This window comes from Geothrix sp. PMB-07, from assembly GCF_030758935.1.
GTDB lineage: Bacteria > Acidobacteriota > Holophagae > Holophagales > Holophagaceae > Geothrix.
In genome coordinates, this window is record NZ_CP132333.1 from 3,826,022 (window position 1) to 4,052,562 (window position 226,541).

A 226,541-nucleotide genomic window follows, 5' to 3' on the forward strand; every position below is an offset into this window, starting at 1 on the left:
AAGCTTGCCCGTGGTGGTCTTCTTGTTTTTGGTGGTGCTGTAGTTCTTACGCTTGCATTCCTGGCACTGCAGGTGAACGATGTCGCGCATTTGGACCTCCTAAGTCGGAGGGCGGTCTGGCTTAGGCCAGGATCTCGCCCACGTTGCCGGCGCCCACGGTGCGTCCACCCTCACGGATGGCGAACTTCAGGCCCTTGTCCATGGCGATGGGCTGGATCAGCTCGACCGTCAGGGTGACGTTGTCGCCAGGCATCACCATTTCGCGGCCAGCCTCGAGCTCGATGGAACCGGTCACGTCGGTGGTGCGGAAGTAGAACTGGGGGCGGTACTTGTTGAAGAAGGGGGTGTGGCGTCCGCCCTCTTCCTTCGTCAGCACGTACACCTGGGCGTTGAACTTGGTGTGGGGGGTGATGCTGCCGGGCTTGGCGAGCACCTGACCGCGCTCCACGTCCTTGCGCTCCACGCCGCGGAGCAGGATGCCGGCGTTGTCACCAGCCTGGCCCTGATCCAGGGACTTGCGGAACATCTCGACGCCGGTCACGACCTTCTTGACGGTGTCCTTGAGGCCGATGATTTCGATTTCCTCGCCGACCTTGACGATGCCCTGCTCGATGCGGCCGGTCACCACGGTGCCGCGACCGGTGATGGTGAACACGTCCTCAACAGGCATGATGAAGGGCTTGTCGATGGCGCGGGTGGGATCGGGGATGTAGGCATCAACGGCAGCCATGAGCTCATGGATGCAGGCGCAGTCAGCGTGATCCGGAGTCTCGGCGTGATCCAGGGCCAGACGGGCGGAACCCTTGATGATGGGGATCTCGTCGCCGGGATACTGGTAGGAGGAGAGCAGATCGCGGATTTCCATCTCGACCAGCTCGGCGAGCTCGGGGTCGGCGATGTCGATCTTGTTCATGAAGACCACGATGTAAGGCACACCGACCTGACGGGCGAGCAGGATGTGCTCACGGGTCTGGGGCATGGGGCCGTCCGTGGCAGCCACCACCAGGATGGCGCCGTCCATCTGGGCCGCGCCGGTGATCATGTTCTTCACGTAGTCGGCGTGGCCAGGGCAGTCGACGTGCGCGTAGTGGCGCTTCTCGGTCTGGTACTCGACGTGGGCGGTGTTAATCGTGATCCCGCGGGCCTTCTCTTCGGGCGCGGAGTCGATCTGATCGTAGGACTTGGTCTCGCCACCGAACTTCTTGGACAGCACAAAGGTGATGGCAGCGGTCAGCGTCGTTTTGCCGTGATCCACGTGGCCGATGGTGCCGATGTTGACGTGGGTTTTCGAGCGGTCGAATTTCTCTTTGGCCACGGATTACCTCCTGAAGGGTGGGAGAGAAGATGAAGGGAAACTGTTCGAAGCAAAAGGGTGGAGCCCACAACCGGGCTTGAACCGGTGACCTCTTCCTTACCAAGGAAGTGCTCTACCGCTGAGCTATGTGGGCTTTGAACCTTCCTGCCCGGAGGCAGGGGCCTTGCCATCTGCCGGGCGGAACCGGCGGATGGGGAGGGTGGAGCGGGAAACGGGGTTCGAACCCGCGACATTCAGCTTGGAAGGCTGACGCTCTACCAACTGAGCTATTCCCGCGGTGGAACTGACCGTGAACGGGACCCAGGCTTTCCCAAAGGGAAGGACTGGTGCCGAGAGAAGGATTCGAACCTCCGTAACGCGTTGCGTGGCAGATTTACAGTCTGCTGCCATTAACCACTCGGCCATCTCGGCATGCTTGTCCGGCGCCCCTCCCGGGGCTTGTCAATCACTCCTGGGTGACCCCAGGAGGGCTCCCAAACGAAGCCCCGTAGGGCTGCGTGTCAGGGTCACTGCGAGGCAGGGCTTTCCTGACAGGGAACTCGAAAGGTATCACGGCATCGTGACACCCTCAAGAGGAAACTTCTCGGCTGCCATCCCCGCGGCGCGCCAGGACGCGAAACAGGGTGATCGCCGCCGCGGCGGAAACGTTCAGGCTTTCGATGCCGCCGGGCATGGGAATGTGCAACAGCCCGTCGCACCGCTCCTGGATCTTGAGGTGCAGGCCTTCCCCTTCAGCGCCCATGACGAGCACCGTGGCGCGGTCAAAGGGTTCCTCAAGGTAATCCCGGCTCCCCTCACCCGCAGCCAGTCCGTAGATCCAGGCTCCCGCCTCCTTGAGGTCATCCAGGGCCCTTCCCAGGTTCACCACGCGGCACACAGGCACTCGTCCCGCGGTCCCGGCGCTGGCACGAACCACCGTCTCATTCACAGCGGCAGAGCGCCGCTCAGGCAGGATCACACCATCCACGGCGGCGGCCGCGGCAGAACGGAGAATGGCTCCAAGGTTGTGGGGATCGGTGACACCATCCAAGGCCAGCAGCAGGGCTGCGTCCCCCTTCATCCGCACCGCTGCGGCCACATCCTCGAAGGCCGCATAGGCAAAGGGGCCGCCTTCCCCCAGCACGCCCTGATGCCGCTGGCCCTGGGCGCGGCGATCCAGGCTTTCCATGGGCTCGCGATGGATGACCACACCTGCGGCACGGGCTTCGGAAATCAGCTTCGCCACCCGCCCGAAGGCGGCAGGCGCCACCCAGAGGGAATGCAGCTCCCCTCGGGCGACCGCCTCCTCGCAGGCGTGAGGGCCCAGAAAACGCATCTAGAACGTCTTCTTGTAGCCGAGGGCCATGATGTGGCCCATGCCTTCCAGGCGCTGGCGGGTGCCCACCGGACGATAGCCTGCCGAACTCCACACACCATTCAGCCGAGAGGTGTCAAGATCCTCGCTCTGGCGGTACTGAAAGCCCAGATTCAGCTCGCCGCCCCACATCTTCCGCCCGAGCCCAGCAGAGAAAGCCGCCGTGCGGGACCCGCCCAGCAGGGGCTCAGTGGCGTTCTCCTGGACACTGCGCTGATCCAGCGAGAGTCCCCCGCGAAGGGTCCAGAACTTGCCCATCTCGACTTCCGCGGACAGGAATACACCCAGGTGGCTCTTCCCACGTGGCAGTTCCCAGGGGGCGGAGACCGTTCCTGAAGGCGTCTGGATGGAGGCAAAAGCAGGCGTCTGCAGGCTCGCGGAGGTCCAGCGCAGATCAGCTTCCCAGGTCACCATGGGATTGAGGCGATGACGCACGCCGAACGTCGTTTGCGAGGGCAGTTCCAGGTTCCCCTGGCCTGCTGAAGCCTGGGATCCAGCCAGCATCGTTGCGACACGAGCGTTCGTCCCGAGCGGTGGTGCGCTCAGACCGTCATTGGCGTAGGCGCCAAGGGCGGCATCGCGCAATCCGGCTTTCAGGCTGGGTTCGCCCTTCAGGCCTGATTGGTGCGCGAAACCCAGGGTCCACCGGGGACTGAGCGCCCAGCGGGCCCCCAGCGAATAGCTCGGCACCACCTTGTTGCCGCTCTGCCCCACGCGCTGCTCCACCAGACCATTCACAGCATTGGTGCCCGAGGCAGGCACCCTGGGATCATTGGGCACATTCAAGCGCATCACGCTGCTGGATTCAAACGACAGACGCGCCACGCCCACACCGAAGCCCACGGAAATGTTCGGGTTGAGGGCCCAGGCCGCCTGGATTTCCATGCGCCGCGCGGAAAGATCGATGGCATCGCCCAGGTAGCGGCTGGGGGCATCATCAGGCAGCTTGCCGTGGCGGAGGTAGGGCTCGTCCACCTTCAGACCCAAGGTCCAACCTGAAGCCATGCGAGTGGCAAAGCCGAAGGCGCCGATGGCGCGATTGCGATCTGTGCTGAAGCGCGATTTCAGATCTGATTCGAGGCTTTCCTGGAAGGAGGCCATTTCCAACCCACCCGCCAAATAGAAGCCGCCCTTCTCTTTGAGGGAGGCCAGCAGGGAGGGATTGGTGGCCGCAGCTTCCAGGCTGTAACCGTAGGCCACCTGCGCGCCGCCACGGGCAATGCCAACCGGATCAGAGGCGGGCAAGGCCATGCTTTGGGCGGCGGCCGGAAGGGCGCACACGCCCAGCGCCAGACCCAGCCCCATCACTCCACGAACCACTTCGGCCATACCCTACGCCTCCCGAGACACGCTTCTTGAATGATCCGAACCCGGGAAGGGTTCAAACCCAAGGCTCCAGGATCGCCAAAAGATCACGATTCACCAAGCGAAGTGTTCCAACCCGATTCCCGGTTAGTGTTCCGATTCCCCCATGAACCGCACCAGCAGGCGATCCACCAGTTCCCAGATCTCCAGGAGGGCCGCCAGGCACATCGCCAGGCCGATGCCCAGGGCCACGGACCGGCCCCAGGGGCCGATGACGGCCCGGCAGAACGTGGGCCAGTGCCAGAGGGCCGTGGGCAGCTTCAGCCGCCCGTAGAACGCCAGCGTGGACAAAAGCATCCCACCCCAAAGCAGGTAGAAGAATCTGAGCGCTCGCAGGAGGACGTCCCAGGCGAAGGGACGGGGGCGGGAAACAGGCATGGAGGGACCAGCATAACCGGGGAAGGGGGAAACGCCGCCCGGAAGGTGGCGCCCCACGATCACCCGTGGAGCGTCTGCCATCCGAGGCGGAGGATCAGCGCCGCCACCACCGCAATGAACACACCCCGGACCCAGCCACTGCCCTTGTTGAGGGCCACATGGGCTCCCAGGTAGCCCCCCACCCCATTGGCCACCGCCATGCCCAGGGCCACGGAGGGAATCCAGCTGCCCTGCCAGACGAAAAGCCCCATGGCCGTGAGATTCGAGGCCCAGTTCACACTCTTGGCCATGGCCGAGGCCCGCAGGAAATCAAAGCCCAGGATGGCCACGAAGAGGAAGATCAGCAGCGATCCCGTGCCCGGGCCAAAGAAACCATCGTAGAAGCCCAGGGCCGCCGCGATGAGCGCCGCCAGCCCACGCTGATGCCCCAGCCCATAGCGCGGGGCATGCAGCTGCCCCAGATCCGGCTTGAGCAGGGTGAAGGCCAGCATGGCCACCAGCAACGCCAGCATCACGGGCCTCAGAAAGTCGCCATGCACCCGGTAAGTGAGCCAGACCCCGAAGCAGGCGCCTGCGGCCGAAGCCAGTACGGGGCCGATCATCTCCCGCCAGGCGAGGGTGCCCGAGCGCAGGAATTTCCCCGCGGCCATGGTGGTGCCCGTGCAGGCCACCACCTTGTTGGTGCCAAGCAGGGTCGGCAGGGGCGTACCCGCAGGTAGGGCGATCATGAGCGCGGGCACGGTGATGAGCCCACCCCCGCCCACGATGGCGTCGATGAACCCCGCCAACAGCGCGGCGAGCATGAGCAAAAGGAGGGTAGGCAGCGAGAGCATCGAGGCGAAGGCCTAAAAAGCTGCGGCCCGCGAAGGGCCGCAGAAACCAGAAACAGGCTATCCCCTTAGACCTTCAGAATCTCGACCTCTTTATGCTTCATGGCCTCGTCGATCTCTTTGATGTGAAGGTCCGTCAGCTTCTGGATGTCATCCAGGGCCTTCTTGGCCGCATCTTCGGAAAGCGGGGCCTCCTTGATCTTCTCAAGCTTCTTCACGTCCTCATTGGCATCCCGGCGGATGTTGCGCACACCAGTCTTGATCTCCTCGCCCAGGCGATGCAGCACCTTCACCAGTTCCCGGCGGCGCTCTTCGGTGAGCATGGGGATGGGCAGGCGGATGACGTTGCCATCGTTGCCAGGGTTGATGCCCAGCTCGGATTTCAGGATGGCGGTCTCGATGGCCTTGATGGCGCTCTTGTCGAAGGGCTGCACCACCAGCATCCCAGCCTCGGGCACGGACACTGTGGCCATCTGATTCACGGGCACCACGGATCCGTAGTACTCGACATGGACGTTGTCCAGCAGGCTGGCGTTGGCGCGACCCGTGCGGATGGTGGTCATCTCCTTCTTCAGGGCTTCCACGGACGAATGCATCCGGCGCTTGGCTTCCTGGAGGATGGTGTCGGGAGTCGGGATGGACATGATGACCTCACTTGTACAGCCTTCACTTTATACCGCAGGGGACGGTCCGCCGCAGGCTCCCCCCTGCGTGCTAGAGTGGGGGCACTTCCCCCGAGGTACCCATGCGCACCCTCCGCCTGTTGGCCCCTTTGGCATCCCTGGTCCTCATCCCTGCATGGGCCGCCGCCCCGGCTTCCACCGAGATGGCCATCACCAGCGCCGACGGCTTCGCCCTCAAGGGCACGCTCACGCTGCCAACCGCCAAGGGCAAGGTTCCGGTGGTCATCCTGGCCCATCAATTCGGCTCCAATCGTTCCGGCTGGGCGCCCCTGGCGGATCGCTTGGCCGCCCGTGGCATCGGCACCCTGGCCCTGGACCTGCGGGGCCACGGAACCAGCACCCAGAAGAACGGCGCGCCACTGGCCGTAACCCCGAACCTGCCGGCCTCGGCCAAGGCGGTGGGGTTGGATCAGATCCCGGCCGACCTCGCCAAGGCCGCCACTTGGCTCCGCAAGCAGCCCGGCGTGGATGGTCGCCGCATCGGCCTGGCGGGCGCCAGTCTGGGCGCGTTCTCCGCGCTGCTGGCCACCCACGACGTCCACGCCCTCGCCGTGCTTGGTCTCAGCCCCGCAGGCAACGTGGCCTTTGGCGACGCAGCCAAGGAGCACCTGAAGCATGCGGTGCTCAAAGGCCGCGCCTCCACGCTGATCCTCACGTCTTATGGCGATAAGGAATCCACGGAGAACGCCACCTCCCTGAAGGATCTGCCCGGCGTCACCCTGAGCGCCGTCGATGGCGAGGCCCATGGCTTCGACTTCCTCAAGGACCGCGCCGACCTCATGGCCGTCTTCTTCGGCGAATACCTCACCTACCACCACACGGGGAAGACATACGCCGCTGCCGCTGCCAAGCCTGCCAGCACCCCGAAAAACGTCATCAACGAGCAGACTCTGGCAGAGCGCGCCAAGGGTGAGGCCCCGAAGTAGCAGGTTTTCGGCCCGTCCGAACAGACCAAGGGCGGCTCCCTCCGAGCCGCCCTTGCTGTTGTTGGTCCCCAGATTAGTGGAACTGCTGGGCCTCCGTGGAACCCACCAACGCCAACGTGGAAGCCAGACCGCCACTGATGGCCTGGGCCACTTCGTCGAAGTACCCGGTGCCCACCTCGCGCTGGTGCTTGGTGGCCGTGTAGCCCTTCTCTTCCGAGGCGAACTCCGCCTCCTGCAGCCGGGCGTAGGCGGTCATGTGCTCGGTGCGGTAGGCGCTGGCCAGTTCAAACATGCCGTGGTTGAGGCTGTGGAAGCCCGCCAGGGTGATGAACTGGAACTTGTAGCCCATGGCGTTCAGCTCCTTCTGGAAGGTGGCGATCTCCTCATCTGAGAGCTTCTTCTTCCAGTTGAAGGAGGGCGAGCAGTTGTAGGCCAGCATCTTGCCGGGGAACTCGGCGTGGACCCCCTCGGCGAACTCGCGTGCCTCCTTCAGGTCTGGCGTGGAGGTCTCGCACCAGATGAGGTCGGCATAGGGCGCGTAGGCCTTGGCCCGGGCGATGGCCATCTGGACGCCACCGGTGATGCGGTGGAAGCCCTCGGGCGTGCGCTCGCCGGTGAGGAAGGGCTTGTCCCGGTCGTCGATGTCCGACGTGATCAGGCGGGCCGAGTCCGCATCGGTGCGGGCGATGATGAGGGTGGGCGCGTCCATGACATCCGCCGCCAGGCGAGCTGCCACCAGGGTGCGGATGAAGTGGGCGGTGGGAATGAGGACCTTGCCGCCGAGGTGGCCGCACTTCTTCTCGCTGGACAGCTGATCCTCGAAGTGGACGCCGGCCGCGCCTGCCTCGATCATGCCCTTCATGAGCTCGTAGGCGTTGAGGGGGCCGCCGAAACCGGCCTCGGCGTCGGCCACGATGGGCAGGAACCAGTCACGGGTGATGCCGCCCTCGCCATGCTCCACCTGATCCGCCCGCTGCAGGGCGCCGTTCAGACGCTTGACCAGGGCCGGCACCGAGTTGGCCGGATAGAGGCTCTGGTCCGGATAGGTCTGGCCTGAGAGGTTGGCATCCGCCGCCACCTGCCAGCCCGAGCAGTAGATGGCCTTGAGGCCCGCCTTGGCCATCTGCACCGCCTGCCCGCCACTAAGGGCGCCCAGGGCGCGGGTGGGCTCGTCGTTCTGGAGCAGCTTCCAGAGCTTGCGGGCACCCATGAGGGCCAGGGTGTGCTCGATGCGGATGCTGCCGCGAAGCTTCTTCACCGTCTCAGCGGTGTAGGGCCGGGTGATGCCCTCCCAGCGCTGGGCGGTGAAATCATCTTCGACAGGGGGGATGGGGAAACGGGGGGTCATGGGGCACCTCGAAATGGGTTATGGGTGGCGTGATGTCAAAGATTGACTTATTCTGGTTCGAGTCAATGAACAACTGATTTGATAGGGGTTGAATTGAAAATTTCAGTCAATTCGCTTTGTGGATTTTGTAAACATCTGTAAACGAGGCCCCATGCCCTCAGCCGCCCCCACCAAGCCCGCCGCCCGCCTCGGCGCCAAGATCCGCCTCCTCCGCCGTCAGGAGGGCCTGAGCCAGGTCCAGCTGGCCGAATCGCTGGGCATCAGCCCCAGCTACCTGAACCTCATCGAGGGGAACAAGCGGCCGCTCACAGCGCCCCTGCTCATCCGCCTGGCCCAGCAGTTCAAGTTGGACTTGAAGGCCTTGGCCCCGGAGGAAGACCAGCGGCTGTCGGATGACCTCATGGAGGTCTTCGGCGATCCGCTCTTCGAGCCCATGGGTTTGCAGGCGCAGGATGTGCGTGAGCTGGTGCAGAACAACCCCCAGCTGGGCCGGGCGGTCTTCGAGTTGTACCGGGCCTATCAGCATTCCCAGGACAGCCTCGACACCCTGTCGGCCAAACTCAGCGATGGCCAAGGCTTCGACCCCGAGGCCACACGCCTGCCCTCGGAAGAGGTGGGCGACTTCATCCAGCAAGCCATGAACCACTTCCCGGAGCTGGAGACCGCCGCCGATGCCCTGTGGGCCACTGCCAACCTCGAGCCGGACCAGCCCTACCCTGGCCTCCTAGCCGTCATTGAGACCAGGGGCATCACGGTCCGCATCCACCGGGTGTCCGAAGGCCCGGGGCTGCTGCGCCGCTTCGATCCGGACCGCCGGCTGCTCAGCCTCTCGGAACTGCTGCCCCAGCGCAGCCGCACCTTCCAGCTGGCCCACCAGCTGGCCCTGCTCGATCACAGCGATCTTCTGGAGCGCCTCACCACCCACCCGCTGCTGCGCACCAGCGGCTCCCGGGCCCTGGCTCGGGTGGCGCTGGCCAACTACTTCGCCAGCGCCGTGCTGATGCCCTACGAGCGCTTCCTGCGTGCCGCCAAGCTGGAGCGCTACGACATCGACATCCTTGCCAGGCGCTTCCAGGCCAGCTTCGAGCAGGTCTGCCACCGCCTCACGACGCTGCGCCGTCCCGGTGCCGAGGGCGTGCCCTTCCACTTCCTGCGTCTGGATATCGCCGGAAACATCTCGAAGAGCTTCTCCGCCTCGGGCATCCGCTTCGCGCGCTTCAGCGGCGCCTGTCCGCGGTGGAACGCCCATGCGGCCTTCCTCACACCAGGCCTCATCCGCACCCAGATCAGCGAAATGCCCGACGGCCGCAAGTACTTCTGCATCGCCCGCACCCTGCAGAAGGACACCGGCGGCTACCGCGGCCAGCACGCCATGCAGGCCGTGGGCCTGGGCTGCGACATGGGCCACGCGAAGGAGCTCATCTATGCCGACGGCCTGCGGCTGGACCAGCCACCCGTGCCCATCGGTGTGACCTGCCGACTCTGCGAGCGCACCGACTGCGAGCAGCGCGCCTTCCCGCCCCTGCAGCAGGCCTTCAAGGTGGAGGAGAACCTCCGACGGACCAGTTTCTACGCCCGCATCGAGGGAAGCTGAGCCGGGGTTTTAACGTCGCCCCAGCCGCGCCGCCGGTTCTTCGATCCAGCGGTGGGCCAGGGCCGCACCCAGAATCGCCAACCCCAGGGCCAGGCTGAAACCCGGGTTACCCGTCACGTGGGGTGCCACCAGTTTCATGGTGAAGGGGTGCAGAAGGTAGAGGCCGAAACTCCAGTCGCCCAGCTTGGCGAGCGCCTTCCCCACCCGACCTGGCTCGCCATTCTGTGTGAAGGCCGCCAGGGCCACGAGAAGGGTGATGACAAGCAGGTAGCGGTAGCGCAGCCAGCCCGTCAGCGCGACCAGGTGATCGAAGAACTGCGGCGTGGGCTTCAGCAGCAGCCACAGCATGGGCAGGGCGAGGAGCAGCGCCACCTTGGGATTCAAGCGCTCTTCGGTGACCGCATGCAAACCTGCCAACAGACCGCCCCAGGCCAGGAGGAAGAGTTGGTTGGGGGCCAGGACGTAGCTGTGGAATCGATTCCAGGGTTCCTGGGCCATGACGCCATGCAGGGTGGGTGGAAGGCTCCACAGCCAGAGCCCCAGGGCCAAGGTCGCCAGAAACCAGAGTCCTCCCTTCTCCCGCAACCAGGCCAGGGCTGGGTAGGCGAAGTAGAGCAGGGCCACCAGACCCACGTACCACCCGCCGGTGACCAGCGCGTGGTTGGGATGGATGGCCCCGAAGGTGAGGGTCAGGTTTTCCAGGATGAAGCGCCAGGAAGGATCGGGCCCCATGCCCAGGTGGAAGGCCACGTTCAGGAGACAAGCCAGGTAGAAGATGGGCGCCAGGCGCAGGAAACGCCGCAGCCAGAAGCGGCCCAAGCCTTCTTTTTGAATGCGCGGCCAGGAGGCCGTGCGAAACAGCAGGAAGCCGCTCAGCACGAAAAAGGCCGACACCCCGTAATTCCCCAGCTTCGCGAAAGCCATGTTCTGCCCGGAACCGGATCGCGTCAGATCGAACCACACGCTGAGGTGGTACGCGGCGACGCAAAGCGCCAGGATGCCTCTCAGCGGATCGAGCCAGCCGATGCGGGTGACCTTGCTCGGTTCAGTCGCCACGGGCACTCCGGCCAGGAACGTCATGCACAGGTTCTTCAATCGGGAAGTTCAATCCACAGATTACACAGATTGCACAGAGTGAAGACGCGCCTTGAGGGCGGCTGAGACGCAGGCCGACGGCCACTTAATCTGTGCGAATCTGTGGATCCAATGCATGGTGCTTGAACGCTATCGGTAGGTCACCCCGCCCGTGCCCTTCACCAGGCGACCCAGCACCCAGGCGGGTTCTTCCGCGGCATGAAGCTCGGCGAGCACTTCGGCCAGGCGCTCGGCCTTCACCACCAGCACCATGCCCACACCCAGGTTGAGGGCCTGGCGGGCATCCTCAAGGCTGAGGCCGCCCTTCTCCATGACGAATCGGAACAGGGCCGGAATCTGCCAGCTGGCGGTGTCGATCTCGGCATCCAGCGTCTCGGGCAGCACGCGGGGGATGTTGTCGGTGAGGCCGCCACCGGTGATGTGCGCCATGGCCACCAGCTTGCCGGCCTTCACCAGGGGCATGACCTGGCTGAGGTAGCTCCGGTGAATGGCCAGCAGGGCCTCGCCCACGGTCTTGCCAGTGCCCGGCAGCGGATCGTTCACGTCCAGCTTCTCCAGCTCGAAGCAGACCTTGCGGGCCAGGGAGTAGCCGTTGGTGTGGAGGCCGCTGGAGGGCAGGCCGATGAGCACGTCGCCTTCGGCCATGGCCTCGAGCCGGGGCAGCAGGTCCGCCTCGTCCACCACGCCCACGATGGTGCCGGCCACGTCCACCTCGCCTTCGGCATAGACGCCGGGCATCTCCGCCAGCTCACCGCCGATGAGCGCCGAGCCCGCATTCTTGCAGGCGGTGGCCATGCCCTTGACGATCTGCTCGATGACTTCGGGTTCCAGCTGCTGGGCCGCGATGTAGTCCAGGAAGAAGAGGGGCCGGGCCCCCTGCACCAGGATGTCGTTGATGCAGTGGTTCACCAGATCCTGGCCCACGGTGTCCCAGATGCCGGCGCGCCGGGCCACCTTCATCTTGGTGCCCACACCATCCATGCTGCTGACGAGGATAGGCTTCGATTCGGGGAAGCGGGCATCGAACAGCCCGCCGAACAGGCCGATGTCGCTGCGGACGCCGGGGGTCTTGGTGGCCTTCACGTGGGGCTTGATGCGGCGGAGCGCCTCGTCCTGGCGGTTGATATCCACACCGCTGGACGCGTAACTGACCTTCTCGCTCATGGCCCCTCCCGAATCTTTCATGATCCCACAAGCTGATTTCCGCCCCCAGACCAAACCTCAGGCCGGAAAAGGCCTATCCTTGGAAGTGCCATGGACGCCCTTTCCGTCAACCCCCTCGGTCCAGCCACAGTGAAGGCGGTTGGTGCCCTGCCTCCCCTTGCCATCACGGCTCCGGGAGCCTCTAACAGCCTGACGGTCCAGGACCTGGCTCAAAGCCTCTTCCGGCAGAGCCTCCAGGCAGCCACCAGCTTCCCCCTCACCGAACCAGCCGGTGGCCTCCTCAATTTGGCCCCGGAGGCCACTGCGGCCCTGTTGGCCTCCCTCAGCACTCCCCAGGTGGCCACCTCCTCCACGGCCTCCCTCAGTGCCACCACCTCTCCGGCCATCCTTCAACCCACGGCGGATGCGGGCTCCACGGCCCCATCCCCAAACCCCGCCGCATCCGCGGTGAGTGACCCCCTCCCCGCCCAGGATGCCTTCGCCACCAGTTCCAGCCCGGATTTTGCGATGGAGGCGGCTCTGCGCTTTGGATCCGGTGTGATCGGTTCCAGCCCCCAGGCCTCGGTGAGCCCAAGCCGGAGCATCGACCTGGTACGCGATGCGGCCGCCGTCACCCGCCCCGGGAGCGTGCAGCCCCATGCTGGAGGCCCAGGCCCTGAGAACTTCCTCCGCACACAGACGGACCTCAGCCGCATCCTTCGGGACTACCGGACGGCTCCCGAACCTGCCCAGATCCAACCCGAGGGCCTGGATCTGATGGCCTGAGCACCCGTCAGCGAAGCAGGGCCCAGAGCAACGCGGCCCCAATGGCCACGATCCATATCTGCAGCACCCAACGGTCCACCCGCCGGGCAGGGGGCGCTGCAGATCGGGGATGGGACGGGACCTCGGTCATGGGCGCTCCATGGCAAGAGAGGCCCGGGAACCACGAAGGGTTGAGGCCTTCATGGAAATGCCTCAACTTTCCAAACCGACTTGCCGATGCGATTGGATTGGGAAGGAGGCGCACATGAACGTGAACGGACTGGGCGCCCTCAGCGCCTACACCTACCAAAGCACCCTGAGCCAAACCGGCAGCGCCGATCTGGCACTCAGTCAGGCTTTGGCCGCCAGTCAGTCTCAGGTCAACGACTTGAGTTCCCTGTTCGCCAGCGCAGGCTCAGAAGATCCTTTGGCTGCCCTCATCGGCACCTCAGGCCTGAGCGGGATGAATGCCCTGTCCTATTCCACGGCTTCGTCCCCAGGCAAAGGCTCGGAGGCCCTCCAGGCGTTGCTGGGCTCCAGCGCCCCGACCAGCAGCCTTTCCTCGCTCTTCTCCAACTCGGATGGGCTGTCCGTTTCTGCAGCCATCCTGGCGCCGGAAACCACCGCGGCCCTGATGCGCTACACCTACGATCAGAGCCAGAACCATTCGGCTTCCCTGAGTCAGGCCCTGGAGTCGGGGCAGCAGACCCTGCTGGCCTCCGGGTTGAACCTGCTGGCCTAGGAACGTGTCCAGGCCATCGGTTCCGCCTGCGTTTCGTGACCCGGGGGCTTGCGCGGCGTACACTGACACCCTCATGGTCATGCCGCCTTTTCCCCCCATTGATCGCGCCGCCTCCGAGGCCGCGGTGCGCGATCTGCTGCGAGGCCTGGGGCAGGATCCGACTTCCCCAGAGCTGAAAGACACGCCGACTCGTGTGGCCGAATTCTGGGCAGAGCGGCTGGCGGGCTATGCCATTGACCTGTCGGCAGACCTGCAACCCCTCCCCGGCGATCTGGCGCCGGTGCCCATTATTCTGGAACGCATCCCTTTCGTGAGCACCTGCGAGCATCACCTGGCGCCCTTTGAGGGCCACGCCACCATCGGGTATCTGCCCGGGGCAGGTGGCACCGTGGGCCTCAGCAAGCTGGTGCGCGTGGTGCAGGCCTTTGCCTGGCGCCTGCAGGTGCAGGAGCGCATGGCCACCCAGATCGCCGAGGCGTTGCAATCGCACCTGCGGCCAGCGGCCTGGGGTGTCGATCTGGTGGCGATCCACACCTGCATGAGCCATCGGGGCGTGAAAACACCTGGCGTGCCCGTGCGCACCACCCTCATGGGCGGCGCCTGGGAGGCGCGTCCGCCCGCGGCCTTCCGGGTCTGAAGGGCCATGTACACGGTCACCTCCAACCCCGAGCGGAACCGCCTCTATATCACCTTGGCGGGGCACCTTGAGGGCCCCGAGCGGCAGGCCGCGGCCAAAGCGCTGGTGGCGGAGGCCGCCAAGCTGAGCCAGGGCTTTGACGTGGTGACCGACATCTCCGCCCTGCACGCCACCAACGAAGAAGGCTTCAAGGACCTGCTCCGGGTGAAGGCCACCCTCAAGCTGAAGGGCGTCGGCCACATCATCCGCGTGGTGAAAATCCCCCTCAGCCGCATTCAGTTCGAGCGCATCACCGCGCAGGCCGGCTACGAAGCGGAATATGTGAACAGCCTGGAAGAGGCCGACCGGCGGCTGGATGAATTGAAGGCCGGGGCCTGAACCGCAGCCGGTTGGCCATGCCCTGTCCAATCAAGGCAGCTACCCTGGATCCATGCCCCTTCCAACCTCTGAACTGAAACTCGGCTACGAGCTGTTCTCCAAGCTGCTGAACTGGGCGGCAGGCAAGCGGCAGTCGAAGCGATTGGAGGCGCTGAAATCCGCCGCCTTCCAGGAACTGCTGAAGGGTGACGGTGCGGATCTGGATCTGGTGGCCTCGGCCCTCAAGGAGATCCACAAGGCTGCGGATACTTCCGCCAAGGCCATCCGGCTGGAAAGCCTCTACGACAGCGCCACCCATCCCCCCGCCAAGGGCAAAAAGCCCGAGCGGCGGCGCAAACCCGCCAAGAAGGACACCGCCCCCAAGCGCCGACCCCTCCAAGTGGACGGGTGATTTTTCGCCATCACTGGCCGTTTTCACCCGCCCAGTTTGGACTAGGTTGGTGGGGGAGGCCAGGGTGCTGCTGGAACTCAAAAACGAAGGCCGACACCCGGCGGGGCGACAAATCGTCACCCAGATCCAAGACCTCATTCAGGAAGGTCACCTGAATCCCGGCGAATGCCTGCCTTCCACCCGCCGCCTGGGCGAACAGCTGGGCCTCCACCGCTCCACCATCGCGAATGCCTATCAGGAGCTCTGGGCCCTGGGTTGGCTGGAACTGCGTCCGGGCACCCTGCCCCGGGTTCGGCGCCGAGGCGCCCTGAAGACGGCCGCCACGCCGCTCACCGGCCAATTCCCTTGGGCCGAGCGGATGGTGGTTCCGCCACCGGAGCCCATGCCCGTGCCCAACCCTGCCGAGACGCCCGTCTCCTTTAACACCCTCGGCATGGATCCCCGCCTCATGCCCGTGGAGCCCCTGGCCCGTTCCCTGAAGGCCGTACTGCGCCGGGAAGGCGCCCAGTTGCTGGATTACGGCGATCCCCAGGGCCTGCAGACCTTCCGCGAATGCCTGTCCCACCGGATGGCCCAGCATGGGATCACGGCCTCACCCGAAGAGATCCTGGTCACCCACGGGGCGCAGCAGGCCTTGGACCTGGCCCTGGCGGGGCTCACCCGGCCCGGAGATGCGATTCTGGTGGAATCCCCCACCTACAACCAGATGCTGAAGCTCCTGGCCCTGCGTCGGGTGCGGCCCCTGGCCATTCCCACCGGGGCGACGGGATTGGATCTGGCGGCACTCGAAGCCCTGATCCAGAAGGAAAAACCGGCCCTGCTCTACACCATGCCCAGCTTCCAGAACCCCACGGGACGGAGCCTCACCCAGGCCCAGCGCGAGGGCCTCCTGGCCCTGTGCGAGCAATACGCCCTGCCCATTCTGGAGGATGGCTTCGAGGAGGAGATGACCTACTTCGGGCGCCCGGTCCTCCCCCTGAAATCCATGGATCGAAGTGGGCTGGTGCTCTACTCCGGCACCTTCTCCAAGGTGCTCTTCCCTGGCCTGCGCGTGGGCTGGCTGGTGGGTTCCAGGGCTTGCGTCGAAACCCTCGCCACGGTTCGCCGGGCGGTGGACCTGGGCACCCCGCCTCTGCTGCAGGCGGCCCTGGAGGATTTCATTCGCAAAGGCCACTTCGACCAGCACCTCGCCCGCCTGCACCGCGCCTTCCGCCGGCGCATGACGGCCTGCCTGGCCGCCCTGCGCCGGGAACTGGATCCCGAACAGGTGCGTTGGGAGGCCCCCCTCGGGGGCTACCTCGTCTGGTTGAAGGTGGAGGGCCTTCCCACCTCCCTGGATTTGGAGGAGGCACTCCTGGCACACGGCATTCAGGTGCGCTCGGGGAACCGCTTCTTCATCGAAAGTCAGGAAGGCGGCCCCTACCTCCGGCTCTCCATTTCCAACCTCGACGAGACTGACATCGCCCGGGGCATCGCCCGTCTGGGCGCAGGCCTGCGGGCGCTGAAGGCCGCGCACGCCCTCACCCTCTAAATCCCTTCTATTCCAAAGCCCCACCCGCGCGGCCCCGGCCCCGCCAGGAGAAGTCATGCCTTTCGTGAACGCTTATGCCGATGCCACCCGGGCCGCCGCCTACGCGGAACTGACCTTTCCGGGCACGTACCACTTGGCGTTTCGGGATCTGCCGCAGCTTCTCGGCAGGCCTTTCGCGGGAGCGCTGGTCCTCGATTTCGGTTGCGGCGCGGGAAGGTCCACCCGTTTCCTGAAGGCCCTGGGTTTCGACACCGAAGGGGTGGATCTTTCTGAGGCCATGCTCCGTCAGGCTCGCCAGCGCGATCCCCAGGGCACCTACCTCCAGGTGCCGGACGGCGATCTCTCCCTGCTCGCCAGCGGGCGCTACGACCGCATCCTGTCGGCCTTCACCTTCGACAACGTGCGCGTGGAAAGCAAGGCGCCCCTGTTCCGCCACCTGGCACGCTTGCTGAGGCCCGGCGGACGCCTGCTCAACCTGGTCAGTTCCGAAGAACTTTACCAACTGGAGTGGGCTTCCTTCAGCACCGCCCCCTTCCCGGCCAACCGCACCGCCCGCTCTGGCGACCCCGTGTTCACGGTCATGAAAGACGTGCCCGATGCGCGGCCCGTGGAGGACATCTGCTGCCCCGAAGCCGATTTCCTGAGCCTGTACCAGGCCGCGGGCCTGCGCCGCATCCAGGCCCATCGGCCCCTCGGCCACACATCCGAACCCTTCGAGTGGATCCACGAAACCACCGTCGCCCCCTGGCGCATCGACGTGCTGGAAGTGCTCCCGCCCAAGCCTCCGGCGGCCCTGGGCCGCCTGTTCGGCCTGTTCACCGGCGCCTGCTGACCTCCGACAACGAAGGCCCCGGGGAATGCCGGGGCCTTCGTGTCTGCGGGGTTCAGGACGGTGCTAGTAGCCCTGGATCTGGAAGTCATCCAGGTTGAAACGGGTGGTACCCCCAGCCGTCTTGCGGAACTCGAAACGGATGGGGCCTTGCACATTCAAGGTGAACACAGCCGGAGTCAAATCGATGGAGCTGCTGACCACGGGCGGACCGGCAAGAGTCCAGGTGCCGCCGGAGTTGGTGGAGTACCAGAGCTCCCAGGTGGAGTTGGCATCGGTGCCGAACTTCGCGTGGTTGACACTCACGGTCTGGGCGCCCTTGGGGTAGTCGAAGGCCATGGTCAAGATGCCGTTGCGCACCCGGAGGCTCTGCAGGCCAGTCTTGCGGTCCGTGGCGCTGGTGCCCACCAAGGCATCGTTGAGCGTCCAGACGCCGGAGGGGAAGGTCACATTGCCCGTGGCGTAACCCGTCTTGGTGCCGGACTCGAAGCCCTCCGTCAGCGTGTTGGTGGCGGCGGGATCCACTTTGAAAAGGAAAGTTCGCGTGGCGGTGGAGCCATCACCGTCGGTGATGCGGACAGTGACGGTGGTGCTGCCGGTCTGTCCCGCAGCAGGCGTGAGCACCAGGGTGACGGCGCCGGAGGCGTTGGTCACCTGGATGCCCGTGGCGGGCAGCAGAATCGCATTGTCAGAAGCAGCAGACACCTGGAGGTCGCGAGCCAGCGTCCGATCATCCGCCACGATGAACGACACCGTCGCGGCCTGGCCTGTGGTGGTGGTCTGGTCCGGCAGCAGGGCGGGCGTCGTGGTGGGCGCTGCGTTGCTGGAGGCGGGCGGGATCACACGGATCACCCGGGTGATGCTGTTGCTGCTGCCCAGGCTATCGCTGGCGCTGAAAGACGCGCTGAAGGTGCCGGTGCTGGTGTAGAGGTGGGTGGTGTTGAGGCCGGTGCTTGAAGGCGTGGCATCGCCGAAGGTCCAGGTGGTCGAGGCGATGGTGGTGGCGGCGTCCGCGCTCGAATTGGGCGTGGCCGCTCCCGCAAAGCTGAGCTCAGTCCCCAGGTCGATGGTGGTGTCGTAGCTGGGCTGGATCATGTGGACGTTGGGGCCCACGGCTTGTTCGAAGGGGGGCCGCCAGCCGCGCGCGTCCACAGTGGCCTTCCAGGTGGGAATGTCCAGGCCGGGGGCCACGGTGGCCAGGTTCGGGAAGAAATCCAGGCCCGTGATCGATTCGAGGTGCGCCACGGAAGTGACGAAGCCCGTGAGGGTGGCCGTGCTGTTGGCCAGGCCCCAGGTGTTGGGCATGAGCATCGCCAGCACCTCGGGATGGCCCGGGGTGGTTTCATGGACGACGATCTTGTAGCAAGCCACAGGAATGGCGATGTTCAGGCCGGGGGTCACGCGGGAGTGCCACCAGGTCGGCGCCGATGGGAACACCGAGCCGGTGTAGACCCAGATGCGGCCCTTGAAGGAGGTCAGACCGTCGGTGTCGCCGCCCTGGGTGCCGCCGATGGCATCCTCCAGTTTCTGCCAGGTCTGCTGGTTGAACTGGGAGATCTGGGGCACCAGGTTGCTCATGATGGTGGCGTCGTCGCCTGCCACGGGTGTGTAGCGGTACGACACGTCGGCCCGGGGCACCTGGTGGCCGCGGTCGTAGCTGTCCGGGTAGCTGGCGCCACCGGTGTAGATGCCCGTGTAGTCGTCCTTGCCCACCTGCGGCGCGGCGAGTCGCGGATCGGCTTTGTAGTCCGCCGTGGAATTCGCATAGGGAAGGTGGACGGGGAAGTTCACGTAGGCCGTCCACACGGGGTTCTTCAGGCTTTCGTCATAGCCCAGACGGAAGGCGCCATTGGGGAAGTTCACCGCGTTGACGTGGAACGAAGGCAGCACGGTCAGGGGGCGGCTGGGCACCGGCACCGGATCACCCGCGTAGGTGGGGGAGGACACCGAGGCCACCGCGTTCACCGTGACGCTTTCGGTGCTGAGGTTGCCCTCGCTCACGGTGACGGAGTAGGCATCGGCGTTGGTGGCGAACTCTGTGGAAGCCACGGTGTAGGAGGCCGAGGTGGCGCCGTTCAGGATCGCGCCATCCTTCTTCCAGACGTAGGACAGGATGCCGCCATTGTTGGCTTTGGCGGAGACGGTGAAGGTCACCGGATCCGGCGGTAGCACGGTCTGGGTCTGGGGCTGCACCAGGATGGTGGGGGGGGTGTTCACCTTCAACAGCGCGGCCAGCGAGGTGCTCGAGACCGTCGTTCCATTCAAGGTGCTGGTCACCACGACATCGTAGGTGCCCGCGTCGGCACCCGCCGCACTGGCGAGGCCGAACGTGGCCTGGGTGGCACCGGGAATGGCCGCCAGGTCCTTGCGCCACTGGTAACTCAGAACCCCGCCCACGTCGGAGGTGGCGGCCACGCTGAAGGAGACAGGTGTGCCCTGATCCACCGTCTGGCTTTGGGGCTGAAGGGTGATCACCGGAGGCACGTTCACCCCCAGTGCAGCCGGTGCCGACTGGGTGGCGGTGAGCGTTCCGTTCAGTGTGTTGGTCACCAGGACGTCGTAGCTGCCAGCATCCGAGGCTTGCACGCTGGCGATGGCGTAGCTGCTGCCCGTGGCACCGGCCAGAGGGGCGCCACCTTTGCGCCATTGGTAGCCCAAGGATCCGCCGGGTTGCACGCTGGCCTTCACACTGAAGGTGGCGGCACTGCCCTGCACCAGATTCAGGCTGGCGGGCTGAGTGCTGATCACAGGTGGCAGGTTCACCTGAAGCAGGGTCGACTTGGATGATGTCGAAGTGATTGTCCCGTTCAGGGTGTTGGTCACCACCACGTCGTAGAGCCCTGCATCCGTCGCCGTGACAGCGGGCAGGTTGAGGTTGGCGAGCGTTGCACCTGTCAGCGCAACGCCGCCCTTCCGCCACTGGTAGCTGAGCGTGCCCGAACCGCTGGCCGTTACCGACAGCGAGGCGGGAGCGCCCAGGACCACGGTCTGCCCTTGGGGCTGGGCCTGAATCTGGGGCGGCAGGTTCACCGTGAGCACCGCGGGCGCGCTGACCACGTGACCGGTGATGTTGCTGACGGTGACGGTGTACGTGCCCGCACTGTGGGCGTGAACCTCATGAATGGTCAGCGTTGGCGAGTCCCAACCCACCCGATGCCCATTCTTCCGCCACTGGTAGCTGAGCCAAGAGGGCCTGCCCGTGGCCACCACTTTGAACGTCACCCGCTGCCCCAGGAGCGCTGTCTGGCTCGCAGGCTGCGTGAGGATGGTGAGGTGCGCGGGTTGATGGCGATCCTGTGGACCAAAGGAATCAGGCCCACGGGTTTCCTCCATCTGGGGAATCGCGGTGGCCGAGGCACTTGAAATCGGAGCACCAAGGACGAAGCTGCCCAACATGCCCAGGCAGACAAGGGTGTACACGAACCTTCTGGCCAGCATGGCCACCTCCTGGAAAAGAGCGATGAATTGCATGGGAAGATGATTCAACGATCATCTTCGTTACGAAAACCTTTTCTTCGTTAAGAGAAAGTAAAAAGGGAGCTTAGTGGCGAATTATAAACGAAATAATATTGCGAATTTCCGACGACAAAATCAGGGTTCCCAACGCACGACCAACCCATGATCGAATGATCTTTCTGCGGAGCCACCGATGCGCGTCCTCGCCCTGTCCGGCAGCCTCCGGGCCCAGTCCCTGAATGCCCGAGTGCTCCGCGAAGCGGCCCGGCTCGCCCCGGATGGCATGGATTTCAGCTTCTGGGAACGCCTGGATGACCTGCCCCATTTCAGTCCTGAGCGGGATGAGGATCCCTTGCCGCCAGCCGTGGCGGATCTGCGGGCCCGCGTCCGCGAGGCCGATGCGCTGCTGTTCTGCACTCCGGAGTACATCCACGCCATGCCAGCGGTGCTGAAAAACCTGCTGGAGTGGGTGGTGTCTTCTGGAGCCTGCGTGGGCAAGCCCACGGCCGCCTGGAGCGTGTCGCCCTCCCTCGAGGGCGGCGCCCGCGCCCAGGCCTCGCTGGTTCACACGCTGGAAGTCATGTCGGCGAAGGTCGTGCCAGAAGCCTCGCTCTGCCTCACCCTGGCCCACTCAGGGCTCGATGGGGATGGACACCTGCGGAAGCAGGAGCAGGCCACCCTGCTATGCAAGGCCTTGCGGGAACTTAGCTTCCATGCGTCCTGAGGTTCTGTTTCCGTCTTTTTTAATAACCATTTCACTTAACAATCAAAAATGAGCCATGATTCATGCGATTGAACTCGGTCTCGCCTTTGCGCACCATAACGTTCGTATATGCCACCATAAGTGAACCTCAAATGGAGTTGCACCCCGATCAAATGGGGTGCTAGGCTATCCCTTCCTTGGGAGGACCATGCGCTGTCTGTGTTGCTGCTGATGCTTCCGGAGCCGATCGGCTCCGTGGTAGGCCCCAGTCCATGCACACACGAAGGCGATCATGCTCCCGCACCTCACAATTCGTGTTCCCAGACGTGTATTTAATACCAACGCTGGAACACTGAACCCCACACGAATCCATTCCAGACAAGGCCTGGATGGGTTTCCTCTCGAATCAACCGAACCATCCTTCGGGCGAAACTGGGGCCAATCAGGCCATGGCCATGGCCTTCCAGAGGGCCGGGCTGGCCCTCTATAAACGCCTCGAACCATGCATTCAATTAATCAACCATTTTAGTTTGTTATTTGAAGGAATTATCCATGTTTCTCCCTCCCTCCAGCCGCAGCCGAATCGCCCTGCTGTTGACCGCTTCCACGGCCCTTTTCGCTTCCAGCGCTGGTGAAGGTGGGCTTGCCATCCATGTCCTGGATCCGGCAGGCAAGCCCGTGCCCGGCGCCCAGGTGGTCGTCGCCAGCCCCACCCAGATCGGCGGGGCCAAGCAGTTGCTGAGTGATGCCAGCGGTCGCGCCCGGTTTGTGCGCCTGAGTCCCGGCGATTTCCAGGTGGTGGTAAGCGCCCCAGGCCTGCAGACCATCACCCTGCCCCAGGTGCCAGTGAGGGTGGACCAGACCACCGCGGCCGACGTGGTACTGCGCGAGGTGGCGGGCGCCACCGTGCCGGTCACCGATGCCATCCGCCTGGTGGATGCCACCACGGTCACGGCCGGCACCCAATTCACCCAGGAAAACCTGGATGGCCTGCCGGTGGGACGCGATCAGCTCTCCACCATCGCCCTGGCGCCCGGCGTGCTGGCCCTGCCAAGCAACGTCACCGGCAGCACCGCCAACCCCGGTCTGCTCTTCGGCCTCAATCGCACCAGCGGCGGAAGCGCCTCCGGCGGCGCCAACGGTGCCCGAAACAACACCTACCTCATCGATGGCGTGGATGTGACCAACCCGGAAACCGGCACAGGGCGCACGCAATTGCCCCCAGAGCTCATTCAGGTGCAGGACATCAAGACCGGGGGCATCACAGCGGAATACTCCGCCAGGGCCGGCCTGTTCTCCAACGTCACCACCAAGAGCGGCGGCAATGCCTTTGCCGGTGGCCTGAGCTTTCAGGAACGTTCGCCATCTTTCCAGAGCAGCCCTGCGCCGGGCCGTCTGGATGTGGCCAAGCGCACCACCACCGATGTGAACGTCTGGGCCCTGGGGCCCATCCTCCAGGACAAGCTCTGGTACGTGGTGGATGCCCAGAAGGTGAAGGACACCGTGGAAGTCCATCCACCGGCGGGCAATGCCGTGAGGCCCGGTGAGCAGCGCACCGGCACCCTGGCCGATGCCTCGCGCTTTTTCGGCAAGCTCACCTGGCAGATCAGCCCTCTGGATCAGGCCAGCTTCAGCTACAACCACGATCCCCTGAGCTCGGACAACCTGGTGGATCCCAACACGCGCACCAACCGCGGCAACCGGCTGGAGCAGGGCGGCAGCCGGTACCTGGCCACCTACTCGCATCAGTTCGACAACCTCTTCCTGGATCTGCGCGCTTCCCGGCACGAGGAGGAGAACAGCACCGTGGCCCTCTACACGGGAGATGGGCCGTACAACAACATCCTTTCTGCCACACCCATTTCCGGCTCGCAGAAATTCCTCGGCGACAGTTCTTCCGAAGACGTGCGCAAGGATGTGCGCACGGAACTGCGCGGAGATGTCACCTGGCTTTTCACCGCGCTGGGCACCCACACGCTCAAAGGCGGTGTCCAGGTGGGACAGGAGTCCCTCACCCGCACCACCGGCATCGCCCAGGGCGCTGCCTACGAAAGCTATCTGGGTCCCGTAGCCTGGGGCAACACCGCAGCCCTCGGCGGCAATATCAACGGCTTCAAGAACAAGGTTGTGGCCGCCATCAATGCCAACACAGCCCTTGTGAATTCTCTGACGGGGGCGGGATTTCACCCCACGGGCCCCGGCGGAACCTTCGTCAGCACCGACCTCAACGGCTACCTGTTCAACACCGCGAATCCCCTCGGCGGCTACTACAGCTACCGGAACATCCTGGAATCCAAGAACGCCAGCACGCCCAAAATGGAAAAGAGGGGACTCTACCTTCAGGACCAGTGGCAGCTGGGCACCTTCACCCTGAACCCGGGAATCCGCCTCGACGACTACACCTACGTAGCCGATGACGGCAGCCGCCTCTTCAAGACGGGCTTCAATGCCGCGCCCCGAGTGGGCCTGGCCTGGGACGTGAAGGGCGATGGCCGTTCCAAGGCCTATGCCTACTACGGCCGCTACGTGGACCCCATCAAACTGGACATGGTGCGGTTCACGGGCAGCCTCACCAGTTCCGTAAACCTCGAGCAGGCCTACATCCAGAATCAATGGCTCACCTTCAACACCCGAGGCGGCAAGAAGACGCTGGACGCCGTCTTCGCCGACACCTTCAAGCTGCCAAAAACCGATGAACTGCGCCTGGGTTACACCCAGGAATTCGCCGGCAACTACAGCTTTGAGGTGGCGGGCACCTGGCGCCGGGACTTCGACATCGTCGAAGACTGGGACATCACCCTGTTCACGGATCGCACCCTCCTGGAATCTGAAGCCCGCAGCGTCTTCGGCATCGGCGCCACGCCCACACCCACGGCCGCGCAGCAGCACGCCATCGACCTCTACCGCAGCCTCTACATCGATCCCTCTTACTTCTCCGGCGGCGGCTTCACGGGCACCCAGAATGTGCAGCGGGCCAAGACCGGGGCGCTGAACTACATGCTGGGCAACCTCCCTGGTGGCGAACGCAAGTACCGCAGCCTGGAGCTCACCCTGAACCGCAAGGATGCCGACCATTGGTCGGGCTTCAGCACCCTGAGCTTCGTCCATGCCGATGGCAACAGCTACAGCTCGGGCGATGCGGGCCGTCAGGCCGACAACGCTCAGTGGGATCCGCGGCTACCCTACATGAATGGGCGCCTGGCCGGTTCCATCTCATGGGCCTTCAAGGCCTATGGCGCCTACCACTGGGACAACGGCCTTCGGGTCGGGGCCAACTTCCTGGCCTATTCAGGCTTCGCCTACGCCCGCGGCCTGGTGGGTGGTGGTCTGGATGCGGCCCCGGCCCTGGATCAGATCGACAGCCCCCGCCAGATCCACTGGACGCCGCGCTTCTACCAGCTGGATGTCCGCGTGAGCTACGGCCGGAACATCACTCAGCAGGTGCGCGGTGAAGTCTTCCTCGATCTGTTCAACGTCCTGAATCGCCAGAGCGCCACGGGCCTTGCAGAATCCAACAACCTGTGGGGCGCCGCGCCAGTGGCGGATACACCCTACCAATACCAAGCGCCCCGCAATGCCGTTCTGGGGGCCCGCGTCACGTTCTAGCATCCCCTTTCCACCGCACAGGCCCCATGCTTGGGGCCTGTGCTTGCGTTTGCCCCGCCCTCTGGAAGGCCCCATGACTGGATCTGAAACGGAATCCGCCACCCGAATCTTCGTGGATGCCGACGCCTGCCCCGTGAAGGACGAGATCTTCCGGGTGGCCACGCGCTGCAACCTGAAGGTGCTCGTGGTCTCCAATTCGCCGCTGAGGCTGCCGCGCAATCCCCTGGTGGAAGGAGTCGTGGTCGCCAAGGGTCAGTTCGATGGTGCCGATGATTGGATCGTCGAGCAGATCACGGATCGGGACATCGCGGTCACGGCAGACATCCCCCTGGCCGCCCGCTGCCTGGAGAAGGGTGCCCGGGCCCTGGATGCGAAGGGCAAGGTGTATTCGCCGGATTCCATCGGCGATGCCCTGGCCAGCCGCGAATTGATGGCGCACCTGCGGGCCATGGGAGAGATGGGAGGCGGGCCGCCCCCCTTCACGGCCCGAGACCGTTCGACCTTCCTGCAGCGGCTCGATGACCTGATCCAGGCGCTGAGGCGCTCAAGGCGTTAGACTGCACCTTAGGGCTGAGTCGGCTTCACCCTTTTTGTGATCGGATTCGCCATGGCCCGAAAGCCCAACTACAACTTCGAGAAGCGGCAAAAAGATCTGGCCCGCCAGAAGAAGAAGGAAGAGAAATTGCAAAAAAAGGCGTTGAAGAAGGACGCCCAGGGCAATGACATTCCGGAAACCGAAGGCCAGGAAGCAGGCGCGGATGGGGCCGAAACCGATGCGGATGGCGTCGAAGGGGCCTAAGAAACTCTCGGCATTTCGAGAATCCAGGTCACGACCAGTCGGTAATCTCCAGATCCCGCGTTTTTCAAAAGCTCTCGAAAATATTCAATAGTTTGACTTATTGCTTTGGCATGGAGATGGCTCTACCTTGATGCCGCCGCTCGCGGCCTCACAGGAGACACCATGTCCTTCACCGACTCCAAGACCCACCAGAACCTCAAGGCCGCCTTCGCCGGAGAAAGCCAGGCGAACCGGCGCTACACCTGGATGGCCCAGGTCGCGGAGAAGGAAGGCCTGCCCGAGGTGGCCAGCCTGTTCAAGCACAGCGCCGATGGCGAAACGGGGCATGCCCTGCGCCACCTGATGTACCTTGCCGCACAGGCGGGTGACCCCGCCACGGGCATGCCCCTTGGCGACACCCTCAGCAACCTGAAGTCCGCGGTGGCCGGCGAGACCTACGAGTACACCGACATGTACCCCGAATTCGCCCGGGTGGCCCGCGAGGAAGGCCATACCGAGATCGCCGCCTGGTTCGAGACGCTGGCCAAGGTCGAGCGCTTCCATGCGGGCCGCTTCCAGGACGCGCTGACCCGGCTCCAGGCAGGCAGCATCGCCAAGCCCGACGCCGACATCGCGAAGCACATCTAACCGACACACGCATCCGAGGATCCCCATGCTGCTTGCCTTCGACCCCGCCAGTGAACGTGCCCGCTTCGAGTCCCGTCAGGCCTTTCTGGCCCGCCAGGCCTCACTGCGACTGGAGCTGGCGCCAGGCATCACCTTCCAGCCCGAGACCGCCGAGAGCGTCGAGGACCAGGTGATCGAGACCCTCTGGGCCGAAGGCATGACGCTGGAAACCGCGCCTGCAGAGGATGTGGCCGAATCCCGCGCCTCCTTCGCTGTGCTGGCGCCTCGCCGCGAACCCGGCGGCCGCAGCATCGTCGCCACCCTGTTCCTGGGCTTTCCCGATGCGGTGCGTGACGCGAAACTCGCCGCCCTCCACCGCTTCCCGGATCAGCTGCGGCTCGAACTGAGCGATGGCTTTTTCGCCCTTCCCGCCGTGGATCGGGGCGCTGCCGGGCCCGACGACCGCCTGCCTTCGGTGCTGGCCCTGCGCTTTTTTGTTCCGGACGGCTGCACCATCGCCGCCCTTGTCTCCAACCACGCCGAAGTCTCCGGCCGCTGGCCCGCGCCTGCGTCCTGGACCTCCTGGCTTTCCTGAGGAGATCCCATGAGTACCCCTGTCATCAACCACCTGAACGCCGAACTGGCCACCGCCTTCGTACTGGCCCTCAATGCCAAGCGCTACCACTGGACCGTCTCTGGCCCTCATTTCCGCGATTACCACCTGCGTTTCGAGGAGCTCTACACCGCCGCCGACGGCACCGTGGACGAGCTGGCGGAGCGCATCCGCATGCTTGGCGGCATCCCTCTGCACGCCCCGGCCCAGATTGAGGCCCAGACCAAGGCGGCGATCTCGAACCCCGGCACCAAACTGGCTCCCAAGGCCATGCTGCAGGAAGCCCTGGCCAACGAAGAAGCCACCATCGCCCTCATGCATGAGGGCATCGAGCTGGCCAATGGCGCGGGCGATCCCGGCACCGCCGACCTGCTCACCCGCTTCGTGCAGACCCACCAGAAGGAAGCCTGGTTCCTCCGCGAGATGCTGGGATAGTCTGGTTTCTCCGAATTCCGACTTTTTTGGTAAACTACTAATCCGCGACCCTCGCACCCAAGGAGATGACCATGGCCTACACCGCCAAGTCCTATGACCACCTGAAGGGCGGCGCCCTGAAGGGGCTTAGTGACGCCCAGCTGGACCAGCACTTCACCCTGTACAAGGGCTACGTCACCAAGCTCAACGAGATCGAAGAGAAGCTGGCCACGGTGGACAACACCAAGCCCAACTACTCCTTCAACGAGTACAGCGAGCTGAAGCGCCGCGAGGCCGTGGCCTTCAACGGCTCCTTCCTGCACGAGCTCTACTTCGAGAACCTGGGCGCCGACAGTGACGTCAGCGCCGGCCTCAAGGCCGCCCTCGATGCCGCCGGTGGCCAGGACAAGGTCATCGCCGACCTGAAGGCCACGGCCATGGGCGGCCCCGGCTGGGCCCTGCTCACCCGCAACCGCCGCGACGGCAAGCTGCACACCTACTTCGTCGCCGAGCACCACCTGGGCCTGCCCATCGAGCAGGACCTGCTCGTGGTCCTCGACAGCTGGGAGCACGCGTTCATGGTGGATTACGGCATCGCCCGCGCGAAGTACCTCGAGACCTTCGTCGAGAACATCAAGTGGTCTGAGGTCTCCAAGCGCTTCGGCAAGTAACGATCAGCCCCATTTAACACGCGTTCAAGCAGGGCTCCCAGTTTGGGAGCCCTGCTTGTTTTCACCGATATCTCCCACAAACCCCGGCTCGACGGTCAATGGCCTCGACGCGTAATCTATGGCGGAACCCCCGAACCCACCCAGCCAGACCGACCTTTGAAACCTGTTTCCGGAGCGGACATGTCCCTCAAATCCCTGCCTCTGGCCCTGGCCCTCGCCTTCCTCCCCGCCGCCGCGCAAACCCCGGAAACCTGGGTGGTCAAGGTGGATCTCTGGGGCAATCCGCTCTACCAGCTCCTCACCGTCCGACAGGACAAGGATCAACTCCAAGGCGATCTGGATGGGGATGCGGTGAGGGGGCAGCGGCTAGGTGCCACGGTCGCCTTCACCGCCACCGACTCGAACAAAGGGGCCTATGTCTACGCAGGCAAGGTCGACCAGGGCCTGATGCGCGGCACCGCCGACTTCCCCGATTCCAACCACCCGGAGCGGCGCCTGTCGCATGCGTTCACAGCCCGGCGCCTGCCTGAGCGCCCTGCGGGAGGACCCCATCGCTACGAGTTCACACCCACGGACTACTCGAACAGCTTCAACCCTCATCGCGAACCGGTCCTGACGATCTGGCCCGGCGACACGGTGCACACCAAGACCATCGACTCGGGTGGAGTCGATGAACACGGTGTCACCACGGCCTTGTTCGGCAATCCACAGACGGGCCCCTTCTTCATCGCCACGGCCAACGCCGGGGACACCCTGGTCATCCACCTCAAGCGGCTTCGCCTCAACCGCGATTACGCCGACAGCCTGGATGACATCGTGGGGCGCGCCCAGGGGCAGCGGCTCGCGGCGAAGTCCGGCGACCTGGGCAAACCTGTGCGCTGGAGGCTGGACCTTCAGCGAGGCGTGACCAGCCCTGAAACCCCCAGCGAACGGCTGAAAGGCCTGGCCATCCCCGTGCGTCCCATGCTCGGCGGACTTTCCGTGGCGCCCGGGTTCGGATCAGCCCCCCTCTCCACCGGAGACACCGGACGCCACGGCGGCAACATGGATTTCAACGAGGTGGTGGAGGGCAACACCATCTACCTACCTGTCCAACAGCCCGGCGCCTTGTTGTATCTGGGGGATGCCCACGCCCTGCAGGGCGATGGAGAAACCTCACAATACGCCTTGGAAACCTCCATGGATGTGGAGTTCACGGTGGACGTGATCAAGGACAAGGCCATCGGCATGCCCTGTGTGGAATCCCCCACCCAGATCATGGCGCTGGGCCAGGCGGGCTCGCTGGATGAGGCGCTGCGCGCCGCCACCACGGGCCTCACCCAGTGGCTGCAGCGTGACTACGCGCTGACCCTCTCCGAATGCGCTCAACTTCTCGGCAGCTCGGTCCACTACACCGTGGCGAATCTGGCCGGGCGCAGCGTGGGCGTGGCCGCCAAGCTGGACAAGGCATGGCTTGTTCCACCTCGAACCAAGTAGCCGCCTGCCACTCCGCCTCAAGGGACAGTACGGGCCCTGGGCGTCATACTCTGAGCCATCCATTCGGGAGCCACCATGTCACCCAACAGAGTGTCGACAGAGGAACCTGATCTCCTAGGGCCTGGGCTCTTTCGCTTCCTGAAGGATCTGAAAGCCCACAACGACCGCGCCTGGTTCACCGAGCAGAAGGCGCGTTACGAATCCGAAGCCCGCGACCCCCTGCTGCGGTTCATCGCCGCGCTCAGCGGCCCCTTGTCCGGCGTGAGCCGCCATTTCATCGCAGATCCTCGCCCCTCGGGCGGCTCCATGTTCCGGATCTACCGCGACACGCGGTTCGCCAAGGACAAGAGCCCCTACAAGACCCATCTCGCGGCCCACTTCCCCCACCGCAGCGTCAGTGCCGGCGGCGTCCACGGCCCCGGCTTCTACTTGCATCTGGAGCCCGGCGGCAGCTTCGCCGGTGGCGGGCTCTGGCACCCGGATCCCGATTCCCTGTTCAAGGTGCGCCAGGCCATCGTGGCCAAACCCACCGCCTGGAAAGCCATTCGGAAATCCGGCCTTGAGATCGAGGGAGAGGCCCTGAAGCGCCTTCCCCAGGGTTTCGACGCCGCCCATCCCTGCGCCGAGGACCTCAAGCTCAAGGACTTCTACATCACCAGCAGCTTCACCGATGCCCAGGTGCTCGCGCCAGACTTTGTCGACTTGGTGACCGAAGCCTATCGGACGGCTTCGCCGCTCGTGCGTTTCCTGTGCAAGTCCCTGGATCTGCCCTGGTAGCTCAGCCCCTACCTTCCCCAGCACTGCCCTGAGCCGAGCGGGAAGCCCGCAGCACAGCTCGGAAGACCTCCTCCACACCCTGGCCATCCAGGCCCGAAGCCTGTGCCCAGGCCCGCCGCGCCTGCAGCTGGGCAGCCTCGCGCTCGGGGTCGTGCACGGGCAGGTTCAGCTCGGCCTTGGCGCGGCCCGCACGAAGCACCAGCTCTGTGCGGCGGGCCAGCAGGGCCACCAGCTCCTGATCCAGCGCATCGATGTGATCGCGGGCCTCCTGCAGCGCAGGCGACCGGGCGCCAAGGTCGGGGATGGAGAGTTGCTCGTCGGCAGCACCGCTGGCCACGGCCTCTGCCAGGCTCTGGTGGATGGCGGAAAGCGCCTCCAGCAGACCTTCCCGGGCTCCGGCGGCGAAGGGGTTCTGATTCTGCAGGGCCGCGAAGAGGTGGCCCGCATCCTCTCGCACGGATTCCAGGGTGCGGGCGATGGCGTGGAAGGAGGGCGGCGTGAAGGGCAGCTCCGCCCCGGCGCCCACGGCCAACAGCCCCTTGGCGATGAAGAAGGTGAGGGCATGGGTGGTGGCCATCACACGGTCGTGGTCCTCCGCGGGTTGACGCAGCACCTCACAGCCCAGGCCCTGGAAGAGCGCTTCCACCGCCAGGGCAGCAGCGGGGTGATGCGCCGAAGGACACAGCACCACTCGCAGCGGCCGCTCGGCGCGAGCCAGGCTCACGGGCCCAAAGAGCGGGTGCGTGCCCACGTGGGGAATGGCCACCCCCAACTGCTCATCCAGCACGGCACAGGGACCCACCTTCACGCTGCCCACGTCGAAGACCAGGTGATCCGCCCGCAGGTGGGGCCGCAGGTCCCGCAGGGCCCCTGCCAGAGCGGGCACCGGCACCGCCAGCACCAGGGTGTCGCTATCCTCGACCAGCTGGCGGGCACTGCCCGCACGGAGATCCACAGGCAGGTCCCCAACCGCATCCCAGGCCCGATAGCTGTGCCCGGCCTCGCGGAGCAGCGCGCCCAGCGCCCTCCCGAAGCGGCCATAGCCCAGGATGCCGATGCGCATGGAATCTCCCGCAGAGAAGGGTGGCGGTGGATGGTGAAGGAAAATCCTACCGCAGCCACTCCCGGATGGCCGCCGCGGTGGGCACATGACCCTGGCTCTTCACCACCCCATCCACCACCAGACCCGGCGTGGTCATCACGCCCCGGGCCACGATGTCGGGGTACTCCGTGACTTTCACCAACGTGTAGTCCACGCCGAGGCCCTGCGGCGCTGACATAGAGGGGCACACCGATGAGGACGGCCAGGGGCACGCTCCACCAGGCGGACTTGCCCATGAAGCGGGCCAGCAGTTCCGCAGGCACGTAACCGTGAAGGAAGGCCCCCACAGCGATGCCCGCCAGCACGTAGAGCCACACCTTGCCGACGATGTCGCGGGTGGCCTGCAGGGACTGACTCAGGCGGGCCGAGAAACCCTGTGCGGCACCCGCATCCACGGAGGCCTCCAAGGGGATCTCCATCACCCAGGCCTCCAGATGCCGTTCCATGCGGAGCTTCCCGATGATCCAGCCCGACAGGAAGGCGATGGGCACACCCACCCGCACGAAGCCGATGAAGAGGGGCACCGCGGAACAGGAACAGAAGGGCGGGACAGCCTTCTTCGGCGCAGAGGGTGATCACCAGATCCACGGTGCCGGGATCGATGTCCGCCACGGCTTTGGAGCGGTGGGATGAGGCATCGATACCCAGGTCTTGAAGGGCTTCCACTGCATAGGGGTTCACCCGCGTGGGCCTGCTGCCCGCGCTCTGGATGCGCAGCCCTGAGAACACCTGCCGCGTCAAACCCTCGGCCAGCTGGGAGCGGGCGCTGTTCGCCAAACAGAGGGGAGGATCGAAGTCATGCGTGCCTCCCATTCACCGCATACGCTTCCAACCCTCGCGCCATCTGCTGCGGGAATCAGGCTCACCGGCGGGACAGCACATCGCCTCCTTCACCTGGGTGGTTTCACCGGGGAACCAGCGTCGACGCAGGTGCAGCGACACAGTCACCAAACCGATGAGCACCGGCACCTCCACCAGCGGGCCGATGACGGCCGCAAAAGCAGCCCCATGACCCAGCCCGAACGTGGCCACGGCCACGGCGATGGCCAGCTCGAAATTGTTGCTGGCTGCGGTGAAACTCAGCGTGGCGCTTTGGGGATAGGTCGCACCCGCCTTCTTCGACAGCCAGAAGCTGGCCAGGAACATCACCAGGAAGTAGATCAGCAGCGGCAGGGCCACCCGCAGCACATCTGTGGGCCGGGCCAGAATCTGCCGTCCCTGCAGGCTGAACATGGCCACGATGGTGAAGAGCAGCGCCACCAGCGTGATCGGGCTGATCTTCGGCACGAAGACGCGGTGGTACCAGTCGAGCCCCTTGACCGCTCCGAGCACCTTGCGTGTGAGATACCCGGCCAGGAAGGGAATCCCCAGATAGATGAAGACACTGGTCGCGATCTGCTGGATGGTGATGCCCACCCGCACGCCCTGGAGGCCCAGCTTCGGCGGCAACACCGTGATGAAGAGCCAGGCGTACACGCTGAAGAACAGCACCTGAAAAATGGAGTTGAAGGCCACGAGTCCGGCGCAGTATTCCGTGTCGCCCTCGGCCAGATCGTTCCACACGATGACCATGGCGATGCAGCGGGCCAACCCGATGAGGATGAGGCCCACCATGAGCTCGGGCCGATCTCGCAGAAAGAGGATCGCGAGCCCCGTCATGAGCAGGGGCCCGATGATCCAGTTCTGCAGCAGGGAAAGCCCCAGCACCCGGCGGTTGCGGAAGACCAGGTGCAACTCCTCGTAGCGCACCTTGGCCAGGGGCGGGTACATCATCACGACGAGGCCCACAGCCAGAGGTACGCTGGTGGTGCCCATATTCCAGGCGTTCAGGGCCCCGTTGAAGCCCGGCGCGAAGCGGCCGAGCAGGATGCCCGCCGCCATGGCCAGGAAGATCCACAGCGTCAGGTAGCGATCAAGGAAGGACAGCCGACCCGACGCCATGGCGGCTCCTAGCGGCAGTCGCAGTCTTCGCCGCAGTCGCCCTTCTCTTTGCCATCGGCCTCGCAGGCGCAGGAGCCGCCGCAGCAGCCGCCACCCTCGGTGAGCGTGGATTCCGCCAGGGCCATCATGATGGAATGCGGATCGCCCTTCACCCGCAGGGCCATGTTCACGGCTTCGATCATGGCCTCCTTGGAAACACCCAGCGCCTCCAGACGGTTCTGATGGGCGCGGAAGGCGCGCTCGGCATTGGAGCCGATGGCGGCGCCCAGGGCGATGAGGTTGAGGGTGATTTCGCTGAGGCCGGTTTCAGCCGGGGCTTCGGCCTGGGAGGGAGAGGTGGTCATGGAGACTCCTTGGAAAGGGAAGGGTGAAGGCAGGATGGGAAAAACCTTAGGCAGGTGGTCCGGGGCAGGCCTCGGGATCGCAGGTGTCAAGGTCGCAGAGGGCGCGGCGGGCGGACTGGGCACGGGCCCGATCCCGGGCCAGGTCAGACTCGGCGGCGGCCATGAGGGGCCAGAGGGCTTCCAGCATGGGACGGGCCGTGGCGACCTCGGACAGGGCCACATGCACCCATCGGCCCACTTTGCGCTCCCGCACCAGCCCCGTGCGCCGCAGACCGGTGAGGTGTTCCGACACCGTGGAGGACGCCAGGCCCAGCACCTCGGCCACCTCGCAGACACACAACTCGCCACCCTGCAGGAGCGCGAGGATGCGCAGGCGCACGGGGTGGGCCAGGACTTTCAGGGTGTCCACCAGGGGGCGGAGGGTGTCTGTCGTCATTTCGCACTTTTCCGAAACATATTCAGCCTAGCTGCAAAGGGTTTTGCTTGTCATGCCTCAAAAGATGATGTTTCCTGAGAGCACCCCTCCAGGAGCACCCATGACGCGGACCACCCCCGCCCTCCTTCTGCTCGCCCTAAGCAGCGTCCTCCAGGCCCAGATGCCGGGCCTGACCCCTCCGACGCCACCGCCCTCCCCCGTGCCCGTGGTCACCAGCTACCCCGACACCCCTTCCGGCAAGCTGCTGAAGGAAGTGAAGGAGCACGCCCAGGTGGTGGCGCGGGTCGAGCAGCTGTGTGATCAGATCGGTCCACGCCTCACGGGCTCAGAGCAACTGCGCAAGGCCCAGCGTTGGGCCATGGAGGAGATGAAGCGCTTCGGCGCGGAGAACGTCCATGAAGAGGCCTACGATTTCGGCCTGGCCTGGACCCGTGGCGTGGATTCGGCGCGCCTGCTTTCCCACAACGGCCTCCGCTTCCGCGTGGATCAGCTGGCCTGGACACCTGCGACGAAAGGCGCCGTACAGGGCGAACTGGTGCTGGTGGACGCCCGCAACCTCGAAGAGCTGCAGGCCTTCAAGGGCAAGCTGAAGGGCAAGATCCTGCTTCGCTCCAACCCCTTCGACAAGCGTCCGCCCCTGCCCCGCCGGGGCGGCATGGATTTCGCGGCCTACATGGCCGAACAGGCGGCCATGACCCAGTTCCTGCTGGACGAAGGCGCCCTGGCCTCCCTCTCCATGTCGGGCCGGAAGAATGGTCTGAACTTCACCAGCGGCGGCACGGGCCGCGACCCCAAGAAGGCCGCCCTTCCCACAGGGTACGTGCCCCAGGAACCCTATAAGATGCTGCTGCGCCAGGTGGCCGGCAAAGAGCCCGTGCGACTGGAATTGAACCTGAGCGGCACCTTCTCCGCCAAGCCCGTGCAGGCCTACAACGTGGTGGGCGAGATCCGCGGCAGCGAGAAGCCTGAGGAAGTGGTGATCGTGGGCGCCCACCTGGACAGCTGGGATCTGGGCGTGGGTGCCACGGACAACGGTACTGGCAGCAGCGTCGCCCTGGAGGTGCTGCGCGCCTTCCAGGCCACGGGGCTGAAGCCCAAGCGCACCCTGCGCGTGATCCTGTTCAGCGGTGAGGAACAGGGGCTGTTGGGCTCTCATGCCTACGCGGAAGCCCACAAGGCGGAGCTGGACCATGTCCAGGCGGTGATCGTGGATGACATGGGCACCGGCATGATCAAGGGCTTCGACCTCCAGGGCCGCGAAAACTGCCGCGGCCTCATGGCCATGGCCATCGCGCCCCTCAATGACCTGGGTGTGCGCGAGCTCTCCCTGCGCACCATGAACGGCACCGATCACGCTTCCTTCGACCGCCTCGGCGTGCCGGCCTTCGCCGCCATCCAGGAGCCGGCCGACTACTTCGAAGGCACCCACCACAGCCAGATGGACTTCCCCGATCACATCCAGGTCGATCAGCTGGTGCAGGGGGCTCAGGCCATGGCCGGCACCGCCTGGGAGCTGCTCAACATGGATGGCCGCCTGCCCCATGGCGCGGTGACCCGCCCACGCCCAGCAGAAGCGCCTGCCCCCGCGCCTGCGTCCACGAAATAGGCCCAGCTTCGCCCCAGGGCACAGGGTGAAGGACCGGATTCAACCTTCCCTTCATTCCTGTGCTTCGGGGCCCGAGGCCAGTCGGGCCAAGGTGGCGAGGGCCTCTGCAGGCCCCATCACCAGCAGCTCGTCGCCCACCTGGAACAACTCGTCGCCCGATGGATTGAAGCGCAGTGCCGCCCCAGGATGCACCAAGCCCACCAGCAGTGCGCCCGTGGCATAGCGCCGGTGCGCCTCCCGCAGGGTTTGTCCCACCAGGGCGCTGGCAGGGGCGAGGGTGATGCGCTCCAGGCCCAGCTCCAGCTGCTCCTGCTGCAGCACGATGTCGAAGAATCGCATCATCTCGGGTTTCAGCAGCAGCCCCACCATGCGCCGCCCCCCGATCTCGTAGGGACTCACGATGTGGTTGGCCCCGGCGGCCCTCAGTTGACGCTCAGTGCCCAGCTTGGCGCTGCGGGCCACCACGGGCAGGTCGGGCCGGATCTGCTTCACGGTGAGCGTCACCAGCACGTTGTCCGCATCGGTGGTGAGGGCCGTGATGAGGCCTCGGGCCCGGCGGATGCCCGCCCGTTCGAGCATGAGGTCGTCCATGGCATTGCCGTAGAGGATCAGCTCGCCCGAGAAGCGCGGGCTGCGCCCCTTGGTGTCGTCCTGCTCGATGATGACAAAGGGGATGTCCGCCTTCTTCAATTCCCAGGCGGCCTGGAAACCCATCTTCCCGAAGCCGCAGACGATGACGTGATCCCTGAGGTCGTCCAGGCGCTTCTGCATGCGTCGCTCCATGAGGTAGCCCCGGAGGTCACCCTCGAGGAGCAGGGCCGTGAGGTTTGAGATGGCGTAGGTGGCCACACCCAGGCCCACGATGAGGTAGAAGATCGTGAAGAGTTTCGTGTGGGCATTCACCTCGCCCAGTTCCCGGAACCCCACGGTGAACAGGGTGGTGATGGCCATGTAGAAACTGTCCAGGGCGCTCAGCCGCGACAGAAAGTGGTAACCCAGGGCCCCGGCCAGGATCACCGCCGCCAGCAGGGCCAGGGCGTAGCGCAGGCGCGGCAGCGGGCCGTCGGCGCCGCGGTCGCGCCCATGGGGGAAGGGAACGTTGACGCGCATCAGCCCAGCCCGTGCTTGATGGCAAAGTTCGCCGTGCAAAGGGCCACCAGATGCTCGCCGCAGAGCAGGCGGCATTCGAGAATGGCCCCGCGGCCCGAGAAGCGGATCACCTTGGCTTCGCCGATGACCTCGCCCTTGGCAGGCTCCAGGTAGCGGATGTGCAAGTCGGAAGTGGCGAATGGCATGGCGCCGTCAAACGCGGTGCTGAGCGCCAGGGCCGACACCATGTCCGCCATGGTGGCCAGCACACCGCCGTTCACGGTGCCCCGGGCCCCGTTGATCACGGCCTTCGTGGGTTGCAGCCGCATGGCGGCCTCGCCGGGCCGCACGGATTCAATGGTGAGGCCCCAGCCCTTGATGAGCTCCCAGGGGTGGAAGCGTACGCGGAGCCGCTCCAGAAGGTCCGGAGCCAGGATCTCTGGAATCTGGGGCTTGGCCATGGCTCAGCATAGCCGGGGGCGCCCCGGCGGTGGTCACACCGATGACACCCCCGGAGCACGGATGGTTCACGCCCCCGTGAGCCAATCAGAAGCGGAGGATTCCATGTCCCTGCGCCTGTTCACCCCCCTCGCCCTGTTGCTCCTGGGGCTGGCCTGTCAGGCCCCCCAGGTGGCGCCTGAGAAACCACCCGCGGCCGTTCTGCAAGCCGCCCCTGTGCGGGAGGCAGCCCTGGCCGCCTACAGCGCGGAACACCCAGTCTCGGGGGAACTGAAGAGTGTCGGATCTGATTCCATGGAACCGCTCATGGCCCTCTGGGGCGAGGACTTCAAGAAATTCCACCCCCGCATCAGCACCCTTTTCGTGTGCAAGGGCTCGGGCACAGCCCCCAAGGCCCTCATCGAGGGCAGCACGCTGATGGGCCAGATGAGTCGCGAGATGAACGAACAGGAACTGGCCGCCTTCCAGGCCAAGTTCGGCTACGCCCCCACCCGCATTCCCGTGGCCGTGGACGCCCTGGTGGTCTACGTCAACGCCAACAACCCCATTCGCCAGCTGCGCATGGAGGAGATCGACGCCATCTTCTCCACCACGCGGAAGGGCGGCGCCAAAAACGATCTCCTCACCTGGGGTGACCTGGGACTGGGGGGTGACTGGAAGCAGCGGGACATCCAGGCCTATGGCCGCGACGAGAACTCCGGCACCCGCGCTTTCTTCAAGGAGCACGTCCTGAAGAAGGGTGACTTCAAACCCACCGTAAAGGCGCTGATGGATCAGTTCGCCGTGGTGGAAGCTCCGGCGGTGGACGGTGGCGGCATCAGCTATGGGCCGCTTCAGTACGCCAATCGCATGGTCAAGGGCGTGCCCGTGGCCTCCTTCAAGAGTGACCGCTTCATCGAGCCCACGCTGGAAACCATCCAGAAGGGCACCTACCCGCTCACCCGCTTTCTCTACATCTATGTGAACAAGGCCCCCGGCAAGGCCCTGGACCCGGCAGTGAAGGAATTCCTCCGCTTCGTACTGTCGAAGGAGGGTCAGGCCGGTGTCTCCAGCTTTGGCGCCGTGGCTGTGCCCGGCGACTTCGCCGCCATGAGCGTGGGCAAGCTGAACTGATTCACCACGGAGGCACGGAGGGCATGAGAAAAACACCGAGAACGAGCTCTGTGTTTCCTCGGTGATCTCCGTGTCTCCGTGGTGGATCCTCTAGAATTTCAGCACGCCCTTGAGGGTGCTGGCCATCTCCAGGAAGACCTTGGTTTGAATGCTGTCGGGGTGCTCGGCCACGAAGGGCTTGCCGCTGTCGCCACCCTCGCGGATGGCCAGGTCGATGGGCACCTCGCCCAGGAAGGGAATTTCCATGCGGACGGCGGCAGTCTTGACGCCGCCATGGCCGAAGATCTGGGTCTCCTTGCCGCAGCCGGGGCAGAGGAAGCTGCTCATGTTCTCGATGATGCCCAGCACGGGCACCTTCACGGTGCCGAACATGCCGATGGCCTTCTTGGCATCGAGGAACGCCACGTCCTGCGGCGTGCTCACGATGACGGCGCCATCCACCTGGGCGTTCTGGATGAGCGTGAGCTGCACGTCGCCGGTGCCCGGCGGCAGGTCGATGAGCAGCACATCCAGGTCACCCCAGGCCACGTCCTTCAGGAACTGCTGCAGGGCCTTGTTGAGCATGGCGCCGCGCCAGATGACGGGGCGGTCTTCCTCAATCAGGAGGCCCATGGACATGACCTTGATGCCGAATTTTTCGAGCGGCAGGATCTGGCCGTCGGGCGTGCCCAGGGGTGAATCCTTGAGACCCAGCATCATGGGGATGGAGGGCCCGTAGATGTCGGAATCCAGCAGGCCCACCTTCAGGCCCTGCTGCGCCATGGCCACCGCCAGATTCACCGTGACGGTGCTCTTGCCCACGCCGCCCTTGCCGGAGCCCACCACCACACAGCGCTTGATGCCGGGGATGAGGTTCTTGAACTCCACCTGGGCGGTCTTCTCCCAGCCGATTTCGATCTCCGCCGAGGTCACGCCCGGCTGCTGAAGGATCAGGGTCTCGAGCGCCTGCTTGATGGCCTGCACACGATCTTGGTACGACTCCATGAGCTGGAGCAGCACCGTCACCTTGCCCTCGGTGACGTCGATGCCCTTCACGGCCTTGAGGGTGGTCAGGGTGGCACTCGTCCCTGGCACGGTGTAGGCGTTGAGGGCTTCAAACAGGGCGGCGCGGCTGATTTTCGTCATGCATGTCTCCAGCCCACCAGTTTGACATGGCTGCCGCCCAGGATTGAAACCGCGATAGGCGCGAAACCCCTTGCTGGCATGGGGAAAGGCATTGAATCCCCGAATGGGGTCATTCCCTGAGCCAGAATTCCCTGCCCGCTTTTTCGCGACCTCAGATATCCGAATCCAGCGGTCCCAATTTCTGCGTCAGAGCGCCCACACCGCTGGCCAGCAGGGTGTGTTCGTAGATGCGGAGCTGGCTGCGCAGGGGCGGATCCTGGGTATCCAGACCGCGCCTGAGCACCCCGCCATCGGGACCAATCACCCGGCCCTTCAGGGTGTCGTGCAGTTGCAGCTCAACCATCTCCATGACCTGGGCCGCAAGCAGCGGGTCCACCAAGGGGAAGGCCAGTTCCACCCGGCGGTCGAGGTTTCTCGGCATGAGGTCGGCACTGGCGAGCAGGGTTTCGGGATGACCATCGTTGGCGAAGTGGTAGATGCGGGCGTGCTCCAGGAAGCGGTCGAGGATGGAGAGGGCCCGGATGTTCTCGGACAGGCCCGGCACTCCGGGGCGGAGGCAGCAGGTGCCGCGCACGATGAGATCGACCTTCACGCCTTCGCGGCTGGCCTCGTAGAGCATCTGGATGAGCTGGGGGTCCACCAGCGCGTTCATCTTCAGCACCATGCGGGCGGACCTGCCATCGCGGGCATGGTCGATCTCCCGCTGGATGCGTTCCTTCAAGGCCTTCTTCATGTACTGGGGTGCCAGCAGGATCCGATGGAATTTCGGCGGCCGGGTGTAACCCGTGAGCATGTTGAAGAGGTTGGAGAGGTCTTCCCCAAATTCAGGCCGCGCCGTAAAGAGGCCCACATCCGAATAGAGACGGCTGGTGCGCTCGTTGTAGTTGCCCGTGCCGAAGTGGCAGTAGCGCTTGATGCCGCTCTGCTCCTGGCGCACCACGAGGCAGGCCTTGCAGTGGATCTTGTGGTTGGGCAGACCGTAGACCACGTGTACGCCTGTCTTTTCCAGGCGCCGGGCCCAGGCGATGTTGGCGGCCTCATCGAATCGCGCCCGCAGCTCCACGATGGCCGCCACCTGCTTGCCCCGTTCGGCGGCCCGTTCCAGCGCCGCGGCCACGGGGCTGTTCGCCGTCACACGGTAGAGGGTCATCTTGATGGCCAGCACCTTGGGATCTTCCGCCGCTTCGCGCACGAAGCGCACCACGCTGTCGTCGAAGCTCTGGTAGGGGTGGTTCAGCAGGATGTCGTTGCGGGAGATGGCCTCGAAGATGCTGCCCGCCTGCTCGAGCTGGGGCACAGGCAGGGGCGGCAGCGGGGAATCCTTGAGGTGGGGCAGATCCAGCTGCCCGTAGAGCTGCATGAGATCGGAAAAGGCCGTCAGGCCCGAGCAGGGGTAAAGGTCCTCGGGGCTCAGCTCCATCTCGTCGCTGAGCAGATCCAGCACCTCAGTGGACAGCCCGTACTCGTATTGAAGCCGCACCACCGCGCCACGGCGGCGGTCGCGGAGCCCCTCCTCCACGGTCTTGAGCAGATCCTCAGAGGGATCTTCTTCCACGGGCAAGTCGGAATCGCGGGTCACCCGGATGGCGTGGCAGCTCTTCACGGTGTAACCCAGGAAGAGGCGGGACAAGTGATGCCGCACCACGTCTTCCAGCATGACAAAAGCATGGGTGCCGGGGGCAGACGGCACCCGCAGGAAACGGGAGGCCAGGCCCGTGGGCACGTGGATGAAGGACAACTCCGAGGCGGGCAGATCGCCGTCCAGCAGATCTTCATCCGGCTCAAGCTCCACCACCAGCACCAGGGCACGGTTGCCCAGGCGGGGGAAGGGATGGCCCGTGTCCACAGCCAGAGGCGTGATGAGGGGCAGCAGGCTCTGCTCGAAGTAGTCCAGGGCGAAGGCCTGCTGGGAGGGATCCAGATCCTCGGGTTCCAGGATGGCGATGCCCTCTGCCTCCAGCTGAGGCGCCAGCACCTTGTGGAACAGTTCGTGCTGCCGGGCCGAATAGGCATGGATGCGGGAGGACACCCGCTCCAGCAGTTGGCGGGGCGTCAGGCCATCGGGCCCGGGCTGGGTGATGCCGGCGTCGATCTGCCGCCAGATGCCCGCCACCCGCACCATGAAGAACTCATCCCAGTTGCTGGAGACAATGCTGAGGAACTTCACCCGCTCCAGCAGGGGCACGGTGGGATCCTCGGCTTCTTCCATGACCCGGGCATTGAAATCAAGCCAGCTCAACTCACGGTTGAGCAGTTCCTCGGGACGGGGAATGGGATGAAACACGGCTGGCCCTCTGGATCAGATCCTATAACCCGGGTGTAACTTCCTGATGGTACAGCCCCGCGGGCGGCCTCTACAAAGAACCTCCTTGGTTTTATTGGGTTTCTCGGGCAGAATCGATGGTTCGGCCCTCCACCGGGAGGAACCGAGCGGTCCGCCCGGACCCACCCCAACGAGAGGGCAGCAACTCATCCAACGCTGCCAGGTAGGAGGAATCCATGTCCCAGGAAGTCCTGATCGTCCCCAAGCGCGAATCCTTCGGCAAGGCCGCGGTTCGTGAGCTCAAGAAGAGCGGCATGATTCCGGCCGTGGTCTACGGCCTGAACGAGCCCCCTGTCGCCATCGCCATCAGCCCCAAGGCCGTGGCCCGCGTGCTGGCCAGCGACGCCGGCATGAACTCCGTGATGTTCCTCCAGCGCGAGGGCACCGACATCAAGCGCCACGTCATCATCAAGGACCTGCAGCGCGATCCCATCACCGGCCGTCTGCGCCACGTGGACTTCATGCGCGTCGACATGACCGTCAAGGTTCGCGTCAAGGTGCCCGTGCGCCTTGTGGGCACCGCCGTTGGCGTGAAGAGTCAGGGTGGCATCCTCGACTTCGCCCATCGCGAGATCGAAGTGGAATGCTTGCCCAGCATCATCCCCAGCCACATCGATGTGGACATCACCAACCTCAATGTGGGTGATAGCGTCCGCTTCGAGCAGCTGGCCCTGGTGCCCAACGTCGTCCTCACCGGCGACGCCCACCAGGTGGTCTGCTCCATCCACGGCAAGGCCGCCGAGGAAGAAGCTGCCGCCACTGCCGCCGCCGAGCCCGAAGTGGCCAAGAAGGGCAAGAAGGAAGAGAAGAAGTAGTCCTTTCGCGGCCTTTCCCTGTGCGACAAACGCGGCTTCGGCCGCGTTTGTCGTTACCGGGCGGAAGCCCGCGCTCAGTAGGATGGATCCATGTGGACTTTGGTACCGTTGGGCAACCCCGGATCTGAATACCAGGACACCCGTCACAACCTGGGCCGCCTCCTGCTGCAACGCTGGATGGCGGATCGCAACCTGGCACCTGCCCCCCGCAAGCGGTTTCCATCGGGTTCGCTCTACCCGCTGTCTGATCAGCTGCAGGCCCTGGTGCCCAGCACCTACATGAACCTGTCGGGCGAAGTCTGCGCTCAGGCCGCAGCCGCGGGCCTCTACCCCCGGCGCCTAGTGCTGCTCTACGACGACAAGGATCTACCCCTGGGCACGGGGCGCTTCCGGCTGGATGGTTCCGATGGCGGCCATAACGGCCTGCGATCTGTCTTCGGCTGCCTCGGCACCCAGGACATCGCCCGCCTGCGCCTGGGCATCGGCCCCTTCGAGCGACCCCTGGCGGACTATGTGCTGGGCCATTGGACCGACCCCGAGTGGGCGCGCATCGATGCGCTGGATGCGCCCTTTGCCCGGTTTCTGGAGCTTCTGGCGGAAACGGAGGATCTGGGCACCCTGGCCAATCAGGTGAACCCGGCCGCCTTCTGGGGGCTCTAACCCCAGACTTTTCGTTGATCTTCCAGGCCTTTCACGCGAAACTACTCCTTCGTGTCCTCCGTTGGAGGACTCTTCCTTGCTCCCTGGAATCCATTAGGGGGCTTCACATCCACAAGGAGGAATGATGCGTCGTTACGAGACCATCTTCATCGCCTCCCCCACGCTGACCGACGAGCAGGCTGATGAGCTCGTCAAGCAGTACGAGGGGATCATTGCCGAGCAGGGTGGCGAACTGCTCAAGACCGACAAGTGGGGCCGCAAGAAGCTGGCCTACGAAGTCCAGAAGTTCAGCGAGGGCTACTACACGCTCTTCGAAATGAACGCCGGCCCCGACCTCATCCACGAGCTCGAGCGCCGTTTCCGCAACAACGATGCCGTGATCAAGTACCTCAGCATCCGCATGGACGAGGCTGAGAAGGCCGCGGGCCGCACGAAGCAGCGCATCGAGCGCGAAGCCAAGCGCAAGGCCCAGGCCGGTATCAAGGAACGTTCCGCTGAAGAGGTGATGGGATGAAGCGCCGCGCCGATGCCAAGAAGGGCAAGCCCAAGAAGAAGAAGGCTTTTGGGGGACGACGCGCCAAGTTCTGCAAGTTCTGCGTCGAGAAGTCCCTCATGATCGACTACAAGGACGTGAAGACCCTCCAGGCCTTCACCCCCGAGCGCGGCAAGGTGCTGCCCCGCCGCACCAGCGGTGTGTGCGCGGTGCACCAGCGTGAGCTGGTGGAAGCGATCAAGCGCGCGCGCAACATCGCGCTGCTGCCTTTCGCCACCGACTAGTCGTTCTCCTCGTCCCTGACGAACGTTGAAGGCCGCCTCTGGGCGGCCTTCAACGTTGGGGGGTTTCAATCCGAACAAGCCCTCAAGGTGCGGGCTTGGCCAATCGGGCTTTCAGGACCGCGCCCCAGGCGGCATTCGGCACCAGGTTCAACGTGACCCGCCCTCCCTGGGTGCCCAGGGTTTCGGTATCCAGCATGCCGGGAGCGACATCCCAGGTTTCTCCGAAATACCACCCCATGTACGGAATCTGCCGGGTTTCCGCCGAATCCATGAGGGGGACCAAAGCACTGGCGGGCATGTTCCCATCCGGATCGGGGCCGAATTCCCCGATGATGACCGGCAGCGTCTTGGAGGCGTTCTCGAAGACCGTCGAGAAATCCGCCACGGCATTGTAGGGATGAGCCTCGTAGATCACGTTCGCCCCACCGCCCGCCGTGATGGGATGCGTCACATAGTAGGAGAGATCCCTGGCCCAACCATCCAGGCCCTGCACGGCGATCAGGTGGTGGTTCGGTGTGCTCTGCCCCAACTGGGCTGCCAAGGCGTTCTCGTTGTCCCGGATGGCCTGCACCACTTCATTGAAACGTGCCCAGGCAGCGGCCTGGTCGGTGACGTTATTGGGTTCGTTCGTGATGCCGTAGACCACGTAGGGGTACTTGTAGAACACGGTGGAAAGCGCGACCCACAGTTGCTGCATGGTGGTGCTGCTGCCATCGATGGGGCCGGTGGTTGCCGTGGTTGGCACTTCGTTGTCGGGTTTGGCGGGGTCGTTCCAGACGGAAAGCATCACGTAGACGGGCCGGTCCTTGTTGGCCCCCACCCGCTTGGTGGCCAGGTTGTCGACGATGTCGATGAGGTGCTGCCGGTAGGCCGCATCCTGGATGAAGTCCCCCGCATCTGACACATAGGTGCCCATGGGAACGCGCAGGAAATCCGCGCCCCAGCCCGGCTGGGTGGCCCCATTCCCATCCAAATAGCCATCCGTGGCGGCCCCCAGAATGGCGTTCACCTCAGCCGTGGAATAGTACTCATCCAGCGGCGCGGTGGTGCCCCAACCCCGCCGCGTGTCGGGCACGTTCATGCCCCGGCCCACCCAGACCTGGCCCTGGCGGTAGACGTGATTTCCAGAAGCGGACAGCCAACCCTGAGTTGCGTCGGGCGGCGTGGCCATGGCCAGGGTGGCAGCGGCGCTCACCGTGATGGACAGAGTGGTGGTGCCGCTGCCACTGGCATTGGTGGCCGTCACGGTGTAGGTGGCGGCGGCAGTCACAGCGGTGGGGGTGCCGCTGATCTGGCCGCTACTGGCGTTCAGGCTGATTCCGGCAGGCAGTGTCGGCGCCACGGTCCAGCCGGTGGCCGCGCCGCCCGTGTTGGCGGGGGTAAGGGTGGAAATCGCGGTGCCGACCGTGGCATTGATCGTGGCGGGCGTGTAGCTGATCACCGGTTTTCCCTGGGCCGCCACCACCGTAATGGACACTTTGGCGGTGCCATTCCCCGCGCTGTTGGTGGCGGTCACCGTGTAGCTGGTCGCTGCGCTGAGGACTGTAGGCGTACCGCTGATCTGTCCGGTGGAGGAGTTCAGGCCGAGGCCGGCGGGCAAGGCCGGTGCCACCGTCCACCCCGTCGCCGCGCCCCCAGCATTGGTCGGCACCAGAGACGGCATGGCCACACCCACGGTGGCATTCGCGCTGGAAGGCGTGTAGCTGATGACCGGCTTGGTGAGCGTGGCAGCCACCGTGAGGGAGATCGTGGCTGTTCCCGTGCCTGCCCCGTTGGTGGCAGTCACGGTGTAGGTGGTGGCCGAGCTTGCCGCTGTGGGGGTGCCACTGATCTGGCCCGTGGCCGTACTGAACGTCAGGCCGGCCGGCAGCGCCGGAACGATGGACCAGGCCTCACTCGCCCCCCCAGTGTTGGTGGGGACCAAAGACGTAAGCGCTTCCCCCACAGTGGCCGTCAGTGTCTGCACAGGGTAAGCGATGGAAGGCGCGCTTCCCGTGGTCTGCTTGGTTGCAGACTTGCTGCCACCTCCTCCGCAGTGGGAGAGGCAGACCACTCCGAGGAAAAGGGCAGTGATGACTAGGACCAGTCGCTTCATGGGACTCCCGGAGCAGGAAGGTCTCCACCCGGCCCAAGGGCAGTGGAAATGGACCTCGCCTGAACAAGATGGAGGGCAACGGGGAGTCATGGCTGGACCGCTTTGAAAATAAACCAATGGTCCACTTAAAACACCAATCAAGTCAGAATCCGAAACCATCGTTCAATCACAATCGGGCTTCCCGCCAAAGCCATGCGGCCGCATTCCCAGAAGGAACACGGCCGCATGGCTGCTGCGTTTGGAACGATGATTCGAGCGATGGGACGCCTGAGAAACTAGAGGCGCTTCCCAATCTTCAGAACGCTGTCCGCCAGGGACACACCCGAGGCAGCAATGTTGCCCATGTGAAGGTAGATCTGCGGCTTGCCGCCCTCTTCCACGATGGCGATGGCGCCCCCTTTCGGGAGGTCGTCCAGCTTGGAGCAGATCACGAACTTGCCCGCGGCCTTCATGGATTTGACGTCGCCGCCCGTGGCCCAGGCCACCTTGGAACCGCTGTCCTGGGAAACACCGATCTTCTCAAGCTCGCCAAGGACATCCCCATCCTTGCAGACCACTTTGCCTGGGGAACCGGCGGCGGCGGCGAGGATTTTCACGAACTTGGCCTGAACGGCCGGGGGAAGATCCCCGGCGCTGAGACTCAGGCTGGCGGCCATCAGCACCAACGCGGGAAGGGTTTTCAGGCGCTGCAATGCAGTGTGGAACATTCAGAACTCCTGATGGGAAGTCAAAGGAAACCCAGGGCCCGGCCTAGAAGGACACCTTGGCGCCGAGGTAGACCGTCCGTCCCTTGTTGAAGGGGATGGAGGACGGGAATTCGGAATCGCCTGTGGCCACAATCCAGACTTCCTTGTCCAGGATGTTGTCGCCCTGGAGGAAGGCCTCGAACTTGGCCTTGCTCTTGAATCCGAACACTTCGTTCAGATTGAGCTTCGCGTGCAGGCTCACCAGATCGTAGCTTCCAGGCTTGGGATTGCTGCTGGCCGTGTTGTAAAGAGACTGGTCGATGGAGCCCTGATGGACATCGAAGAGGCTGACCACGCCGTACTCGCCGCTGTAGCTGATGCCCGCCTTGGCTCCGAAGTTGGAGATGCCCGTGAGCTCGCCATCGCCGGGCCGCTGGGACAGGACCGAGCCCACCAGCATCAGGGATTTGCTGGCGTAGTATTTCCCTTCCACCTCAAAGCCTTCGATCTTGGCCTTGGCCAGGTTCTGGTACTGGAGGAAGCCCGCCGGAAGCGTGGGGCTCGAGGTGAAGACCACCAGGTCGCTCTGCTTGTTCTGGAAGGCACTGACCGTCACCTGGCCCGAGGTTCCGGAATAGCTGAGGCTCGCCTGGGTGGATTTCACCTTCTCAGGCTTCAGGGCCTTGTCGCCCTTCAGGAAGCCCAGGAAGTCGATGAAGTTCTCGTTGATGTAGGGCGCGCGGAAGGCTTCGCCATAGAGCAGCTTGGCATTGATCTGCTGCGTCGGATTCCAGATCACGCCGAGGCGTGGCACCAGCGTGGAATCAGCCTCGCCCACCTTGAGGGCCTGGAAGCCCACGATGGTCTTGACCTCTGGCGCCACCAGGTAGTCCAGCTGGGAATAGAGCGCCTGACTGGCGCGGCTGCCGGTGGACGTGGTGGTGGAGGGTGAGCCGAGGGTCTTCTCGGTGCCGGTGGCCTTGCTGTACAGGGCGCCCACGATGAACTTCCCCTTGGTGTTCAGCGAGTAGAAACTCGTGAGTTCCAGCAGCCATTCGTCGGAATCGCGCTCGATGCCCGGGGCGCCGCCGTCGTTCACCTTCAGGGTGGCCTTGTTGTAGGTGCCGTTGGCCGTGATGTTCCAGCGGTCATTGATTTCGAAGTTGTAGCCCAGATCCAGATAGTTCTTGGTGGAGCGCTTGCCCGACACATCGCCCATGTAGTCGGCGATCATGAAGGGCGTATCCCACTTGAAGAAGCCGCCCGTGAGGCTGAAGCCCTTGTAGGTGGAGTGGAGGAACGCGCTCTCACCTTTGGGATCCAGGTTGGCGGGGGTGATCACGGTGGTGGGCCCGTTGGGCGTGGTGCCGAATCCGTACTTGGTGTCCCACTCAGAAGGCTTGATGGCCTGGATCGTGGCGGACAGGGTCAGATCCCCCGAGGCCACATCCACCTTGCCCCAGTGCTTGTACCCGCCGTTGGAGGCGAAGGAGCCGGCCAGGGCGCCGCCCGTTTCCTTGGGTTTGTCCGTCACGATATTGATCACGGCCGCGAAGGCTTCGGAGCCGTAGAGCACCGAGCCGGGCCCCTTGATCACTTCGATGTGGTCGATGGCCGCCACGGGGAAGGTTTCGTAGATGTCATCCTTGATGCCGCCTTCCTGCACCTCGCGCACCGGGCGCCCATCGAACAGCACCAGCACGTGGACGCTGCTCTTCAGGCCCCGCAGGTTGTCGCCGGGGGCCGCCATCATGCTGCGGTCAGAGAAATAGCTGGCAATGTGCACCATGCCGGGCACGCGGCTGAGCACATCAGCCAGCGAGTTGCCGCCAAAGCGCTGCAATTCATCCTTGGAAATCACGGAAATGACGCCCGGCGCGTCGCTGAGCTTCTCCGCGGACTTGGAAGCGACTTCGACCTTGGTATTCAGAAGGGCCGTCAATTCGGCTTCCAGATCCAACGGCTTCTCCTGGGCCCAGACCGGCTGCTGGCTGCACACCAAACCAAAGGCGATGGGCAGAGCGGCAAAGATCTTCAATTCACACCTCCGACGGTTCGCTGAAGGAAAAGCCCTCCAGATGTCGCGAGATCGGAACTGGTTTCATAAGACTTTAGTTATTTAAATGTTTATTGTTATTAATAATAATATCAACAAATTAATGAGGCAAATTTGTCCATCAGGCAAAATTATCTGGGCATTAATTGGTGTTGTTGGGAGGAGACCGGGATCAACCTGCAGGCCCATTCCGGGAATGCCTTTCACCCCCAACCAATCTGCAGCCTGTACGGCAGGTAAGGCATACCATTCATGCCATCCACCTCGGCCGCCTGCGTTCCCGGGTGAGGCCCCGCCATCTTGGGGTAATCTGAACCCATGAGCAACGACAAGCCCGTCCTGAGACTCCCCGTGCCCCTGCGCAAACAGAAGGCCCTGAAGGCGGCCTGGAAGCCCCTCCTGTTGCAGTGGCTGGTGCCGGGCGCGGGATATTGGGTGACGGGCGAGAAAGGCCGGGCCAAGGTCTTCTTCGGTATCTGGGCGCTCTTTTGCGTGCTGGGCGCGCTGCAAATGCAGTACGGCGCCGTGGATGGTGTGAAGGGCGGCATCTTCGTTCCCGTGGCCGGTTCCTGGCTGCCTTCGCTCGGCGCCTTCGCCACGGCGGGCATCGGTCCAGTTTATGGGGCCTTCGCCTGGGCCTTCGGGGGCGCCGGTACCGAACCTGTTCGCACCCTCACTCAGGAGTACGGCGCCACCTATGTGATGGTTGCGGGCCTCCTGAACTGGCTTTGCTGCTTTGATCTCTGGGATCGCATCACGGGCCGCTGGGTGTTCCGCCTGCCCAAGGATGAGCAGATCGAACGCGCCTCCAAAGGCGAATAACGACGCATAGATCTAGAGCGGTGCTCCCGGCTCCTGCCACAGTGGGGGAAAGCCTGGAGCCCCCATGGATACGCCTCGCGAGGCATCGGCCGGGAATTCGCTTCTCCTGCCAGCAGTCACGATCTTCCTGAGCGCTTTCCTGCTGTTCCAGGTGCAGCCCATGGTGGGCAAGTTGGTGGTGCCGTGGTTCGGCGGCAGCGCGGGCGTATGGACCACTTGCCTGCTCTTCTTTCAGGCGCTGCTTCTGCTGGGCTATCTGTACGCCCATCTGGTGGTGCGCCACCTCTCCCATGCACGCCAGGTCAGGCTGCATGGCGCCTTACTGGTGGCGGCCCTCCTCACCCTGCCGCTTCGGCTGCATCCCTGGTTCCGGCCTTCGGGCGGCACCGAGCCGCTGGGGCGTTTGCTGGGTCTGCTCCTGGTCACCATCGGATTGCCTTACCTGGCGCTCTCCACCACCGGCCCCCTGGTGCAGGCCTGGGTGGCACGGCGGGGCCAGGTGCCCTACCGCCTGTTCGCCCTTTCCAACCTCGCCTCCATGCTGGCCCTGTTTTCCTACCCGGTGTTCGTCGAGCCCTTCCTGCCCATGCGAAGCCAATCCTGGCTGTGGTCAGCGGGCTTCGTGGCCTTCGCGGCCCTGGTCTTCTTCGTGGCCCTGAAAAGCGCGCCCGAGGCACGGGATGATTCCACCGTTTCGGAGGTGGGGGAAGCTCCCGGCTTCGCCATGAAGCTGCTGTGGATCGCCTTTGCCGCGGTGCCCTCGGTACTGCTCATGGCCGTCACCACCCATCTCAGCACCAATGTGGCGCCCATTCCCTTCCTGTGGGTGCTGCCCCTGGGCCTCTACCTGCTCAGCTTCATCCTCTGCTTCGACAGCACCCGCTGGTACCGCCGGGGATTCTTCCTGACCCTGCTGCCCTTCCTGCTGGTGGTGATGTCGCTCTCGCTTCGCCCCAACTTCCGCTATGCCGAATATCCAGTCTCGGCCTTGAGCACCGCCGCCCAGTGGCTGGGTTCGGTGCGAGGCCAGGTGGCCCTCTTCAGCCTGGGCCTCTTCGTGGCCTGCATGGTGGCCCACGGCGAATTGTCCCGGCGGCGTCCCCATCCGCGCTTCCTCACGGGCTTCTATCTGCGACTGAGCCTGGGCGGCGCCCTGGGTGGGCTCTTCGTGGCCTGGCTGGCTCCTCGAATCTTCACCACCTACCTGGAGCTGCCCCTGGGTCTGGCCGCCGCTGGTGCCATGGCAGCCTTGGCCCTGGCCTGGGATCCGGGGCAGACGCGGCGTTGGCGATCCGCCCTTGGGATGGGCAGCGTCGCACTCTTCCTGGGCATCCATTCCTTCGGATTGGATCGCGATGCAGACCGCATCGTCGTGGCCCGCAGCCGCAACTTCTACGGCACCCTCGCCGTTTACGACAATCCCGAGCGCGGCTGGCGGGTGTTGGCCCATGGCACCATCACCCACGGCGGACAGTTCCTGGATCCCGCCAAGGCGGATCGGCCTTCGACCTACTACAGCGAGGATTCCGGCGTGGGTTTGGCTCTGACCAGCCTCCAGGAGGGGCCCCGGAAACTGGGCGTGGTGGGCCTTGGCGCCGGCAGCCTCGCGGCCTATGGACGCCCAGGCGACCAGCTTCGGTTCTACGAAATCAACGCCCTGGTCGAGCCCTTCGCCCGGCGCCATTTCACCTACCTCGATCATGGCAAGGCCACCACGGAAGTGGTGCTGGGGGATGCCCGCCTCAGCCTCGAAGCCGAGACGCCCCAGGGTTACGACCTGCTAGCCATCGACGCCTTCTCCAGCGACTCCATCCCCGTGCACCTGCTCACACGCGAAGCCTTCGGCCTCTATTTCCGGCATCTGAATCCCGACGGGGTGCTGGCCGTCCATGTCTCCAACCGCTACCTCGCCCTGCAGCCCGTGGTGCGCGCAGCCGTGAATACCTTCCACAAGCAGGCACGGGTGGTGGACACCGATTCGGATCAGGAGGAAGGCGCCTACGGCTCGACCTGGGTTCTGATCTCACGAGATGAAGCCTTCTTCTCCCGCCCCGCTTTCCAGAACAACGAGGACGTGAAACACCTGCCCGGCGCCGTGCTTCCGTGGCGCGACGATTTCAGCAACCTGTTCCGGGCCCTGAAGTGATCAGCCTTCGCTCTTGCGGCTCTTGGCCAACAGCTGGGTGCGGATGAACACATCAATGTCGCCATCCAGCACCTTCTGGGTCTGGCTGGTTTCAGCGCCGTTGCGGTGATCCTTCACCATCTGATAGGGCTGCAGCACGTAGCTGCGGATCTGGCTGCCCCAGGCCACGTCGGCTTTGTCGCCGCTGGCCGCGGCCACTTTTTCCTGGAACTTGCGCTGCTCGAGTTCATACAGGCGCCCCTGCAGCACCTTGAGCGCCGTCGCCCGATTCTTGATCTGGCTGCGCTCGTTCTGGCAAGACACCACGATGCCGGTGGGCAGGTGGGTGAAGCGCACGGCGGATTCGGTGCGGTTCACGTGCTGGCCGCCGGCACCGCTGGCGCGGAACACATCGATCTTTAGATCCTTCTCGGGGATGTCCACGTTGATGGTGTCATCCAGCTCGGGGCTCACATACACCGCCGCGAAACTGGTGTGGCGCCGCTTGGCGGAGTCGAAGGGGCTGATGCGCACCAGGCGGTGGACACCGGCCTCTGCCCGGAGGTAGCCGTAGGAGAAGGGCGCATCGACGATGAAGGTGGCGCCCTTGATACCGGCCTCTTCCCCATCCTGGTAGTCGATCATCTCGGTGGCCCAGCCCTTGGACTCGCAGAAGCGCAGGTACATGCGCAGCAGCATGGCCGCCCAGTCCTGGCTTTCGGTGCCACCCGCGCCGGGCGCGATGGCCACGATGGCGTGATTGTTGTCCAGCTCGCCGCTGAGCATCATGCGCAGTTCAGCATCCTCGACGGCCTTGCGGAGTTCCCCTTCCACGGCCTCCGCTTCGGCCAGCATCTCCGAATCTTCCTTGGCCAGTTCCAGCCCAGTATCCAGGTCTTCGATGCCTCCGCTCAGGCGCTTGGCCAGGGCGATGTCGTTGGTGATGGAACCGCGCTTCTGCAACAGGGGCTTGGCGGCATCGGGATCATCCCAGAAACCGGGGGCCGTGGTGCGCTCCTCGATCTGCTCCAGTTCAAGGGCTTTGCGCTCGGGGTCCAGGTGGGCGACCAACTGCTGGACGCGGGGTTCCAGCTCGTTCTTGGCCCGTGCCAGGGTCTCGAAATCCATTGTCGGCATCTCCAGCCCCAGCGCCGCCTCCGAAGCCAGGGGAACCTTTGAGTTTAGTGCAATCCGGCCGAATCCGGGCCCGGCGTCTCAGAAGGACCGGGCTGAGCCGCTACAGCCATGGGGCAGCCGTACGCAGAAGGTCGTGCCGCGACCGGGTTCGCTTTCAGCCCATACTTCGCCGCCCATGCTCTCCGTGAGCCGCTTGACGATGGAAAGCCCCAGGCCCACCGAGCTTTCCCCGCCAGTGGGGCGCGCACTGAGACGCGCATAGGTCTGGAAGAGCTGCGCCTGATCCTCTGCCGTGAGCCCCGGGCCCTCGTCTTGAACCCGGAACACGGAATGCCCCGGTTCTTCGGCGCGCGTGATCAGGATGCGGGAGCCCGCGGGGGAATATTTCACGGCGTTGCTGATGAGGTTGTCCATCACCCGCTCGAAGTGCCGGGCGTCGCCCCGGACCATCTGCCCGGACGCTCCGAGCCGACATTCCAGGTCAATGCTCTTCCGCTGGGCATGGGTGGAGTGGGCTTTGCATGCGGATTCGATGGCGGGGATGGGATCCAGACTGTCCAGGTTCGGCAGGTCCGCCGTGTCGGTCTCGATGGCGTTGACATCCAGCAGACCCTGGATGAGTTCCAGCATCCGGCGGCCCTGGGCCCGCACCTGCGCCGAGAAATGGAGGGCCTTCTCCTGGCTGGGTTCTTCGTCCATGAGCTCACAGGCCAGGAGGATGCCGGTGAGCGGATTCCGCAAGTCATGGGCCGCCACGCCAAGGATGCGGTTCTTTTCATCGTTGAGCCGGTACAAGCGGTCATTGACCCGCTGCAGCTCCGAGGTGCGGCTGGCCACCAGGGATTTCAGCACCCTTTTCTGGCGCTGCAGCCTCAACGTGTAGGCGTACCCCAAGCCTGCGAGACTGCCGGCGCCAAGCACCGCCCAGGCCAGGTAGGCCCAGAGGGTGCGATACCAGGGCGCCAGCACCCGAATTCGGAACTGGGCTTCCTGGCCGAGCATTCCGTACAGATTCCGGGCCCTCACCCGGAACCGGTAATGGCCCACGGGAAGGTTCGTGTACTCCTTGAACGTGCCAGACGACCACTCGCTCCAGTCCTTATCAAAGCCTTCGAGCAGCACCTGGAACCGGGTGGTGCCGGGCCGCTCGAAAAAAGTGGCCGAATAATCGAAAGAGAGACCGTTATCGCGGAAGGGCAGTTCCAGCCATTCGCTGCTGTCAGGCCCACTTCGAAACGCTGTCCGCTGATGCCGAAGGGTCGGATTCTCCTGCCCATGAGCCCCCTCGAAGAGCAGGCGCTTGTCCTTTGAAATCACTTTCCGGATGAGCACCTGGAAGGGAACTTGATAGTCCTTCCATGCCCGAGGGTCCACCCGCTGAACCGTGCTGCCGGTGATCCAGAAGGCGCCATCGGGATGCACGTACACCCGATCCGTCGCCGTGGAGAGCCCCTCGAAGGGGCGGGTGACCGCGCTGAAGCCACCCTTTTTTTCGGGCACCGCCCAGACCACGCCGTTCTCGGTGTTGAAGAGGTACCCGGCATGGCCATCGCTGGTCATGCCGTACAACTCGCGGTGCGGTTCATCTAGAACCGGGCCGATCACGGGATCCGGAACGAACCGGGTGACTTCGGATGCCGCGCCTTCAGCCTTCTGCCTTTCCGCACGGAAGAGCCCCATGGGTGTGAGGGCGTATAGGACTCCGTCCAGATAGGCCGTTCGCAGCCCCGTGTTCCCGGGCAATCCATCCGCCGGGCCAAAGATCTGGATCGTGGCTTCGGTGGGATGGCTGCCCTGGAAGCGAAGCCGCAACAGGCCGTGGACCAGGGTGCTCAGCCAGAGGTCACCATTGGCATCCTCGGTGATGCGGTAGATGGAATCCCTGATTTCGGGGAAGGCGCCCTGGCGCCGCCACTGGCCGCCTTCCCTGCCGAACACCTCCAGGCCTGACTGCGAACCCATGAAGAGTCGGCCCGGCCACCGGCGGGAGGTGCCCAGACAGAGGCCTCCCCCGGAAGATCCGGCAATCCGCACGGCGGCCTCGCCCTGAATGCGCTGCAGCCCCCGGGCGCTGGCCGCCAGCAGATCTCCCTCCACTTCCAGAAACTGCCAAACCTGGTTGGGGCCGTTCTTCACCTCCTCGAAGCGCGGCCGGTTCTCCTTGAAGCTGAACCGATAGGGCCGCTCGATGAACAGGCCCTGGAAGGTGCCCACGTACAGGCGTCCCTGGTGAAATTGCACCGAAAGGGGCAACCCCTCGATGCCGTTCCGGCTGTCGAACACGGACTGCGGGACACTCAGCTCCACATGGGAAAGGCCCTTGGCCGTCGTGACCCACAGATCCTCAGAGGCATCTACCCAGAGGCCATTGACGGTGTTGTCCACCAGGCCCACATCCGTGTTGAGGGCCCGGATGATCCTGCCGCTGCGGTCCATGATGAGCACACCAGCTTTCCGCAGTCCCAGTGCGAAAGCCTGGGACCCGATGGGAGCGAGCCTGTACAACTGGCCTTGGGTTTCTTTCACCAGGTCATCGGCTTCCGTGGGAAAGGCCTTCACCAGGCCCTTGGCGGGGTAATCGGGCTGGTATTTGCGAGCCGTCTCACTCCATAACGGGGCCAGATCGACCCGGCGGAACCCTCCGGAGAGGCGACCCACCAGCAATTCATGGGGGCCGAAGGGGGCCAGGACGAGACGCTGACCATCCACAAGGCCTGCCAAGGCAGGAATGGGCACCACCTCATCGCCGTCGACCAGGCAAACACCCTTCGTCTGATCGAGGTAGAACAAGGTGCCATTCAACACACAGGCCTGGGAGGGGGCCAGGGCCCCGGGCACACCTGTGATGCGGCCCCCCTTCAACCGGAAAAACCGTTGGCGGGTGAGGAAATAGATGCCGTCGGCACAGCTCTCCACCTGCCAGACATCGCTGAAGAAGGCTTCCGAAGCGGGGAGGTCGCCTTTCAACGACACCGCTGCGACCTTACCGGCCGGGGATACCGCCAGGTAGCCGAAATCTCCCACTGCGCCGTAGTAGATGGTCCCATCCGGCCCCAGGGCCAGGGCCCGCACCGCGGCAGCTCCGGGAACCGCCACCATTTGCCAGTGCTGGCCATCGTATTCGACGATCCCCATGGTGTTGCCGAAATACATCACGCCACGACGGTCCTGCACCGCCGCCCAGTTTTGGTTGTGCGCCTTGTACTGATCGGGCCCGTAGCTGGTCGTCACCGGGGAACCAAGATAGGGAGACTGGGCCAGGGCCAAAGCCCCCAAACCCCAGATCAGCCACCCCACGATCAGGCCCTTAGCGAGCACGCTTGACCCCTGAAATCCACAGGAGGTTATCGTCAAAGGGAGGCCTTTACCTGATTGCAGGGCCCTGACCCTGGGTCCGAAGGGTTCTCCGACAGGCTTTCGGATCCCCACGCTATTCTGGTCGGATGCCTGGTTTCATCCCTGTGATCCCCGCCGATCTGGAGCCCACCGTCCGTGGGGTCCTGACCGGCCATGGGGGGGTGCCTCTCGCCTGGGCCCGTTGGGAACACCCCCAGCCCAAGGGCCGGGTGGTGATCTCCCATGGCTACGGCGAACACGGTGAGCGCTACCGTCACACCGCCCATTGGTTGCATGACCTGGGCTGGTCCGTTTCCAGCATGGATCACCGGGGCTTCGGCCGTTCCGGCGGCATCCGGGGCGATGCGGTGGGCATCCGGGCTTTCGTGGACGACTTCGCCCTCTTTCTGCGCCAAGAGCGCCGCTACGATGCCGAGCGCACCGGAGCCCAGCCCCGGGTGGTGGACGGGGTGCCCATGCCCCCCTTGCCAGTTTGCCCTCAAGTTGTTCTTGGCCATAGCTTTGGCGGCTTGGTGGCCCTGCTCACCCTGCTCTGGCACGCTGACACCCTGGATGGCCTCATCCTGTCGGCCCCGGCCGTGGCGGTGCTGTCCAATTCACGGCTGCTGGTGATCCTTTCCCGGCTCCTGCGCTGGTTCATGCCCCACCGCCCCGTCCATCTCCACGGAGACAAGAGCCAGGTTTGTTCGGATCCCGTCATCGTGCAGCGGTACGAGGCGGATCCGCTCTGCCACCGCTGGGCCACTGCCGCCTTCGGGGCAGCTCTGGATGAAGGCCGGGCCGAGGTCCTGCCCCTGGGTCACGAGTTGGACCGTCCCATCCTGCTCTTGGAATCCGGCCATGACACCGTGGTCGATCCCGATGGCGCCGAAGCGCTTTGGTCCGCGGTGCGGCCAGGCATCTTGGAACGCCACCGCCTTCCGGCCTTCTTCCATGAGATCTTCCACGACCGCCTTCGGGACCAAGCCCAGGCCCTTACCGAGCCATGGCTTGAGAGACTTGCCCAGGCCTGGAACCCTTCGTACCGTCCCGCCATGTCTATAGTGCTGTCTCCGGAGCCCGCATGAAGCGCACCCTCACCGCCTTCGCCCTCACCGCCATCCTGGCGGGCCTGGGTCTGGGCTGCCGCAAACCGAAGACAGTGGATACCGGCGTCACTGCCGCAGAATTGATGGCCACCGCCGATAAACAGATGAAGCTTGGCAAGTTCAACGATGCCCGGACGGCTCTGCGCCAACTGGAGCAGTACCTGCCCGGATCCGCCGAGTTCCCCAAGGCCAAGCTGATGCTGGGCGACAGCTTCTTCTTCCAGGGCAGTCCCAGCTTCCCGGAAGCGGAAGTCGAGTACTCCAGCTTCCTGAATTATTTCCCACGCCATGAGGCGCGGGATTACGCCATGTACCATCGCGCCTTGTGCCACTTTTCCTCCATCGAAAGCGCCGAGCGCGATCAGGCGGAAACCCGGAAGGCCCTCGACGGTTTCCAGCAGCTGCTGGCGGAATCACCGGGCAGCCCCTATGCCGCGGAGGCCAAGGCCAAGATCCTGCAGTGCTGGCGGCGCCTCGCGGAGCATGAGCTCATCGTGAGCATCTTCTACGTGAACGTGTACTACTATCCCGGCGCCGAGCGCCGTCTGAAGAACCTGCTGGATACCTACCCGGACTATGTGGACAGGGAACGGGCCTATTACTACCTGGGCGAGGCCATGCGGCAGCGCCTGCTGTCCGGGGAAGAGATCGTCCAGTTCGGGAAGGATTTCCTGGCCAAGACCAAGAAGGGCGAATTCAAGGATCTCAGCAAAGAAGAGATCGCCCAGTACAACAAGGAACTCCAGGCCTACGGTGCCGACCGCGTCAAGGATTTCCGCGCCGAGGCCAAGAACTACTACCAGAAGCTGGTGGAAAGCTACCCGGGTTCCGAATGGGCCCGCCGAGCTGCGGATCGCCTCATCACCATGGGCACCAGCGGCGTGAAAGAAGAACTCGATAGTTGATGTTGTCCTGGGGAATCGTGCCGTCCGGGGGTGCCCCGCTGCGCGAATACCCCCGGGCCCCCACTCGATGGGCTGACCTAGCCCGCCCTTCAAGCCTGCCACCTTTGACGGAGGCGCCATGGAGCTCAGCAGCCTCGGCCTCGGCACCTACCTTGGCGCGGCCTCGGACGTCGCTGATGCGGCCTACGCAGAGGCCGCCAGGGCCTTCGCCGAGGCAGGCGGCACCGTCTTCGATACTGCCGCGAACTACCGGGGCGGCCGCTCTGAGCGCGCCCTGGGCCTGGCCTTCAAGGGCCTTCCCCGCGGTTCGTTCTTCGTATCCACCAAGGCCGGCTACCTGCCCATGCCCGAGGCTCACCCCGAGGAGGGCCCTCGCGCCTGGTTCCACCGCGTACTAGAGGCGCCCGGCATCCTATCCGTGGAGGATCTGGTGGATGGCTGCCATGCCATGACACCTCGCTACCTGGCCCACCAGCTGGACATCAGCCGGGAGGCCCTGGGGATTGAAACCCTCGACCTGTTCCACCTCCACAATCCCGAGCAACAGCTGGCCCATCTCGGCGTCCGGCCCTTCTACGCCATGATCACCCGGGCCTTCGAGGCCTGCGAGGGCTTCGTCGCGGCCGGGAAGATCCGGGCCTACGGCGTGGCCACCTGGAACGGCTTCCGCGTACCGCCCGGGCAGGAGGGCCACCTGAGCCTGGCTCGACTGCTGGAAGCCGCCGAATCTGCGGGAGGCAAGAACCATCACTTCCGCTGGATCCAATTGCCCCTGAACCTGGCCATGCCCGAAGCCTTCCTGGCCCCGACCCAACTCCTGGGTGGTACCGCCATGACAGCGCTGGCGGCGGCCCAGGCCAGCGGCTTATCGGTGCAAACTTCCGCGTCCATCATGCAGGCCCGCATCCTGCGGCAACTGCCCGAAGGCTTCGCCGAAGCCATGGGCCTGCAAACACCCGCCCAGGCCGCTCTGCAGTTCACCCGCTCCTGCCCAGGTGTGACCACGGCCCTCTGCGGCATGGGCCGGGTCGCGCACGTGGCTGAGAACGTGGCCGTCATGGGCCTCCCGAAGCTTGATCCCGTGGCCCTGGAAAGCCTCTTCAGATGATCCTTCTGGCCATCACCCCGGGGCTGGGGTTTCAACCTCAGGCGTGGCAAAGGGTGCTCCGCAGCGGCATCCACGGCTTCCTCATTCGCGAGAAAAGCATGCCCGCGCGGCATCTGCTGGAGACGGCCCGCTGGTGCCAGGATGTGGCGCCTGACGTCAGGTTATGGGTGGCTGGCCGCCTTGATGTGGCCCTGGTAGCGGGCTGTGGTCTGCACGCGCCGGAAGCTCATCCGGACCTGCCCCCTGGTCTGGTGCCGCTATCGCGCCCCCTGCATGCAGAGGATCAATGGCCCGGCCGGGCCTCGGCGGACCAGCTGCTGATCTCTCCCATCTTTGCCAGCCCGGGCAAGGGTGCGCCCTGGGGCCCGGAACGGTTGCATCGTTTCCTGGATGGGCTGCCCGCAGGCGGGCCGCAACTCCTGGCCTTGGGCGGGGTGGAGCCGGGGAGTGCGATGACCATGCGACATCCACGGTTGGCGGGCATCGCCGCCATCCGGCCCTTTTGGGGCGAGGATCCTGCCGGAGCTGTGGCGCGCTTCCTCGCGTGAAGCAGGTATTCTTCTCCGCATGTTCCGAGACTTGAGAGAGAAGGTGAGCGCTCCGCGCCGCCTGGCCGCCTGGGTGCTGCTGGGCGTGCTGTTGGTGGCAGCTGCTTTCGTATTGCCCCGAGTGACGGATCACCCTGCCGCGCAGCGGACTGCGGATGTGATCCTCTGGTCCCTGGTGGCCTATGGCGCCATCCGCGTCATCTCCTTTCTGCTGCTCGATCCGCTCCTGAGCCATCGCCAGACCGCCACGCCCGGCTTCGCCCGGGATCTCCTGGTGGTGGCGCTCTACCTGGTGGCCGCAGGCGGCATCCTGCGCCATGCCCTGCAGGTGAGCCTGGGCCAGCTGCTGGGCACCGGCGCCATCGCGGCGGCAGTGGTGGGCCTCAGCCTTCAGGAGGTGCTGGGCAACCTCTTCGCGGGCATCTCCCTGCATCTCGATCCAGCTTTTCGGGAAGGGGACTGGCTGGAGATCACGGGCAACCTGCGGGGTGGCCCAGGCCGAGAAACCCTCATCGGACAGGTGGAGGCCATGACCTGGCGCACGGTGCAGCTGCGCACCGAGAACGGCGACACGGACATCTTCCCGAACCGCGTCATGGCCCAGGCCGTGGTGACCAACCTCTATGTGCCCTCCGGCCTGCACCGCCGAACGGCCAAAGTGATCGTCGAACCCAGGCCCGACCTGCATGTGGCCCTTGAAAAGCTCAGCCGGGCCCTGGCCGGGTTGCCCCATCATTCCCACCACCGCCCTGAAGTGGTGGTGCACAGCAGTGACATGGGCGGCGCCGTATTGGAGATGCGTTTCTGGGCCCTGGGCTTCCGCCATGGCCGCCAGGCCACCTTCCAGGCCACCCGCCTGGCGGCGACCGTCCTGTCTCGGGAGGGTTTCCGGTTCATGGGGCCCCACGGCCCCACCCCGCTGCCACCCGTCGACGAACCCGTTCCAGGCCCCACGCTCATGGGCGAACTCATCCAGAACCTGGGCCTGCCCAGCCACTGGATGGAAGACCTGCGCCCTCATCTGCGCCTGCGCCCGGTGGCCCCAGGCGAAGCCGTCATTCGAGAGGGAGATCCGGGCAACTCGCTCTTCGCCGTGCACCGGGGCACCCTGCAGGTGGTTCACCCGGAAGAACGGCTGGAGCCGTACACGGGCATCTACTGGAAGGCCGTGGCGGACCTGGGGCCCGGCCAGTGGTTCGGGGAGGCCAGCCTCCTGACGGGCGCGCCTCGCAATGCCACGGTGGTGGCCCTCACCGAGGCCGCCATCCTCGAATTGCCCAAGGAGGCCTTCGACCATTCGCTGCGCCGGGAGCCAGAACTGTTGGAACAACTGATAGATCTCATGGACCGGCGGGAACGGGAAACCACCGCAGCGGTTCCACCCAAAGAAGGCCGTCGAAACCAATGGACCCGACAGATCCGAGCGTGGTTCGGCCTGGATTGAACTTGACAGCGACTTGGCCGATCCGTGCAGGAAGGGCCCAGGCTATCCTGGGGAGGGAGGGGAGACGTCATGGACTTGCCAGAGCACTTGCACCACCTGGTGAGCGAACTGGGCGATTCTCTGCTGAAGGCCCTGGCCGAAGATGACCATTGCCGTGACCTGGCCTTTCAGATTCAGGCCAAGGGCTACGGCCTGATGCTGATTCTCGAAGCCTCACCCACCAGCCTCGCCGCCCGCGATCCCTTCGATTCGGATGATACCGATCCGCAGCCGCCCTTCTCCGAAGACGACATGCGCTTGATGAAATCCTTCAAGATCAAGATGGACTGAGAATGGCCCACGCGTGGGATGTTCCGGCCCCCGAAGCCGGCAGCGTTGTGCGCCCCAATGCCGCAGGTCTGGGTCGCCAAGAGCTGGGCTCGCTGTTGGGTTCGCTGGGCGAACCCGCCTGGCGAGGCGGCCAACTTTTCTCGGGCCTGCTGCGCCAGCGGTGGACCCGCTGGGAGCAGTTCTCGAACCTGTCGAAGACCCTTCGAGCGCGCCTGGAAACCGAAGTGGATCTGGCCTGGCCCGCCATCGTGCAAAGCCAGACCTCGTCCGACGGTTCGACCAAGCACGTCTTTCAGCTCGGGGATTCCCGTCAGGTTGAGGGCGTCCACATGCCCTATGACGACCGCGTCACCCTCTGCCTGTCCAGCCAGGTGGGTTGTGCCATGGGCTGCACCTTCTGCGCCACGGGGCAGATGGGCATCATCCGCAACCTCAGCGCCGCTGAGATCGTGGGCCAGGTGATGGCCATGCTCCTCCACCATGAACATCCCGCCGACCGGCCCGTGAACCTGGTGTTCATGGGCATGGGCGAACCCCTGCACAACTTCGACCATCTCATGGCCGCGTTCACCACCTTGACGGATCCCGATGGCCTGGCCATCCCACCCCGCCGCATCACGGTGTCCACCTCAGGGCTGGTGAGCGGCATTGAGCGCCTCGGCACCTTCGCCAAAAGGCCTCGCCTGGCTCTCAGCCTCAACGGCACCACGGATGAGCACCGCTCACGCATCATGCCCGTGAACCGGGTTTGGAACCTGGAGGCCCTGGCCACGGCTCTGGCCCATTTCCCGCTGCAATCCGGCGAGCGCATCACCCTCGAGTACGTGCTGCTCAAGGGGCACACCGATGGCCAGGAGGATGGCCGCCGGCTCGCCGCCTTCGCCCGCCGCTTCCCCGCCAAGGTGAACCTGATCCCCTTCAATCCCCACGAGGGTTCCGGCTTCGAGGCGCCAGAAGAGGCCCGCATCAGCGCCCTCTGCAAGCTGCTCTCCGAGGCGGAGGTGCCCGTGAGCGTCCGGCGCAGCCGGGGCCAGGATGTGGCCGGGGCCTGCGGCCAGCTGGTGCGCGAGGGGCAGCCCCGACATCCGAAAACGCGCTGATTCGGTCATGCTGGAGGGGTGTCCTCCACACCGAGACCCTTTTTTGAAACCCTCCATGCCCTGCTCGACACCGAGGGCGGTATCACCCTGGGCGAGCTGCTGGACGCGGCGGGCGAGCAGACCTACGGCCTGCTGGTGTTGCTGCTCTCCCTGCCAAACCTCATTCCCGGCCTGAATGTGGGCCTTGCTCCCGTAGGCGGCGCGGCACTCATCGCCCTGGGCGCCCAGTTGGCGTGGGGACGGCCCCATCCCTGGGTGCCGCAGCGGATCCAGGCCCAGCCCATCCACAAGGGCCGCATCAAAGAGGCCCTTGCCAAACTGGAGTACCAGCTCAACCGCTTCCGCTGGCGGGGGGCAGAGCAGCGTCCCCTGAGCCCCCGCTGGATGGGCGTGCTCATCGCCTGGACGGGTTTCCTGCTGGCCCTTCCCGTGCCCCTGCCCTTTGGCAATTTGCTGCCCGCGGCCATCCTCTGCCTGCTGGGGGCCGCCCTGCTGGAGGAACGGCCGGCCTGGGCCTGGATTGGCGCAGCTGCAGCCCTCGCCAACACCCTCTACTTCGGCCTCAGCTTCGATCTCATCATCCGCGCCTTCCTGAAGGCCTTCCATGCCTTGGTGAAGTGATGCGCATCGACGCCCTCACGTTGTTTCCGGAATTCTTCGAGGCCGCCCGTCTGGGCATCACGGGTCGCGCCTTCCGGGAACTGGGCCATACCTTGGAAACCCACAGCTACCGCCCCTTCGCGGGCAACACCTTCGGGCATGTGGACGATGCCCCCTTCGGCGGTGGCCCGGGCATGGTGCTGCGGCCCGATGTGCTGCGAGACGCCCTGGCCTCCGTCCCCCGGACAGGCCTGGGCCGGGTCATCCACTTCACCCCGGCGGCGCCCCCACTCACCCATGCGAAGGTGATGGAACTGGCCCAGCTCGATCAACTCATCCTGGTCTGCACCCGGTACGAAGGGCTCGATCAACGGGCCGTGGAGCACCTGGTCGATGAGGAGTTCAGCATCGGCGAGGCCGTGCTCAGCGGTGGGGAGCTGCCGGCCCTCTTCCTCATCGATGCGGTCTGCCGCTGGCTCCCTGGGGTACTGGGCAACGAGGCCTCCGCCGAGCAGGACAGCTTCGCCACCGGCCTGCTGGATCATCCTCACTACACGCGACCCGCCTCCTTCGAGGGCCTGGACGTGCCGGCGGTCCTCCAGGGTGGCGATCACGGGGCCATCCGCCTCTGGCGCCTCCGCGAGGCCATGGCCCGCACCCGGCGCTTGCGGCCCGACCTCTGGAACGTCTACTTGCGTGACCGCCTGGCCGACCTGGACCGCCCGGCCCAATGGTGCGCCTGGCAGGTGGAACACCCCCAGGATTGGGAACGGCCCAAGCCCAAGGGCTGGAAGGGGTGGAAACGCCAATGAACGCTTCCATTTCCCGGGCATTCCGGTAGACTGATGGACTCCCCGTCTGGGGACTTTCGAGCCATGTCCGCCGATCACGGTGTGGGACCGCTGGCCCAGGAGCCCACATGAGCCACATCATCGATCAACTCGAAGCCAGCCTGCTTCGCCACGACCTGCCCCGCATCCAGCCCGGCGACACCGTCAAGGTGCACGTGAAGGTGAAGGAAGGCGAGAAGGAGCGCATCCAGCTCTTCCAGGGCATCGTCATCGGCATCAAGGGCGGCGGCATGCGCACCTCCTTCACCGTCCGCAAGGTTGCGAGCGGCGTGGGCGTGGAGCGCATCTTCCCCCTCAACAGCCCCACCATCGACAAGCTCGAAGTGGTCCGCCACGGCAAGGTTCGCCGCGCCAAGCTCTACTTCCTGCGCGAAAAGCTGGGCAAGGCCGGTCGCCTCAAGGAGCGCCGCTCCGAGCGCGCCGAATAGGTTCTTCCACCCCGCAGATGGCGCCCGCGAGGGCGCCATCTGCGTTTTAGAGCGCACCTGATCCCAATTCACTAAACCCAATTAGATCTTTATTTCTAAAGCACTTTTCTGTTTAAGACCCTCGGCCGATCTCCCCCTTCTGTGGAAAAATGGCTCAGGGCGCTCCGGCACATCCATCTGGAGTGTCCTCCCCGGGAGGAAGCATGAAGACTTCATTCTTTGCCACGCTGACGCTGCTGACGGCCACCGCATCCCTGCAGGCCGAGGCACCTCGCTATGGTGTGCAAGGCCTGGCGAACATCCCCCTGGGCGACCTCAAGACCTACGTGGACAGCAAGCCCGGGCCCGGCTTCGGCATCCATGGCACCTTCGACATGGGTGAGGGGCACATGCTCCGCCCGCGGCTCGATTACAGCGTCTTCCCCGAGGCCTCCTTCACCACTGTGAAGCAGAATGCCTCCAGCTTCAGCCTCGGCGGCGACTACCTCTACTTCATTGCGGAAAAGCCCGAGGGCCTCTACGTCACCCTGGGGCTTTCGGCCGTGCGCTGGTCCTTCGAGCACAAGGATGCCGCCATCGACACCACCACCCACACCACCAAGGTGGGCCTGGCCGCTGGTGTGGGCTACCAATGGAATGCCACCCTGGGCACCGAGGTTCGCTGGCTGCGCTCCAATGTGGCCAGCAACTTCAAGGCAGATGCCCTTCAGGGCGGAGTCACTGTTCGCTTCTGAGGAAGTCCATGCCACGAGGCCCCGCGCTGCGGGGCCTCGTTCTGTACACAGGGTGGATCAAGGTTTCGCGGGCTGGGACCATTCAGCGACGCGCACCGCATCCACCGCAGCTCGGTTCTGGGGGTCCGCCAGCCAGGCGGCGGCAAGACGGAAGGCCAGACGCTGACCTGCTTCAATGTCAGAAGGGTAGTGGACACCGCCGATCACCCGATCCACACCCACCTGCCGCCCCGCCACCAGCAGGGCCTCGCGCCGCTCTGGTGCCAATTCCCCAAGGATGATGCCGAAGATCACCCCGCGGGTGGCATGGCCGCTGGGGTAGGAGGGGCTGGTCTCACGCTCGATGGCGGGCTGCACGCGACCATCTGTGAGGTAGGGACGGGGCCGCTGGAAATGCTTCTTCAGGCTATCGGTGACAGCCTTGGTGTCCTTGCCCACCTTGTCGATCAGGGCCGCAGTCTTCGGAAACTGAGTGGGGTTCAGGGATCGGCCCGATGCAGTGGCGTAGGCTTCCAGGGTCAGCTTCACTTCCGAGGCGGCGCGCTGAATGTCAGCAGGTGTGCGGGTGCGCTGATGCCAAAGAAGGATCGCGAGGTCGGCCTTGCCCTCATCGGACTCCACGGCGGGAAAAGGGCCCAGGAAACTGACCCACTCCGGCGATGCCGCTGGCTGCGCGATGGCGGGTGGCGTCTGAGCGAAACCCGTCAGGCCCGACGGAAGGAGGAGCAAACCACTGATCAGCATGCGTCGCATGGGGACTCCGAAGGAATCCGCCCAGTGTGCCCGAGCCTCGCTCCCAACACCATGGAACGCCCGTAAACACCTTGCACCATGCGTGGCAGTTCGCCACAACCACGCGCAGCCCGATCCCCTGATCTTCCGCGCCACAGCGCGTTTCGCGCTTCGGCACAACCCATGCGTAGCGAGGCCAACGCTCGACTCCCCGAGCCCATCCACACAGGAGCTGCCATGCCCCTCCACCGCGGTCTGTACCTGGTCCCCCTGGCTCTGGCGGGCCTTTCCCTCGTCGCCGGAGAGGATTCCGAAAAGGCCCCGAAGCACAAACGCTGTGATGCCTTCGGGCTCAGCATCCAGGTGGACCAACCCCTGCGCGACCTGCAGGACAGCCTCGACCACCGAACCGGCTATGGCCTGGGCCTGCAGTGGACCCATGATCACGGCGACTACCACGCCAGCCGCACCCGCTTCGAGTGGAACACCTTCCCCGAGGGGCATCCTGTGGGCCCCAGCGGCGCCACCACGTATGCCAAGAACCTCACGCTCAGCTTCGACCACCTGTTCCGCCTGAACGAAGGCCCCACGGGAATGTACCTGGTGGGCGGCCTGGGCGGTGTGCGCTGGAGCCTCGACCAGCACACACCCGCCGCTTCCTCGAGCCTCACCACGACCAAACTGGCTGTGACGGCGGGCGTGGGCCTGCAGGTCAATCGCCAGTTCACCGTGGAAGGCCGCTATGTCTTCAGCGGCATCCAAACGACCTTCGACTCGAACACCGCGCAGATCAGCGCGGCCTGGCGTTTCTAGAGGCCATATTCCTTCCAGCGCCGTGCGACCTTCGCCTGGATGTCTTCCGGGAACACGAGGTCGCGCGGCCACTCGCGCGCGTAGCCGTCCCAGGGGCGGTTCTTGCGCGTGGCATCGATGCCCACCTTGCTGCCGAAGGCGAAGCGGTCGGCAGCATGATCCAGCACGTCCAGCGGCCCTTCCGTGAAGAGCATGTCTCGCTTGGGATCCACGTTGCTGGTGAGGCGGAAGAGCACCTCGTTCAGGTCGTGCGGATCAATGTCCTCGTCCACCACCACGATGCCCTTGGTGAACATGATCTGGCCCGTGCCCCAGATGGCGTTCATCACCTTCTGTGCGTGACCCGGGTATTCCTTCTTCATCGAGAGGATCACCAGGTTGTGGAAGGCGCCGGCGGCGGGCAGGTGCATGTCCCGAATCTCGGGCAGCACCATGCGCAGCAGCGGCAGGAAGATGCGCTCGGTGGCCAGACCCAGGTAGGCGTCCTCCTGGGGCGGGCGGCCCACGATGGTGGCCGGGAACACCGGGTTCTTCCGCATGGTGATGGCTTCCACATGCAGCACGGGATAGTCATCCGCCAAGGAGTAGTAACCCGTGTGGTCGCCGAAGGGGCCCTCGCGGCGCAGCTCGCCGGGATTGACGTAGCCCTCGATGACGATCTCGCTGTCGGCCGGAACCTCCAGATCGTTGGTGACGCACTGGACCATCTCGATGCCTTCGCCGCGCAGGAAGCCCGCGAACATCACCTCGCTGAGGAAGGGCGGCAGGGGCGCCGTGGCGGCGTAGGTGAGCGCCGGGTCGCCGCCGAAGCTCACGGCCACGGGCATGCGCTCGCCCTGGTCGTAGCCGTGGCGGTTGCGGGCACCATCGTGGTGCAGCTGTGTATGGAAACCGAGCGTACGGTCATCGAAGACCTGCAGCCGGTAGAGGCCCACGTTGCGATGGCCCGTCTGCTTGTTGCGGGTGTGGCTCATCCCGAGGGTGATGAAGGGGCCGCCGTCCTCGGGCCAGGTGGTGAGCACCGGCAGGTCCTTGAGCTTCACCTGGTCGCCCTTCAGGACGATTTCCTGGCAGATACCCTTGCGTACCGTCTTGGGCATCCAGTTGCTGACCTCGGCCAGCACGGGGAGCTTGGCCAGCTTCTCGAAGAAGCCCGTGCCGGGCTTGGGCATGGCCTCCTGCACGAGCTTCTCGATGCGGTCGGCGATGGCATCCAGGCCACGGGGTTCCTTGTCCACACCCAGGGCCATCTCCATGCGCTTGAGGCTGCCGAACACGTTCATGGCCACGGGCATGGTTTTGCCCGTTGGTTTCTCGAACACCAAGCCCTTCCCACCGCCAGGCTGCTTGGACACGCGGTCGGCAATGACGCCCATCTCGAGGTTGGGATCCACCTCAGCGGTCACGCGGTGGATCTCGCCTGCGGCTTCAAGCTGTTTCAGGAAGGTCTGGAAATCACGGCTCATGCGCCATGATCCCATCCCCGTCGGTACGACGGAAGCCACCGTTGGTGCAAAAGCCTGGACCATCCGGCTCCGCCGGATCAATCCTGGAGCCATGCTTCGCCAGAGCTTCGTCCGCAGCTCGCCCCTCCGCTGGGCCCTGACCGCCGCCTCCCTGGGTGCCTCCGTGGGCCTGGTCATGGCCTTCGCCGCGGGGGGTCGTCATTGGGACCTGCCCCGCTCGGTGCTCATCGGCGTCATCTTCAGCATGGTGATGTGGGCGGGCTTCGATCTGCTGCACACGCCCTTCGAGCGGCTGCCCAAGCAATGGCCCGCTTCCCGGGTGGGCGGATTCGCGGTGCTCTGGATGCTGGCGCTGTACTTCCTGCTCCTCGGCCTCGCCGTCCTCCTGGTCCGCTGGACCACCGGCATCAACCTGCTCGCCTCGCGGCTCACCATGGTGTTCACGGCCCTGACCGGCCTGGCCGCCTCGGCTGTCATCGCCACCAAGGAGACGGTCGAGCACCATGTCCAGGCGCAGCGGGACCTGGCCCAGGCCGAAGCCCGTGCCAGCTTCCTCGGCCTGCAGGCCCAGCTTCAACCCCACACGCTCTTCAACGCGCTCAATACCATCGCGGCCCTCATCCCCGAAGACCCCAAGCGGGCCGAGGAGGCCACCGGGCGCCTGTCCTCCCTGCTGCGCCGGATCCTGGGCGCCCTGGAACACCCGACCTGGAGCCTGCGCGAGGAGTTCGAACTGCTGGAACACCTCCTGCGCCTTGAGGAGCTGCGCTTCGGCGAACGCCTGAGCTATCGGCTGCTGCTGGCCCCAGCCATGGCCGAGGTTCCCATTCAACCCCTGCTGCTCCTGCCCCTGGTGGAGAACGCCCTGAGGCACGGATTCCGACCCAAGGTAGGACCCTGCCACCTGAGCCTTGAGGCTGCCGATGGCCGGATCCGCATCCAGGATGACGGTGTGGGCCGGGCGCTGGAGGCGCCGGAAGGCGTGGGCCTGCGCACCGTGCGCGAGCGCCTGCAGGCAGGCGGAGGCTCCCTCCACTGGCCCAAGGTGGAGGAGGGCTGCACTGTGGAAGTGAGGCTCTGATGGCCCTGCGCTACACGATCATCGAGGATGAACCTCCCGCCCGCTCACGGCTCAAGCGGCTGGTGGCGGAATTGGATCCCGGTGCCGTCTGTCTCGGCGAAGCGGGCGACGGCGTGGCGGGCCTCGACCTTCTGCGCAACGTCCGGCCTGACCTGCTCTTCCTCGACATCGAGTTCCCCCCCGAGGGCGCCTTCGGTCTGTTGCGAAGGGCCCGGGAACTGGGCCTGGATCTGCCCCCCATCGCCTTCGTCACTGCCTTCGACCAGCACGCGCTGGAAGCCTTCCGCTGGGCGGCCTGCGACTACCTGCTGAAGCCCCTGGAGCGGGAGCGGCTGGCCGACACGCTGGCCCGTGCCCAGCCCAAAGCCGAGCAGCCCGATCTCGGGGTGCTCCTCCAGGCCCTGGAGGCCACGCGGCGCAAGGAAACGCCTGAGCGCTTCACGGTGCTCGTCAAGGGCCGCATCCTGGTGCTGGCCTGGTCCCAGGTAAGCCATCTGCGCACGGAGAATCGCCTGCTCTTCGTCCATACACCGGATGGCCGCTTCGTGCTGGACCGCAGCCTGGATGAACTGGAAGGGCAGCTGGCGCCAAGGTTTTTCCGAACCCACCGCTCGGCCATGGTGGCGGTGGAGGCCATCCGTGAGCTGATTCCCGATCCGGGTGGAACTGGGGAGCTACGGCTTCAGGATGGCTCCCGCGTGCCCGTGAGCCGCGACCGCATGCCCGACCTGCGGGCCCGGCTCGGCGGCGCCTGAACCCGATCCGTCCGGGTTTTCCCCCCGTTGGTATGCTCCTCGCCACCCGGGAGCGCTGCTGGTCCGAGGCTGGGTCCAGGCGCCGATGCGCCCTCTGGAGCCCCCATGCGCCACCTGCTCGCCGTCCTTCCCGCCGTCCTCTGCTTCGCCCAGGACGCCAGCCTGCCCGCCCAGTTGGCTCGCCTCCAGCGCCTGCCCACCGACCAGGTGCGCACCCTGCAGGCCAAGCTGGCCCTGGATCCGGCCCCCGCGGAGAAGAAGGCCTACCACGAGCTGCACCTGGCCTACGTGCTGGCCAGCCGCACCCGTCAGGAGGATCCCAAGGGCGCCAAGGCCCTCGTCGATGGCAGCCTGAAAGCTTTTGAGGGCAGTCAGGATCCCGAAACCATGGCCCTGGTCGGCGCCTTCCTCGGCCTGAAGATCGGCTTCTCGCCCATGTCCGGCATCACCCTCAGCCCCAAGGCCATGGGCCTCTTCGACAAGGCCCTGGCCAAGCAGCCCAACAGCCCCCGCATCGCGCTCCTGCGCGCCATCCACCTGCTGCACACGCCCGCCTTCGTGGGCGGTGGCGTGAAGGTGGCATTGCCTCTGATGGAAGCGGCCGTCGCGCTGGCGGAGAAAGAAGTCGCACCCACCGATCCCTGGACGCCGACTTGGGGCCGCATCGAAAGCCTGGGTTGGCTGGCCTATGCCCAGGTGGAAGCCGATCAGCTGGAGGCTGCCCGGAAGACCGCGGACCGAGCGCTGGCCCTGGATCCCGGCAATGGCTTCGTCACGCGCATGGTGCTGCCCAAGCTTCAGCCGAAGGCCCAGTAATGCTGGCCGCCCTTTTGCAAGCCGCCCTTGAATTGACTGGCGTGGTGCTGGGCCCTGGCGGCAAACCGCTGGCGGGGGCCCAGGTGTTGGTGGGTGATCGGAAAGCCGAATCCGACGCCAAGGGCCGCTTCAGCCTGGTGTTGCCCGGCCCAGGCCCAGCGGAAGTTCGCGTGAGTGCGCCGGGCATGGACACCCAGACCCGCACGGGGCAGCCGGGAGAGCCGCTGCTGGTGCTGCTCACGCCCACACCCCAGGGCGCCCTGGTGGAAGTGGTGGAAGGCAGCGGCTACAGCAGCCAGGAAGGGGCGACGTCCACCCTCTCGCGCATGGAGATCTACACCACGCCCGGCGCCGCGGCCGATGTGATGCAGGCGGCCAAGGGGCTGCCGGGTGTCAGCAACGCCAGCGAAGGCGCCGAACTCTTCGTTCGCGGCGGCAAGCCCGAGGAAGTGGGCATCTGGCTCAACGGCGGCCACCTCACGCGGCCCTTCCACCATCCCAACACGCAGGGCGGCATCTTTTCCGCCGTGGACACGGCCCTGGTCACCCGCGTGGATTTCGTGCCTGGCGCCTTTTCCGTTCGCTACGGAGATGCCCTGTCGGCGGTGCTGGACATCTCCACGGACCAGCCCACGGCGGTCTCTACCAACACCCTGCTGCTCACGATTCCCACCCAGGGCTATGCCCTTGAACGGCCCATGGGGGCAGGCCTCCTTCGCGCCTCGGTGCGCCGCTCGGATACGGTGCTGCTGGACAAGTGGTACGGCCTGGCGCCCTCCTTCGAGGAGTCGCCCCTCTCCCACGATGCGCAGCTCAACTGGCAGCATCCCCTGGGCAGCGGGCGGCTGGTGGCCACGGGCCTCTTCTCCAAGGATCATCTGGCCACGGATGTCACCATCGCCAACCTGAAGGACAGCTACCGCAATCAGAGCGACACCGGCTTTGGCGCCCTTCAGTGGACGGGCACGCTGGGCGATCGCGCGGGGCTGTCGCTCTCGGCCTCGGGCAGCCAGACCCACATCGCCTGGACCTTCAACCATTGGGGCATCGATCAGCGGGAGCGCAGCCGCTCGGCCCGGGCCGAGCTCACCATGCCCTTCGGCGACCAGCTCACCCTGGAAGGCGGCGCGGATCTGGATCGCACCCACGTGGATCCCCAAGGGGAGGTGCCCTACGATCTGGCCAACTGGAACCCGGCCGCCACCGCCCGCACCTTCGCCTACGGCTTCGATGCCACCCGGGAGGGGGCCTACCTCACGGCGCGCCTGCGGCTGACGCCGAAGTGGGGCCTGTCCCTGGGCGGGCGCCAGGATCACTACGGCCTGGAACAGGAAACCACCCGCGACCTGCGCGGCACCTTGTCCTACCTCATCGATGAGGGCATCACCTTCCGCCTGGCCGGCGGCACCTTCCACCAGGCCCCCCTCAGCACCCAGGTCGATCCCCACGCGGGCAACCCGGACCTGAAGATCATGCGCGCCACCCATGCCCTGGCCTCACTGGATGCGGCCTGGAAGGGCACGGCCGCCTGGAACCTGAGGCTGGAGGTCTATCGCAAGGACTATGACCGGCTGGTGGTGGAAGACCCGGCCCTGCGCTACGTCTCCACGGGCCGGGGCTATGCCCAGGGTGTCGACCTGCTGCTGAAGGCAGCCCTGCCGGGCTGGCGGGGCTGGGTGGGCTACGGCTACCTGGACACAGAGCGGAAGGAGGACAAGCAGCCCCTCTTGGGCCCAGCCCCCACCAGCGTGCCCCACAACCTCACGGCGGTCTCGAGCCACACCCTGGCTCCCGGGTGGGAACTGGCGGGCACCTTCCGCTACGCCAGCGGTTCCCCGATCACCCCCGTCCTGGGCGCCACCGCCAACCCGGGGGGCGGGTGGGATCCCCTCGAAGGCGCCCGCTACTCGGACCGCCTGCCTGTCTATCACCGGCTGGACGCCCGCCTGACCCACCTGTTCAACCGCTGGGGAATCAACTGCGTGGTCTTTGGCGAGGTCATGAACCTGCTGAACCGCCACAACGCGGCGTCCTATGCCTACTCGGCCGACTTCAGCCAGCGCCGGGTCAACGAAAGCTACTTCAGTCGCCGCCTGCTCATCGCCGGGGCCAGCCTGAGCTGGTAATCGGGTTCCTTCCAGGAATTTCCCTTGAGACGACAGGGATTTTCCCGCATACTGATCGACCTTGCCCTGGCCATGGGCTCCCAAGCGCGTCCGATGGAATGCCGCCCATGTGCCCCAACCAAAGAGGTTTTCATGTACGCAATCATCAAGACCGGCGGAAAGCAGTACCGCGTCTCGGAAGGCGATGTCATCCGCGTGGAGACGCTGGAGCAGAACCCCAAGCAGGCCGTGACCTTCGATCAGGTGCTCCTCATCGACAACAACGGCGACCTGAAGGTGGGCAAGCCCGTCGTGGCCGGCGCCAAGGTCGAGGCCGAAGTCATCACCCATGACCGCGCCAAGAAGGTGATCATCTTCAAGAAGAAGCGCACCACCACCTACCAGCGCACCCAGGGCCATCGCCAGAACTACACCGAGGTCCGCATCAAGGCCATCAAGGCCTAGCTTTTCGCCGAAAGCGAAAAGCTAGTTGCGAACGTCGTTCTTCTGACCCATTCGAAATCCAAGCTGAAGAGGTAATTCCATGGCTCACAAAAAAGGTGTAGGTTCCAGCCGCAACGGTCGCGATTCCCATTCCCAGCGCCTCGGCGTGAAGGAGTTCGGCGGTGAGCAGGTCACCGGCGGCTCCATCCTCGTCCGCCAGCGCGGCACCAAGTTCAAGGCCGGCATCAATGTCGGCATGGGCAAGGATCACACCCTGTTCGCCCTCATCGACGGCAAGGTGCGCTTCCAGGACAAGGGCCAGAGCGGCCGCTTCATCCACATCGATCCCATCGAGGGATAGGGCGCCACAGCCTCCTAACCACGGAGACACTGAGCGCACGGAGAAAAGAACACGGAGGAAGCACTGGAGAGAGCCTCCGTGTTTTTCTCCGTGTTTTCCTCAGTGATCTCCGTGCCTCCGTGGTGCATCTTTTCCAGAACGGACCCCCATGTTCCTTGACCAAGTCCAGCTCCGCGTCACTGCCGGTCACGGCGGTTCGGGCGCCATGAGCTTCCGCCGCGAGAAGTTCGCCCCCGAGGGCGGGCCCGATGGCGGCGACGGCGGCAAGGGCGGTTCCATCAGCCTGCGGGCCAACAAGGCCCTGAACACCCTCAACCCCTTCCGCCAGAAGCGCGAGTTCACCGCCGAACGCGGGCGCCAGGGCGAGGGCTGCATGCGCCACGGCAGTGACGGCGCCGACATCCTCCTCGAAGTGCCACTCGGTACCGTCGTGAAGGATGCGGAAACCGGCGAGGTGCTGGCTGAGCTGCTGGCCCCCGGAGAGGAAGTCTGCGTGGCCCGCGGTGGTCGCGGCGGGCTGGGCAACACCAATTTCAAGAGCTCCACCAACCGCACGCCGCGCCACCACCAGCCCGGCGAGGAGGGCGAGGCCCGCGTCCTCGACCTGGAGCTGAAACTCATCGCCGACGTGGGCCTGGTGGGTTTCCCCAATGCAGGCAAGAGCACCTTGGTGAGCCGCCTCAGCGCCGCCCGGCCCAAGATCGCCAACTACCCCTTCACCACCCTGGAGCCCCAGCTCGGCGTGGTCAGCCTCGACCGTTTCGGCGGCGACCTGCTGGACAGCTGGGTCATTGCCGACATCCCCGGCCTCATCGAAGGCGCCGCCTCCGGCGCGGGCCTGGGCATCCAGTTCCTCCGCCATGTGGAGCGCACCCGCATGCTGCTGCAGCTGGTGGATCTCTCTGATCCCGTGGAAGAGCCCGCCGATGCCATCCGCATCATCGAGGGCGAGGTGCAGGCCTTCAGCCCCGTCTTGGCCGCCAAGCCCCGCTGGCTGGTGGGCACCAAGCTGGACGCGCTGCAGGATGACTCCAGACGACTGGCCTTCGAGGCCCTTTGCGCGGAGCGTGGGCAGACGCCCATCTTCATCTCCGGCGTCACCGGCGAGGGACTTCGGGAACTGGCTTTCGCCGTGAATGATGCCCTCAAGGTGGAGGCCGGCCTCAAGGCCGCCGCTCCCAAGGGCGAGGGCTGGTAGTGCGCATCGGCCTTCTCGGTGGCGCCTTCAACCCCCCGCACGAGGGTCATCTCCGACTTGCCCATCTGGCCCTGGAGCACCTGGCCCTGGACGAACTCCGCTTCGTGCCCACGGCCCTGAGCCCGCACAAGCCCGATCCCGGCGGACCTGGTCCCGAGGCGCGCCTGCGCCTGCTGGCGGAGGCCCTGCTCGGCCTGGATCCGCGCTGCCGAGTGGAACCGTTGGAAATCCAGCGCGGTGGCACCAGTTACACCGTGGACACACTGGAGACCTTGGTGGAACGGGAGCCTGGCCAATCCTGGATCCTCGTCATGGGCAGCGACCAACTGCCCGGCCTGCCCGCCTGGCGGCGCCCTGAGCGGATCTTCCAGCTGGCGTCTGCTGCGGTGGCGCTGCGCCCCGGCGCGCCCTTCGATGTCCCCATGGTTCCAGGCCTGCAGGCCCGGCCGACCTGGAGCGGCAGCCCAGGAGAACTGGTGGCCCTCCCGGCCACGGAGCTGGATCTGGCCTCCACCGACCTGCGGTCCCGCCTCCAGGCGCTTCCAGAGGAGGCCCCGGCTGGGTTGCCCCCTCAAGTTCTCCGTACCATTCGCACCGAAAACCTGTATCGTTAGCCTGCTCTGGAGCCCGCATGACCCTTGATTCCCGGCTCGCGACCGTCGTCGACGCCGCCCGGTCCAAGAAAGCCTTCCGCATCCGACTCGTGGACGTGACCGGCATTGCCAGCTTCACCGACACGCTGGCCTTCATGAGCGGTGGCAGCGACCGCCAGAACCGCGCCATCGCCGAGGCGGTGGAAGATGGTTTGAAGCTGGTCGGCGAGCGCCCCATCTCCCGTGAAGGTGAGATGAACGGCAACTGGGTTCTGCTGGATTACGGCAACCTGGTCATTCACGTGATGGACGAAGAAACCCGCCGCCACTACAACCTCGAAGGGTTGTGGAGCGCCGGCCGCGAACTGGAACTGCCCGAAGAGACCCATCCGGCCCTCGACGCCCGCCCGTAGGAGAAGACCTCCATGTCCGCCACCTTGATCAATCCCTATGAAGCGATGCAGGCCCGCCTCCGCGTGGCGGCCCAGCTTTATGGCCTGGACGACGCGCTGTTCAAGGTCTTCATGGCCACCAACCGCTCCATGATCGTGAGCCTGCCGGTACTCATGGACAACGGCCAGTGGGAGGTCTTCACCGGCTACCGCGTGCAGCACAGCACCGCGCGCGGCCCCGCGAAAGGCGGCATCCGCTACGACCTGAACGTCAGCCTGGATGAGATCAAGGCCCTGGCGGCCTGGATGACCTGGAAAACAGCGGTGGTGGACGTGCCCTTCGGTGGCGGCAAGGGCGGCATCGTCTGCGATCCCAACCGCCTGAGCCTGGGCGAGAAGGAACGCCTCACTCGCCGCTATGTCGCCGAGATCATGGACATCATCGGCCCCGACCGGGATGTGCCCGCGCCCGACATGGGCACGGATGCGCAGACCATGGCCTGGGTGCTCGATACCTACTCCATGCATGTGCGCCGCACCGAGAACGCCGTGGTCACGGGCAAACCTCTGGGCCTGGGCGGTAGCTTGGGCCGGACGGAGGCCACGGGCCGTGGCGTGCTCATCACGGCCCGGGAAGCCATGCAGCGCCTGGGCAAGCCGCTTGCCGGTGCCACCGTGGCCATCCAGGGTTTCGGTAACGTGGGTGGCCAGGCTGCACGCCTGCTGCACGAAGCGGGCGCCCGCGTGGTGGCCGTCAGCGATCTCAAGGGCGCCATCAAGAATGACCGCGGCCTCGATATCCATGCGCTGATGAAGCACGCCGCAGAGGCCAAGACCGTCACCGGCTTCAAGGGCTCCGAGCCGATGGAGCCCGCCAGCCTCCTGACGCATGCCGTCGACATCCTGGTGCCCGCCGCCACCGAAAACCAGATCACCGAACACAATGCCGCCCAGGTGCGGGCCAAGATCATCGTGGAGGGCGCCAACGGCCCCACCACGCCCGAAGCCGATCCCATCCTCCTGGAGCATGGCGTCCTCGTGGTGCCCGACATCCTCGCCAACGCCGGCGGCGTCACCGTCAGCTACTTCGAGTGGGTGCAGAACCGGCAGGGCTTCTACTGGCGTGAGCGCGAGATCAACGAGCGGCTGGTGGATTACATGACCCACGCTTTCCAAGCCACCTTCGCCACCACCGACAAGTACAAAACCAACCCTCGCATCGGCGCCTACATCCTGGCCCTGGACCGCGTGGCCCAGGCCATGCGGTACCGCGGCTTCTACGCCTGAGGCCGATCCCTCTTACCCAACCGCAGCGGTCCCTCCATGGCGTCCATCCCCCGCCGGCTTGTTCCGGCACTCATCCTTGCGGGCGCCTTGTCAGCCCAGACGCCCATCGGAATGCTCATCTCCGAGCAGTCCCGCAGTGCCTTCACCACCGAAGGCGCCGGGGCTCGGGCCATGGGTTTGGGGGGAGCCTTCATCGCCGTGGCCGATGACGCCACTGCCGTGTCCTTCAACCCCGCCGGACTGGCGCAGCTGCTCGCTCCGGAAGTGAGCCTGGTGGGCCGGGGGCTCCAGCGCCGGGTCGGCTATGAGGACTTTGAGACCACCGGACGTCGCCGAGTGCTGGCCGTGAGCGACGCCCTCGCCAGCAGCACCCGCTTTGACCCTCTCTTCGCCTCGGCCACGGCGCCCGTGCGCCTCGGAGGCCGCAATCTGGTCCTGCAGCTGTCCATCCAGCGGGTCTTCGCCCTCGGCGAGCATGACAGCCGCATCCTCCACGAAGACCCGGTGACCCCAGGCAGCGGCGTGGCCAGCCAGTTGCAGCAGAACATCAGCCAGTCCGGCCAGATTGACCGTTACTCCCTGGCCGCAGCCTACGAGGTGTCCCAGCGCCTTCTCATCGGAGCTGGCTACAACCACTGGCGGGGAAGTTGGGAAATCAGCTCCTTCAGCCGCCGGACCGCCTCGTCCCGCAGCACCGCGGTGAGCTTCCATCAGTCCAACACGCTGGAAGGCGACAACTTCAACCTGGGGCTTATCTGGCGCTGGCCCACCTGGAGCCTGGGCCTGGTGCGCCACACGGGCTTCCATGCCGACTACAGCTTTGCCACCGAGGTGGCTTCCGATCTCACCGCCCTGGGCCTTACCAGCCCCTGGGTTCAGACCGGCCTGCACTGGCCTGCGGGCACCGGCTTGGGTTGGGCTTACCGCCCCAAGGAACAGTGGCTCATCACGGCAGACGCCATGCAAACGCTGTGGTCCACGGCCCGCTACATGTCCCCTTCGCCGACCCTCAACGGGCGCAGTTTCTTCGATTTCGAGCGCGGCACCCGCACCCCCAACACCACCACGGCCCACCTGGGCGTGGAATACCTTTGGCTGACCCGAAACGATTCGATCATTCCCCTGCGTGCGGGCCTTAGCCGGGAGCCCCAGCCCCTGGTGGACGGCCTCACCGGCGAACAGCGGGTGATCTACCGTGCGGCCCTGGGCAGTGGCTTCAAGCGGGGCAACACAGGCGTGGACATCGCCTACCGCTATGGCTGGGCCAAGCGCCGGGCCTCCCAATTCCTGGAAGTGGACCAGCTTCTGTCCAAGACTCCGCCCACCTCCGTGGGCATCGAGCGCATCCAGGAGCACCGGGTGGATGTGTCCTTCATCTACAAGTTCGACCGCCAGCCCGTGGACCGCGCCCTGCGCTACCTCTTCGTCGGCGACTGACCGTGCGGCGTACCGCCCTCCTTCTGGCCGCGCCCCTTCTGGCCCAGCAGCAGCCCACCTTCCACGCGGCCTGGCAGGATGGCCTTGATGCCGAACGCAGCGGACACTGGGCCGAGGCCCTGGCCGCCTATCGGCGTGCCCGGGAGCTCCGGCCGACGGCGGCGGCCCGGGTTGTCATCTATGGCAACAACCTGCTGCTGGGCTATTACCCCCGCACCCGTATCGCCCGCTGCCTGTTGGAACTCGGCGATCCCGCCGGCGCCGAGGCAGAGCTGCGTTTGGCCCAAGCCGAGCCCTTCGCGGAGCGCGAGGCCGTGGCCCGGCGCATCCGCGATCAGCGCCTGCGCACGGCTCCCGCCCAGCCATCCCCGCAGGCCTCCTCCCCCGAACGGGAGACGACACCTCCCTCGCCTCATGTCGGATCCACGACCCCGCCACCCAGCACCACCCCGAAGGATGCCCTCCCGGAGCCACCGAAGGAACCCACACGCCAACCTGCGCCGGAACGCCCTCTTCAGCCCTCCGAGGGTTCAGCCGAGCCGCCCCGTATCACTCCGCCTCCAGCCCCCACGCAGCTTCCAGACGCTGTGGCTCCGCCTCCACCGGTTCCAGACGCTGTGGCTCCGCCTCCACCGGTCTATCAGGCCCCACCGTCCGAGACTCCCCGACCCCTGCCTTGGCTTCCTGCAGGGCTGGGGGCCGCCGCTGTCCTGGCCCTTGCCTGGGTCTGGGCTCGACGCTCGGCGCGCAAGGTGCGTCTGCGCCAATCCGGCCCCAGGACCCCGGCTTATGCACCCGGCGGGCTGCCCGCCGCTGTGGGCCCATACCGCATCGAGCGCCTGCTGGGCCGGGGCGGGTTCGCCGACACCTTTCTGGCCCATCACGAACGCAGTGGGCAGGAAGTCGCCCTGAAGGTGCCCCATCTGCACCGCTCTGATGATCCAGAATTCCGGGCCCGATTCCACCAGGAGGCCGAGCTGGGCGCCCTCCTGAATCATCCTCACCTGGTGCGCATTCTCGATCCCGGCCAGGAGAACGCACGCCCCTACCTGGCCATGGAATACCTGCGCGGCCAGGGCCTCGACGAGCGACTGGGCCGGGAGGGCGCGCTGCCACTGGCGGAGTGTGTCGCCATCGCTCAAGCCGTGGCCGAAGCCATGACCCACGCCCACACCCATGGCGTGGTGCACCGCGACCTCAAGCCCGGCAATATCATGCTGACGGAGCAGGGGCCCAAGGTCATGGACCTTGGCATTGCCCGCGTGATGGACGCAGCCACGGTCACTTCCACCTACGCTTTCCTCGGAACGCCACTCTACGCAGCGCCAGAGGCCCAGCTGAAAACCCACGTGGGTCCCGCCGCGGATCGGTACAGCCTGGGCGTCATTCTCTTCCACATGCTCACCGGCGAGCCCCCTTTCGTGGGGGAGACGCCCTTCGAGATCCTCCACCGCCATCGCACCGAGCCACCCCCGCGCCCATCCCTGCATCGCCCCGGGGTTCCACCGCTACTCGATCGGCTGGTGCTGCGCCTCCTCGACAAGGAACCCGATCAGCGGCCTGAGGACAGCGAGGTCCTCCGCGTTCTTGCAGAAGTGGCCGAAGGGCTTAGCGCGACATCCTCTGAAGCGCCGCTGGGTTGACCACCATCAGAGGGGCCCGCTGGCGCATCGAGGGCCGCAGGGCCGTGGCCGCCGAAGGCATCACCGTACCCGCCGAATGCAAGTCGGGATTGGCTTCCCACCAGCCGGGCTCCACCAGCGCCAGAACAGGCTGGTCCGCAGCCAGCGCCGCAGCCAGGGACTGAACCTCGTCCAGGGGCGGCAGATGGTGGCGCAGGCGCAGGCTGGCGAAACCCATCTGGGTTTCCGACAAGCGGCCCGCCACCACCCGGACGCCTGCCTTCTCCATCCGCTGGGCCACCGCGTAGGGGTCCGCCAAGGGGCGCCAGATTTCCTTGTCCCATTGGGGTACCGCAAAAATCAGGAAAATGATGAGGAACCCCGCCCACTGGGTCATGCCCAGATCCAGGGCGCCCGGAAAGTCGCGGCGCCACAGCAGACGCAGCGAAATCACGCTGAGCGCCAGCGAGGCCATTGACATGGCCAGGGCCGCCGACCAGTGCAGGTTCGCCCGGTCCATCACCACCCAGGGGAAGCCGACACCGAGGATGCCCACGAAGAAGAAGGTGAGCGCCAGCACGGCCATGAGGGTGCGGTCCACCCGGCGCTTGGCCCGGGGCACGCGCCCATCCAGCCAGAGCGCCGCGTGCAGATAGGTGATGGGGAAGATGGGCAGGATGTAGACCATGCGCTTCTCCGCGGAAAAGGAGAGCAGCAGGAGAATCAGGCCAAAGGAAAGTGGCAGGAAATAGGTACGGGGGGAGAGGTGGTGGCGCCGATGCCGGGGGAACGCCGACCAGAGCGCCGCACCCCAGATGGCCAGCCAGGGCAGGAGGTTGCCGGGAACCCGCTGCACGTAGAACAGGAAGGGCTCCACATGCTCGCCCAACCGCCCGGTGCGGGGCACCAGGTTGGGATCCGCCAGGAAGCGGCCCACGGTGTTGCGCAGGAAGACTTCCACCAGGAATTCCCGTCCTCCCCGCAGTGCCAATGGAACCACCCACCCCAGCGCCAGACCCACCGCCGCGGCCATGCCCCAGTTGGGCCGCAGGAAGGCGCGCAGCAGAATGGGATTCCGCTCCACCAGCAGGGTGATCACCAGGGGGAGGGCCACCAGCACCGGCCCCACGGGCCCTTTGACGAGGAAGGCGAAACCCAGACTGGCCCAGAACCAGGGCACCCAGCGGGCTCGGTAGGCCGGTTCCACCAGGGAGAGGAAGGCCAGGCCCAGGCTGAAACTCACGGCGGCCGTGAGGGCCATGTCCACGATGGCCATGTGGCCCACCTGGAAGAACAGCACGCCCGTGGCCACCATGAAGCCCGCCCAGCCACCGGCGCGGGCAGAACTGAGGCGCCAGCCCAGGAAGCTGATCCAGGCCACGGTCGCCAGGCTCAGCAGGGCCGAGGGCAAGCGCAGGGCCCAGGGCTCGAAGCTGCCCGTGGCCCGGCACACCAGCGCGCCCAGGGCGTAGAAAAGAGGCGGCTTTTCAAGGAAGGGCTGGCCGTTCAGGGTGGGCACGATCCAATCGCCACTGCTGGCCATCTCACGGATGATGCCTGCCACATAGGGCTCGTGGTAATCCCACAGCTCGTGGTTGTGGAGGCCCAGCCCGAAGAGCAGCAGGGCCGCCAGGAAGGTCCAGAGCAAGGTTCGCCAGCCCAGGATGCGCCGACCGCTCACCTTGAGGGTCTCCGTCATGTGGGCCTGGAAAGGTATTTTCAGCATGGAGATCCAGTCTATCCCGGAGCGCGCGACCGCTTGGGAGCTACCATGGACCCTCCCCCGGACATCCTGCCCCAGGAGTGGCCCAAGGAGTCGCTTTGGCCCGCACGCGTTTTCAGGATCCCTCCTCCACCGTTCCCCTCCGCGCCCTGCCGGCGGCGGCGTTGCGGGCGGTGTGGGCGGAGGGCTACAGCGGACGGCAGTTCAAGCGGGATCTGTCCGCCGGTTTCCTGGTGGGCATCGTGGCCCTGCCCCTGGCGATGGCCCTGGCCATCGCCGTGGGTGTGCCACCCCAGCAAGGGCTCTATACGGCCATCATCGCGGGCTTCCTCACAGCGCTGCTGGGCGGCTCGCGCGTTCAGGTGGCCGGGCCCACCGCAGCCTTCATCGTGGTGCTGGCGCCGCTCTACGTGAAGTTCGGCATGTCAGGGCTGCTCATGTCGGGCCTGCTGGCGGGGCTGATGCTCATCGGCATGGGCCTGCTCCGCATGGGCAAGCTCATCGAATACATCCCCTTTCCGGTGACCACGGGCTTCACCTCAGGCATCGCCACGGTCATCGCCCTCCTGCAAATCAAAGACCTCTTCGGCCTGAAGCTGGAGCACACCCCCGACCACTTCATGGAACGGCTGGCGGCCATGGGCCGTGCCGCCCACACCGCCTCGCCCTGGGAACTGCTCATTGGCCTGACCACCCTGGCCATCCTGCTGGCCCCCCGCCTGCCGAAGCGCCGCCTGGCCCGGCTGCCCAAATGGCTCCGCAAGATCCCCCCGCCACTCCTGGCCTTGCCTCTGATGGCTTTGCTGGCCTGGGCCCTGGGGCGTTGGGTTCCAGGGTTTACCGTGGATACCATCGGCACCCGTTTTCACACCGTGGTGAACGGAAAGGTGGTGGCGGGCATTCCGCAGGTGCTGCCCTCCTTCCAGTGGCCCTGGCGGGTGCCCGGGCTGGATGGCCAGTGGATGGGCCTGAGCCTCGGCACCGTCCGCATGCTGCTGCCCAGCGCCTTCGCCGTAGCCATGCTGGGCGCCATCGAATCGCTGCTCTCGGCCGTGGTGGCCGATGGCATGGCCCGCACCCGGCATGATCCCGATGCCGAGCTGCTGGCCATGGGCGTGGGCAATGTGGTGGCCCCCTTCTTCGGCGGCATCGCCGCCACGGGGGCCATCGCCCGCACCGCCACCAATTTCCGCTTCGGTGGCCGCACGCCCTTTGCGGCCATGACCCACGCCCTGACCATCCTGCTGGCCATCCTGATCCTGGCGCCGCTCATCCGTTTCCTGCCCATGGCCAGCCTGGCGGCCCTGCTGCTGCTGGTGGCGTGGAACATGTCCGAGGCCGAGCATTTCTTCCACACGGTGCGGGTGGCCCCCAAAAGTGATGTGGCGGTACTGCTCACCTGCTTTCTCCTCACGGTGGTCTTCGACATGGTCATCGCCGTTACTGTGGGCATCGTGCTGGCCTCACTGCTATTCATGCGGCGCATGGCGCATGTCTCCGAAGGCCACGTGACCCACCCCGATCACCGGGCCCTGCCGGGGCCCCTCCCAGAAGGTGTGGTCATCTACGATCTGTCGGGGCCCCTGTTCTTCGGCGCCGCGGAGCGCGCGCTGAATGCCATGCGGGCCATCGGCGCGGAGGTGCGCGTCATCATCTTCCGCATGGAACAGGTGCCCAGCGCGGACGTAAGTGGTCTGGTCGCCATGGAGGGCGTCCTCCGCGAAATGGAGCGGCAGCGCATCAAGGCCATCTTCGTGGGCCTGCACGGCCAGGCTCGCGAGGTCTTTGAGCGCGGTGGCCTCCAGAACAAAGAGGGCGAAGTGGCCTTCTGCGCCACCATGGTGGATGCCTTCAAGGTGATGAACGCCCGGCTGCACACCTATCGACGCCGGAATCTGGGGCCCATCCGCTTCCAGGTGCTCCACCGGGAGAAGACACGGGCTGCAGCCCCGCCCCCTTCGGACTCCTAAGGTTGAGGCCGGTTCGTGCCGAGGATCACAAGGATGTTGAATATTCCGTGACCCGAAGCTCCAATGGTTCAGCTCTTACCAACAGAGAGAGGCTGGAGTCATCCGCCGGCCTTTCCTCGAATGACCTCCTGGCGAAGCGGGATTGCCTTACCTCGGGCCGTGAAAGATTGGCTCGGCACTTGGCGACCCTTCTCCGACATTCACCCGGGGCGCACCTCCACGGCTCCGACGCGCTTCGCCTGCTCCTGGAGATCCAGCCCATGCAGCTCCATCGCGGACCATCTCTTCTTTCCGACTCACTGGCACTCCTGAAACGCGGAGTGGCGGCGCTCCTGCTGCTCGGCCTGGGTGCCCAGCGCGTCGCGGCCATGCCGCCGCCCACTGCGGCCATGCTCAAGCGCTATCGGGAAGACGGCACCCTGCCGCAGCGCATCGCGTTCGCCAAGGAAATCGGCAACCACAAGGCCGATCCACAGCTGCTTCAGGATGCCCAGCGCCGAGTTCAGGAACTGGCCAGGGTCCATGGGGTGAACCTCCCGGCCAGCGCGGTCACACCGACGCCTCCATCCGCCTGGAGAGGGTTGCCCACCAAGGGTTCGCCGAAGATGTTCATTCTGATGATCGATTTTTCGGATTATCCGGCAGATCCTGTGAACACCCTGTCTGCCGTCGCGGCAAGGGCCTTCGGTGATGGGGACGGCGTGCAGGCGGCTCCTTACGAAAGCCTCAAGAGCTACTACTACCGCTCGTCCTACGGGCAGCTGACCATCTCGGGCAATGTCCTGGGCTACTACCGCCCGGCCTACACCCGGGCCAGCATGGGCACCTCCCCCACCACCGCCCAGCGCCAGGCCCTCATCAAGGAGGCCCTGCTGGCACAGTCGGCTGCGGGGCATGATTTCAGCCAATACGACAACAACGCCTCCGGCAAGATCGACTACTTCGCCGTGCTGTGGACCGGCCCTGATACCGGCTGGTCCAATTTCTGGTGGGCCTACCAGACCAACTGGAGCAACAGCACCACGCCCCTGACGCTGAACGGCAGGACCCTGGGCAAGTACGTGTGGCAGTGGGTCTCCAACAAGGACTACCCCACCCGGAACGCCCCGGCCTTCGACCCCAAGGTGCTGATCCACGAAACGGGGCACGCCCTGGGCCTTCCTGACTACTACGACTACGACGCCACCGTGGGCCCCAGGGGCGGCCTCGGGCGGCTCGACATGATGGATGGCAACTGGGGCGACCACAACTGCTTCAGCAAGTTCCTGCTGGACTGGACCACCCCTGCGGTCATCACCAGTTCGGTCACCGGGCAGAGCCTTCTCTCCTCCGGCGACCACAAAGACAACAGCTCCTTCATCCTCATGGACACCAACCCGGGCGGCACCTTCGGCGAATACTTCATGGTCCAGAACCGCCAGCGGGTGGGAAACGACACAACCTATCCGGCGGACGGCCTCCTGATCTGGCATGTGGATTCTCGGCTGGATCCGGCCACGGGCAATGCCAACTACCTCTACGACAATTCGTACACAGCGCATAAGCTGCTCCGGCTCATGGAGGCCGATGGCCTCGAAGAGATTGAAACCCTGGGCTCTCAGGCCAATGCCGGGGACTACTGGATCGCAGGAAAGCAATTCGGGCCCGGAAGTCTGCCAAACAGCAACCGCTACGATGGAACCTTCACCAGGATGGGCATCCGTAACATTTCCGCCGCCGGCCCGAGCATGACCCTGGACGTGTTCCAAATTCCAGCAGACACCACCCCGCCCACCGGCAGCCCCTCCACCCCCACCGCCACTGCGACCCTGGATACCCTCACCTACACTTGGACCGTCGGCAGCGCAGCGGACGCCGATTCCGGAATAGTCAGCTACCGCCTGCAGGTGGGCACCACCCCCGGTGGCAACGATGTCTTCGATGCCTTGGTCGGCAACGTCCTCACCTACACCGTCAAAGATTTGGGATGGAGGGATGGCACCCTGCTTTACGGGCGCGTCGCCGCCCTCAATGGCGGGGGGCTTGCTTCCGCCTACTCGGGAGATTGCGTTGGCCCCGCCATCGCCCTGCCGACCTTCGATGGCAGCGTGCTGGACAACACCAACCTCCTCTTCAAAACCCTAGGCCCCTGGACCGTGGATCCAACGGCCTACTCAGCGGGTCTCAGCTCGGCCCGCAGCGCCGTCATCACCGATTCCAGCAAGACCTACCTGCAAGCGAAGCTGGTCGGTCCCGGCACCCTGACTTTCGACTGGAAGGTGTTGTCGGAAGCTGGCTATGACTTCCTCACCTTCAGCCTCGATGGCGTCGAGCAGCCGGGAAAGATCAGCGGAACCACAGCCTTCGCCACTGTGAACGCCAGCATTCCCGCCGGAACGCACGTGGCCCGCTGGACCTACGCCAAAGACGAAGCCTCGGCCCCGACAGGCGACGGGGCTTGGGTTGACAACGTGCAGTGGAGCGGTTCAACCATCGCTGCCGCAACTGTCACTCCGGCCAACTACGCCACCATCACCGGCGGTGCGGTGCCCTTCTCCGCCACGGTTTCCAACGGCAGCTCAAGCAACCAGGTGACCTGGGGCATCACCACGGGTGGGGGCACCTTCACCCCCGCGACCACGGCCTCCGGCTCGGCCACCACCCTCACAGGCGGTGCCACGGCCGACAGTTACATCATCACAGCCACACCGGTGCAGACGCCCAATTTCCCTGGTTCTGCCAGCCTGCAGCTGGTCAGTCCCTCCAGCGTGGTGGTGGGCCTTGTGCCCAGCGCCACCACGGTCACGATGGGCACGCCGGTGACCTGCACCTCCAGCGTCTCCCTCCTCACGGACAAGACCGTCACCTGGATCAAGGATGGCGGCACCTGGACCGGCACCCCCGGAGCCTCGGCCACCTGGTCCTCCGCCGTTCCCGGCACCTACCACCTCACGGCCACCAGCACCGTCTCTCCCACCAGCGTCGCCACCGTCACCGTCATCGTCATTGGTCTGGCCCTCGATCACACGATGGCCACCCTGCTGTCTGGCGGTTCCGCAACCTTCACCTGCAGCGGCGACCTGGGCGGAGGCGTCACCTGGACCCTGACCGGCCTCGCCACCAAGGTGGACAGCGGCCTCAGCACCACGGTCACGGTGCCCACCTCCGCGCCGCTCACCACCGGAACGTACACCCTCACCGCCACGGACAAGCAGGATGCTTCCAGGAAGGTCACCGCCACCCTCACCGTGAAGGGCATGGACCTGGTGGCCGATGGGCTCCTGAATCCTATGGATCTGCTGGGATTCGCCGCGGAATGGGGCAAGGGCACGGGCAGTCCCGCCAACTTCAAGGGCACCGGTACGGTCGACAACACCGATCTCGCTGCTCTGTTGAACCAGATCAAATAGGCCGAGGCTTCCATGAATCCACGCATCCTCACTCTTGCCCTATGTCTGGGAAGCCTGCTCGCCTGCGGCGGCGGTGGTGGTTCCACCCCCGCTGGCCCCACCACCGCCACCCGGCTGACCTACACCGACCCCACCACTGGGGCTTACCAGCTTCGCCAGAACGCCGCCCTCAGCTCACCCACCCATCTGGTACTGGAACTGTGGGGCCCGGCCACGGACACCGGCTGTGGCGTCTCTGTGGCCTTCACCCTTGGTGGCACTGCCGGCACCTGGCGCAACATCAAAGCCACGGATGCCGCTGGCACCTACGTCGGCAACGGCACCGCCTTCGATCTGGGCAGCGGAACCCCCATCCTGAAAGCCACGCTCAGCGGAGCCACTCTGAGTGCCGCGGTGGCCGAAAAGGGGTTGGCCACTCCCAAGCCCCTGAACAAGGCCCTGCTTCAGGTGGCCGTGGAGCTGCAGACGGGCACCACGCCTGGCACGAGCATCACCATCACCCCCGACCCAGCGAAATGCCGCCTCCTCCTGCCCACAGGCGAAACAGCACCCATCCTCATCACGGCTTCCGCCATCAGCGCCCAATAACCGCGGAATCCGCGTCCCGTTCTAGAACAACCGCAACAGCGCCACGTAGCCGTTCACGGTCTTCACACCGGCGATGTCGCTCTGCAAACCTGCGCCCAGGTTCACCCGCACAGCGGTGAACCACCAGAAGCCCGGCAAGTCGCCGGACACCCCCAGGCCGCTCACGCCATAAGTCTTCCCATCATCCAGGCTGCGCGCACGGGCGTGTTCAAGGCTGAGGGTCAGGCGCAGGTTGGGGCCCGTGGGGATGGCCATGCCCGCCTTGGCGTAGGCCACCTGATCGGCGGCGATAGCGTTGGAACGGATGCCCGCGACGCGCACCACGGAACCGGCACCCCCCACATCCAGGGCATTGAAGCGGTCGAAGGCGCGGCCTCCCACCCAGCCCGCCTCGCCGTGGAACCAGAAGCCGGGCCGAGCTTCGCGATCAAGACCCAGGCTTCCCCCATAGCGCTTGAAGGCGCCGCCCTCGGGCACCACCAGGGGATGGGCGGCAGTGCCGTACGTGCCTTCAGGGCGCTGCCCCCAGCTCTGGAAGCCCCGCACCTGGAAGCCCCGAAACAGCCACGAACCCTGCAGGCTGCCCACGCGCGTGAGCCCTGAGGGCGGCAGCACATAACCCGGTGTGCGGTACTTGGTTTCGCCTTCGCTGAAGGCGTCGTACTGAAAATCACCCCGGCCTTCCAGGCGGAAACCCAGGCCCAGATCATGACCCAGCTCCACCCCGAACATGCCGAAACGGCGGCCCACACCGTCGTCATCAGCCAGCTCACCGCGGACCACAGGCCGTTCGGTACTCTTCAGCAGCAGGGCCGTGGCGCTGGCGCTCACATCGAAGCTGCCCACCCCCCGTGGAATGGCCAGGCTGGCCGTGTTGAAGACGCCGGCCGTGAGCGCGTTCAGCTGCACCCCTTTGCCGAAGGCGTTGTAGTCGAAGTACACGAGGCCCGCCAGCGGCAGCACCGGCGGGGTCAGCCCCGGATTCACCAGCACCACCGCGGCGATGGCCCGGCCATTGCTCTTGGCGTGCTCATCGATCCTGCGGGTGCCATCGCTTTGCCGCGTAAAGTAGCGCGCCCCTTCAGGGGTCACTTTCAGCATGGTGGAGGCCGAGCCCCGTGCCGCATCCCGGTCGGCCATGAAACGTTCGCTGTTCAGCTCGAAATCCCGGTAGGTGAAGCGGCGCTGCACTTGCACCACACCGTCGGTGCTCACCCAGCGCTCGAAGGTCTTCACCGCCACGGGCCGCCAGACTCCCGGGGCGACGGCTCCATAGGTGAGCACCTCCCGTTCGCTCTTCACCGTGCCTGGCAGGTTGGTACGCTCGCGGCGCTCCTCCAGAATCCGCCCGGTGGCCTCTTCCACCTCCAGCTCGCCGCGGTAGGCCAGTGGATCGGGGGTCACCGGCTCGAAGCGGAGCAGCCTGCGCCCAGGCCCTGCCGGCCCGCCATCCCGGTAGCGATACGTCTCCGCCAGACTGAGGGACACCGGCAGCGAGACGGAGCGGCGGCTTTCGATGAGGGGCAGCTGCACCTCGCCCTTCAGGTTTGCCTTCACGCCGTTGAAGCGCACTTCCTTCTGAAGCAGCTCGGGCCAGTCCCCGGCCTGCTCGAAGTACTCGAAGGTGAAGCCCAGATCGCCGCCCTGTCCGCTCTGCCCCTGGATGTGCAGGTCCAGATCCGCCTTGGCCTGGAGGGTGCGGACCTGGGCCCGCGAGCGCAGTTGGGTGGCGCGCACATGTGCCAGCAGGGCGCCCACGTCGTAGGCCTCAGCTCCGGTGACGGCCACCTCGGTGCGGTTCTTTGGCAGCGCCGCTTCGGTCCAAAGCTCGTTCGCGAACACCCAGCGCCGCGAAGCACCGGTGCGGTTCCGCAAGGTCAGGTCGCCCAGCCCCCCCTCCACCTCCTGGAAGCCCGGGGGGATGAGGCTTGCGAGCTGGGCCGCTGCGCCACCCGCGGGCACCACCAGACGCCCCCCATCACCCAACAGAGTGGAGGCCAGGGCGCCGGGTTCCTTCGGCAACCAGAGGGTCCAGGGACGGCCTGGAAAGGTTTCCTGGGCCTGGGCCAATTGCTCTCGCCACGTCACCGGCTCCAGAGCCAAGTCAGCGGGCACCAGGGCCCCGCCATCCACCGCACCCCAGGCGGTTTCCTCGAGCAGAGCCGGAGCCTTGGCATCGAAGGCCACGTACAGGCGTTGCAGGGGAGCCTGCGCCCTCAGGGCCTGGGCCGCCGCCAGCAGGATGGGCAGACGGGCCTCATTCAGGGGCAACCGCAGACGCACTGAGACCGCCTCTTTGAAGGGCGCCACCAGGGCCAGCCATCGCTGGCGGGTGGCCTCCACCTGGGCCGCGTCTCGGTTGTCCTTCGGCAGCAGATCCTGGGCCTGGACCGCCCGCAGATCCAGGTCCAGAGGTAACGGCTCGCCCACACGCAATGGCGCGGGCTGAGGCGCTTGGGCCAGCAGCACCGATGTGAGCATGGGCGTGAGCATGGGCGCGAGCAAGGGCGTGAGCGTGGGCACCATCAAAAAGGAATTGCGCGGCACGAGGCCTCCTGGGGAACAGCGGCTACTGCAGCGACGGTATCCGGGTTTATCCGTTATTCTCTAGGTCTCTTTAGGTGCCCATGCGATTCACGGTCCGACTCACCCATGCCAACGGCGAAGTCCTGGTGCGCGAATTCGAGGCCGAGTCCGAGGCCACCCTCCGGGCCCGGGTGCTGGCCGAAGGCGGCTTTCCGCTGGAAATCACCCGCACGGACACCGCCTTCCGGAGCCGGGCCCAGCTCAAGACCGAATCCCTGGTCCTTTTCAATCAAGAGCTGCTGGCCCTGTTGAAGGCTGGCATCCCCCTGTTGCAGTCCCTGGAGCTGCTGGTGGGGCACGGCAAGGATCCCCAGTTGCGGCGCAGCCTCGCCCAGGTGGTGGAGCTGGTGCGCGAGGGCATGTCCTTTTCGGATGCCCTGGAACAGGCGGGCTCATTTCCCCCCATCTACCGCAGCAACGTGGTGGCAGGTGAACGCAGCGGCACCATGACCGAAGTACTGGCCCGCTGGCTGGCCTTCCAGAAATTCGCCCAGACCAGCCGACGGCGCATCATCGAGGCCCTGTTCTATCCCTCTTTCCTGGTGCTGGTGATGATCCTGGCGCTGGGTGTGATCTTCAATGTGGTGCTCCCGCGGTTCTCGGAGTTCTACGCGGGGGGCGACATTGAAATGCCCCTCATCACCAAGATCCTGCTGGGGGCGGGCAAATTCATCAGTTCTACCCTCTGGCTCCAGGGCATCCTCGTGGTGGGCCTGGTGGTTCTCATCCGCTGGATGATCGCCTCTGAGGCGGGCCGCAAGATGGCCGAACGCCTGCTGCTGAAGCTGCCCAAGCTGGGCACCCTCTATCGCATGTACCACTCCAGCGTGTTCTGCCGAACCCTGGGCGTGCTGCTGTCAGGCGGCCTGCCGGTGGTGCAGGCGCTCGAAGTGGTGCAGCGCACCAGCCCCAGCGAGCGCATGAAGGCGGGCCTGCTCACCATCACCGACAAGGTGCGGGCCGGCAGCAGCCTCCACCTGTCACTGGAACAAGGCAAGGTGCTGGATCCCCTGGCCGTGGAAATGATCCGCGTGGGTGAACAGAGCAGTGCCTTACCCGAGATGCTCGATCACGTGGCCAACTTCTTCGATCAGGAAGTGGAGAAGGCCACCACCGCCGTCACGAGCCTCATCGGCCCCGTGCTCATCCTCTTCATGGGCGTGGTGGTACTGGGCCTGCTGCTGGCCATCTACGTGCCGCTGTTCAACGCGAGCAACGTGATTCACTGAGTCCTCCGCCACCGGGAGTGTGAAGCATGTTTCCAGGACAAGCGATCCTGCTCCTATGCGCCCTCGGTGCGTCTCACGACCTGGATACGACACCTCTGCGATCCGCCCCACCGCAGGTAGATAAGCTCACCCTGGCCCAACTGGAAGCCGCTGCCATCCGTGGAGAGGCTGATGCTGCCCGCGAATTGGGAGACCGCTATTTCCAGGGATATGGAGGGGCTCCCAAGGATGAGATCAAGGGGGTCCACTGGTACCGCAAGGCCGCTGACCAGGGCCACGTCATGGCCATGGCCGACATGGGCTACTGCACACTCAACGGCTTCGGCGGACTGGCCAAGGATGAGGCCCGCGCACTCACTCTTTTCTTGGCAGCCGCAAAGCAGAACAACGCCTATGCGGCACGCATGCTCGGTCAGATGTTTGAAGAGGGCCAGGGTACCCCGAAGGACGATGCGCAGGCCGCCGAATGGTACCGACGCGCCGCCAACCTGGATGATGTGGATGCCCTCATGAGCCTAGCCTGGCTGACCGAGTCGGGCCGAGGCGTACCAAAAGACGAGTGGGAGGCGGCCAGGATGTACGCCATCGGCGTGTCCAAGGGGAACGCAATCGGTATGAACAATCTGGGCTGGTTCTACGTAACCGGGAAGGCGGGCCTCACCAAGAACTACCAGACGGCGCGTGAACTGTTTGAGATCGCGGCTGTCAAAGGGAACCCCAGGGCCGATGGCAATCTGGGCTACCTCTACGAGAACGGTCTGGGAACTCCGGTCGACCTCATCGCGTCGATTTCCCACTACATGGGTGCGGCCAAGGAGGGCGACCTCCTGTCCCAGCAGCGCTTAGGGCACATTTATGAAACGGGGCATCCCGTCCCGCGCGACCTGGATCAGGCGCTGCGCTTCTACCTGCAGGCTGCAGCGCAGGGAGACGAATTCGCCTTCCAGGGCCTCACCCGGCTTCTGCTTGGGCCCGCGGTACCGGCCACAGTAGAGGTGTCCACCCTCGTTCCCATCTGTCGAGAACAGGTGGGAAGGGGCCGCGACGGTGCACGGATTCCTCTGGCTCTGGGACTGCTCCGCGGGGTGGGGATCACCGCCCAGCCAGAGGAAGCGAAGCGACACCTGCTGGCGGCCACCCGGAATCAGCCGCCCTCCCAGCTGTTGCCCTACATCGCTAGGCAGATTCAATCCGGAAGCATGCTTCCCCAGGATCCTGCTTTCGGTCGGTTGCTCCTTGAGGCCGTTGCGGAGCAGGGGGTACCTGGTGCGAAAGTGGAGTTGGCCAGATCCCTCCTGGACGGATCACGTGAGCTTCAGCCGAAGGGCCTCGCCCTGCTCAAGGAGCTGAGCCAGGCAAACGACGGGAAAGCCTGTTTTGAACTTGGACTGCTCTACCAGAATGGCCGCGGGGTGCCCGCCTCGCCCTCCAGGGCCCTGGCGCTGTTCACGAAGGCCGCCGAGGCCGGGCTGCCAGAGGCCATGTTCCACCTGGGATTGATCCACCAGGCCGGCATTGGTGTTCCGGTCAACGCCCGAAAGGCGCGGGAATGGTACCTCAAAGCCGAAGCGGCGGGTTGGCCACCGGCCAAGGGCCGGGTTCAGCCGGATGGCAAGCTCGCGCCTCTATCCACCCTCACCGCGCCCACCCCGATCCGATAGCCTGTCAGTGACCCGGAGAGCCATGCAGCGCATGCGCGGCGAAGGCACTTTCGACGGTCACCGATAGCGCCGCTTCAGCCACTTCTGCGGATCCTGCGGCTGGGCCTGGTGACGGATCTCAAAGCCCAGCCGCGGGCCATCCACGGTGTCGCCCACGGCACCCACGGATTCGCCCGCGCGCAGCACCTGGCCCTTGCTGACGCTGAGTCCCAGCAGGTGCGTGTAGAGGGTGAACCAGCCGCCGCCGTGGTCGAGGATCACCATGGGGCCATAGCTCTGGTAGTAGTCCGCGAAGGCCACCTTCCCATCGGCCACCGCACCCACCGGGGCCCCGCCATTGGCGGCGATGAGCAGGCCACTCTGCATGGTCTTGGTGTGGAAGCGCGGGTGCAGATGTTCGCCGAAAGCCTGAGAGAGGGTGCCCTCCACAGGCTGCGGCAGTTCGCCCCGCAGGTTCGCAAACGCGACGGTGGCCTCGAAGGCTTCGCCCTTGGGCTTGCCCAACAAGCCTGAGAGCAGGCGTTCGAGCTGCAGCGCTTCCTCTGCCAATTCAGCCTGCGCCTGCTTCTGGGCGGTTTCATCCTTCTGCAGGCCATCCAGGAAGCTGTTGAGCTTTTCCTCCTGAAGGCGGAGGGCGGCCTGCAGCTGGGCCGCCTCCTTCTCGTCAGCCGCCACCCGCGCCAGCACTTCCTTCAGGGCCTTCTCTTTGACTGCGAGATCACCCTGCAGCCGATGGACCTGACCCAGCTGCTTGCGTTCCTGCAGCCGCGCCCAGGCCAGCATGCGGCCCCGCACCAGCCAAGCCTCCAGATCCTTGAACGAAGCGTAGAGGCCCAGATCGCCCCAGGGGCCGAGCGCCTGCATCCATCGCACCTGTCGGCGCAGGTCACTCTGGAGCCGCTGGACCTCGCCCTGAATGCGGGCCTGCTCCCGGCCAATGACCTGCACTTCGGTTTGGGCTTGATCACGGCGCAGCCGCGCGCCCTCGACCTGAGCCCTGGCGCGGTCCCGCTGCAGGGAGATGCCCTGGATTTCCACCAGCACGCCCTTGCGGCGTTTCTTCAGGGAGGAGAGCTGCTGATCCACCTGATTCAAGCGGCCCTGGATGTCCGCCAGCTTCTGGCGCAGCTCGGCGGGATCCTGGGCGCTTTGCGCCATCAGAAAGGCTCCCCCCTGCGCCACCAGCCACAGTGGCAGGAGCACCGGCAGGAGCAGACCCGGCAGCGGACGCATCAGCTACTTTCGCCCCCCGGCAGGCAGCAGCATCGCCAGCGCGCCTAACACCAGCGGACCACCGATGGACAGGGGCAGCGCCAGGGGCGAGAAAGGGTCCGAAGGCAGTTGGGCCATGGGCAGCAGGCGCACGAAGACTTCCAGCACCTTCACCTGACCAGCCGTCCAGCCCAGATCCTGCCCGAAATCGAGGAAGAAACTCAGCCGCGGCCCCAGTTCGCGCAACAGCAAAGTCAGCAGCAGAGCCAGGCCCGCGCTGGATTTCAGCAGGCGCGAGAGCAGCACCGACCAGAGCAGCATCTGCAGGCCCAGCAGCAGGCCATGGAGATCGGCCCGCAGCAGCTCGGGTGGGAAGGCCTCTCCGATCAGCCGCCAGCTCAGAGCCCACACGGGAATCAGGGCCACCTGGGAGAGGAACAGCCCGTGGGCAAAGCCCAGGCCCGTGCCCGCGAAGAAACCCTTGAAGCGTTCGCCCCGGGCGGCAGCGGCGGTCCACTGGCTGACGGGCACGAAGGCGCCCAACAGCACCACGAGCGAGACCGCCCAGTACATGGCGCCGACCAGGTTGCCCAGCGCGTAGGATCGCAACGAATCGGCCCCCAGGGGGATGGCCGTGCCGAAGAGAAGAATCTGCGAGCCGCCCTCGCCCTGCTGACCCCGGACGGCCATGACCACCAGTCCGGTGACGAACAGGCTGATCAGCGCCCAGGTGATGCGCAGCTTTGAACTTCCAAACCGATCCATGAAGACTCCAGGGGTCCCTTCGAGTCTACGGCAGACCCGGCTCAGCGCGCCGCCGACACCCTCGTCAGGTGGGCCTTCACCTCGGCCAGCCGCTCGGGCAGCACGGCCACGAACACCGTGTCATCACCGGCCAGGGTGCCCATGAGGCCGGGCACGGGCTCCGCATCCAGGCTCAAACCCAGGGCCTGCGCGAAACCCGGCGCCGTGCGCAGCACCAGCAGGTTGGGCGGCACCTCGGTGATGGTGACCTCGGGCAGCAGCTGGGCACTGGCCTCCACGCGGCGGTAGTGCCCCTGGACCTTCTGAACCCCCAGCCGCTTGAGACGACGGGAGAGGGTGGACTGGGTCAGCTCATGCCCCTGGGCCGCCAGGCGCACCAGCAGATCCCCCTGATCGGTGATGGGCGAAGCCTCCAGCAGGTGGAGGATGAGGGCGTCCAGATCCATGCATGAATGATGCATGAAATTGCATACATCAACAACCAGGAGTTCCAGAACAATCGAATTCACAGGAATTTCATCTTGTATTGCCATATCAACAGTGCATAATATGCAATCAGCCGCTGGATTATGCACACTCCATGCGCGCATATGCACAGGATGCCCGCATGACCGTCACCCTTCCCAGTCCCGCCCTGCTCCCCACCTATGCGCCCTACCCCTTTCCCCTGGTGCGGGGCGAGGGCGACCGGGTCTTCGACGATCAGGGCCAGGGCTGGTGGGACTTCTACGGCGGCCACTGTGTCTGCGCCACGGGCCACAGCCACCCCAAGGTGGTGCGGGCCATCGCTGGCCAGGCCGCTTCGCTGCTGTTCTACTCCGCCGCCGCAGCCCTGCCCGTGCGGGATCAAGCGGCCGCCGCCATCACCGCCTTCGCGGGCATGGATTCCGTCTTCTTCTGCAACAGCGGGGCCGAGGCCAACGAAAACGCCCTGAAGCTGGCCCTGCTGCTCACGGGCCGGAAGACCCTCGGCGCCTTCCAGGGGGGCTGGCACGGCCGCACCCTCCTGGCCCTTTCCGTCACGGACGATCCGAAGATCACCGAGCCCTTCGCCGATCAGCTGGTGCCCTGTCGGCGCCTTCCCTTCGGCGACCTCGCAGCCCTGGCCGCGGCTGATTTCTCCGACCTGGCCGGCGTCATCCTCGAGCCCATCCAGAGCATGGCCGGCATCAAGACCGCCTCCCGCGAGTGGTTCCAGGCCCTGCGCGCCAAGTGCGATGCCTCTGGCACCCTGCTCATCTTCGATGAGATCCAGACGGGCATGGGCCGCCTGGGAACCCCCTTCGCCGCCCAGTACTACGGTGTCCGTCCCGACCTCATCACCTCCGCCAAGGGCCTGGCCTCCGGCGTGCCCATGGGTGCCTTGCTGATGACGGCCGCCGTGGCCGCCAGGCTCAAGGGCGGCTACCTGGGCAGCACCTTCGGCGGCGGTCCCCTGGCCTGCGCGGCCCTGCTGGCCACCGTGGACGTCATCAACCACGAGGGGCTGATGCCCAATGCCATGGCCGCTGCGGCGCGCCTGCGCTTGGAGCTGAAGGGTTCGGTGGTCACCGAGGTGCTGGGCGAGGGCCTGCTGCTGGGCCTACGCAGCGCCCATGCCGCGGCTCTCAAGAAGCACCTCCTCGCCCATCACCTCCTCGTCGGCGGCTCGGGCGATGCCTCGGTGCTGCGCCTCATGCCCCCCCTCAATGTCAGCGGCGAGGCCCTGACCGCGCTCATCACCGCCATCTACGCCTTCCAGCCGGAGTCGAAATGAAGCACTTCACCCGCATCTCCGACCTGGGCCCCGCCGGGGTCAAGGAGATCCTCGCCACCGCCGCCACCTGGAAGCAGAACCGCCCCGGCGCCATCTTCACCGACCGCATCCTGGGCATGGTGTTCTTCAATCCCAGCCTGCGCACCAGGGCCAGCTTCGAAGCGGCCATGCTGCGCCACGGCGGCCACGCCATCGTGCTGGAAGTGGGCGCGGGCACCTGGAAGCTGGAGGACCGCGACGGCGCCATCATGAACGAGGACCGCGCCGAGCATGTGCGCGAGGGCGTGCCCGTGCTGGGCCGCTACGCGGACCTGCTGGCTGTGCGCACCTTCAGCCACGGCAACGGGGATGCGGAAGACGAAGTCGATCCCGTCATCAACGCCTTCCGCCGCTTCTCCACCGTGCCCGTGCTGAGCATGGAAAGCGCCCGCGAGCATCCCCACCAGGGCCTCGCCGACCTGCTCACCATCCAGGAGGCCCACGGCAGCACGAAGGTGCCCGTGACCCTCACCTGGGCGCCGCACATCAAGCCCCTGCCCAAGGCCGTGCCCAACTCCTTCCTGCTCACCGCCGCGGCCTGCGGGGCCGAGATCCGCGTGGCCCATCCCAAGGGCTACGAACTGAGCGCCGAGGTGCGGGCCGAGGCCGAAGCCTATGCCGCCGCCACCGGCGGGAAAATCACCTACACCAACGACCAGGACGCCGCCCTCGAAGGCAGCGCCGCCGTCTACGCCAAGGCCTGGGGCCCCTCCACGCAGTCCGGCCTGACCGCCGCGCCCATGGCCGACCTCGGCGCCTGGATGCCCACCGCCGCGCACATGGAGAAGGCCGCCAAGGAGGCCATCTTCACCCACTGCCTGCCGGTGCGCCGCAACCTCGAGGTGCACGACAGCGTCCTCGATGGGCCGTGGAGCCGCGTGGTGGACGAAGCCGAGAACCGCTTCCACGTGCAGCGGGCCACCATCCACCACCTTCTTTCCCAGTCCTAACCGATCCGCCCTGTTGATTCCGAGGTTGTGATGCCGCTCTCCCCGAACCCCTACGCCGCCCTCAAGGAAGCCTCCCAGTACGTCCGCCTCTTCCGCGGCAAGACCTTCGTCGTGAAGGTGGGCGGCGACGTGCTGTCCGAAGCCAAGATCCGCAAGGCCCTCTGCGAGCAGATTGCGCTGCTGTGGTCCTTTTCCATCCGCGTGGTGCTGGTGCACGGCGGCGGTTCCGAGCTGGATGCCGTCTGCGAGGCCATGCACATCCCCATCGAGAAGGTGGCCGGCCGCCGAGTGACCAGCCCCGAAGTACTCGATGCCGCCAAGATGGTCTTCGCGGGCCAGGTGCACATGGATCTCCTCGCCGATCTCCAGGCCTCGGGTGTCCCTGCCGTGGGGCTCACCGGTCTGGATGCAGGTCTGGTGAAGGCCCATAAACGACCGCCAGTCCCCGTGGTGCCCGATGGTGCCACCGAACCTCAGTTGGTAGATTTTGGTCTCGTGGGCGACATCGATGCCATCGACCCCCACGTACTCAGCCACCTGCTCGAAGGAGGGTTCGTGCCGGTGGTGGCGCCGCTCTCGGGAGGCGAGGACGGCGCCATTTACAACACCAACGCCGATACCATCGCGGCCAGCCTGGCCGGGGCCCTGGGCGCGGAGAAGCTCTTCTTCCTGCTGGCCGTGCCGGGCCTGCTCAAGGACATCAGCAAGGCGTCCTCCCTCATCCCCCATGCCACCCTCGAAGAGTTGGCGGGTTTTGAAGCCAGGGGCATCATCAGCGGGGGCATGCGGCCCAAGCTCGCGGCGGTGAAGGCCGCCCTGTCGGCTGGTGTGCCCAGCGCTCACCTGGTGAGCGGCTTGGCCCCCGACGCCCTGCTGGCCGAGATCTTCACCAACGAGGGCAGCGGCACCATGCTCGTACCGGGAAGCGTCCCGGGCCTCGCCACCGGAGTTGCCGGATGAGCCCCGAAGAACTCCTCACCCTGCTGGTGGGCACCCCCAGTGTCTCCGGCGAGGAAGGTCCCATCGCCGACCTGGTGCAGGATCTCCTCATCAGCAGGGGTTTCGCGGTGCAGCGCCAGGGACACAACCTCTGGTTCTCCTTCGGCACCCCGGGCGGCGCTCGCCTCCTGCTCAATTCCCACCTGGACACCGTGCCGCCCTGTGCGGGGTGGGAGGGCGATCCCTTCACGCCCGTATGGAACGGATCGCGGCTCCAGGGCCTGGGCTCCAACGATGCCAAGGGCTGTGTTACCGCCATGCTGCTGGCGGCCTTCGAGCTGTCCAAGCAGAAGGTGGATGGCGAAGTGGTGGTGGCCCTCAGCGCGGAAGAGGAAACGGGCGGCAAGGGCATTGCCACCATCCTCGATCAGCTGGGCCCCTTCGATGGCGCAGTCGTGGGCGAGCCCACGGGCTTACGCATCTGCGCCGCCCAGCGTGGCATGCTCCTGCTGAAGTGCACAGCGCGCGGCACCAGCGGCCACGTGGCCAATGCGCAGATGCTGGGGGCCGAGAACGCCATCCACAAAGCCGCCCGGGACATTTCCAAAATCGCCGTCATGGAATTCCCGCCCCATCCGTTGCTGGGCTCCCAGAAAGCCCAGGTCACCCAGATCCAGGGCGGCCTGCGGCGCAACCAGGTGCCCGATGCCTGCGAGTTCTTCATCGACCTGCGCACCAGCCCCGACCAGGATCACGACGACCTTGCGGCCTCCTTCCAGCGCCAGCTGGAAAGCGAAGTGGCCATCCACTCCAAGCGCTACCTGCCCAAGGGCACGGATCCCGACCACCCCATCGTCCGCGCCGCGCTCCAGGCCGCGGGCAAGGCCGGGCCCGTGGGATCCGGCACCACCTCCGACTGGGCCTTCCTGGGTGGCATCCCCGCCGTGAAGGTCGGCCCCGGCGACACCTTCCGCAGCCACAGCCCCAACGAATACCTCACCCTGCCCGAGCTCGAAGCTGGCGCCGCCTTCTACACGAACCTCGCCACCACCTTCTTCAAGCTACAGACGGCCAAGCACGAAGCAGGTGCCCGATGAAGCCAGACGGAACAACACTCTGGGCCAAGGACCTGCCGCTGGATGTGGCCATCCACCGCTTCACCGTGGGCGATGATCCGGATACCGATCTGACCCTGCTCCCCTGGGATGCCCTGGGCAGTGCCGCCCACGCGAAGATGCTGGCCGCCACGGGGCTGCTGGATTCCGCCGACGCCGCGGCCCTGGTGCGGGGCCTCAAGCGCATCGCCAACCTCGCCAAGCAGAATGCCTTTCCCATCCCGCCCCACCTGGAAGATGGCCACACTGCCATCGAAGCGGATCTCACCCGCAGCTTGGGGCCCGTGGGGCAGCGCATCCACTTGGCCCGCTCGCGCAACGACCAGGTGATCCTCGCCTTTCGGCTCTACCTGCGCGATGCCCTGCTGCGACTGGGCCTGAGGGTGTCCGATCTGGCGGCGGCCTTCCTTGCCTTCGCCCGCGATCATCAACACGTGGCCCTGCCCGGCTACACCCACCTGCGGCGTGCCATGCCCAGCACCTTCGGCATGTGGGCTGCGGCCTTCGCCGAGGGCCTGCTGGAGGAACTGGAAGCTCTGCAGTCGGTCTACCAGCGGCTCGACCGCTGCCCGCTGGGATCAGCCGCGGGCTTCGGCGTGCCCCTGCCCATCGACCGGGCACTCACGGCCAAGCTGCTGGGCTTCTCCAAGGTGCAGTGCAGTCCCATCGATGTGCAGAACAGCCGGGGCCGTCATGAGACGGCGCTGCTGCAGTGGGCCGCCTCCACCGGCGGTGTGCTGGAAAAATTCCTGTGGGACGTGTCCTTCTACAGCACCGAAGAATTCGGTTTCCTCAAGCTGCCGGATGCCTTCACCACGGGCTCGAGCATCATGCCCCAGAAGAAGAACCCCGATGTGGTCGAACTGGCCCGGGGCCGCTGTCGCGAGCTGCGGGGCACTGCAGGCCTGGTGGATCAGATCGGATCGGGCCTGCCCTCCAGCTACCACCGCGACCTCCAGCTGCTGAAGCGCCCCGTGATCATGGGTCTGCGCCAGGCAGACGAGCTGTTCGGCGTGCTGGTGCGGCTCATCCCCGCTCTGAAAGTGAACGCCGAGGCCACTTCCGCCGCCAGCACCGACGAGCTTTACGCTGCCCATCAGGCCTATGTGTACGTGCAAGGCGGCCTCCCCTTCCGCGAGGCCTACCGCAAGGTGGCGCAGCAGATCCAGGAGGGCACCTTCGCTCCCGATCGCGCAGCCCTCACCGCCACCCACTTGGGCGGCGCTGGGAATCTGGGCCTGGACGACCTCGCCACGGAGCTCATGCAGGCCCGCGCCTGGATCGAGGCCAAGCGGGACATCCATGCGGAAGCCGAGGTGGCGCTGTGGGCGAACTGACAACTGATCACCACCAAGACACCAAGGCGCCAAGAAAAACGAGGGCACTTTCATTTGCAGTTCTTGGTGTCTTGGTGCCTTGGTGGTTCAGCTTTCTCTTGAAGGAACCCGTATGAACAAGCTCGCCGTCCTCGCCTTCTCCGGCGGTCTCGACACTTCCTTCTGTGTGCTCTACCTCAAGGAGCAGGGCTACGACGTGGCCACGGTCACCGTGAACACCGGCGGCTTCTCGCCCGAGGAACTGGCCCGCATCGAGGCCGCCTCCCCCAAGCTGGGCGCCATCAGCCACACCACGGTAGATGCCCGCGCCGGACTCTTCGACGGCTACCTCCGCTACCTGGTTTACGGCAATGTGCTGCGCGGCCAGATGTATCCCCTGTCGGTGTCGGCCGAGCGTGTCTGCCAGGCCCGCGCCGTGGCCGAGCTGGCCAAGGAGATGAAGGCCGCTGCCATCGCCCACGGCTCCACGGGCGCAGGCAACGACCAGGTACGCTTCGACGTGGCCTTCCGCGCCCTGGCCCCAGAGCTGGAGATCCTCACCCCCATCCGTGACCTGGGCCTGTCCCGGGCCGAGGAGATGGCCTACTGCGCCGAGCGGGGCTTCCCCTTCCCCGAGAAGACCAAGGACTACTCCATCAATGAGGGCATGTGGGGCACCAGCGTGGGCGGTCGCGAGACCCTCGATGCCTGGAGCACCCTGCCCGAGGCGGCCTTCCCCGGCGGAGTGATCGGCTCCCTGGCGCCCAAGACGCTCACCATCAGCTTCGATCAGGGTGTGCCCGTGGCCCTGGACGGCAACGCCATGGATCCGGTCACGCTCATCGCCCAACTCAACGCCGTGGGCAAGGTCTACGGCATCGGCCGCGGCGTTCACCTGGGCGACACCATCCTGGGCATCAAGGGCCGCGTGGGCTTCGAGGCCCCCGCCGCGCACCTGCTCACCGGCGCGCACCGCGAACTGGAGAAGCTCGTACTCAGCGGCAAGCAGCTCTTCTGGAAGGAGTCCTTGGGCAACCTCTACGGCTCACTGCTGCACGAGGGCCACTTCTTCGATCCCCTGGCCCGCGACCTGGAAGCCTTCCTGCAATCCAGCCAGGATCGCGTCTGCGGCGAAGTGCGGCTCACCCTGCATCCGCGCACCTTCGTGGTGGAGGGCGTGCAGTCCCCCTATTCGCTGATGGACCCGCGCATCGCCACCTACGGCGAAGCCAACAAGCTGTGGACCGGCGCCGAAGCCGCAGGCTTCGCCAAGGTCTTCGGCGTCCAGCAGACCCTCACCCTCAAAGCCAAGCCCAACTGATCACCCGAGGCACCCATGAGAATCCACGTCGACAAGCTCGCCTCCGTCACCCGCAACCTGCGGCTGGGCCGCACCCTCACGCTGGGCAGCGAGATCCTGCTCGAAGAAGGCTCCGTCATCGCCTGCCGCGTGCGGGGCGAAAAGAGTACCTACAACCAGCTGGAAGATCCCTACGGCCGCATGAGCACGCTGCACGACGGCGACATCCTCGTGGGCGCCCTGGGCCACCGGAACGCGCTGCAGGGCTATGAGGGCGCCATGCCCACATCCTTGAAGCCCGGCGACACCGTGAACCTGCTCAACATGGGCGGCGTCATCGGCCAGTGCCTGTCGCACAACCCCGACGTGGGCAAGCCCTTCGAGCTGGAGGTGCTGGGCCAGGTGCTGGTGTTTCCCGAATTCCAGTCCCGCGCGGGCCAGTCGGCCCACATCCGCATGGGCGCCCTCAAGGGCACAAGCCTTTCCGCCCACTGCCCGGTGGTGTACGTGGCAGGCACCTGCATGAACGCGGGTAAGACTGCTGCCGCCTGCGCCACCATCCGCCAGCTGAGCCGTGCGGGCTATCGAGTGGGCGCCTGCAAGCTCACGGGTGTCTCCCTCATGCGCGATGCCCTGGCCATGCGGGACTACGGTGCCGAAGTTGCGCTTGATTTCACGGATGCCGGCATCACCTGCACCGATGCGGGCAGCGCTGCGGGCGTGTCGCACATCATCTTTTCGGAGCTGGCCTCCCATGGCGTGGATGTCATCGTGGCCGAAACCGGCGACGGCATCATGGGTGAGTACGGCGTGCAGGCCATTCTGCAGGATGCCGAGCTCATGGCCCTCAGCGGCGCGTTCATCGTATGCGCCAACGACCCTGTGGGCGCCGCCGGAGCCGTCCACAACCTGAGCTCGACCTACGGCATCAAGACCGACCTGGTGGCGGGCCCCGCCACAGACAACCGCGTGGGTGAGCGCTTCGTGGCCACCCTGGGCCTGCCCGCCCGCAACGCCCGCGCCGACGCCGAAGCCCTCGGCAAGTTCGTGCTCAACCTCCTCGAGCCCAGGCTCGCGTCCAAGGTCTAAGGATTTTGGTCCACAGATTCCACGGGTGTCACAGATTCAAAAGCTTCCGTTTTTCATCTGTGTGAATCTGTGAAATCTGTGGATGACCTTCTATTTGTGAGCCCAAATGAAATCTGTGGATGTCTTGATCCTGGGCGCTTCCGGCTACGGCGGCGGTGAACTGCTGCGGTGGCTCTCCAACCATCCGGCGATAAATTCCATTCGTGGCACGGCCCGCAGCCACGCGGGAAAGCCCTTTCATGCCCAGCACCCGAACTTGCGCGGGCTGATCGAAGGCACCTTCGAGGCAGCACCGGACTGGGTAGCCCTCAGTCAGAGTGAAGCCCCCGTGGTGTTTTCCGCACTGCCCCATGGCGAACTGGGCAAGCTGCGGCCCGAGTTCGAGGCCGCTTGGCAAGCGCATGGCTTGATCGACCGCCTCACCATCATCGATCTCTCTGCGGACTTCCGCCTGGATCCCACCTGGGTGTATGGCCTGGTGGACTGGAAGCCCGAGCGCATGAAGGGCGCCCGGCGCATCGCCAATCCGGGCTGCTTCGCCACGGCGCTGCAACTGGCGCTGCTGCCCCTGGCGGAATGGAAGCCCGCCTTCGTGGCCGTCACCGCGGCCACGGGATCTTCGGGCTCAGGTGCGGCGCCCTTGGACACCGCCCACCATCCCACCCGAGCCAATGATTTCCGAGCCTACAAGATGCTCAGCCACCAACACGAGGCCGAGGTGCTGCGCACCCTCGCCACGGCGGGCTGGGAGGCGCCGCTCAGTTTCGTGCCGCAGAGCGCGCCCATGGTGCGGGGCATCTTTGCCACACTCCAATTCCCGCTTCCTGCGGGAATTGGAGAAGAGGCTCTTCGAGCTCATTTTGAGGCCTTCTACCGCGACCGCTTCTTCGTGCGGATGGTCGAGGGGTCGCCCCGGGTGGCAGCCACCACGGGCAGCGCCTTCGCCGATCTCAGCGTGGTGGCCCGCCAGGGTCATGGGGCCGTGCTGGTGGCCCTGGACAACCTGGGCAAGGGCATGGCGGCCCAGGCGGTTCAGAACCTGAACCTGGCCCTGGGCCTGCCCGAATGGACCGGCCTGAAGAACGCGGGCGGCTACCCCGCGTAACTTCATGAGTGACCCGTTCGTCTGTTAATAGACAACCCTCCGGGCTGTGGGATGATGATTACCCCTTCCCGGAGAATCTATGAATCCTTCCCTTCTCACCCGCGAGGCCCTGGGCCAGTTCGCCGCTGAGAGCCGCGCGGCTTTTGAGGCCGAGCTGAAAACCCTGGTGGAGATTCCCTCCATCAGTGCGGACCCGGCCCGGCAGGGCGATGTGCGGCGCTGCGCCGAGGCGGCGCGGGCCCTGTTTGAGCGGCATGGTGGCAAGGCCGAAATCCTGGAGACCAGCGGCAATCCCCTCATCCACGGCTGGTTCGGCGAAGACCCCAGCGTCTCCACCATCACCGTGTACAACCACATGGACGTGCAGCCCGCCAACGAGCCCGAGTGGACGGCAGAGCCTTTCACCTTCGTGGTGGATGGCGACACCTACCGCGGCCGCGGCAGCACGGACGACAAGGGCCCAGCCGTGACGGCCTTCTTCGGCGCCCTGGCCGCGCGCCGGGCGGGCGTGCCCCTCAACATCCACTTCCTGTGGGAACTGGAGGAGGAGATCGGCAGCCCCAGCTTCGAGGGCGGCCTCACCCGCCACCGCGAGCGCTTCAACACCGATGCCATCGTGGTGAGCGACACCGTGTGGATCACCCGCGGCAAGCCCAGCACGCCCGCGGGCCTGCGCGGCCTCAAGGGCTTCCGCCTCACGCTGGAGACCGCCGACCACGACCTGCACAGCGGCGTGGTGGGAGGCGCGGCGCGCAACCCTCTCGCCGAGCTCATCAAGGTCGTGGCCACCATGATGGATGGCGAAACCGGCAAGGTAAAGATTCCCGGCTTCTACGATGACGTGGTGAAGCCCTCCAAGAAGGAACTGGAAGAGTGGGCCAACGCGGGCTTCAGCGTGGAGACCTTCAAGAAGGACCACATGATCACCGGCATGCGCACCGAGGATCCGCTCAAGGTCATGAAGCGCGTGTGGGGTCGCCCCACCATGGAAGTGCATGGCGTCGTCGGCGGCTACACGGGCCCCGGCATCAAGAGCGCTGTGCCGCCCCGCGCCGAAGTGAAGATGAGCTGCCGCCTGGTGCCCGACATGGATGAACACAAGACCATTCAACTCATCCGCAGCTTCGTGAATGAGAACTTCCCCGATGTTCAGTTCCACGAGGAGCACGGCCTCGCGCCCTTCAAGGGCCACGTCACCGGCCCCTACGCCGAGGCCATCAAGGACGCCTACAAGTTCGCCTTCAACGCGCCCTGCTCTTTCACCCGCGAGGGCGGCAGCATTGGCGCCGTGAAGACCATGGAGGATGTCCTCGGCTGCGAAGTGTTCTTCCTGGGCCTCAGCCTGCCCAGCCACGGTTACCACGCCCCCAACGAGAACTACGACTGGGAGCAGGCCTCCGGCGGCATCGCCGCCTTCGCCCACTACTTCCAGACCGTGAGTGGCTTCAAGAGCTGAAGCGGATCCTTGCGCAGAAACGCCGGCCTCTGGCCGGCGTTTCTGCGCAAAAAGGATAGGGGCTACTTTTTCAGCAGCGCCTTGATCTCGGCCAGATCCCGCTTCAGAGTGGCATTCTCCTCCTGCAGCGCCTTGAGCCGCCGTGCCAGCTCCTGGGTGGCGCTGATGTTCAGCGTGCTGAGCGCCTCGTAGTCCACCACCCGGAAATCCTTCACCTGAACGCCGTAGACAAAAACCTTCTCCTCCTCGCGGGGATAGTTGGCCACCACGAAATGGGTGGCATCCAGGACTTCGGCCACTGGCAGATCCTGGGCCCCCTTCGCCCCGATCAGACGGAGGGTTTCGCCGCCCTTCAGCCCGTGCGGCTCCGCCAAGCCAACCGTCAGTCGCCCTTCGGTGTAGCTGACCATGGCGCTCAACCGGTAGATGTTCGGCAGGAAATCCACGGTCTGCTTCACGGCGATGGGATAGACCGCCTCTACCTCCTGAGCGATGACCTTCTTGTGAATGGCATCGCCCCGCTGGAGCCGATCTTTGTACCGGTAATCCGTGATCTGGAGCTGCTGGAGTTTCTCCAGATCGGCGGCTCCATCCGAGCGGCCGACCACGTCCTTCACGCGGGCATCGGAGGTGGCCGCGAAGCTGGCGGCGGCGACATCGCCAGAAGCCCGGATGGAAACTGTATTCAAGGTGCCGTTGGTGGGGAGTCCAAAGGCCGGATCGTAATCAATCAGGAAATTCACACCGGTCAGCGTATTTCCCGTCACGGTGAGCGTCCCGCTGGTTGAGTTGTTCCCCGAGGCATTCCACCCCCCGCCCCCAGCCGCAGCCCAGCTGACGCCGCCGCTGCCATCCGTGGTGAGGAACAGGCCGCCGTTGCCGCCTTGGCTGGGCAGCAGCGCGTTCAGCGCCGCCGAAGCAGTGATCGCGCCTGTGCCGCCATGGGCCACCGCCAGGGCTGAGCCGGACCAGTTGCCGTCGTTCACGTTGCCTAGTGTGGCCAGGGAACCCAGCCCCGACACACGAGCCACTGGCACCGTCCCTGTGGTGATGGTGCCCAGGGTGGTGATGGCGGTGGAGCCTGCCCAGGTGGACAGGGCCGTGTTCTCCGCGTTGCCCAGGCCCACTTGGGCCTTCGTCAATCCGGTGAGGTTCGAACCGTTGCCCGAGGGCGCCAGGAAATCCGTACCTGCCACGGGAAGGCCCGTCAGACTGGCATAGGCACCCGTGGAAGCCACGGCGGCCAGCCCCAGGGCGGTGCGCGCATTGGCGGCCGAGTTGGCGCCCGTGCCGCCATTCGCGAGGCCCAGCACTCCCGTGACTTCGGTGCCGAGGTTGATGGCTGCGCCATTGCTGGCCGCGGTCAGCCTTCCCTGCTGGTCCACCGTGAGGTTGGCGCGGGTATAGGCACCCGGGCTCACCGCCGTGTTAGCCAGGGAGATGGTTCCGCTGGTGGTGATGGGACCACCGGTGAGGCCTGTGCCTGTACCCACGCTGGTCACCACGGCGGTGCCGGTGTTCAGGCCGAACAGCGACCAAATGCCGCCATCAAACTGGTAGAGGCCGGCCGTCCCATCGGTCTGGTAGACCATCAGGCCCACCGCGGGCGAGGTGATGGCCGCGCGCTGGGCAGCGGTCATGCGGGGTGGCAGGAAACCCTTGGTCGTGCTGGTGAGATCCAGCAGGGCGCTGGCGGCGGGCGGGCTGATGCCCAAGCCGAGCGAGCCAGTGGTGAACACAGCGTTGGCGCCGTTCAGCGTGAAGGGGCTGGCCCCCGCGGGCCCAGTGGCACCCGTCGCTCCGGTGGCGCCCGTGAGCCCCTGGGGCCCGGGAGGTCCTGGAGGCCCCTGGGGCCCCGTTGTGCCCGTGCCAACAACGGTGCCAGCCACCCACTTCGTGCCATTGAACACCAGCGCCTGGCCACTGGCGGGCGCAGTGGTGGTTAGATCCAGGGTCCTGCCTTGCAGCTTTCCAACCAGCAGCTGGTTTTGCGTGCCGCTCAAGTCGCCCCCGAAGGCGCCCGTCACCTCCCAGGCACTGCGGGCCTGGAAGGCAGGCACGATGTCCACATCGGGTGCCAGGGCCTGACTTCCCATCACCACGTGCAGCTTCAGTCCGGCCTTGCCCAGCAGTGTCAGGGGCAGGGGCGGCATGCCGGTGGTGCCCAGTACCACCCCGTAGAGGCCATCAGTTACGGTGAGAGTCTGTGGCCCGGAGTTCCATTGTTCGGTGCCTGCGCCATCCACCACGCTGAAGGTGAAGCTCCGCACCCCAGTGACCGCCACGGTACCCTCCATCAGCCGCCCCTGGTACGTGAGGGTGGGCAGGGGCGCGGGATCCGCCGCGAGGGCCAGGGTACGGGCCTGAAGGCCCGGCTGGACTGAGCCGACGATGAGGATGGCGAGGGTGGGCGTGAGGAAGGGGCATCGCATGGCGTTCACCTTCAAAAGTCGGGAAGACTCGGCGGGGAGGAAAGGGGCTACTTCACGGGCGGGTTGAAGCCATGACGCACCTTGATGGCGCCATTGACGCTGACGGCTGTCACAGAGGGAACGGTTTCCCCCACCACCGCGGCATTGGTCGTGTCAGTGCCCGTCACCACCTGCTGCGCACCGGAAGCCTGGGTGAGATTGGGCGATATTTCAGCAGGAGCGGGGGGTGGCAGCACACTGACCCCGGTGCTGGCGGTGTAGCGCACATCCTTGGTCCACACCGCAAAGACCGTGGCGGCGCCGGGGGTCGCGGAGGCGGTGAACAGCCCCGTGGTGGAGATGGTGCCTGCTGAAGCGGGCAGCACCGACCAGGTCACCTCCTGGCCCCAGGGAGTGCCGGCGCTGAACTGTACCGTCTGGCCCGGCAGGAGCGAGGGCGCCTCCGGAAGGATGGTCATGTTCCCGTTCACGGTGCCCGCCCGGTCGCTGGATTTATTGGTGCCAAAACAGCCCAGGAACATCGGCAGGAGCACCAGAACCAGCGGGAGGAATCGGCGCAGCATCATGAGGCCTCCGCTAGAACGTCCAAACGAGGTTGACGGAGACCACGTTCGTGGGCTGGTTCTCTTGACCGTAGTGGCTGGACATGAAACGCAGTTCCACATCCGTGTGCTTCGACCACTGGCGACCCACCATCAAGCCCAGTCCCAGTCGGGTCCAGCGTGTGGTGGATCGGGGCTCGAACACATCGCCGGCGGATTCCAACCGGTTGGCGCTGTCCACAGTCCAACGCACCGCATAGAGGCCCGCACCGAAGGACCAGGGTCCCTCATAGTCGAGCTGCTCCAGACCGACACTCTCACTGCGAACCTTGGTGGTGATCGCCTGTTTCAGGCCGGGCGAATCCACTTCCTGCCGGGCTTCCCTGAATCGGGTCATGTCCACGCGCAACCGCAGGGCGAAATCCTCGCGAGACCCCCAGGCGACCATGGCCCCAAGGTTGGGGCTGGGCCCGGTGCCTGCCGTGCGTTTGAGATCCGGCGCGGTCGGAACCTGCAAACCCGCCTGCAGGCTGAAGTGGAGGGCGTCCTCCGCCGCCACCATCGGCCCCAGCAGGCAGCCCGCCAAAGCCAGGATGATCCTCCAGCTGCGGCGCCCTCGCGAGGCTCTCACGGAAACTGCTCCTCCACGGTCGCCCATGCCGAGCCCCACCGAATCCAGCAGCGGAATGCCACTTGATGTGTTTAGGGTCGATTATCAGGGCATTGGCCCCTGTCTGGAAAAAGAGTTTTCAAAATCGGGCCCATGGTTTTCTGCGGATCACCCCAGAAGACGCCAGGCCCATGATCTTAAAAGGTGCCGAGCACCAGCCCGCCATCCACCAGCAGGCTCTGGCCCGTCACATAGGAAGCGGGCTGGCTGCAGAGGAAGGCGATGACGGCGCCGGCTTCCTCCGGCTCGCCGATGCGGCCCGCGGGAATGGCCGCGGCCTGGCGGGCGAAGTGTTCGGCCACGGTGATGCCCTCGGCCTTGGACTTCACCTCGGCCAGGTGATGCTGGCGGTCGGTCATGATGTGGCCCGGCAGCAAGGCGTTGACAGTGATGCCGTCCTTGGCCGTCTCCAGGGACAGGGTGCGCGTGAGGCCCGAAAGGCCCGCCCGAAGGGTGGAGCTGATGGTCAGCAGGGGATAGGGCTGCTTGGCCACCAGGCTGGTGATGTGGACGATGCGGCCCCACTTCCGGGCCCGCATGCCCGGCAGCACCAGGCGGGTCATGCGCACCACGTTCAGGAGCGTGGTATCCACACCGGCCTTCCAATCCTCGTCGCTGAGGCCGTCGAAGGTCGCGGCCTTGGGGCCGCCGGTGTTGGTGACGAGAATGTCCACCGGACCCAGAGCCGCCTCGGTGCCTTCGTGCCAGCGCAGGAGATCCTCAGCCTTGGAGACATCCACCGAGGCCGTGAAGGCCCGCACCCCCAGGGCCTCGAGTTCCGCCTTGGCGGCGGCGAGGGCTTCCACTCCCCGGCCACAGAGAGACACCGAGCAACCTTCGGCCCCCAGCGCCAGGGCGGCCGCCCGACCGATTCCCTTGCTGCCCGCCGCCACCATGGCCACCTTGCCGCGAATGCCGAGATCCATGACGTCCTCCAGGCCCCCAGCATAGGCGAATCCTCTGCCATGAAAGGGGGGACCGCCTGCTCCCCTCGTTTGCGATGTCCCCCCTTTGACCCCCACGTGATGTCCAGACAAAGCCCGGACATCACGTCGATGTCGGTTCGGCCGCTATCCTTGGGCCATCCGCGCAAAGGAAACCCGTGACCGCGAAACGCTTCCCCCTGGCCATGCTCCTGCTCACCACCACGGCCTTCCTGCTGCTCGGTTGGCATCCCAAGGCCGACCGCTTCACCTGGTTCATGGAGAATGTGCCCGTTCTCATCGGGGTTCCAGCCCTGGTGCTCACCCATCGGAAATTCCCGCTCACCAACCTGCTGTATGCCCTCATCGCCCTCCACTGTCTGGTGCTCATGGTGGGCGGCTACTGGACGTACGCCGAAGTCCCCGCAGGCCATTGGGTGAAAGCCTGGCTGCATCTGGCGCGCAACCCCTATGACCGGCTGGGCCACCTCTTCCAGGGTTTCGTGCCGGTGCTGATCTTCCGGGAAGTGCTGCTGCGCAAGGGCATCCTGAAGCCGGGGGCATGGTCCGTGGTGGTGCTGCTGTTCATGACCCTGGGCCTCAGCGCCGCCTATGAGCAGCTGGAATGGCAGACGGCGGTGTGGACGGGCAGTTCCGCCGACGCCTTCCTGGGCTCCCAAGGCGATCCCTGGGACACCCAGTGGGACATGGCCTGCGCCCTGATCGGCGCCAGCCTGGCGCTGGGATGGCTGGCACGAGCCCATGACCGATTCATAGAAAAGCTCATGCATTCTTAACGGAAAACAGGAAAAGACCGATACAGCCAGCAGAGTCCTTTTGACTGTTTAGTGCTGGCATGGAGTTCCCATGGCCTTGGATGCGAAGCCCCGGAGGCATGGCGCGGTCACCACGCACTTCGCCTCGCCTGAGCGCACCTCTGAGGCCGACCTGCGCCGGGAGGCCGAGGCCTGCCTGGAGAACCCCGTGGCCCGCTTCCTGATCCAGGCCCTGGATGGCCTGGTGCTCATCCTGGATGCCAACCGGCAGGTGCTGGCCACCAATGACCGGGTGCTTCAAATCGCCGATCCCGAGGACGGAAACGTGTTGGGGCGCCGTCCTGGTGAGCTGTTCGGCTGCGTCCACGCCCACGAAGGCCCCGCAGGCTGCGGTACCAGCCATGCCTGCGCCCACTGCGGCGCGGTGCTGGCGGTGCTGGAGGCACAGAAGACCGGCCACTCTGTGGAATCCGAATGCCTGCTCACCCTCCGGCATGGAGCCCTCACCGAAAGCGCCGAATTCGCCATCGTGGCCAGTCCGCTCGAAGTGTCCGGCCACCCCTTCATCGCCGTGGTGCTGCACGACCTCAGCGCCATCAAGCGGCGCGATGCCCTGGAGCGCCTGTTCTACCACGACGTGGCCAACCTCATGCAGGGCATCCGGGGCTGGGCCGACATCCTGGCCTCAGGGGCATCCTCGTCCTCCACCGCGGTGGCGCAGAAATTGGCGAACCTCACCGACCTGCTCGACCGCGAACTGCGCAGCCACCGCGCCATGGCCCAGGCCGAGCATGGCGACCTCAGGCCACGGGTGCGGGCCATCCTGCCCCTGGAGATCCTGCGGGATGTGGGCGACCTGCTGCAGCGCCACGCCCTGGCCGAGGCCCGGAAGGTGGAGCTGCTGCCCGCACCGGAAGACGTCATTCACACAGACCCTGAACTCCTGTCCCGGGTTGTCCTGAACATGGCTGTGAATGCCGTGGAGGCCTCCTTCATGGGCGAGACCATCACCCTCTCCGCCCGGGCCGAAGGCCAGCACATCCGCTTCCTCGTGCACAACCCCGGCGAAATCCCCGAAGAAGTCCGCAGCCGCATCTTCCAGCGTTCGTTCAGCACCAAAGGGGCCGCGGGCCGAGGCCTGGGCACCTATGCCATGAAGCTCTTCGGAGAGAACGTGCTGAAGGGCCAGGTGGGGTTCGACACGGGCCCCGAGGGCACCACTTTCTGGATCCGTCTCGCCCGCTAGGATGCCGCAGGAACGGGGTCGGCCGTTTTCGTCTCAGCAGGGAGGGGGGCAGAGGCCGGCGTGGCCGCGGCGCCACAACCCTGGGCCTGGCCCAGGCCCTTGAGGTAGGCGCGACGGACAATGCCCGCGCCGATGGCAGCGGTCACCTGGCGCGAAAACCGCTCGGCTCCCGAAAGTTTGCGCACCCAGCTCCGGTAGGGAATCAGGCTTTCAGCCGCGCTGCGCACCGCACCCACCGCCGCGCCTTCGGCCTCGGTCCAGCCCTTCTCCAGGAGGTTGCGGCGCTCGGGGTGGCCCGGTGCATCCAGGTCGGGGCCCAGGGCCGCGTCCAGTTGGTCGATTTCCGCCTTCAATCCTGCGCAGGTGGCATCCTTGGGGGCCCCGTACGGCGCCTTTTGTGCCTCGAGAAGCACAGGCGGAATCTTGTCATGCACGAGGTTGAGGTCATTAAAGGGCGCCGTGGCCGCACCTGAAATCTGCTTGGCCAAGGGTGGCGTGGCCTCCGGCTTGGAGCAGGCGACCAGGGTCAGCAGGCAGATCAGGGCGGCGGTGGAGGGGTTGGCAGCAGGGTTCATGGTGTCGAAGTCTACCGGAAGGCGCCGCGCCTGAGGGCCACTGCTACCCTCGTTGCATGCCCGCCCTCCAGCTCGATTCCCTCACCAAGCGCTTCGGCGAGAAGACTGCCGTGGACGGCCTCAACCTCAGCCTGGAAGCCGGCGCCTTCCTGGGCCTGCTGGGCCGCAACGGCGCGGGGAAATCCACCACGCTGAAGATGGTGACGGGCCTTCTGACGCCCACATCCGGCTCCATTCACGTGCTGGGCCTCGACCTGGCCAAGGAGCCTCTGGCGGTGAAGCGGCAGATCGGCGCCATGCCCGAGGACATGGCCCTGCTCGACATGCTTTCGGGCCCCCAGTACCTCCGCTTCGTGGGCCGCATGTACGGCATGCCGGATGCGCTCATCGACCAGCGCCGCGAGGAACTCTTCGACAAACTCGACCTCTCCACACCACCCAAGACGCTCATCGCCGACTACAGCTTCGGCATGAAGAAGAAGGTGGCCCTCTGCGCGGCGCTCATCCACGCCCCCCGCATGGTGTTCCTCGACGAGCCCTTCGAGGGCATCGATCCGGTCACCAGCCGCACCATCAAGGACATCCTGCACAGCCTGCAGCAGAGCGGCGTCACCCTGGTGCTCACCAGCCACATCCTCGAAGTGGTGGAGCGCCTCTGCCCCCTCATCGCGATCCTGGACGAAGGCCGCATCAAGGGCTTCGGTCCACTGGAAGAGCTGCGGCGCGGCGGCGAAAGCCTCGAACAGCTCTTCGTGGATCTGGTGGGCGGCGCCCAGAAGGGGGCGCTGTCGTGGCTGTGAGCACCGGCCTGGCCGTGTTTCGGGCCCTGCTGACGGCCCATGCCCAAACCTCGTGGAACCGCTCCGCCCGGGAGATGGGGCGTCAGGGCACCCTGGTGTTGGTCATCCTGACTTGCCTGGTGGGGCTCTTCGCCATCGGCCCCCTATTCCTGGGCCTGGGTGGTCTGGGTTGGGTGCTCGGCAGCAACTTCCACAAGCCGTTGGCACCGGTCTTTCTCGGCCTGGCCCTGGCCCTCATCAGCATTGGGGGTGGCCTCTTCGGTGGCATCATCGGCGGCGCCCGCCAGCTGAACTGGGAGACCTACCGGGGTTTCCCTCTGAAGCTGCGCACGCTGTACCTGGCGGAACTGGTGGCTGGCCTCGGGGACCCCCTGCCTCTCATCCTCGGCCTGGGCCTGCTGGCCTTCCTCGTGGGTTTGGGCCTGGGTTCACCCGCCTCCATTCCCGGGCTGCCACTCCTGTTCCTGGAAACCCTGGGTGCCCTGCTGGCTCTCCAGCTGCTCGTGGGCGGGCTGGCGGCGGCCCTGGTGAAGCGGCTCCGCATGGCCCTGGTGCTGCTGGGCGCCGTCGCCTGGGTGGCCACCACCCTCGCCACGGCCCAGCTTCCCCAGAAATCGAGAAAGAAGGAAACACCCGCCGTTCAGATCGCGCCCACCGATCATGCCGCCCAGCGGGCCCAGCTCGATTCGCTGGTGGAGCGCGGCACGCGGTTGGTGTCTGTCCTGCCCACCCACGCCGCGGCCCAGAGCCTGGCCGATGCCAGGGCGGGCCGCTGGGGCCTGGGTCTGCTTCGGCACGCCTACCCCTTGGCCCTGTTGGCCCTGCTCATGGTGCTGGGAGCCCGCCTGGTGGCCCGGGAATCTCGTGATGAAGGCGCCTCCAAGGCGGCCTCCCGCGGACCGGACAAACTCTGGTCCTTCAGCGGGCCCGCCGAGGGCGTGGGCCGCCTCCACTTCCGCACCCTCATGGCCAGCCAGCTGGGCCGCTTCGCGTTCCTCATGCCCATCATGACGCTGGTGCTGCTCAAGGGCCCCTTCGCCCAGCTGCGCGGCCAGTCGCTGTGGGCGGTGCCCGCCGCCTTCGCCTACCTGTCCCTGGTGGGAAACAACGTCATGCTGAACCAGTTCGGTCTGGACCGGCACGGCATCAAGGCCATGCTGCTGCTGCCCATCCCAGCGCAGGATCTGCTCAAGGGCAAGCTGCTGGGGATGGCCGCGCACCAGGGCCTGCAGGCGCTGCTGCTGATGATCCTCCTGGCAGTCTTCGAGCACGCGGCGCTCGGCCCCCTTTTCGCCGGTCTGCTGATGCTGGGCTGCGTGTTCCTCGCTCAGAGTGCGGTCGGGCAGTGGACCTCCCTGTGGGCACCCAGACCCATGGCCCTGGACAGCCTGAAGAACAGCAACATGCCCTTTGCCGTGGGCATGCTGAGCCTGGCGACAGCCAGCCTGTGGACGGGCCTCTTTGGTGGCCTCTACGCCCTGGTCGCCTGGGTGGCGCCGGTCTGGCTGGTGCCGGTCATGGCCCTGGCCTTCCTGCTCGTTCTGGCTGCCCACCTGGCCCTGCTGCCCACCATGGCCCGGTACCTCGACGCCCGCCGCGAAGTCCTGGTGGAGCGTCTGGGATGATGCAGCCGGTCGCCCTCCAGCTGGCCGCAGAGCTCGGCGGGGTGCTGCTCAGCGGCGGAGAAGGCGCAGGCACCCTGCTGCTGGTGGAACGCCTCAAGGGCCATGCCCTGCCCCAGGTGGCGGTGCTGGGCCGGAAAGCGGCAGACCTGTTGGCAGCTCTGGAGGGTGCCGAGCGCGCCCAGGCCGCTGGCGTGGAAATCAACCTGCTGGCCCTGCTGCCGCTGCCTGATTGCGATCTGCCCCGGGCCCTGGAGCATCACCGCCGCCGCATCGGTGCCCTGGTGGCGGCCCTCGATGCCGGGCTGCCCTGGCTCACGAACAAGCCCATGCTGGCCCGGCGCCTGCCCGGCCGCATCCTCCGCGCCACACCCGTGCCCCTGGCCAAGGCGCCCATGGGCCCCCTGGAGAAGGGCGAGCTGAAGGCCTTCCTCTCGCACTGGGAGAAGGATCGCCGCAAGATGGTCTTCCGTCGGCCGGAGTGGCGCGAAACGGCCGACCATGCGGAACACGGCGGCTTCGAAACCGAGCTCTGGCCTGGCGTACCCCTGCCTGAAGGCGCGGAGCTGCGCGTGCCGCCGCTGGAGCTGCCCTTCGCCACACCCATGACGGATGTCCTCCGTGCCGCCCTGCGCGCGGCCGTTTACTCAAACTCAGCCCAGCCCGTACCCATCCTGCCCCTGCCCGCGGATCCCTCGGGCCTGCACGCCCTGCGCTGCCTGACGCCCGAAATCGCCGCCTTCCGGGGCCCGGTACAGGCCTGGGAGCTGGCTATGGCGGGACTGTCCCGCCTGCCAGGGCCGCCTCATTTCTGCGCGCGGTGTTGAGCACCGCTTCTGAGAAGATGGCTGGGCATGCGCACCCACATCGGCAAGTTCGAGATCGTCCGGCTGCTCGGCCAGGGGGCCATGGGCGAGGTCTACCTCGGACGCGATCCGGGCATCGGCCGCGAGGTGGCCATCAAGACCATCCGCCCGGCCCTCATCGGCGAAGACATGGGCGGGGACCTGCGTGATCGCTTCGCCCGTGAGGCCAAGGCCGCGGGCCTGCTGCAGCATCCCAACGTGGTCACGGTTTTTGAATTCGGCACCGATGGCGACCTGCTCTACCTGGTGATGGAATACGTCCCGGGCGAGGATCTGGCCACCCTGCTGCAACGCGGCGAACTCCGGCCTTCGGAGCTGCTGGAGATCCTCGCCCAGGTATGCGAAGGCCTCGCCCAAGCCCACAAACACGGCATCATCCACCGCGACATCAAGCCCACCAACGTCATGGTGCAAAAGGAGGACGGCGAGCTGCACGCCAAGGTCATGGATTTCGGCGTGGCGAAACTAAACGATGGCGAGCTGACCCAGACCGGCCACGTGGTGGGCACCCTGGCCTACATGGCCCCGGAATACCTGCGCACGGGCAAGAGCCAGCCCGCTTCGGATCTCTTTTCCGTGGGCGTCATCCTGCATGAGGGCCTCAGCGGCGAAAGGCCCTTCGCGGCGCCGAGCAGCGGAGCCATGGTCTACACCATCATCCATGACGAGCCCCATCCGCTGGAGGACACGACCTTCGAGGGCGTGAGCCCCTCGGTCAAGGCCCTGGCGAACCGCCTGCTGGCGAAGGATCCCAGCTCCCGTTTCCCGACGGCCACGGATGCGGCTCGGGCTCTGCGCGCCGCCAAGAATCCCACCTGGATCGCGCCCCTGGATGACGCCACCGTGGCCCTTCCCGGATCGAGCGGCAGCGGCCATCCCATGGCATCCACTCCCAGGAAGGCTCGTCCTGAATGGGCCGTTTGGGCCGTGGGTCTGGGCGTGCTCGCCTTGGCGACCGGGATTGGCCTGGCGAGTCTTCGCAAGGTCTCCACCCCCGCCCCTCCGGCCGTCAACACGCACATCAACGAGGTGGTGCTGGAGGAGGCCGCCCGTCAGATGGACGCCAAGCCCGAGCACGCCCTCAAGCTCGTACAGGAGGTCATCGACGCCACGCCGGATAACCAGCCTGTGGACCCCGATGCCTACGCCCTGAAAATGGCCATCTACTACCGCATGGGCTTCATGGAGCTGCTGGAGGCCACCGCGCAGGAGGCCCGCGACCGCAAAACCAGCGGCGCCGAGATGCTGAAGAACGCGAAGTTCAGGGCCATGCTCGAGAAGGACAAGGTCCATGGCCGGAAGCTGTCGGCGGACCTGCGGGAACGGCTCCTGAAGGGTGAGAACTAAAAGCGTCGCCCCGGAGGCAGGTCCGCCGTGAGCAACTCCCAGGTCAGCCCTGCGGCCATGAAGCGCGCAGGAAGCACCTGCTCCGGCGCATAGCGCCAGAAGATGGTGTGGTCGGCAGTCTGGATGAGGTTGGATCCCGGCGCGCCACCATTCCAGGCCGGAGGCAGGGGATCAGCCATGGTGATGGCGCCCGGGGCCAGACGATTCCGCTCGCCTACGCGGGCCAGCACCTCGGCGCGCACGCGGCCAGCATCGCCGGTTTCCGGCGCCAGGGACATGCGCCCCGGCCCCGCCTCCACCACCCGGAAGGTGAGGGCGCGGCCTGTGGACGTGGTGTAGTACAGCCGCCCCAGCACCGCCGGAGCCTGCGCCTGAAGCAGGCCCGGCAGCAGCAGGAGGAGCGGGCTTCGGCGCATGCTACATGTTGAGGGCGCGGCCGTAGACGGCGCGGGCGGCCTCGGGGAACACTTCGTTCAGGGTGGGGTGCGGATACATGGTGTGGATGAGTTCATCCACCGTGAACTCGCCACCCATGAGTGCCACGCTGGAGGCCACCAGCTCCGTGGCCTTGGGGCCCAGGATGTGGATGCCCAGGATCTCGCCGTACTGTTTGTCGGCCACGATCTTGATGAAGCCGTGGGGCTCACCCACGATGTTGGCCTTGGCCATGGGCGAGAAGGGGAAGCTGCCCACCTGCACATCATGGCCCTTGGCCTTGGCCGCCTTTTCGCTGAGACCAATGGAGCCCACTTCGGGATCGCAGTAGGTGCAAGCGGGGAAGCGGTCGTAACGGATGGGGTGGGGATGCACGTCCTTGCCCAGGCTCTGAGCGGCGTGCTCGGCGGCCACGATGCCTTCGTCGCTGGCCACGTGGGCCAGCCAGGGGGTGCGCACAATGTCGCCGATGGCGTAGAGGCCGGGCTCACCGGTCTGCATGAACTTGTCGATGACCACGCAGCCACGATCCACCTGAGCCTTGGTCTTCTCCAGGCCGATGCCCTCCACCTGGGGTGCGCGGCCCACGGCCACCAGCAGGTGACTGCCCACGACCTCGCCGGGGGTCTCACCCTCCAGGTGGCACACCACACCGTCGGCCCGCTTCTCGATGCGGGTGATCTTGGTTTTGGTGCGCACGTCGATCTTGTAGGACTTCTTGAAGATCTTCGCCAGCTCCAGGCCGATGTCCTCATCCTCCAGCGGCAGGATGGTGTCCATGAATTCCACCAGGGTCACTTTGGAGCCCAGGCGGCTGAACACGGAAGCGAACTCCACGCCGATGGCGCCGGCGCCCAGGATCACCAGGTGGGTCGGCAGTTCCGTGATGTCCAGGATGTGGTCGCTGTTCAGCACCTGCTTGCCGTCAGTCTCCAGACCGGGGATGGGCTTGGGCGACGAGCCCGTGGCGAGGATGATGCGCTTGGCCTCGTGCACCTCGCCGTTCACATCCACCTTGCCGCCACCCAGCAGCTTGCCGAAGCCCTTCAGCACGGTCACCTTGTTCTTCTTCATGAGGAACTCGATGCCCTTGGCGTTCTTCAAAACAATGCGCCCCTTGCGCTTCACGATGGCCGTCAGGTTGGGCTTGAGGGCCTTGCCGTCCACGCCGTCGATGCCGTAGGTATCAGCGTCCTGCATCTGCTCGAGCCGGTGGGCCGTCTCCAGCCAGGTCTTGGCCGGGATGCAACCCCGATGCAAGCAGGTGCCGCCGAGGACGGCATCCCGCTCGACGAGGGCCGTGTTCAGTCCCAGCTGGGCCGCACGAATGGCAGCCACATAGCCGCCGGGGCCGGAGCCGATGACAATGAGGTCGAACTGGGCCATGAATCCTCCACGGGTCGAACCAAGTCAGTATCCCATGAGAACGGCGGCGGTGCCTGGTCCTGCGGCGACGAGGGCAGACCGCTTCTCATCGTGCATTCGTCTCTCACCAGATGAGATCAGGAGTAGACGAGGGCACTCCTAACTTCCATCCGGGCCGCCCGCCATTCGGCCCAGGCAGCGCTCAACTCTCGCCGGTGGATGGCCATGGAAGCCCGCCATTCGGATTTGGCCTCCCGCCAGGCTTCGGCTTTGGCGTGGCCCTTGGCCCGCCACTCCGCCTTTTTCTGACCCCAGGCTTCATGCCGATCGTGGAGGGCCGCCAGGGCGGCATCGAGCTTCACCCGCGCTGCCTCCAGCCGGGCCTTCATGGGCGTGGCCGAGCCGGGGCTGGCCAGCGACAGGCGCTCCCGGAGGCGCTTCTCCTCCATGTGGAGCCGGGCCCGGGTCATGGCCGCATCGGACACGCGCCGGAAGCCGCCCACCAGGCCCATCCAATTGAGCAGGTTCAGCAGCCACTTGGTGCTGTCCCACTGGTACCAAAGGGCGCCATTGCGGTAGTCCCACTGCCACTGATGGTGGAAGTTATGGTAGCCCTCTCCATAGGTCAGGGGCGCCAGCAGCCAGTTGTCGCGCGCCGTGTTGGCATCCGTATAAGGGCGGCTGCCGAACATATGGGCGGCGCTGTTGATGAAAAAGGTGGTGTGGTGCGTCAGCACGATGCGCAGGGCCACGCCGAAAACAAAGTGGCCGATGAGGTTGCCCGTGGCCAGGCCAATCCAGAGGGGGATGGTGGCCACCACGGCCCCGATGAGGAAGTGGTGCCGATGCTGCCACTGGATCAGGGGATCCTTCTCCAGGTCCGCCACGCCCGCGATGGGCAGGGCCTTGTCCTCCATCACCCAGGTCCAGTGGGCGTGCCAGAAGCCTCGCTTGATGGCATAGGGGTCCAGATCTGTGTCCACATGGCGATGGTGCACACGGTGGTCGCTGGACCATTTGAGCGCTGAATTCTCGAAGGCCGCGGCGCCGAAACAGAGGAACAGGAAACGCACCAACCACGACGCCTTGTAGGCCCGGTGACTGAAAAGCCGGTGGTAGCCGCCGCTGATGGCGGTGCCGATGCCGAACACCATGGCCAGACAGACCAGGACCTCACTCCACCGGAGGCCCGAAGTGGCCAGGCGCCAGGGGACCAACACCAGGGCCAACCCAAGGGTTCCCGTAAGAAAGGAGGTGTTCAGGAGATTCCAGCGCTTGGCCAGGGCCATCCATTGACTCCAAAAAAGAGCTTAATGCTACCCCGGGTCGGCCATAGACGTCCCATGCCAAACTTGCCCCATTCCGTAACGCTCTGCCCAAGAGGTTTCCGTGACCGAGACGCGCCCCTGGTACCGCTCCAGCACCACCTGGATCTTCCTCGGCTTGCTCATGGGCGTCGTGCTGGGCGGCTTCCTGCCCCAGGACCAGTACCCCTGGGCCTACGACGGCTTCCGCTTCCTCTCCAAGGCCTTCATCAGCCTCATCAAGGGGCTCATCGTCCCCCTGCTGCTGTCCACCATCATCGTAGGCATCGCCCAGACCGGCGACATCCGGGCCGTGGGCCGCATGGGCGCCAAGGCCCTGCTCTACTTCGAGATCGTCACCACCCTGGCCCTCTTCATCGGGCTGGCCGTAGGCAACTGGCTGAAACCCGGTGCCCACCTGCCCATGGATCTGGGCGCCCACACGGCCGTGGCCGCGGTGAAGGCCAAGACCGGCTGGGAGATCGCCCTCCACATGTTCCCCTCGAACCTCATCCAGCACGCGGCCGAGGGCGACATCCTGCCCGTGGTGATCTTCGCCGCCCTCTTCGGCATCGCGCTCACCAAGGTGGGTGAGCGCGGCAAACCCGTGCTGGCCTTCTTCGACGGTGTGGCGCAGACCATGTTCAAGTACACGGACTTCGTCATGAAGCTCACGCCCCTGGGCGTCTTCGGAGCCATGGCCTACAACGTGAGCCACATGGCGGCCGGTCACACGGTGAACGGCGCGCTGCTCAAGGGTTGGCCCGCGGTCTTCCACTTGCTCAAGCAATACAGCCTGCTGGTCGGCAGCCTGTATCTCGCCCTCAGCCTGCTGTTCATCCTGGTCTTCGTGCCCATCGCCTGGCTGTCGGGCATCCGCATCCTGGGCTTCGTGAAGGCCATCAAGGATCCAGCGCTGACTGCCTTCAGCACCGCCAGCAGCGAGGCGGCCCTTCCCAAACTGTTGGAGGAGGTCGTGCGCTTCGGCGTGCCCCGCCGCGTGGCCAGTTTCGTCATCCCCACGGGCTATAGCTTCAACCTCGATGGCTCCACCCTGTATCTGGTGCTCGCCAGCCTCACCATCGCGCAGGCGGCGGGCATCCACATGAGCCTGGGTCAGCAGCTGCTCATGGTTTTCACCTTCATGCTCACCAGCAAGGGCGTGGCAGGTGTGCCACGGGCCACCCTGGTCATCATCGCCGCCACCTGCGGCAGCTTCGGCCTGCCGGGCGAGGCAGGCATCGCCATGCTCCTGGCGGTGGACGAGATCATGGACATGGCCCGCACCACCGTGAATGTCATCGGCAACGGCCTGGCCAGCGTGGTCATCGCGAAGTGGGAGGGGGTGTTCGGCACGGAGGCCGAGGCGCTGCCCGACCAGGAAAATTGACTGGGGGAGCAGCTTTCAACTTGACGGGGCCCCGGCCGATAAGGAATGGACGGTTATTACCAAGGGGCCTTCATGCGAATGAATATCTGCAGCCCATTCCTCCTTCCAGTTATTTGCCTTTCCCTGGCAGCCCAGGAGGTCACTCCCGCTGAAGTCGAAACCCTGGTGAAAGAAGCCATCGCCTTTGCCAAGACCAACGGCAAGGAAGCGGCCATCAGAGAAGTCACCCACGTCGGCGGGCGCTTCCATCGATACGGCGGAGAGCTCTATGTCTTCATCTACGACATGGATGGAAAGGTCGTCGCCCACGGCCAGGGGGCCAGCAAGGTCGGTGTGAACCAGATCAAGGCGAAGGACCCGGATGGCGTGGAATTCGTCCGGGAACGGGTGCAGTTGGCCAAGACCAAGGGCAAGGGCTGGCACGACTACAAGTACCTGAACCCCAAGACCAACCAGAAGGAGCCCAAGACCAGCTACATCGAAGTCTGGGACAACCTGATTTTCGGCGCAGGGATCTATAAGAAGTGAGGTGGGGCCACCGCGCCCCACCGGCTCCCTCAGGGGCCGACATCGGCCTCCGGCATAATGGAAGGCTGGAGGCTTCCTTGAAACTCATCGCCTGGGACTTCGACGGCACCTTGGTGGACAGCCGTCCCCTCATAGAAGCGGGCATGGCCCACGCCCTGGATGCCCTGGGTCAACCTCGGTCTGTCATGGCGGAATGGCTCAAGTACGTAGGACTGCCTGTGGAAGCCGGCATCCACAATACTTTCGACCCCCTGGGCCTGGACATGGACACGGTGCTGAAGGCCTACCGCAGCTTCGGCCACGCCGAGCATGAACACCTGATGCAGCCGTTTGAGGGCATCCCCGAATTGCTGGGCGAACTGAAGGCCCGCGGCCAACGCATGGCTGTGGTCACCTCCAAGCGCCGACTGCCCCTGCTGCGGCAGATGGCCCAATGGAACTGGGAACCCCTCTTCGACCCCATCATCACCCCCGATGAAGTCACCCACGGGAAGCCCCATCCCGAATCCCTGGAAAAGGTGCAGACCCTCACCGGCCTCGCCCCTGAAGACATCCTCATGGTGGGTGACACCCCCTTCGACCTGGACATGGCCCGGGCTGCCGGGGTGCCCAGCTTGGCTGTGGGTCACGGTTTCTATGGCCAGGAGGCCCTGGCCGCCTGTGGCCCCCGGGCCTACGCCCCAGACACGGCAGCGCTGCGAGACATCCTCCTCGCCTACTTATGATCCGGGGGCACCGTCTGCTCGCCGCGCTCGGGATGTCCCCCGGATCGCCAGCGCTTCCCCAGGCAGAGCCTGATGGAAGCGCTCACCTCGGAGGCCCCATGGCTGGCCTGACCCATCTCGATCCCGAAGGCCGTCCCCAGATGGTGGATGTCTCTGCCAAGGCCATCACCCGCCGGTTGGCCGTCGCAGCCGGGTACCTGGAACTGGATGAACCCGCCGCCAAGGCTCTGACCCAGGGCGGGGGCCCCAAGGGCGATCCCTGGTCCGTGGCCCGCATCGGGGCCGTGGGGGGCGTGAAGCGGACCTCCGACCTGATTCCCCTGGCCCATCCCCTGGCCATCGAAGCCGTGGATGTCAGCCACCACTGGGACCCCCTCACCCGCCGCGCCTGGCTGAAGGTCCAGGTGAGCTGCGAGGGCCGGACCGGCATTGAGATGGAGGCCCTGGCCGGGGTCACCGTGGGCCTTCTGGTGCTCTACGACATGCTGAAGGCCGTGAGCCACGGCATGGTCTTGGGCCCCGCCAGGCTCTTGCGGAAAGAGGGGGGCCGCCGGGGCACCCTCGCCATGCCCTGGGCTGACTGCCCGTGGGAGCCCTGATCCCGGGAGGCCCAGTTGGAAAACATTTGCATTTTCAGGCCCTCCCCGACCCGCTAGCATGGGGGTTGGACATTTCCACATCATCGAGCACCGGGGTCACGACCCCCACATGGAGGCCTAGCGAAGCAGGCTTTTCCGTTCCAGCCGGGAGTTTCCCCATGCGTCTTGCCGTTCTGCCCCTTCTCCTATCGTCCCTCAGCCTTGGCCTCCAAGCCGCGCCGAAGCGATCCTCCAAGAAGCCCCCCCGTCGGCCCGCCGCGCAAACGGCCACTGGAACGGTGCACGTGATCCGCAAGGGCGAGACCGCTGCCTCGGTGGCCCGAGCCAATGGATTGAGCCTGGCCGAGTTGGCCGCCCTGAACCCCGGCAAGAGCCTGTCCAAGCTGTCCGTGGGCACTCGCTTGACCATTGGTCACTCCAAAATCCAAGCGGCAGAAGCCAGCCATGGCCCCGCTGAGGCTGCCCCAGCCCCGAGGGCCGCTCTGGTGGCCCTGCCCGGCACCCCTGCAGTGGTGCCCACTCCCATGCCCCACCTGGAGCGACTCCTCCCTTACCAGGTGCGCGGGCCGGTGACGTTCAGCGCCACCTTCAGCTCCCCCAATGTGGATGCCCACCAGGCACCCGGCACCACAGCCCAGCTTCTGGCCCGCATGCAGCAGGTGATGCCCCCTGTCACCGAGGCCGAACTCAACGCCCTGTTGCCCACCTTCGCTGCGGCGGATCCTGATCGACTCGACCTCCTCTGGCCTGTGGAAACCCGGACCATCAGCTCGGCCTGGGGCCCCCGCATGCGTACGAAAACCGTCCGTGTGAAGAACCAGCGGAAGAAGCGGGTGCGCTACAAGGGCCGCCACAAAGGCGTGGATCTCAACGCGCCCATGGGTACCGCCGTGTTCGCAGCCCTGGATGGGCAGGTGATCGTCGCAGGGAAGCACAAAGCCTATGGCAACTACGTGGTGGTGGACCACGGGAACGGTGTGGCCACGCTGTATGGCCACCACAAGCTGAACCTGGTCCATGAAGGCGACATCGTGCGCCGCGGCCAGAAGATCGCCGAAGTGGGCCGCACGGGCAACGCCACCGGCCCCCACCTCCACTTTGAACTCCGGGTGGACGGCGTGCAGCGCAACCCCCTGCCGGTCCTCAACGACGAGGAAGAGATCAACGCCGATGTGGCAGCCCAGAACGCGTTGCTGGGAACTGGCCCGATCCGCTGAACTTCCGCCCTGTCCACCGCACAGGAAGAGAGCGTGCCTCCTGATCCCCGCGCGGGATCAGCGTGGGGGCACGTGTTAGACTTGGACTTTTCGCCTTTTCGAGGTGGTCATGCCGCTGTACCGAGCTTTCCTCCAGACCCTGGGGGCCATGGCGATGCTGGCCTTGGCCCTGGCCTGCCACGGGAAGAAGGGCACTGATCCCGCCACCATCACGACCGCCACCATCACCGGAACCATCACCTACACCCGCGTGCCCCTGGCATTCGATGCCAACGGCAAGCCCACGGGACTGGTCGATTCGACGGTGCCTGCCAACCTCACCAGCCTACCCGCACGGGGGGTCAAGGTGCGGGCCTACCAGCAAGTGGATCAGACCCAGCCCGATGGCAGCACGACCCAGGTGTGGATGATGGTCGCAGAGACCAGCACTGATACGACGACGACGGCACCGGGTACCTACACGCTCAGCAGCAAAATCCTGCTCAAGAATCGTCCTACCATGGTGGAAATTCTCAGCAGCTTCCCCAGTTCCGGAGCGGATGTCATCAACGTGGTGGCCGAACCCATCAACAGCGGAACTGCGGCAGTGCAGCGTCGTCTCTACGCCCTCCGCAAGGCTGCGGATGGCACCGCCCCCGCCGGGACCAACACACCCACCTCCGTGCTGGTCGGCGATACCAAGGTGGATTTTTCGGTCGGCCTGAACGATGCCTGGTGGGTGGTCAATCCCGAGTTGGAATTGGGCACCCTGGTGCCCAACATCGCCAAGGCCGTCCTGGAGACCACCCTTCCTGGTCGCAGTGCAGGCCAAGGTTCAGGCAGCCGCGTCCTCGGCATCGGCGACACCATCGCCACGTTCACCACGAACTACGGCGCCGCCACGTCCGGTTCCACGCTGGATCTGCACTACTGGCCCGGCCAATCGGAACCCAAGGGCACCTTCATCGAATACAACCGCACCCTGTTCCCCCAGGCCTACGACCCCAGCACCGGCAAGTACCACTTCTTCGGATCCATCCAGGCGGGACCCACCAATGATGATGCCTGGGATGAAGGCGTCCTCCTCCCGCTGCTTGCCCGCAATGCCCTCTACAGCGGTCTGGTGGGCCGCACCTATTCGGTCCCCTCCAACATCCTCTTCCCGCCCAGCGCGGCCCTCACGGATCTGAGCCCCGAAATGGCCCGCATCGAGGGCCTGGCCGATGCCATGGCGGCCAACCTGCTCAAATCCCCCTACCTGGCCGACACCCAAGGAACTGCCCTGGCGGCGCCGTTGAAGGACATCCGGGACGTGAGCGCCCTCACTGCCAGCCAGAAGACCCCTTACTCCGCCCCCGCCCTTCGGGCCCTGGGCTGGGAGATCATCCTCAAGGCCAACAGCCTGCCCTCGCCTGGCACCTCCGCTAATTGGGCCACGATCAATCCCCTGGCTGCGGCTCGCTTCTTCCTGACGCCCAGTGCCGCACTGGCCGGGGTTGTCGATCCGTCCACGGGCACCCGTGAGATGGAACCCCTGAACATCTTCAGCCAGCTCTCCCGCCTCAAAGAGGCAAAGGTGTCGACGGAGCCCGTCGACCTGACAGCCATCCTGACGGACCCCGTCATCACCACCCTCGCCGCCCCCTTCGGCATCACCTGGCCCCGACCCACCTCGGGCACCTACGGGCCCTTCGCCACCAACTGGGGCACGGATCCCATCGCCGCCTTCCCGCCGGTGACCCTGAGCATGGCCAAGGCCGTCAAGGTGGACATGCCCGTGGTGAACGCAGGTGTCGTCAGCTACCAGCCCGCCTTCCCGAACCTTTCCCAGGGCGAAATCGCCTACGCGGGTTTCAGCCTGACCACAGACAAGCGCTGCAAGCTGACCGCCACCATCACTCCGGCCCTGCCTTCCGATGGCCTTGTGGAGGTCGACTTCCCCTCCTTGTCCCGGACCTTCAGCTTCACCAACACCGGTGGAACCACCGAGGTCATTCTCCTCCCCGTGGTGGGGACGGCCCCTGTGTTCCACCCCATCCGCATCCGCATGAAGAGCCCCGGCACCCAGCAGGCAGACACCACGGTGACCCTGGCCCTGACGCCCGCCCCCTGAACCCCTGGAAACCAGACATGTCCTTTGCTGAGTCCCTCCAAACCCTGAAGGCCAAAGCGCCGTTCATTCCGGAACTGGCCATCGTCCTTGGCTCGGGTCTGGGCGCCCTGGCCGATGGCCCCGAGGCCAGGGAAGGTGTGAGCCTGCCCTTCACCGACCTGCCGGGGTTCCCCGCCCCCACGGTGGTTGGCCATGGCGGCAAGCTGGTCTTTTGCGAATTTGAAGGCCGGAAGGTGGTCCTCCAGGCCGGGCGCTTCCACTTCTACGAGGGCCACCCCATGCCCCTCGTGGTCACGCCCATGCGGCTCTATGGCCGCCTTGGTGTGAAGGCCGTGCTGCTCACCAATGCCGCGGGCGCCCTCAATCCCGACTTCGCCGTGGGCGACCTCATGGCCCTCAGCGACCACATCAACCTGTTCGGCACCAATCCCCTCATCGGCCCCAACGTGGAGCCTGGTCCCCGCTTCCCCGACATGACGGCCATCTACGATCCGGCCTATCGGGCCCACCTGCAGGCCTGCGCCAAGACCCTCGGCCAGACCCTACGTGAAGGCGTGTACCTGGGGCTGACCGGGCCCAGTTACGAAACGCCGGCCGAAATCCGCGCCTTCCGCGTCATGGGTGCCGATGCCGTGGGCATGAGCACCGTGCCCGAAGCCATCGTGGCCCGTCACGAGGGCATGCGCGTCGCTGGCATTTCCTGCCTCTGCAACATGGCCGCCGGCATCCTGCCCCAGGCTCTCACTCACCAGGAAGTGCTCGAAGCCGGTGCCGCCGCCGCCGGACGCTTTGAATCCCTGGTCCGCGCCTTCGTGCGGGGCCTTCCGCTTTAACCCGCGAAGCAGCATGCAAAGAAGCCCGGCTCTGCCGGGCTTCTTTGCGAGTGAAGGGACAGGTCAGTTCTGAGCTTTCTGGTGCTCCTCGATGAGACGCGCCACCACTTCCGGCTCGGCCAACGTGGAGATGTCGCCCATGCCGTCGTACTCAGCCGAAGCGATCTTTCGCAGGATGCGGCGCATGATCTTGCCGCTTCGGGTCTTGGGAAGACCAGAGGCAATGTGGATGACATCCGGTGCCGCAAAGGCGCCGATGACCTGGCGCACCTGCTCCTTGAGGGCGCCGATGAGCTGCTGGTTGCCGTTCTCGGCGTAGCCGCTGTTGAGCAGCACATAGCAGTAGATGCCCTGGCCCTTGATGGCGTGCGGGTATCCCACCACCGCCGCTTCGGCCACAGCTTCATGGGCCACGAGCGCGCTTTCCACTTCCGCCGTGCCCAGACGGTGGCCGGACACGTTGATGACATCATCGATGCGGCCCGTGATCCAGTAGTAGCCATCCTCGTCACGGCGGGCACCATCACCCGTGAAGTAGTAGCCCGGATACTGGGTGAAGTAGGTCTCCTTGAACCGCTTGTGGTCGCCGTGGACCGTGCGGGCCTGGCCTGGCCAAGGCGCTCCCAGACAGAGGGCGCCTTCCACCCCATTGCCCTCGAGGGGCACGCCGGTGGCGGCATCCACGATCACCGGCTTCACGCCGAAGAAGGGCAGGGTGGCCGATCCCGGTTTGGTGGGCGTCACACCGGGCAGCGGCGTGATGAGGATGCCGCCGGTCTCCGTCTGCCACCAGGTGTCCACCACCGTGCAACGGCCGCCTCCCACCACGTCGTGATACCAGCGCCACACCTCGGGATTGATGGGTTCGCCCACGGTGCCCAGTACGCGCAGCGACTTGCGGCTGTACTTGTGGATCCACTCATCCCCAGCCTGGGCCAGGGCACGCAGGGCGGTGGGCGCGGTGTAGAAGATGGTCACGCCCAGATCGTCGATGATCTGCCAGTAGCGGCCCGCATCGGGATAGAGCGGCGTGGACTCGAAGATCACCGAGGTGGCGCCGTTGGCCAGCGGCCCGTACACGATGTAGCTGTGGCCCGTCACCCACCCGATGTCGGCGGCGCAGAAATAGATGTCATCCGGGTGATAGTCGAAGACCATCTTGTGCGTGAAGGCGGCGTAGGTGAGGTAGCCGCCCGTGGTGTGAAGCAGCCCCTTGGGCTTCCCGGTGCTGCCGGAGGTGTAGAGGATGAAAAGGGGATCTTCCGCCCCCATCCATTCGTTGGTGCAGGTGGAACGCTGCTTGGTGGTTTCCTCGTCGAGCCACAGGTCTCGGCCCGGCTGCATGGGCACGTCGCCATCGGTGCGGCGGGCCACCAGCACCGTTTCCACCAGGGACATGCCCTCGATGGCGCGGTCCACCGTGCGTTTCAGCGGCACACGCTTCCCGCCGCGGAGGCCTTCGTTGGCCGTCACCACCACCTTGCAGCGCGCATCGACGATGCGGTCGCGGAGAGCCTCCGCGGAAAATCCGCCGAACACCACGGAATGCACGGCGCCGATGCGCGCACAGGCCAGCATGGTGTAGACCAACTCGGGGATCATGGTCAGGTAGAGGCAGACGCGATCACCCTTCTTCACGCCGTGGTGCAGCAGCACGTTGGCCACCCGGGCCACGTTGTGCTTGAGATCGCGGTAAGTGATGTGGGTGTACTGCCCCGGCTCATCCTGGGCCCAGATGAGCGCGGTCTTGTCCCCCAGCGTTGGCAGGTGACGGTCCACGCAATTGAAACAGGCGTTGACGCGACCACCCGAATACCAGGCGAAGTCCACCTCCTTGTAGTCCGCATCGAAGACCGATTGCCAGGGGTGGAACCAGGTCAGCGCCTTGGCCTGTTCGCCCCAGAACCACTCCGGATTATCCAGGGACAGCCGGTAGAGCCGCTGGTACTCCTCCATGGTCTTGATGTGAGCCCGCTCCCGGATCTGCGGCTTGACTGGGAAGAGGTCGTCGGACATGAGTGGGCTCCGTGCCAAGGGGTGGTGCGGGATGGAACAAAGCGGAGGCCTCGAAGGTGGCGAGCCTCGCCTGGTCAGGCGCTTCCGCATGGTTGAGATGAGAAAAGGAAGGTTGGGTGGCGACCATTCTCCGGCTCATGCAAACCCTTGTCCAGTGCTCGTTTCCACCGGGGGCCCGCCACGCGATCACTCTGGTGCAGGGGTGGCGAGTCCCAGCTTCGGAAAGGCCGGGCGAGGGAAGGTTCCGCGCGCCCGGCCTCCGTTTTGATTCCAGCGGATGCCCGCTGGAATGTCGGATCAATGGATCAATGCTCGTAGGTGCTGATGTCCCGGTCCTTCGTTTCCTTCAAGAAGAGGAAGCCGATGACCACCGTGACCAGGGCCACGATGATGGGATACCAGAGGCCGTAGTAGATGTTGCCCTTGAGGGCCACGAGGGCCGTGGCGAAGAGGGGCAGCATGCCGCCGAACCAGCCGTTGCCGATGTGGTAGGGCAGCGACATGGAGGTGTAGCGGATGTTCGTGGGGAACAACTCCACCAGGAAGGCGGCGATGGGGCCGTAGACCATGGTCACGTAGATGAGGAAGACGAAGAGGATGAGCAGGGTCATCGGGTAGTTGATCCTCGACTTGTCCGCTTCCTTCGGATACCCAAGATCTGTCAGGGCCTTTTTCAGGGCCGCTTCAGAGGCCGCGCTCCAGCCCTCCACCCGGGTGGTGGTGACCTGGCCGGTGGCAACATTCTTCCCGGTGATGGTGGCCACCACGGGCTTGCCCGCTTCTGGTCCGACTTTATTCACATTGAGGCCCTGCTTGGCGAAGAAGTCATTCACCCGATCCACTTCGCTGAACTTGGTGTTGGGCAGCACGAAGAGGACGAAATTCTCGTTCTTGGGATCCGCGGCCACGGTAATCACGGTGCTGTTCTGGAAGGCCTCCAGCGCCGGGTTCACATAGTGGGTGAGGGCCTTGAACATGGGGAAGTAGGTGAGGGCGGCGATGAGGCAGCCCAGCAGGATGATCTTCAGGCGACCCACCTTGTCCGAGAGCCACCCGAAGAAGATGAAGAACGGCGTGCCCAGCAGCAGCGAGGCGCCAATCAGGATGTAGGTGGTGAGGAAGTCCAGCTTCAGCGTGATCTGCAGGAAGAACAGCGCGTAGAACTGGCCCGTATACCAGACCACGCCCTGGCCCATGGTCGCGCCCAGGAGGGACAGCAGCGCGTACTTGTTGTTGGGGTAGCGGAGGAAGCTGTCGGTGAGCGGAGCCTTGGAACCCTTGCCCTCGGACTTCATCTTCTGGAAGATGGGCGATTCGTGGAGCTTCAGACGGATCCACACCGACACACCCAAGAGCGCGATGGACACCCAGAAGGGAATGCGCCAACCCCACGTGGCGAAGGAATCCTTGTTCATGCCATAGCGGCAGCCGCCGATGATGGCCAGGGCCAGGAAGAAGCCCACGGTGGCCGTGGTCTGGATCCAGCTGGTGTTGTAGCCGCGACGCGTGGGGGCGGAGTGCTCCGCCACGTAGGTTGCCGCGCCGCCGTACTCACCACCCAAGGCCAGACCCTGAAGCAGACGCAGGGTCACCATGATGATGGGCGCCCACCAGCCGATGGCCGTAAAGGTGGGCAGGAGGCCCACGCCGAAGGTGGACAGGCCCATGACCATGATGGTCACCAGGAAGGTGTACTTTCGGCCGATGAGGTCACCCACTCGCCCGAAGACCAAGGCGCCGAAGGGGCGGACCAAAAAGCCCGCCGCGTAGGCGGCGAACGCCGAGAGCAGGGCCGCGGTTTCGTTCCCCTTCGGAAAGAAGAGGGCAGCAAAGAACGGCGCGAGCGTCGCGTAGAGGTAGAAATCGTACCACTCGAAAACCGTGCCGACGGACGAGGCGATGATCACCATCCGTTCTTCACTGGTGAGTGGGGTCTTGGCAGCGACCTGCTCAGTTGCGAGGGCCATGGGTGAATGCCTCCTGTGAAAGGGCTTGGGGTGAGCCTTGGGGGTAGAGCATTGGCGGTGGAATCGAGCCTGAGTGCAGGATCGACACGCTGCGGCACCCTTAAAAAATCGGGCGCCGCAGGCGGGTTCGCTATGAGAACCGCGATGGCCTGACCATCGATCGGTGCAAGAAAGCAATTGGGGAGACTCCCCATAGCTAACGCTCTCCCCCAGGGCAGGTCAAGCAAGTTCCTCTGTAAAATTTCCTTTGCCCTCTACGTCGGCCTGCGAAAAAGACGGCCTCCACAGATGATCCTCACATCACCTTACCGGCCCCTCTCTTGACCGATTCAGTGTCATGAAAAGGATCAGGCCCCCCTCGATGGCATTTTTCCGGCGCCCGCCTGTCCGGGTGAAAGCGTTGTTGTTCAGCGGGTCAGGACATCCTCTTTGCCCTTGAAGTCGGCAGGCAACACGACTGCAAACCCCTATGATGGTCAGGACACCCCACCGCAGGATCCACATGCGCATCGCCCTCCTGGCCGATCTCCACGCGAACCGCCGTGCGCTGGAAGCCTGCCTCGATCACGCTCAGCGACTGCAGGCGGATCGCTTCGTATTCCTGGGCGACTATGTGGGCTATGGCCCCGATCCCCAGGAAGTGGTCGAACACGTCATGGCGGCGGTTGAGGGCGGGGCCATGGCTGTGGGAGGCAATCACGATCACGCTGTGGCTGAAACCCGGGAATCCATGCACTCTGACGCCGAAACAGCCATGGCCTGGACCCGCGGCCAGCTCGATGCCGCTTCCCGCGACTTCCTTGCCACGCTGCCCATGCGCTTCGAGGATGACACCCGCTTGTACGTGCATGCCAGCCCCCAGACTTACCCTGAGTGGATCTACGTAAACGATCCACCGGCCGCCAAGCGCGCCCTGGAGGCCAGCCGCGCCCAGACAGTCTTTTGCGGGCATACCCATGTGGCGGCCCTGCACGGCATCACCGCCACTGGACAGTTGGTGTCCTTTCAGCCGGTGCCCGGCGTTCCTATCCCCCTCCCCCGGCACCGCCGCTGGCTCACCGTCGTCGGCTCCGTAGGCCAATCCCGGGACAGCGATCCCAAAGCTGCCTTCGCCCTTCTCGACACAGAGCGCTGCGAAATCACCCACTACCGCGTGCCCTATGACGTCGAGGCCACGGCGCTTGCCATTCTGCAGGCCGGTCTCCCGCCATCCCTGGCAGCGCGCCTCCAGAAGGGGCGCTGAACCATGGCCCGGCTGCGCATCCACACGGGCGAAACCCTGGACGGCTTCCTCATCGGAGAGGGTATCCATCGCGGCGGCATGGCATCGCTGTGGGCCGTGAGCCACCCCGACATTCCAGGCCCGCTCATGATGAAGGTGCCCAAGATGTCCGAGGGCGTGGATCCCGCGGCCATCGTCGGTTTCGAGATGGAGCAGATGATTCTGCCGCGCCTGTCGGGGCCCAATGTGCCGCGCTACATCGGTCAGGGCGACTTCGGAGTTCAGCCCTACCTGGTGATGGAGCGCATTCCCAGCCCCTCGTTGCTGCCCACGCTCAGCCAGCTGCCCCTGCCCTGGCCCTCGGTCGCCGCGTTGGGGCGCAGCATCGCCACGGCCCTGGATGACCTCCATCGCCAGCATGTGGTCCATCTGGACGTGAAACCCTCCAACCTGCTGGTGCGGCCCACCGGGGAGATGGTGCTCATCGACTACGGCCTGTCGCACCACGACGAACTGCCGGATCTCATGGGCGAGGAGTTCCGCTTGCCGTACGGGACTGCGCCCTACATGGCGCCGGAGCAGGTGCTCGGCCATCGGCGCGATCCCCGCAGCGATCAGTTCGCTTTGGGCGTGCTGATGTATTTCTTCCTCACGGGCATCCGACCCTTCGGCGATCCCCAGCGGCTCTCTGGCCTGAAACGGCGGCTCTGGCGTGATCCCATCCCGCCGCGACGCCTCCGGCCCGAGTGCCCGCCATGGCTCCAGGAAGTGATCCTGCGGTGCCTCGAAGTGCATCCTGCTTGGCGCTTCCCCACCGCGGGCCACCTGGCTCTGGCGCTGCAGCACCCGGAACAGATCAAACTCACGGCCCGGTCTGAAAAGCTAAAACAAGATCCCTTCACCACGGTGCTGCGGCGCCGTTTCGCCGACCACCAGGTGGCGGTGCCCAAGGCCAAGACGCCCATTCGGCATGATGGCGATGCGCCCATCCTGGCGGTGGCCATCGACCTTTCGCCGGAGGCCGCACCCATCGCCGAGACGCTGCGCACCATGGTGGCGCGCATGCTCACCACCCTGCCCGGGGCGCGCGTGGCTTGCGTGAACGTGCTGAAGCAGGGCCGCATCACCCTCGACCAGACCCTCGACGACCAGGGCCGGAACATCCACCACCAGCGACTCGTGGAACTGCGCGGCTGGGCGCTACCCCTGGAATTGGAGGAGGGACGCGTCTCCTACCACGTGCTGGAATCACCCGATCCAGCCTCCGCCATCCTGCAGTACGTGAACGTGAACCACGTGGATCATCTCGTCATGGGCGCCCGGGCCAGTTCCTTGCGCCGCTCCCTCTTGGGCAGCGTCTCCAGTCAGGTGGCCGCTCAGGCGCCCTGCACCGTGACCGTGGCCCGATCCCGTCGCTTCCGCAAAGTCGAGTTCATAGAGACCGACGATGGCGGTTCGTGGACCGTGGGTTGAGCCGAGCAGCAAAAAGCCCCGGTCGCCCGGGGCTTTTCAAGTTGTAGCGGAAGCCTACTCCGCGTCCTCGGCCTTGGGTTCGGGGAGGGTGTAGTCCACGAACTCGATGAGGGCCATGTCAGCGGCATCGCCGAGGCGATGTCCCATCTTCAGGATGCGGGTGTAGCCACCGGGGCGGCTTTCGAAACGCTTGCGGAACTCGTCGGTGAACAGCTTCTGGACGATATCCTTGTTACCGAGGCGGGCCATCGCCAGACGGCGGTTGGCGACACTGTCGGTCTTCGCGAGGGTGATGAAGGGCTCCACGTAGCTGCGGAGTTCCTTCGCCTTCACGAGGGTGGTTTCGATGCGCTCGCTCTCAATGAGAGCGGTCGCGAGGTTCTTCATGAGGGCCTTGCGCTGGTTGGTGGTGCGGCCCAGGCGCTTGCCGGAAACGTTGTGACGCATGGGGGCTCCTTACACTTCCTGCTCGAGCCGCATGCCGAGGGAGAGGCCGATACGAGCGAGCTCGTCCTTGATCTCCTGGAGCGACTTCTTGCCGAAGTTCTTGGTTTTCATCAGCTCAGCCTCGGTCCGCTGGACCAGCTCGCCGATGGTGGTGATGTTCGCGTTGCGCAGGCAGTTGTTGGCCCGCACGGAGAGTTCCAGTTCCTCGACGGATTTGCCCAGCCAGGTATTCGCGGCCTCGCTGCCGAGGGTGGCTCCGCCCATTTCCATTTCCGTGAAGTCCTCGTCCTGACGGGCGAACACCAGGAAGTGGTCGCGCAGGATGAGGGCCGCGTCGGAGACGGCTTCCTTGGGGTTGACGGCGCCGTTGGTCCACACCTGAAGCGTGAGCTTCTCATAGTCGGTGCTCTGGCCCACACGCGCCGGCTCCACGATGTAGTTCACGCGGAGAATGGGGCTGTGGTTCGCGTCCATGGGGATGAAACCGAGGCCGAGGCTCTCGTCATGGTTGCGGTCGGCGGTGACGAAACCGCGGCCCAGACGGACCACCATTTCGATCTCCAGTTCGCCTTCCTCGCCCAGGGTGGCGATGTGGATGTTGGGATCCACGACTTCCACGTTCTGGTTGCAGCGGATGGCGGCCGAAGTCACCGTGCCCTCACCCTTGGCCGAGATGGTCACCGTCTGGGGCTCGCTGCTGTGCAGCTTGAAGGGCACTTCCTTGAGGTTCAGCAGGACATGGGTGATGTCCTCCCAGACGCCGGGAAGCGTGGTGAATTCGTGCATGACGCCCTTGATGCGGACGTTGGTGACGGCAGCGCCCTGGATGCTGCTGAGCAGCACGCGGCGGACGCTGTGCCCGACGGTCGTGGCGAAACCACGCTCGAAGGGATAGGCCACGAACTCGCCGTAGGAGTCCGTCAGAGACCCGGGGGTCACTTCTGCGAAGCGCGGCCTCTGGAAATCGCTGAGATTCAGCATCCGTCCCCCTTACTTGGAATAGAGCTCAACGATCAGCTGCTCGTTGATGTCGAGGGTGATGTCCTCACGGGTCGGCGCGGCAAGCACCTGGCCCTTGAAGGCGGTGGCGTCCAGGGTGAGCCACTTGGGAATGCCACGGCCGGCCGAAGTTTCGACGGAGGTCTTGACGCCGTCGTTTTCCTTGGCGCGGGCGCCCAGTTCCACCGCCTGGCCAGGCTTGACCTGGTAGGAGGGGATGTCCACCCGCTTGCCGTTGATCTGCACGTGGCCGTGCATGACCATCTGGCGCGCGGCGGAGCGGCTGGACGCGAAGCCCAGGCGATAAACCACGTTGTCCAGGCGGCACTCGAGGAACCCGAGCAGGTTGTGGCCGGTGACGCCCTTTTTGGCGTCGGCCTTCTCGAAGTAGTGGCGGAACTGCTTTTCAAGCACACCGTAGATGCGCTTGACCTTCTGCTTCTCGCGGAGCTGCAGGGCGTAGCCCGTGGGCTTCTTGATCTTGCCCGCGCCGTGCTGGCCGGGGATCTTGCCCTTGCGGGTCTCGAACGAGCACTTCTCCTTGAAGCAGCGCTCGCCCTTCAGGTAAAGCTTCATGCCCTCGCGGCGGCAGAGGCGGCAAACGGCGTCTGTATAACGTGCCATGTCTCTCCTCCTCTCTTAAACCCGGCGCCGCTTGGGCGGCCGGCAGCCGTTGTGGGGGATGGGGGTGACGTCGCGGATGCTGGTCACCTGGATGCCAGCGGCGTTGAGGGCGCGGATGGCGCTCTCACGACCGGCACCGGGGCCCTTGACGCGAACATCGACCGAGCGAACGCCCTGCTCCTTGGCGGCTTCGGCAGCGATGCCGGCGGCCACCTGGGCTGCGAAGGGCGTGCCCTTGCGGGTGCCGCGGAAGTTCTGGTTGCCGCTGGAAGCCCAGCAGAGCATGTTCCCCATCGGATCAGAGATGGAGATGATCGTGTTGTTGAAGGACGCCTGGACGTGAGCCACGCCGTGGGGAACGTTCTTCTTCTCTTTCTTCTTGACCACCTTCTTACCGGCGGTCCGGGTCTGGGTCTTGGCCATGTGCTCCTCGCCTTACTTCTTCTTGCCGGCTACGGTGCGTCGCTTGCCCTTGCGGGTGCGGGCGTTGGTGTGCGTGCGCTGGCCGCGGACGGGGAGACCCTTCCGGTGGCGCAGGCCGCGGTAGCAGCCGATATCCATGAGCCGCTTGATATCCAGAGAGATGTTCTTGCGGAGGTCGCCCTCGACCGTCTCTTCGGCGGTGATGACGCGGCGGATGCGGCCCACCTCGTCCTCGGTCAGATCGCGCACCTTGGTGCCGAAATCGACCTTGGCGCGGGTGAGGATGCTGTGCGCCTTGGCGCGCCCGATGCCGAAAATGTAGGTGAGCGCGATCTCGATGCGCTTGCCGATGGGCAGATCAATACCTGAGATGCGTGCCATCGTTTCTCCTTAACCCTGACGCTGCTTGTGCTTGGGGTTCTTCTTGCAGATGATCCGGTTGATGCCTTCGCGCCGGACCACTTTGCAGTGCTCGCACAGCTTCTTGATGGAGGGCCGTACTTTCATGGTGTCCTCTCGTTTACTTGAATCGGTAAATGATGCGGCCACGGGTGAGGTCGTAGGGGGTCACCTCTACGAGCACCCGGTCACCGGGAAGGATGCGGATGAAGTTCTTGCGCATCTTTCCGCTGATGTGCGCCAGCACCTGGTGTTTGTTCTCCAGTTCGACCCGGAAAACCGCGTTGGGCAAGGCCTCGACCACTGTGGCTTCGAGCTCAATGGCTTCTTCTTTGCTCAAGCTTGTTCTCCGAAGACGTGACGCAGCGATTCAAACACCAGCTCCGGTAGGCGATTGCCATCCACGCTCCGGAAGGTCGGCCGATGCTTGTAGAAGCCCAGGAGGGGTTGGAAGGTCGAGTTGAACTCGCCCATCCGGCTCCGGAAAGCCTCAGAGGTGTCGTCAGAACGGTGCTTCAGCGGACTTCCGCACACATCGCAGACACCGGCTTGCTTGGAAGGCTTGGTCTCCAGATGGTAGATGGCGCCGCATGCGTTGTTGCTGCACAGGCGTCGGCCCACCACACGGGCTTCCAGCACTTCCTGGGGGACATCGACCAACACCACATGCCCGACCTTCATGCCTTTGGAGGAGAGGAAGTCTTCCAGGGCTTGAGCTTGCTGTAGGGTGCGGGGATAGCCGTCGAACAACACGTCAGAGGTCTCGTCCAGCAGCCGCGCGAAGACAAGGCCGTTGACGGTGTCGTCGTCCACCAGTTTTCCTTCGGCCATAATGGCTTTCGCCCTAAGGCCGATCTCCGTTCCTTTCGAAACGGCATCTCTCAGAATGTCACCGGTTGACAGGTGAGTCAAAGAGAATGTTTCCACCAGGCGCTTGGCCTGGGTTCCCTTGCCGGAGCCAGGGGCCCCGAGGAGGATGTTCGCAGTCAGACTCATGCTTCACCCTTGCGGGTGGAGCGGCCCCGGATGCGGCCCTTTTCGAGGAAACCGTCATAGCGGCGCATGACCAGCAGGCTTTCCAGCTGGGAGGCACTGTCCATGGCCACGCCCACCACGATCAGCAGGCTGGTGCCGCCGAAGTAGAAGTTGAGGCCCGGGATGGTGCGCCCAATGAGGATGGGCACCAGGGATACGGCCGCCAGGTAGAGGGCGCCGACGAAGGTCAGCTTGGACAGGATGCTGTCCATGAAGATGCTGGTTTCCTTCCCAGGGCGGATGCCCGGAATGTAGCCCCCGGACCGCTTCATGTTCTCGGCGGTCTCATCGGGATTGAAGACGATGCTGGTGTAGAAGAAGGCGAAGAAGATGACGATGCCCACGAACACCGGCGTGTAGTAGCCCAGGTGGGTCTGCGGGTTGATGTAGGAGGAGGCCTTCGCCAGCCATTCCCACTTGAAATACTGGTTGATCGTGGCCGGGAAGAAGATCACCGAGCTGGCGAAGATGACTGGCATCACGCCTGCGGTGTTCACCTTCAAAGGCATGTAGGAGCTGCGCTGACTGGACATGCCGGCTGAATCCGCACGGCGTGCGTAGTGGATGGGAATGCGCCGATAGGCGTTCTCCACCATCACCACCGCCAACAGCACCACGATCATGGCCGCGATGATGAGGATGAACAGGCCCGGAGGCGGCACGTTGGGTGCGTTCTTCAGGGACTGCGTGATCATCACCGTGAGGGTGGTGAGACCCTGCGGAAGACCCGCCACGATGCCCGCGAAGATCAGCAGTGAAATGCCGTTGCCGATGCCCCGCTCGGTGATCTGTTCACCGATCCACATGACGAACATGGTGCCCACGGAGAGGGTGAAGGCCGCCAGGAGGCGGAACGCCGTGGGGGAAATGGAGCTGGTGACCACTTCCAGACCCGGCGAATTCTGGCTTTGGGCCAGAGACGCGATGCCCATGCCCTGGACGAAGGCCAGAAACACCGTCAGGTAGCGGGTCCACTGATTGATCTTCTGCCGGCCGGCCTCGCCTTCTTTCTTCTGGAGGTTTTCCAGATAAGGCACCACAGCCCCCATCAGCTGCAGCACGATGCTGGCCGTGATGTATGGCGCGATGCCTAGGGCGAAGACGGAGAACTTCTTGAACGCACCACCGGAGAACAGGTCAACGACGTCGAAAAGTCCGCCGCCGCCCTTGCGCAGGGCGGCCTGGAGGTTCTCGGCGTTCACCCCGGGCACGCTGACGTGCACACCCAGCCGGTAGATGGCCAGGAGGAGCAGGGTGAAGAGGAGCCGCTTGCGCAGCTCCGGGATGGCGAAGAGGTTCCTGAGGCGGTTCATCGGCCGTTACTCGGCAGACTTCGCAACGGGCTCCTGGATGGTGCCGCCCTTGGCCAGGATGGCTTCCCGGGCGCCCTTGGTGATGCGGTCCGCGACAACGTTCACCTTGGCAGTGAGCTCGCCGCTGGCCAGCACCACGATCTTCTCAACACGGTGGCCAACCAGCTTCTTGTCCCGCAGGGAGTCGAGGCTGACCGTCTCACCATCCTGGAAGTGGATGGAAATGAGGCTGAGGGGAATTTCCTTCGTCTCAGGGGCGAAGATGTTGGTGAAACCGCGCTTGGGCAGACGACGGACGAGGGGCATCTGGCCACCCTCGAAGCCGCGCTTGCTGCGGTAGCCGCTGCGGGACTTCTGTCCCTTTTCACCGCGGCCAGACGTTTTGCCCAGGCCTGAGCCCTTGCCGCGGCCCAGACGCTTGCGAGACTTGGTGGCGCCCTCTGCGGGGCGGAGTTCGTTGAGCTTCATGATCTACCCCTTCACCTTAACGTCGATGAGATGAGGGACAAGCTTGACCATCCCGTGGACGTTGGGGGTGTATTCGCATTCGCGGGTGTCGCCGGGACGCTTCAGGCAGAGGGTCTGCATGAAGGCGCGGTGCTTGGGAGTGGTGCAGATGATGGAGCGCTTGAGGGTCAGCACCACCTGCTTGCCGAGATATTGCGACATGTTATGCCTCCGCCTGGTCAAGGCCACGGTTGGTCAGAACCGTGTAGGGATCCATGAGTTCCTTCAGGCCCTCGAACGTGGCGCGAACCACGTTGTGGGGATTGGAGGAGCCGAGGCTCTTGGTCATCACGTTGTGGATGCCGGCAGCCTCCATGATGGCGCGGACCGCGGCGCCGGCGATGATGCCGGTGCCCTCAGGAGCGGGCTTCAGCAGCACGCTGCCGGAACCGAAGATGCCGGTCACCGGGTGCGGCAGGCTGCCGTTCGGGGTGAGGGGAACGCGGATCATGTTGCGCTTGGCGCTCTCGATGCCCTTCTTGATGGCGGAAGGAACTTCGAGGGCCTTGCCGAGACCGAAGCCGACCTTGCCGTTGCCGTCGCCCACGACCACCAGCGCGGAGAAGGAGAAGTTCTTGCCCCCCTTCACCACCTTGGTGACGCGGCCCACGTAGATGACCTGGTCCTTGAATTCCCCAGCTTCGGGGTTGCGGGATTCTTTGTTTTCTTTGAGCTCTGCAGTCGCCATGGTCATCCCCTAGAACTGGAGCCCGGCTTCGCGGGCGCTGTCAGCCAGCGCCTTGACGCGGCCGTGGTAAACGTAGCCATTGCGGTCGAACACCACGGCTGTGATGCCCTTCTCCTTCAGGCGGGCAGCGATGCTGGCACCGACGGCCTTGGCGGCCTCGATGTTCGCGCCGTTCTTGAGCGAGCTGCGGAGATCCTTCTCCAGGCTGCTGGCTGAGGCCAGGGTGATGCCCTTGGTGTCGTCCACCGCCTGCACGTAGATGCGCTTCAGGCTCTTGTAGATCGTGAGACGGGGCCGCTCGGGCGTGCCGCTCACGCGGCCGCGGATGCGGGCCTTGGTCTTGTCGCGTCGAATTTGGATATCGTTCGCCATGGGTTCCCCTTACTTCCCGGTCTTGCCGGCCTTGCGGCGGATGACTTCGCCGGTGTATTGGACGCCCTTGCCCTTGTAGGGCTCGGGCTTGCGGAATTTCCGGATGTCGGCGGCAACCTGGCCCACCAGCTGCCGGTCGATGCCGGTCACGACGATGTGGGTGGTCTTTTCGACGGCCATCTGGATGCCCGCGGGGGCCTCGTAGTTGATGGGGTGGCTGTAGCCGAGCTCGAGCTTGAGCTTGGCGCCGTCCATGGCAGCCTTGTAACCCACGCCGACGATGTCCAGTTCCTTCTTCCAGCCTTCGGTCACGCCGGTCACGGCATTGCCGAGGAGGGCGCGGGTCAGGCCGTGGTAGGCACGGTTCTGGGGTTCGTCATTGACACGGGAGAGGACGACGGAGTCGGCCTGCACATCCAGGGTGATCCCGGCCGGGATCGGGCAGCTGAGCTTGCCCTTGGCGCCCTCGACGACGGCCTCGGACCCGGTGACTGTGACCTTCACGCCCTTGGGCAGCGTCACGGGCTTCTTTCCGATTCGAGACATGGTTTATTCCTTAGATGAGGGCGGAGGATCCGCCCATTTCAGGATGGGTTACCAGACGTGGGCGAGGATTTCGCCGCCGACGTTCTGCTTCTTGGCGTCCTTGCCCGTCAGGAGACCCTTGGGGGTGGACAGGATGGCGATGCCGAGGCCCCCGTGAACTTCGGGAATCTCCTGGGCGCCGGAGTAGATGCGCAGGCCGGGGCGGGACACGCGGCGCAGGCCGTGGATCACGTTCTCCTTGTCCTTCACATACTTCAGATTGAGGATCAGGTAGCTGCGGCTCTCGTGCTCCACCTGCTTGAAGGAGTGGATGTAGCCCTCCTGCTTCAGGATGTTGCAGAGCTGAGCCTTGATCTTCGAGGCAGGCACCACCACAGCATCGTGACCGGCCATGATGCCGTTGCGGATGCGGGTGAGATAGTCAGCGATGGGATCGGTGTTCATGGTCCCCTCTCCTTACCAGCTGGACTTCTGGACGCCCGGCAGCTCGCCATTCAAGGCGAACTTGCGGAAGCACAGACGGCAGAGTTCAAACTTGCGCATGTAGCCCCGGGGCCGGCCGCAGCACTTGCAACGATTGCGGTGCTGGGTCGAGAACTTCGGCTTGCGCGCGTCCTTGACGATTTTGGAAATCTTGGCCATCGGTATGATCTCCTTGGCTATTTGCGGAAGGGCATACCGAGGTGGGCGAGAAGAGCCCGAGCTTCGGCGTCGTTGGCGGCGGTGGTCACGAACGTGATGTTCATGCCCTTCATCTTGTCCACCTTCGAGTAATCGATTTCCTGGAAGATCAGCTGATCCTTCAGGCCCAGGGTGTAGTTGCCACGGCCGTCGAAGGACTTGGTGGGCACACCGCGGAAGTCGCGAACTCGGGGCAGGGACAGGGTCACCAGGCGGTCGAAGAACTCCCACATGCGCTCGCCACGCAGGGTGACCATGCAGGCGATGGGCATGCCGGCGCGCAGCTTGAACTGGGCGACGCTCTTCTTGGCCTTGCGCACGACGGCCTTCTGGCCGGCGATGGCGGTGAGTTCGTCAACGGCCACGTCCAGGACTTTGATGTTCTGGATGGCATCGCCAACGCCCATGTTGATGACGATCTTCTGCAGGCGGGGCACCTGCATGGCAGAGGAGAAGGCGAATTCCTCTGTGAGCTTCGACACCACCTCCTGGTGGTAGCGAGCCTTGACGCGGGGCTCCGCGTGGCCTTGCTTGGCAGTCATGGATTCCTCCATTTCCGTGGGACGGCTATGCCCCAGGGGTTCGGGAGAGCGGGGGGGCTTGGGAACGGCGGTCCGGCCCGTTTCCCCCCAACCTCAATTGTCATGGCGCAGGATGCGCCGCGAAACTCCGTCCCGCGCACGGGACAGAATGATCATATTCACACAGGGCAGCTCCCCTGTGAAGCGAAAAGCTTGAATTTCAACTCCAAGCCAGGGCATTCGGCAGGCCCGACGCCTGATTCGAAGAAATCCGCAGAGGCTTCGCCTCTGAGGACGCGGGGGTCCGGGGTGTGCGCGCAAGCGCGTACCCCCCGGAGAACATCAAACCCGTTTGCGGGTGCCCTTGCCGGTCTTGGCGTCGAGGAGCATCACGTTGGAGGCGTGGATCGGAGCCTCCTTCTCGATGATGCCGCCGCCTTCGCCCGTCTGGGGGTTGGGCTTGGTGGCCTTCTTGATGATGTTGAGGCCGGCGATGACCACGCGGTTGGTGGAGGGGCTGACCTTGGTGACGGTGCCGGTCTTGCCCTTTTCCTTGCCCGCGATGATGACGACCTGGTCGCCCTTCTTGAGCTTCATCTTGGTGGTGGTGGCTTCCATTACAGCACCTCAGGGGCGAGGGAGACGATCTTCATGTACTTCCGCTCACGGAGTTCACGGGCCACAGGGCCGAACACGCGGGTGCCGACGGGCTCGCCATCCTTCTTGATGATGACGGCGGCGTTCTCGTCGAAGCGGATGTAGGAGCCGTCCTTGCGGCGGTAGGCCTTGCGCTGGCGGACGATGACGGCCTGGACCACGGCCTTCTTCTTGACGGTGCCGCCGGGGATCGCTTCCTTCACGGAGGCGGTGATCACGTCGCCGAGCTGGGCGATCTTGCCGACACCGCCGCCCAGGGGCAGGATGCAGCAGATCTTCTTGGCGCCGGAGTTGTCGGCGACGGTGAGCATGGTTCCCATCTGAATCATGTGAGCTCCTTACTCGCCGGCCTTCTGGACGATCTCGAGGACCATCCAGCGCTTGCGCTTGGAAAGGGGGCGGGTCTCGACGATCTTGACCACGTCGCCGATGGCGCAGGCGTTGGTCTCATCGTGAGCCATGAACTTGGCAGTCTGCTTGACGGTGCGGTGGTAGAGCGGGTGCTGGAACTTGCGCTCGACCTTCACCACCACGGTCTTGTCGGCCTTGTTGGAGACCACAATGCCGTTACGAGTCATCTTGTTTTCGAGGCTCATGGGTTCTCCTAGGCCAGCTTGGTAGCCAGGGCGGTTTTGACACGGGCGAGCTCACGACGAGTCTTGCGGATCTCGGCGGTGTTCTCGACCTGGCCCACGGCGTGCTGGAAGCGGAGGGTGAAGCGCTTGGCGGCCAGTTCGGCCTCCAGTTGCGCGAGCTCCTCGACGCTCTTGCCGGTCAAATCGGAAAAGGGATTCTTCTTGGTCATGGCTCTTATTCCTCCGGCGGCGTGCGGCTGATGAACTCGGACGCCACGGAAAGCTTCATCTGGGCCAGGCGCAGAGCCTCGCGGGCGATCTCCTCGGTGACACCTTCCATCTCGAAGAGGATGCGACCGGGGCGGATCACCGCCACCCAGCCATCCGGAGCTCCCTTACCCGAACCCATGCGGGTTTCCGCGGGCTTCGAGGTGGTCGGACGATCGGGGAAGATGCGGATCCAGATCTTGCCGCCGCGCTTGATGTGGCGGGTCATGGCGATACGGGCGGCTTCGATCTCACGGTTGGTGAGCCAGCAGTGCTCCATCGCCTTGAGGCCGAAATCGCCGAAGGCGAGATCGTTGCCGCGGGTGGCGACGCCGCGCGTGCGGCCCTTCTGGGTTTTACGGTTCTTGACCTTCTTGGGCATCAACATGGATTCACCTCAGCGCTTCACGGTCTCGGCAACCTGGTCGCCCAGATTCACCCAAACCTTGATGCCGATGATCCCGTAGGTCGTATGGGCCTCGGCGAAACCGTAGTCAACGCCCGCGCGGATGGTCTGCAGGGGCATCTGGCCGGAGAGGTAGTCCTCGGTCCGGGCGATCTCCGCGCCGTTCAGGCGGCCGGCGACCTTGATCTTGAAACCCTTGGCGCCGAAGCGGATCGCAGCCTCCTCCGCCTTGCGCATGGCGCGGCGGAAGGCGATGCGGCGCTCGAGCTGCTGGGCGACGCCCTCGGCCACGAGCTGCGCATCGACTTCAGGCTTCTTGATCTCCTGGATGTCGACAGACACGGGGCGGTTGAGGCGCTTCTGCAGGTCTTCGCGCAGCTTGTCGATCTCAGCGCCCTTGCGGCCGATGACGATACCAGGGCGGGCGGTGAAAATGCGCACGGTGACCTTGTCGGCGGCGCGCTCGATGTCGATCTTCGAGATCATCGCGTTGAGGCTGTGCAGCTGCTTCTTCAGTTCGCGGCGGAGCTTGATGTCTTCATGCAGCAGGGTGGCGTAGTCGCGCTTGGAGAACCACTTGCTGTGCCAGTTCTTCTGATAGATGAGGCGGAACCCGTACGGGTGGACCTTCTGACCCATGACTACTCCTCCCCGGCCGCGGACGCGAGCTGGATGGTGATGTGGCAGGTGCGCTTCTGGACGCGGTAGGCGCGGCCCATGGGCGCAGGGCGCACACGCTTCATGCGGAAACCCTCATCCACGAACGCGGCCTTCACCAGCAGCTGGTCGGGGTTGACGGAAGGATTCTTGTCGATGGCGTTGGCCACGGCGGAATCAAGGAGCTTGCGGATGGGGGCGGCGGCGTACTTCTTGGCCTGAGTGAGCATCCACTGGGCCTCGCCGACGTACTTGCCGCGGATCAAGTCCACCACGAGACGGGCTTTCTGGGCCGAGCCGCGCAGGTGGCGAACGGTGGCGCTGGAAACGATATCAGCCATCGCTACTTCCCCTTCGCCTTGGTGTCGGCCTTGCCAGCGTGACCCTTGAACGTGCGGGTCAGGGCGAATTCGCCCAGCTTGTGGCCGATCATGTTTTCGGTGACATACACAGGAATGAACTTGTTGCCGTTGTGCACGGCGAGGGTCAGTCCGATCATCTGCGGGACGACCGTCGACCGGCGCGACCAGGTCTTGATCACGCGCTTGTCGTTGGCGGCCGAGGCGACTTCCACCTTCTTCTGGAGGTGGGCGTCAATGAACGGGCCTTTTTTCAGGGATCGTGCCATTGTCGTGTCTCCTAGTTGATCCGCTTGACGATGAACTTGTCCGTGCGACGGTTGCCACGGGTCTTGTATCCGCGAGTCGGCTGGCCCCAGGGCGTCACAGGGTGACGGCCACCGGAGGTGCGACCCTCGCCACCACCATGCGGGTGGTCGACGGGGTTCATGACCACGCCGCGGACGGTCGGGCGGATGCCCTTCCAGCGGGTGCGGCCGGCCTTGCCGATCTGGATGTTCTCGTGCTGCAGGTTGCCGACGGTGCCGATGGTCGCAAAGCAGTCCAGGTGGATCTTGCGGATCTCGCCGGAGGGCATGCGGAGCTGGGCGTAGTCGTCTTCCTTGGCCACGAGCTGGGCGAAGGTGCCCGCGGCGCGGGCGATCTGGCCGCCCTTGCCGGGCTTCATCTCGATGTTGTGGACGGTGTTACCGACCGGGATGTTGCGGAGGGGAAGCGCGTTGCCCACCAAGATGTCGGCGTTCTTGCCGGCCACCACGGTGCGGCCCACTTCCAGGCCATCAGGGGCCAGGATGTAGCGCTTCTCGCCGTCGGCGTAGACCAACAGGGCGATGCGGGCGGTGCGGTTGGGGTCGTACTCGATGGTCGCGACCTTGGCGGGGACTTCGAGCTTGTTGCGCTTGAAGTCGATGATGCGGTACTGCCGCTTGTGGCCACCGCCGATGTGGCGGGTGGTGATCCGGCCGGTGTTGGAGCGACCTCCAGTGCGGTTCCTCTTGGCAATCAACGAACGCTCAGGCGTGTCCGTGGTGATTTCCTCGAAGCCGAACTTGGACATGCCGCGCTGACCGGGGGTCGTGGGCTTGAGCTGCTTGATGCTCATGGGTGTCCTCTTGCCTCAGGGTTGAAAGGGGCGGGCGATAGTGGGCAAAGCTTTTCCGTCCGCCATTGAGAATTCGTCGGTTCGCTTACTCGGACGCGGTCGCGCCCTCGGCGAGTTCGACATAGGCCTTCTTACGGGGGCTGGAAGTCCCCACGAAACGACCCAGGCGCTTGGTCCGGCTGGGGATCCGCACGGTGCGGATGGCCTTCACCTTGGACTGGAGCAGCAGCTCCACAGCTTCCTTGATCTGATGCTTGGTGGCCCAGGTCGCCACTTCGAAGACCTGGATGTTCTGCTCGCGCAGGATCTGGCCCTTCTCGGTGAGCAGGGGCTTGCGAATCACTTCAAAGATCTTGGTCATGGCTTCACAACCTCCTGGAGGGCCAGGACGGCTTCCTTGGAGAAGATCACCTGGTCGTACTTGAGGAGCTCATAGACGTTGACGCCCAGGCTCTCGACGATCTGCAGCTTGGGGTTGTTGCCGGCGGCCTTGGTCAGGTTCTCGCTGGCTTCGGTTCCCACGAGGAGGGCAGAACCATTGACCCCGAGCTTGCCGAGGGTCTGAATCAGGCTCTTGGTCTTGTGGGACGCGATATCCCAGTTCTCGACCACCGTAATCTGGCCACTCGCCAGCTTGGCGGACAGCGCGTTGCGCAGGGCGGCGCGCCGGGCCTTCTTGGGGAAGGCGTAATCATAGGAACGGGGGTGCGGACCGTGGGTGGTGCCACCGCCCTTCCACAGCGGGCTGCGGATGGAACCCACACGCGCGCGACCGGTGCCCTTCTGCTTCCAGAGCTTCTTGCCGGAGCCGCTGACTTCCCACTTGTCCTTGGTCTTCGCCGTGCCGGCGCGACGCCGGGCCAGGAAGTGGCGCACCGCCTCCCAGATGAGGTGGTTGTTCAACTCTTCGAGCTTGAAGACTTCGGGCAGCAGATCAACCGTGCCAGCGGGCTTGTTCTCGAGGTTGACGACGGGGTGCTGGAACGCTGCCATCTTAGGCCTCCTGCTTGATGACGATGTACCCACCCTTGGGGCCGGGGACGGCGCCCTTGATGAGCAGCAGGTTGTTCTCGACATCCACCTTCGCGATTTCCAGATTGCGCACGGTCACCTGGGCGTCGCCCATGTGGCCAGCCATGCGCATGCCCGGGAAGACGCGGCTGGGGTAGCTGGACTGGCCGATGGAGCCAGGCGCGCGGTGGAACATGGAACCGTGTGTCGCACGGCCACCAGCGAAGTGGTGCCGCTTGATGACGCCGGCGAAACCCTTGCCCTTGCTGATGCCGGTGACATTGACCTTGGTCTTCGCCTCGAAGGCGCTCGCCAGGACACTGTCGCCAGGCTTGGCTTCGCTGGAGGCATCCACCTTGATCTCGCGGATCACCCGAACCGGAGCGACGCCGAGCTTCTCGCAATGGCCCTTTTCAGCCTTGGAGGCGCGCTTGCCGCCGTTCGGATCCACGAAGCCGATCTGGATGGCTTCATAGCCATCCTTGGCAGAGGTCTTGCGCTGGACGACCACACAAGGGCCGGCCTGGATGACGGTCACGGGGACAATCTGTCCCTGCTCATTGAAGATCTGGGTCATTCCCAGCTTCTTGCCGATGATTCCTTTGGACATGTTTTCTCCCCCCTCTACCTGTTGCCCTGACGGCTGAAGACCTTGATCTCCACGTCAACGCCAGCGGGCAGATCCAGGCGCATGAGGGTGTCCACGGTGTTCTGGGTCGGATTCAGGATGTCGAGCAGCCGCTTGTGCGTGCGGATTTCGAACTGGTCCCGGCTCTTCTTGTCCACGTGGGGGGAACGGTTGACGGTGTACTTGTTCGTCCGGGTGGGCAAAGGAATCGGTCCTGCCACCTGGGCGCCCGTGCGCTTGGCGGTGTCCACGATTTCGCGGGTGCTCTGATCGAGCAGACGGTGGTCGAAGGCACGCAAACGGATGCGGATGTTGTCTTTCATGCTCACTCCATTGGGACGCTGAACGTCCATAGACGTGGGGCGCTGACCGCCCATGTAAATCCGTCCCAACGACAGGGACAGGGCTGATCAGCATAACAAAAGCCGCTGAAAACACAACGGCTATTTTGAGAAGAACGCACGACCACCCGTGGGTGGAAGCGGTTGGATCAAGAGGCCCGGCAACCTTGCGGTTCGAGAAATGACCTCACCCCGAGAGGGGCTAAAAAAGCAGGTAAAGCAGAAATGACTGGAATTGCGAGCAACGAGGACTGGCTTCGCCAGGCCGAGTTGTGGGGGTCCGGGGGTGTGTGCGAAGCACGGAACCCCCGGAGAGAATCAACCTACTTGGCGCCCTTGACCTTGGCCACGATCTCTTCGGCCACGTTGCGGGGAGCTTCCTCGTAGTGCGAGAACTGCATGGTGTAGTTGCCGCGACCCTGGGTCATGCCGCGGAGGGTGGTCGAATAGGCGAACATCTCGGCCAGGGGCACCTTGGCGGTGACGACCTTGACGCCGGCCCGGTCTTCCATGTTCTCGATGCGGCCACGACGGCTGTTCAGGTTGCCGATGACATCGCCCATGTAGTCCTCGGGGACCACCACCTCAACGCCCATGATGGGTTCGAGGATCACAGGGGAAGCCTTTTCGCAGCCGTTCTTGAAGCCCATGGAGCCGGCGATCTTGAACGCCATTTCGTTGGAGTCCACGTCGTGGTAGCTGCCGTCGTAGATGGTGATCTTGATGTCGACGCAGGGGTAGCCCGCCAGGACGCCGGACTGCATGGCTTCCTGGATGCCCTGGTCGATGGGCTTGATGTATTCCTTGGGAATCACGCCGCCCTTGATGTCGTTGATGAACTCGTAGCCCTTGCCAGCCTCGTTGGGCTCGACATACATCTTGACGTGGCCGTACTGGCCGCGGCCGCCGGACTGACGGACGAACTTGCCTTCGGCGTCCACGCGCTTCCGGATGGTTTCGCGGTAGGCCACCATGGGCTTGCCCACGTTGGCTTCCACCTTGAACTCGCGCATCATGCGATCAACGATGATCTCAAGGTGCAGCTCGCCCATGCCGGCGATGATGGTCTGGTTGGTTTCGGGATCGGTCTTCACCTTGAAGGTGGGATCTTCCTGGGCCAGGCGGCTCAGGGCCACGCCCATCTTCTCCTGGTCGGCCTTGGTCTTGGGCTCGATGGCCACCTGGATCACGGGATCCGGGAAATCCATGGACTCGAGGATCACGGGGTGGTTCTCGTCGCAGATGGTCTGGCCCGTAAGGACTTCCTTCAGACCCACAGCGGCAGCGATGTCGCCGGTGCGGACCTCTTCAATGTCCTCGCGCTTGTTGGCGTGCATCTGGAGCAGGCGGCCAATGCGCTCACGGCGACCCTTGGCGGCGTTGTAGACGCCAGAGCCCGCAGCGAGCACGCCGGAGTAGACGCGAAGGAAGGCCAGCGAACCCACGAAGGGATCGGCCATGATCTTGAAGATGAGGGCGGAGAAGGGCTCCTTGTCCTCGGCCTTGCGCTCAGTCTCGTTGCCGTCGGCGTCGACACCCTTGATGGCCGCGATGTCGAGGGGCGAAGGCATGTAGCTCACCACCGCGTCGAGCATGGGCTGGACGCCCTTGTTCTTGAAGGCGGAGCCGCACATCATCGGCGTGAAGAGGAGCTTGATGCAGCCGGTGCGGATGCCCGTGCGGATCTCGTCCTCGGTCAGCTCTTCGCCGCCCAGGTACTTGTCCATGAGCGCGTCGTCGGTCTCGGCGACCATTTCGACCATCTTTTCGCGCCATTCCTTGGCCGTGGCCACCAGCTCGGCAGGAATCTCACCATAGATGACCTTGAAGCCCTTGTCGCCCTCGTCGAAGGTGAGGGCCTTCATCAGGACGAGATCGACCACGCCCTTGAAGTCTTCCTCGGCGCCGATGGGGATCTGGATGGGCATGGGACGCGCCTTCAGGCGAGTCTTCATCATCTCGACGACACGGAAGAAATCCGCGCCGGGGCGATCCATCTTGTTCACGAAGGCCATGCGGGGCACGCCGTACTTGTCGGCCTGCCGCCACACGGTCTCAGACTGGGGCTCGACGCCGCCCACCGCGCAGAACACGGCGCAGGCGCCGTCCAGCACGCGCAGGGAGCGCTCCACCTCGGCCGTGAAGTCCACGTGGCCGGGGGTGTCGATGATGTTGATGCGGTGCTCAATGCCCTTCAGCTGGCCCGTCTGGGCGGTCCAGGCGGCCGTGATGGCAGCGGAGGTGATGGTGATGCCGCGCTCCTGCTCCTGCACCATCCAGTCGGTGGTCGCAGCACCCTCATGCACCTCGCCGATCTTGTGGATCTTGCCGGTGTAGTAGAGGATGCGCTCCGTCGTGGTGGTCTTGCCGGCATCGATGTGCGCCATGATGCCGATGTTCCGGTAGCGCTCGAGTGGGGTCTGGCGGGCCACGGCGGCCTCCTGAAAGGGTGAAAACGGAATCGGAGTCGGAAATGCTTCTTCAAAGACCTTCGCGGAAGGAGCCGCCCGAGTGGCGGCTCCTTCCGGTCGGAGGGATTGCTACCAGCGGAAGTGGGCGAAGGCCTTGTTGGCTTCGGCCATCTTGTGGACGTCGTCCTTCTTCTTGATGGACGCGCCGCGGAAATTCATGGCGTCGAGGATCTCGCCCGCCAGCTTGTCGCGCATGGTGCGCTCGCCGCGGGAAGCGGAGTAGATCTTCAGCCAGCGCATGGCCAGGGACTGGCGGCGGTTCTGGGGAACCTCCACGGGCACCTGGTAGGTGGCGCCACCCACGCGGCGGGACTTGACTTCCACCGAGGGCTTGATGTTGTTGAGAGCCTTCTGGAAGGCCTCGAGAGCCTCTTCGCCACTCTTCTTGGCGACGATTTCCAGCGCTCCGTAGAGGATGCGCTCGGCGGTGGCCTTCTTGCCGCGCTCCATGAGGATGTTCACAAACTTGGAGACGACGAGGCTGTTGTAGACGGGATCCGGAAGGATCTCACGCTTGGCGGGTGCGGAACGGCGAGCCATGTTTTACCTCCCCCTACTTCTTCTTGGCCGGCGCGGCGCCAGCCTTGGGGCGCTTGGCGCCGTACTTGGAACGGGACTGGTTACGGCCCGCAACGCCGGTGGCGTCCAGGGTGCCGCGGACCACGTGATAGCGCACGCCCGGCAGATCTTTCACACGGCCGCCGCGGATGAGCACGATGCTGTGCTCCTGCAAATTGTGGCCCACGCCCGGGATGTAGGTCGTGCACTCGATGCCGTTGGTGAGGCGCACACGCGCCACCTTGCGAAGCGCGGAATTCGGCTTCTTGGGGGTGGTGGTGAACACACGGGTGCACACGCCACGCTTCTGCGGGCAAGCGTCAAGCGCGGGGCTCTTCGTCTTGTTGGTGAACGTCTTCCGCCCATGGCGGATCAGCTGATTGATGGTAGGCACACCATCCTCCAAGGAAGGCACCGGGTTGTCCGGGCCTGGGTCTGAGAGGTTCCGCCGCAAACAGGCACCGGGGAACATCGGACAGATGAAAACCTTCGCCGACCCACGGGGCCGGAACCATCTAGGCTATCGGAATGGCCAGGGAAGTCAACGCATCAAGTGTGAATTGAGGCGGACATCACCCGGCGAGGGGGCACCCGCAGCCGCCTGCCGCACAACCATGGCCACCCTTCGGGGCCTCGGCCTTGGGGGAGGCGCTCTCGGCCGGAGCCGCGGCCGCGCCCTTGTACCAGCCCCCACCGGTCAGGGCGAAGGCCGCCACGGAGACCTGGCGCCGCATGCCCTCGGGCTTCCCACAGGCCTGACAGGCATGGACCTCCGGCGCCGAAAGGCTTTCCAGCTTCTCCTCGGATTGGCCACAAGCTTCGCAACGATACTCGTAGAGGGGCATGGCAGACTTCTCCTGGGAATCGTCCCCGAACCGATGATTTTACCTAGGTACTGAGATGCCGTCACCGACCCGTTTCTTCCAAAGCCCCGAGGCCTTTTTGGCGGCCATCCCCAGGCCGAAGGTCCTCTGCTTCACCAACGGCTGCTTCGATCTCATCCACCCGGGCCATGTGCAGTACCTCGCCGACGCCAGGGCCCTGGGCGATTTCCTGGTGGTGGGCCTCAACAGTGACGCCTCGGTGGCCCGCCTGAAGGGTGACTCCCGCCCCCTCCAGGACGAGGCTGCCCGCGCCGCCATCCTGCTGGGCCTGCGGAGCGTCGATGCCGTGGTGCGCTTTAACGAGGACACCCCGCTGGAACTCATCGGGGCCCTGCAGCCCGATGTGCTCGTAAAGGGCGGCGACTACACACCAGAGACAGTTGTTGGCCGCGAGATCGTCGAAGGCCGGGGCGGACGCCTGGTGCTCATTCCCTTTCTACCGGGCCACAGCACCACCCGCATCGAGCAGCGGATCCGCAGTGGACGAGGCGTCACGCTGGAGTAGCCTTCCCAGGAACGCCCTCCAGTAGTCCCATTGGATGATTCGGCAGAACGAAGCCACCGCTAGCCTGGAACTGGCTCCCTCTGAGCCCGTTTTTCCGGAGGTTCCATGCGGCACACCACCCTCGTCATCCTCGGCCTCGCCGGCACCCTGCTTTCCGCCCAGAACATCACTGGAGGCCTGCACACGGGCCTCTCCCTGCCCGTGGGCGACCTCAAGGACAAGTCTGACCGGGGCACCAACCAGATGTTCGGTGCCCACGTGGGTGGCCACCTCGATTTCAACATCACCTCCCACCACCAGGTGCGCGCCCAGCTCAGCTATCAGAACTTCCCCGGCTCCGGGTGGGGCGGCGCCAGCGATGACAAGAACAGCTTCAAGGCCCTGCAAGCCGGTGCGGATTGGGTGTACCACTTCCAGAGCCCGCGGCAGGGTTGGTACACCATCGCCGGTGCCACATTGAACAGCGTGAAGGAAGACTGGGAAGCCACCGCCGCTGGCCGCCGGATCTCCGGAAGCGCCAGCCAGAGCGGCAAGCTGGGCGTGCGCGGAGGCGGTGGCTACACCTTCAACCAGATGATTTCCCTGGAGGGCACCCTGAACCAGATCTTCGTCGACCAGAACGGCAGCGACGGCTTCGGTTTCGATACCGCCACCTGGGCCCAGTTCAGTGTCGTGTTCCGCTTCGGGCGATAACGGGCTTTCAACACCGCAGAACGGGCCGCACGTGCGGCCCGTTCTGCGTCAAAGACAACCAGCACTACAGCAGTGGTGAAAGCAGCTGCCAGTACTTGGGCAGGGGCCAAAGATCAGCGTCGCAAGCCTCCTCCAAGTGGTCCAACACCTCACGCAGGGCATGCTTGGATTCATTCACCGAACTGCCGAAGGCGACGGTGCGGGCGTGGTTGTCCTCGATGGCCTCGGCCGCAGCCAGGGCCTCCTTCATGGCGGCAAGGCGCACCTGGGCCTCCCCGGCCAATGTGGCCTGGGCCTGGAGGGCGGCCTTCAAACGCTCTGGCACCGCAATGCCTGCCGCAGCGAGCTTGGTCAGGCTGTCGGCGCGGGCGCCCAGATCTGCCGTGATGGAAGGCAGGATCTGGGTTTCGGCCATCTGGCGCAGCACCTGGGTCTCGATGGCGATGGCCTTCTGGTACTGCTCGTGGCGGATGTGGAGGCGGGATTCCAGCTCACCTTCGGACAGAATGCCGGGCTTGGAGAACACGGCCTTGGAGGCGGCGCTCTCCCAGATGTGCAGGGCCGCCACCGTGTCTTTGGCGTGGGGCAGGCCTCGGCGCGCGGCTTCCTGCTTCCACTCGTCCGAGTAGCCGTTGCCCTCGAAGCGGATGGCCTTGGTTTCTTGAATGGCCTGTTTGACCACCGCCATGACCGCAGCCTTGTGCTCCTTGCCCGCTTTCAGTTCCGCCTCCAGGCGGCCATTCAGGGTTTCCAGAGCCTCCGCCACGGCGGCGTTGATCACGGTGAGCGGCAGGGCGATGGGCTGGCTGGAGCCCACGGCGCGGAATTCAAATTTGTTGCCCGTGAACGCGAAGGGGCTCGTGCGATTGCGGTCCGTGGCGTCCTTCTCGATGGCGGGCAGGTTGCCGATCCCCAGGTCGAGGATGCGCTGCGTGGAGGCATCCGCGGGGTCGCCCTTCTCGATGGCATCCAGAATGTGATTCAGCTGGGCGCCCAGGAAGGCGGACATGATGGCGGGCGGCGCTTCGTTGGCGCCCAGGCGGTGATCGTTGCCGGCGCTGGCAATGGCGGCGCGCAGCAGCCCACCATGGGTGTGGATGGCCTTCAGGGTGGCACAGAGGAAGTAGAGGAACTGCAGATTCTCTTCGGGCGTCTGGCCCGGCTCCAGCAAGTTCTGGCCCTCATCCGTGGCCAGGCTCCAGTTCACATGCTTGCCGCTGCCGTTGACGCCGGCGAAGGGCTTCTCATGGAGCAGGATGGCCAGGTTGTGGCGCTCACCTACGGATTTGAGAATCTCCATGAGCAGCTGATTGTGGTCACTGGCGAGGTTTGCCGCCTCGTAGATCGGTGCGATTTCAAACTGGTTCGGGGCCACTTCGTTGTGCCGAGTCTTGGCGGGAATGCCCAGCTTGAAGCACTCCAGCTCCACCTCCTGCATGAAGCCCAGCACGCGCTCCTTGATGCTGCCGAAGTAGTGGTCCTCCAGCTCCTGGCCCTTGGGGGGCTTGGCGCCCTGGAGGGTGCGGTTGGCGAACATGAGGTCGGGCCGCTGCTGGGCCAAGTCCAGGTCGACCGCGAAGTATTCCTGCTCGGGACCGCACTGGGCCACCACGGATTCCGCGTTCACGCCAAAGTGCTTGAGGGCATCCTTGGCCTGCGCTGACAGCGCACCCATGGAGCGCAAAAGGGGCACCTTGTGATCCAGGGCTTCACCGTGGTACCCCACGAAGGCGGTGGGGATGCAGAGCGTTTTGCCCAGAGGGCCTTCCATGAGGAAAGCGGGGCTGGCGGGATCCCAGGCGGTATAGCCACGGGCCTCGAAGGTGGCTCGCAGGCCACCGCTGGGGAAGGAGCTGGCGTCGGGCTCGCCCTGGATGAGCTGGCTGCCGCTGAAGCGCTCGATGACGGTGCCGGGCTCGTCCCAGGTGATGAAGGCGTCGTGCTTCTCGGCGGTGGCGCCGGTCATGGGCAGGAACCAGTGGGTGAAGTGGGTACAGCCCTGTTCCAGGGCCCACTCCTTCATGGCCAACGCCACGCTGCGGGCCACTTCGGGCGACAGGGCCTCGCCACGCTTCAGCGCCAGGCGGTAGGCCTTGTAGACGTCCTTCTGCAGCCGTTCGCGCATGGTCCGCTCGCTGAACGTGTTGCAGCCGAAGTACTGGCTGATCTTGAACTGATCCAGCCGTGAGATGCTGGAGGTGTCTGGCGCTTGCGCCTTGGCCATGGTGTTCTCCTCTTGAGTGAAAAGGCATGAACCCGAATAAAGCTGGACCGATGTCCACCCCTGGGGGGCAGTCATCGGATTCCCACATCCACCTGGACCCTGTGATCCGTCCTCAGGATAGCGAAAACCAGCCTGTGGCAACAGGCAATGATGCCTGTGCACGGGCGCTTTCCCTTCTCGGAAACCTCCAAGGCCTGCAGCGAGGTCTCCCCCGCAAACCCGCGCTGGCCCTGGAGCGGGCGGCCTTTTGCGACGTGTTCGATCACCCCGAACCTGCGCTCCGAATCCGCCGCTTTCTCGACAAGGGCCCATTTCTCGACAGGGGATAGAATGGTGGGATGGATCTCACCGCCCCCTACGTCCCCGATCTGGAAAGCATCCCCGCTGGCATCGACCTGGTGGCCGAGATCCGGCGCCTCAAGGCCGAGCGCAAAGCCGTGCTCCTGGCCCACTACTACCAGGAACCCGAAATCCAGGATCTGGCCGACTTCGTGGGCGACAGCCTGCAGCTCAGCCAGCAGGCGGCCAAGGCCGATGCCGATGTCATCACCTTCTGCGGCGTGCACTTCATGGCCGAGACCGCCAAGATCCTGAACCCCACCAAGACCGTGGTGATCCCGGACATGGACGCCGGCTGCAGCCTGGCGGACCGCTGTCCGGCGGATTATTTCGCCGAGTGGCTGAAGCAGTACCCGGATCACGACGTCGTGAGCTACATCAACTGCTCGGCGGGCGTGAAGGCGCTCAGCACCATCATCTGCACCAGCAGCAATGCGGTGCGCGTGGTGGAAAGCCTGCCCAAGGACCGGAAGATCGTCTTCGCGCCGGATCGACACCTGGGCAAGTGGGTGGCCAAACAGACTTGCCGCGAGATGGTGCTGTTCCCCGGTTTTTGCATCGTGCATGAGCAGTTCACGGCCAAGCGGCTGGCGGCCCTCAAGGCCCAGCACCCGGAGGCCAAGCTCATCGCCCATCCAGAATGCGACGCCACCGTCAGCCAGTTGGCGGATTTCGTGGGCTCCACCGCAGCCTTGCTGAATTACGTGCAGAAGGACAGCGCCAACGCCTTCATCGTGGCCACCGAGGCCGGCATCCTGCACCAGATGAAGCAGCGCCGACCCGAGGCCGAGCTCATCCCCGCCCCGGCGGACAGCGGCTGCAACTGCAGCTTGTGCCCCTACATGAAGCTGAACAGCCTCGAGAAGCTCTACCTCTGCCTGCGGGACCTCCAACCCGAGATTCAGATGGAGGAAGGCCTCCGCCGCCAAGCCCTGAAGCCCCTGGAGCGGATGCTGGCCCTGGGCTGATTCCGGCCTTCAGAAGGGAAGACAGCGCTAAGCTGGCCGGAGCCCTTACACCGAGCCCGCATGTACCGCCACCGCACCTCCCGCTATCGGATCCTCCACCCTGGCGCCCAGGGGCCGGGCCGTTGGCTTCGACTGGAGCAGCGGGGTGCCCTCATCATGCTGGGCCTCGCGGGCCTCGTCACGGCAGCCCTGCTGGCGGTGGCTCCCACCATCTACATCCGGGAGCATGTCCTCAATTCGCGCCAAGCCTTCATGGACAGCCATTGGGGCGATTTCGAAATCGTGGAGCGGCACTGGAAGACGCTCCCCATGCTTCAGACCGTCAAAACCGGCACCGAACCGGATGTGCGCCATTTCCTGGAGAGCCAACCTCTGGTGGTGGCCCTGCTTGACCGCTTCGAGGGCCGACGGCTCTGGCTGCGCCAAGGCGAACACTTGATCCACCCCGGGGATTCACCGCAGGCCCAGCTCTACCTCGGATGGCTTGCCCATGCGGAGATGGCCCAGCGGTTTGAATGGAATCCGCCCAAAGACCAGGATCCGGATTTCGGCAGGATCGCCACCGTCGTCCTGCTCTCCGACCGATGGCTGGTGCTCAAGCGCTGGGAACCCGGCTCACCGACCGTCGAGCAGGCGCTCAGCATGGCCATGACCCCTTCCCCCAATTGCAGGATGGGGCTCCTCCGCGAGGACGATGAAAAGCGCGATGACTTGGAGATGCTGGAATGGGGGCGCAAACCCCACATTCAGGCCGACCCGGCCCGCCTAGTCTACTATCGCCTCAACTGCGTGGTCAAAACCAATGCCTTTGGCAACGGCTGGAGCCTTGGAGCCATTGCCTTCGAAGAACAGGAGCGGGTCTACCGTGCCGACCTGCAGCTTCGGGAACGCATCGCCAACACCATCTCCGTGGTGGTGGGCTTGGCCATCGCCCTGGGCCTCTGGATCCGCTACCGGTCGCGGCGGCGGGCCGTGCTGGACGCTGATCGCATGGCGGCCATGACCCACAGCCTCAAAACCCCCCTGGCCATCCTGAAGTTCCGCTGCGATTCCCTGCGCCTGGGCCGACTCAGCCCTGATCGCGCCGACGAGGAATTGCTGAAGATCGGGGAGGAGGTGGATCACCTCACCACCCTCATCGAAAGCAGCCTCAAGGTCATGCGCGGCCAAGGGCCCTCGGGCCCCCGGGGACAGGCCACCCGGGCCTGGTTCCAGGAGGTGGTGGAAGACCTGCAGCCTGCCTTCGAGCTGGAACAGCGCGAGTTGGAACTGCGCCTGGCTCCGGAGGCCGGCCATGCACCGCTTCCCTCCCTGCGCGCCGCCGTCCTCACCCTGCTGGAGAACGCCCTGGGCCATGGCCGGGGCCGGGTCACCCTGGAAACCTGGCGGAACCGTCGCCGATTCTGCATCCAGGTGACCGATGAGGGCGAGGGACTGCAGCCGCACCAAGTCAAAGCCCTGGGCAAGCCCTTTCTGCGCATCCGCGAGCGGGGGAAGGAAGGGTTCCAGCGAGACGGTCAAGGCCTTGGCCTGAGCCTGCTCATCCAGGTGGCAAACCAGGAAGGCTGGGGCCTCAGCTTCGCCTCGGCTCCTGGCGAGGGGTTTTCCGCCCTCCTCGAGGTGCCGTCGGCATGAACACGTCTGCGCTGCAGCCGATTTCCGGCTTGTCATCCCCGGCCAACATCGCCATGGTGAACAAGCCGATCCTTGAGCGAGACGCCGTGACCCACATCCTCGTGGTGGAGGACGAGCCGTCCCTCTGCCAACTGCTCGTGAACAATCTGACCTTCGAAGGCTACTCCGTGGAGGCGGCCTTGGACGGCTTGCCCGCCTTGGCCGCCCACCGGGCCCATCGGGCCGATCTCATCGTCCTCGACCTGATGCTGCCCCAGATGGATGGCTTCGAGGTGCTTCGTACCCTGCGGGACAGCAAGGATGAGGTGCCCGTGCTCATGCTCACGGCCAGAGGCGAGGAGATGGACCGGGTCCGCGGCCTCAGCCTGGGCGCCGACGACTACATGGTGAAACCCTTCTCGGTGCTGGAACTCGTCGCCCGGGTGAAAGCCATCCTGCGCCGCTCGCGGCCCATGGATCGCCCCGTCCGCCTGCGCTCGGGCCCCTTCTGCTTCGACCTGCCTCGGCTGGAGGCACAGCGGGATGGCCAGATGCTGGAGCTGACCCCCCGGGAATTCCGCCTGCTGGAGATCCTCATCAGCCACGCGGGCCGCACCCACAGCCGCAAGGAACTGCTGCAGCTGGCCTGGGAGCCGGATGCCCGGCCCAGTGCGCGAACGGTGGATGTCCACATCGCCAACTTGCGCCGAAAACTGGGGGAAGACCAGGGCGCGCCCTGGATCGCCACCGTGGGCGGTGAGGGCTACCGCTGGATCACCGCCGTGGAGCCCGAGGTGAAGTAGCTCTCTCCGGGGGTTCCGCGCTTCGCGCACACCCCCGGATTCGCCTCAGTCTTGGTTCCAGGCCAGAATGGGGCATGACGTCCTGGAATCCCCACAGCTGGCAGCGCTTTCCGGCCCAACAGCAGCCGGTCTACGACAACCCCTCCGAACTGGAAGGCTTCCTGGCGCGGTTGCGCCGCCTGCCGCCCCTGGTGGTGCCCGAGGAGGTGGTCCGTCTCCGGCACCTGCTGGCCGAAGCCGCCACGGGGCGCCGCTTCCTCCTGCAGGGCGGCGACTGCGCCGAACAGTTCAAGGATTGCACCCCCGAATCCATCGAGGGCAAGCTGCGCGTGCTGCTGCAGATGTCGGTCGCCCTCACCCATGGTGGCCGCAAGCCCGTGGTGCGCGTGGGCCGTATCGCCGGCCAGTTCGCCAAGCCCCGCAGCAAACCCACCGAGACCATCCGTGGACGGGAATTCCCCAGCTACCGAGGCGACCTCGTCAATGGCCTTCATGCAGACGATGCCAGCCGCCGTCCCGATCCGGGCCGCATGCTGGAGGCCTACTTCCACGCCTCCGCCACCCTCAACCACCTGCGGGCCCTCACGGCGGGCGGCTTTGCCGACCTGCATCACCCCGAGCGCTGGGAGCTGCCCGGTGGCAGCGGCGAAGTACCCGCCTACCGCCGCACCCTCGACCAGGTTCGCGAATCCCTGGATTTCCTGGAAGCCCTCGGCGGCGTCCAGCGGGATGTGCTTGAGCGCATTGACTTCTTCACCAGCCACGAGGCCCTGCTGCTGCCCTACGAAGAGGCGCTCACCCGCTGGATCGGCGAAGACAGCAGCTACTACAACCTGGGGGCCCATACCCTCTGGGTGGGCGAGCGTACCCGCCAGCTCGATGGTGCCCACATCGAGTACCTGCGCGGCATCCGCAACCCCATCGGCGTGAAGGTGGGCCCCAGCGCCTCACCCGAGCACCTGATCGAGCTCCTGCACCGGCTCGATCCAGACCGCGAGCCCGGCCGCATCACGCTCATCTCGCGCTTCGGCGCCACCAAGATCCAGGCCGCGCTGCCGCCCCTGCTCCAGGCGGTGCAGGCCACAGATCACCCCGTGCTCTGGAGCTGCGATCCCATGCACGGCAACGGCACCGAAAGCGCCACCGGTCTAAAGACGCGCGAATTCAGCGCCATCCTCTCGGAGCTGCGCCAGGCCTTCGAGATCCATCGCACCCACGGTTCCCACCTGGGCGGCGTGCACATCGAACTCACGGGGCAAGCCGTCACTGAATGCACTGGCGGCACCGAAGGGCTCTCCGAAGAGGATCTGGCCAAGGCCTACGAAACCGGCTGCGACCCGCGGCTCAACGCCACCCAAAGCCTGGAGATGGCCTTCCTCATCGCGGAGATGATGCGGGGTTAGGTTTACTGCACCGTGGGATGGACGCCCTCAGGCCCCAACCGGAGCGTCATTTGCTCGAACCCCACCGTGAGCAGCAGCTCCGCCCCCGCCGCCAGTTCCGGCAGGGCCTTCAGTCTGGGCGGGGGCAGCAGCAGCACTTCGCCTGCGTGCAAGGGAGGCAGCTCCAGGCCCTCCCAGGCCCTCAGCGGCACGCTGCGGCGAACGGCCCCGGCCTTCAGTTCCAGGCTGCCGGTGGGCCATTCGTCCGACATCCAGGCGCCCAGTACCGCGCTACCCCCGTCTTCCAGGGCCAGGCAGAAGCCACCAAAGGTTCCGCCGGCCAGCCCCAGCACCGCCAGGCAGGGTTGGGGCGGCGCCGACAGCTCAGCCCCGGGCCCCCGCAGGCCCAGGCGATCCAGGCCCTGCCCATCCGAACGGCGCAGGCGCAGGGGCCGGGGCAGGCAGGGCAGCAACTGCACCAATTCAGGAGGGGGGGCCAGGGTTGCCGGCAGCGTGCCGCGCCGCTCCCATTTCTCGGCATAGGCCGCCGCCTGCCGGGCCCGGGCCAGCGCCCTGGGCCCGCCCTCCAGCACCCGGCGCAGGCTGGCCGGAACCAGCGCTTCCGCCATCCGCTCAGGATCACCCTCACCCAGCTTGCGCAGGCGCACCGCCTCGATGCGGTTCAAGTCCGCCAGACGGCCCGAGGCCAACCGCGCCACGAGGGCGCGGCGTTCGATGGGGCCCTCAGCCCAGACCGCCGTTCCCAGCAGCATCAGGCCTGCGCCTCCAGCCACTCCCGCGTCGCCGAGGCCAGGGGCCGAGGCCGGTGGGTGGCGAAGTCCAGCATCACCTGCACCGTTTTTCCTTCGGCGAAGAGCTCGCCGCCCAGTCCCTTGGTGATGCGGTAGCTCAGTTCAAAGGAACTGTTGCCTGTCTTGGAGCAGGACAGTTCGACGTGCACTTCGTCCCCCAGCAGGATGGGCATGCGGTAGTCGACTTCCGCCCGGACGATGAGGAAGCCCTCCTCCTGGAATTTCCGGCCGCCCAGGAAGCTACGCCACCACTGAAAGCGCGCCTGCTCCATGTAGCTCACCACCACGGCATTGTTCACGTGGCCCATGGCGTCCAGATCGCTGAACCGCACCTCGATGGGATGGGAAAAGGGCATGGAGCCTCCGGATGTTCCAACATACCCGCAACCCATGCCATGATGCGCCGGATGCCCGCTCCCCTGATCCTCGCCTACGATCCAGCCTGCACCCTCTGCTGCCGCATGGCGCTGTGGCTGGCCCGCCGCGACCGCCAGGGCCTGCTCCTCATCCTCTCCGTGCGCGATCCCGAGCTGCTGAGCCTGGCGCCGGAGCTGGGCGGCAAGCCTGTAGAACGGGAAATCCACGGATTGGACATGGCCACCCGGGAGATCCGCGCCGGCGCCGATCTGTTGCGTCCCATCGCCCTTCGCCTGCCGGGCTGGCGGTGGGTTTCCCCGCTCCTGGCCATTCCCGGACTGACCGGCCTTCTGAACCGCGTCTACCTGAGGTGGGCGGCGTGGCGGTTCCGCCGCACGGGCCGCCAGCCTTTCGCCTAGCCTGGAGTAGCCTGAAGGCATGGACGCAGAATCCCAAACCGCCTGGCACCCGGACCGCAGTTGGGTGGATCCGCTCATTTCCATGCTGGCCCTCCTGGCACTGCTGGCCTCGGCCTACACGCTCTGGGCCCGCCAACTGAGCGCCAAACGGCCCCTCGAAAGGGCTGGCCTCCCGGCCCGGTTGATGGAAGTGGTGCTGGCCGGGCCGAGGCTCCTGACAGGGCAAACGACCGCCGCCTCGCAGTGGACCAAGGCCGAGCGGCAGTTGAAGGAACCCTGGGACCAGGCCCTGCTGGCGGTGCTCAAGGCGGAATTGAACGATCCCAAAGCCCGGAGGCCCGAGGCCACTCCGGCCGGCGCGCCAGGGGAGCGTTTCCTGCGGACCTGGCTGGCCGCCTACGGAGATGGCCCCCTGCCGGATCAGGCCACCCGGACGGAAATCCATCGCCGCCTGGGCGGTGGCTACGCGGCAGACCTTCTGGAAGCCCGGCTCCGGGACCGCGAAGGGGGTGGCGAGGCCCTGCGTACCCAAGCCAGGAGCGCCCTCCGCACCCGGGTGGTCGGACTCGGTCTTCTGAGCGGCTTGGTACTGGCCCTCGCTGCCGGGGGCTTGGCCCTGGGCATCTACCTGCTGGTCACCCTCAACAAGGCTCCAGCACGGCCCCTCCCCTCCTGGTCCATGTCGGGCCGGGCCGCCGCGGTGGTGCTGTTGACCTGGTTCCTGGCCTTCTTCCTGTCGGGGAACCTGGCGGCCCTGCTGCTCTCGCCGTGGCCCTCTCTGCGCTGGGTGGCCCTCCCGCTGGGCTATCTCATGCAGGCCGCGTTCGGCGTGGGGCTGATCTGCAAGGCCGAGGGCATCACCTTCGCCACCCTCTGGCGCCGCCTGACGCCGGGGCGAACCGGACCCGATCTGGCCTGGGGTGGCGCCTTCGTCGCTCTGGCGGTCTTCTTGGTCATTGCGGTGGCTCTGATCGCCAGCCCCATCCTGAAGCCCAGCCAGAGCGCCCAGCGGGAACTCCAGGATCTGCTGCGGGGCCTCTCGGGCCTGGGGCCCACTCTGGCCCTCTTCCTCACGGTGGCCGGACTCGCCCCCTTCTTCGAGGAGCTGCTCTGCCGGGGCTTCCTGCTGCCCATCCTGGCCCGCAAACAGGGAATGGCCCTGGCCCTGCTCGTCTCCGCCCTGCTCTTCGGGGCCATGCACCTTCAGCCCGCGGGCCTGCCCACCCTCTGCACCTTGGGCTGGGCTCTGGGCCTGGCCATGCGCCAGACCGGCAGCCTGAGAACGCCCATCCTGCTGCATGCCTGCTGGAATGGCTGCCTCTTCCTGTTGATGCGGGCCTTCGCTTGAATCCCCGGATCGCTAGGGTTTGATCTGCACTTTGGAGAGGTTCGGCGCCAACCACCAGAAGAGCTGCAACAACAGGAAGATCAGCCCCACCCACTTGATGATGGGTACCCAGTCGGTGCCTTCGGGCCGGGGTTCCGGCGCGGGCTTCCGGGAGGCGAGGTAGCTCTCCACGGGATCTTCCGCCAGCTTGATCTTCACGGGCTGGCTCTCCCGGGAGCGGACTTGGGCCGCGTGGGCCCCGCTGTCTTCGGAAGGAGGCGTCAGAACCGGCAGCCGGAAGCGGGCCGTGGACACGCTGCTGCCATCGTCGTCCTGGCCCAGAGCCGCGAAGAGCCGCGCCCGCATGTGGGCAGGACCGGGCAAAGCATCGATGAGCTCCTCCATGAATTCGGGGAGGGTGGTGTAGCGGTCATCGGGATCCACCGACAGGGCCCGCTGGAACACGGCGATGAGGCGTGGCGGCAGGTCCGCCGGGAAGGCGACGGGCTCCTGAAGAATGTGGATGATGATCTGGGTCAGGCCACTGCCGGGGTGGGGCAGTTCCCCCGTGAGCAGCTCGAAGGCCGTGGCGGCGAAGCTGTAGCGGTCCGAGGCGGGCGTGCCTTCACTGCCCCGCAGCACTTCGGGTGGGGCGTAGGCCGGTGAGCCCAGGAAATCACCCGTCACCGTCAGCCGCAGGGCCAGCGTCTGGGCCGGGCCACTCTCGATGTCACCCAGGGGGGTGGGGGGATCCAGCGGGTTGTCCTGGTTCTGGCCCAGATGGCCCATGGAACGGGCGATGCCGAAATCCATGAGTTTGGCCCGGCCTTCCTCGCTGAGGAGGATGTTGTCCGGCTTCACGTCCCGGTGGACGATGGCCCGGCGGTGGGCCGCCCGCAGGGCCCGCATGGCCTGGATGAGCACCTTGGCGGATGTCTCTGTATCAAGGTTCTTTTCCTTGATGTGCTTGGCCAGGCTCTTGCCCTCGACGTACTCCATGGCCAGGAAGGGCCCCAGGTCTTCCTCCACGCCAACATCGAAGATCGTCACCAGGTTGGGGTGGTTCAGCTGGGCGCTGATCTCGGCTTCGCGGCGGAACCGCAGCATGGCCTGGTGCCGGGCGTTGCCCGTGACCCGCACCACCTTGATGGCCACGCGGCGCTTGAGCAGCGGATCCTCGGCCAGATAGACCGTCCCCATGCCGCCTTGGCCGATGGCGCGCAGGACCTGGTACCTGCCGATGGTCTTTGGATCTGCCATGCCCTGGAATTCTAACCAGGAGACCGCCCCGATCAGTCGGGATAGAATGGAGGATTCGATTTTCCGGAGCCCCCATGGCAGCCCTTCTCGAAGCCATCGAGATCAAACGCAAAATGTTCTTCGAGCTGGAAGACACCCCGTACCACTGCCTGGATGTGGAAATCTCCACCCCCACAGCCCGGGGCGGCCAGACCCTCGTCCGCATCAAGATGCGGAACCTCCTCACCCGCGCTGTCTTCGACAAGACCTTCAAGGCCGGGGACAAGTTCAAGGAGCCGGACCTCGTCCTTTCCCCCGCCAGCTACCTCTACAGCGATGGGGACGGGTCGCACTTCATGGATCAGGAGACCTACGAGACCCACACCCTGGGTGAGAGCCTCATGGGGGATGCGCTGAACTACCTCACGGAGGGCCTCATCGTTCAGATCCAGAAGTTCAATGGCAACCCCATCGGCCTGCAGATGCCCACCACCGTGGAGCTGGCAGTGACCTACACCGAGCCCGGCGCCCGCGGGGACACGGCCAGCGGCAACGTGACCAAGCCCGCCAAGCTGGAGACCGGCATCGAGATCAAGGTGCCCCTCTTCATCAAAGAGGGCGAGAAGGTGAAAGTCAGCACCGAGACCGGCGAATTCGGCGGCCGGGCCTAGGGATCCACCACGGAGACACGGAGAACACGGAGGGTTCCACTGAGAAAAGCAGGAGCAAAAGCGCGTTCGGCCTCTCGCGGAGGTTTTGCCCTTTCTGTCTCCGTGTGCTTTTCTCAGTGCCCTCCGTGTCTCCGTGGTGAAGCACGATGAAGAAATACCGCCTCGGCCAAAGCCGGGAGGCCCAGGATCTGGACCACCGGGAGGCCTACTCCCGGGAGCGGGGCGGGGAGAGCAAACGGCGCCAGCGGCATGCGGAGCGGCTGGAAACCGGCATCGAAGCCCATGATGCCGAGGCCCTCCTGCGCCTGCCCGACGCCAGTCCCTGGATGCACCTGCCCGAGGCCACCCTCATTCAGCGGCACAGCCAGTGGGTGGATCTGGAGACAGAAGATCGCGCCCTCATGCGGGCCACCCTGGGCGGCAAGCTCAAGGGCGTTCGCCTCGTCTGCGGCGACCGGGTGCGGTACTCGGCCGTGCCCGTGGAGCCTGACGATCCCAGCGCGCCGCCGCCCCCGCCGGTGCGCGGCGATGGCGGCTCTCCCGAGGCCCAGGTGGTGGCGGTGATGCCCCGCAAATCGCTGCTCAAGCGGGGTGGCATCGACGACCGCGAGCCCTGGCAGCTCATCTGCGCCAATGCCGATGAACTCTGGGTCTGCGCCGCCGTGGTGGATCCGCCCCTGCGACCGGGCCTGCTGGAACGGGCCCAGGTGCTGGCGCTGGATGCGGGCCTGACCTTCCGCGTGCTGGTCACCAAGCGGGACCGCGCCTCGAAAAAGGACACCTTGCCGGAACTGGATCCCCTTCGCGAGCAGGGGGTGGCCATCCACGAAACCTCCGCCCTCAAGGGCGAAGGCCTGGAACCCTTGATCGGCCTTCTGCAAGGGAAAGTCGTGGTGCTGCTCGGCCACAGCGGCGTGGGGAAGAGCACCCTGGTGAACGCCCTGCATCCCGACATCAGCCTGAAAACCGGCGGCCTCACCCGATTCGGCACGGGCAAGCAAACCACCACCGCCGCCCGCTGGCTGCCTCTGGCCACCGGAGGCACCCTGGTGGATACGCCCGGGATCCGCACCCTCAGTGTGCGCGGGTTCGACCGCAGCCTGCTGGCCCACGTGTTCCCCGAGTTTCCGCCGGAAGTCCTGGAGGATCCCATGGCCTTCGACCCCGAGGATGACGCCACCCTGGATCGCCTGAATCTGGATTATCCCGAACGACTTCAGAGCCTCCAACGCCTGTGGCAGGAGATGGATGACCGCAACCCCAACCAGAACGTCTGGCGGTAAACGGGAATCGCCTCTGTGACATTCATTACAACTGCAGGGAACGGCCCCGGTCCGCATTGCCACGCCTCCCGGGCCCGGGAACACTCGCAGCATGGTGGATCGCCTCGACGAACGGGATGACTGGACGGCCATCTGGCGGTCCAACCCTGTCGTCGTGGCGGGCCTGCTTGTGCTGCTGGCGGCGAACGCCATCCTGCCCCTGATGTATGAAGGCCACTTGGCCGTGCAGTTTCTGGACTATTCGGGCGTCCTGGCACTGGCCTTCTGGACGGCGGGATTGGCCTGCTGGCGGGCCCGGCGCCATGGCCCTGCCGCCTTCGGCCTTCTGGGCCTGGGCGCAGCCCTCGGCGGCCTGCGCTACCTGCCCACCGCGTTGCGATGGCCCCAGGCTCGAATCCTTGGCCCCGCCATTTCCATCCTCAGCCTCCTGGCCCTCGGGATAGGGTTCCTCACCTGGCCCCAACAGATGCGCATGCCCAGGGACCGCATCCGGGCCAGCCTGGATGGCCTCGCGCTCTCTCTCTCCATGTTCACCGTCGGCTGGATCGTCTTGGGTCCCTTGAGTCAGGTGGGGGCCCTGTCCCGCGACATGATGCTGATCTACCTGCTGCAGATCAGCGTGTGCCTGGGGCTGCTTGCCCTGTGGCTGCTGCGGGAAACCCGTCTCGAATTCCCCGAACAGGCCCGGGCCAAAGCCTTCGTCCGTGGCGCCCTGGTCTTGCTCCTTTTCCATTCCACCCTGGTGGTGGCCCTGAGGGTGACCGGCCACTACCGCGGCACCTACCTGGGCCATGCCGCGGAGGTGCTTCACCAGGGCGCCATCTTCCTGCTGGCCATGGCCGTGCTCAGCCCGGCCTCAGCCAAGAGCGCCGTGCCGCCGAAACCGCGGCCCTCGCCCCTCCGGGCCCTCATCCCCTCCCTGGTGGTGCTCTGGGTGCTGTGCCTCATCGCCATCCTCGTCTTCCAGCCGCAGGCGGTCCCCTCCAAGCCCCTGCTCGGCTTCGGCCTGGCCCTCATGGGCATCCTCCTGTTGCGGCACGGCCTCCTCATCCTCGACCTCGAGCGGCTCTCCCACAGCCTCGAAGCCCGGGTGGAAGCACGCACCCGCGAATTGGAGGCCCACCACCGAGAAGCCATGAACGATCTGCGCATGCGCATGATGGCGGGGCTGGCGGCGGGGCTCGCCCATGATCTCAACAACCTGCTGGGCATCCTGCGGCTCCGCCTGGGATTGCTCCGGGAGACCTGCACGCCCGAGCAATTGGAAGATGTCGACGTGCTCCAGCAGACATCGGAGCGGGCCATCGCCATGACCCACCGGATTCTCTCTTCCGACCACCGGCAGGAGGTGGCACCGCTCACCTTCTGTCTGCCCGACTGGCTGCATGCCCACCACGCGCTGCTGGGCGCCCAGCTCCAACCGGGTCAGCGCCTGGAGATCACCGCCCCGCCCCAGTTGCAGGTCTGCGTGGATCCTGGGTCCCTCGAACAAATCCTCCAGAACCTCGTATCCAACGCCCGGGATGCCATGGGCCCCGATGGGCACATCAAGATCACCGCCATTCCCCACGGAGGCAGAGCGGGCATCGAGGTGCGTGACAACGGGCCGGGGCTGCCCCAGGAACTCCAGGATCGCCTGTTTGAACCCTTCTTCACCACCAAGCGCACGGGCACGGGACTGGGACTCGCCACGGTGCGCAACCTCGTGCACCTGAACCGAGGCAGCATCGAGGTGAGCAGCCAGCCGGGGCGCGGCACGGCCTTCTTCATCGAGCTGCCCCAGGAGCCGCTGCTAGCCTGAAGCATGCAAGATCGCATGCAGTCCGAATCCAAGTTGCTGGGCCTCGTCTACGGCGCGGTCTTCGGGACCTTGTTCCCGCTGTTCCATTTCGCGGCCCGGTCCTTCGCCCGGCGCGAGCGCGGCCACGACATCGCCGATCAGATCGCCAACGCCTTCATGGATCTGCGCCCCAAGTACCTGGAGGCCATTCTGGGCAACACAGCTCGGGTGCTGGGCCTGAAACCCACCCACCCCCAGGTGGAGCGCACCGCCCGGGACATGGTGCGCCAGCACGCCCGGGCCTGGGTGGACTTCTTCTACTACGGCCAGCGCGCCCCTGAAGAGGCGCTGGCCCAGTTCGCCAGCATCCAAGGGCTGGAGCACCTCGACGGAGCCCTCGCCCAGGGCCGGGGCGCCATCCTGCTCACCGCTCACGCGGGCAACTATGAACTGGGCGGTGTCCTCCTGCGGGCGCGCAACCTCAAGGTGCATGCGGTCTACAAACCCGACCGCTTCGAGGCCGTGGAGCGGCTGCGCGAAAGCATGCGCGCCCAGGGGGGTGTGGTCGGCATTCCCGTGGATGGTGTAGGTTTCTCGACGCTGCCTCTGGTGAAGCTTTTGCGCGAAGGCGCCCTCGTGGGCATGCAGGGCGATCGTGATTTCAGCCTGAACGGTGTGCCCATACCCTTCTTCGGTCGGGAGGTCCCCTTCCCCCGGGGGCCCTGGGAGCTGGCCGCCATGACCGGCGCCCCCATCATCACCAGCTTCTTCTACACGGACGAAAACCGGCGCTTCCACGCCCAGCTGGGCGAGCCGGTCCACATCCTGGGCGAACGGGGCGATCGCATGGCGGCCATCGAGGCGGGCATGCGAGAGTACGTGGCCGACCTCGAGGCCCTGATCCGCCAACACCCCAGCCAGTGGTACTGCTTCTACCCATTCTGGGATGATCCCGCGCGGGAGGCTCCTCAGCCTTGTCCCCAGTCATAGATTTTTTGCCGTAGGCTAAGGGTTTCCCGGTCTGTTCCCGGTCATCACAAGGAGTCTTCCATGCGCGGCGCCCTCCCCCTTTCCTTCGCCCTGCTGGTGGCCATTGGCTGCCAGTCCAAGAAGTCTGATGCCGTTGTCGCCGCCCCCACCACTGGCGCGCTGCCCACCGCGGGCGCCCCTGCGCCTGGCCAGGGCCTCAGCGGCAAGGTGCTGGAGCGCCTCGACGCCTCGCCCTACTGCTACCTGCGCATCCAGACGGTGCGCGGCGACGTGTGGGCCGCGGTGCCGGAAGCCAAGATCGAGAAGGGCACCGAGGTGACCATCGCCAACCCCATGCTCATGAACAACTTTGAATCCAAGACCCTGAATCGCACTTTCCCCGAAGTGTATTTCGGCACCCTCGCCCCGGCCGGTGGCACGGTCGCCGCCGCTCCAGCCGCGCCCGCGGCGGGAGCCAGCCCCATGGGTACTCCGCCACCGGCGCCCCTGGAAGTGACCAAGCTCGAGAAGGCCTCTGGCCCCGATGCCCAGACCGTGGGCGATCTTTGGGCGAAGAAGGGCAGCCTGAAGGAGAAGACCGTCGCCATCCACGGCAAGGTGGTGAAGTACAACCCCGGCGTCATGGGCCGGAACTGGCTGCACCTGCAGGATGGCAGCGGCGATACCACCAAGGGCACCCACGACATCGCCGTCACCACCCAGGACACCGTCGCCAAGGGCGACGTGGTCACCATCAAAGGCGTGCTGCGCCTGGACAAGGATTTTGGCTCAGGCTACACCTACCCCCTCATCGTGGAAGAAGCCAAGGTTGTGAAGAAGTAGCCACAGCCAGCACCAAGCACATGCGGGCGCCGTTGGGCGCCCGCATGTGCTTGGTCTGGACTTTGCAGGAAATACCGCGTTTCTTGTTAAGCAAGGTGTGATCGGGCATCCGCACAGGGAAGCGGAAGGAGACTAGCCATTCTCCAAGCCCTTCAAGATGGCTTTGAGCAAGCCTGGAAAACGCGCATCCAGATCGTGGCGTCGCAGGCTGTTGTAACGGTAGACGCCCTCCATCCGGATTTCGATGAGCCCGGCCTCTCGGAGCACCTTGAAGTGATGACTTAGCGTGGCTTTGGAGGCCCCCAGTCCAAAGGTGCCGCAGGCACGTTCTTTCTCCGTGGCCAACTGCCGGACGATCTCTAGTCGGGTGGGGTCGCTCAGAGCATACAGGACTGAGTGGAGGTCCATTTGGTCGCGGTCAGGTTGAAGGGGTGTCCGCATGCAGGAAGGTTGGCAGAGGGGGTGGGTCATGTCAAATGGTTCGATTGTTTTTTAACTTTCTATTGACAGAACTCCCTCTGGCACCAATCTTTCTATTGTTCGATTGTTATCGAATAATGGAGCACGCATGAACCACCGAATTTCCTTCCACACCATCGGAACCCCGAACGTGCTTCGCTGGGAAGAAGCCCCACTTCCAGAGCCGCGCCCTGGCGAAGCCAAGGTGCGCCACAGGGCCATCGGCGTGAACTACATCGACGCTTACCAACGCTCGGGGGCCTATCCCGTTCCGCTGCCCGCCTATCCTGGGTTTGAGGCGGTTGGCCGAGTCGAGGCGCTGGGATCTGACACTGCGGGCCTCCAGGTGGGCCAACGGGTGGGCTATGTGGATGGGGGCGCTGGCGCCTACTCGGAGGCCAAGAACCACCCCGCCAGTCGGCTGATACCTTTACCCGAAACCATTTCTGATGATGAGGCTGCAGGCCTGCTGTTCAAGGGGCTCACGGCCCACATGCTCGTCCGCCGCGTCTGGCGGCCTCAGCCGGGGGCCTGGGCCCTGGTCCATGCCGCGGCCGGTGGCGTGGGGTTGGTGCTTACCCGCTGGCTCACTTCGGAAGGGGTGCGAGTCATCGGACTCGTAAGCACCGATGAGAAGGCCGCTTTGGCCAAGGCGGAGGGGGCGGAAGCGACCCTGGTCGTTCACAGGGGAGATTCGTACAGCGCCCTTCCCAACCAGGTGCGCCAACTCACCGGTAGAGCAGGGGCGGCCGTGGTATTTGATTCCACCGGACGAGACACCTTTGAATCTTCCCTCGACAGCCTGGCGCCCTTTGGACTCCTGGTCTCCTATGGCCGAAGCAGTGGCCCCCTGCCAACCTTCGACCCCGCTGAACTGGCGAAGCGTGGGTCCCTGGCCCTCCAGCGGCCGAGTATCTTCCACCACGTGGCCGACCACGCCATCCTCCAATCTGCCGCCAAGGAGATGTTCGCGGCGCATGCAGAGGGCAAGCTGAAGGCCCACATCCACCGGCGACTGCCCCTTCAGGAAGCAGCGGAAGCCCATGCACTTTTCGAATCCAGGGCCACCACAGGAGCCCTCATTCTGTTGCCCTAAGGACCCAGCGGACCAGCCTCCTGGCGAAGGTCGGCGTGAACTGAGCGGCGTTTCCGAACCGTCACCGAAAGGGCGCTCCGGCGCCCTTTCCCATTCGGGATAATGGCCCACATGCGCCCTGCTGCTTGCAGGGTAAGCCTGGGGCTGCGCCCGTGATCGCGGGCGCCCACGACGCCATGGTGGCTGACCTGCGGGCAGCGAAGCAGTCCGTTTGGCGTATCGTGGCCCTGCATCACCCCCTGTTCCAGACCGCCCGTACCCACATCGAGAACCGGTGGATCCGTCCCCTCAGCCCGCTGCTGGAGCAGTACGGTGTGGACCTGTTGATGGAGGGCCATGTGCACAACCAGCCGTCGTTGCGAACGAGCTCACTCAGCCTTGTGACCGAAGACTGACCACTTGGGGTCATCTACCGGATTTGGAAAGCAGGGTTGTCATGGAGGCCAGTACCTCCATTGAGAGTTAGCGGCTAAACCTTGGCTCCACCGAGTCCTTTTAGACGCATCGATGGGATTGAATCTGCGGATTTGTTGCGAAATCAAATACCAACTCACAGCATTTATTCTATTTCTAGGCGAAAGACCTAATAACGAGAGAAATTTCAGGTGCATGTAGGCACCTGAAATTTCCGAGAACCTGCAAGGCCCAGACCAAGCACATGCGGGCGCCGTTGGGCGCCCGCATGTGCTTGGTGGCAAGGTGCAGATTCAGTTCAACGCGCTCCGCACCGGTTAAACCGTGGCGGGAACGGCAGCCAGATCCTTCACCCAGGCGGGAACGGAGCGCACGCCCTTGGGGGCCTGCAGCGCCTTCTGGTAGCGGCGCAGTTCGCCATCGTGGTTGATGATGAAGTCGCTCTCCTCGGCAAAGCTGGTGATGGGCAGCCAGGCCGTGGCGGAGCGGCCCAGAGCCGAGGGGTCAACTTCCAGGGCCAGGCTGAACGTCGCGGCCTTGAGAATCTGCGCCAGCAGGTCGGTTTCCTTCTCGCTGGTGAACGCGGCGTCGTGCAGCAGCACCACCGCCTTGACCTCGCCCTTCTGGATCTTGCCGAGGAGCTCTTCGAGCGCGCCGAAACGGAAGCTGCGTTCCGTGAATCCACGGCGGTTGAGAATGCCATCGGCACTGGTCTGGTACTTGGGCAGCAGCACGGGAATGGTCTTGTCGCCACTGCCGTAGCGGAGGTCCGGCGAGGAGGCCAGTTCTCCCAGACGCTGGGCGGTGTCACAGCCGAAGGTGCCCTGGCCGATCACCGCGGTGGCACCCGCAGACTGCAGGGCCTCGCGGATGGCCTCCAGGGGGGCCTCAGCGCCTCTCAGCTGCGCCGCAGCGGCCTGCCCCTCGCGGTTGTAGCGCTTGTAGGCGTACCGTTCTTCGTCGCTGATGAAGTGGGTGGTCTCCTTGCCCTCCAGGGGCCGGGGGCGGAAGCGGTGGATCTGGTTGCCCTCGTGGTCGATCCAGATGGGGTTGCCCAGGGCCGAATGGCGGCTGATGGAAGGCGCGCTCTTGAGGTACCAGACCCGCTTCTTGAAGCGGAAGTCGCGGCTGGTCAGGGCGCCCACGGGACAGAGATCTACCACGTTCCCCGCGTAGGGGTTCTGGTCCAGGCTCTTGCCAGTGAAGGTGGTCACCTCGAGGTGGGAGCCGCGGGAGGCCACGGTCAATTCGCCGCCCCCGCTGATCTCGCGGGTGAAGCGCACGCAGCGGGTGCAGTGGATGCAGCGGTTCTTGTCGATGACGATCTTGGCGCCCAGATCCTCGTAGCGGTAGCGGCGCTTCACCTCGCCCATGCGGGAATCGCCGCTACCGTAGCTGTAGGAGTAGTCCTGGAGCTTGCATTCGCCGGCCTGGTCGCAGATGGGGCAGTCCAGGGGATGATTGATGAGCAGGAACTCCATCACGCCGGCGCGGGCATCGGCCACCGCGGGCGTGTTGGTGAAGACCTCCATCACCACCGCGTCCGGATTGTCCTTGGGCGCGGACGGCACGGTGGTAGTGCAGCTGGTGGCGAGCTTGGGCTGGCCCTTGATGTCCACCAGGCACATGCGGCAGGTGGCCACGGGCGTCAGCGCCGGGTGATAGCAGTAATGAGGAATGTCGATGCCCACGGTACGGCAGGCATCCAGCACCAGGGTGCCGGGGTTCACGCTCAGTTCAACGTCGTTGATCTTGATCGTCGGCATGGGCCCACTCCAGGCTTATCAGGATGAGGCTTGCCGCGCGGAAGGTCAAAGGTCCGGAGCCCGCAGGGTCAGGCCCCACCCACCGCGCCCACCATGCAGCGGCGGCAGAAGTCGAGGAAATCCTCAAGATCGGGAATATCCACGTTCACCGTGGCCGGAATCACATTGGGGATGATCACCCGCCGCCGCAGCTCCCCCGTGGCCTCCAGCGAGAAGACGAACCAGGCCAGGCGGTCCTTTTCCGAGGACAGGGTGAGGCTCACCTGGCGGGTCTCGAAGAACAGGTCCGGCGCGCCGCCATCCTCCGGTGTGTGCCAGTCGGGAATGTGGCCCCGCTTCACGAACTCGGCCTTCAACTGCTCCAGGGTGTGCTGGACCGTGAACTGGACTTCGACCTGGACTTCCATCCTGACCTCCGACCCTCCCCTCTTCGGCCCGGGCCGCCGGGAACCCAAACCTGGACATCCTGCCCTTCCGAAAGCCCTTGGGGCATGGGAAAATCGAGGGTTCAGGGGGCGCGCATGCCGACGGCATTGATCTCGGTGTATGACAAGACGGGGCTCATCCCCCTGGCGGAGGGCCTGCTGGCCCAGGGCTGGCGGCTGCTGGCCACGGGCGGCACCCTGCGCACCCTGCAGGAGGCCAAGTTCGAGGCCATGGAGGTGGCCGCCTACACCGGCGCCCCGGAATGTTTCGATGGCCGGGTGAAGACCCTCCACCCCCGCATCCACGGCGGCCTGCTCTTCCGGCGGGACCTGGCCGACCATGTGTCCGACGCCAAAGCCCAGGGCATCGAGCCCATCGACCTGGTCGTGATCAACCTCTACCCCTTCGAAGCCACCGTTGCTCGGGAAGGAACCACCACCGCCGAAGCCATCGAACAGATCGACATCGGAGGCCCCAGCATGATCCGCAGCGCCTCCAAGAACCATGCTTCCGTGACGGTGCTGACCTCGCCCGACCAGTACGCCCCCTTCCTTGAGAAGCTGCAGTCCGGCTCCTGGAGTCTGGAGGACCGGCGTCGATGCGCCCTGGAGGCCTTCCGCCGCACCGCCGCCTACGACGCCGCCATTTCCGGCTGGATGGAGCGGGAGCTCACCTCCCAGGCCACCCCCGACCTGCCCCACCACCTCAGCCTGAACCTCGTCCAGAAGCAGGGCCTGCGCTACGGGGAGAACCCCCATCAGCCCGCCGCCTTCTACGTGGAGCCCGGGCGCCGCACCGAGGGCATGGCCTCCTGCATCCAGCACCAGGGCAAGGAGCTGAGCTTCAACAACCTGCTGGATGCTGATGCCTGCGCCCGCCTGGTCTGGCAGTTCCCGGCCCCGGCCTGCGTCATCGTCAAGCACAACAACCCCTGCGGTGTGGGCCAGGGGCCCCATGCCCTGGAAGCCTTCATGCGCGCCCAGGCCGGCGATCCCCTCAGCGCCTTCGGCGGCATCGTGGCCTTCAACCGCCCCGTGGGCGTGGAAGTGGCCCATGTCATGGCCCAGAATTTCTGGGAAGTGATCCTGGCACCCTCCTTCACTGGCGAGGCCCTGGAGGTGTTCGCCGCCAAGAAACAGCTGCGCATCCTGCAGACCCCCGATCAGTGGCCCCAGAGCGCCGAGGGACTGGATACCCGTTCCATCGGGGGCGGCTACCTGGTGCAGCGTGCTGACGACGCCTTCGCACCCTTTGAGTCTTGGGAGGTCAAGGCCACCGGCACCGGCCCCAAGCCCCGCACCGAGGATCTGGTGCTCGCCCAGCGGGTGGCCAAGGCCGTGAAGTCCAACGCCATCGTGCTGGTGAAGGATGGCGCCACCGTGGGCATCGGCGCGGGCCAGATGAGCCGCGTGGATTCCGTGGAGATCGCTTGCCGCAAGGCCGGTGACCGCGCCCGCGGCGCCGCCCTGGGCAGCGATGCCTTCTTCCCCTTCGCCGATGGCCTGGAAGTGGCCGCCCGCCATGGCGTCTCCGCCTTCGTGGAGCCCGGCGGCAGCCTGCGCGACAAGGAAGTGATCGAAGCGGCCCAGAAGCTGGGCGTGTGGCTGTTCTTCACCGGCATGAGACACTTCCGGCACTGATGATGTCCGGGGGTTCCGCGCTACGCGCCTCCATGTCATGCAACACCTTGCGTTGCGCCCACTCACCCTCACGGGTTCATGGACATGGAGCCTCCCCCCGGAGCCCCCGCGCGCGGCACGGGCAAAGCCCGTTCCGCGCTTTTCTTTCTGATCGTCCGGTATCCTGGATCACCTATGAAAACCTCCGAACTCCGAGAGCGATTCCTCCAGTACTTCGAGCGTCAGGGCCACCGGCGCGTGGCGTCGAGTGCCGTCATCGGCCCGGCGGACGATCCCACGGTGATGTGGACGAACTCCGGCATGATCCAGTTCAAGGACGTGTTCCTGGGCAAGGAGAACCGCGACTACAGCCGCGCCACCACCAGCCAGAAGTGCCTGCGGGCGGGCGGCAAGCACAACGACCTGGACCAGGTGGGCTTCACGGCCCGCCATCACACCTTCTTCGAGATGCTCGGCAACTTCAGCTTCGGGGACTATTTCAAGGCTGACGCCATCCGCTTCGCCTGGGAGTTCCTCACGGGCCCTGTGGATCAGGGCTGCCTGGGTCTGGATGCCTCCCGCCTCTGGGTCACCGTGTTCGAAGGCGCCGACGGCGTGCCTGCAGACACCGAGGCCGAGGAGATGTGGAAGGCCGCCGGTGTGCCTCCGGCGCGCATCATGCGCTTCGGCAAGAAGGACAACTTCTGGCAGATGGGCGACACGGGCCCTTGTGGCCCCTGCTCGGAACTCCATTTCGACCGCGGCGAACATGTGCCCGGCGACGCCACTCCCAACGGCGACGGCGACCGGGTCATGGAGATCTGGAACCTGGTCTTCATGCAGTACGAACGCGACGCCAAGGGTGTGCTCGCGCCCCTGCCCAAGCCCAGCATCGACACGGGCATGGGCCTGGAGCGCACCGCCAGCATCCTGCAGGGCGTGGACACCAACTACGAGATCGATCTCTTCGCGCCCATCTTCGAGGCCATCTGGAAGGTGGCCAAGGTGCGTCCCGAGGAGCGGCGGGAACACACCAACCGAACGGCCTCCCAGGTGATCGCCGACCACATCCGGGCCGCCACGTTCATGTGCTTCGACGGCGTGGTGCCCAGCAACGAGGGCCGCGGCTACGTGCTGCGTAAGATCATTCGCCGGGCCCTGCGCTTCGGCCGCAAGCTGGGCATCGAGGGCCTCTTCTTCGCCGACCTGGCCCCAGCCGTCTTTCAGGCCATGGGGGATCAGTACCCCGAGCTGATGGCCGAAATGGGCCGCATCCAGAAATCCCTGCACCGGGAAGAACGGCAGTTCAGCCAGACCCTCTCGGCGGGCCTCAAGATCCTCGAATCCAGCAACATCTCCACGGGCACCTTGGCGGGGTCCGACATCTTCCGCCTCTATGACACCTACGGCTTCCCCGTGGACCTGGTCGAAGACTGGTGCCGGGAGCGCCAGATCACCGCGGACCTCGCAGGCTTCCAGCAGGAGCTCAACGCCCAGCGCACCCGCGCCCGGGCGGCCATGAAGGCCCACGACCTGCGTCTGGCTGGAGATCTCGCCATCCTCGCGGACCTGCCACCCACCCGCTTCCTGGGCTACAACCACCTGGAGAGCTCCTCCCACGTGGTGGCGCTTTTCGATGCGGAGCACCGCCGAGTGAAGCAGCTCACGGGCGAGGGTTACGTCCTGCTGGACCGCACGCCCTTCTATGCCCTGTCGGGCGGCCAGGTGGGTGACACCGGCCAGCTGCGCTTTGAGGGCGGCCATGCGGAGGTGCTCGACTGCACCGCCCCTGCCCAGAAGCGCCACCTGCACAAGGTCGAGGTGACGGGCTCCCTGCTGGAGAACATGGCCGTCAACGCCGTGGTGCACAGCGTGCGCCGACGCCGGATCCGCGCCCACCACACCGCCACCCACCTGCTGCACGCGGCCCTGCGCGAAGTGCTCGGCTCCCACGTCAAGCAGGCGGGCAGCGTGGTGGATGCCTCCCGGCTGCGCTTCGACTTCACCCACTTCGCGCCCCTGGAGCCCGCCCAGATCACCGAGATCGAGCGCCTTGCCTCGCGCCAGGCCCTGAAGTCCAAGGATACGGAAGTGCGTGAAATGGACATCGAGGAGGCGCTGGCCTCCGGAGCCATGGCCCTCTTCGGCGAGAAGTACGGCGATGTGGTGCGGGTGGTGCAGGTACCAGGCTTCTCCACGGAGCTCTGCGGCGGCACCCATGTGGCCAACACTGGCGAGATTGGCGTGGTGAAGATCATCTCCGAGGGCGCGGTGGCTGCCGGGGTGCGGCGCATCGAGGCCGTGGCCGGGGAGATGGCCCTGGAACTGCTGCAGGCGGACGAGGCCATGATCCACAGCCTTTCCCGCCAGGCCAACGCCAGCCGTGAGGCGCTGCCGGAGTTGCTGGCCGCCAAGGATCAGCGCATCGCCCAGCTGGAGCGAGACCTGAAGGAGGCCAAGCTCAAGGCCGCCAGCGGCGGGGGAAGCGCGGAGCAGGTGGAGCAGATCAAGGGCGTCACCCTGGTCACCGCCCTGGTGGAAGGTCTCGAGGGCAACGCCCTGCGGGAATTCATGGACCAGGTGCGCACCCGACATCCCAGCGCCGTCATCGTGCTGGCTTCCAAGAGCGCCGAGGACAAGGTGGCCGCTCTCGTGGCCGTTTCCCAGGATCTTCCCTACGATGCGGGCACCCTCTTCAAGGCCATGCTCCCCGCCCTGAACGGACGGGGCGGCGGCAAGAAGGATCTGGCCCAGGGCGGCGGTTCCAATCCCGCGGGCCTGCCCGAAGCCATCCAGGCGCTTCGCGCCCTGCTTTAACCAGCCCTCCCCCGCCGAATGGCGGGGGCCTCACTTCGCCATGGCGCTGCCCTTCTCATGACAGCCCAGACAAGTGGCCAGCTTCGGATCGGGGCTGCGCCAATAGACGCTGTCGCCGCCGAAATCCTTGCGGAGCGCCTCGGGCACCCGGGCCCAGTAGAAGGCAAAGGCCGTGGTGCCATCGGCCTTGGTTTCCTTCATGTAGAGCGGGCCGGGTTCGGTGCCGGGCTTGCCCTTGTCATCGGTGAAGGTGGACATGACCGCGTAGGCGCCCGGCGGCAGGGGCTTGCCTTCCTTGTAGGCATCGATGCCCGAGGCCGTGACCCAGATGCGCCGCCAACGGTCGCCGTGGGCCTTGCTGCGGCTCGGGCCCGATTCGGCGGGTTCGAGGCTGGCATAGTCCAGGGCCCGGATGGGCAGGTCGGCTTCCACATCGCTGCGGCGGGTCGCATCGGCCTCAGCCGCTGCCTTGTTCGTTTCCTCGTTGCCGAAGACCATGATGCCGCCCAGTTTGCCACTGAAGCCCCAGCAGGCCAGCCAGAGAAAGCCCACCAGCAGGGCTGGCGCGCCCACGCCCCGCTCCCAGAAACGGCGACCGGCGTGGTGCCGATGGTCTCCCCCGCCAGTTCCGAATTCCCGGTTCCAGACCCGCCACAGCAGAAACACACAGACACCGCCCACCATGAAACCCGCAGCGGCAGCGAGGATGTGGATCTGCAGGATCTTCTGCAGCACCTGCTTGTCGCTGGCCACCACAGGCAGAAAGCCGGAAGGAGCGATGAGGTTGATCTGGCGACCCCACATCAATCCGCTGAAGAGAGCGACCGAGCTGGCCAGCCAGCCAATGGCGCCCAGGAAGAAGGAGGTTCCCGCCAGCACCCGGCCATGACGCGGGTGGAAGGAGGCCAACATGGCCAGGGGGAGTACGGCCACCAGTCCCAGGGGGACATGGACGAAGGCCGGATGCTCCCGCGCGATGAACTCGATGAGGGGCGACGCAAGCATGGGGCCTCGGATCAGAAAACGCGGACCACGTTGAATCCAAGGGCCCATTGGGCGGTGGGCCTGGGGCCGCCGCCGTAGTCGCCGCTCATGACCTGATTGCCCGTGGTGCCGCTGGCGTTGGTGCCCACCACCGTGAAGCGGTGCTTGAACGTCTTGTACGAGATGCCCGCCGCAAAGCCGTTCTGGTAGGTGGTGCCATCCGTGATGCCGCCGGGCGCGGCCTTCGCCAGCTTGGAGGGGCGCGGATAATACTCGCTCACAAAGGAGAACTTCTCTGTGAAGCTGATGCGCAGACCCAGGCCCACATTGAACACGCCCGCCTTGTTGGGAGTGGTGGGCGCCGGTTCCCCGGGGGCCGGAAACAGCAGGGTATCCCCGGTGGTGTTGCGGCTAAGATAGGTCGGCACCACGGAAAAGATGATGTCATCCGTGATGAAGATCTCCGTGGGCACCTGAACTGTGACACCGTTGATACCCACCTTGCCCAGGGTGGTCACCGCCTCCTTCACCACCTCGTCGTAGCGTTCAGCCCGCACAGCCATGCGGACACGCTCGCCGTTCAGCAACTGCTCCTGCAGACCGAAGGTGAAGGTCTTGTTATCCGCGGTGCGGTAGATGAACGCGTTCAGGCCCGGGATGGGCTTGATGCCAAAGGCGAAGCCCAGACCCGCGTAGGTGTATCCATCGAGCCCGTAGACATCCTTGCCGTGATCTTTCACCGGCTGGATGAACCTGTGCGTGAAAACCACGCCGATGTCCCAGTACTGCATCCGCTCGGCGGAAGGCAGGTTGATCACCAGTGGGTACTCGGACGAGTCGGCGTGGAGCGCTCCCCCGGCCACCAGGGCACAGGCGAGCAGGGGAGCGGTCTTCCGTGTCATCAGAACTCCAAAGCAATCACTTGGCGGAGAACTTGCGCATGATGGCGATCATCTTCTGGGCATCATCGGCGGTCATCTTGTCCTTGAAGGCCGGCATCTTGTCCTTGCCCTCCAGGGTGATCTTCACCCAGTCGCTGTCCTTCTTCTTGTTGGCCTTGCGGCTGTCCGTGAAGTCGAAGCCCGCGTCGGGCAGGGGCTTGCCGCTGTTGTCGCGGCCGTTGCCGTTCACGCCGTGACAGCGGGCGCAAGCGTCGGTCCAATACTTGTTGAGGTCACCGCCCTGGAACTTGGGCAGATCCTTGGCCTGGTCGCCAGCCATCAGGGCGGCGCCCACAAGGCACAGGACGGGAAGGATGAAACGGCGCATGGGGCCTCCAGAAGGTGGGTTGGAAAGGCGGGGTTGGTTCATTGCCACTGCTTGGGGCTGTGGGACTCGCCATGGCAGCTGAGGGTGCAGTTGCCCCGCCCGAGGGTGGCGGTGGTGGTGTAGGTCCTCGCGCCCGTCACGTTCGGCCCGAAGAGGATGGTGTCGCTGGAGAGTTGGTCGGGAGACACCCGGACGTCGGAGGTGTCGAGGTACTTGAAATGGTTCTGCGCGCCGGGCTTCGCCTGGGTCATGTCATGGCAGTAGTCGCAGGTGGTGTTGTGCTCGCCAGGGTTGGTGTGTCGGCCCGAGGCATCGTTGTACTGCGTTCCCGCCGAGGTGACCTTGTGGCAGGCGATGCAGTAGGTGGTCGCGTTCTTGGTGAGCGTGCCGCTCTGCCAGCCCGGCGTGGTCTGCCCGCCATGGCAGCTCACGTTGGAGCAGGTGAAGGCCGAAGCGCTGGGCGCGATGTTGGCCGTTCCGGATTTGGCGTTGAAGGCAGGATCGATGGCCACCGAAGCCGGAGGTGTCAGGATGGGGCTGGCTGCCCGCTTGTTGGCATTGCTGTAGTGCGTGTTGGTCGCGTCTCCGGGCACCGAGCCCACGTGGCAGGCCTCGCAGACGGAAGCGGTCAGAGAGGCTGGCAAAGTCGGCGTTCCCCGCGTGAAAGTCAGGAGCGAGAGGTGTTTGGGATGGGACCCTTGGATGTTGGGCCAGGCCGATCCCGTGGGGCCCTGGGTCTTGAAAGCGGCACCCACATGGCAGGACAGACAGGTCCCGGCTCCGGTAGCCACAGCGGTGGGATCACCCAGGGTATGGCAGACGCTGCAGGCCGGTCCCGCCTTGCTGGAGGCGCCGCTCAGATCGTGGCAGGTCGCGCACTCGTTGTTGAACTGAGCCAGGGTGAGGGTCTGGTGGTGGTTGCCGCCGGTGCTGACATCGGTGCTGTAAAACGGCACCGGGTGGGCCACGCCTGAGCCCTTGGGGGCGTTCCAGTGGTTGTCCGTGGGGTTGTGGATCTGGCTGTGACAGGTGAGGGCACAGCCGCCGTCCCCTTCGGGGGTGGTCGCGTTGATGGTGTAGGTGGCAGCGCCAGTGATGGGATAGGTGGTGTTGCTGAGCTTGAATTTGATGGTGGTGCTGGGGAGCTTGTTGGTGCTGCTGACAGCGGTGGTGTTCAATTCAGCAAAGTGGTTCTGGGCACCGGGCGTGGCCAGGGTCATGTCATGGCAGAGGGTGCAGTCCAGCGTTCCGGCGGTGGAGTGGGTGCCCCAGGCGTGGCGGCCCACCGCATCATTGAATTGTGAAGTGGAAGTGCCCCCATTGATCGCGTGGCAACTGAGGCACTGGGAGCTGGAGGCGATCGTTCCCGTCTGCCAGTTCGGCGTGGCCTTCCCGCCGTGGCAACTCACGTTCGAACAGGTGAGCGCCGCGGGCGTGAACCCTGCCGCGCCGCCACTCTGCGAGTGGAAAGCGGCGTCAATGTTGACCGTGCTGGGAGCCACCGGTGTCGCGACCCGGGCATTGGCGTTGGTGTAGTGGGTGGCCGTGCCGGTGCCGGCGTTGGCGTGGCAGGTGTCACAGGTCAGGGTGGTGGGAAGTGCCATGTGCTTGGGGTGAGAACCGGCGATGCTCGGGAAGGTCACGCCTGTGGGACCGGCCGGCAGCCCTGACGGACCCACATGGCAAGAAAGGCAGGTGCCCTTACCCGTGGCCACCTGAACGGGATCAGCGAGCTTGTGACAGACGGAGCAGAGTGGCACACCGGCGAGCGGCGTAGGTGCGGCATAGGCGTGGCAAGCCGCGCAGTCTGCCGTGAAGGCCGCCGCGGTGAGTTCCAGGTGTCCGTTGCCTTGTAGGTCGACTTGTCCCTTCAGGAACGGGATGGGGTGCGGTGCGCCGGAGGAGGTCCAGGTGTCGAAAGAGGCTGTGTGGAGGTGGGTGTGGCAGGTCAGAGCACAGCCGCCATTGCCCTGGGTGGCGCTGGTCACGGAGTAGGTTCCAGGTCCCGCGACAACGGCTGTGTCGAAGACGATGGTGCCGCTGGGCAGCTGATCGGCGGGCGATCCGGTGGACACGCCATCGACCGCCTGGGTGTCGAGGTATTTGAAGTGGGCCAGGGCACCGGGTGAACCGTTGCCCATGTTGTGGCAGGTGGTGCAGGCGATGGCGTTGGCGGGGTTCGTGGCGTCGTGGGTGTTCAGGCTGTGTCGGCCGAAGGCGTCGTTGAATTGGATGGTCGCACCTGCGGAGGCCGCCACCTTGTGGCAGGCCGTGCATTGGGTGGCGGAGTTGAGGGTGCCCGTCTGCCAGCCCGGCGTGGCCTGGCCGCCATGGCAGCTCACATTGGAGCAGGTGAGCGAGGCGGCCGTGAACGCGAGGGCCCCTCCCGTCTGGGCCTGGAAGACGGCATCCATCGCCACGGGCGCGGGCCCAGCGGGGGCCCCGTTCCGCGCATTGGCGTTGGTGTAATGGGTGTTTGTACCTGTGCCGCTGCCTGCATGGCAGGTATCGCAGGTCAGGGCCGTGGGCAGGGCCATGTGCTTGGCGTGGGCGCCGGCGGTGCTGGGGAACGCCGAGCCTCCGGGGCCGTGCGGCAGTCCAGGGGCGCCGGCGTGGCAGGACAGGCAGGTACCAGCCTGGGTGCCCGCAGCCACGGGATCCGCCAGCTGATGGCAGACATTGCACAGCGGAGCGTTGGCGCTCGGGGATGTGCCGGAGTAGGCATGGCAGGTGCTGCAATCGGCGGCAAACGTCCCAGCCGTGACGGTCATGTGCCCGTTGCCCGCAGCATCCGCGAGGCCCGTCAGGAAGGGAACAGGATGGGGCGCTAGTTTGTCGCCGTGGCACAGGGTCGCATTGAAGCAGCCGGGCTGGGTGGCGGCGGGTGCTGGCGTGGTGGGGTGTCCCACCGGGTTCAGACTGGATCCAGCCAGGTGGCACTGGGCGCAGACGACTGCATTGGAAGGGTCCATGCCGGCGTGGGTGAGGGTCGAACCGCCCACGGCCCGCCAAGGCCGCACCGGATGGGGAGCGGGCACTCCGTGACAGGAGGCGCAGGTCTGGGCCGAAGCGCCCCCTGCGAAGTCCCTGCCGTGGCAGATCTGGCAGGACACCAGGCTGCCGCCGGAAGCGTCACTGATGGCCAGCCTCGCGCGGAGGCCATGCACCGCGGGATCTGCGAAGTTCGGGGTGGACTGATGGTGGCAGCCGCTGGTCATGCACGTGGGAACGCCGCTGCCCACCTTGAGAATGGAGATCTCATGGCACCGGGTGCAGGTGCTGATGCTCGCCACCGCTTCAGCGCCGTGCGCCTTCTGCCCGTGAGTCCCGTCGATCCAGCCCAAGGGATGGTAGTTGCCGTAATACTGCGCCGTACTCCCGGCGCCCTTGCCGCCGCCGCACGCCACCAGGACCAGCAGCCCCAGCAGGATGAGCCCGCCACGTCCAAGAAAACTGCCCCTTCGCATCAGGAATCCAGCGTTGGTCATGGTGAAACCCGGTGAGAAGGGCGACTCGAAAGGAGGAACCCTGGCGGAGAAAAGGTCAGACACAAACCGTTGGCTACAGATGCCATCGGTTTGTCACGGAGAAACTAAAAAATGGATGTTTGAGACGAGCATAGTCCTGTTCGGAATTAAGTGAAACCAAACTCCTTAAATGACCGTGCGAGCAACAAACCATGTAATGACAATGGTCTGACATTTACTATCGCCCCTGAGCCCCCTTGCGCCCATATCCCGATTGGATTCTGATTCTTAGACCGTTCGATCTAATGTCTTCTCCGTTGATCCAGCCCCTGCAATGACCTACCCTTCAGCTTCCATGGGTTCACACACGGCAGGACACCGACCTTCCCACTGGGAAGCCTTGCGATGCCTGGTCGTGGCTTTGGTGTGGCTCTGCCTCGCCACCCCCGCCTTGGCCCTGGATCCCACCCGGCCCCTGGCCATCCAGGCGCACCGCACCTGGCGCAGTGAGGATGGCCTTCTGCAGGATTCGGTGACCGCGCTCCTCGAATCGCGGGATGGCTTCTTGTGGATTGGCACGGGCGCAGGGTTGGCGAGATTTGATGGCGCGGACTTCGAGCATCACTCCCGCATCACCCTGCCCGCCTTCCAGCACAATGCCGTTCAATGCCTGGCGGAAGCTGCGGACGGCGGCATTTGGATAGGCACGTCGGAACCCGGCCTCTACCACTTCCGGAATGGCATCCTCAAGTCCTTCGGCACTGCCGAGGGCCTGCCGAACCGACCCATCGCTCGCCTGCTTCGGGACCGCCGCGGCATCCTCTGGGCCGCTCCCACCGAAGGTCCGCTGCTGCGCTTTGATGGAACGCGCTTCCAGGCCATACCCACCGACGCCGCGCAATTGCGCATTCGAGCCTTGTTGGAAGATGGGCAGGGCCGTCTCTGGGTGGGCACCGCGGGTTCGGGCCTCTGGCGCCTGCGGGACAACCGCCTGGCCCTGGTCGCCCTCACCGCCGCAGACATCACCACGCTCGAATCCCAGGGCGAGGACGATCTCCTCGTAGGCACCCGCTCCCACGGTCTGCTGTCGCTGGTGGATGGGCGTCTTGAGGCCACGGCCTGGGCCAAGAATCTCCCGCGGATGCCCATCAGCGCCTTGCTGGTGGACCGGCAGGGCGGCCTGTGGGTGGGCCTGGAGCAGGGAGGCCTCTCCCGCCGGACCAAGGAGGGCAGGTGGGAAGCTGCTCCCTCTCCCCTGGGCAGTCCCTGGACCCCCTTGGCGTTGCTGGAAGACAGCTCCGGAGCCATCTGGTCCGGCAGCGAAGGCCGCGGCATGCAGGTGATCTACCCAGTCCCTTTCCAGACCCTTCCCATTCTCGGTGCCGGATCAGAGGAGCCCGCCCGCATGGTCTGCCAGGATCCGGAAGGCAACGTCTGGTGCCTGACTGGCGGATCAGCCCTGGGCCTGATCCGCCAGGGGCGGGTCGAGCGATGGCGGCCCGGACTGCCTTCCAGCAGTGGTCCCATCAGCGCCCTCTGGCCCCGCAAGGCGGGCGGCCTGTGGGTGGGCACCGAGCGCGGAGAGCTCTATTGGCTGGAGCAGGAGCGGTTCCAGCGGATTCCATGGCCTGGGCAGCCCCAACCCGACTCCATCCTGGCCTTGTTTGAAGATCCCCAGGGCGTGCTGTGGGTCTCCACCCAGCGGCAGGGATTGGCGCGCTTCGCACCGGGCGCAGCCCCCACCCTGTTTCCCGGAATTCCCGGCGTGCAGGCCATGGCTCGCGGCGCGGGCGGCCCCCTCTACCTGGCGAGCCGCACACGGGGCCTGGGCATTCTCGAGGCTGACCTCCCCCTCCGCTGGCTGGGCCAGGCAGAGGGTCTGGGCTCCAACGGTGCCCTTTCCCTTCACCTCGATGGGGATGGCTCCCTCTGGATCGGCACCGTCGACGGCCTGCGGCGCTACCGGGATGGGGTGGTGCAAAGCTACGGAGACCGGCCCGGCCCCTGGCTCATGGCCATCCACGCCATGCTGGAGGACAAGTCTCACCAGATGTGGCTCAGCACCGGCCAGGGCGTGTTCCAGGTGCCCCGCGGCACCCTGGCGCTGGGGTTGGATCAGCCGGGCACCATTCCCGTCATCCACTACGACCATCACGATGGCATGCCCTCCCGGGAAACCAGCAGCGGCGCTCAGCCCGCGGCCTGGATCACCCGCGAAGGAGATCTCTACTTCCCCACCAGCCGGGGCCTGGCCCGCCTGAACGGCAATGCCCCCCCGCTCCAGGGGCCACCGTTGCGGTTGCGCCTCCTGAAAGCCGAAGGCGACGAGACCGTGCTTCCGGACACCCGGCCCATTCTCGTGCCCCCGGGCACCCACCGCTTCGAGATCTACTACACCGCCACCTCCCTGACCCGGGCGGACAAGGTGCGCTTCCGCTACCGCATGGAGGGGCTGGAGCAGGCCTGGAACGATGTGGGCGACCGGCGCTTCTCCGCCTATTCCAACCTGCCGCCCGGGAAATACCGCTTCGTGCTTCAGGCTTGGCGCCTCGATGAAACGGGGCCGCCCCAGGAGTGCGCCATCGAAATCCGGGCCCTTCCCTTCTTCTACCAGCGGCCTGTCTTCTGGGGCCTTTGCGCCCTGGCCATCGCCGCCTTCGGTTGGTGGCTGCACCGTCTGCGCCTGGAACAGCTGGAGGCCCGTTCTGCCGTGCTGTCCGAACGCAACCGCATGGCCCGGGAAATCCACGATCACCTGGCCCAGGGTTTCACCGGGGTGCTGCTGCAGTTGGAGGCCGCCGAAGCCAAGTTGGCGCGCATGCAGGGCGACCCGGCGCCGGTGCTCACGCGCCTGGACCACGCCCGCAACCTGGCCGTCTCCAGCCTGCAGGAGGCCCGCCGCTCTGTGATGGCCCTTCGCCCCCGGAAGCCTGAAGGCACCGACCTGCTCGGCAGCCTCAGGATGCTGTCCGACCGCTTGCTGGCAGGCACGAACATCCAGGTGGAATTTGCTTCAACAGGGCAGGCGAGACGCCTGCGGGAAGGGCTGGAGGAGGAGCTCCTGCGCATGGCTCAGGAGCTCCTCACCAATGCCCTTCGCCACGGCAAGGCACGGTGGGTGCGCGTGACGCTGCAGTTCGACCCCCACCATGTGAATCTCAGCATCGAAGATGACGGGAAGGGGTTCGACCCCACCGCCAGCGCGGGTGGATACGGCATGCGCAGCATCCGGGAAAGCGTCAAACTGCTGCGTGGGCACCTCGACATCGACAGCAGCGAAGGCCTGGGATCCCGCATTTCCATTACCCTGCCCTACCGGAGGTGGCGTCCATGACCACAGAACCATCGGATCGGATCCGCCTGCTCATCGTCGACGATCATCCCGTGGTCCGCGATGGACTGGTGTCCATCCTCCACGAAGGCGAGCCAGATTTGGAAGTGGTCGGCGAGGCCGGGGATGGCAAGGAGGCCGTGACTTCGTGGCGGAACCTGCGCCCCACCGTCACCATCATGGACCTTCAGCTGCCTGGCCAGACGGGTGTAGAGGCCATCCGCACCATCCTCCGCGAAGATCCTGACGCGCGGATCCTGGTGCTCACCACCTTCGATGGCGACGCCGACATTCAGCGCGCCCTCGAAGCCGGAGCCCGCGGCTATCTGCTAAAGAGCGTACGCCGGACCATCCTCATCGAGGCCGTTCGCGCTGTGGCCGCAGGCCAGCGCTACCTCCCGCCCGCCACCGCCGCGAGGCTGCTGGAAGCCATGGACTCGGAACGGCTGACCCCTCGGGAGCTGGACGTGTTGAAGCTGCTCGCCGAGGGCCAGCGGAACCGGGAAATCGCGGACGCCCTTGGCCTGGCCGAACCCACCGTGAAGATCCACGTCAACAACCTGCTGCGCAAGCTCGAAGCCAAAGACCGCACCGAGGCTGCCGTCATCGCGTTAAGGCGGGGGTTGATCCACCTGCCTGGCTAACGCCGAAACGTGAAGAACACCGCCCCCACCAGGCAGAGGCCTGCCCACAGGTGGTTGAGGTGCAGGCGCTCCTTCATCCAGGCAACCGTGAACACCGCGAAGATCAGGAGGGTGACCACCTCCTGCATGACCTTGAGCTGCGGCAGGCTGAACCGGCCGTACCCGAGGCGATTCGCAGGCACCATCAAACAGTACTCGAAAAAGGCGATGCCCCAGCTGGCCAGGATGGCCAGCCACAGAGGGCTTTCGCGGTGATGCTTCAGGTGCCCGTACCACGCGAAGGTCATGAATACGTTGCTGAAGACGAGCAGAAGAAGGGTCCGCATGGTCAATCTTCCAGAGCCTTCAACACCTTCGAGATGAGATCCCGCGGTCCATAAGGTTTCTGGAGGAACCCCCTGAGCCCCTTGCCCTGGAAGCGACTCAGCGCCTCGGCCTCGTTGTACCCCGAACTGAGGATCACCTTCAGCTCCGGCTGGAGGCTCCTCATCTCCATGTAAGCCCCTTCTCCGCCAAGGTGAGGCATGGTCATGTCCAGGAGCACGAGACCGATGGCGCCCCCGTGCTCTTGGACCAGATCCACCGCCACGCGGCCATCGGCGGCCTCGACGACTTGGAAGCCCTTCCACTCGAGGGCCTGCCGGGCCACGGCACGAACCGTCTCATCATCGTCAACCACCAGGATCATGCCCTGGCCAAGTTGAACGGGAACGTCCAGCCCCGGAAGGGCAGCGGTTTCGGCCGCGAGAGCCTGGGCCGGGAAGAAGACCTTGAAGGCCGTGCCTTGGCCCACCACCGAATCCACCTCGAGTGCTCCCTGGTGGCCCCGCACAATGCCCATGATGGCGGAGAGCCCGAGGCCCCGCCCCGTGAACTTGGTGGTGAAGAAAGGCTCGAAGATCCGGCTGACCGTATCGGCGTCCATGCCGCACCCGGTGTCCTGCACCTGCAGATATACGAACAAGCCTGGAGCCACCTGGCCCCCCATCATCATCCGTTCCAGGTCCGCGGTGTCCAGGCGCTGGGCTCCGGTGGAAAGGGTGATGGCGCCGGAGGCTTCTCCGATGGCCTCTGCCGCATTGATGACCAGGTTCATGATCACCTGTTGGATTTGCGTGGCATCTGCGGATATGGCCGGCAACCCCTTGTGCAGATCGAGGTTCAGCAGCACGGATTTGGGGATGCTGACTTCCAGCAGGTGCAGCATCTCCGCCACCTGTGCAGTCAGGTCCAGCGGACGCACCACGAACTGGCCCCGGCCTGAGTAGGCAAGCATCTGCCGGGTCAGGTCTGCTGCCCGCTGCCCGGCCTTCTGGATGGCCTCCAGGTTCCGCTTGGCGGGATGCAGGGGACTGAGCTGCTCCAGGGCCAGGCCCGCGTGGCCGAGCACCCCCATCAGGAGGTTGTTGAAGTCATGGGCGATGCCCCCTGCCAGCACGCCGAGGCTCTCCATTTTCTGGGCCTGGAACAGCTGTCGCTCAAGGGCCGCCCGCTCTGCCTCCGCCTGCCTCTGGGCCGTCATATCGCGCACGATGGCATGGAGGATGGGCTGGTTCCCATGATCCAAACGCGTGAGGTTCACCTGGCAGAGCGCCACCCTTCCGTTGGCACAGAGAAAGGTCCACTCGAAGCGCTGATGAACCCCCGAAAGCGCCGCCTCCATGTGGGCCTGGCACCCTTCCGTGCTGGGCATGCCATCGGCCTGGCACTCCGGGCAGAGGGCACACATGAGACAGCCTGCCATCTCGCTGCGATCGAGCCCGAACAGCTCAGAGGCAGCCGCGTTGGCATCCACAATGGCTCCGCCCGCCAGCAGCAGGATGGGGTCGGGGGACTGTTCGAAGAGCAGGCGGAACCGGGTCTCCTGCGCCTCCAGGGCGCTCCTGGCATGGACGCGGTTCATGACGAGGCCTGCGGCCTCGGCCAGGCTTTCCAGGGCACCGAACTGATCATCCGAGATGGAGACGTGACCCTGGGGCCCGAAGGAGGCCCCGCCCAGGCATCCCAGCACCTCACCCTCATGCACCATGGGCAGCCCCACGAAGGTCCGGAAGGGCCACAGGTCACTGTCCGGAAGGTCGGGATGGCTTTCACAACGGGGGATGTGGATGCTCCGGTGCTGAAGGTACATGGCCTCCAGCAGGGGACTCCGATTCACGGCCACGGGGCGGCGGATCTCTTCCTCGCTGCCGAACACACGCAAACCTGCCGTCCAGTACTGAGTCGAGGACACCCCCTCCCCGGCGTCGAAGCGGTTGAACCACCACTCCTGCAGGGGGGCCAGTTGTGCGGCCCAGCGAAACAGCGTGGACACCAGATCGTCTTCCCGAGTGGCCCCGGCCAGGTCCTTCACGGCGGCGGCGAGGTTCCTGGCCAGGGAGGCGGAGACTTCGAGGCGAGCCTCTGCCTGGATTCGGTCCAGGGCCAGTGCGGCGATTCGGGCCAGATTCTGGAGGATGGCGAACTGGGACTCCCGCGGGATGGGGAACGCCTCATCCTGAAATCCGAGTCCAAAGAGCACACCGGTGATATGCCCCTCGAACAACAGCGGCACGCCCAGGAGGCTCTTCAGCCGGTGGGACTCGGCCAGTTCGAGTGGAACCAGCTCGGCCGATGCAGCGGCATCCGCCACGAAACAGAGGCGGCGGTGGTCGTGGATTTCCTTCGAGAACCCCGTTCCCGCCAAAGGAGAGCCCAGCTGCTGAACGGCGGCACTTACCCGTTCGCGAATGGCCGGAGCCACGCCAGACATGGCGCCCAGACGCTGAGCCTCACCTGGACCGATGTGTCCGATGAACCAGTGCAGACCGGGCAGGATGGCCCCGGCTCGACCCATCAGCACCTGGAAGACCTCTTCCCGGCTGCGGGTCAGACTGAGCGCGTAGATGCCTTCGGCCAAGTGACGCTGGTGCTCCGCACTCTCCTTGAGTCGGTCGAGGACCAGCTTCTCCTCGCTGTGATCGCGACCCCACCCCAGCAATCGGTCTCCAACCTCTGTGTGGAACCCCACCACGGCCATCCGCACGGGCAGTGTGGTGCCATCCGCCCTCAGCCACAGACCGACTTCCGAGACATCCCCTGGCCGGTCGAAGGCTCGACGAAACCACTCCCTGGCTTCCTCAGAAGGCAAGTCATGGCGCAGGTGCTCCATGTCGAAATCGGCCAGGCCATCCACCGTGGTACCAAGACAATCCAGGAACCGGCCGTTCGCGTGGAGGAGGTGCCCTTCCCGATCCATGATGTAGAAGGCCAGGGAAGCCTTTTCCAGCAGGCCCACAATCGCCTCGACTGTGCCCACGCTTAGTGGGCCAGTCGCGGAGGGCGAGGAAGGAGACGTGTCCAAGGAGTCCCTGTTGGCGGCAGAGATTGCCTTCAGGACTTTATCAGAGGCAGGCCCCAGGCCTTATCGCGCAATTTCCACGGCGCGCAATTCGCGCATGACCGTGACTTTGATCTGCCCGGGATACTGCATCTCGGACTCGATGCGGCGCGAGACATCCTTGGCGATCCAGTAGGCCTGGTCGTCGTTCACCGATCCGGCATCCACCAGGATGCGAATCTCGCGGCCCGCCTGCATGGCAAAGCTCTTCTGCACGCCCTTGTAGCTGTTGGCGATACCCTCGAGCTGCTCCAGGCGCTTGACGTAGGTCTCCAGCATTTCGCGGCGGGCACCGGGGCGCGCGGCGCTGAGCGCATCCGCGGCGGTGATGAGCATGGCCTCCACGGTGCGGGGCTCGAAGTCCCCGTGATGGCAGCTCATGGCATGGATGACGTCTTCTTTCTCTCCGTAGCGCTGCATGAGCTGCATGCCGATCTCGATGTGGGTGCCTTCCACTTCGCGGTCGATGGCCTTGCCGATGTCATGGAAGAGGCCGGCCCGGCGGGAAAGCTTGGCATCCGCACCCATCTCTCCGGCCATGTATTCGGCGATGCGGGCCACTTCCTTGGTGTGCTCCAGCACGTTCTGGCCATACGAGGTGCGGTAGTTCAGGCGGCCCACCAGCTTGTGCAGCTTGGGATGCACGTCGGGAAAGCCCAGTTCGATGCAGGCGGCCTCGCCGATTTCCTTCAGGTGCTGGTCCATGTCGACCTTCACCTTCTCCACCACCTCTTCGATGCGGGCAGGGTGGATGCGGCCATCGGCCAGGAGCTTGAGGATGGCCTGCCGGGCTACTTCCCGCCGGATGGGGTCAAAACTGGAGACGACGATGCTTTCGGGCGTATCGTCCACGATCAGGTCGCAGCCCGTAGCCTTTTCCAGCGCGCGGATGTTGCGGCCCTCGCGGCCGATGATGCGGCCCTTGAGATCGTCGCTGGGCAGCTGCACAGAACTCACGGCCTGCTCGGTCACCACGTCTGAAGCCACGCGCTGGATGGCGGCCCCGATGGTCCAGCGGGCCTTCTTCTGGGCGTCCTCCAGCGCCTCTTCCTCGATGCGGCGCACGGTCTTGGCGGCATCCATCTTGGCGGCATATTCCAGCTGGGAGATCAGTTCCTTCTTGGCGTCTTCGCGGGTGAGACCGGCGACTTCCTCCAGGCGCTTGGCCTGGGCTTCCACCAGTTGCTTGGCCTCGGCCTGCTGGGCCTCGAGCTTCTCCAGCTCGGCTTTGCGCTTTTCCGAAAGGACCTCGAGATCCTTGGCCTTCTGATCCACCTGCTGGGTCTTCTTGTCGAGGTTCTCTTCCTTCGATTGGAGCCCCTGCTCCTTCGCCTGGATCCGCTGCTCCTGTTTCTCCAGATTGTTCTGGCGTTCGGTCAGCAGTTTCTCGGCTTCCTGGCGGGCCAGCAGGGCCTGATCCTTCGCCTTCAGTTCGGATTCCTTGCGAACGGATTCCGCGTCCTTGGCACCGCGGTCCAAAAGACGCTGGGCTTCCTTGCGGGCCTCTTCAAGGAGCCGCTCACGCTCCGACTTGATGTCGGCTTCGGCCTTGGCCTGGGCTTGCGAACTGTCCACCGTGGCCTTCTGCGCCTTCATGGCGAAGAGGAAGGCCAGCCCACCGGAAACGATGGTGAAACAGAGGAAAATCCAGTCGATCAGATTCATGGGCGACTCCAAGGAAAGAGGATCCAAAGAGCCACCAGCACCAAGATGAAAATCCCCGCTCAGTCGTGGAGGCGTGCCGAGTTCCCTAGTTTAATAGGGGGGAAACCAGAGTCCCTGGCTAAGGCGCGCCGTCGCGCGGAACGCACAGGACAGGGGGAAGGTCTCCCGAGTCGACTTACGGAACAAGCGCTTGGCCATAATCACGGGCCTCGCAGGGAAATCAGTCTCCGTCCTCGTCAAGAAGTGGCATAGGGGCGGAAGGTTCGTCCGGAACATCGCTCAGTAGCTTGGAAAGGGTCTGTTCCAGGTTATGGGTGTGCTGGTTGGCTTCCTGTTCCAGTCGCGCCACTCGGTGCGCCAGGTTCAGGGCGCCCAGCAGGTACCAGGACGGGGTGTCGAGGCCCTTCGGGACGCTCCCCCATCTTAACTGGCATTGGGAGTCCATGTCCTGAAAGGTGTCTTCCAGAATCCGGATGGCGGCCTCCATGGTTTCGGGCCGGTCCGTTTGGACCTGCAGGGACCGCCCCAGAACCGTCACGGTGACCGGCCGGGTGCCCGGCAGTGGGGCGGGCGGCTTCATCCCAGGGCCTCCAGGGCCCGGAGGATGGACGCCACCTGCTCCTTCACGGCCTCGCGGTCTTTTTCCAAGGCAACCTTATCCGCCATGGCTGCTTCCAGCTGAGTGCGGAGGCTCTGGAGCTCCTGGTCGCCCGCCGCACCGGCGGCCTTGAGTGCGTCCAGTTCTTCCTTGAGCTGGTTGCGTTGCTGCACCAGGGCCTGCATTTTCGATTCGAGTTGCTTCAGAAGATCCATGGTCGCCTCACATTGCCCATCTTAAGCCCGAAGCCGGGCACCCAGGGATTCCGCCGCGGCCAGGGCCGAGGTCATCCAGCCGTCCACCTCCTCGCCCACCAAGGTCCGCTCGGCCTGGAAGCGCAGGCGCATCAGCCAGGCCTGCCTCCCTTCCGGCAAGCTCTTGTGCCGGAACACATCGACGCAGCGGAGGTCCTGAAGCGTTTCCGCGGGCAGGGCCGCCTTCATGGCCTGGGTCAGGGCTGCATGGGACTGGCCCAGATCCACCAGGAGCGACAGGTCCCGCTCCACCGAGGGGAAGCGGCTGAAGGGCCTGAAGGCCGGGATGATCCTCGTGGTGGGTTCGGGCAGGGCCGAGACCGGCACCTCGAAGGCGAAGAGCCCTTCGCCCAGAGCTCGCACCTGGGAGAGGTTTTCCAGGCCCAATGCCTTGGCCACGCCCGTGAGATCCGCCTCTACCACGTTTCGGGCCGGGCTCAGATAATCCTCACCCCCCTGGACGCCGCCCCAGACCACGCCCAGGGAGAACCGTTCCACGGGACCTTTCGGGCCGCTGACATAGGTGGGGGCCAACTCGAAGAGCCGCACCTCCCGGGCGCCCTGACGCAGGTTCTGTTCCGCCGCGGCCCGCAGGCTGGGCAGCAGGGAGCCGCGCATGACGGAGTATTCCTGGCCAAGGGGATTGGACAGCGTTCGACCCTCAGGGGCATTTCCAACGCTTGCGAAAGCCGCATCCGCCTCGGGGCTGATGAAGCCGTAGGTCACGGTCTGGTGGAACCCAAGATGGGCCAGGCGGCGCGACACGCACTGCCGCTGAAGGTAGAGAGGCGACAGGGGTTCCGGCGGTCCCTCCAAGGGCGGCAGCACCGAGGGAATGCGCTCGTAACCCCGAAGGCGGAGCACTTCCTCCGCCAGATCCTCAGCGATGGAGAGATCATGCCGCCAGGAGGGTGGCACGACGTTGAGTTCACCCGCCGCCACTTCCACCCCGCAGCCCAGCTGCTGGAGGACCTTGGCTGCATCCGCCAGGGACACGGGCTCTCCCGCCACCCGATTCAACAGACCTTCTGACAGCAGCACAACGGCAGGAGATTGGGGCACAGAACCCGCCGTCCAGGCGCCGATCAGCTTCGCGCCACACCAGGCCTGCAGACGGTCCACCAGCAGATCACGGGCCACCTTCGGCATGGCGCGGTCCGCGCCGCGGCCAAAGCGGTGGGAGGCGTCGGTGTGCAGGCTGTGACGGCGCGCCATGGCCCGCACCGTCTTCGCGTCGAAGTAGGCGCTTTCCAGCAGCACGCGGGTGGTGGCTTCCGTCACCTTGGTGCTGTCCCCGCCCATGACCCCCGCCAGGGCGATGGGGCCGGATTCATCGGCGATGATCAGATCCTGCGATGTCAGGTTGCGCGTCACGCCATCCAGCGTCACCACGCTTTCGCCCGCCTTGGCCCAGCGGACGGTCACCGCGCCGCGGATGCGGTCGGCGTCGAAGGCGTGGGTGGGGTGGCCATAGCGGTGCAGCAGTTCGTTGGATGCATCGACGGCGGGCAGCTTCTTGGCCGAGGCTTCCAGGGCCGCCAGGAAGGACTGCGCGGCCTGAGGCGTTGTCCCCTTACCCAGCTCCAACACCGCGGTGCTGTACGTGGGGCAGGCAGGGCTTTCCAGCCTCACCTCCACCACCGGCGTGCCTTCTGACAGAGGTGCCGCCGGAATGGGCGCAAGGGGCTTACCCAGCTTGGCGGCAATTTCCCGTGCGGCGCCGCGATGCGACATGACATCCCCGCGGTTGGCCGTGATGTCCACATCCAGCGCCTCGGTGCCTTCGCGCTGGGCCACGCCATCCACCGGGAACCCCAGCGAGGCGAGCAGCTCACACAGCTGCCGCGTATCCATCTCTGCCACGGCGGGGATTTCCTGGGCCAGGACCTTCCGTTCAATCCACATCAGTCCAGCCCTCCCATGACCTTCAAGAATCTCTGGTCGTTCTCGAAGAACAACCGCAGATCCGGCGTCTGGCTCAGCATCATGGACATGCGCTCCACCCCCATGCCGAAGGCCCAGCCAGACCACTCGGCGGGATCAATGCCCGCATAACTCAGCACGTTGGGATGAATGAGGCCCGCGCCCAGAATCTCCACCCATCCGGAACCCTTGCATACACGACAACCCTTCGCGCCGCAGAGCGGACAGCTCAAATCCACCTCGCAACCGGGTTCGACGAAGGGGAAGTAGGAGGGACGCAGACGGATTTCGGTGTGCGGGCCGAACAGCGCCCGCAGCGCGTATTCCAGGGTGCCTTTCAAGTGCTGCATGCCGATGTTGTGACCCACCAGCATGCCCTCCACCTGATGGAACATGGGGCTGTGGGTGGGATCGATCTCATCCTTGCGGTAGACGCGGCCCGGGGCCAGGAAGCGGATGCCACCGCGCTCCGCGAGGGTTGGCGCCACGCGCAGAAGCGTGCGCACCTGTACGGGGCTGGTGTGGGTGCGCAGCAGCAGCTCTGGATGCTCAGCGAAATAGAAGGTGTCCGATGAAGCCTTCGCCGGGTGATCTTCGGGAATGTTCAGACCATCGAAGTTGTGGGCCTCGTTCTCAACTTCGGGGCCCTCTTCCACGTGAAAACCCAGCGGTCGGAAGACGTCCACCAGCCGATCCATGAGGCGATTCAGTGGATGCAGGGCGCCCTGCGCAGGCACGGGCGGCGGCAGGGTGGGATCCCACTGGGAGGCGCGCGCATTCAGGTTCTTCTTGGCCGCCTCCAACTCCGCCTGGCGGACCTTCAGGCCTTCCTCCCACTGTTGCTTGAGGGCGTTGATGGCAGCTCCCAGATCGCGCTTCTGTTCCTTGGGCGCCACCTTCAGCAACTCCATCAGGCGCGCGGCATGGCTGCCCTCGCGGCCCACGTAGGCGCCCTTGAGGCGCAGCAACGCGTCCAGGTCTCCGCAAGCCGCCAAGGCGCCCGGAAAGGCCCCGCCAGCCTCGACGATTTCTGCGGGAAGCAGTTGGTCCATGGATCCCTCAGCACAGGTGGTTCTAAACAAGGAAAGGCCGCTTGCGCGGCCTTTCGGGTTTCTGCGATGTCGTTCGCGATCAGCCCTTGGCCACAGCCACGAGCTTGGTAAACGCTTCAGGATTGCGCACGGCGAGATCCGCGAGGATCTTGCGGTCGAGATCCACGGAAGCCTTCTTCAGGCCGCCCATGAACTTCGAGTAGCTGGTGCCGTTCTGACCGCAGGCGGCGCTGATGCGCACCACCCAGAGGCGGCGGAAATCACGCTTCTTGACCTTGCGGTCGCGGTAGGCGTAGCCAAGAGCCTTTTCGACGGCTTCCTTGGCGGAACGATACAGGCGGGACTTGGCGCCGTAGAAGCCCTTGGCGAACTTCATCATGCGCTTGCGGCGCTGGGCCCGTTTAAAACCGCGTTTGACGCGAGTCATGGGTGTTCCTTTCCTCGAGGCAGCTCGTCCGCTGATCGGCGCGCTTTGAAGGCCTCATCGGGGGTGGTGTCAGCCACCGGGTTGAACCAACGATTGTAGGATCGTCAGCGAGAGAATCCAAGCACTGAGCAGGCCATGCCTGCGACGTGCATGGGGGTCCGGGGGTGTTCGCGCAGCGAAGCGGAGCGTGGAACCCCCAGAGGAAATCACGCGTAGGGGAGCATCGCCGCGACGGCCTTCTGGTCGGCCTTGGCCACCATGCCGCCCATGTCCAGCTGACGCTTCCGCTTGGCGGTCTTCTTAGTCAAGATGTGGCGCTGATGCGAGCAGCCGCGCTTGAACTTGCCGCCGGCGGTCTTCTTGAAGCGCTTCTGGGCGCCCTTGTGGGTCTTGATCTTGTAACCGCTCATGGATTCCTCGCTAGATTTGGGCTTCTGCAGCTGGGGTTTCAGGCTTGGCCGGTTTGGGCTTCTTGGGGGCTTTGGGTACTTCCACAATCTTCGGCGCCAGGATGGCGTGCATGTCGCGACCATCAATGCCGGCACCCTTTTCCACGATGGCCTTGTCGCCAACGCGCTGGATGACTTCTTCGATGATCCGGTAGCCGATGTCACGATGGACGACTTCACGTCCGCGGAACATGACCACCACTTTGACTTTGTCTTCTTCCTCCAGGAACCGCAGGATGTGCTTCACTTTGAAATCAAAATCGTGATCATCGGTCTTGGGGCGGAACTTCACTTCCTTGACCACGATGTTTTTCTGCTTCGCCCGGGCGGCGTGCTCCCGCTTCGCTTCCATGAACTTGTACTTGCCGTAGTCCATGATTCGGCAGACTGGAGGCTGAGCGTTTCCGGCCACTTCCACCAGGTCGAGGCCGCGTTCTTCAGCGATCCGGATGGCCTGGTGGGGAGGCATCACGCCAAGCTGTTCGCCATCTTCGGAGATGACGCGGACCTCTTGAGCCCGGATGCCGTCGTTGATGCGGGTCTCGTTCGGACGAATGGTTCCTCCCCTAGTTACACAAGGACAAAAAGTCTAACACTTGAATCTCACTTCGCCAAGCACGGAAAACCAATTCAGCGTTGGCGATCTTTGACTTCAGCAACCAGCGTGGCCAGGAAACCATCTAGCGGCTGAACGCCCAGGTCCCCGCGGTGGCGATGCCGCACAGAGACTGTCCCCGCCTCGGCTTCCCGATCGCCGATCACGAGCATATACGGGACTTTCGCCAACTGAGCTTCACGGATTTTGGCCTTCAGGCTTTCATTCCGTGCATCCAAATCCGCACGAATGCCGAGGGCCTTGGCTTGGGCCAGAACTTCAGTCGCAAAGGCGTTGGCCCGGTCCGTGATGGGGAGGATGGTTACTTGGGTGGGCGCCAGCCAGGCCGGAAAGGCCCCGGCGGTGTGCTCGATGAGGATGCCCATGAACCGCTCCAGGCTGCCGAGGATGGCGCGATGGAGCATGACTGGGCGGCCTTCAGTGCCATCAGCCTGGGTGTAGTTCAGGTCGAACCGCTGGGGCATCATGTAGTCGACCTGCAAGGTGCCCAGCTGCCAGGGCCGCTTGAGGGCGTCCAAGACCTGGAACTCGATCTTCGGGCCATAAAAGGCACCCTCACCGGGATTCAAGGTGAAGGGGATGCCCGCTTCGTTCAGAGCCTCAGCGAGGGCTCCTTCCGCCGCATCCCAGATTTCGTCGGTGCCGAGGCGCTTCTCGGGTCTGGTGCTTAGTGCCACCCGCGTTCCCTCAAAGCCGAAGGTGTCGTAGACCTCTTTCAGCAGGTCAAGAAAAGAGGCCATCTCGGCTTTGATCTGCTCAGGGGTGCAGTAGATGTGGGCATCATCCTGGCAGAAGGTACGGACGCGGGTGAGCCCATGGGTAACACCGCTGCGCTCATAGCGGTGCAGTCGTCCGAAATCGGCGAAGCGCAGGGGCAGATCACGGTAGCTGTGCTTCTGGGTGCCGAACATGAGGCAGTGCCCAGGACAGTTCATGGGCTTCATGGCGTATTCCCGCTCTTCGGCGGTGGTGAAGTACATGCTGTCTGCAAAGTTCTCGTAGTGTCCGCTGGTCTTCCAGAGCGCCACATCCATGATCTGCGGCGTGATTACCTCGCTGTAGCCGTACTTGAAATACAGCTCACGGACATAAGTGACCAGTTCGTTGTAAACCTGGGTCCCCTTGGGATGGAAGAAGGGGGAAGCGGGTGCCTCTGGATGGAAGGAAAACAGTCCGAGTTCCTTGCCCAGCTTGCGATGATCCCGAGCCTTGGCTTCCTCGAGCCGCTTCAGGTGGTCGTCCAATTCCTTTTGCGTGTGGAAGGCGGTGCCATAGATGCGGCTCAGCATCTGGTTCTTCTCGTCGCCCTTCCAATAGGCGCCGGCGATGCTCTGCAGCTTGAAGACCTTCAATTTGGCGGTGTTTGGGACGTGGGGACCACGGCAAAGATCATAGAAATCGCCCTGGCTGTAGCCGCTGATGATGTCACCGGACGGAATGCCGGAAACCACTTCCACCTTGAGCGGCTCGCCCATGGCCTCGAACCGCGCCACAGCAGCGTCCCGACCGAGATCCTCACGAACCACCTCGATGCCTTCTGCCACAATCTTCCGCATTTCGGCTTCGATCACGGGAAGATCTTCCGGCGTGAATGGCTTTTCCACCCAGAAGTCGTAGTAGAACCCATCCTCGATAACCGGGCCGATGCCCACGCGGGCATTGGGATACAGCCGCTTCACGGCGTGCGCCAACAAGTGGGCCGTCGAATGGCGGATCAATTCCAGGCTTTCCGGTGTTTTACTGGTGACGATCTCGACTTTGGCACCGTTCACCAGCGGCGCCTTGAGGTCCATCAACTTGCCATCCGCCTTGATGGCCAAGGCGGCATCCAGTAGCCGAGCGCCAATGCCACCGGCCAGGTCGGTACCAGTGGCACCCTCGGGCAGCTGCCGAAGGGAGTCGTCTGGAAGTCGAACCTCGATGGTCATGGATTCCTCGAAAGAAGAGAAAAATTTTACCGCCAAAACAGCTCTGGGCCATCAGTTGTGATGGCCCAGAGGGGATTTAACGTCGCAGCGACCTACTTTTCCACGCATGTGATGCGCAGTATCATCGGCCCTCCAAGTCTTAACTGCCGTGTTCGGGATGGGAACGGGTGTGACACTTGGGGAAAAGCCACGACGAAGGCTTAGAAAGAGTGAGAAGGGATTTAGCGAGGCGCCTTTTGGCGCGTTCGTGGGTATTAAGTATGTAATTGATTGATGAAAGGTCAAGTCTGTGGACCGATTAGTATCGCTCAGCTTAAGCCGTTACCGGCCTTACACATGCGACCTATCAACGTGGTGGTCTTCCACGGGTCTCATAGGGAGATCTCATCTTGAGGGGTGTTTCGCGCTTAGATGCTTTCAGCGCTTCTCACTTCCCGACATAGCTACCCAGCATTGCACCTGGAGGCACAACTGGAACACCAGAGGTCAGTCCATCCCGGTCCTCTCGTACTAAGGACAGGTCCTCTCAAATCTCCTGCGCCCACACTAGATAGGGACCGAACTGTCTCGCGACGTTCTGAACCCAACTCACGTACCACTATTGATCGGCGAACAGCCGAACCCTTGGGACCTGCTTCAGCCCCAGGATGTGATGAGTCGACATCGAGGTGCCAAACCTTGCCGTCGATATGAACTCTTGGGCAAGATCAGCCTGTTATCCCCGGCGTACCTTTTATCCGTTGAGCGATGGCCCTTCCATTCGGGACCACCGGATCACTATAACCTGCTTTCGCACCTGCTCGTCGTGTCTGACTCGCAGTCAAGCTCCCTTATACTATTGCGCTCTGCGGCTGATTTCCAAACAGCCTGAGGGAACCTTCGTACGCCTCCGTTACGCTTTAGGAGGCGACCGCCCCAGTCAAACTACCCGCCTGACATTGTCTTCCACCCGGATCACGGGTGCGAGTTAGAGATCAGCGTTAAACAGGGTGGTATCTCAAGGGTGACTCCACCGACCCTAACGAGCCAGTTTCATAGTCTCCCACCTATCCTGCACAGTCCAACGCCAACCTCAATGTCAAGGTGTAGTAAAGGTGCACGGGGTCTTTCCGTCTAAGTGCGGGTAACCGGCATCTTCACCGGTGCTACAAGTTCGCTGAGTCTCTGCTGGAGACAGTTTCCAGATCGTTACGCCATTCGTGCAGGTCGGAACTTACCCGACAAGGAATTTCGCTACCTTAGGACCGTTATAGTTACGGCCGCCGTTCACCGGGGCTTAAATTCGCAGCTTCGCTTGCGCTGACCGCTCCTCTTGACCTTCCGGCACCGGGCAGGCGTCAGCCCCTATACCTCCTCTTTGGAGTTTGCAGAGACCTGTGTTTTTGTTAAACAGTCGCCTGGAACATTTATGTGCCACCACCTCGGGCTATGAACCCTACCGTGGTACCCCTTCTCCCGAAGTTACGGGGTTAATTTGCCGAGTTCCTTCAGCAGAGTTCTCTCAAACGCCTGAGGATTCTCTCCTCGACTACCTGTGTCGGTTTGCGGTACGGACACAAGCACCTCTCCTTAGCAGCTTTTCTCGGCAGTGTAGGATCAGGACTTTTCGTCAGAAACCTTGAGCTCATGGCACCCGGACTTCCCTAAGCGCCACCCTTGGATCCTTTCGCAGAACATTCCATAGCTCTGCGTCCCTACCTTCCTGCGTCCCTGCATCGTACAAACGAGATGCTCATGGTGCTGGAATATTAACCAGCCTTCCATCGCTTACGCCTTTCGGCCTCAGCTTAGGGTCCGACTAACCCAACGCGGATTGACCTTGCGTTGGAAACCTTAGTCTTACGGCGGACGGGGTTCTCGCCCGTCTTTACGCTACTTATGCCGACAGAGTCTCTTCCCATGTCTCCAGCTGTCCTTACGGTCAACCTTCACAGACGTAGGGAATGCTCCCCTACCACTTACGTTCGCAGCTTCGGTAACATGCTTTAGCCCCGTTGAATTGTCGGCACAGACCCGCTTGACCAGTGAGCTATTACGCTTTCTTTAAAGGATAGCTGCTTCTAAGCTAACCTCCTGGCTGTCTAAGCACATCCACATCCTTTTCCACTTAGCATGTATTTTGGGACCTTAGCTGGCGATCTGGGTTCTTTCCCTCTCGACTACGGATCTTATCACCCGCAGTCTGACTGCCGGACTTCACGGCGTGCCATTCGAAGATTGGTTGGATTCAGTAAGCTGGTAAGCCCCCTAGTCCATTCAGGTCTCTACCTGCACGACGAAACATCCGACGCTAGCCCTAAAGCTATTTCGGAGAGAACGAGCTATCACGGAATTTGATTGGCCTTTCACCCCTATCCTCAACTCATCCAAGCGGTTTTCAACCCACACTGGTTCGGACCTCCATCCGGTGTCACCCGGACTTCATCCTGGTCAAGGATAGATCATCCCGTTTCGCGTCTATTTCCAGCGACTGGTCGCCCTATTCAGACTCGGTTTCCCTACGGCTTCGCCTCATCGGCTTCGCCTCGCCACTGAAAATAACTAGCCGGCTCATTATGCAAAAGGCACGCGGTTCCCCTGGTAAACCATAGGGGTTCCACTGCTTGTAGATTGACGGTTTCAGGTTCTATTTCACTCCCCTCATCGGGGTTCTTTTCGCCTTTCCCTCACGGTACTGGTTCACTATCGGTCAGATGAACATATTTAGCCTTACCGCATGGTCGCGGCAAATTCTGTCAAGGTTTCTCGTGCCCCGACATACTTGGGAACACCACTCAGAGTCCTCGTAGCTTTCGCATAAGGGGCTATCACCCTGTATCGCCGGCCTTTCCATGCCGTTCCGCTAACTAGAGGTTTTGTAACTCTGTGCCAGGGGGCAGCCCTGACCTGTAGGTCCCACGACCCCCCATACGCAACGCCTGCCGCTTACACGTATGAGGTTTGGGCTCTTCCGGTTTCGCTCGCCGCTACTACCGGAATCACTGTTGTTTTCTGTTCCTGTGGGTACTGAGATGGTTCACTTCCCCACGTTCGCTTCTCAAAGCCTATGAATTCAGCTGAGAGATAACTGAGCTTTCACCCAGTTGGGTTTCCCCATTCGGACATTCCCGGATCACCGTTCGCGTGCAACTCCCCGAGACTTTTCGCAGCTTACCACGTCCTTCATCGCTGTCATCTGCCAAGGCATCCACCGTCAACCCTTTGTAACTTGGCCTTCCATCAATGAATTACATTGACTTCAGACCCACGAGAGTATTTTCGCTAAAACTTGCCTCGCTAATCCCACAACGTCACTTCAACGCTGTGGATACCCTTCTCTATTCCTTCTATTTAAATGTCAAACAACTCTGCCTTTCGGCAACCGACCCTTGAGTCAGTCTTGAGCTGGATTCAAATCCCTCGGGACTTCAACTCAACTCAAGCATTCGTCGTGATGCCTCGCATCCTGCACGGCCCCCTTCGGGCGACAATCGACTTTGTCGATTCCGTCCTATTTCGCATTCCTGCGAAATGGTGGTGGGCCTAGGTGGATTCGAACCACCGACCTCACGCTTATCAGGCGTGCGCTCTAACCAGACTGAGCTATAGGCCCTTGTGCTTGGTGCACTCAGGAGCGCTATAGGCCCCCGTTGTGCAACCTGAAGGCGCTGGTGGACCCGACCGGGATCGAACCGACGACCTCCTGGATGCAAACCAGGCGCTCTCCCAGCTGAGCTACGGGCCCAATCTGGACGCCCAAACACGCTCGTCAAACATCACGAGCGTCTTTAAAAACCGGATAGAAATTCGATCGGAAGCGTTGACCTATCGTCACTCCTAAAAGTGACTCTCCTTAGAAAGGAGGTGATCCAGCCACAGGTTCTCCTACAGCTACCTTGTTACGACTTCACCCCAATCACCAAGTTCACCATTGAGACCTAGCCCCCTTGCGGGTTACCACAGCCTCTTCAAGTGCTCCCGGCTTTCGTGATGTGACGGGCGGTGTGTACAAGGCCCGGGAACGTATTCACCGTATCATTCTGATACACGATTACTAGCGATTCCACCTTCATGTAGTCGAGTTGCAGACTACAATCCGAACTGAGGACGACTTTCTCCGATTAGCTCCATCTCGCGACTTTGCAACGGTTTGTATCGCCCATTGTAGCACGTGTGTAGCCCTGGACATAAGGGCCATGAGGACTTGACATCATCCCCACCTTCCTCCCGGTTAACCCGGGCAGTCCCCGTAGAGTTCCCGCCATGACGCGCTGGCAACTACGGGTAAGGGTTGCGCTCGTTGCGGGACTTAACCCAACATCTCACGACACGAGCTGACGACAGCCATGCAGCACCTCTGCAGCAGTTCTTGCGAAAAGGCACATCTCTGCACCGGTCCACTGCAGTTCAAGCCCAGGTAAGGTTCTTCGCGTTGCGTCGAATTAAACCACATGCTCCACCGCTTGTGCGGGCCCCCGTCAATTCCTTTGAGTTTCAGCCTTGCGACCGTACTCCCCAGGCGGAACACTTAACGCGTTAGCTCCGGCACGGAAGGGGTCAACTCCCTCCACACCAAGTGTTCATCGTTTACAGCGTGGACTACCAGGGTATCTAATCCTGTTTGCTACCCACACTTTCGCGCCTCAGCGTCAGTTACTGTCCAGGTGGCCGCCTTCGCCACTGGTGTTCCTCCTCATCTCTACGCATTTCACCGCTACACGAGGAATTCCACCACCCTCTCCAGTACTCTAGCCTTCCAGTCTCAGATGCAGTTCCCAAGTTAAGCTCGGGGATTACACATCTGACTTAAAAAACCGCCTACGCGCCCTTTACGCCCAATAATTCCGAATAACGCTTGCCCCCTCTGTATTACCGCGGCTGCTGGCACAGAGTTAGCCGGGGCTTCCTCTCCAGGTACCGTCAAGCTAAAGGGTTATTAACCCCCTAACCTTCGTCCCTGACGACAGGGTTTTACAGTCCGAAGACCTTCATCACCCACGCGGCGTTGCTGCGTCAGACTTTCGTCCATTGCGCAAAATTCCCCACTGCTGCCTCCCGTAGGAGTCTGGACCGTGTCTCAGTTCCAGTGTGGCCGATCACCCTCTCAGGCCGGCTACTGATCGTCGCCTTGGTGGGCCATTACCCCGCCAACTAGCTAATCAGACGCAGGATCCTCTCCTTGCCCCAGGCCTTGCGGTCCCCAGGTTTCACCGTAGACATCCCAGTCCACGGTCTCATGCGGTATTACCACTCCTTTCGGAGCGTTATTCCCCACAAAGAGGTAGATTCCCTACGCGTTACTCACCCGTCTGCCATGCACCTTGCGGCACATCCGACTTGCATGTGTTAGGCACGCCGCCAGCGTTCATTCTGAGCCAGGATCAAACTCTCAAGTTTCATTCTGAACTCTTGCTCCTCAGGGCTCTCACCCCTTGGATAAATGTTCTGGTCGAAAAATTGTTCTGAATTCCGTGCGACATCCTTAGACGCCCCACAGAACCCTCAAAGGCTTCCTATCTTCTATCCGGTTTTCAAAGACGCCCCTGTGCCTCAACACAGTCCACTTCAGCAACTTGGCTTCCCGTGGCACCTCGCAGCCTCAACTGCGCAGGACATTTAGACTAACACCCACATCCCAAAGTGCAAGAGAAAATTTACAGAGAGGGCCCCAATCCTTCATTCCCGGCCCATCCTTGGGCCATCATGGGCCATCGGAGTAGCCATGAAGACCCTTCGCAAGGCCGTCATCCCCGTCGCGGGCCTGGGCACCCGCTTCTTGCCGGCCACCAAGGCGCAACCCAAGGAAATGCTGCCCTTGGTCGATACCCCGGTGATCCAGTACGTGGTCGAAGAAGCCATCCGGGCCGGCGTGGAAAGCCTTGTGCTGGTCACCGGTCGCGGCAAGGCGGCCATCGAAAACCATTTCGACGTCTCCTTCGAGTTGGAAGACACCCTGCGCCGCCGCGGCAAGCAGGAGGATCTCGATCTGATCCAGGGCATCAGCCACCTCGCCCAGTTCGCCTATGTGCGCCAAGGCGAACCGCTCGGCCTGGGCCACGCAGTGCTCTGCGCGCGCCACGCTGTGGGTGATGAGTCCTTCGCACTGCTGCTGGGCGATGATGTCTTCGACGAACGCGATTCCGCGCTTGACGCGCTCATCGCGGCCTACCACGCCACTGGCAAATCAGTGGTGGGTGTCCAGGAAGTCCCCCTCGATCATGTCTCCCGCTATGGCATCGTCAACGCACCGATGAACCCGGGCGATGCCTGGGATGTGACAACCATTGTCGAAAAGCCTGACCCTGCTCATGCACCCAGCCGATGGGCGGTGGTGGGCCGCTACGTGCTAGAGCCCCGAGTGTTCGACCACCTTGCGGCGCTCGAACCCGGCGTAGGTGGCGAATACCAGCTCACCGATTCCCTGGCGGAGCTGGCCCGGGAAGGCAGGCTGGTGGCGGCGCCCATCCCCGCCAAGCGCTTCGACACCGGCAACAAGCTGGACTACCTGAAGGCCAACGTGGAGTTCGCCCTGAAGCGGGACGATCTCCACGACGACTTCGCCACCTACCTGAAAGAGCTGGCTCGCGATCTTTAGCGTCTCAAGCGAAGAGCATTCAGCACGACGGTGAGGGAACTCAGCCCCATCGCCACCCCTGCCAGCATGGGGCCCCCAAAGCGCTCCAGTTGGCCCAGAGCCGCCAGAGGCACCAGCATCAGGTTGTAGCCGAAGGCCCAGCCCAGGTTCTGGCGAATCACGCGGTGCATCCGTATGGCCAGATCCCGTGCCGCCAGGATGGACTCAAGGCCCGAGCGCATAAGCACCAATGGCGCCGCAGCCATGGCCGCAGCCGTGCCCCGGTCCCCGCCGCCCGAACCCATGGCGATGCCGCAATCCGCCTGTGCCAATGGGGGCGCATCGTTGACTCCATCCCCCACAAACCCAACCACCGCCCCGTTGGCCTGAAGCGCTTTCAAGTGCGCCAGTTTTCCCTCGGGGCGCACACCCGCCACGACTTTCGTGATACCCGCAGCCTCCGCCATCATCCGGGCGGGCTCTTCGCGATCGCCCGTGAGCAGATGCAGCCGGAGGCCCCGCGCCTTCAGGGCCCCAACCACCGTCGCAGCCTCAGCCCTCAACTGGTCGCCCAGCACGAAGACCCCTTGCAACCCCCGTTCATCGGCCAGCCCCACCACGGTGCTGTCCGCTTCCACCTTCGGAAAGAAGAGTCCCAGGAAGGCCGCATTCCCCAAGCGCCAGGCACGACCCGTGACGGTTCCAGATATGCCGCCACCAGGGAAGGCGCGGAAGCCTTTCACCTCAAGCAGCGTTCCGGCATGCGCCGCGCCGATCCCCCGGGCGATGGGATGCTCCGAATCCCGTTCGAGGCTGGCCGCCACTTGCAGCAGATCTGCCTCGGGCATGTCTCCCACCGTCATTACTCGCCTCACCCTTGGCCGCCCCTCGGTCAAGGTGCCCGTCTTATCGAAGACCAGGTCCGTCGCTTGGCCCAAGGCCTCCAGAGCCGCAGCATCCCTCACCAGCACACCTTTCCGGGCGGCCGAGCCAATGCCCACCATGACGGCCACCGGGGTCGCCAACCCGAGTGCACAAGGACAGGCAATCACCAACAGCGTCACGGCGGGCCGCCAGGCATGGGCCCAACCCCCGCCCAGCCACCACCAACCCACGAACGTCATCACCGCCAGCAGGAGGATCACGGGCACAAACACGGCGCTGATGCGATCCGCCAGATCCTGCGCCGGGGCCTTGGAACCCTGGGCCTGAGCCACCATGGCCGCCATGCGGGCCAGTTGCGTATCCGCGCCCACCGCCTGGATCTCCAATTCCAACGCCGATCCGTACACCACGGCCCCGGCCACCAGGGCATCACCCAATCCTTTGGCTATGGGTAGAGGCTCGCCCGTGAGCATGGATTCGTCCACTTCCGCCTGGCCCGCGCAGATGCGCCCATCCGCAGGAACCGCCTGGCCCGGCAGCACCCGCACCCGATCGCCCGGGTGCAGCGCGGCCACCGGAACTTCCAGCGCAGAGCCGTCCGGCTGCAGGCGCAGGGCCGTGGGCGGGGCCAAATCCAGCAGGGCTTTGAGCGCGTCGGTGGCTTTGGACTTGGCACGGGCCTCCAGATACTTGCCCGTGAGCAGGAAGGCCACCAGCGCCGAGGCAGTCTCGAAACTGAGGTGGTGGGCGCCGTGCCACCACTCACCCAGGGCGAAGGCCCAAGCTACGGCGGATCCCAGCGCGATCAGGGTGTCCATGGAAGCCTGACCGTGGCGCGCCTGGCGGAGGGCCCGTTGGAAGAAGCCAAGTCCCGCGCCGAACACCACCGGTGTGGCCAGAAGCAGCTGCAGCCACCCAGGAAGGTGCAAGCTCACCCCAGGAATCATCATGGCGAGCATGGGTGCAGTCAGTCCCAAGGCGAGGATCATCCGCCTTCGCGCCGGGGCGAGATCCTCACCCTTGGGCCGCTCGGATTCCATCCGAAGCAGGCCGTATCCCGCATCTTCCACCTGTAGCGCCATGATCTCAAAGGATGCCGTTCCCTCCACGGACACCGTGGCCATGGCCAAATTCACCGAAGCCGCAGACACGCCGGGAGTCCCTTGCAGGGCCTTCTCCACGTGCCGCACGCAGGAGGCGCAGGTCATGCCCGTCACGGCGTAGGTTTGTAGGCTCACGGCGTCTCCAGCCTCAAACGGTTCCGACCAGGTCGTAGCCTGCTTCCGCCACTCGGGCGGCCAGGGCTTCCATGGAGGCGGTGCCTTCCACCGCAGCCGTGCCCTTGGCCAGATCCACGGTCACGGCCACCACGCCGGGCACGGCCCGGAGAGCCTTTTCCACATGCTTGACGCAGCCGCCGCAGGTCATGCCATTCACACGATAGGTCTTGGTATCCATGGTTTCTCTCCTGAAGATCAGTGCTTGGTTTCTGAAAACTTCGGCAGGCGCGAGGCCTCCGACAGCAGGGTTTCCATGATGTTGCAGCCCACGGGACTGCTCTGTCCGTCCGGGGTGCCGAGGGCAGCCCGCAGGATGTCAACCAGCACTTTGATCTCCTCCAGCTTGGCCTCCAGGGCGCTCAGCTTCCCACCCAGGGCCTCGCGTACCTGGCCGCAGGGGACCTGGTTCTGGCGAAGGGTCTTCAGCAGCTCCTGGATCTCCTCCAGGCTGAAGCCTGCGGCCTGGGCCGCTCGGAGGATCCCCACCCAGTGGATGGCCTCAGGCGGGAAGAGCCGGTAACCCTTGAGGGAGCGGGGCAGGTCGCCAAACACGCCGGCATCCGCATAGAACCGCAGGTTGCGGATGGTCAGGCCGGAGCGTTCCGCCAGTTGGCCGATCTTCAGCATCCGGCCGGCGGGCTTAGAAAGCGCTTCGACTGGATGTGCCATGAAAACCTCCCGCTCATCTTCCCCCCAAGGTTAGGGTTCCAGTCCGCTGGAGACTCAAGGGTGATTTTCACCTTGGGTGGCGGAATGGTGGGAGCGGTGGATGAGCAGGTGAAGGATGGTCACCGCCGCGGGCGTGATGCCGGGGATCCGACTGGCCTGGCCCAGGGTTTCGGGGCGGTGCAGCGCCAGCTTTTCCAGCACCTCTCGGGAAATGCCCTGGAGGTGCTCCACCCGCAGGTCCGAAGGAATCCGCACATGGTCCCAGGCACGCTGGCCTTCAAGCAGCCGAGCTTCGCGTTCGCGGTAGGGGGCGTAACGGAGGTCGAAGAGCAGCAGATCGCGCTCCGTGGCGGGGCTCCAGCCCGACTGCTGCAGATCCCAGCCTTCCAACTGCGCCAGGCAGGCATCGGCCTCGACCGTACCGATCTGCTGGCGACGGAACAGCTCGGAGAGGCTCAGGCCCGCCTCCAGGCGGATGCCCGCGCCGGCCGCGATGGGTCCGAAGGGGCTGGTCTGGGTGACCCAGGCCTCCTCGCACTGAGCTTTCAGGCGCTCCCGCCGCTGAGCCCGGGCCTCCACCTGGGCCAGTTCGCCCGCCGATAGCGCGCCCACCGCCCGCGCGACGGGAAGCAACCGGCCATCCGCCAGATCGCAAGCCAGGCCCAGCCGATGTTCTGCCCGGGCCGTGAGCATGCGGTAGGGCTCGTCGGTGCCCTTGGTGACGAGGTCATCCACCATCACGCCCATATAGGCTTGTTCCCGACCCAGCACGATGGGCTCCTGCACGCGCAGCCAGCGCACGGCATTGATGCCAGCCAGGACGCCCTGGCCCGCCGCCTCTTCGTAGCCGGTGGTGCCGTTGATCTGGCCCGCGAACCAGACGCCCTCCAGACCCTCCACCGAGAGGTCGCGTTGGAGTTGCAAAGGGTCGAAGCTGTCGTACTCGATGGCGTAGCCGGGACGCAGGATCTCGGCCGCCTCGAAACCCGGGAGGCTCCGCACCATGCGCAGCTGCACTTCCGGCGGCATGGAGGTGGAAAGCCCCGCCAGGTAGATCTCCTCGGTCTCAAGGCTTTCAGGCTCCACGAAGATCTGATGGCGGCCCTTGTCCGGGAACTTCACGAACTTGTCTTCGATGGAGGGGCAATAGCGGGGGCCCACGCCTTCGATGTGCCCGCCGTAGAGGCTCGACTTGGGAAGATTCTCCCGCACGATGGCCTCGGTTTCCCGCGTGGTGTGCACGATGTGGCAGGGCACCTGGGGCTGGGGGATGCCGGTGCTGAAGAAGCTGAAGGGGCGGGGTGGCTGATCGCCGGGTTGTTCCTCCAGGCGCGTGAAGTCGATGGAGCCCTTGGCCAGGCGCGGGCTGGTGCCCGTCTTCAGCCGACGGTGCCGCAGGCCCAGGGCCCGCAACTGCTCCGCCAGATGCGTGCTGGCCGGTTCGCCCGCGCGGCCCGCCTCCAGACGCTTCTCACCAATGAGGATGCGCCCATTGAGGAAGGTGCCACTGGTGACCACCACGGCATCGCAGGGAAGGATGGAGCCATCCAGCAGCTCAACCCCCTTCAGGCCCCGGGTGCCTTCTTCCCATAGCAGGCCTGCGGCGGTGCCCTGACGAAGCCGCAAGTTGGGCGTGTGCTCCAGCAGGCTGCGGGCGGCGATGCGGTACTTCACCTTGTCCGCCTGGGCCCGGGGGCCGCGCACAGCCACGCCACGGCTTTCGTTGAGGATGCGGAAATGGATGCCAGTGGCGTCGATGAGTCGACCCATGGCGCCGCCCAGGGCATCGAGCTCGCGCACCATGTGGCCCTTGCCCACCCCGCCGATGCTGGGGTTGCAGCTCATCTGGCCAATCTGATCCAGGTTCATGGTGAGCAGGGAAGTGGCCATGCCCATGCGGGCCGCGATGTACGCAGCTTCGATTCCGGCATGTCCTCCGCCAATCACCACCACATGCTTCAAAGGTTCCTCCGAAGGTTGTCAGGATACCCTTCCGCGAGCGCATCCTCCGCCCCGGCCCAGGATATGAGAAACTGGGGTCATGCGACCCCGTCTGAGTCCCGAGGAACGCCGCGACCGTCGAAGGCGCGCCATGCGACGGTCCATGTTCGTGCTGCCCTCCAGCATCACCATGGCCTCCGTCTTCTGCGGCTTCTCCAGTGTGGTCATGTCCATCAATGCCGCCGGGGCCACACCGGAACGCTACTTCCTGTGGGCCGCGGGCCTCCTGGTATTGGCAGGGGTCTTTGATGGCCTCGACGGCCGCGTGGCCCGCGCCACCAACACCGCCACGGAATTCGGCGTGCAGCTGGACAGCCTGGCGGACGTGGTGAGCTTCGGCATGGCCCCGGCCATCCTCGCCTACCGTTATGCCTTCTTCCAGCTGGGCATCCACGATTCCAACGTCCGCGCCGCGGGTTGGGCCGCCTGTTTCGTCTTCACCGCCTGTGGGGCGCTGCGACTGGCCCGCTTCAACGTGCAAGTCGGGGCCGTGGACTCCCGCTATTTCGTGGGCCTGCCCATTCCCGCCGGTGCCGCCTGCGTGGCCTCGGTGATCATCTGGCACCCCACACCACCCGACACCGCTGGGCTGGCTTATTCCTTCGCTGCTGGGCTCTTCCTTGTGGGCCTGTTGATGGTGTCCACCATTCGCTTCTCCAGTTTCAAGAAGCGCGCCACCAGCCCCCGCGCGGCCATGGTGACCAACCTGAGCATCGTGCTGCTGCTGGCCCTGTCCATCCTGCTGCGACAGCGCTTCTTCATTTGTTTCTTTGCCGCCTACATCACGCTGAGCCTGGCCATGAACCTGGCTTGGAAGGCCGGCTGGCGGGGCATCGAACCGCCCCATGACGGCGTCGACGATCCTGATACGGTGCACTGACCGCCGACCAGGCGCCTTGCTCCAAAGCGGAGAAGACTGGAGTGGCCCATGGCAGTTCTTGAAGCACGGGGCGTGGGCAAACGCTTCGAAGCACGCTGGGTGCTGCGAGGCCTGGATCTCGACCTGGAGGTTGGCGAGCGCGTGGCACTCCTGGGCCCCTCCGGCTGCGGCAAAACCACCTTCCTGAACCTGCTGGGTGGCCTCGACCGCCCGGACGAAGGCACCATCCTCCTCGACCGTGAAAGGCTGCATGACGCCGACCCCGCGCGGCTCGCGGAGCTGCGGCGCTCGCGCCTGGGCACCATCTTCCAGTTCTTCCACCTCATCCCCACCCTCACGGCCGAGGAAAACCTGGAACTGCCGCTGCGGATGCTGGGCTGGCCCGAAGGGCGGATTCTTGAACGGCGCCGCGAACTCATCGAGGCCGTGGGCTTGGCCCATCGGGCCGAGGCCTGGCCTTCGGAGTTGTCCGGCGGCGAGATGCAACGGGTCGCCGTGGCCCGGGCCCTGGCGGCACGGCCGGCGGTGCTGCTGGCCGACGAGCCCACCGGCAACCTGGATCGCGCCTCGGGCCAGGCCGTTCTCGACCTGCTGGCCGAGCTCACGGAACAGCAGGGCTCGGCCCTGATCATGGTCACGCACTCCGAATCCGCTGCCCGCATCTGCCATCGGGTTCTGCGCATGGAAGACGGCCGCATCCTCGTCGGCGCGCCTTGAACTGGCTGGTCCGGCGTCTCGTGCTGCGCGCCCTCCTGCGCGAGTGGGGACGGGCCCTGCTCACCCTGGCCGCCGTGGCCCTGGGCGTGGCGGTGTTCCTCTCCATCCGCCTGGCCAATCGAGCGGCCGTGGCCAGCTTCGAGCAGTTCACGCAAGGGGTGGGGCAGGGCTCGGATCTGGTGATGCGCGCCGATGCTGGCCCGCTGCGGGAATCGCTCCTGCCCGGGCTGCGGCCCCTGACAGAATGGGGGTGGATGCGGCCGGTGATTGAAGGCAGCTTCGCCCGAACTGGCACCCTGGAGGCCTTCCAGCTGATGGGCCTGGATCTGGTGGGAATCGGAAGTGCCCGCGACGAGGCGGCCAGCAGCGATCAAGCCCAGGTTTCAACCGACGGAACGGCTGCGTTCTACACCGTGATCCAGGATCCGCATGCGGTGCTCATCACTGCGGCCCTGGCTGCCGAAGGGTTGCGGCCCGGCGACGTTCTGGAGGGCTACGTCCAGGACCGTCCCGTGCGACTGCGCGCGGCAGGCGTGCTGCCCGAGCGGCCCAACCAGCCCCGGCTGCAGCGGAACCTCCTGGTCATGGACTTGCCCGCGGCCCAGAAGGCGCTCGGGCGGGAAGGCGAGCTGGATCGCCTTGAATGGGGCCTCCGCCCTGGGGCGCGCCTGGAGGATCTGGAGGCCGCAGCCCGCCGCCTGCTGCCACCGGGACTGGCCCTGGAACCGCCGGAACAAAGGGCCGAAAGCGGGCGGACCATGACCGCGGCCTTCCGCTTCAACCTCACCATCCTCAGCCTCATCGCCCTGGCCGTGGGGGCCTACCTGCTCTTCCAGGCCTTCGATGCCTCCGTGAACCGGCGGCGGGAAACCTGGGCCACGCTGCGGGCCCTGGGCCAGTCGCCCTCCGGCGTCCTGGGCCTGGTGCTGGGGGAGGCGGCCCTGCTCGGCCTGCTGGGCAGCCTGCTGGGCCTCGGCCTGGGCTGGCTGTTGGCCCAGGTCAGTGTCCGCGCCGTCAGCCAGACCGTGAACGCCCTGTATGGCGCCAGCGCCGCCCGCAGCGCCGCCCTGCATGGCGGTGAATCCGCCCTGGCCATCGCGGCCGGGCTGCTGGCCTGCCTCCTGGCGGCTTGGATTCCCGCGCGGAGGGCGGCGGGAACTCCGCCGGTCCAGCTTTTGGCCCGTGACGGCGGACCCGCCCCCCTGCGCTGGGGCCTGCTGGGCCTCAGCGGCGGCCTGGCCCTGCTGCTCGGCCTCGCCTTCGCCTATGGGGTTCATCCCTCTCCCGGCGTGGCCTGGCATGCCTATCTCGGTTCGGCCTTCGCCTTGCTGGGAGGCTCCCTTTTGGCCGTGGCACTCATGCCCCTGCTGGGTCAGCCGGGACACGGGACTCGCCGCTGGCGGTTGCGCTTGGCGCTGCGCCCCCTCCGCCGTCCCACGGGTCGGCACGGTTTCGCCGCCGCCGCCCTGGCCGTGGCGGTGGGCATGGCCACGGGCATGGGCGTCATGGTGGAGAGCTTTGAACGCACGGTGCTGGTCTGGATCGGCAGCAGCCTCCGGGCTGATCTCTATGTGGCTCCCTTGGGGGCCGCCGGGGCGGGCACCCAGCACCGCCTGAGCGGCGAAACCGCCGAGGCGGTGGCCGCCGATCCCGCTGTGGCAGCCGCCGACCGGTTCCAGATGCTGCCCATTTCCTTTCGCGGACGTCCCACCTTCCTGGGGGCTGGGGACATGGGCATCCAGGCCGCCCGGGGCGGGCTGATCCTGGCAGCCGGGGGGCCTTTTCCAGGGCCCCTTCTCGCCATGCGGAACGGCGGGCTGCGCGATCCCGGCGCACTCGTATCGGAAACCTTCGCCCGGCATTTCGGCGTCAAGGTGGGGGAAGTCCTGGATCTTCCTGTCCCCGGCGGCACCCGGTCCGTCACCGTCCGCGGCGTTCTCGCGGACTATGGCAACGAGCGGGGCAGCCTGATCCTGGATCGTCCGGTCTTTCTGGCCTGGTTCGGCGATGCGCGGGTGGCGAGCCTGGCGCTGTATCTGCGGCCTGGCGAAACCGCCGAACTGGTCGCCGCGAGGCTGCGGCGGGACCACCCGGCGCTGCAGGTGCGCAGCAATGGTGCGCTGCGGGCCCAGGTCACCACCATCTTCCGGCAGACCTTCGCCCTCACCTACGCCCTGGAAGCCATCGGCCTGCTGGTCGCCGTGCTGGGCCTTGGCCAAGGACTGACAGGCCTGGCCCTGGCCCGCCGCGGCGAGATCTGGTCCCTGCGGGCCCTGGGCGCCACCCGGGCCGACCTCACCCTCATCCTCATGCTGGAGGGTCTCGGCGTGGCGCTGGCAGGTTTGCTGGCCGGGCTGGGGCTCGGTCTGATCCTGGCGAGAATCCTCGTGGATGTACTCAACCCGCAGGTCTTCGGCTGGACCCTGAGCTTCTCGATCCCCTGGCCTTTCCTGGGCCTGATTTCGACCGCCACCGTGGCCGCCGCCCTGCTGGTACTGGCGCCCACGGCCCGGTGGGGCTCTCGCCTGGGTGCGGATCGGGAAGTGGAGGAGGGCGCATGAAGGCCATTCTGCTGACCGGGCTGTTGGGGTTCGCGCAAGTCTCCGGTTCAGGAACGCCCCAGGCGGAGCCGTTCGCCGTGGCCAAATCCGGCTACGCCTTCGCCTTTCCCAGGGATCACGGCAGCCATCCCACGTTCCGCACGGAATGGTGGTACCTCACCGGGCATCTCTGGACGCAGGACGCCAGCCGCCGTTTCGGGTACCAGCTCACCTTCTTCAGGCAAGCCTCTCCTCGGACGGCCTGGACCGGTTCCGGCGCCTGGCGCAGTGATCAGCTTCACCTGGCCCACGCGGTTCTCACCGATGAAACAAGCCATCGCTTTCTGGTGGATGAACGGCTTGATCGGGCCGGATTGCTGGCCGGATCTGCAGAGGATCGGCTGGAGGTGTTCCAGCAGGACTGGCGTGTGGAGCAGCGACCCTCGGGGCAGATCCATCTGCGCATGACGGTGCGGGGCGCGGTTCTGGAGCTCGATCTGAATCCCGCCACGCCGCCGGTGATCTTCGGCGAGCAGGGTGTCAGCCGCAAAGGGGCCGACCCCAGCGCCGCCAGCCACTACATCACCTATCCCCGCCTGGAGAGCCGCGGCCAGCTGCGCCTGCCGGAGGGGTCCGCCCTCTCAGTGCATGGCCTTGGCTGGATGGACCACGAGTTCAGCTCCAATCAACTCGATCAGGGGCAGGTGGGCTGGGACTGGGCGGGCATCCAGCTGCGGGATGGCCGCAGCCTCATGGCCTATCGCCTTAGGAGGCAGGATGGCAGCCAGGATCCCTTCTCCACGGTGACGGAAGTCGACGTCAAAGGCCGCATTCTCCGCAGCACCCATGCCTTCGAGATGCGCGGCGCGGGGGCTTGGCGCAGCCCGAAAAGTGGCGCGACCTACCCCATTCCTCTGGTGCTCGAAGCCTGGGGTCAGCGTCTCACGCTGGTGCCGGTCCTGACAGATCAGGAACTGCGGACCGGGCGCAGCACGGGCATCACCTACTGGGAGGGTGCCTGCCGGGTGCTGGATGAGGCCAACCGGGAGGCGGGCCAGGCCTACCTGGAACTCACGGGGTACGCGCATTCCCTCAAGGGAAGGTTCTGAGTCCTGAGGCTACAGCGTGGTGGCACCTGCCGGCACGGCCACACCCGCAACGGCCGCGACCTTGGCGTTGGACATGAGCTTGCCTCCCGTGCCCGGCCCCACGCCCAGCGCCGCGCCCTGCTTGACGCCCGCCTCGGTGGTGGCCGCAGTGGGCACCTTGATGGCGGCCATGCGCTGAATGAGGAAGGTCGCCGCGGCGGAGCCATCCCCCACGATCCGGTCGCCTGCCAGCAGCACAATGGCGTCTGGCTTCCGACCGGACAAGGTGCTGATGGCCTTTCCCATGTCCTGGGGACCTTTCACGTCCACCACCATGACCTTCATGCCCGCCGCCGCTCCCGTCAGCGTGGACAGGGCGCCCTTGCTGCCGTTGGAATCACAGACCACGGCGATGGTTTCGCAGGTGGGCCAGGATTTCTTCATGGCGCCAAACAGTGCATCGTAGTCACCGGCCATCAATCCCGATGCGGAAAACGCAAGGATCGCCACTGCAGACCAAACCCTCGACATGATTCCTCCGATTGGATATGGGGCTTATCGGCAAAAAAATCCTGGGCTGGAGCTTTGCACAACTCAAGGCTTTTTCCAACTAAGTAAGGATGCCCGCGATGCAGGCGCTCAGGAAATTGGCCAGGGTTCCGGCCAGCATGGCCCGGACTCCCAGGCGGGCCAGGTCCCCGCGGCGCTCTGGCACCAGGGCGCCGATGCCCCCTACCTGGATGGCGATGCTGCTGAAGTTGGCGAAGCCGCAGAGGGCAAAGGTGGAGATGAGGCGCGCCTTGGCGGAGAGGTTGGTCATGGCGCCCAGATCGAGGAAGGCCACGAATTCGTTCACGACCATGCGCTTGCCCAACAGCCCGCCCACCTGGCCGGCTTCACTCCAAGGCACGCCCATGAGGAAGGCGGGGATCTTGAACACGCCGCCCAGCACCCACTCCAGGCTGAAGCCGGGGTGGATGGCCTTCATGAGGCCGTTGATGAGGAAGATCAGGGCGATGAAGGCGATGAGCATGACGGCCACATTGAAGGCCAGCTGGCCCCCCTCGAAGGCGCCGCGGGCTGCGGCGTCCAGCACGTTGGCATCGTGATTGGGGATGTCCACCTTGATCTCGCCGGCGGTTTCAGGGGTTCCGGTCTCGGGCTCTAGCAGCTTGGCCATCATCACCGCGCCGGGCGCCGTCATGATCACGGCCGTCAGCAGGTGGACGATGTCGACATGGGCCACCTGGACGTAGGCCACCATGATGCTGCCGGACACATGGGCCATGCCCGCGGTCATGATCACCATGAGCTCGCTGCGGGTCATCTTCGCCAAGAAGGGGCGGATGGTGAGCGGGGCCTCGGTCTGGCCCATGAGGATGCTGGCCGCCACGCTGACGCTCTCGGCGCCGGACACCTTCAGGAAACGGCCCATGGCCCGCGCGGCGGCGGTGACCACCCACTGCATGACCCCCAGGTAGTAGAGCACCGCGAAGATCGAAGCCACGAAGATGATGGTGGGCAGCACCGCAAAGGCGAAGACCATGCCCACTTTCCCGCCGGGACCATCCGACAGGGATCCGAAGACGAAACTGGCGCCCTCATGCGCATAGGCCATGAGGTGCTCGACCACCACGCGCATCTTGTCGAAGGTGGAACCCACCAGGTTGCCCCGCAGCAGGCCCAGCACGATGACGCCGAACAGGCCCCAGTTGAGCGTCTTGTTCTCATAGGACGCAAAGCGCCGCAGCAGCAGGGGCGTGAACATCAGCACCAGCACCACCCAGCCGGCGCCCTTCGGGAAGGGCAGGAAGGAGAGCAGGCTGGAGATCACTGTCCCCTTGAGCACGATGAGGGCGAAGATCCACTGCAGGCCCAATCCCCAGAGGATCGTCCGCCAGTGGATGGCACTGCGCTTGTGCGACAGGAGGTACGCCAGGGCTACAAAGGCCGCGATGCCGGCCAGTCCAATAAAACGTTCCATGGGGACTCCTAAAGCCATCCCAGGGATACCTCGCGAACAGGCGGTCTCCCGGGGACGGACAACATCAAAGTTCGTGGTTCAGGGCCTCGATGGCCTGCTCCATGTGGAAGCGGGCCCGACCCAGCAGACCCTCCCGTTGCATCACCAGCACCAGGGTGCACTGCTCCTTGGCACCCACCATGAGGATCCAGTGCTGGTCCGTGGCGAAGGCCACCTGCTTCACCTCGCCGCGGTCGAATTCCTCCACCGCCTGCTGCAAGTGCCGTTTCACCACGTGCTGATAGGCGCCGAGCAGCTGCAGCCCCTCGTTGGACACCTGGATGGTGCGGAAGCAGATGGGATCGCCATCACGGTCATTGAACGTCGCGGCCAAGGCCTCGGGCACGCGTTCGATGAGCTGATCCAGAATTTGCTGGAACATGTCGGGACTCCGGTGATGCGTGCCCCAGCATGACCGGACTAGATCCCCCGCGCCACCTGCAGAGCCCAGATCCCCAGCAGGAGCGCCCAGATGGACAGCCTTGAAACCCAGGAATCCGGCAGCCTGGGGTAGGGCTCCTTCCGCCAGGCGCGACGGAGATCCCACACCGATACCAGCGGCAAGACGATGGCCATCAAGGCGGCGGCGGGGTGCCAATGGAAGGCCTCCTTCCAATTCCCATGCCCCAGGGCCAGGGCGCAGCGGGTGAACCCGCAGGTGGCGCAGGCGAAGCCCGTGAGGCGCTTGAAGGGGCATTCCGGCCAGGCGGGAAACAGCGGGAGGAGGCGGGTCCCCAGCCAGAGCGCGGCCCATCCACCCAGGGTTCCCAGGGCCACCCAAGGTACCCGCCTCATGCCCCCATCCGCGCGAGGATCAGGCTCAGCAGGACCATCACCAGCACGAAGCCCCCGAACAAAACCGCATGCAGCACTGTGGCCGCCATGCCCCGCCAGGGTTCACAGCCGTGGCGAGCCGCCAGGGCGAAGCCTCGGAACAGCCACAGGTAGCCATCCAGCAGCAGCAGGGGAAGGGCAAGCACCCCGCCCAGCCCCGGAACCCAGGCCAGGAAGCCCACCAGAGTACCCAAGGCGGCCCATCGCAGGGCCTCCGCCTCCGCCAACAGGGAGGTCTTGAAGCCGCGTTTTCCCTTCAAACCACCCAACAACCAGAGGCCAGTGTGGTCCCAGACGGCGTGATGCAGCCAGGTGCCCAGCACCCCCAGAGGCGCCAGCACCAGCAGCCAGGGCCAGAGACGGCCAAAGGAGGGTGGAGCAGGGAGGGACGCCAAAACCTCCCTGACATCCGCCGGATCCACACCCAGGCCTTCCAGCAGGCCCGTCGGCAGAGCCTCGATCCGCAAGGTGCGCCAAGCGGCAAGGGCTCGCCAGGTCGTCCCCAGCAGGTTGATCAGAGCCAGGGGCAGCCAGACCCGAGTCATGGCCCAGACAGCCTGGCCCAGGCTCGCTGGCTCAGTCCGGAACGCCTCCCGCGGCCGCCACAACGCGCGCAGGGACGAGGCGAAAGGCCAGCCCATCTACTTGGCCATGAAGAGGGCCTGGAACTCCCGCAGCGCGATGGGATCGCCATCCCGCTTCAGGGGGCCGTAGAAATCCTTGGGGCTCAGTTCGGCGAATTCCCCGAAGGTGGCCACGTTGCCGTTGATGTAGGCGATGAACTCATCCTGGCGCCCCCGGATGTAGGGCCGGAAGGGCCGGGAGAGCACGCCCAGAATGGCCGAATCCAGCGCCGTCCAGGTTCGCAGGTGGCTGTGGAAGCCATCCTTGGCCTCCCAGTATTGGTACGACGTGAGCATCTTGGCGCCCACGGCGAAGGGCGTCTTCAAGCGTCCCTGGGCCGCCTTCCCCTCCACCAGGTACACGCGGTGGCCCGGGCGCTGGTAGACGAGGCGCAGGGTGCCCTTGAGGCCTCGCGTGTCGTCGATGCTCCAGGCCCCATCGGGATGGGTGAACGCGTAGAAGCCCGGCACAAACTGGCAGTGGCGCCACATGGCCGCGCCGATCACCGGGTGGTCGAAGAGCTTCTCCATGGTGCTGAGCCGCACCTGCTTGGGCTGGGTCTTGGTCTCGAACACGAAATCCGCCCGCTTGACGATGTCCAGAGCCTCGGCCTGGGCCGCTGGCGGAAGGTGCTCGAGGAAATCGGGAGTCTGGGCCTGTAGGCCGAATACCAGAAGGACGGGTGCCAGGAGGGCGGGAAGCAGAGCGCGCATGGGAAAACGCTATCACTTCCCTGGCAAAATGGTGGTTCTTGACCCGGGAGCCCTCCGGGCCGATGGGGAAAGAATGGCCGCGCCACTTCGACACATCCCTGTGACTCCTCTGGACGAGCTCCGCGCCTGCCTGTGCGGCCACCTGGAAGCCGACACCACGGCCCAGGTGCGACTGTTCCAGTTGCTACAGCAGCTCCGCCAAATGGCCCTGCCCGAATTGGGCGCACGGCTGACCAAACCCGCCACGCCTCCGGCCCTGAAACGCTTCATCATGGGCCTCACCGCGAAGTTCGACTGGCCGGAATGGGTGCCCTGGTTGCACCAGGTCCTTCAGCAGGAATCCGACCTCGGCGTGTTCGACGAAGGCTGCGCGGCCCTGGGTCGGCTGGAGATCCGCTCGGCCCGGGAGGCTTTGCAAAAGCTGGCCACTCAACGTACGGATCCTGATCGGCAATTGATCCTCCGCCGGGAACTGGGCGTGCAGGATGCCCAGCAGACACTCGGTTTCTTCCTGGGACGACTCCTCGAAGGCGACACCAACCCTCGGCTGGCGCACCAGGGCGCCCGCGGCTTGGCCGCCTTGGCGGAACCCAAGGATCTGGCCACCCTCTGGGAGGCCCTGGAAGGCACCGACGCGCTGGCCTTCCGGCTTCTGCTCCGGGCCGTGGCCGAACTGCCCGGCACCGAGGCGGGCCCCCGTCTTCTGAAGCTGTTCCAGGAAACCCTGCAGACCCTGGAGGACTTGGAAGCTCTTGAGGGGCTCACCCACCGCCTCCAAGTGGGAGCGCGCACCGCGGCCCGTGCCGACCTGGCCGTGGCTCTGGCCAAGCGCATGGGCGGGGCTTTCGCAACCGACGTGCAAGCCATGCAGCAGGCCTTCTCCGCCGGGGAGACGGGCAACCCGTTACCCCCCATCGAGCGGCTCAAGGAGCAGGCGAAGGGCCCCTATGAACGCTTCGTGACCGAAGCGCTGGCCGTGCTGGTGGAAGGGAAGGTCGCCCGGTTCAGCGCCATGGTCACCGAGGCCCAAGACACCTCCGCCAAGCAGCAGCTGTCCCAAGGCGTCACCCTCAACCAGGTCTGCGAATGCCTGACGCGCCAAACCCTGTCAGGCAGCCTTCCGGCGGCTCAGGTTGTGCCCATTCTCCGGGATGCCTTCGACCGGTTCTCCCATAGCGAAGGGCTGGATCACGCCTTCTGCCGCCTGGTTCCCGCCACCGAAGAGGCCTCCCTCTCCCGCGTTCTGGCCGTGACCGATCCCAAGCGCCGCACCTTCTGCCTGGACGTCTTGGGCGCGCGGGAGGAAGACACCCTGGTGCCCTTTTTCCTGAAGGCCATGGAGGATCCCATCGTCGAAGTGGGACAACGGGCCATGCACCATTTCGGCAAACTGCCCTCCAGTTTCCCGGCGGTCATGGAGCTCTTCCAGTCGGGGCATCCCGAAAAGGTCCGCACAGCGCTGCGCATCTTCACCGTCAACGGCACCAAGGCCGCTGCGGAACCCCTCATGGCACTCCTCAAAACGGACGTGCGAGACGACCTCCTGTTGGAGACCGTGGAAGCCCTGGGCGCCATCCGCTGTCCCACCGCCGCTCCCGTGCTGCTCGACCTGCTGCATGACGGGAAGCCCGCCCGCCTGCAGGAGGCGCTGGTGGAAGCCCTCGCCGAGCTGGCCACCCCCGAAGCCGGGCTCGGCCTCCTGGCCAAATCATCCAACCTCAAACTGCCCCTGGTGCTCATCCGCGCCCTGGAGGGCCTGCTGGCGGCCTTCCCGGGGTTCGAGCGGCCCCTGCCTCAAGACACCCTGGCTCCCCTGGAGCAGCTCATCACGCGCTGCTGCGATGACCGCGAGGGCGAGGGGCAGCGGCTCCGGGCCATCCTGGCCACCCAGCACCTCTACTGCTTCGATCAGGCGCTCTATGCACGCTTGAAGGATGCCTTCTCGGATTTCCTCTTCGACCTCCGCACCAAAGGCGACTGGGATCGGGATACCAATGACCGCGTGGCCGCGGTGGTGAAAGAACTGGGGCGCCGGAGTGCCAGCCTCAGCCACATCGCCGGCAGCGAGGAAAAGGTGCGAGCGCAAGTGAATGGCCTACCCCCCCATGGCCCCAACCGCGCCACGGCCCTCCTGGCCCTCCGCGAGGCCCTGCAAGACCCTGAATTCATCATGCGGACCGAGCTGGCCAAGGAACTGGCGGACTTCGTTCTCCGCGAGCTTCAGCGCGACGAACAGGATTGGCGGGAACTGGCCCGGCTCTGCGAAATTGGCGGCCTCACCCGGCAGCTGGAGCTCGCCGAACCCATCAAGGAGGTCTTCAACCGGGCCACCGGCCTCGGTCTCCGCAGCGCCGCGAAGGAATCCCTCCTGGCCCTGGGGCTGGATGAGGCGGACATCACCCGCAGGGCCCCCATCCGCAGCATCCTCCTGCTGGAGCCCAGCGCCTTCTTTCGCAAGCGGTTGCTCACGGCTCTGGGTCAGGGCTGGGAGGTCCGGGAGGCGGGCAGCCGAACCGAAGCCGAAGCCATCCTGGCGGAAAAGCCCCTGGACCTGGTGATCTCCGAACA

215 protein-coding genes, 5 tRNA genes, 3 rRNA genes and 2 pseudogenes (2 of these 225 running past the window's edge) are annotated in these 226,541 nt (G+C 65.1%); 106 read left to right on the plus strand and 119 right to left on the minus strand.

The genetic code is table 11. The features are described from left to right. The 10 genes from rpmG to frr all read right to left on the minus strand — a co-directional run. A protein-coding gene (gene rpmG, locus Q9293_RS16640) for a 50S ribosomal protein L33 (RefSeq protein ID WP_306248460.1) crosses the window boundary here: on the minus strand, positions 1-90 show its 5' portion. The gene continues 60 nt to the left of window position 1, outside the view; 90 of the gene's 150 nt are visible here — the first part of the coding sequence; the start codon lies at positions 88-90; its stop codon lies beyond the left edge, outside the window. 31 nt (positions 91-121) lie between these two features. Then, complete coding sequence (gene tuf, locus Q9293_RS16645) at positions 122-1,315, minus strand: elongation factor Tu (protein WP_306248463.1); 1,194 nt, start codon at positions 1,313-1,315, stop codon at positions 122-124. A gap of 58 nt (positions 1,316-1,373) precedes the next feature. Continuing rightward, positions 1,374-1,448, minus strand: a tRNA-Thr gene (locus Q9293_RS16650). 67 nt (positions 1,449-1,515) lie between these two features. Continuing rightward, positions 1,516-1,591 (minus strand) — tRNA-Gly (locus Q9293_RS16655). A gap of 48 nt (positions 1,592-1,639) precedes the next feature. Then, positions 1,640-1,726 (minus strand) — tRNA-Tyr (locus Q9293_RS16660). A gap of 157 nt (positions 1,727-1,883) precedes the next feature. Beyond that, positions 1,884-2,630, minus strand: a complete 747-nt coding sequence (rlmB, locus tag Q9293_RS16665; RefSeq protein WP_306248465.1) for a 23S rRNA (guanosine(2251)-2'-O)-methyltransferase RlmB — start codon at positions 2,628-2,630, stop codon at positions 1,884-1,886. Continuing rightward, on the minus strand, positions 2,631-3,998 hold the full coding sequence (locus Q9293_RS16670; RefSeq protein ID WP_306248467.1) for an OmpP1/FadL family transporter: 1,368 nt from the start codon (positions 3,996-3,998) through the stop codon (positions 2,631-2,633). A 123-nt stretch (positions 3,999-4,121) separates the two neighbouring features. Further along, positions 4,122-4,412 (minus strand): hypothetical protein, encoded by a 291-nt coding sequence (locus Q9293_RS16675; RefSeq protein ID WP_306248469.1) that lies wholly within the window; start codon positions 4,410-4,412, stop codon positions 4,122-4,124. Between the two features lie 59 nt (positions 4,413-4,471). Next, positions 4,472-5,245 (minus strand): TSUP family transporter, encoded by a 774-nt coding sequence (locus Q9293_RS16680; RefSeq protein ID WP_306248471.1) that lies wholly within the window; start codon positions 5,243-5,245, stop codon positions 4,472-4,474. 65 nt (positions 5,246-5,310) lie between these two features. Further along, positions 5,311-5,886 carry a ribosome recycling factor gene (frr, locus tag Q9293_RS16685; RefSeq protein ID WP_306248473.1) on the minus strand — a complete coding sequence of 192 codons (576 nt, stop codon included), beginning with the start codon at positions 5,884-5,886 and terminating at the stop codon, positions 5,311-5,313. A 101-nt stretch (positions 5,887-5,987) separates the two neighbouring features. Here frr and Q9293_RS16690 point away from each other — a divergent pair, with 101 nt between their 5' ends. Then, positions 5,988-6,851: a S9 family peptidase gene (locus Q9293_RS16690; protein ID WP_306248475.1), complete on the plus strand. Its 864-nt coding sequence runs from the start codon at positions 5,988-5,990 to the stop codon at positions 6,849-6,851. 73 nt (positions 6,852-6,924) lie between these two features. Here Q9293_RS16690 and aceA read toward each other — a convergent pair whose 3' ends face one another. After that, positions 6,925-8,199, minus strand: a complete 1,275-nt coding sequence (gene aceA, locus Q9293_RS16695; protein WP_306248477.1) for an isocitrate lyase — start codon at positions 8,197-8,199, stop codon at positions 6,925-6,927. 151 nt (positions 8,200-8,350) lie between these two features. Here aceA and Q9293_RS16700 point away from each other — a divergent pair, with 151 nt between their 5' ends. Then, positions 8,351-9,793: a short-chain fatty acyl-CoA regulator family protein gene (locus tag Q9293_RS16700; RefSeq protein WP_306248479.1), complete on the plus strand. Its 1,443-nt coding sequence runs from the start codon at positions 8,351-8,353 to the stop codon at positions 9,791-9,793. A gap of 9 nt (positions 9,794-9,802) precedes the next feature. On the opposite strand, the gene Q9293_RS16705 is transcribed toward Q9293_RS16700, so the two are convergent. Together Q9293_RS16705 and purM are read right to left on the minus strand one after the other, a co-directional pair. Next, positions 9,803-10,849, minus strand: a complete 1,047-nt coding sequence (locus Q9293_RS16705; RefSeq protein WP_306248481.1) for an acyltransferase — start codon at positions 10,847-10,849, stop codon at positions 9,803-9,805. A 168-nt stretch (positions 10,850-11,017) separates the two neighbouring features. Further along, on the minus strand, positions 11,018-12,052 hold the full coding sequence (gene purM / locus Q9293_RS16710) for a phosphoribosylformylglycinamidine cyclo-ligase (RefSeq protein WP_306248482.1): 1,035 nt from the start codon (positions 12,050-12,052) through the stop codon (positions 11,018-11,020). A 90-nt stretch (positions 12,053-12,142) separates the two neighbouring features. On the opposite strand from purM, the gene Q9293_RS16715 reads away from it, so the two are divergent. Further along, entirely contained in the window at positions 12,143-12,817 is a 675-nt protein-coding gene (locus Q9293_RS16715; protein WP_306248485.1) for a hypothetical protein, read from the plus strand. Between the two features lie 7 nt (positions 12,818-12,824). Here Q9293_RS16715 and Q9293_RS16720 read toward each other — a convergent pair whose 3' ends face one another. After that, positions 12,825-12,947, minus strand: a complete 123-nt coding sequence (locus tag Q9293_RS16720; protein WP_306248487.1) for a hypothetical protein — start codon at positions 12,945-12,947, stop codon at positions 12,825-12,827. A 114-nt stretch (positions 12,948-13,061) separates the two neighbouring features. On the opposite strand from Q9293_RS16720, the gene Q9293_RS16725 reads away from it, so the two are divergent. From Q9293_RS16725 to Q9293_RS16750, 6 genes are all read left to right on the plus strand, one after another. After that, positions 13,062-13,538 carry a hypothetical protein gene (locus Q9293_RS16725; protein ID WP_306248489.1) on the plus strand — a complete coding sequence of 159 codons (477 nt, stop codon included), beginning with the start codon at positions 13,062-13,064 and terminating at the stop codon, positions 13,536-13,538. Positions 13,539-13,617: 79 nt separating this feature from the next. Beyond that, positions 13,618-14,175 (plus strand): GTP cyclohydrolase I, encoded by a 558-nt coding sequence (gene folE / locus Q9293_RS16730; RefSeq protein WP_306248491.1) that lies wholly within the window; start codon positions 13,618-13,620, stop codon positions 14,173-14,175. Positions 14,176-14,181: 6 nt separating this feature from the next. Beyond that, positions 14,182-14,553, plus strand: coding sequence for a hypothetical protein (locus tag Q9293_RS16735; protein ID WP_306248493.1), 372 nt, complete (start codon positions 14,182-14,184; stop codon positions 14,551-14,553). A gap of 52 nt (positions 14,554-14,605) precedes the next feature. Continuing rightward, positions 14,606-14,944, plus strand: a complete 339-nt coding sequence (locus Q9293_RS16740; RefSeq protein ID WP_306248495.1) for a hypothetical protein — start codon at positions 14,606-14,608, stop codon at positions 14,942-14,944. Positions 14,945-15,008: 64 nt separating this feature from the next. Continuing rightward, the gene (locus tag Q9293_RS16745) at positions 15,009-16,475 is read left to right on the plus strand and encodes a PLP-dependent aminotransferase family protein (protein WP_306248497.1); all 1,467 of its coding nucleotides are present in this window, start codon (positions 15,009-15,011) and stop codon (positions 16,473-16,475) included. A 55-nt stretch (positions 16,476-16,530) separates the two neighbouring features. Continuing rightward, positions 16,531-17,307, plus strand: coding sequence for a bifunctional 2-polyprenyl-6-hydroxyphenol methylase/3-demethylubiquinol 3-O-methyltransferase UbiG (locus Q9293_RS16750; protein WP_306248498.1), 777 nt, complete (start codon positions 16,531-16,533; stop codon positions 17,305-17,307). Positions 17,308-17,370: 63 nt separating this feature from the next. Here the strand turns inward: Q9293_RS16750 and Q9293_RS16755 are convergent, their stop codons facing one another. Next, a complete protein-coding gene (locus Q9293_RS16755) occupies positions 17,371-20,742 on the minus strand; it encodes an immunoglobulin domain-containing protein (RefSeq protein ID WP_306248500.1) in 3,372 nt (1,123 codons plus the stop codon). 211 nt (positions 20,743-20,953) lie between these two features. Here Q9293_RS16755 and Q9293_RS16760 point away from each other — a divergent pair, with 211 nt between their 5' ends. The 10 genes from Q9293_RS16760 (at position 20,954) to Q9293_RS16805 (ending at position 30,425) form a co-directional block, all read left to right on the plus strand. Continuing rightward, positions 20,954-21,484, plus strand: coding sequence for an NADPH-dependent FMN reductase (locus Q9293_RS16760; protein ID WP_306248503.1), 531 nt, complete (start codon positions 20,954-20,956; stop codon positions 21,482-21,484). Between the two features lie 531 nt (positions 21,485-22,015). Beyond that, positions 22,016-25,069, plus strand: a complete 3,054-nt coding sequence (locus tag Q9293_RS16765; RefSeq protein ID WP_306248505.1) for a carboxypeptidase regulatory-like domain-containing protein — start codon at positions 22,016-22,018, stop codon at positions 25,067-25,069. Between the two features lie 73 nt (positions 25,070-25,142). After that, positions 25,143-25,625 carry a YaiI/YqxD family protein gene (locus Q9293_RS16770; RefSeq protein WP_306248507.1) on the plus strand — a complete coding sequence of 161 codons (483 nt, stop codon included), beginning with the start codon at positions 25,143-25,145 and terminating at the stop codon, positions 25,623-25,625. Between the two features lie 51 nt (positions 25,626-25,676). Further along, complete coding sequence (locus Q9293_RS16775) at positions 25,677-25,868, plus strand: hypothetical protein (RefSeq protein WP_306248509.1); 192 nt, start codon at positions 25,677-25,679, stop codon at positions 25,866-25,868. A gap of 162 nt (positions 25,869-26,030) precedes the next feature. Next, the gene (locus Q9293_RS16780) at positions 26,031-26,495 is read left to right on the plus strand and encodes a rubrerythrin family protein (RefSeq protein ID WP_306248511.1); all 465 of its coding nucleotides are present in this window, start codon (positions 26,031-26,033) and stop codon (positions 26,493-26,495) included. Positions 26,496-26,520: 25 nt separating this feature from the next. After that, positions 26,521-27,069 (plus strand): DUF3501 family protein, encoded by a 549-nt coding sequence (locus Q9293_RS16785; RefSeq protein ID WP_306248513.1) that lies wholly within the window; start codon positions 26,521-26,523, stop codon positions 27,067-27,069. A gap of 9 nt (positions 27,070-27,078) precedes the next feature. Then, a complete protein-coding gene (locus Q9293_RS16790) occupies positions 27,079-27,522 on the plus strand; it encodes a Dps family protein (protein WP_306248515.1) in 444 nt (147 codons plus the stop codon). A gap of 71 nt (positions 27,523-27,593) precedes the next feature. Beyond that, positions 27,594-28,172 carry a Fe-Mn family superoxide dismutase gene (locus tag Q9293_RS16795; RefSeq protein ID WP_306248517.1) on the plus strand — a complete coding sequence of 193 codons (579 nt, stop codon included), beginning with the start codon at positions 27,594-27,596 and terminating at the stop codon, positions 28,170-28,172. 180 nt (positions 28,173-28,352) lie between these two features. Next, entirely contained in the window at positions 28,353-29,648 is a 1,296-nt protein-coding gene (locus tag Q9293_RS16800) for an acetamidase/formamidase family protein (RefSeq protein WP_306248519.1), read from the plus strand. A 75-nt stretch (positions 29,649-29,723) separates the two neighbouring features. Then, on the plus strand, positions 29,724-30,425 hold the full coding sequence (locus tag Q9293_RS16805) for a DUF2461 domain-containing protein (protein WP_306248521.1): 702 nt from the start codon (positions 29,724-29,726) through the stop codon (positions 30,423-30,425). Position 30,426: 1 nt separating this feature from the next. On the opposite strand, the gene Q9293_RS16810 is transcribed toward Q9293_RS16805, so the two are convergent. The 3 genes and pseudogenes from Q9293_RS16810 to Q9293_RS16820 all read right to left on the minus strand — a co-directional run. Further along, on the minus strand, positions 30,427-31,488 hold the full coding sequence (locus Q9293_RS16810) for a prephenate dehydrogenase/arogenate dehydrogenase family protein (RefSeq protein WP_306248523.1): 1,062 nt from the start codon (positions 31,486-31,488) through the stop codon (positions 30,427-30,429). Positions 31,489-31,534: 46 nt separating this feature from the next. Further along, positions 31,535-31,705 carry a thioredoxin family protein gene (locus Q9293_RS16815; RefSeq protein WP_306248525.1) on the minus strand — a complete coding sequence of 57 codons (171 nt, stop codon included), beginning with the start codon at positions 31,703-31,705 and terminating at the stop codon, positions 31,535-31,537. Between the two features lie 43 nt (positions 31,706-31,748). Continuing rightward, positions 31,749-31,973 (minus strand): annotated as a pseudogene (locus Q9293_RS16820) (permease); the annotation flags it as partial. Between the two features lie 13 nt (positions 31,974-31,986). Between Q9293_RS16820 and Q9293_RS16825 the strand changes: the two are divergent. Next, on the plus strand, positions 31,987-32,160 hold the full coding sequence (locus tag Q9293_RS16825) for a hypothetical protein (RefSeq protein ID WP_306252462.1): 174 nt from the start codon (positions 31,987-31,989) through the stop codon (positions 32,158-32,160). Here the strand turns inward: Q9293_RS16825 and Q9293_RS16830 are convergent. The 4 genes and pseudogenes from Q9293_RS16830 to Q9293_RS16845 form a co-directional block, all read right to left on the minus strand. After that, positions 32,146-32,340 (minus strand): annotated as a pseudogene (locus Q9293_RS16830) (hypothetical protein); the annotation flags it as partial. The gene Q9293_RS16825 and the pseudogene Q9293_RS16830 overlap by 15 nt on opposite strands. After that, the gene (arsB, locus tag Q9293_RS16835) at positions 32,341-33,468 is read right to left on the minus strand and encodes an ACR3 family arsenite efflux transporter (RefSeq protein ID WP_306248527.1); all 1,128 of its coding nucleotides are present in this window, start codon (positions 33,466-33,468) and stop codon (positions 32,341-32,343) included. An 8-nt stretch (positions 33,469-33,476) separates the two neighbouring features. After that, positions 33,477-33,812 (minus strand): hypothetical protein, encoded by a 336-nt coding sequence (locus Q9293_RS16840; protein ID WP_306248529.1) that lies wholly within the window; start codon positions 33,810-33,812, stop codon positions 33,477-33,479. A 46-nt stretch (positions 33,813-33,858) separates the two neighbouring features. Further along, the gene (locus tag Q9293_RS16845; protein ID WP_306248532.1) at positions 33,859-34,248 is read right to left on the minus strand and encodes a metalloregulator ArsR/SmtB family transcription factor; all 390 of its coding nucleotides are present in this window, start codon (positions 34,246-34,248) and stop codon (positions 33,859-33,861) included. Positions 34,249-34,348: 100 nt separating this feature from the next. Between Q9293_RS16845 and Q9293_RS16850 the strand changes: the two genes are divergently transcribed. Next, complete coding sequence (locus tag Q9293_RS16850; protein ID WP_306248533.1) at positions 34,349-35,854, plus strand: M20/M25/M40 family metallo-hydrolase; 1,506 nt, start codon at positions 34,349-34,351, stop codon at positions 35,852-35,854. A gap of 51 nt (positions 35,855-35,905) precedes the next feature. Here the strand turns inward: Q9293_RS16850 and Q9293_RS16855 are convergent, their stop codons facing one another. Next, on the minus strand, positions 35,906-36,964 hold the full coding sequence (locus Q9293_RS16855) for a TrkA family potassium uptake protein (RefSeq protein ID WP_306248535.1): 1,059 nt from the start codon (positions 36,962-36,964) through the stop codon (positions 35,906-35,908). Further along, the gene (locus tag Q9293_RS16860) at positions 36,964-37,404 is read right to left on the minus strand and encodes a PaaI family thioesterase (RefSeq protein WP_306248538.1); all 441 of its coding nucleotides are present in this window, start codon (positions 37,402-37,404) and stop codon (positions 36,964-36,966) included. Before Q9293_RS16860 ends, Q9293_RS16855 begins: the two co-directional genes overlap by 1 nt. A gap of 103 nt (positions 37,405-37,507) precedes the next feature. On the opposite strand from Q9293_RS16860, the gene Q9293_RS16865 reads away from it, so the two are divergent. Beyond that, positions 37,508-38,515: a PstS family phosphate ABC transporter substrate-binding protein gene (locus Q9293_RS16865; protein ID WP_306248540.1), complete on the plus strand. Its 1,008-nt coding sequence runs from the start codon at positions 37,508-37,510 to the stop codon at positions 38,513-38,515. A gap of 90 nt (positions 38,516-38,605) precedes the next feature. Here Q9293_RS16865 and Q9293_RS16870 read toward each other — a convergent pair whose 3' ends face one another. Continuing rightward, positions 38,606-39,640 carry an Mrp/NBP35 family ATP-binding protein gene (locus tag Q9293_RS16870; protein WP_306248542.1) on the minus strand — a complete coding sequence of 345 codons (1,035 nt, stop codon included), beginning with the start codon at positions 39,638-39,640 and terminating at the stop codon, positions 38,606-38,608. Between the two features lie 151 nt (positions 39,641-39,791). Next, positions 39,792-41,924, minus strand: coding sequence for a polyphosphate kinase 1 (gene ppk1 / locus Q9293_RS16875; protein ID WP_306248544.1), 2,133 nt, complete (start codon positions 41,922-41,924; stop codon positions 39,792-39,794). Between the two features lie 215 nt (positions 41,925-42,139). Here ppk1 and Q9293_RS16880 point away from each other — a divergent pair, with 215 nt between their 5' ends. The 4 genes from Q9293_RS16880 to rpsR all read left to right on the plus strand — a co-directional run bounded on the left by Q9293_RS16880 (position 42,140) and on the right by rpsR (position 44,215). Beyond that, positions 42,140-42,778 carry a 50S ribosomal protein L25 gene (locus tag Q9293_RS16880; protein ID WP_306248546.1) on the plus strand — a complete coding sequence of 213 codons (639 nt, stop codon included), beginning with the start codon at positions 42,140-42,142 and terminating at the stop codon, positions 42,776-42,778. 90 nt (positions 42,779-42,868) lie between these two features. Continuing rightward, positions 42,869-43,438, plus strand: coding sequence for an aminoacyl-tRNA hydrolase (pth, locus tag Q9293_RS16885; RefSeq protein ID WP_306248548.1), 570 nt, complete (start codon positions 42,869-42,871; stop codon positions 43,436-43,438). Between the two features lie 121 nt (positions 43,439-43,559). Further along, positions 43,560-43,952, plus strand: coding sequence for a 30S ribosomal protein S6 (rpsF, locus tag Q9293_RS16890; protein ID WP_306248550.1), 393 nt, complete (start codon positions 43,560-43,562; stop codon positions 43,950-43,952). Continuing rightward, positions 43,949-44,215, plus strand: a complete 267-nt coding sequence (gene rpsR, locus Q9293_RS16895) for a 30S ribosomal protein S18 (protein WP_291204468.1) — start codon at positions 43,949-43,951, stop codon at positions 44,213-44,215. The genes rpsF and rpsR overlap by 4 nt, the downstream gene beginning before the upstream one ends. A gap of 82 nt (positions 44,216-44,297) precedes the next feature. On the opposite strand, the gene Q9293_RS16900 is transcribed toward rpsR, so the two are convergent. The 3 genes from Q9293_RS16900 to Q9293_RS16910 form a co-directional block, all read right to left on the minus strand. Further along, a complete protein-coding gene (locus Q9293_RS16900; RefSeq protein ID WP_306248553.1) occupies positions 44,298-46,310 on the minus strand; it encodes a putative Ig domain-containing protein in 2,013 nt (670 codons plus the stop codon). A gap of 275 nt (positions 46,311-46,585) precedes the next feature. Further along, on the minus strand, positions 46,586-47,017 hold the full coding sequence (locus tag Q9293_RS16905; RefSeq protein WP_306248555.1) for a hypothetical protein: 432 nt from the start codon (positions 47,015-47,017) through the stop codon (positions 46,586-46,588). A 43-nt stretch (positions 47,018-47,060) separates the two neighbouring features. After that, the gene (locus Q9293_RS16910) at positions 47,061-49,034 is read right to left on the minus strand and encodes a TonB-dependent siderophore receptor (protein ID WP_306248557.1); all 1,974 of its coding nucleotides are present in this window, start codon (positions 49,032-49,034) and stop codon (positions 47,061-47,063) included. A gap of 336 nt (positions 49,035-49,370) precedes the next feature. Between Q9293_RS16910 and Q9293_RS16915 the strand changes: the two genes are divergently transcribed. Together Q9293_RS16915 and Q9293_RS16920 are read left to right on the plus strand one after the other, a co-directional pair. Further along, positions 49,371-49,874 (plus strand): DUF6677 family protein, encoded by a 504-nt coding sequence (locus Q9293_RS16915; RefSeq protein WP_306248559.1) that lies wholly within the window; start codon positions 49,371-49,373, stop codon positions 49,872-49,874. Positions 49,875-49,938: 64 nt separating this feature from the next. Then, positions 49,939-52,020, plus strand: coding sequence for a spermidine synthase (locus tag Q9293_RS16920; protein ID WP_306248561.1), 2,082 nt, complete (start codon positions 49,939-49,941; stop codon positions 52,018-52,020). Here the strand turns inward: Q9293_RS16920 and prfB are convergent, their stop codons facing one another. Continuing rightward, positions 52,021-53,127: a peptide chain release factor 2 gene (prfB, locus tag Q9293_RS16925; RefSeq protein ID WP_306252450.1), complete on the minus strand. Its 1,107-nt coding sequence runs from the start codon at positions 53,125-53,127 to the stop codon at positions 52,021-52,023. 87 nt (positions 53,128-53,214) lie between these two features. Next, positions 53,215-56,454: a sensor histidine kinase gene (locus tag Q9293_RS16930; RefSeq protein ID WP_306248563.1), complete on the minus strand. Its 3,240-nt coding sequence runs from the start codon at positions 56,452-56,454 to the stop codon at positions 53,215-53,217. 200 nt (positions 56,455-56,654) lie between these two features. On the opposite strand from Q9293_RS16930, the gene Q9293_RS16935 reads away from it, so the two are divergent. The 11 genes from Q9293_RS16935 to Q9293_RS16985 all read left to right on the plus strand — a co-directional run bounded on the left by Q9293_RS16935 (position 56,655) and on the right by Q9293_RS16985 (position 65,629). Further along, positions 56,655-57,560: an alpha/beta hydrolase gene (locus Q9293_RS16935; RefSeq protein ID WP_306248565.1), complete on the plus strand. Its 906-nt coding sequence runs from the start codon at positions 56,655-56,657 to the stop codon at positions 57,558-57,560. Beyond that, entirely contained in the window at positions 57,557-58,486 is a 930-nt protein-coding gene (locus tag Q9293_RS16940; protein ID WP_306248567.1) for an outer membrane protein assembly factor BamD, read from the plus strand. The genes Q9293_RS16935 and Q9293_RS16940 overlap by 4 nt, the downstream gene beginning before the upstream one ends. 118 nt (positions 58,487-58,604) lie before the next feature. Further along, positions 58,605-59,594, plus strand: coding sequence for an aldo/keto reductase (locus Q9293_RS16945; protein WP_306248569.1), 990 nt, complete (start codon positions 58,605-58,607; stop codon positions 59,592-59,594). After that, positions 59,591-60,142 (plus strand): thiamine phosphate synthase, encoded by a 552-nt coding sequence (locus tag Q9293_RS16950; RefSeq protein WP_306248571.1) that lies wholly within the window; start codon positions 59,591-59,593, stop codon positions 60,140-60,142. Before Q9293_RS16945 ends, Q9293_RS16950 begins: the two co-directional genes overlap by 4 nt. 43 nt (positions 60,143-60,185) lie before the next feature. Continuing rightward, on the plus strand, positions 60,186-61,586 hold the full coding sequence (locus tag Q9293_RS16955; RefSeq protein ID WP_306248573.1) for a mechanosensitive ion channel family protein: 1,401 nt from the start codon (positions 60,186-60,188) through the stop codon (positions 61,584-61,586). Between the two features lie 69 nt (positions 61,587-61,655). Then, entirely contained in the window at positions 61,656-61,916 is a 261-nt protein-coding gene (locus Q9293_RS16960; RefSeq protein WP_306248575.1) for a hypothetical protein, read from the plus strand. 2 nt (positions 61,917-61,918) lie between these two features. Continuing rightward, positions 61,919-63,016, plus strand: a complete 1,098-nt coding sequence (gene rlmN / locus Q9293_RS16965; RefSeq protein ID WP_306248577.1) for a 23S rRNA (adenine(2503)-C(2))-methyltransferase RlmN — start codon at positions 61,919-61,921, stop codon at positions 63,014-63,016. Between the two features lie 18 nt (positions 63,017-63,034). Beyond that, positions 63,035-63,637 carry an exopolysaccharide biosynthesis protein gene (locus Q9293_RS16970; RefSeq protein WP_306248578.1) on the plus strand — a complete coding sequence of 201 codons (603 nt, stop codon included), beginning with the start codon at positions 63,035-63,037 and terminating at the stop codon, positions 63,635-63,637. Continuing rightward, entirely contained in the window at positions 63,637-64,428 is a 792-nt protein-coding gene (gene trmD / locus Q9293_RS16975; RefSeq protein WP_306248580.1) for a tRNA (guanosine(37)-N1)-methyltransferase TrmD, read from the plus strand. Before Q9293_RS16970 ends, trmD begins: the two co-directional genes overlap by 1 nt. Before the next feature lie 107 nt (positions 64,429-64,535). Beyond that, a complete protein-coding gene (rplS, locus tag Q9293_RS16980; RefSeq protein WP_306248582.1) occupies positions 64,536-64,895 on the plus strand; it encodes a 50S ribosomal protein L19 in 360 nt (119 codons plus the stop codon). A 203-nt stretch (positions 64,896-65,098) separates the two neighbouring features. Then, complete coding sequence (locus tag Q9293_RS16985; protein WP_306248584.1) at positions 65,099-65,629, plus strand: outer membrane beta-barrel protein; 531 nt, start codon at positions 65,099-65,101, stop codon at positions 65,627-65,629. A gap of 57 nt (positions 65,630-65,686) precedes the next feature. Here the strand turns inward: Q9293_RS16985 and Q9293_RS16990 are convergent, their stop codons facing one another. Beyond that, positions 65,687-66,382, minus strand: a complete 696-nt coding sequence (locus Q9293_RS16990) for a phosphatase PAP2 family protein (protein ID WP_306248586.1) — start codon at positions 66,380-66,382, stop codon at positions 65,687-65,689. A 216-nt stretch (positions 66,383-66,598) separates the two neighbouring features. Between Q9293_RS16990 and Q9293_RS16995 the strand changes: the two genes are divergently transcribed. Continuing rightward, positions 66,599-67,174 (plus strand): outer membrane beta-barrel protein, encoded by a 576-nt coding sequence (locus tag Q9293_RS16995; RefSeq protein WP_306248588.1) that lies wholly within the window; start codon positions 66,599-66,601, stop codon positions 67,172-67,174. Here the strand turns inward: Q9293_RS16995 and Q9293_RS17000 are convergent. Beyond that, positions 67,171-68,640: a menaquinone biosynthesis decarboxylase gene (locus Q9293_RS17000; RefSeq protein WP_306248590.1), complete on the minus strand. Its 1,470-nt coding sequence runs from the start codon at positions 68,638-68,640 to the stop codon at positions 67,171-67,173. The two genes, Q9293_RS16995 and Q9293_RS17000, sit on opposite strands and share 4 nt — an antisense overlap. Between Q9293_RS17000 and Q9293_RS17005 the strand changes: the two genes are divergently transcribed. The 12 genes from Q9293_RS17005 (at position 68,639) to Q9293_RS17060 (ending at position 80,752) form a co-directional block, all read left to right on the plus strand. Further along, complete coding sequence (locus tag Q9293_RS17005) at positions 68,639-69,721, plus strand: sensor histidine kinase (protein ID WP_306248592.1); 1,083 nt, start codon at positions 68,639-68,641, stop codon at positions 69,719-69,721. The two genes, Q9293_RS17000 and Q9293_RS17005, sit on opposite strands and share 2 nt — an antisense overlap. Further along, entirely contained in the window at positions 69,721-70,476 is a 756-nt protein-coding gene (locus Q9293_RS17010; protein ID WP_306248594.1) for a LytTR family DNA-binding domain-containing protein, read from the plus strand. Before Q9293_RS17005 ends, Q9293_RS17010 begins: the two co-directional genes overlap by 1 nt. Positions 70,477-70,581: 105 nt before the next feature. Then, complete coding sequence (locus Q9293_RS17015) at positions 70,582-71,292, plus strand: hypothetical protein (RefSeq protein WP_306248596.1); 711 nt, start codon at positions 70,582-70,584, stop codon at positions 71,290-71,292. Continuing rightward, on the plus strand, positions 71,292-73,418 hold the full coding sequence (locus Q9293_RS17020; RefSeq protein WP_306248598.1) for a TonB-dependent receptor: 2,127 nt from the start codon (positions 71,292-71,294) through the stop codon (positions 73,416-73,418). The genes Q9293_RS17015 and Q9293_RS17020 overlap by 1 nt, the downstream gene beginning before the upstream one ends. Positions 73,419-73,550: 132 nt before the next feature. Then, complete coding sequence (gene rplU / locus Q9293_RS17025) at positions 73,551-73,862, plus strand: 50S ribosomal protein L21 (protein WP_306248600.1); 312 nt, start codon at positions 73,551-73,553, stop codon at positions 73,860-73,862. Positions 73,863-73,941: 79 nt separating this feature from the next. Beyond that, entirely contained in the window at positions 73,942-74,202 is a 261-nt protein-coding gene (gene rpmA, locus Q9293_RS17030) for a 50S ribosomal protein L27 (RefSeq protein WP_285576631.1), read from the plus strand. Positions 74,203-74,350: 148 nt separating this feature from the next. After that, complete coding sequence (obgE, locus tag Q9293_RS17035; RefSeq protein ID WP_306248603.1) at positions 74,351-75,400, plus strand: GTPase ObgE; 1,050 nt, start codon at positions 74,351-74,353, stop codon at positions 75,398-75,400. Next, positions 75,400-76,014, plus strand: a complete 615-nt coding sequence (gene nadD / locus Q9293_RS17040) for a nicotinate (nicotinamide) nucleotide adenylyltransferase (RefSeq protein ID WP_306248604.1) — start codon at positions 75,400-75,402, stop codon at positions 76,012-76,014. Before obgE ends, nadD begins: the two co-directional genes overlap by 1 nt. Before the next feature lie 17 nt (positions 76,015-76,031). After that, positions 76,032-76,406, plus strand: a complete 375-nt coding sequence (gene rsfS / locus Q9293_RS17045; RefSeq protein WP_306248607.1) for a ribosome silencing factor — start codon at positions 76,032-76,034, stop codon at positions 76,404-76,406. 12 nt (positions 76,407-76,418) lie between these two features. Then, positions 76,419-77,672, plus strand: coding sequence for a Glu/Leu/Phe/Val dehydrogenase (locus Q9293_RS17050; RefSeq protein ID WP_306248609.1), 1,254 nt, complete (start codon positions 76,419-76,421; stop codon positions 77,670-77,672). Positions 77,673-77,708: 36 nt separating this feature from the next. After that, positions 77,709-79,109, plus strand: coding sequence for an OmpP1/FadL family transporter (locus Q9293_RS17055; protein ID WP_306248611.1), 1,401 nt, complete (start codon positions 77,709-77,711; stop codon positions 79,107-79,109). A gap of 2 nt (positions 79,110-79,111) precedes the next feature. Next, a complete protein-coding gene (locus Q9293_RS17060; protein WP_306248613.1) occupies positions 79,112-80,752 on the plus strand; it encodes a serine/threonine-protein kinase in 1,641 nt (546 codons plus the stop codon). On the opposite strand, the gene Q9293_RS17065 is transcribed toward Q9293_RS17060, so the two are convergent. Beyond that, on the minus strand, positions 80,718-82,457 hold the full coding sequence (locus Q9293_RS17065) for a glycosyltransferase family 39 protein (protein WP_306248615.1): 1,740 nt from the start codon (positions 82,455-82,457) through the stop codon (positions 80,718-80,720). The genes Q9293_RS17060 and Q9293_RS17065 overlap by 35 nt on opposite strands. A gap of 95 nt (positions 82,458-82,552) precedes the next feature. On the opposite strand from Q9293_RS17065, the gene dauA reads away from it, so the two are divergent. From dauA to Q9293_RS17080, 3 genes are all read left to right on the plus strand, one after another. Continuing rightward, the gene (gene dauA, locus Q9293_RS17070; protein ID WP_306248618.1) at positions 82,553-84,424 is read left to right on the plus strand and encodes a C4-dicarboxylic acid transporter DauA; all 1,872 of its coding nucleotides are present in this window, start codon (positions 82,553-82,555) and stop codon (positions 84,422-84,424) included. Between the two features lie 260 nt (positions 84,425-84,684). Next, on the plus strand, positions 84,685-87,813 hold the full coding sequence (locus Q9293_RS17075; RefSeq protein WP_306248620.1) for a M6 family metalloprotease domain-containing protein: 3,129 nt from the start codon (positions 84,685-84,687) through the stop codon (positions 87,811-87,813). A 12-nt stretch (positions 87,814-87,825) separates the two neighbouring features. Further along, a complete protein-coding gene (locus Q9293_RS17080) occupies positions 87,826-88,401 on the plus strand; it encodes a hypothetical protein (protein ID WP_306248622.1) in 576 nt (191 codons plus the stop codon). A gap of 21 nt (positions 88,402-88,422) precedes the next feature. Here the strand turns inward: Q9293_RS17080 and Q9293_RS17085 are convergent, their stop codons facing one another. Further along, a complete protein-coding gene (locus Q9293_RS17085; RefSeq protein WP_306248624.1) occupies positions 88,423-90,948 on the minus strand; it encodes a hypothetical protein in 2,526 nt (841 codons plus the stop codon). Between the two features lie 80 nt (positions 90,949-91,028). Between Q9293_RS17085 and Q9293_RS17090 the strand changes: the two genes are divergently transcribed. Further along, on the plus strand, positions 91,029-92,216 hold the full coding sequence (locus Q9293_RS17090; protein ID WP_306248627.1) for a type II secretion system F family protein: 1,188 nt from the start codon (positions 91,029-91,031) through the stop codon (positions 92,214-92,216). Between the two features lie 26 nt (positions 92,217-92,242). Next, positions 92,243-93,877, plus strand: a complete 1,635-nt coding sequence (locus Q9293_RS17095) for an SEL1-like repeat protein (protein WP_306248629.1) — start codon at positions 92,243-92,245, stop codon at positions 93,875-93,877. Positions 93,878-93,934: 57 nt separating this feature from the next. Here Q9293_RS17095 and Q9293_RS17100 read toward each other — a convergent pair whose 3' ends face one another. The 3 genes from Q9293_RS17100 to Q9293_RS17110 are packed head-to-tail and all read right to left on the minus strand — an operon-like array spanning position 93,935 to position 96,315. After that, a complete protein-coding gene (locus Q9293_RS17100; RefSeq protein ID WP_306248631.1) occupies positions 93,935-95,110 on the minus strand; it encodes a murein hydrolase activator EnvC in 1,176 nt (391 codons plus the stop codon). Between the two features lie 3 nt (positions 95,111-95,113). After that, positions 95,114-95,854, minus strand: coding sequence for a hypothetical protein (locus Q9293_RS17105; protein ID WP_306248633.1), 741 nt, complete (start codon positions 95,852-95,854; stop codon positions 95,114-95,116). Positions 95,855-95,895: 41 nt separating this feature from the next. After that, positions 95,896-96,315, minus strand: a complete 420-nt coding sequence (locus Q9293_RS17110) for a hypothetical protein (protein ID WP_306248635.1) — start codon at positions 96,313-96,315, stop codon at positions 95,896-95,898. A 146-nt stretch (positions 96,316-96,461) separates the two neighbouring features. On the opposite strand from Q9293_RS17110, the gene Q9293_RS17115 reads away from it, so the two are divergent. The 9 genes from Q9293_RS17115 (at position 96,462) to Q9293_RS17155 (ending at position 106,919) form a co-directional block, all read left to right on the plus strand. After that, positions 96,462-97,610 (plus strand): aspartate aminotransferase family protein, encoded by a 1,149-nt coding sequence (locus Q9293_RS17115; RefSeq protein ID WP_306248637.1) that lies wholly within the window; start codon positions 96,462-96,464, stop codon positions 97,608-97,610. Beyond that, positions 97,607-98,599, plus strand: coding sequence for an N-acetylornithine carbamoyltransferase (locus Q9293_RS17120; protein WP_306248639.1), 993 nt, complete (start codon positions 97,607-97,609; stop codon positions 98,597-98,599). The genes Q9293_RS17115 and Q9293_RS17120 overlap by 4 nt, the downstream gene beginning before the upstream one ends. 30 nt (positions 98,600-98,629) lie before the next feature. Continuing rightward, positions 98,630-99,559: an acetylglutamate kinase gene (gene argB, locus Q9293_RS17125; RefSeq protein WP_306248641.1), complete on the plus strand. Its 930-nt coding sequence runs from the start codon at positions 98,630-98,632 to the stop codon at positions 99,557-99,559. After that, positions 99,556-100,635 (plus strand): M20/M25/M40 family metallo-hydrolase, encoded by a 1,080-nt coding sequence (locus tag Q9293_RS17130; RefSeq protein WP_306248643.1) that lies wholly within the window; start codon positions 99,556-99,558, stop codon positions 100,633-100,635. Before argB ends, Q9293_RS17130 begins: the two co-directional genes overlap by 4 nt. Further along, a complete protein-coding gene (gene argH / locus Q9293_RS17135; RefSeq protein ID WP_306248645.1) occupies positions 100,632-101,990 on the plus strand; it encodes an argininosuccinate lyase in 1,359 nt (452 codons plus the stop codon). The genes Q9293_RS17130 and argH overlap by 4 nt, the downstream gene beginning before the upstream one ends. A gap of 112 nt (positions 101,991-102,102) precedes the next feature. Further along, positions 102,103-103,290, plus strand: a complete 1,188-nt coding sequence (argG, locus tag Q9293_RS17140; protein WP_306248647.1) for an argininosuccinate synthase — start codon at positions 102,103-102,105, stop codon at positions 103,288-103,290. A 15-nt stretch (positions 103,291-103,305) separates the two neighbouring features. Next, positions 103,306-104,358, plus strand: a complete 1,053-nt coding sequence (locus Q9293_RS17145; RefSeq protein ID WP_306248649.1) for a hypothetical protein — start codon at positions 103,306-103,308, stop codon at positions 104,356-104,358. A gap of 106 nt (positions 104,359-104,464) precedes the next feature. Continuing rightward, on the plus strand, positions 104,465-105,463 hold the full coding sequence (argC, locus tag Q9293_RS17150; protein WP_306248650.1) for an N-acetyl-gamma-glutamyl-phosphate reductase: 999 nt from the start codon (positions 104,465-104,467) through the stop codon (positions 105,461-105,463). A 79-nt stretch (positions 105,464-105,542) separates the two neighbouring features. Beyond that, positions 105,543-106,919, plus strand: coding sequence for a M20/M25/M40 family metallo-hydrolase (locus tag Q9293_RS17155; RefSeq protein ID WP_306248652.1), 1,377 nt, complete (start codon positions 105,543-105,545; stop codon positions 106,917-106,919). 62 nt (positions 106,920-106,981) lie between these two features. Here the strand turns inward: Q9293_RS17155 and Q9293_RS17160 are convergent, their stop codons facing one another. The 4 genes from Q9293_RS17160 to Q9293_RS17175 form a co-directional block, all read right to left on the minus strand. Further along, positions 106,982-109,351, minus strand: coding sequence for a tail fiber domain-containing protein (locus Q9293_RS17160; protein WP_306248653.1), 2,370 nt, complete (start codon positions 109,349-109,351; stop codon positions 106,982-106,984). 47 nt (positions 109,352-109,398) lie between these two features. Continuing rightward, positions 109,399-109,917 (minus strand): Ig-like domain-containing protein, encoded by a 519-nt coding sequence (locus Q9293_RS17165; protein ID WP_306248654.1) that lies wholly within the window; start codon positions 109,915-109,917, stop codon positions 109,399-109,401. Positions 109,918-109,927: 10 nt separating this feature from the next. After that, positions 109,928-110,524, minus strand: coding sequence for a hypothetical protein (locus Q9293_RS17170; protein ID WP_306248655.1), 597 nt, complete (start codon positions 110,522-110,524; stop codon positions 109,928-109,930). A 176-nt stretch (positions 110,525-110,700) separates the two neighbouring features. After that, positions 110,701-111,489 carry an SDR family oxidoreductase gene (locus Q9293_RS17175; RefSeq protein WP_306248656.1) on the minus strand — a complete coding sequence of 263 codons (789 nt, stop codon included), beginning with the start codon at positions 111,487-111,489 and terminating at the stop codon, positions 110,701-110,703. 176 nt (positions 111,490-111,665) lie between these two features. Here Q9293_RS17175 and Q9293_RS17180 point away from each other — a divergent pair, with 176 nt between their 5' ends. Beyond that, on the plus strand, positions 111,666-112,283 hold the full coding sequence (locus tag Q9293_RS17180) for a DUF2238 domain-containing protein (RefSeq protein WP_306248657.1): 618 nt from the start codon (positions 111,666-111,668) through the stop codon (positions 112,281-112,283). 70 nt (positions 112,284-112,353) lie between these two features. Beyond that, on the plus strand, positions 112,354-113,508 hold the full coding sequence (locus Q9293_RS17185) for a HAMP domain-containing sensor histidine kinase (RefSeq protein WP_306248658.1): 1,155 nt from the start codon (positions 112,354-112,356) through the stop codon (positions 113,506-113,508). Here the strand turns inward: Q9293_RS17185 and Q9293_RS17190 are convergent. Beyond that, positions 113,505-114,083, minus strand: a complete 579-nt coding sequence (locus Q9293_RS17190; protein WP_306248659.1) for a hypothetical protein — start codon at positions 114,081-114,083, stop codon at positions 113,505-113,507. The genes Q9293_RS17185 and Q9293_RS17190 overlap by 4 nt on opposite strands. Positions 114,084-114,139: 56 nt before the next feature. Here Q9293_RS17190 and Q9293_RS17195 point away from each other — a divergent pair, with 56 nt between their 5' ends. The 4 genes from Q9293_RS17195 to Q9293_RS17210 are packed head-to-tail and all read left to right on the plus strand — an operon-like array spanning position 114,140 to position 118,718. After that, positions 114,140-114,883, plus strand: coding sequence for an ABC transporter ATP-binding protein (locus tag Q9293_RS17195; protein ID WP_306248660.1), 744 nt, complete (start codon positions 114,140-114,142; stop codon positions 114,881-114,883). Continuing rightward, positions 114,874-116,508: a hypothetical protein gene (locus Q9293_RS17200; protein ID WP_306248661.1), complete on the plus strand. Its 1,635-nt coding sequence runs from the start codon at positions 114,874-114,876 to the stop codon at positions 116,506-116,508. Before Q9293_RS17195 ends, Q9293_RS17200 begins: the two co-directional genes overlap by 10 nt. Continuing rightward, positions 116,505-117,332: a hypothetical protein gene (locus Q9293_RS17205; RefSeq protein ID WP_306248662.1), complete on the plus strand. Its 828-nt coding sequence runs from the start codon at positions 116,505-116,507 to the stop codon at positions 117,330-117,332. Before Q9293_RS17200 ends, Q9293_RS17205 begins: the two co-directional genes overlap by 4 nt. Before the next feature lie 27 nt (positions 117,333-117,359). Next, complete coding sequence (locus Q9293_RS17210; protein WP_306248663.1) at positions 117,360-118,718, plus strand: serine/threonine-protein kinase; 1,359 nt, start codon at positions 117,360-117,362, stop codon at positions 118,716-118,718. Here Q9293_RS17210 and Q9293_RS17215 read toward each other — a convergent pair. The 3 genes from Q9293_RS17215 to Q9293_RS17225 form a co-directional block, all read right to left on the minus strand. Further along, the gene (locus Q9293_RS17215; protein ID WP_306248664.1) at positions 118,715-119,134 is read right to left on the minus strand and encodes a hypothetical protein; all 420 of its coding nucleotides are present in this window, start codon (positions 119,132-119,134) and stop codon (positions 118,715-118,717) included. The two genes, Q9293_RS17210 and Q9293_RS17215, sit on opposite strands and share 4 nt — an antisense overlap. 1 nt (position 119,135) lies before the next feature. Further along, positions 119,136-120,539, minus strand: coding sequence for a dihydrolipoyl dehydrogenase (gene lpdA, locus Q9293_RS17220; protein ID WP_306248665.1), 1,404 nt, complete (start codon positions 120,537-120,539; stop codon positions 119,136-119,138). 116 nt (positions 120,540-120,655) lie between these two features. Then, positions 120,656-121,807 carry a fatty acid desaturase gene (locus Q9293_RS17225; RefSeq protein WP_306248666.1) on the minus strand — a complete coding sequence of 384 codons (1,152 nt, stop codon included), beginning with the start codon at positions 121,805-121,807 and terminating at the stop codon, positions 120,656-120,658. Positions 121,808-121,907: 100 nt separating this feature from the next. Here Q9293_RS17225 and Q9293_RS17230 point away from each other — a divergent pair, with 100 nt between their 5' ends. The 7 genes from Q9293_RS17230 (at position 121,908) to Q9293_RS17260 (ending at position 129,206) form a co-directional block, all read left to right on the plus strand. Next, positions 121,908-123,212 carry a dicarboxylate/amino acid:cation symporter gene (locus Q9293_RS17230; protein WP_306248667.1) on the plus strand — a complete coding sequence of 435 codons (1,305 nt, stop codon included), beginning with the start codon at positions 121,908-121,910 and terminating at the stop codon, positions 123,210-123,212. Between the two features lie 72 nt (positions 123,213-123,284). Continuing rightward, complete coding sequence (locus Q9293_RS17235; protein ID WP_306248668.1) at positions 123,285-123,740, plus strand: cache domain-containing protein; 456 nt, start codon at positions 123,285-123,287, stop codon at positions 123,738-123,740. A 77-nt stretch (positions 123,741-123,817) separates the two neighbouring features. Then, positions 123,818-124,465 (plus strand): HAD family hydrolase, encoded by a 648-nt coding sequence (locus Q9293_RS17240; RefSeq protein ID WP_306248669.1) that lies wholly within the window; start codon positions 123,818-123,820, stop codon positions 124,463-124,465. 98 nt (positions 124,466-124,563) lie between these two features. After that, positions 124,564-125,064, plus strand: coding sequence for a cyclic pyranopterin monophosphate synthase MoaC (gene moaC / locus Q9293_RS17245; RefSeq protein ID WP_306248670.1), 501 nt, complete (start codon positions 124,564-124,566; stop codon positions 125,062-125,064). A gap of 158 nt (positions 125,065-125,222) precedes the next feature. After that, positions 125,223-126,281, plus strand: coding sequence for a M23 family metallopeptidase (locus Q9293_RS17250; RefSeq protein WP_306248671.1), 1,059 nt, complete (start codon positions 125,223-125,225; stop codon positions 126,279-126,281). Between the two features lie 109 nt (positions 126,282-126,390). Then, entirely contained in the window at positions 126,391-128,373 is a 1,983-nt protein-coding gene (locus Q9293_RS17255) for a hypothetical protein (protein ID WP_306248672.1), read from the plus strand. Between the two features lie 17 nt (positions 128,374-128,390). Further along, positions 128,391-129,206, plus strand: coding sequence for a purine-nucleoside phosphorylase (locus Q9293_RS17260; RefSeq protein ID WP_306248673.1), 816 nt, complete (start codon positions 128,391-128,393; stop codon positions 129,204-129,206). Between the two features lie 63 nt (positions 129,207-129,269). Here Q9293_RS17260 and acs read toward each other — a convergent pair whose 3' ends face one another. Next, positions 129,270-131,222, minus strand: coding sequence for an acetate--CoA ligase (gene acs, locus Q9293_RS17265; RefSeq protein WP_306248674.1), 1,953 nt, complete (start codon positions 131,220-131,222; stop codon positions 129,270-129,272). Between the two features lie 305 nt (positions 131,223-131,527). Then, on the minus strand, positions 131,528-133,189 hold the full coding sequence (locus tag Q9293_RS17270; RefSeq protein ID WP_306248675.1) for an MFS transporter: 1,662 nt from the start codon (positions 133,187-133,189) through the stop codon (positions 131,528-131,530). Between the two features lie 502 nt (positions 133,190-133,691). Here Q9293_RS17270 and Q9293_RS17275 point away from each other — a divergent pair. After that, a complete protein-coding gene (locus Q9293_RS17275) occupies positions 133,692-134,432 on the plus strand; it encodes a metallophosphoesterase (RefSeq protein ID WP_306248676.1) in 741 nt (246 codons plus the stop codon). A 3-nt stretch (positions 134,433-134,435) separates the two neighbouring features. Further along, entirely contained in the window at positions 134,436-135,884 is a 1,449-nt protein-coding gene (locus Q9293_RS17280; protein ID WP_306248677.1) for a bifunctional serine/threonine-protein kinase/universal stress protein, read from the plus strand. Between the two features lie 54 nt (positions 135,885-135,938). Here the strand turns inward: Q9293_RS17280 and rplQ are convergent, their stop codons facing one another. The 34 genes from rplQ to Q9293_RS17450 form a co-directional block, all read right to left on the minus strand. Then, on the minus strand, positions 135,939-136,331 hold the full coding sequence (gene rplQ / locus Q9293_RS17285) for a 50S ribosomal protein L17 (RefSeq protein ID WP_306248678.1): 393 nt from the start codon (positions 136,329-136,331) through the stop codon (positions 135,939-135,941). Positions 136,332-136,340: 9 nt separating this feature from the next. Beyond that, positions 136,341-137,312 carry a DNA-directed RNA polymerase subunit alpha gene (locus Q9293_RS17290; RefSeq protein WP_285576757.1) on the minus strand — a complete coding sequence of 324 codons (972 nt, stop codon included), beginning with the start codon at positions 137,310-137,312 and terminating at the stop codon, positions 136,341-136,343. A 9-nt stretch (positions 137,313-137,321) separates the two neighbouring features. Beyond that, positions 137,322-137,954: a 30S ribosomal protein S4 gene (rpsD, locus tag Q9293_RS17295; protein ID WP_306248679.1), complete on the minus strand. Its 633-nt coding sequence runs from the start codon at positions 137,952-137,954 to the stop codon at positions 137,322-137,324. A 15-nt stretch (positions 137,955-137,969) separates the two neighbouring features. Next, positions 137,970-138,377, minus strand: a complete 408-nt coding sequence (gene rpsK, locus Q9293_RS17300) for a 30S ribosomal protein S11 (RefSeq protein ID WP_243303191.1) — start codon at positions 138,375-138,377, stop codon at positions 137,970-137,972. A 12-nt stretch (positions 138,378-138,389) separates the two neighbouring features. After that, positions 138,390-138,758, minus strand: coding sequence for a 30S ribosomal protein S13 (rpsM, locus tag Q9293_RS17305; protein ID WP_257305869.1), 369 nt, complete (start codon positions 138,756-138,758; stop codon positions 138,390-138,392). 9 nt (positions 138,759-138,767) lie between these two features. Continuing rightward, positions 138,768-138,884 carry a 50S ribosomal protein L36 gene (rpmJ, locus tag Q9293_RS17310; RefSeq protein ID WP_243288424.1) on the minus strand — a complete coding sequence of 39 codons (117 nt, stop codon included), beginning with the start codon at positions 138,882-138,884 and terminating at the stop codon, positions 138,768-138,770. A 13-nt stretch (positions 138,885-138,897) separates the two neighbouring features. Continuing rightward, complete coding sequence (infA, locus tag Q9293_RS17315) at positions 138,898-139,116, minus strand: translation initiation factor IF-1 (RefSeq protein WP_026852734.1); 219 nt, start codon at positions 139,114-139,116, stop codon at positions 138,898-138,900. Continuing rightward, positions 139,113-139,772 carry an adenylate kinase gene (locus Q9293_RS17320; RefSeq protein WP_306248680.1) on the minus strand — a complete coding sequence of 220 codons (660 nt, stop codon included), beginning with the start codon at positions 139,770-139,772 and terminating at the stop codon, positions 139,113-139,115. The genes infA and Q9293_RS17320 overlap by 4 nt, the downstream gene beginning before the upstream one ends. Beyond that, positions 139,769-141,124, minus strand: a complete 1,356-nt coding sequence (secY, locus tag Q9293_RS17325) for a preprotein translocase subunit SecY (RefSeq protein WP_306248681.1) — start codon at positions 141,122-141,124, stop codon at positions 139,769-139,771. Before secY ends, Q9293_RS17320 begins: the two co-directional genes overlap by 4 nt. Before the next feature lie 6 nt (positions 141,125-141,130). Beyond that, positions 141,131-141,592 (minus strand): 50S ribosomal protein L15, encoded by a 462-nt coding sequence (gene rplO / locus Q9293_RS17330; protein ID WP_306248682.1) that lies wholly within the window; start codon positions 141,590-141,592, stop codon positions 141,131-141,133. A gap of 3 nt (positions 141,593-141,595) precedes the next feature. Continuing rightward, a complete protein-coding gene (locus Q9293_RS17335) occupies positions 141,596-141,793 on the minus strand; it encodes an uL30 family ribosomal protein (RefSeq protein ID WP_306248683.1) in 198 nt (65 codons plus the stop codon). A 1-nt stretch (position 141,794) separates the two neighbouring features. Beyond that, the gene (gene rpsE, locus Q9293_RS17340) at positions 141,795-142,319 is read right to left on the minus strand and encodes a 30S ribosomal protein S5 (protein WP_306248684.1); all 525 of its coding nucleotides are present in this window, start codon (positions 142,317-142,319) and stop codon (positions 141,795-141,797) included. Between the two features lie 9 nt (positions 142,320-142,328). Beyond that, positions 142,329-142,691 (minus strand): 50S ribosomal protein L18, encoded by a 363-nt coding sequence (gene rplR, locus Q9293_RS17345; protein ID WP_306248685.1) that lies wholly within the window; start codon positions 142,689-142,691, stop codon positions 142,329-142,331. A 9-nt stretch (positions 142,692-142,700) separates the two neighbouring features. Next, positions 142,701-143,237 carry a 50S ribosomal protein L6 gene (rplF, locus tag Q9293_RS17350; RefSeq protein ID WP_306248686.1) on the minus strand — a complete coding sequence of 179 codons (537 nt, stop codon included), beginning with the start codon at positions 143,235-143,237 and terminating at the stop codon, positions 142,701-142,703. Between the two features lie 48 nt (positions 143,238-143,285). Further along, positions 143,286-143,681: a 30S ribosomal protein S8 gene (gene rpsH, locus Q9293_RS17355; protein WP_306248687.1), complete on the minus strand. Its 396-nt coding sequence runs from the start codon at positions 143,679-143,681 to the stop codon at positions 143,286-143,288. Between the two features lie 12 nt (positions 143,682-143,693). Beyond that, positions 143,694-143,879 carry a type Z 30S ribosomal protein S14 gene (locus Q9293_RS17360; protein ID WP_306248689.1) on the minus strand — a complete coding sequence of 62 codons (186 nt, stop codon included), beginning with the start codon at positions 143,877-143,879 and terminating at the stop codon, positions 143,694-143,696. A 17-nt stretch (positions 143,880-143,896) separates the two neighbouring features. Beyond that, positions 143,897-144,460, minus strand: coding sequence for a 50S ribosomal protein L5 (gene rplE, locus Q9293_RS17365; RefSeq protein ID WP_306248691.1), 564 nt, complete (start codon positions 144,458-144,460; stop codon positions 143,897-143,899). A 321-nt stretch (positions 144,461-144,781) separates the two neighbouring features. Further along, on the minus strand, positions 144,782-145,057 hold the full coding sequence (gene rplX / locus Q9293_RS17370) for a 50S ribosomal protein L24 (RefSeq protein WP_306248693.1): 276 nt from the start codon (positions 145,055-145,057) through the stop codon (positions 144,782-144,784). After that, on the minus strand, positions 145,057-145,425 hold the full coding sequence (gene rplN, locus Q9293_RS17375; protein WP_026852746.1) for a 50S ribosomal protein L14: 369 nt from the start codon (positions 145,423-145,425) through the stop codon (positions 145,057-145,059). The genes rplX and rplN overlap by 1 nt, the downstream gene beginning before the upstream one ends. A 9-nt stretch (positions 145,426-145,434) precedes the next feature. After that, positions 145,435-145,692, minus strand: a complete 258-nt coding sequence (rpsQ, locus tag Q9293_RS17380; RefSeq protein ID WP_306248696.1) for a 30S ribosomal protein S17 — start codon at positions 145,690-145,692, stop codon at positions 145,435-145,437. 8 nt (positions 145,693-145,700) lie between these two features. After that, positions 145,701-145,901, minus strand: a complete 201-nt coding sequence (gene rpmC, locus Q9293_RS17385; protein ID WP_026852748.1) for a 50S ribosomal protein L29 — start codon at positions 145,899-145,901, stop codon at positions 145,701-145,703. A gap of 5 nt (positions 145,902-145,906) precedes the next feature. Next, positions 145,907-146,326, minus strand: coding sequence for a 50S ribosomal protein L16 (rplP, locus tag Q9293_RS17390; protein WP_306248697.1), 420 nt, complete (start codon positions 146,324-146,326; stop codon positions 145,907-145,909). Positions 146,327-146,335: 9 nt separating this feature from the next. Beyond that, complete coding sequence (gene rpsC, locus Q9293_RS17395; RefSeq protein ID WP_285576789.1) at positions 146,336-146,983, minus strand: 30S ribosomal protein S3; 648 nt, start codon at positions 146,981-146,983, stop codon at positions 146,336-146,338. Positions 146,984-146,985: 2 nt separating this feature from the next. Further along, positions 146,986-147,342, minus strand: coding sequence for a 50S ribosomal protein L22 (gene rplV / locus Q9293_RS17400; RefSeq protein ID WP_306248700.1), 357 nt, complete (start codon positions 147,340-147,342; stop codon positions 146,986-146,988). A gap of 2 nt (positions 147,343-147,344) precedes the next feature. Beyond that, positions 147,345-147,629: a 30S ribosomal protein S19 gene (gene rpsS / locus Q9293_RS17405; RefSeq protein WP_285576793.1), complete on the minus strand. Its 285-nt coding sequence runs from the start codon at positions 147,627-147,629 to the stop codon at positions 147,345-147,347. A gap of 11 nt (positions 147,630-147,640) precedes the next feature. Further along, complete coding sequence (gene rplB, locus Q9293_RS17410; RefSeq protein ID WP_306248705.1) at positions 147,641-148,462, minus strand: 50S ribosomal protein L2; 822 nt, start codon at positions 148,460-148,462, stop codon at positions 147,641-147,643. A gap of 85 nt (positions 148,463-148,547) precedes the next feature. Then, positions 148,548-148,823 (minus strand): 50S ribosomal protein L23, encoded by a 276-nt coding sequence (locus Q9293_RS17415; protein ID WP_306248707.1) that lies wholly within the window; start codon positions 148,821-148,823, stop codon positions 148,548-148,550. Beyond that, on the minus strand, positions 148,820-149,455 hold the full coding sequence (rplD, locus tag Q9293_RS17420; protein ID WP_306248709.1) for a 50S ribosomal protein L4: 636 nt from the start codon (positions 149,453-149,455) through the stop codon (positions 148,820-148,822). Before rplD ends, Q9293_RS17415 begins: the two co-directional genes overlap by 4 nt. Position 149,456: 1 nt before the next feature. Next, a complete protein-coding gene (gene rplC, locus Q9293_RS17425) occupies positions 149,457-150,083 on the minus strand; it encodes a 50S ribosomal protein L3 (RefSeq protein WP_306248711.1) in 627 nt (208 codons plus the stop codon). A 14-nt stretch (positions 150,084-150,097) separates the two neighbouring features. After that, the gene (gene rpsJ / locus Q9293_RS17430; RefSeq protein WP_043483643.1) at positions 150,098-150,424 is read right to left on the minus strand and encodes a 30S ribosomal protein S10; all 327 of its coding nucleotides are present in this window, start codon (positions 150,422-150,424) and stop codon (positions 150,098-150,100) included. Positions 150,425-150,765: 341 nt separating this feature from the next. Beyond that, positions 150,766-152,874 carry an elongation factor G gene (gene fusA, locus Q9293_RS17435; protein ID WP_306248713.1) on the minus strand — a complete coding sequence of 703 codons (2,109 nt, stop codon included), beginning with the start codon at positions 152,872-152,874 and terminating at the stop codon, positions 150,766-150,768. A 108-nt stretch (positions 152,875-152,982) separates the two neighbouring features. Beyond that, positions 152,983-153,453, minus strand: a complete 471-nt coding sequence (rpsG, locus tag Q9293_RS17440; RefSeq protein ID WP_306248715.1) for a 30S ribosomal protein S7 — start codon at positions 153,451-153,453, stop codon at positions 152,983-152,985. A gap of 13 nt (positions 153,454-153,466) precedes the next feature. Continuing rightward, positions 153,467-153,865: a 30S ribosomal protein S12 gene (gene rpsL, locus Q9293_RS17445; RefSeq protein WP_306248717.1), complete on the minus strand. Its 399-nt coding sequence runs from the start codon at positions 153,863-153,865 to the stop codon at positions 153,467-153,469. Between the two features lie 178 nt (positions 153,866-154,043). Beyond that, positions 154,044-154,316, minus strand: coding sequence for a zinc ribbon domain-containing protein (locus tag Q9293_RS17450; RefSeq protein WP_306248718.1), 273 nt, complete (start codon positions 154,314-154,316; stop codon positions 154,044-154,046). A gap of 55 nt (positions 154,317-154,371) precedes the next feature. Between Q9293_RS17450 and rfaE2 the strand changes: the two genes are divergently transcribed. Both rfaE2 and Q9293_RS17460 read left to right on the plus strand, forming a co-directional pair. Continuing rightward, entirely contained in the window at positions 154,372-154,860 is a 489-nt protein-coding gene (rfaE2, locus tag Q9293_RS17455) for a D-glycero-beta-D-manno-heptose 1-phosphate adenylyltransferase (protein WP_306248720.1), read from the plus strand. A 105-nt stretch (positions 154,861-154,965) separates the two neighbouring features. Continuing rightward, complete coding sequence (locus Q9293_RS17460; RefSeq protein WP_306248721.1) at positions 154,966-155,553, plus strand: hypothetical protein; 588 nt, start codon at positions 154,966-154,968, stop codon at positions 155,551-155,553. A gap of 64 nt (positions 155,554-155,617) precedes the next feature. Here Q9293_RS17460 and Q9293_RS17465 read toward each other — a convergent pair whose 3' ends face one another. Then, entirely contained in the window at positions 155,618-157,777 is a 2,160-nt protein-coding gene (locus tag Q9293_RS17465) for a glutamine synthetase III (protein WP_306248723.1), read from the minus strand. A 338-nt stretch (positions 157,778-158,115) separates the two neighbouring features. Between Q9293_RS17465 and nadA the strand changes: the two genes are divergently transcribed. The 4 genes from nadA (at position 158,116) to Q9293_RS17485 (ending at position 162,904) form a co-directional block, all read left to right on the plus strand. Next, positions 158,116-159,084, plus strand: a complete 969-nt coding sequence (gene nadA / locus Q9293_RS17470) for a quinolinate synthase NadA (protein WP_306248724.1) — start codon at positions 158,116-158,118, stop codon at positions 159,082-159,084. Positions 159,085-159,144: 60 nt separating this feature from the next. Further along, complete coding sequence (locus tag Q9293_RS17475) at positions 159,145-160,719, plus strand: HAMP domain-containing sensor histidine kinase (protein ID WP_306248726.1); 1,575 nt, start codon at positions 159,145-159,147, stop codon at positions 160,717-160,719. Next, positions 160,716-161,501, plus strand: a complete 786-nt coding sequence (locus Q9293_RS17480) for a response regulator transcription factor (RefSeq protein WP_306248728.1) — start codon at positions 160,716-160,718, stop codon at positions 161,499-161,501. Before Q9293_RS17475 ends, Q9293_RS17480 begins: the two co-directional genes overlap by 4 nt. A gap of 74 nt (positions 161,502-161,575) precedes the next feature. Beyond that, entirely contained in the window at positions 161,576-162,904 is a 1,329-nt protein-coding gene (locus Q9293_RS17485) for a class II 3-deoxy-7-phosphoheptulonate synthase (protein ID WP_306248730.1), read from the plus strand. Positions 162,905-162,906: 2 nt separating this feature from the next. On the opposite strand, the gene Q9293_RS17490 is transcribed toward Q9293_RS17485, so the two are convergent. Both Q9293_RS17490 and Q9293_RS17495 read right to left on the minus strand, forming a co-directional pair. Next, positions 162,907-163,656, minus strand: coding sequence for a hypothetical protein (locus Q9293_RS17490; RefSeq protein WP_306248732.1), 750 nt, complete (start codon positions 163,654-163,656; stop codon positions 162,907-162,909). Beyond that, positions 163,656-164,051, minus strand: coding sequence for a thioesterase family protein (locus tag Q9293_RS17495; RefSeq protein ID WP_306248734.1), 396 nt, complete (start codon positions 164,049-164,051; stop codon positions 163,656-163,658). Before Q9293_RS17495 ends, Q9293_RS17490 begins: the two co-directional genes overlap by 1 nt. Positions 164,052-164,102: 51 nt before the next feature. On the opposite strand from Q9293_RS17495, the gene Q9293_RS17500 reads away from it, so the two are divergent. Together Q9293_RS17500 and Q9293_RS17505 are read left to right on the plus strand one after the other, a co-directional pair. Next, positions 164,103-164,471: a thiol-disulfide oxidoreductase DCC family protein gene (locus Q9293_RS17500; RefSeq protein ID WP_306248736.1), complete on the plus strand. Its 369-nt coding sequence runs from the start codon at positions 164,103-164,105 to the stop codon at positions 164,469-164,471. A 19-nt stretch (positions 164,472-164,490) separates the two neighbouring features. Beyond that, positions 164,491-165,819, plus strand: a complete 1,329-nt coding sequence (locus Q9293_RS17505) for a CPBP family intramembrane glutamic endopeptidase (RefSeq protein ID WP_306248739.1) — start codon at positions 164,491-164,493, stop codon at positions 165,817-165,819. 12 nt (positions 165,820-165,831) lie between these two features. Here Q9293_RS17505 and Q9293_RS17510 read toward each other — a convergent pair whose 3' ends face one another. Further along, on the minus strand, positions 165,832-167,058 hold the full coding sequence (locus Q9293_RS17510) for a serine/threonine-protein kinase (protein WP_306248740.1): 1,227 nt from the start codon (positions 167,056-167,058) through the stop codon (positions 165,832-165,834). 74 nt (positions 167,059-167,132) lie between these two features. Between Q9293_RS17510 and efp the strand changes: the two genes are divergently transcribed. The 5 genes from efp (at position 167,133) to Q9293_RS17535 (ending at position 172,583) form a co-directional block, all read left to right on the plus strand. Then, positions 167,133-167,708, plus strand: a complete 576-nt coding sequence (gene efp, locus Q9293_RS17515; RefSeq protein WP_306248741.1) for an elongation factor P — start codon at positions 167,133-167,135, stop codon at positions 167,706-167,708. A 146-nt stretch (positions 167,709-167,854) separates the two neighbouring features. Next, the gene (rsgA, locus tag Q9293_RS17520; RefSeq protein ID WP_306248742.1) at positions 167,855-168,991 is read left to right on the plus strand and encodes a ribosome small subunit-dependent GTPase A; all 1,137 of its coding nucleotides are present in this window, start codon (positions 167,855-167,857) and stop codon (positions 168,989-168,991) included. Positions 168,992-169,082: 91 nt separating this feature from the next. Beyond that, complete coding sequence (locus Q9293_RS17525; protein ID WP_306248744.1) at positions 169,083-170,792, plus strand: sensor histidine kinase; 1,710 nt, start codon at positions 169,083-169,085, stop codon at positions 170,790-170,792. Positions 170,793-170,795: 3 nt separating this feature from the next. Further along, positions 170,796-171,761: a lysophospholipid acyltransferase family protein gene (locus Q9293_RS17530; RefSeq protein WP_306248746.1), complete on the plus strand. Its 966-nt coding sequence runs from the start codon at positions 170,796-170,798 to the stop codon at positions 171,759-171,761. 60 nt (positions 171,762-171,821) lie between these two features. Beyond that, the gene (locus Q9293_RS17535) at positions 171,822-172,583 is read left to right on the plus strand and encodes a hypothetical protein (protein ID WP_306248748.1); all 762 of its coding nucleotides are present in this window, start codon (positions 171,822-171,824) and stop codon (positions 172,581-172,583) included. A 132-nt stretch (positions 172,584-172,715) separates the two neighbouring features. Here the strand turns inward: Q9293_RS17535 and Q9293_RS17540 are convergent, their stop codons facing one another. Continuing rightward, the gene (locus Q9293_RS17540; protein WP_372342227.1) at positions 172,716-173,024 is read right to left on the minus strand and encodes an ArsR/SmtB family transcription factor; all 309 of its coding nucleotides are present in this window, start codon (positions 173,022-173,024) and stop codon (positions 172,716-172,718) included. A gap of 127 nt (positions 173,025-173,151) precedes the next feature. Here Q9293_RS17540 and Q9293_RS17545 point away from each other — a divergent pair, with 127 nt between their 5' ends. Together Q9293_RS17545 and Q9293_RS17550 are read left to right on the plus strand one after the other, a co-directional pair. Next, positions 173,152-174,138: a quinone oxidoreductase gene (locus Q9293_RS17545; RefSeq protein WP_306248752.1), complete on the plus strand. Its 987-nt coding sequence runs from the start codon at positions 173,152-173,154 to the stop codon at positions 174,136-174,138. Positions 174,139-174,290: 152 nt separating this feature from the next. Continuing rightward, positions 174,291-174,533 (plus strand): metallophosphoesterase, encoded by a 243-nt coding sequence (locus tag Q9293_RS17550; RefSeq protein ID WP_306248754.1) that lies wholly within the window; start codon positions 174,291-174,293, stop codon positions 174,531-174,533. A gap of 336 nt (positions 174,534-174,869) precedes the next feature. Here the strand turns inward: Q9293_RS17550 and Q9293_RS17555 are convergent, their stop codons facing one another. Both Q9293_RS17555 and Q9293_RS17560 read right to left on the minus strand, forming a co-directional pair. Further along, entirely contained in the window at positions 174,870-176,318 is a 1,449-nt protein-coding gene (locus Q9293_RS17555) for a 2Fe-2S iron-sulfur cluster-binding protein (protein WP_306248756.1), read from the minus strand. A gap of 68 nt (positions 176,319-176,386) precedes the next feature. Beyond that, positions 176,387-176,725, minus strand: coding sequence for a hypothetical protein (locus tag Q9293_RS17560; RefSeq protein WP_306248758.1), 339 nt, complete (start codon positions 176,723-176,725; stop codon positions 176,387-176,389). Positions 176,726-176,839: 114 nt separating this feature from the next. Between Q9293_RS17560 and purH the strand changes: the two genes are divergently transcribed. Then, positions 176,840-178,384 carry a bifunctional phosphoribosylaminoimidazolecarboxamide formyltransferase/IMP cyclohydrolase gene (purH, locus tag Q9293_RS17565; RefSeq protein WP_306248760.1) on the plus strand — a complete coding sequence of 515 codons (1,545 nt, stop codon included), beginning with the start codon at positions 176,840-176,842 and terminating at the stop codon, positions 178,382-178,384. A gap of 174 nt (positions 178,385-178,558) precedes the next feature. Further along, a complete protein-coding gene (gene alaS / locus Q9293_RS17570; RefSeq protein WP_306248762.1) occupies positions 178,559-181,180 on the plus strand; it encodes an alanine--tRNA ligase in 2,622 nt (873 codons plus the stop codon). Between the two features lie 30 nt (positions 181,181-181,210). Here the strand turns inward: alaS and Q9293_RS17575 are convergent, their stop codons facing one another. The 4 genes from Q9293_RS17575 to Q9293_RS17590 are packed head-to-tail and all read right to left on the minus strand — an operon-like array spanning position 181,211 to position 186,900. Next, positions 181,211-182,185, minus strand: coding sequence for a hypothetical protein (locus tag Q9293_RS17575; RefSeq protein WP_306248764.1), 975 nt, complete (start codon positions 182,183-182,185; stop codon positions 181,211-181,213). Positions 182,186-182,196: 11 nt separating this feature from the next. After that, positions 182,197-183,066: a DUF5777 family beta-barrel protein gene (locus Q9293_RS17580; RefSeq protein WP_306248766.1), complete on the minus strand. Its 870-nt coding sequence runs from the start codon at positions 183,064-183,066 to the stop codon at positions 182,197-182,199. Positions 183,067-183,082: 16 nt separating this feature from the next. Then, positions 183,083-183,433 (minus strand): cytochrome c, encoded by a 351-nt coding sequence (locus Q9293_RS17585; RefSeq protein WP_306248768.1) that lies wholly within the window; start codon positions 183,431-183,433, stop codon positions 183,083-183,085. Between the two features lie 38 nt (positions 183,434-183,471). Then, positions 183,472-186,900 (minus strand): CxxxxCH/CxxCH domain-containing protein, encoded by a 3,429-nt coding sequence (locus tag Q9293_RS17590; protein WP_306248770.1) that lies wholly within the window; start codon positions 186,898-186,900, stop codon positions 183,472-183,474. Between the two features lie 400 nt (positions 186,901-187,300). On the opposite strand from Q9293_RS17590, the gene Q9293_RS17595 reads away from it, so the two are divergent. Together Q9293_RS17595 and Q9293_RS17600 are read left to right on the plus strand one after the other, a co-directional pair. After that, positions 187,301-190,234: a sensor histidine kinase gene (locus Q9293_RS17595; protein WP_306248772.1), complete on the plus strand. Its 2,934-nt coding sequence runs from the start codon at positions 187,301-187,303 to the stop codon at positions 190,232-190,234. Next, positions 190,231-190,875 carry a response regulator transcription factor gene (locus Q9293_RS17600; RefSeq protein WP_306248774.1) on the plus strand — a complete coding sequence of 215 codons (645 nt, stop codon included), beginning with the start codon at positions 190,231-190,233 and terminating at the stop codon, positions 190,873-190,875. The genes Q9293_RS17595 and Q9293_RS17600 overlap by 4 nt, the downstream gene beginning before the upstream one ends. Here Q9293_RS17600 and Q9293_RS17605 read toward each other — a convergent pair. The 16 genes from Q9293_RS17605 to Q9293_RS17680 form a co-directional block, all read right to left on the minus strand. Beyond that, a complete protein-coding gene (locus Q9293_RS17605; protein WP_306248775.1) occupies positions 190,872-191,201 on the minus strand; it encodes a DMT family protein in 330 nt (109 codons plus the stop codon). The two genes, Q9293_RS17600 and Q9293_RS17605, sit on opposite strands and share 4 nt — an antisense overlap. 2 nt (positions 191,202-191,203) lie before the next feature. Beyond that, positions 191,204-194,152, minus strand: coding sequence for a PAS domain S-box protein (locus tag Q9293_RS17610; protein WP_306248777.1), 2,949 nt, complete (start codon positions 194,150-194,152; stop codon positions 191,204-191,206). Positions 194,153-194,278: 126 nt separating this feature from the next. Then, positions 194,279-195,919 (minus strand): ribonuclease Y, encoded by a 1,641-nt coding sequence (rny, locus tag Q9293_RS17615; RefSeq protein WP_306248778.1) that lies wholly within the window; start codon positions 195,917-195,919, stop codon positions 194,279-194,281. 220 nt (positions 195,920-196,139) lie between these two features. After that, a complete protein-coding gene (locus Q9293_RS17620; RefSeq protein ID WP_306248780.1) occupies positions 196,140-196,499 on the minus strand; it encodes a cell division protein ZapA in 360 nt (119 codons plus the stop codon). Then, on the minus strand, positions 196,496-196,732 hold the full coding sequence (zapB, locus tag Q9293_RS17625) for a cell division protein ZapB (protein ID WP_306248782.1): 237 nt from the start codon (positions 196,730-196,732) through the stop codon (positions 196,496-196,498). Before zapB ends, Q9293_RS17620 begins: the two co-directional genes overlap by 4 nt. 21 nt (positions 196,733-196,753) lie before the next feature. Continuing rightward, positions 196,754-198,676: a phenylalanine--tRNA ligase subunit beta gene (locus Q9293_RS17630; protein ID WP_306248785.1), complete on the minus strand. Its 1,923-nt coding sequence runs from the start codon at positions 198,674-198,676 to the stop codon at positions 196,754-196,756. Beyond that, positions 198,676-199,746: a phenylalanine--tRNA ligase subunit alpha gene (pheS, locus tag Q9293_RS17635; protein WP_306248786.1), complete on the minus strand. Its 1,071-nt coding sequence runs from the start codon at positions 199,744-199,746 to the stop codon at positions 198,676-198,678. The genes Q9293_RS17630 and pheS overlap by 1 nt, the downstream gene beginning before the upstream one ends. A gap of 79 nt (positions 199,747-199,825) precedes the next feature. After that, a complete protein-coding gene (gene rplT / locus Q9293_RS17640; protein WP_286354390.1) occupies positions 199,826-200,173 on the minus strand; it encodes a 50S ribosomal protein L20 in 348 nt (115 codons plus the stop codon). Between the two features lie 206 nt (positions 200,174-200,379). Continuing rightward, entirely contained in the window at positions 200,380-200,583 is a 204-nt protein-coding gene (rpmI, locus tag Q9293_RS17645; protein ID WP_243303127.1) for a 50S ribosomal protein L35, read from the minus strand. A gap of 10 nt (positions 200,584-200,593) precedes the next feature. After that, entirely contained in the window at positions 200,594-201,178 is a 585-nt protein-coding gene (gene infC, locus Q9293_RS17650) for a translation initiation factor IF-3 (RefSeq protein WP_306252452.1), read from the minus strand. A 74-nt stretch (positions 201,179-201,252) separates the two neighbouring features. Then, positions 201,253-203,166 (minus strand): threonine--tRNA ligase, encoded by a 1,914-nt coding sequence (gene thrS / locus Q9293_RS17655; RefSeq protein WP_306248789.1) that lies wholly within the window; start codon positions 203,164-203,166, stop codon positions 201,253-201,255. A 79-nt stretch (positions 203,167-203,245) separates the two neighbouring features. Continuing rightward, a 5S ribosomal RNA gene (rrf, locus tag Q9293_RS17660) occupies positions 203,246-203,361 on the minus strand. An 82-nt stretch (positions 203,362-203,443) separates the two neighbouring features. Then, positions 203,444-206,380: ribosomal RNA gene (locus Q9293_RS17665) — 23S ribosomal RNA — on the minus strand. Between the two features lie 300 nt (positions 206,381-206,680). After that, positions 206,681-206,758 (minus strand) — tRNA-Ile (locus Q9293_RS17670). Between the two features lie 56 nt (positions 206,759-206,814). Continuing rightward, positions 206,815-206,890, minus strand: a tRNA-Ala gene (locus tag Q9293_RS17675). Positions 206,891-207,002: 112 nt separating this feature from the next. Beyond that, positions 207,003-208,542 (minus strand): 16S ribosomal RNA (locus tag Q9293_RS17680). The 16S, 23S and 5S rRNA genes sit together here with 2 tRNA genes alongside, the layout of an rRNA operon. 325 nt (positions 208,543-208,867) lie before the next feature. Here Q9293_RS17680 and galU point away from each other — a divergent pair. Further along, on the plus strand, positions 208,868-209,740 hold the full coding sequence (gene galU, locus Q9293_RS17685) for a UTP--glucose-1-phosphate uridylyltransferase GalU (RefSeq protein ID WP_306248791.1): 873 nt from the start codon (positions 208,868-208,870) through the stop codon (positions 209,738-209,740). Here galU and Q9293_RS17690 read toward each other — a convergent pair. The 4 genes from Q9293_RS17690 to mnmG are packed head-to-tail and all read right to left on the minus strand — an operon-like array spanning position 209,737 to position 214,506. Next, positions 209,737-211,842 carry a cation-translocating P-type ATPase gene (locus tag Q9293_RS17690; RefSeq protein ID WP_306248792.1) on the minus strand — a complete coding sequence of 702 codons (2,106 nt, stop codon included), beginning with the start codon at positions 211,840-211,842 and terminating at the stop codon, positions 209,737-209,739. The genes galU and Q9293_RS17690 overlap by 4 nt on opposite strands. Positions 211,843-211,855: 13 nt before the next feature. Then, positions 211,856-212,062: a heavy-metal-associated domain-containing protein gene (locus Q9293_RS17695; protein WP_306248794.1), complete on the minus strand. Its 207-nt coding sequence runs from the start codon at positions 212,060-212,062 to the stop codon at positions 211,856-211,858. A 17-nt stretch (positions 212,063-212,079) separates the two neighbouring features. After that, on the minus strand, positions 212,080-212,553 hold the full coding sequence (locus tag Q9293_RS17700) for a MerR family transcriptional regulator (protein WP_306248796.1): 474 nt from the start codon (positions 212,551-212,553) through the stop codon (positions 212,080-212,082). A 54-nt stretch (positions 212,554-212,607) separates the two neighbouring features. Next, positions 212,608-214,506, minus strand: a complete 1,899-nt coding sequence (gene mnmG / locus Q9293_RS17705; RefSeq protein WP_306252454.1) for a tRNA uridine-5-carboxymethylaminomethyl(34) synthesis enzyme MnmG — start codon at positions 214,504-214,506, stop codon at positions 212,608-212,610. 88 nt (positions 214,507-214,594) lie between these two features. Between mnmG and pssA the strand changes: the two genes are divergently transcribed. Genes pssA through Q9293_RS17725 form a run of 4 tightly spaced genes read left to right on the plus strand, consistent with a single transcriptional unit; the run spans position 214,595 to position 219,800 of the window. After that, positions 214,595-215,434, plus strand: a complete 840-nt coding sequence (pssA, locus tag Q9293_RS17710) for a CDP-diacylglycerol--serine O-phosphatidyltransferase (RefSeq protein WP_306248798.1) — start codon at positions 214,595-214,597, stop codon at positions 215,432-215,434. A gap of 48 nt (positions 215,435-215,482) precedes the next feature. After that, entirely contained in the window at positions 215,483-216,151 is a 669-nt protein-coding gene (locus Q9293_RS17715; protein WP_306248800.1) for an ABC transporter ATP-binding protein, read from the plus strand. Next, complete coding sequence (locus Q9293_RS17720; protein ID WP_306248802.1) at positions 216,148-218,712, plus strand: ABC transporter permease; 2,565 nt, start codon at positions 216,148-216,150, stop codon at positions 218,710-218,712. Before Q9293_RS17715 ends, Q9293_RS17720 begins: the two co-directional genes overlap by 4 nt. After that, complete coding sequence (locus Q9293_RS17725; protein ID WP_306248804.1) at positions 218,709-219,800, plus strand: lipocalin-like domain-containing protein; 1,092 nt, start codon at positions 218,709-218,711, stop codon at positions 219,798-219,800. Before Q9293_RS17720 ends, Q9293_RS17725 begins: the two co-directional genes overlap by 4 nt. 9 nt (positions 219,801-219,809) lie before the next feature. On the opposite strand, the gene Q9293_RS17730 is transcribed toward Q9293_RS17725, so the two are convergent. From Q9293_RS17730 to Q9293_RS17755, 6 genes are all read right to left on the minus strand, one after another. Next, entirely contained in the window at positions 219,810-220,310 is a 501-nt protein-coding gene (locus tag Q9293_RS17730) for a hypothetical protein (protein WP_306248806.1), read from the minus strand. A 79-nt stretch (positions 220,311-220,389) separates the two neighbouring features. Then, on the minus strand, positions 220,390-221,763 hold the full coding sequence (locus Q9293_RS17735) for a NupC/NupG family nucleoside CNT transporter (RefSeq protein WP_306248808.1): 1,374 nt from the start codon (positions 221,761-221,763) through the stop codon (positions 220,390-220,392). Between the two features lie 64 nt (positions 221,764-221,827). Further along, complete coding sequence (locus tag Q9293_RS17740; RefSeq protein ID WP_306248810.1) at positions 221,828-222,184, minus strand: hypothetical protein; 357 nt, start codon at positions 222,182-222,184, stop codon at positions 221,828-221,830. A gap of 38 nt (positions 222,185-222,222) precedes the next feature. Further along, on the minus strand, positions 222,223-222,597 hold the full coding sequence (locus Q9293_RS17745) for a DUF2752 domain-containing protein (RefSeq protein ID WP_306248812.1): 375 nt from the start codon (positions 222,595-222,597) through the stop codon (positions 222,223-222,225). Next, complete coding sequence (locus Q9293_RS17750; RefSeq protein ID WP_306248814.1) at positions 222,594-223,181, minus strand: hypothetical protein; 588 nt, start codon at positions 223,179-223,181, stop codon at positions 222,594-222,596. The genes Q9293_RS17745 and Q9293_RS17750 overlap by 4 nt, the downstream gene beginning before the upstream one ends. 96 nt (positions 223,182-223,277) lie before the next feature. After that, a complete protein-coding gene (locus Q9293_RS17755) occupies positions 223,278-223,973 on the minus strand; it encodes a hypothetical protein (protein ID WP_306248816.1) in 696 nt (231 codons plus the stop codon). Between the two features lie 73 nt (positions 223,974-224,046). Between Q9293_RS17755 and Q9293_RS17760 the strand changes: the two genes are divergently transcribed. Then, positions 224,047-226,541, plus strand: partial view of a HEAT repeat domain-containing protein gene (locus Q9293_RS17760; RefSeq protein WP_306248818.1) — the 5' portion only. It continues 178 nt past the right edge of the window; 2,495 of the gene's 2,673 nt are visible here — the first part of the coding sequence; it begins with the start codon at positions 224,047-224,049; the stop codon falls past the right edge of the window.

Coding starts and splice junctions, on each gene's coding strand:
- rlmB (WP_306248465.1), bottom strand. CDS start 2,630: ATGCGTTTTCTGGGCCCTCACGCCTGCGAGGAGGCGGTCGCCCGAGGG.
- Q9293_RS16670 (WP_306248467.1), bottom strand. CDS start 3,998: ATGGCCGAAGTGGTTCGTGGAGTGATGGGGCTGGGTCTGGCGCTGGGC.
- Q9293_RS16675 (WP_306248469.1), bottom strand. CDS start 4,412: ATGCCTGTTTCCCGCCCCCGTCCCTTCGCCTGGGACGTCCTCCTGCGA.
- Q9293_RS16680 (WP_306248471.1), bottom strand. CDS start 5,245: ATGCTCTCGCTGCCTACCCTCCTTTTGCTCATGCTCGCCGCGCTGTTG.
- frr (WP_306248473.1), bottom strand. CDS start 5,886: ATGTCCATCCCGACTCCCGACACCATCCTCCAGGAAGCCAAGCGCCGG.
- Q9293_RS16690 (WP_306248475.1), top strand. CDS start 5,988: ATGCGCACCCTCCGCCTGTTGGCCCCTTTGGCATCCCTGGTCCTCATC.
- aceA (WP_306248477.1), bottom strand. CDS start 8,199: ATGACCCCCCGTTTCCCCATCCCCCCTGTCGAAGATGATTTCACCGCC.
- Q9293_RS16700 (WP_306248479.1), top strand. CDS start 8,351: ATGCCCTCAGCCGCCCCCACCAAGCCCGCCGCCCGCCTCGGCGCCAAG.
- purM (WP_306248482.1), bottom strand. CDS start 12,052: ATGAGCGAGAAGGTCAGTTACGCGTCCAGCGGTGTGGATATCAACCGC.
- Q9293_RS16715 (WP_306248485.1), top strand. CDS start 12,143: ATGGACGCCCTTTCCGTCAACCCCCTCGGTCCAGCCACAGTGAAGGCG.
- Q9293_RS16720 (WP_306248487.1), bottom strand. CDS start 12,947: ATGACCGAGGTCCCGTCCCATCCCCGATCTGCAGCGCCCCCTGCCCGG.
- Q9293_RS16725 (WP_306248489.1), top strand. CDS start 13,062: ATGAACGTGAACGGACTGGGCGCCCTCAGCGCCTACACCTACCAAAGC.
- folE (WP_306248491.1), top strand. CDS start 13,618: ATGCCGCCTTTTCCCCCCATTGATCGCGCCGCCTCCGAGGCCGCGGTG.
- Q9293_RS16735 (WP_306248493.1), top strand. CDS start 14,182: ATGTACACGGTCACCTCCAACCCCGAGCGGAACCGCCTCTATATCACC.
- Q9293_RS16740 (WP_306248495.1), top strand. CDS start 14,606: ATGCCCCTTCCAACCTCTGAACTGAAACTCGGCTACGAGCTGTTCTCC.
- Q9293_RS16750 (WP_306248498.1), top strand. CDS start 16,531: ATGCCTTTCGTGAACGCTTATGCCGATGCCACCCGGGCCGCCGCCTAC.
- Q9293_RS16755 (WP_306248500.1), bottom strand. CDS start 20,742: ATGCTGGCCAGAAGGTTCGTGTACACCCTTGTCTGCCTGGGCATGTTG.
- Q9293_RS16760 (WP_306248503.1), top strand. CDS start 20,954: ATGCGCGTCCTCGCCCTGTCCGGCAGCCTCCGGGCCCAGTCCCTGAAT.
- Q9293_RS16765 (WP_306248505.1), top strand. CDS start 22,016: ATGTTTCTCCCTCCCTCCAGCCGCAGCCGAATCGCCCTGCTGTTGACC.
- Q9293_RS16770 (WP_306248507.1), top strand. CDS start 25,143: ATGACTGGATCTGAAACGGAATCCGCCACCCGAATCTTCGTGGATGCC.
- Q9293_RS16775 (WP_306248509.1), top strand. CDS start 25,677: ATGGCCCGAAAGCCCAACTACAACTTCGAGAAGCGGCAAAAAGATCTG.
- Q9293_RS16780 (WP_306248511.1), top strand. CDS start 26,031: ATGTCCTTCACCGACTCCAAGACCCACCAGAACCTCAAGGCCGCCTTC.
- Q9293_RS16785 (WP_306248513.1), top strand. CDS start 26,521: ATGCTGCTTGCCTTCGACCCCGCCAGTGAACGTGCCCGCTTCGAGTCC.
- Q9293_RS16790 (WP_306248515.1), top strand. CDS start 27,079: ATGAGTACCCCTGTCATCAACCACCTGAACGCCGAACTGGCCACCGCC.
- Q9293_RS16795 (WP_306248517.1), top strand. CDS start 27,594: ATGGCCTACACCGCCAAGTCCTATGACCACCTGAAGGGCGGCGCCCTG.
- Q9293_RS16800 (WP_306248519.1), top strand. CDS start 28,353: ATGTCCCTCAAATCCCTGCCTCTGGCCCTGGCCCTCGCCTTCCTCCCC.
- Q9293_RS16805 (WP_306248521.1), top strand. CDS start 29,724: ATGTCACCCAACAGAGTGTCGACAGAGGAACCTGATCTCCTAGGGCCT.
- Q9293_RS16810 (WP_306248523.1), bottom strand. CDS start 31,488: ATGCGCATCGGCATCCTGGGCTATGGCCGCTTCGGGAGGGCGCTGGGC.
- Q9293_RS16815 (WP_306248525.1), bottom strand. CDS start 31,705: ATGTCAGCGCCGCAGGGCCTCGGCGTGGACTACACGTTGGTGAAAGTC.
- Q9293_RS16825 (WP_306252462.1), top strand. CDS start 31,987: ATGATCCAGCCCGACAGGAAGGCGATGGGCACACCCACCCGCACGAAG.
- arsB (WP_306248527.1), bottom strand. CDS start 33,468: ATGGCGTCGGGTCGGCTGTCCTTCCTTGATCGCTACCTGACGCTGTGG.
- Q9293_RS16840 (WP_306248529.1), bottom strand. CDS start 33,812: ATGACCACCTCTCCCTCCCAGGCCGAAGCCCCGGCTGAAACCGGCCTC.
- Q9293_RS16845 (WP_306248532.1), bottom strand. CDS start 34,248: ATGACGACAGACACCCTCCGCCCCCTGGTGGACACCCTGAAAGTCCTG.
- Q9293_RS16850 (WP_306248533.1), top strand. CDS start 34,349: ATGACGCGGACCACCCCCGCCCTCCTTCTGCTCGCCCTAAGCAGCGTC.
- Q9293_RS16855 (WP_306248535.1), bottom strand. CDS start 36,964: ATGCGCGTCAACGTTCCCTTCCCCCATGGGCGCGACCGCGGCGCCGAC.
- Q9293_RS16860 (WP_306248538.1), bottom strand. CDS start 37,404: ATGGCCAAGCCCCAGATTCCAGAGATCCTGGCTCCGGACCTTCTGGAG.
- Q9293_RS16865 (WP_306248540.1), top strand. CDS start 37,508: ATGTCCCTGCGCCTGTTCACCCCCCTCGCCCTGTTGCTCCTGGGGCTG.
- Q9293_RS16870 (WP_306248542.1), bottom strand. CDS start 39,640: ATGACGAAAATCAGCCGCGCCGCCCTGTTTGAAGCCCTCAACGCCTAC.
- Q9293_RS16880 (WP_306248546.1), top strand. CDS start 42,140: ATGTCCCAGGAAGTCCTGATCGTCCCCAAGCGCGAATCCTTCGGCAAG.
- pth (WP_306248548.1), top strand. CDS start 42,869: ATGTGGACTTTGGTACCGTTGGGCAACCCCGGATCTGAATACCAGGAC.
- rpsF (WP_306248550.1), top strand. CDS start 43,560: ATGATGCGTCGTTACGAGACCATCTTCATCGCCTCCCCCACGCTGACC.
- rpsR (WP_291204468.1), top strand. CDS start 43,949: ATGAAGCGCCGCGCCGATGCCAAGAAGGGCAAGCCCAAGAAGAAGAAG.
- Q9293_RS16900 (WP_306248553.1), bottom strand. CDS start 46,310: ATGAAGCGACTGGTCCTAGTCATCACTGCCCTTTTCCTCGGAGTGGTC.
- Q9293_RS16905 (WP_306248555.1), bottom strand. CDS start 47,017: ATGTTCCACACTGCATTGCAGCGCCTGAAAACCCTTCCCGCGTTGGTG.
- Q9293_RS16915 (WP_306248559.1), top strand. CDS start 49,371: ATGAGCAACGACAAGCCCGTCCTGAGACTCCCCGTGCCCCTGCGCAAA.
- Q9293_RS16920 (WP_306248561.1), top strand. CDS start 49,939: ATGGATACGCCTCGCGAGGCATCGGCCGGGAATTCGCTTCTCCTGCCA.
- prfB (WP_306252450.1), bottom strand. CDS start 53,127: ATGGATTTCGAGACCCTGGCACGGGCCAAGAACGAGCTGGAACCCCGC.
- Q9293_RS16940 (WP_306248567.1), top strand. CDS start 57,557: ATGAAGCGCACCCTCACCGCCTTCGCCCTCACCGCCATCCTGGCGGGC.
- Q9293_RS16945 (WP_306248569.1), top strand. CDS start 58,605: ATGGAGCTCAGCAGCCTCGGCCTCGGCACCTACCTTGGCGCGGCCTCG.
- Q9293_RS16950 (WP_306248571.1), top strand. CDS start 59,591: ATGATCCTTCTGGCCATCACCCCGGGGCTGGGGTTTCAACCTCAGGCG.
- Q9293_RS16960 (WP_306248575.1), top strand. CDS start 61,656: ATGGACTTGCCAGAGCACTTGCACCACCTGGTGAGCGAACTGGGCGAT.
- rlmN (WP_306248577.1), top strand. CDS start 61,919: ATGGCCCACGCGTGGGATGTTCCGGCCCCCGAAGCCGGCAGCGTTGTG.
- trmD (WP_306248580.1), top strand. CDS start 63,637: ATGCGCATCGACGCCCTCACGTTGTTTCCGGAATTCTTCGAGGCCGCC.
- rplS (WP_306248582.1), top strand. CDS start 64,536: ATGAGCCACATCATCGATCAACTCGAAGCCAGCCTGCTTCGCCACGAC.
- Q9293_RS16985 (WP_306248584.1), top strand. CDS start 65,099: ATGAAGACTTCATTCTTTGCCACGCTGACGCTGCTGACGGCCACCGCA.
- Q9293_RS16990 (WP_306248586.1), bottom strand. CDS start 66,382: ATGCGACGCATGCTGATCAGTGGTTTGCTCCTCCTTCCGTCGGGCCTG.
- Q9293_RS16995 (WP_306248588.1), top strand. CDS start 66,599: ATGCCCCTCCACCGCGGTCTGTACCTGGTCCCCCTGGCTCTGGCGGGC.
- Q9293_RS17005 (WP_306248592.1), top strand. CDS start 68,639: ATGCGCCATGATCCCATCCCCGTCGGTACGACGGAAGCCACCGTTGGT.
- Q9293_RS17000 (WP_306248590.1), bottom strand. CDS start 68,640: ATGAGCCGTGATTTCCAGACCTTCCTGAAACAGCTTGAAGCCGCAGGC.
- Q9293_RS17010 (WP_306248594.1), top strand. CDS start 69,721: ATGGCCCTGCGCTACACGATCATCGAGGATGAACCTCCCGCCCGCTCA.
- Q9293_RS17015 (WP_306248596.1), top strand. CDS start 70,582: ATGCGCCACCTGCTCGCCGTCCTTCCCGCCGTCCTCTGCTTCGCCCAG.
- Q9293_RS17020 (WP_306248598.1), top strand. CDS start 71,292: ATGCTGGCCGCCCTTTTGCAAGCCGCCCTTGAATTGACTGGCGTGGTG.
- rplU (WP_306248600.1), top strand. CDS start 73,551: ATGTACGCAATCATCAAGACCGGCGGAAAGCAGTACCGCGTCTCGGAA.
- rpmA (WP_285576631.1), top strand. CDS start 73,942: ATGGCTCACAAAAAAGGTGTAGGTTCCAGCCGCAACGGTCGCGATTCC.
- obgE (WP_306248603.1), top strand. CDS start 74,351: ATGTTCCTTGACCAAGTCCAGCTCCGCGTCACTGCCGGTCACGGCGGT.
- rsfS (WP_306248607.1), top strand. CDS start 76,032: ATGACCCTTGATTCCCGGCTCGCGACCGTCGTCGACGCCGCCCGGTCC.
- Q9293_RS17050 (WP_306248609.1), top strand. CDS start 76,419: ATGTCCGCCACCTTGATCAATCCCTATGAAGCGATGCAGGCCCGCCTC.
- Q9293_RS17055 (WP_306248611.1), top strand. CDS start 77,709: ATGGCGTCCATCCCCCGCCGGCTTGTTCCGGCACTCATCCTTGCGGGC.
- Q9293_RS17065 (WP_306248615.1), bottom strand. CDS start 82,457: ATGCTGAAAATACCTTTCCAGGCCCACATGACGGAGACCCTCAAGGTG.
- Q9293_RS17075 (WP_306248620.1), top strand. CDS start 84,685: ATGCAGCTCCATCGCGGACCATCTCTTCTTTCCGACTCACTGGCACTC.
- Q9293_RS17080 (WP_306248622.1), top strand. CDS start 87,826: ATGAATCCACGCATCCTCACTCTTGCCCTATGTCTGGGAAGCCTGCTC.
- Q9293_RS17090 (WP_306248627.1), top strand. CDS start 91,029: ATGCGATTCACGGTCCGACTCACCCATGCCAACGGCGAAGTCCTGGTG.
- Q9293_RS17095 (WP_306248629.1), top strand. CDS start 92,243: ATGTTTCCAGGACAAGCGATCCTGCTCCTATGCGCCCTCGGTGCGTCT.
- Q9293_RS17100 (WP_306248631.1), bottom strand. CDS start 95,110: ATGCGTCCGCTGCCGGGTCTGCTCCTGCCGGTGCTCCTGCCACTGTGG.
- Q9293_RS17105 (WP_306248633.1), bottom strand. CDS start 95,854: ATGGATCGGTTTGGAAGTTCAAAGCTGCGCATCACCTGGGCGCTGATC.
- Q9293_RS17110 (WP_306248635.1), bottom strand. CDS start 96,315: ATGCATCATTCATGCATGGATCTGGACGCCCTCATCCTCCACCTGCTG.
- Q9293_RS17115 (WP_306248637.1), top strand. CDS start 96,462: ATGACCGTCACCCTTCCCAGTCCCGCCCTGCTCCCCACCTATGCGCCC.
- Q9293_RS17120 (WP_306248639.1), top strand. CDS start 97,607: ATGAAGCACTTCACCCGCATCTCCGACCTGGGCCCCGCCGGGGTCAAG.
- argB (WP_306248641.1), top strand. CDS start 98,630: ATGCCGCTCTCCCCGAACCCCTACGCCGCCCTCAAGGAAGCCTCCCAG.
- Q9293_RS17130 (WP_306248643.1), top strand. CDS start 99,556: ATGAGCCCCGAAGAACTCCTCACCCTGCTGGTGGGCACCCCCAGTGTC.
- argH (WP_306248645.1), top strand. CDS start 100,632: ATGAAGCCAGACGGAACAACACTCTGGGCCAAGGACCTGCCGCTGGAT.
- argG (WP_306248647.1), top strand. CDS start 102,103: ATGAACAAGCTCGCCGTCCTCGCCTTCTCCGGCGGTCTCGACACTTCC.
- Q9293_RS17145 (WP_306248649.1), top strand. CDS start 103,306: ATGAGAATCCACGTCGACAAGCTCGCCTCCGTCACCCGCAACCTGCGG.
- argC (WP_306248650.1), top strand. CDS start 104,465: ATGAAATCTGTGGATGTCTTGATCCTGGGCGCTTCCGGCTACGGCGGC.
- Q9293_RS17155 (WP_306248652.1), top strand. CDS start 105,543: ATGAATCCTTCCCTTCTCACCCGCGAGGCCCTGGGCCAGTTCGCCGCT.
- Q9293_RS17160 (WP_306248653.1), bottom strand. CDS start 109,351: ATGCGATGCCCCTTCCTCACGCCCACCCTCGCCATCCTCATCGTCGGC.
- Q9293_RS17165 (WP_306248654.1), bottom strand. CDS start 109,917: ATGATGCTGCGCCGATTCCTCCCGCTGGTTCTGGTGCTCCTGCCGATG.
- Q9293_RS17175 (WP_306248656.1), bottom strand. CDS start 111,489: ATGGATCTCGGCATTCGCGGCAAGGTGGCCATGGTGGCGGCGGGCAGC.
- Q9293_RS17185 (WP_306248658.1), top strand. CDS start 112,354: ATGGCCTTGGATGCGAAGCCCCGGAGGCATGGCGCGGTCACCACGCAC.
- Q9293_RS17190 (WP_306248659.1), bottom strand. CDS start 114,083: ATGAACCCTGCTGCCAACCCCTCCACCGCCGCCCTGATCTGCCTGCTG.
- Q9293_RS17195 (WP_306248660.1), top strand. CDS start 114,140: ATGCCCGCCCTCCAGCTCGATTCCCTCACCAAGCGCTTCGGCGAGAAG.
- Q9293_RS17205 (WP_306248662.1), top strand. CDS start 116,505: ATGATGCAGCCGGTCGCCCTCCAGCTGGCCGCAGAGCTCGGCGGGGTG.
- Q9293_RS17210 (WP_306248663.1), top strand. CDS start 117,360: ATGCGCACCCACATCGGCAAGTTCGAGATCGTCCGGCTGCTCGGCCAG.
- Q9293_RS17215 (WP_306248664.1), bottom strand. CDS start 119,134: ATGCGCCGAAGCCCGCTCCTCCTGCTGCTGCCGGGCCTGCTTCAGGCG.
- lpdA (WP_306248665.1), bottom strand. CDS start 120,539: ATGGCCCAGTTCGACCTCATTGTCATCGGCTCCGGCCCCGGCGGCTAT.
- Q9293_RS17225 (WP_306248666.1), bottom strand. CDS start 121,807: ATGGCCCTGGCCAAGCGCTGGAATCTCCTGAACACCTCCTTTCTTACG.
- Q9293_RS17235 (WP_306248668.1), top strand. CDS start 123,285: ATGCGAATGAATATCTGCAGCCCATTCCTCCTTCCAGTTATTTGCCTT.
- moaC (WP_306248670.1), top strand. CDS start 124,564: ATGGCTGGCCTGACCCATCTCGATCCCGAAGGCCGTCCCCAGATGGTG.
- Q9293_RS17250 (WP_306248671.1), top strand. CDS start 125,223: ATGCGTCTTGCCGTTCTGCCCCTTCTCCTATCGTCCCTCAGCCTTGGC.
- Q9293_RS17255 (WP_306248672.1), top strand. CDS start 126,391: ATGCCGCTGTACCGAGCTTTCCTCCAGACCCTGGGGGCCATGGCGATG.
- Q9293_RS17260 (WP_306248673.1), top strand. CDS start 128,391: ATGTCCTTTGCTGAGTCCCTCCAAACCCTGAAGGCCAAAGCGCCGTTC.
- acs (WP_306248674.1), bottom strand. CDS start 131,222: ATGTCCGACGACCTCTTCCCAGTCAAGCCGCAGATCCGGGAGCGGGCT.
- Q9293_RS17270 (WP_306248675.1), bottom strand. CDS start 133,189: ATGGCCCTCGCAACTGAGCAGGTCGCTGCCAAGACCCCACTCACCAGT.
- Q9293_RS17275 (WP_306248676.1), top strand. CDS start 133,692: ATGCGCATCGCCCTCCTGGCCGATCTCCACGCGAACCGCCGTGCGCTG.
- Q9293_RS17280 (WP_306248677.1), top strand. CDS start 134,436: ATGGCCCGGCTGCGCATCCACACGGGCGAAACCCTGGACGGCTTCCTC.
- rplQ (WP_306248678.1), bottom strand. CDS start 136,331: ATGCGTCACAACGTTTCCGGCAAGCGCCTGGGCCGCACCACCAACCAG.
- Q9293_RS17290 (WP_285576757.1), bottom strand. CDS start 137,312: ATGCTGAATCTCAGCGATTTCCAGAGGCCGCGCTTCGCAGAAGTGACC.
- rpsD (WP_306248679.1), bottom strand. CDS start 137,954: ATGGCACGTTATACAGACGCCGTTTGCCGCCTCTGCCGCCGCGAGGGC.
- rpsK (WP_243303191.1), bottom strand. CDS start 138,377: ATGGCCAAGACCCAGACCCGGACCGCCGGTAAGAAGGTGGTCAAGAAG.
- rpsM (WP_257305869.1), bottom strand. CDS start 138,758: ATGGCACGCATCTCAGGTATTGATCTGCCCATCGGCAAGCGCATCGAG.
- rpmJ (WP_243288424.1), bottom strand. CDS start 138,884: ATGAAAGTACGGCCCTCCATCAAGAAGCTGTGCGAGCACTGCAAAGTG.
- Q9293_RS17320 (WP_306248680.1), bottom strand. CDS start 139,772: ATGAGTCTGACTGCGAACATCCTCCTCGGGGCCCCTGGCTCCGGCAAG.
- secY (WP_306248681.1), bottom strand. CDS start 141,124: ATGAACCGCCTCAGGAACCTCTTCGCCATCCCGGAGCTGCGCAAGCGG.
- rplO (WP_306248682.1), bottom strand. CDS start 141,592: ATGAAGCTCAACGAACTCCGCCCCGCAGAGGGCGCCACCAAGTCTCGC.
- Q9293_RS17335 (WP_306248683.1), bottom strand. CDS start 141,793: ATGTCGCAATATCTCGGCAAGCAGGTGGTGCTGACCCTCAAGCGCTCC.
- rpsE (WP_306248684.1), bottom strand. CDS start 142,319: ATGGCGACTGCAGAGCTCAAAGAAAACAAAGAATCCCGCAACCCCGAA.
- rplR (WP_306248685.1), bottom strand. CDS start 142,691: ATGGCGAACGATATCCAAATTCGACGCGACAAGACCAAGGCCCGCATC.
- rplF (WP_306248686.1), bottom strand. CDS start 143,237: ATGTCTCGAATCGGAAAGAAGCCCGTGACGCTGCCCAAGGGCGTGAAG.
- rpsH (WP_306248687.1), bottom strand. CDS start 143,681: ATGAACACCGATCCCATCGCTGACTATCTCACCCGCATCCGCAACGGC.
- Q9293_RS17360 (WP_306248689.1), bottom strand. CDS start 143,879: ATGGCCAAGATTTCCAAAATCGTCAAGGACGCGCGCAAGCCGAAGTTC.
- rplE (WP_306248691.1), bottom strand. CDS start 144,460: ATGACTGCCAAGCAAGGCCACGCGGAGCCCCGCGTCAAGGCTCGCTAC.
- rplX (WP_306248693.1), bottom strand. CDS start 145,057: ATGGAAGCCACCACCACCAAGATGAAGCTCAAGAAGGGCGACCAGGTC.
- rplN (WP_026852746.1), bottom strand. CDS start 145,425: ATGATTCAGATGGGAACCATGCTCACCGTCGCCGACAACTCCGGCGCC.
- rpsQ (WP_306248696.1), bottom strand. CDS start 145,692: ATGAGCCTCGAAAACAAGATGACTCGTAACGGCATTGTGGTCTCCAAC.
- rpmC (WP_026852748.1), bottom strand. CDS start 145,901: ATGACCAAGAAGAATCCCTTTTCCGATTTGACCGGCAAGAGCGTCGAG.
- rplP (WP_306248697.1), bottom strand. CDS start 146,326: ATGTTGATGCCCAAGAAGGTCAAGAACCGTAAAACCCAGAAGGGCCGC.
- rpsC (WP_285576789.1), bottom strand. CDS start 146,983: ATGGGTCAGAAGGTCCACCCGTACGGGTTCCGCCTCATCTATCAGAAG.
- rplV (WP_306248700.1), bottom strand. CDS start 147,342: ATGGCTGATATCGTTTCCAGCGCCACCGTTCGCCACCTGCGCGGCTCG.
- rpsS (WP_285576793.1), bottom strand. CDS start 147,629: ATGGCACGATCCCTGAAAAAAGGCCCGTTCATTGACGCCCACCTCCAG.
- rplB (WP_306248705.1), bottom strand. CDS start 148,462: ATGAGCATCAAGCAGCTCAAGCCCACGACCCCCGGTCAGCGCGGCATG.
- Q9293_RS17415 (WP_306248707.1), bottom strand. CDS start 148,823: ATGACCAAGATCTTTGAAGTGATTCGCAAGCCCCTGCTCACCGAGAAG.
- rplD (WP_306248709.1), bottom strand. CDS start 149,455: ATGGCAGCGTTCCAGCACCCCGTCGTCAACCTCGAGAACAAGCCCGCT.
- rplC (WP_306248711.1), bottom strand. CDS start 150,083: ATGTCCAAAGGAATCATCGGCAAGAAGCTGGGAATGACCCAGATCTTC.
- rpsJ (WP_043483643.1), bottom strand. CDS start 150,424: ATGAAAGACAACATCCGCATCCGTTTGCGTGCCTTCGACCACCGTCTG.
- rpsG (WP_306248715.1), bottom strand. CDS start 153,453: ATGGCTCGCCGTTCCGCACCCGCCAAGCGTGAGATCCTTCCGGATCCC.
- Q9293_RS17450 (WP_306248718.1), bottom strand. CDS start 154,316: ATGCCCCTCTACGAGTATCGTTGCGAAGCTTGTGGCCAATCCGAGGAG.
- rfaE2 (WP_306248720.1), top strand. CDS start 154,372: ATGCCGTCACCGACCCGTTTCTTCCAAAGCCCCGAGGCCTTTTTGGCG.
- Q9293_RS17460 (WP_306248721.1), top strand. CDS start 154,966: ATGCGGCACACCACCCTCGTCATCCTCGGCCTCGCCGGCACCCTGCTT.
- Q9293_RS17465 (WP_306248723.1), bottom strand. CDS start 157,777: ATGGCCAAGGCGCAAGCGCCAGACACCTCCAGCATCTCACGGCTGGAT.
- nadA (WP_306248724.1), top strand. CDS start 158,116: ATGGATCTCACCGCCCCCTACGTCCCCGATCTGGAAAGCATCCCCGCT.
- Q9293_RS17475 (WP_306248726.1), top strand. CDS start 159,145: ATGTACCGCCACCGCACCTCCCGCTATCGGATCCTCCACCCTGGCGCC.
- Q9293_RS17480 (WP_306248728.1), top strand. CDS start 160,716: ATGAACACGTCTGCGCTGCAGCCGATTTCCGGCTTGTCATCCCCGGCC.
- Q9293_RS17485 (WP_306248730.1), top strand. CDS start 161,576: ATGACGTCCTGGAATCCCCACAGCTGGCAGCGCTTTCCGGCCCAACAG.
- Q9293_RS17490 (WP_306248732.1), bottom strand. CDS start 163,656: ATGCTGCTGGGAACGGCGGTCTGGGCTGAGGGCCCCATCGAACGCCGC.
- Q9293_RS17495 (WP_306248734.1), bottom strand. CDS start 164,051: ATGCCCTTTTCCCATCCCATCGAGGTGCGGTTCAGCGATCTGGACGCC.
- Q9293_RS17500 (WP_306248736.1), top strand. CDS start 164,103: ATGCCCGCTCCCCTGATCCTCGCCTACGATCCAGCCTGCACCCTCTGC.
- Q9293_RS17505 (WP_306248739.1), top strand. CDS start 164,491: ATGGACGCAGAATCCCAAACCGCCTGGCACCCGGACCGCAGTTGGGTG.
- Q9293_RS17510 (WP_306248740.1), bottom strand. CDS start 167,058: ATGGCAGATCCAAAGACCATCGGCAGGTACCAGGTCCTGCGCGCCATC.
- efp (WP_306248741.1), top strand. CDS start 167,133: ATGGCAGCCCTTCTCGAAGCCATCGAGATCAAACGCAAAATGTTCTTC.
- rsgA (WP_306248742.1), top strand. CDS start 167,855: ATGAAGAAATACCGCCTCGGCCAAAGCCGGGAGGCCCAGGATCTGGAC.
- Q9293_RS17525 (WP_306248744.1), top strand. CDS start 169,083: ATGGTGGATCGCCTCGACGAACGGGATGACTGGACGGCCATCTGGCGG.
- Q9293_RS17530 (WP_306248746.1), top strand. CDS start 170,796: ATGCAAGATCGCATGCAGTCCGAATCCAAGTTGCTGGGCCTCGTCTAC.
- Q9293_RS17535 (WP_306248748.1), top strand. CDS start 171,822: ATGCGCGGCGCCCTCCCCCTTTCCTTCGCCCTGCTGGTGGCCATTGGC.
- Q9293_RS17540 (WP_372342227.1), bottom strand. CDS start 173,024: ATGCGGACACCCCTTCAACCTGACCGCGACCAAATGGACCTCCACTCA.
- Q9293_RS17545 (WP_306248752.1), top strand. CDS start 173,152: ATGAACCACCGAATTTCCTTCCACACCATCGGAACCCCGAACGTGCTT.
- Q9293_RS17555 (WP_306248756.1), bottom strand. CDS start 176,318: ATGCCGACGATCAAGATCAACGACGTTGAACTGAGCGTGAACCCCGGC.
- Q9293_RS17560 (WP_306248758.1), bottom strand. CDS start 176,725: ATGGAAGTCCAGGTCGAAGTCCAGTTCACGGTCCAGCACACCCTGGAG.
- purH (WP_306248760.1), top strand. CDS start 176,840: ATGCCGACGGCATTGATCTCGGTGTATGACAAGACGGGGCTCATCCCC.
- alaS (WP_306248762.1), top strand. CDS start 178,559: ATGAAAACCTCCGAACTCCGAGAGCGATTCCTCCAGTACTTCGAGCGT.
- Q9293_RS17575 (WP_306248764.1), bottom strand. CDS start 182,185: ATGCTTGCGTCGCCCCTCATCGAGTTCATCGCGCGGGAGCATCCGGCC.
- Q9293_RS17580 (WP_306248766.1), bottom strand. CDS start 183,066: ATGACACGGAAGACCGCTCCCCTGCTCGCCTGTGCCCTGGTGGCCGGG.
- Q9293_RS17585 (WP_306248768.1), bottom strand. CDS start 183,433: ATGCGCCGTTTCATCCTTCCCGTCCTGTGCCTTGTGGGCGCCGCCCTG.
- Q9293_RS17590 (WP_306248770.1), bottom strand. CDS start 186,900: ATGCGAAGGGGCAGTTTTCTTGGACGTGGCGGGCTCATCCTGCTGGGG.
- Q9293_RS17600 (WP_306248774.1), top strand. CDS start 190,231: ATGACCACAGAACCATCGGATCGGATCCGCCTGCTCATCGTCGACGAT.
- Q9293_RS17605 (WP_306248775.1), bottom strand. CDS start 191,201: ATGCGGACCCTTCTTCTGCTCGTCTTCAGCAACGTATTCATGACCTTC.
- rny (WP_306248778.1), bottom strand. CDS start 195,919: ATGAATCTGATCGACTGGATTTTCCTCTGTTTCACCATCGTTTCCGGT.
- Q9293_RS17620 (WP_306248780.1), bottom strand. CDS start 196,499: ATGAAGCCGCCCGCCCCACTGCCGGGCACCCGGCCGGTCACCGTGACG.
- zapB (WP_306248782.1), bottom strand. CDS start 196,732: ATGGATCTTCTGAAGCAACTCGAATCGAAAATGCAGGCCCTGGTGCAG.
- Q9293_RS17630 (WP_306248785.1), bottom strand. CDS start 198,676: ATGTGGATTGAACGGAAGGTCCTGGCCCAGGAAATCCCCGCCGTGGCA.
- pheS (WP_306248786.1), bottom strand. CDS start 199,746: ATGGACCAACTGCTTCCCGCAGAAATCGTCGAGGCTGGCGGGGCCTTT.
- rplT (WP_286354390.1), bottom strand. CDS start 200,173: ATGACTCGCGTCAAACGCGGTTTTAAACGGGCCCAGCGCCGCAAGCGC.
- rpmI (WP_243303127.1), bottom strand. CDS start 200,583: ATGAGCGGTTACAAGATCAAGACCCACAAGGGCGCCCAGAAGCGCTTC.
- thrS (WP_306248789.1), bottom strand. CDS start 203,166: ATGACCATCGAGGTTCGACTTCCAGACGACTCCCTTCGGCAGCTGCCC.
- galU (WP_306248791.1), top strand. CDS start 208,868: ATGAAGACCCTTCGCAAGGCCGTCATCCCCGTCGCGGGCCTGGGCACC.
- Q9293_RS17695 (WP_306248794.1), bottom strand. CDS start 212,062: ATGGATACCAAGACCTATCGTGTGAATGGCATGACCTGCGGCGGCTGC.
- Q9293_RS17700 (WP_306248796.1), bottom strand. CDS start 212,553: ATGGCACATCCAGTCGAAGCGCTTTCTAAGCCCGCCGGCCGGATGCTG.
- pssA (WP_306248798.1), top strand. CDS start 214,595: ATGCGACCCCGTCTGAGTCCCGAGGAACGCCGCGACCGTCGAAGGCGC.
- Q9293_RS17715 (WP_306248800.1), top strand. CDS start 215,483: ATGGCAGTTCTTGAAGCACGGGGCGTGGGCAAACGCTTCGAAGCACGC.
- Q9293_RS17725 (WP_306248804.1), top strand. CDS start 218,709: ATGAAGGCCATTCTGCTGACCGGGCTGTTGGGGTTCGCGCAAGTCTCC.
- Q9293_RS17730 (WP_306248806.1), bottom strand. CDS start 220,310: ATGTCGAGGGTTTGGTCTGCAGTGGCGATCCTTGCGTTTTCCGCATCG.
- Q9293_RS17735 (WP_306248808.1), bottom strand. CDS start 221,763: ATGGAACGTTTTATTGGACTGGCCGGCATCGCGGCCTTTGTAGCCCTG.
- Q9293_RS17740 (WP_306248810.1), bottom strand. CDS start 222,184: ATGTTCCAGCAAATTCTGGATCAGCTCATCGAACGCGTGCCCGAGGCC.
- Q9293_RS17745 (WP_306248812.1), bottom strand. CDS start 222,597: ATGAGGCGGGTACCTTGGGTGGCCCTGGGAACCCTGGGTGGATGGGCC.
- Q9293_RS17750 (WP_306248814.1), bottom strand. CDS start 223,181: ATGACTCGGGTCTGGCTGCCCCTGGCTCTGATCAACCTGCTGGGGACG.
- Q9293_RS17755 (WP_306248816.1), bottom strand. CDS start 223,973: ATGCGCGCTCTGCTTCCCGCCCTCCTGGCACCCGTCCTTCTGGTATTC.